The 230,686-nt window shown below is 49.3% G+C and carries 208 protein-coding genes, 4 tRNA genes and 3 pseudogenes (2 of these 215 cut by a window edge); 164 read left to right on the top strand and 51 right to left on the bottom strand.

What is annotated here, in order from left to right; genetic code table 11:
* From CWI83_RS05545 to CWI83_RS05505, 9 genes are all read left to right on the top strand, one after another.
* Positions 1-512: the end of a TonB-dependent receptor plug domain-containing protein gene (locus CWI83_RS05545; RefSeq protein ID WP_126826890.1), read on the top strand. It extends 2,104 nt beyond the left edge of the window; only the last 512 of its 2,616 coding nucleotides appear in the window; its start codon lies off the left edge, out of view; its stop codon occupies positions 510-512.
* A gap of 137 nt (positions 513-649) precedes the next feature.
* A complete protein-coding gene (ispB, locus tag CWI83_RS05540; RefSeq protein WP_126826887.1) occupies positions 650-1,621 on the top strand; it encodes an octaprenyl diphosphate synthase in 972 nt (323 codons plus the stop codon).
* A gap of 254 nt (positions 1,622-1,875) precedes the next feature.
* Positions 1,876-2,187, top strand: coding sequence for a 50S ribosomal protein L21 (rplU, locus tag CWI83_RS05535; RefSeq protein WP_126826884.1), 312 nt, complete (start codon positions 1,876-1,878; stop codon positions 2,185-2,187).
* Positions 2,188-2,204: 17 nt separating this feature from the next.
* Positions 2,205-2,462: a 50S ribosomal protein L27 gene (gene rpmA / locus CWI83_RS05530; RefSeq protein WP_126826881.1), complete on the top strand. Its 258-nt coding sequence runs from the start codon at positions 2,205-2,207 to the stop codon at positions 2,460-2,462.
* Positions 2,463-2,540: 78 nt separating this feature from the next.
* Positions 2,541-3,707, top strand: coding sequence for an Obg family GTPase CgtA (cgtA, locus tag CWI83_RS05525; protein ID WP_126826859.1), 1,167 nt, complete (start codon positions 2,541-2,543; stop codon positions 3,705-3,707).
* 24 nt (positions 3,708-3,731) lie between these two features.
* Entirely contained in the window at positions 3,732-4,241 is a 510-nt protein-coding gene (folA, locus tag CWI83_RS05520; protein ID WP_198677253.1) for a type 3 dihydrofolate reductase, read from the top strand.
* A gap of 99 nt (positions 4,242-4,340) precedes the next feature.
* Positions 4,341-5,810, top strand: a complete 1,470-nt coding sequence (locus CWI83_RS05515) for an alpha/beta hydrolase (protein WP_126826856.1) — start codon at positions 4,341-4,343, stop codon at positions 5,808-5,810.
* A gap of 9 nt (positions 5,811-5,819) precedes the next feature.
* Positions 5,820-6,554: an ABC transporter ATP-binding protein gene (locus CWI83_RS05510; protein ID WP_126826853.1), complete on the top strand. Its 735-nt coding sequence runs from the start codon at positions 5,820-5,822 to the stop codon at positions 6,552-6,554.
* Positions 6,551-7,699, top strand: a complete 1,149-nt coding sequence (locus CWI83_RS05505) for an ABC transporter permease (RefSeq protein WP_241969878.1) — start codon at positions 6,551-6,553, stop codon at positions 7,697-7,699. Before CWI83_RS05510 ends, CWI83_RS05505 begins: the two co-directional genes overlap by 4 nt.
* 2 nt (positions 7,700-7,701) lie before the next feature.
* Here CWI83_RS05505 and CWI83_RS05500 read toward each other — a convergent pair whose 3' ends face one another.
* The 5 genes from CWI83_RS05500 to folE2 form a co-directional block, all read right to left on the bottom strand.
* Positions 7,702-9,027, bottom strand: a complete 1,326-nt coding sequence (locus tag CWI83_RS05500) for an NAD(P)/FAD-dependent oxidoreductase (protein WP_126826850.1) — start codon at positions 9,025-9,027, stop codon at positions 7,702-7,704.
* 15 nt (positions 9,028-9,042) lie between these two features.
* Entirely contained in the window at positions 9,043-9,612 is a 570-nt protein-coding gene (locus CWI83_RS05495; RefSeq protein WP_126826847.1) for a GNAT family N-acetyltransferase, read from the bottom strand.
* A gap of 16 nt (positions 9,613-9,628) precedes the next feature.
* Positions 9,629-10,993, bottom strand: coding sequence for an adenosylhomocysteinase (gene ahcY / locus CWI83_RS05490; RefSeq protein ID WP_198677252.1), 1,365 nt, complete (start codon positions 10,991-10,993; stop codon positions 9,629-9,631).
* An 11-nt stretch (positions 10,994-11,004) separates the two neighbouring features.
* Positions 11,005-12,021, bottom strand: a complete 1,017-nt coding sequence (locus tag CWI83_RS05485) for an adenosine kinase (protein WP_126826841.1) — start codon at positions 12,019-12,021, stop codon at positions 11,005-11,007.
* A 64-nt stretch (positions 12,022-12,085) separates the two neighbouring features.
* Positions 12,086-13,024 carry a GTP cyclohydrolase FolE2 gene (folE2, locus tag CWI83_RS05480; RefSeq protein ID WP_241969877.1) on the bottom strand — a complete coding sequence of 313 codons (939 nt, stop codon included), beginning with the start codon at positions 13,022-13,024 and terminating at the stop codon, positions 12,086-12,088.
* A gap of 188 nt (positions 13,025-13,212) precedes the next feature.
* Here folE2 and CWI83_RS05475 point away from each other — a divergent pair, with 188 nt between their 5' ends.
* Positions 13,213-13,554, top strand: a complete 342-nt coding sequence (locus tag CWI83_RS05475; protein WP_126826839.1) for an Hpt domain-containing protein — start codon at positions 13,213-13,215, stop codon at positions 13,552-13,554.
* Here the strand turns inward: CWI83_RS05475 and arcA are convergent.
* The 7 genes from arcA to mutH all read right to left on the bottom strand — a co-directional run bounded on the left by arcA (position 13,531) and on the right by mutH (position 20,198).
* Positions 13,531-14,286: a two-component system response regulator ArcA gene (arcA, locus tag CWI83_RS05470; protein WP_126826836.1), complete on the bottom strand. Its 756-nt coding sequence runs from the start codon at positions 14,284-14,286 to the stop codon at positions 13,531-13,533. The genes CWI83_RS05475 and arcA overlap by 24 nt on opposite strands.
* Before the next feature lie 153 nt (positions 14,287-14,439).
* Positions 14,440-16,068, bottom strand: a complete 1,629-nt coding sequence (locus CWI83_RS05465; protein WP_126826833.1) for a sensor histidine kinase — start codon at positions 16,066-16,068, stop codon at positions 14,440-14,442.
* Positions 16,065-17,099 carry a methyltransferase gene (locus tag CWI83_RS05460; protein ID WP_126826830.1) on the bottom strand — a complete coding sequence of 345 codons (1,035 nt, stop codon included), beginning with the start codon at positions 17,097-17,099 and terminating at the stop codon, positions 16,065-16,067. The genes CWI83_RS05465 and CWI83_RS05460 overlap by 4 nt, the downstream gene beginning before the upstream one ends.
* Positions 17,096-18,130 carry a succinylglutamate desuccinylase/aspartoacylase family protein gene (locus CWI83_RS05455; protein WP_126826827.1) on the bottom strand — a complete coding sequence of 345 codons (1,035 nt, stop codon included), beginning with the start codon at positions 18,128-18,130 and terminating at the stop codon, positions 17,096-17,098. Before CWI83_RS05455 ends, CWI83_RS05460 begins: the two co-directional genes overlap by 4 nt.
* Entirely contained in the window at positions 18,131-19,036 is a 906-nt protein-coding gene (rimK, locus tag CWI83_RS05450; protein WP_126826824.1) for a 30S ribosomal protein S6--L-glutamate ligase, read from the bottom strand. It abuts the gene before it with no gap.
* Positions 19,033-19,464, bottom strand: coding sequence for an ATP-dependent zinc protease family protein (locus CWI83_RS05445; protein ID WP_126826821.1), 432 nt, complete (start codon positions 19,462-19,464; stop codon positions 19,033-19,035). The genes rimK and CWI83_RS05445 overlap by 4 nt, the downstream gene beginning before the upstream one ends.
* Before the next feature lie 74 nt (positions 19,465-19,538).
* A complete protein-coding gene (gene mutH, locus CWI83_RS05440) occupies positions 19,539-20,198 on the bottom strand; it encodes a DNA mismatch repair endonuclease MutH (protein WP_126826818.1) in 660 nt (219 codons plus the stop codon).
* Between the two features lie 85 nt (positions 20,199-20,283).
* Here mutH and rppH point away from each other — a divergent pair, with 85 nt between their 5' ends.
* Genes rppH through tcdA form a run of 6 tightly spaced genes read left to right on the top strand, consistent with a single transcriptional unit; the run spans position 20,284 to position 26,375 of the window.
* Positions 20,284-20,835, top strand: a complete 552-nt coding sequence (rppH, locus tag CWI83_RS05435; RefSeq protein ID WP_126826815.1) for an RNA pyrophosphohydrolase — start codon at positions 20,284-20,286, stop codon at positions 20,833-20,835.
* An 11-nt stretch (positions 20,836-20,846) separates the two neighbouring features.
* Complete coding sequence (gene ptsP / locus CWI83_RS05430; RefSeq protein ID WP_126826813.1) at positions 20,847-23,123, top strand: phosphoenolpyruvate--protein phosphotransferase; 2,277 nt, start codon at positions 20,847-20,849, stop codon at positions 23,121-23,123.
* A gap of 7 nt (positions 23,124-23,130) precedes the next feature.
* The gene (locus tag CWI83_RS05425; RefSeq protein ID WP_126826810.1) at positions 23,131-23,922 is read left to right on the top strand and encodes a sulfite exporter TauE/SafE family protein; all 792 of its coding nucleotides are present in this window, start codon (positions 23,131-23,133) and stop codon (positions 23,920-23,922) included.
* A 2-nt stretch (positions 23,923-23,924) separates the two neighbouring features.
* Positions 23,925-24,716 carry a prolipoprotein diacylglyceryl transferase gene (gene lgt, locus CWI83_RS05420; protein ID WP_126826807.1) on the top strand — a complete coding sequence of 264 codons (792 nt, stop codon included), beginning with the start codon at positions 23,925-23,927 and terminating at the stop codon, positions 24,714-24,716.
* Between the two features lie 11 nt (positions 24,717-24,727).
* Complete coding sequence (locus CWI83_RS05415; RefSeq protein ID WP_126826804.1) at positions 24,728-25,579, top strand: thymidylate synthase; 852 nt, start codon at positions 24,728-24,730, stop codon at positions 25,577-25,579.
* Between the two features lie 22 nt (positions 25,580-25,601).
* Positions 25,602-26,375 (top strand): tRNA cyclic N6-threonylcarbamoyladenosine(37) synthase TcdA, encoded by a 774-nt coding sequence (tcdA, locus tag CWI83_RS05410; RefSeq protein WP_126826802.1) that lies wholly within the window; start codon positions 25,602-25,604, stop codon positions 26,373-26,375.
* On the opposite strand, the gene CWI83_RS05405 is transcribed toward tcdA, so the two are convergent.
* Entirely contained in the window at positions 26,339-26,785 is a 447-nt protein-coding gene (locus CWI83_RS05405) for a SufE family protein (RefSeq protein ID WP_157980370.1), read from the bottom strand. The two genes, tcdA and CWI83_RS05405, sit on opposite strands and share 37 nt — an antisense overlap.
* Before the next feature lie 152 nt (positions 26,786-26,937).
* Between CWI83_RS05405 and CWI83_RS05400 the strand changes: the two genes are divergently transcribed.
* The 4 genes from CWI83_RS05400 to CWI83_RS05385 all read left to right on the top strand — a co-directional run bounded on the left by CWI83_RS05400 (position 26,938) and on the right by CWI83_RS05385 (position 32,776).
* Positions 26,938-27,687, top strand: a complete 750-nt coding sequence (locus CWI83_RS05400; protein ID WP_126826797.1) for an electron transfer flavoprotein subunit beta/FixA family protein — start codon at positions 26,938-26,940, stop codon at positions 27,685-27,687.
* Positions 27,684-28,613, top strand: coding sequence for an electron transfer flavoprotein subunit alpha/FixB family protein (locus CWI83_RS05395; protein WP_126826794.1), 930 nt, complete (start codon positions 27,684-27,686; stop codon positions 28,611-28,613). The genes CWI83_RS05400 and CWI83_RS05395 overlap by 4 nt, the downstream gene beginning before the upstream one ends.
* A 141-nt stretch (positions 28,614-28,754) precedes the next feature.
* A complete protein-coding gene (locus CWI83_RS05390) occupies positions 28,755-30,599 on the top strand; it encodes a DUF1302 domain-containing protein (protein ID WP_241969876.1) in 1,845 nt (614 codons plus the stop codon).
* A gap of 119 nt (positions 30,600-30,718) precedes the next feature.
* On the top strand, positions 30,719-32,776 hold the full coding sequence (locus CWI83_RS05385; RefSeq protein WP_126826791.1) for a S9 family peptidase: 2,058 nt from the start codon (positions 30,719-30,721) through the stop codon (positions 32,774-32,776).
* A gap of 57 nt (positions 32,777-32,833) precedes the next feature.
* Here CWI83_RS05385 and CWI83_RS05380 read toward each other — a convergent pair whose 3' ends face one another.
* Positions 32,834-33,967: a glycosyltransferase gene (locus tag CWI83_RS05380; RefSeq protein ID WP_126826788.1), complete on the bottom strand. Its 1,134-nt coding sequence runs from the start codon at positions 33,965-33,967 to the stop codon at positions 32,834-32,836.
* A gap of 102 nt (positions 33,968-34,069) precedes the next feature.
* Here CWI83_RS05380 and ung point away from each other — a divergent pair, with 102 nt between their 5' ends.
* Entirely contained in the window at positions 34,070-34,723 is a 654-nt protein-coding gene (gene ung, locus CWI83_RS05375; RefSeq protein ID WP_198677251.1) for a uracil-DNA glycosylase, read from the top strand.
* A 13-nt stretch (positions 34,724-34,736) separates the two neighbouring features.
* Here ung and CWI83_RS05370 read toward each other — a convergent pair whose 3' ends face one another.
* Entirely contained in the window at positions 34,737-34,898 is a 162-nt protein-coding gene (locus CWI83_RS05370) for a DUF3545 family protein (protein WP_126826785.1), read from the bottom strand.
* 175 nt (positions 34,899-35,073) lie between these two features.
* Here CWI83_RS05370 and suhB point away from each other — a divergent pair, with 175 nt between their 5' ends.
* The 9 genes from suhB (at position 35,074) to fdx (ending at position 41,938) form a co-directional block, all read left to right on the top strand.
* Positions 35,074-35,886, top strand: a complete 813-nt coding sequence (gene suhB / locus CWI83_RS05365; protein ID WP_126826782.1) for an inositol-1-monophosphatase — start codon at positions 35,074-35,076, stop codon at positions 35,884-35,886.
* A 10-nt stretch (positions 35,887-35,896) separates the two neighbouring features.
* On the top strand, positions 35,897-36,619 hold the full coding sequence (trmJ, locus tag CWI83_RS05360) for a tRNA (cytosine(32)/uridine(32)-2'-O)-methyltransferase TrmJ (protein ID WP_126826780.1): 723 nt from the start codon (positions 35,897-35,899) through the stop codon (positions 36,617-36,619).
* A gap of 96 nt (positions 36,620-36,715) precedes the next feature.
* The gene (iscR, locus tag CWI83_RS05355; RefSeq protein WP_126826777.1) at positions 36,716-37,207 is read left to right on the top strand and encodes a Fe-S cluster assembly transcriptional regulator IscR; all 492 of its coding nucleotides are present in this window, start codon (positions 36,716-36,718) and stop codon (positions 37,205-37,207) included.
* Between the two features lie 6 nt (positions 37,208-37,213).
* Entirely contained in the window at positions 37,214-38,428 is a 1,215-nt protein-coding gene (locus CWI83_RS05350) for an IscS subfamily cysteine desulfurase (protein ID WP_126826774.1), read from the top strand.
* Positions 38,429-38,446: 18 nt separating this feature from the next.
* Positions 38,447-38,830, top strand: a complete 384-nt coding sequence (iscU, locus tag CWI83_RS05345) for a Fe-S cluster assembly scaffold IscU (RefSeq protein ID WP_126826771.1) — start codon at positions 38,447-38,449, stop codon at positions 38,828-38,830.
* A gap of 3 nt (positions 38,831-38,833) precedes the next feature.
* Entirely contained in the window at positions 38,834-39,157 is a 324-nt protein-coding gene (gene iscA / locus CWI83_RS05340; RefSeq protein WP_126826768.1) for an iron-sulfur cluster assembly protein IscA, read from the top strand.
* A 2-nt stretch (positions 39,158-39,159) separates the two neighbouring features.
* Complete coding sequence (gene hscB / locus CWI83_RS05335) at positions 39,160-39,663, top strand: co-chaperone HscB (protein WP_126826766.1); 504 nt, start codon at positions 39,160-39,162, stop codon at positions 39,661-39,663.
* Positions 39,664-39,707: 44 nt separating this feature from the next.
* On the top strand, positions 39,708-41,579 hold the full coding sequence (gene hscA / locus CWI83_RS05330; RefSeq protein ID WP_126826763.1) for a Fe-S protein assembly chaperone HscA: 1,872 nt from the start codon (positions 39,708-39,710) through the stop codon (positions 41,577-41,579).
* A 20-nt stretch (positions 41,580-41,599) separates the two neighbouring features.
* Positions 41,600-41,938, top strand: coding sequence for an ISC system 2Fe-2S type ferredoxin (gene fdx, locus CWI83_RS05325; RefSeq protein ID WP_126826760.1), 339 nt, complete (start codon positions 41,600-41,602; stop codon positions 41,936-41,938).
* 46 nt (positions 41,939-41,984) lie between these two features.
* Here the strand turns inward: fdx and msrA are convergent, their stop codons facing one another.
* Positions 41,985-42,512: a peptide-methionine (S)-S-oxide reductase MsrA gene (msrA, locus tag CWI83_RS05320; RefSeq protein WP_126826757.1), complete on the bottom strand. Its 528-nt coding sequence runs from the start codon at positions 42,510-42,512 to the stop codon at positions 41,985-41,987.
* Between the two features lie 307 nt (positions 42,513-42,819).
* On the opposite strand from msrA, the gene ndk reads away from it, so the two are divergent.
* The 9 genes from ndk (at position 42,820) to der (ending at position 52,193) form a co-directional block, all read left to right on the top strand.
* Complete coding sequence (gene ndk, locus CWI83_RS05315; protein ID WP_126826755.1) at positions 42,820-43,251, top strand: nucleoside-diphosphate kinase; 432 nt, start codon at positions 42,820-42,822, stop codon at positions 43,249-43,251.
* Positions 43,252-43,344: 93 nt separating this feature from the next.
* A complete protein-coding gene (rlmN, locus tag CWI83_RS05310) occupies positions 43,345-44,478 on the top strand; it encodes a dual-specificity RNA methyltransferase RlmN (RefSeq protein ID WP_126826752.1) in 1,134 nt (377 codons plus the stop codon).
* A gap of 74 nt (positions 44,479-44,552) precedes the next feature.
* Positions 44,553-45,332 carry a type IV pilus biogenesis/stability protein PilW gene (pilW, locus tag CWI83_RS05305; protein ID WP_126826750.1) on the top strand — a complete coding sequence of 260 codons (780 nt, stop codon included), beginning with the start codon at positions 44,553-44,555 and terminating at the stop codon, positions 45,330-45,332.
* Positions 45,325-46,344 (top strand): RodZ domain-containing protein, encoded by a 1,020-nt coding sequence (locus CWI83_RS05300; RefSeq protein ID WP_198677250.1) that lies wholly within the window; start codon positions 45,325-45,327, stop codon positions 46,342-46,344. Before pilW ends, CWI83_RS05300 begins: the two co-directional genes overlap by 8 nt.
* Positions 46,345-46,397: 53 nt before the next feature.
* A complete protein-coding gene (gene ispG, locus CWI83_RS05295; RefSeq protein WP_126826744.1) occupies positions 46,398-47,507 on the top strand; it encodes a flavodoxin-dependent (E)-4-hydroxy-3-methylbut-2-enyl-diphosphate synthase in 1,110 nt (369 codons plus the stop codon).
* 54 nt (positions 47,508-47,561) lie between these two features.
* The gene (gene hisS / locus CWI83_RS05290; protein WP_126826741.1) at positions 47,562-48,824 is read left to right on the top strand and encodes a histidine--tRNA ligase; all 1,263 of its coding nucleotides are present in this window, start codon (positions 47,562-47,564) and stop codon (positions 48,822-48,824) included.
* Between the two features lie 36 nt (positions 48,825-48,860).
* Positions 48,861-49,475: a YfgM family protein gene (locus CWI83_RS05285; protein ID WP_126826738.1), complete on the top strand. Its 615-nt coding sequence runs from the start codon at positions 48,861-48,863 to the stop codon at positions 49,473-49,475.
* Positions 49,472-50,677 carry an outer membrane protein assembly factor BamB gene (gene bamB / locus CWI83_RS05280; protein WP_126826735.1) on the top strand — a complete coding sequence of 402 codons (1,206 nt, stop codon included), beginning with the start codon at positions 49,472-49,474 and terminating at the stop codon, positions 50,675-50,677. The genes CWI83_RS05285 and bamB overlap by 4 nt, the downstream gene beginning before the upstream one ends.
* Positions 50,678-50,681: 4 nt before the next feature.
* Positions 50,682-52,193: a ribosome biogenesis GTPase Der gene (der, locus tag CWI83_RS05275; protein ID WP_126826732.1), complete on the top strand. Its 1,512-nt coding sequence runs from the start codon at positions 50,682-50,684 to the stop codon at positions 52,191-52,193.
* A gap of 3 nt (positions 52,194-52,196) precedes the next feature.
* On the opposite strand, the gene CWI83_RS05270 is transcribed toward der, so the two are convergent.
* Both CWI83_RS05270 and hslO read right to left on the bottom strand, forming a co-directional pair.
* Positions 52,197-52,580: an RNA-binding S4 domain-containing protein gene (locus tag CWI83_RS05270; RefSeq protein WP_126826730.1), complete on the bottom strand. Its 384-nt coding sequence runs from the start codon at positions 52,578-52,580 to the stop codon at positions 52,197-52,199.
* Between the two features lie 5 nt (positions 52,581-52,585).
* Positions 52,586-53,440 carry an Hsp33 family molecular chaperone HslO gene (hslO, locus tag CWI83_RS05265; RefSeq protein ID WP_126826727.1) on the bottom strand — a complete coding sequence of 285 codons (855 nt, stop codon included), beginning with the start codon at positions 53,438-53,440 and terminating at the stop codon, positions 52,586-52,588.
* Positions 53,441-53,583: 143 nt separating this feature from the next.
* Here hslO and gspC point away from each other — a divergent pair, with 143 nt between their 5' ends.
* The 13 genes from gspC to CWI83_RS05200 are packed head-to-tail and all read left to right on the top strand — an operon-like array spanning position 53,584 to position 66,248.
* The gene (gspC, locus tag CWI83_RS05260) at positions 53,584-54,483 is read left to right on the top strand and encodes a type II secretion system protein GspC (protein WP_157980369.1); all 900 of its coding nucleotides are present in this window, start codon (positions 53,584-53,586) and stop codon (positions 54,481-54,483) included.
* Positions 54,484-54,520: 37 nt separating this feature from the next.
* Entirely contained in the window at positions 54,521-56,641 is a 2,121-nt protein-coding gene (gene gspD / locus CWI83_RS05255; RefSeq protein WP_126826721.1) for a type II secretion system secretin GspD, read from the top strand.
* Entirely contained in the window at positions 56,634-58,196 is a 1,563-nt protein-coding gene (gene gspE / locus CWI83_RS05250; protein WP_126826718.1) for a type II secretion system ATPase GspE, read from the top strand. The genes gspD and gspE overlap by 8 nt, the downstream gene beginning before the upstream one ends.
* Before the next feature lie 2 nt (positions 58,197-58,198).
* A complete protein-coding gene (gspF, locus tag CWI83_RS05245; RefSeq protein ID WP_126826716.1) occupies positions 58,199-59,452 on the top strand; it encodes a type II secretion system inner membrane protein GspF in 1,254 nt (417 codons plus the stop codon).
* 14 nt (positions 59,453-59,466) lie between these two features.
* Complete coding sequence (gene gspG / locus CWI83_RS05240; protein ID WP_126826713.1) at positions 59,467-59,913, top strand: type II secretion system major pseudopilin GspG; 447 nt, start codon at positions 59,467-59,469, stop codon at positions 59,911-59,913.
* A complete protein-coding gene (locus CWI83_RS05235; RefSeq protein ID WP_126826710.1) occupies positions 59,913-60,611 on the top strand; it encodes a prepilin-type N-terminal cleavage/methylation domain-containing protein in 699 nt (232 codons plus the stop codon). Before gspG ends, CWI83_RS05235 begins: the two co-directional genes overlap by 1 nt.
* On the top strand, positions 60,608-60,988 hold the full coding sequence (gene gspI, locus CWI83_RS05230; RefSeq protein WP_126826708.1) for a type II secretion system minor pseudopilin GspI: 381 nt from the start codon (positions 60,608-60,610) through the stop codon (positions 60,986-60,988). Before CWI83_RS05235 ends, gspI begins: the two co-directional genes overlap by 4 nt.
* Positions 60,985-61,692, top strand: coding sequence for a type II secretion system minor pseudopilin GspJ (gene gspJ, locus CWI83_RS05225; RefSeq protein WP_126826705.1), 708 nt, complete (start codon positions 60,985-60,987; stop codon positions 61,690-61,692). Before gspI ends, gspJ begins: the two co-directional genes overlap by 4 nt.
* The gene (gspK, locus tag CWI83_RS05220) at positions 61,692-62,768 is read left to right on the top strand and encodes a type II secretion system minor pseudopilin GspK (RefSeq protein WP_126826702.1); all 1,077 of its coding nucleotides are present in this window, start codon (positions 61,692-61,694) and stop codon (positions 62,766-62,768) included. Before gspJ ends, gspK begins: the two co-directional genes overlap by 1 nt.
* A 1-nt stretch (position 62,769) precedes the next feature.
* Positions 62,770-64,086 carry a type II secretion system protein GspL gene (gene gspL, locus CWI83_RS05215; protein ID WP_126826700.1) on the top strand — a complete coding sequence of 439 codons (1,317 nt, stop codon included), beginning with the start codon at positions 62,770-62,772 and terminating at the stop codon, positions 64,084-64,086.
* 1 nt (position 64,087) lies between these two features.
* Positions 64,088-64,603 (top strand): type II secretion system protein GspM, encoded by a 516-nt coding sequence (gene gspM / locus CWI83_RS05210; protein WP_157980368.1) that lies wholly within the window; start codon positions 64,088-64,090, stop codon positions 64,601-64,603.
* Positions 64,603-65,391: a type II secretion system protein N gene (gene gspN, locus CWI83_RS05205; protein WP_126826695.1), complete on the top strand. Its 789-nt coding sequence runs from the start codon at positions 64,603-64,605 to the stop codon at positions 65,389-65,391. The genes gspM and gspN overlap by 1 nt, the downstream gene beginning before the upstream one ends.
* A gap of 41 nt (positions 65,392-65,432) precedes the next feature.
* Positions 65,433-66,248, top strand: a complete 816-nt coding sequence (locus CWI83_RS05200) for a mechanosensitive ion channel domain-containing protein (RefSeq protein ID WP_126826693.1) — start codon at positions 65,433-65,435, stop codon at positions 66,246-66,248.
* 60 nt (positions 66,249-66,308) lie between these two features.
* On the opposite strand, the gene CWI83_RS05195 is transcribed toward CWI83_RS05200, so the two are convergent.
* Positions 66,309-67,019 (bottom strand): transposase, encoded by a 711-nt coding sequence (locus tag CWI83_RS05195; RefSeq protein WP_126826690.1) that lies wholly within the window; start codon positions 67,017-67,019, stop codon positions 66,309-66,311.
* A gap of 247 nt (positions 67,020-67,266) precedes the next feature.
* Here CWI83_RS05195 and CWI83_RS05190 point away from each other — a divergent pair, with 247 nt between their 5' ends.
* The 41 genes and pseudogenes from CWI83_RS05190 (at position 67,267) to CWI83_RS04985 (ending at position 115,169) form a co-directional block, all read left to right on the top strand.
* On the top strand, positions 67,267-67,869 hold the full coding sequence (locus CWI83_RS05190; RefSeq protein ID WP_126826687.1) for a porin family protein: 603 nt from the start codon (positions 67,267-67,269) through the stop codon (positions 67,867-67,869).
* Positions 67,870-68,044: 175 nt separating this feature from the next.
* On the top strand, positions 68,045-69,589 hold the full coding sequence (gene pgi, locus CWI83_RS05185; RefSeq protein ID WP_126826684.1) for a glucose-6-phosphate isomerase: 1,545 nt from the start codon (positions 68,045-68,047) through the stop codon (positions 69,587-69,589).
* 11 nt (positions 69,590-69,600) lie between these two features.
* Positions 69,601-70,116 carry a transcription/translation regulatory transformer protein RfaH gene (gene rfaH / locus CWI83_RS05180; RefSeq protein WP_126826682.1) on the top strand — a complete coding sequence of 172 codons (516 nt, stop codon included), beginning with the start codon at positions 69,601-69,603 and terminating at the stop codon, positions 70,114-70,116.
* A 95-nt stretch (positions 70,117-70,211) separates the two neighbouring features.
* On the top strand, positions 70,212-71,150 hold the full coding sequence (locus CWI83_RS10595; RefSeq protein WP_198677249.1) for a hypothetical protein: 939 nt from the start codon (positions 70,212-70,214) through the stop codon (positions 71,148-71,150).
* 114 nt (positions 71,151-71,264) lie between these two features.
* On the top strand, positions 71,265-72,008 hold the full coding sequence (locus tag CWI83_RS05170) for a YjbF family lipoprotein (protein WP_126826680.1): 744 nt from the start codon (positions 71,265-71,267) through the stop codon (positions 72,006-72,008).
* Positions 72,005-75,100 (top strand): YjbH domain-containing protein, encoded by a 3,096-nt coding sequence (locus CWI83_RS05165; RefSeq protein ID WP_126826678.1) that lies wholly within the window; start codon positions 72,005-72,007, stop codon positions 75,098-75,100. The genes CWI83_RS05170 and CWI83_RS05165 overlap by 4 nt, the downstream gene beginning before the upstream one ends.
* Before the next feature lie 110 nt (positions 75,101-75,210).
* Positions 75,211-77,802, top strand: coding sequence for an SLBB domain-containing protein (locus CWI83_RS05160; RefSeq protein ID WP_126826675.1), 2,592 nt, complete (start codon positions 75,211-75,213; stop codon positions 77,800-77,802).
* A gap of 9 nt (positions 77,803-77,811) precedes the next feature.
* Positions 77,812-78,813, top strand: a complete 1,002-nt coding sequence (locus tag CWI83_RS05155; RefSeq protein WP_126826672.1) for a Wzz/FepE/Etk N-terminal domain-containing protein — start codon at positions 77,812-77,814, stop codon at positions 78,811-78,813.
* Entirely contained in the window at positions 78,773-79,918 is a 1,146-nt protein-coding gene (locus CWI83_RS05150; protein ID WP_198677248.1) for a polysaccharide biosynthesis tyrosine autokinase, read from the top strand. The genes CWI83_RS05155 and CWI83_RS05150 overlap by 41 nt, the downstream gene beginning before the upstream one ends.
* Before the next feature lie 3 nt (positions 79,919-79,921).
* A complete protein-coding gene (gene tviB, locus CWI83_RS05145) occupies positions 79,922-81,196 on the top strand; it encodes a Vi polysaccharide biosynthesis UDP-N-acetylglucosamine C-6 dehydrogenase TviB (protein ID WP_126826666.1) in 1,275 nt (424 codons plus the stop codon).
* Between the two features lie 61 nt (positions 81,197-81,257).
* Positions 81,258-82,295, top strand: coding sequence for an NAD-dependent epimerase/dehydratase family protein (locus CWI83_RS05140; RefSeq protein ID WP_126826663.1), 1,038 nt, complete (start codon positions 81,258-81,260; stop codon positions 82,293-82,295).
* Between the two features lie 24 nt (positions 82,296-82,319).
* Positions 82,320-83,384, top strand: coding sequence for a dTDP-glucose 4,6-dehydratase (gene rfbB / locus CWI83_RS05135; protein ID WP_126826660.1), 1,065 nt, complete (start codon positions 82,320-82,322; stop codon positions 83,382-83,384).
* A gap of 53 nt (positions 83,385-83,437) precedes the next feature.
* Positions 83,438-83,521, top strand: a pseudogene (locus CWI83_RS10710) (hypothetical protein); the annotation flags it as partial.
* A 594-nt stretch (positions 83,522-84,115) separates the two neighbouring features.
* Positions 84,116-85,252 (top strand): DegT/DnrJ/EryC1/StrS family aminotransferase, encoded by a 1,137-nt coding sequence (locus CWI83_RS05120; protein ID WP_126826654.1) that lies wholly within the window; start codon positions 84,116-84,118, stop codon positions 85,250-85,252.
* Positions 85,253-85,275: 23 nt separating this feature from the next.
* The gene (locus CWI83_RS05115) at positions 85,276-86,244 is read left to right on the top strand and encodes a glycosyltransferase family 2 protein (protein ID WP_126826652.1); all 969 of its coding nucleotides are present in this window, start codon (positions 85,276-85,278) and stop codon (positions 86,242-86,244) included.
* Positions 86,245-86,321: 77 nt separating this feature from the next.
* Positions 86,322-86,882: an acyltransferase gene (locus tag CWI83_RS05110; protein WP_198677247.1), complete on the top strand. Its 561-nt coding sequence runs from the start codon at positions 86,322-86,324 to the stop codon at positions 86,880-86,882.
* 226 nt (positions 86,883-87,108) lie between these two features.
* The gene (rfbA, locus tag CWI83_RS05105) at positions 87,109-87,981 is read left to right on the top strand and encodes a glucose-1-phosphate thymidylyltransferase RfbA (RefSeq protein WP_126826648.1); all 873 of its coding nucleotides are present in this window, start codon (positions 87,109-87,111) and stop codon (positions 87,979-87,981) included.
* Positions 87,982-87,989: 8 nt separating this feature from the next.
* A complete protein-coding gene (gene rfbC / locus CWI83_RS05100) occupies positions 87,990-88,556 on the top strand; it encodes a dTDP-4-dehydrorhamnose 3,5-epimerase (RefSeq protein WP_126826645.1) in 567 nt (188 codons plus the stop codon).
* Complete coding sequence (locus CWI83_RS05095) at positions 88,553-88,960, top strand: sugar 3,4-ketoisomerase (RefSeq protein ID WP_126826643.1); 408 nt, start codon at positions 88,553-88,555, stop codon at positions 88,958-88,960. Before rfbC ends, CWI83_RS05095 begins: the two co-directional genes overlap by 4 nt.
* Entirely contained in the window at positions 88,957-89,415 is a 459-nt protein-coding gene (locus CWI83_RS05090) for an acyltransferase (protein ID WP_126826640.1), read from the top strand. Before CWI83_RS05095 ends, CWI83_RS05090 begins: the two co-directional genes overlap by 4 nt.
* A 2-nt stretch (positions 89,416-89,417) precedes the next feature.
* Entirely contained in the window at positions 89,418-90,539 is a 1,122-nt protein-coding gene (locus CWI83_RS05085; protein WP_126826638.1) for a DegT/DnrJ/EryC1/StrS family aminotransferase, read from the top strand.
* 124 nt (positions 90,540-90,663) lie between these two features.
* Positions 90,664-91,866, top strand: a complete 1,203-nt coding sequence (locus tag CWI83_RS05080; protein WP_157980366.1) for a CDP-glycerol glycerophosphotransferase family protein — start codon at positions 90,664-90,666, stop codon at positions 91,864-91,866.
* Positions 91,859-92,239 (top strand): hypothetical protein, encoded by a 381-nt coding sequence (locus tag CWI83_RS05075; protein ID WP_126826633.1) that lies wholly within the window; start codon positions 91,859-91,861, stop codon positions 92,237-92,239. The genes CWI83_RS05080 and CWI83_RS05075 overlap by 8 nt, the downstream gene beginning before the upstream one ends.
* 13 nt (positions 92,240-92,252) lie before the next feature.
* Positions 92,253-93,125, top strand: coding sequence for a formyltransferase family protein (locus CWI83_RS05070; RefSeq protein ID WP_126826630.1), 873 nt, complete (start codon positions 92,253-92,255; stop codon positions 93,123-93,125).
* 118 nt (positions 93,126-93,243) lie between these two features.
* Entirely contained in the window at positions 93,244-96,312 is a 3,069-nt protein-coding gene (locus CWI83_RS05065; RefSeq protein ID WP_126826627.1) for a PEP/pyruvate-binding domain-containing protein, read from the top strand.
* Entirely contained in the window at positions 96,312-96,968 is a 657-nt protein-coding gene (locus CWI83_RS05060) for a gamma-glutamyl-gamma-aminobutyrate hydrolase family protein (RefSeq protein ID WP_126826624.1), read from the top strand. The genes CWI83_RS05065 and CWI83_RS05060 overlap by 1 nt, the downstream gene beginning before the upstream one ends.
* Complete coding sequence (locus CWI83_RS05055; protein WP_241969874.1) at positions 96,961-97,749, top strand: phosphocholine cytidylyltransferase family protein; 789 nt, start codon at positions 96,961-96,963, stop codon at positions 97,747-97,749. Before CWI83_RS05060 ends, CWI83_RS05055 begins: the two co-directional genes overlap by 8 nt.
* A gap of 20 nt (positions 97,750-97,769) precedes the next feature.
* Complete coding sequence (locus CWI83_RS05050) at positions 97,770-99,197, top strand: lipopolysaccharide biosynthesis protein (RefSeq protein WP_126826621.1); 1,428 nt, start codon at positions 97,770-97,772, stop codon at positions 99,195-99,197.
* 754 nt (positions 99,198-99,951) lie between these two features.
* Positions 99,952-100,917 (top strand): glycosyltransferase, encoded by a 966-nt coding sequence (locus tag CWI83_RS05045; RefSeq protein ID WP_157980365.1) that lies wholly within the window; start codon positions 99,952-99,954, stop codon positions 100,915-100,917.
* 949 nt (positions 100,918-101,866) lie between these two features.
* Complete coding sequence (locus tag CWI83_RS10685) at positions 101,867-102,424, top strand: acyltransferase (RefSeq protein ID WP_126826615.1); 558 nt, start codon at positions 101,867-101,869, stop codon at positions 102,422-102,424.
* 58 nt (positions 102,425-102,482) lie between these two features.
* The gene (locus CWI83_RS05035) at positions 102,483-103,517 is read left to right on the top strand and encodes a polysaccharide biosynthesis protein (RefSeq protein WP_126826612.1); all 1,035 of its coding nucleotides are present in this window, start codon (positions 102,483-102,485) and stop codon (positions 103,515-103,517) included.
* Positions 103,518-103,528: 11 nt separating this feature from the next.
* On the top strand, positions 103,529-104,683 hold the full coding sequence (wbjC, locus tag CWI83_RS05030) for a UDP-2-acetamido-2,6-beta-L-arabino-hexul-4-ose reductase (RefSeq protein ID WP_126826609.1): 1,155 nt from the start codon (positions 103,529-103,531) through the stop codon (positions 104,681-104,683).
* A gap of 24 nt (positions 104,684-104,707) precedes the next feature.
* The gene (gene wecB / locus CWI83_RS05025) at positions 104,708-105,862 is read left to right on the top strand and encodes a non-hydrolyzing UDP-N-acetylglucosamine 2-epimerase (protein WP_126826606.1); all 1,155 of its coding nucleotides are present in this window, start codon (positions 104,708-104,710) and stop codon (positions 105,860-105,862) included.
* Positions 105,852-106,970 carry a glycosyltransferase gene (locus CWI83_RS05020; RefSeq protein ID WP_126826604.1) on the top strand — a complete coding sequence of 373 codons (1,119 nt, stop codon included), beginning with the start codon at positions 105,852-105,854 and terminating at the stop codon, positions 106,968-106,970. The genes wecB and CWI83_RS05020 overlap by 11 nt, the downstream gene beginning before the upstream one ends.
* A gap of 17 nt (positions 106,971-106,987) precedes the next feature.
* On the top strand, positions 106,988-108,088 hold the full coding sequence (locus tag CWI83_RS05015; protein ID WP_126826601.1) for a glycosyltransferase family 4 protein: 1,101 nt from the start codon (positions 106,988-106,990) through the stop codon (positions 108,086-108,088).
* A 15-nt stretch (positions 108,089-108,103) separates the two neighbouring features.
* Complete coding sequence (locus CWI83_RS05010; protein ID WP_126826599.1) at positions 108,104-109,360, top strand: hypothetical protein; 1,257 nt, start codon at positions 108,104-108,106, stop codon at positions 109,358-109,360.
* Positions 109,353-110,492: a glycosyltransferase family 4 protein gene (locus tag CWI83_RS05005; protein WP_126826596.1), complete on the top strand. Its 1,140-nt coding sequence runs from the start codon at positions 109,353-109,355 to the stop codon at positions 110,490-110,492. Before CWI83_RS05010 ends, CWI83_RS05005 begins: the two co-directional genes overlap by 8 nt.
* Positions 110,493-110,573: 81 nt before the next feature.
* Positions 110,574-111,521, top strand: coding sequence for an NAD-dependent epimerase/dehydratase family protein (locus CWI83_RS05000; protein WP_241969894.1), 948 nt, complete (start codon positions 110,574-110,576; stop codon positions 111,519-111,521).
* Positions 111,505-112,056 carry a sugar transferase gene (locus tag CWI83_RS04995; RefSeq protein ID WP_126826591.1) on the top strand — a complete coding sequence of 184 codons (552 nt, stop codon included), beginning with the start codon at positions 111,505-111,507 and terminating at the stop codon, positions 112,054-112,056. Before CWI83_RS05000 ends, CWI83_RS04995 begins: the two co-directional genes overlap by 17 nt.
* Positions 112,057-112,196: 140 nt before the next feature.
* Positions 112,197-114,101 carry a polysaccharide biosynthesis protein gene (locus CWI83_RS04990; protein ID WP_420849389.1) on the top strand — a complete coding sequence of 635 codons (1,905 nt, stop codon included), beginning with the start codon at positions 112,197-112,199 and terminating at the stop codon, positions 114,099-114,101.
* A gap of 198 nt (positions 114,102-114,299) precedes the next feature.
* A complete protein-coding gene (locus CWI83_RS04985; RefSeq protein ID WP_126826588.1) occupies positions 114,300-115,169 on the top strand; it encodes a LicD family protein in 870 nt (289 codons plus the stop codon).
* Here the strand turns inward: CWI83_RS04985 and CWI83_RS04980 are convergent.
* Entirely contained in the window at positions 115,127-117,712 is a 2,586-nt protein-coding gene (locus CWI83_RS04980) for a glycosyltransferase family protein (RefSeq protein WP_126826585.1), read from the bottom strand. The genes CWI83_RS04985 and CWI83_RS04980 overlap by 43 nt on opposite strands.
* Positions 117,713-117,877: 165 nt before the next feature.
* Between CWI83_RS04980 and CWI83_RS04975 the strand changes: the two genes are divergently transcribed.
* The 3 genes from CWI83_RS04975 (at position 117,878) to CWI83_RS04965 (ending at position 121,223) form a co-directional block, all read left to right on the top strand.
* Positions 117,878-119,122: a lipopolysaccharide biosynthesis protein gene (locus CWI83_RS04975; RefSeq protein WP_126826583.1), complete on the top strand. Its 1,245-nt coding sequence runs from the start codon at positions 117,878-117,880 to the stop codon at positions 119,120-119,122.
* 67 nt (positions 119,123-119,189) lie between these two features.
* Positions 119,190-120,581: an MBL fold metallo-hydrolase RNA specificity domain-containing protein gene (locus tag CWI83_RS04970; protein ID WP_126826580.1), complete on the top strand. Its 1,392-nt coding sequence runs from the start codon at positions 119,190-119,192 to the stop codon at positions 120,579-120,581.
* 21 nt (positions 120,582-120,602) lie between these two features.
* Positions 120,603-121,223, top strand: coding sequence for a prolyl hydroxylase family protein (locus CWI83_RS04965; RefSeq protein ID WP_126826577.1), 621 nt, complete (start codon positions 120,603-120,605; stop codon positions 121,221-121,223).
* Here CWI83_RS04965 and cysN read toward each other — a convergent pair.
* The 7 genes and pseudogenes from cysN to CWI83_RS04930 all read right to left on the bottom strand — a co-directional run.
* Positions 121,220-122,536: pseudogene (cysN, locus tag CWI83_RS04960) on the bottom strand (sulfate adenylyltransferase subunit CysN); the annotation flags it as partial. The gene CWI83_RS04965 and the pseudogene cysN sit on opposite strands and share 4 nt — an antisense overlap.
* A gap of 2 nt (positions 122,537-122,538) precedes the next feature.
* Positions 122,539-123,471, bottom strand: a complete 933-nt coding sequence (gene cysD, locus CWI83_RS04955) for a sulfate adenylyltransferase subunit CysD (RefSeq protein ID WP_275540762.1) — start codon at positions 123,469-123,471, stop codon at positions 122,539-122,541.
* Positions 123,468-124,241, bottom strand: coding sequence for a 3'(2'),5'-bisphosphate nucleotidase CysQ (gene cysQ, locus CWI83_RS04950; protein WP_126826568.1), 774 nt, complete (start codon positions 124,239-124,241; stop codon positions 123,468-123,470). The genes cysD and cysQ overlap by 4 nt, the downstream gene beginning before the upstream one ends.
* On the bottom strand, positions 124,232-124,777 hold the full coding sequence (cysC, locus tag CWI83_RS04945; protein ID WP_126826565.1) for an adenylyl-sulfate kinase: 546 nt from the start codon (positions 124,775-124,777) through the stop codon (positions 124,232-124,234). The genes cysQ and cysC overlap by 10 nt, the downstream gene beginning before the upstream one ends.
* Positions 124,767-125,279: a cytochrome b/b6 domain-containing protein gene (locus CWI83_RS04940; protein WP_126826563.1), complete on the bottom strand. Its 513-nt coding sequence runs from the start codon at positions 125,277-125,279 to the stop codon at positions 124,767-124,769. Before CWI83_RS04940 ends, cysC begins: the two co-directional genes overlap by 11 nt.
* 3 nt (positions 125,280-125,282) lie before the next feature.
* Positions 125,283-125,561: a PepSY domain-containing protein gene (locus tag CWI83_RS04935; RefSeq protein ID WP_126826560.1), complete on the bottom strand. Its 279-nt coding sequence runs from the start codon at positions 125,559-125,561 to the stop codon at positions 125,283-125,285.
* 107 nt (positions 125,562-125,668) lie between these two features.
* Positions 125,669-126,136, bottom strand: a complete 468-nt coding sequence (locus CWI83_RS04930; protein ID WP_126826557.1) for a hypothetical protein — start codon at positions 126,134-126,136, stop codon at positions 125,669-125,671.
* Positions 126,137-126,420: 284 nt separating this feature from the next.
* Between CWI83_RS04930 and CWI83_RS10630 the strand changes: the two are divergent.
* Positions 126,421-126,906: pseudogene (locus CWI83_RS10630) on the top strand (PAS domain-containing protein).
* Positions 126,903-127,157, top strand: coding sequence for a GGDEF domain-containing protein (locus CWI83_RS04915; protein WP_126826548.1), 255 nt, complete (start codon positions 126,903-126,905; stop codon positions 127,155-127,157). Before CWI83_RS10630 ends, CWI83_RS04915 begins: the two are co-directional and overlap by 4 nt.
* On the opposite strand, the gene CWI83_RS04910 is transcribed toward CWI83_RS04915, so the two are convergent.
* The 4 genes from CWI83_RS04910 to CWI83_RS04895 form a co-directional block, all read right to left on the bottom strand.
* Positions 127,149-128,390: a cytochrome-c peroxidase gene (locus CWI83_RS04910; RefSeq protein WP_126826545.1), complete on the bottom strand. Its 1,242-nt coding sequence runs from the start codon at positions 128,388-128,390 to the stop codon at positions 127,149-127,151. The two genes, CWI83_RS04915 and CWI83_RS04910, sit on opposite strands and share 9 nt — an antisense overlap.
* Positions 128,377-131,151, bottom strand: coding sequence for a TonB-dependent receptor plug domain-containing protein (locus CWI83_RS04905; RefSeq protein ID WP_126826542.1), 2,775 nt, complete (start codon positions 131,149-131,151; stop codon positions 128,377-128,379). The genes CWI83_RS04910 and CWI83_RS04905 overlap by 14 nt, the downstream gene beginning before the upstream one ends.
* On the bottom strand, positions 131,123-133,852 hold the full coding sequence (locus CWI83_RS04900; RefSeq protein WP_126826540.1) for an Ig-like domain-containing protein: 2,730 nt from the start codon (positions 133,850-133,852) through the stop codon (positions 131,123-131,125). The genes CWI83_RS04905 and CWI83_RS04900 overlap by 29 nt, the downstream gene beginning before the upstream one ends.
* Before the next feature lie 143 nt (positions 133,853-133,995).
* Positions 133,996-135,156, bottom strand: coding sequence for a DcaP family trimeric outer membrane transporter (locus CWI83_RS04895; RefSeq protein ID WP_241969873.1), 1,161 nt, complete (start codon positions 135,154-135,156; stop codon positions 133,996-133,998).
* Between the two features lie 157 nt (positions 135,157-135,313).
* Between CWI83_RS04895 and acs the strand changes: the two genes are divergently transcribed.
* From acs to CWI83_RS04875, 4 genes are all read left to right on the top strand, one after another.
* A complete protein-coding gene (gene acs, locus CWI83_RS04890) occupies positions 135,314-137,257 on the top strand; it encodes an acetate--CoA ligase (RefSeq protein ID WP_126826535.1) in 1,944 nt (647 codons plus the stop codon).
* Between the two features lie 4 nt (positions 137,258-137,261).
* Entirely contained in the window at positions 137,262-137,912 is a 651-nt protein-coding gene (locus CWI83_RS04885) for a response regulator transcription factor (protein ID WP_126826533.1), read from the top strand.
* 163 nt (positions 137,913-138,075) lie between these two features.
* Positions 138,076-141,960 (top strand): S8 family serine peptidase, encoded by a 3,885-nt coding sequence (locus CWI83_RS04880; protein WP_126826531.1) that lies wholly within the window; start codon positions 138,076-138,078, stop codon positions 141,958-141,960.
* Between the two features lie 91 nt (positions 141,961-142,051).
* Positions 142,052-142,516, top strand: coding sequence for a hypothetical protein (locus CWI83_RS04875; RefSeq protein WP_126826529.1), 465 nt, complete (start codon positions 142,052-142,054; stop codon positions 142,514-142,516).
* A 4-nt stretch (positions 142,517-142,520) separates the two neighbouring features.
* Here CWI83_RS04875 and CWI83_RS04870 read toward each other — a convergent pair whose 3' ends face one another.
* Positions 142,521-146,018: a hybrid sensor histidine kinase/response regulator gene (locus CWI83_RS04870; RefSeq protein WP_126826526.1), complete on the bottom strand. Its 3,498-nt coding sequence runs from the start codon at positions 146,016-146,018 to the stop codon at positions 142,521-142,523.
* A gap of 162 nt (positions 146,019-146,180) precedes the next feature.
* Here CWI83_RS04870 and CWI83_RS04865 point away from each other — a divergent pair, with 162 nt between their 5' ends.
* From CWI83_RS04865 to CWI83_RS04840, 6 genes are all read left to right on the top strand, one after another.
* A complete protein-coding gene (locus CWI83_RS04865) occupies positions 146,181-146,447 on the top strand; it encodes a DUF4212 domain-containing protein (RefSeq protein ID WP_126826523.1) in 267 nt (88 codons plus the stop codon).
* A gap of 11 nt (positions 146,448-146,458) precedes the next feature.
* The gene (locus tag CWI83_RS04860) at positions 146,459-148,174 is read left to right on the top strand and encodes a sodium:solute symporter family protein (protein WP_126826520.1); all 1,716 of its coding nucleotides are present in this window, start codon (positions 146,459-146,461) and stop codon (positions 148,172-148,174) included.
* Positions 148,175-148,341: 167 nt separating this feature from the next.
* Positions 148,342-150,228, top strand: coding sequence for a DUF294 nucleotidyltransferase-like domain-containing protein (locus CWI83_RS04855; protein ID WP_126826517.1), 1,887 nt, complete (start codon positions 148,342-148,344; stop codon positions 150,226-150,228).
* Entirely contained in the window at positions 150,228-150,866 is a 639-nt protein-coding gene (locus tag CWI83_RS04850) for a 3'-5' exonuclease (protein WP_126826514.1), read from the top strand. Before CWI83_RS04855 ends, CWI83_RS04850 begins: the two co-directional genes overlap by 1 nt.
* A 78-nt stretch (positions 150,867-150,944) precedes the next feature.
* On the top strand, positions 150,945-152,912 hold the full coding sequence (locus CWI83_RS04845) for a S9 family peptidase (protein WP_126826511.1): 1,968 nt from the start codon (positions 150,945-150,947) through the stop codon (positions 152,910-152,912).
* 237 nt (positions 152,913-153,149) lie between these two features.
* Positions 153,150-155,828: a TonB-dependent receptor plug domain-containing protein gene (locus CWI83_RS04840; RefSeq protein ID WP_126826508.1), complete on the top strand. Its 2,679-nt coding sequence runs from the start codon at positions 153,150-153,152 to the stop codon at positions 155,826-155,828.
* 140 nt (positions 155,829-155,968) lie between these two features.
* On the opposite strand, the gene CWI83_RS04835 is transcribed toward CWI83_RS04840, so the two are convergent.
* The 4 genes from CWI83_RS04835 to rpsT all read right to left on the bottom strand — a co-directional run bounded on the left by CWI83_RS04835 (position 155,969) and on the right by rpsT (position 159,489).
* On the bottom strand, positions 155,969-156,955 hold the full coding sequence (locus CWI83_RS04835) for a class I SAM-dependent methyltransferase (protein WP_157980364.1): 987 nt from the start codon (positions 156,953-156,955) through the stop codon (positions 155,969-155,971).
* A gap of 97 nt (positions 156,956-157,052) precedes the next feature.
* Positions 157,053-157,129: transfer RNA gene (locus CWI83_RS04830), tRNA-Arg, on the bottom strand.
* Between the two features lie 21 nt (positions 157,130-157,150).
* Positions 157,151-159,097: an alpha/beta hydrolase family protein gene (locus CWI83_RS04825; protein WP_126826503.1), complete on the bottom strand. Its 1,947-nt coding sequence runs from the start codon at positions 159,095-159,097 to the stop codon at positions 157,151-157,153.
* 131 nt (positions 159,098-159,228) lie between these two features.
* Complete coding sequence (rpsT, locus tag CWI83_RS04820; protein WP_126826500.1) at positions 159,229-159,489, bottom strand: 30S ribosomal protein S20; 261 nt, start codon at positions 159,487-159,489, stop codon at positions 159,229-159,231.
* A 329-nt stretch (positions 159,490-159,818) separates the two neighbouring features.
* Between rpsT and CWI83_RS04815 the strand changes: the two genes are divergently transcribed.
* From CWI83_RS04815 to ispH, 7 genes are all read left to right on the top strand, one after another.
* Entirely contained in the window at positions 159,819-160,151 is a 333-nt protein-coding gene (locus tag CWI83_RS04815; protein ID WP_126826497.1) for a four helix bundle protein, read from the top strand.
* A 247-nt stretch (positions 160,152-160,398) separates the two neighbouring features.
* On the top strand, positions 160,399-161,940 hold the full coding sequence (murJ, locus tag CWI83_RS04810; RefSeq protein ID WP_126826494.1) for a murein biosynthesis integral membrane protein MurJ: 1,542 nt from the start codon (positions 160,399-160,401) through the stop codon (positions 161,938-161,940).
* A 350-nt stretch (positions 161,941-162,290) separates the two neighbouring features.
* Positions 162,291-163,217: a bifunctional riboflavin kinase/FAD synthetase gene (gene ribF / locus CWI83_RS04805; RefSeq protein ID WP_126826491.1), complete on the top strand. Its 927-nt coding sequence runs from the start codon at positions 162,291-162,293 to the stop codon at positions 163,215-163,217.
* Between the two features lie 47 nt (positions 163,218-163,264).
* Entirely contained in the window at positions 163,265-166,114 is a 2,850-nt protein-coding gene (gene ileS, locus CWI83_RS04800) for an isoleucine--tRNA ligase (protein ID WP_126826488.1), read from the top strand.
* Entirely contained in the window at positions 166,107-166,625 is a 519-nt protein-coding gene (gene lspA, locus CWI83_RS04795; protein ID WP_241969872.1) for a signal peptidase II, read from the top strand. The genes ileS and lspA overlap by 8 nt, the downstream gene beginning before the upstream one ends.
* A complete protein-coding gene (fkpB, locus tag CWI83_RS04790) occupies positions 166,622-167,065 on the top strand; it encodes an FKBP-type peptidyl-prolyl cis-trans isomerase (protein ID WP_126826483.1) in 444 nt (147 codons plus the stop codon). Before lspA ends, fkpB begins: the two co-directional genes overlap by 4 nt.
* Before the next feature lie 17 nt (positions 167,066-167,082).
* Complete coding sequence (gene ispH, locus CWI83_RS04785; RefSeq protein ID WP_126826480.1) at positions 167,083-168,027, top strand: 4-hydroxy-3-methylbut-2-enyl diphosphate reductase; 945 nt, start codon at positions 167,083-167,085, stop codon at positions 168,025-168,027.
* Positions 168,028-168,041: 14 nt separating this feature from the next.
* Here the strand turns inward: ispH and CWI83_RS04780 are convergent, their stop codons facing one another.
* Complete coding sequence (locus tag CWI83_RS04780; RefSeq protein WP_126826477.1) at positions 168,042-168,422, bottom strand: type IV pilin protein; 381 nt, start codon at positions 168,420-168,422, stop codon at positions 168,042-168,044.
* A gap of 72 nt (positions 168,423-168,494) precedes the next feature.
* Between CWI83_RS04780 and CWI83_RS04775 the strand changes: the two genes are divergently transcribed.
* The 16 genes from CWI83_RS04775 to galU are packed head-to-tail and all read left to right on the top strand — an operon-like array spanning position 168,495 to position 181,522.
* The gene (locus tag CWI83_RS04775) at positions 168,495-169,055 is read left to right on the top strand and encodes a GspH/FimT family pseudopilin (protein WP_126826474.1); all 561 of its coding nucleotides are present in this window, start codon (positions 168,495-168,497) and stop codon (positions 169,053-169,055) included.
* Complete coding sequence (locus CWI83_RS04770) at positions 169,049-169,675, top strand: prepilin-type N-terminal cleavage/methylation domain-containing protein (RefSeq protein WP_126826471.1); 627 nt, start codon at positions 169,049-169,051, stop codon at positions 169,673-169,675. Before CWI83_RS04775 ends, CWI83_RS04770 begins: the two co-directional genes overlap by 7 nt.
* Positions 169,665-170,762: a PilX N-terminal domain-containing pilus assembly protein gene (locus CWI83_RS04765; RefSeq protein WP_126826468.1), complete on the top strand. Its 1,098-nt coding sequence runs from the start codon at positions 169,665-169,667 to the stop codon at positions 170,760-170,762. Before CWI83_RS04770 ends, CWI83_RS04765 begins: the two co-directional genes overlap by 11 nt.
* Complete coding sequence (locus CWI83_RS04760; protein WP_126826465.1) at positions 170,752-171,330, top strand: prepilin-type N-terminal cleavage/methylation domain-containing protein; 579 nt, start codon at positions 170,752-170,754, stop codon at positions 171,328-171,330. The genes CWI83_RS04765 and CWI83_RS04760 overlap by 11 nt, the downstream gene beginning before the upstream one ends.
* Entirely contained in the window at positions 171,327-172,694 is a 1,368-nt protein-coding gene (locus CWI83_RS04755) for a hypothetical protein (RefSeq protein ID WP_126826462.1), read from the top strand. Before CWI83_RS04760 ends, CWI83_RS04755 begins: the two co-directional genes overlap by 4 nt.
* Before the next feature lie 55 nt (positions 172,695-172,749).
* Complete coding sequence (ccmA, locus tag CWI83_RS04750; protein WP_126826460.1) at positions 172,750-173,382, top strand: cytochrome c biogenesis heme-transporting ATPase CcmA; 633 nt, start codon at positions 172,750-172,752, stop codon at positions 173,380-173,382.
* Positions 173,375-174,058 carry a heme exporter protein CcmB gene (gene ccmB, locus CWI83_RS04745; RefSeq protein ID WP_126826457.1) on the top strand — a complete coding sequence of 228 codons (684 nt, stop codon included), beginning with the start codon at positions 173,375-173,377 and terminating at the stop codon, positions 174,056-174,058. Before ccmA ends, ccmB begins: the two co-directional genes overlap by 8 nt.
* A gap of 1 nt (position 174,059) precedes the next feature.
* Entirely contained in the window at positions 174,060-174,821 is a 762-nt protein-coding gene (locus CWI83_RS04740) for a heme ABC transporter permease (RefSeq protein WP_126826454.1), read from the top strand.
* 1 nt (position 174,822) lies between these two features.
* A complete protein-coding gene (gene ccmD / locus CWI83_RS04735; RefSeq protein ID WP_126826451.1) occupies positions 174,823-175,032 on the top strand; it encodes a heme exporter protein CcmD in 210 nt (69 codons plus the stop codon).
* The gene (gene ccmE / locus CWI83_RS04730) at positions 175,029-175,523 is read left to right on the top strand and encodes a cytochrome c maturation protein CcmE (protein WP_126826448.1); all 495 of its coding nucleotides are present in this window, start codon (positions 175,029-175,031) and stop codon (positions 175,521-175,523) included. The genes ccmD and ccmE overlap by 4 nt, the downstream gene beginning before the upstream one ends.
* Complete coding sequence (locus CWI83_RS04725; protein ID WP_126826445.1) at positions 175,520-177,514, top strand: heme lyase CcmF/NrfE family subunit; 1,995 nt, start codon at positions 175,520-175,522, stop codon at positions 177,512-177,514. The genes ccmE and CWI83_RS04725 overlap by 4 nt, the downstream gene beginning before the upstream one ends.
* A complete protein-coding gene (locus CWI83_RS04720; RefSeq protein WP_126826442.1) occupies positions 177,507-178,100 on the top strand; it encodes a DsbE family thiol:disulfide interchange protein in 594 nt (197 codons plus the stop codon). Before CWI83_RS04725 ends, CWI83_RS04720 begins: the two co-directional genes overlap by 8 nt.
* Positions 178,097-178,624, top strand: coding sequence for a cytochrome c-type biogenesis protein (locus tag CWI83_RS04715; RefSeq protein WP_126826439.1), 528 nt, complete (start codon positions 178,097-178,099; stop codon positions 178,622-178,624). The genes CWI83_RS04720 and CWI83_RS04715 overlap by 4 nt, the downstream gene beginning before the upstream one ends.
* Positions 178,621-179,829, top strand: coding sequence for a c-type cytochrome biogenesis protein CcmI (gene ccmI, locus CWI83_RS04710; protein WP_126826437.1), 1,209 nt, complete (start codon positions 178,621-178,623; stop codon positions 179,827-179,829). Before CWI83_RS04715 ends, ccmI begins: the two co-directional genes overlap by 4 nt.
* A gap of 14 nt (positions 179,830-179,843) precedes the next feature.
* Entirely contained in the window at positions 179,844-180,581 is a 738-nt protein-coding gene (locus tag CWI83_RS04705; RefSeq protein ID WP_241969871.1) for an MlaA family lipoprotein, read from the top strand.
* 56 nt (positions 180,582-180,637) lie between these two features.
* Positions 180,638-181,522: a UTP--glucose-1-phosphate uridylyltransferase GalU gene (gene galU / locus CWI83_RS04700; RefSeq protein ID WP_126826434.1), complete on the top strand. Its 885-nt coding sequence runs from the start codon at positions 180,638-180,640 to the stop codon at positions 181,520-181,522.
* On the opposite strand, the gene cmoB is transcribed toward galU, so the two are convergent.
* Together cmoB and cmoA are read right to left on the bottom strand one after the other, a co-directional pair.
* Positions 181,515-182,507, bottom strand: a complete 993-nt coding sequence (gene cmoB, locus CWI83_RS04695) for a tRNA 5-methoxyuridine(34)/uridine 5-oxyacetic acid(34) synthase CmoB (protein ID WP_126826431.1) — start codon at positions 182,505-182,507, stop codon at positions 181,515-181,517. The two genes, galU and cmoB, sit on opposite strands and share 8 nt — an antisense overlap.
* Positions 182,504-183,250 (bottom strand): carboxy-S-adenosyl-L-methionine synthase CmoA, encoded by a 747-nt coding sequence (gene cmoA / locus CWI83_RS04690; protein WP_126826428.1) that lies wholly within the window; start codon positions 183,248-183,250, stop codon positions 182,504-182,506. Before cmoA ends, cmoB begins: the two co-directional genes overlap by 4 nt.
* A 165-nt stretch (positions 183,251-183,415) precedes the next feature.
* Between cmoA and aspS the strand changes: the two genes are divergently transcribed.
* From aspS to nadA, 14 genes are all read left to right on the top strand, one after another.
* The gene (aspS, locus tag CWI83_RS04685; RefSeq protein ID WP_126826425.1) at positions 183,416-185,194 is read left to right on the top strand and encodes an aspartate--tRNA ligase; all 1,779 of its coding nucleotides are present in this window, start codon (positions 183,416-183,418) and stop codon (positions 185,192-185,194) included.
* A gap of 22 nt (positions 185,195-185,216) precedes the next feature.
* Positions 185,217-185,729, top strand: coding sequence for a crossover junction endodeoxyribonuclease RuvC (gene ruvC, locus CWI83_RS04680; protein WP_126826422.1), 513 nt, complete (start codon positions 185,217-185,219; stop codon positions 185,727-185,729).
* Positions 185,726-186,349 carry a Holliday junction branch migration protein RuvA gene (gene ruvA / locus CWI83_RS04675; protein ID WP_126826420.1) on the top strand — a complete coding sequence of 208 codons (624 nt, stop codon included), beginning with the start codon at positions 185,726-185,728 and terminating at the stop codon, positions 186,347-186,349. The genes ruvC and ruvA overlap by 4 nt, the downstream gene beginning before the upstream one ends.
* Positions 186,350-186,384: 35 nt before the next feature.
* Positions 186,385-187,395, top strand: a complete 1,011-nt coding sequence (gene ruvB, locus CWI83_RS04670) for a Holliday junction branch migration DNA helicase RuvB (RefSeq protein ID WP_126826417.1) — start codon at positions 186,385-186,387, stop codon at positions 187,393-187,395.
* A gap of 320 nt (positions 187,396-187,715) precedes the next feature.
* The gene (gene ybgC / locus CWI83_RS04665) at positions 187,716-188,147 is read left to right on the top strand and encodes a tol-pal system-associated acyl-CoA thioesterase (RefSeq protein ID WP_126826414.1); all 432 of its coding nucleotides are present in this window, start codon (positions 187,716-187,718) and stop codon (positions 188,145-188,147) included.
* Position 188,148: 1 nt separating this feature from the next.
* Entirely contained in the window at positions 188,149-188,841 is a 693-nt protein-coding gene (tolQ, locus tag CWI83_RS04660) for a protein TolQ (RefSeq protein ID WP_126827403.1), read from the top strand.
* The gene (gene tolR / locus CWI83_RS04655) at positions 188,841-189,281 is read left to right on the top strand and encodes a protein TolR (RefSeq protein WP_126827401.1); all 441 of its coding nucleotides are present in this window, start codon (positions 188,841-188,843) and stop codon (positions 189,279-189,281) included. Before tolQ ends, tolR begins: the two co-directional genes overlap by 1 nt.
* Before the next feature lie 2 nt (positions 189,282-189,283).
* Positions 189,284-190,228, top strand: a complete 945-nt coding sequence (tolA, locus tag CWI83_RS04650) for a cell envelope integrity protein TolA (RefSeq protein ID WP_126826412.1) — start codon at positions 189,284-189,286, stop codon at positions 190,226-190,228.
* Between the two features lie 20 nt (positions 190,229-190,248).
* On the top strand, positions 190,249-191,607 hold the full coding sequence (tolB, locus tag CWI83_RS04645; RefSeq protein WP_126826409.1) for a Tol-Pal system beta propeller repeat protein TolB: 1,359 nt from the start codon (positions 190,249-190,251) through the stop codon (positions 191,605-191,607).
* A gap of 50 nt (positions 191,608-191,657) precedes the next feature.
* Complete coding sequence (gene pal / locus CWI83_RS04640; RefSeq protein ID WP_126826406.1) at positions 191,658-192,197, top strand: peptidoglycan-associated lipoprotein Pal; 540 nt, start codon at positions 191,658-191,660, stop codon at positions 192,195-192,197.
* A 42-nt stretch (positions 192,198-192,239) separates the two neighbouring features.
* Positions 192,240-192,974 carry a tol-pal system protein YbgF gene (gene ybgF / locus CWI83_RS04635; RefSeq protein ID WP_241969869.1) on the top strand — a complete coding sequence of 245 codons (735 nt, stop codon included), beginning with the start codon at positions 192,240-192,242 and terminating at the stop codon, positions 192,972-192,974.
* Between the two features lie 112 nt (positions 192,975-193,086).
* A tRNA-Lys gene (locus tag CWI83_RS04630) sits at positions 193,087-193,162 on the top strand.
* A 27-nt stretch (positions 193,163-193,189) separates the two neighbouring features.
* Positions 193,190-193,265: transfer RNA gene (locus CWI83_RS04625), tRNA-Lys, on the top strand.
* A gap of 78 nt (positions 193,266-193,343) precedes the next feature.
* On the top strand, positions 193,344-194,390 hold the full coding sequence (gene nadA, locus CWI83_RS04620; protein WP_126826401.1) for a quinolinate synthase NadA: 1,047 nt from the start codon (positions 193,344-193,346) through the stop codon (positions 194,388-194,390).
* Here the strand turns inward: nadA and CWI83_RS04615 are convergent.
* Both CWI83_RS04615 and ggt read right to left on the bottom strand, forming a co-directional pair.
* Positions 194,387-195,256 carry an NAD-dependent epimerase/dehydratase family protein gene (locus tag CWI83_RS04615; RefSeq protein WP_126826398.1) on the bottom strand — a complete coding sequence of 290 codons (870 nt, stop codon included), beginning with the start codon at positions 195,254-195,256 and terminating at the stop codon, positions 194,387-194,389. The two genes, nadA and CWI83_RS04615, sit on opposite strands and share 4 nt — an antisense overlap.
* A gap of 3 nt (positions 195,257-195,259) precedes the next feature.
* Positions 195,260-196,972 carry a gamma-glutamyltransferase gene (gene ggt / locus CWI83_RS04610; protein WP_126826395.1) on the bottom strand — a complete coding sequence of 571 codons (1,713 nt, stop codon included), beginning with the start codon at positions 196,970-196,972 and terminating at the stop codon, positions 195,260-195,262.
* 191 nt (positions 196,973-197,163) lie between these two features.
* On the opposite strand from ggt, the gene CWI83_RS04605 reads away from it, so the two are divergent.
* Positions 197,164-199,200, top strand: coding sequence for an alkyl/aryl-sulfatase (locus CWI83_RS04605; RefSeq protein ID WP_126826392.1), 2,037 nt, complete (start codon positions 197,164-197,166; stop codon positions 199,198-199,200).
* Positions 199,201-199,439: 239 nt separating this feature from the next.
* Here CWI83_RS04605 and CWI83_RS04600 read toward each other — a convergent pair.
* A tRNA-Ser gene (locus tag CWI83_RS04600) sits at positions 199,440-199,530 on the bottom strand.
* A gap of 358 nt (positions 199,531-199,888) precedes the next feature.
* Here CWI83_RS04600 and CWI83_RS04595 point away from each other — a divergent pair.
* Positions 199,889-201,766 carry an acetate--CoA ligase gene (locus CWI83_RS04595; protein WP_126826389.1) on the top strand — a complete coding sequence of 626 codons (1,878 nt, stop codon included), beginning with the start codon at positions 199,889-199,891 and terminating at the stop codon, positions 201,764-201,766.
* Here the strand turns inward: CWI83_RS04595 and CWI83_RS04590 are convergent.
* Genes CWI83_RS04590 through CWI83_RS04580 form a run of 3 tightly spaced genes read right to left on the bottom strand, consistent with a single transcriptional unit; the run spans position 201,763 to position 204,162 of the window.
* Positions 201,763-202,734 (bottom strand): mechanosensitive ion channel family protein, encoded by a 972-nt coding sequence (locus CWI83_RS04590; RefSeq protein ID WP_126826386.1) that lies wholly within the window; start codon positions 202,732-202,734, stop codon positions 201,763-201,765. The genes CWI83_RS04595 and CWI83_RS04590 overlap by 4 nt on opposite strands.
* A 22-nt stretch (positions 202,735-202,756) precedes the next feature.
* On the bottom strand, positions 202,757-203,194 hold the full coding sequence (locus CWI83_RS04585) for a DUF3429 domain-containing protein (protein ID WP_126826383.1): 438 nt from the start codon (positions 203,192-203,194) through the stop codon (positions 202,757-202,759).
* Positions 203,191-204,162, bottom strand: coding sequence for a calcium/sodium antiporter (locus CWI83_RS04580; protein ID WP_126826380.1), 972 nt, complete (start codon positions 204,160-204,162; stop codon positions 203,191-203,193). The genes CWI83_RS04585 and CWI83_RS04580 overlap by 4 nt, the downstream gene beginning before the upstream one ends.
* A gap of 118 nt (positions 204,163-204,280) precedes the next feature.
* On the opposite strand from CWI83_RS04580, the gene CWI83_RS04575 reads away from it, so the two are divergent.
* Complete coding sequence (locus tag CWI83_RS04575) at positions 204,281-205,237, top strand: zinc transporter ZntB (protein WP_126826377.1); 957 nt, start codon at positions 204,281-204,283, stop codon at positions 205,235-205,237.
* Here the strand turns inward: CWI83_RS04575 and CWI83_RS04570 are convergent.
* The 3 genes from CWI83_RS04570 to CWI83_RS04560 are packed head-to-tail and all read right to left on the bottom strand — an operon-like array spanning position 205,208 to position 209,005.
* Entirely contained in the window at positions 205,208-206,332 is a 1,125-nt protein-coding gene (locus tag CWI83_RS04570) for an ABC transporter ATP-binding protein (protein ID WP_126826374.1), read from the bottom strand. The genes CWI83_RS04575 and CWI83_RS04570 overlap by 30 nt on opposite strands.
* Entirely contained in the window at positions 206,313-207,977 is a 1,665-nt protein-coding gene (locus CWI83_RS04565) for an ABC transporter permease (RefSeq protein WP_126826371.1), read from the bottom strand. Before CWI83_RS04565 ends, CWI83_RS04570 begins: the two co-directional genes overlap by 20 nt.
* On the bottom strand, positions 207,977-209,005 hold the full coding sequence (locus CWI83_RS04560) for a Fe(3+) ABC transporter substrate-binding protein (RefSeq protein WP_126826368.1): 1,029 nt from the start codon (positions 209,003-209,005) through the stop codon (positions 207,977-207,979). Before CWI83_RS04560 ends, CWI83_RS04565 begins: the two co-directional genes overlap by 1 nt.
* Before the next feature lie 189 nt (positions 209,006-209,194).
* On the opposite strand from CWI83_RS04560, the gene CWI83_RS04555 reads away from it, so the two are divergent.
* The 13 genes from CWI83_RS04555 to CWI83_RS04495 all read left to right on the top strand — a co-directional run bounded on the left by CWI83_RS04555 (position 209,195) and on the right by CWI83_RS04495 (position 222,807).
* On the top strand, positions 209,195-211,030 hold the full coding sequence (locus tag CWI83_RS04555; protein WP_126826366.1) for a cation:proton antiporter: 1,836 nt from the start codon (positions 209,195-209,197) through the stop codon (positions 211,028-211,030).
* Positions 211,031-211,244: 214 nt separating this feature from the next.
* Entirely contained in the window at positions 211,245-211,769 is a 525-nt protein-coding gene (locus CWI83_RS04550; protein ID WP_126826363.1) for a hypothetical protein, read from the top strand.
* Positions 211,770-211,782: 13 nt separating this feature from the next.
* Entirely contained in the window at positions 211,783-212,115 is a 333-nt protein-coding gene (locus CWI83_RS04545; RefSeq protein ID WP_126826360.1) for a BolA family protein, read from the top strand.
* A 76-nt stretch (positions 212,116-212,191) separates the two neighbouring features.
* Complete coding sequence (fabV, locus tag CWI83_RS04540; protein ID WP_126826357.1) at positions 212,192-213,373, top strand: enoyl-ACP reductase FabV; 1,182 nt, start codon at positions 212,192-212,194, stop codon at positions 213,371-213,373.
* Between the two features lie 263 nt (positions 213,374-213,636).
* Positions 213,637-214,977, top strand: a complete 1,341-nt coding sequence (locus CWI83_RS04535; RefSeq protein WP_126826354.1) for a Na(+)-translocating NADH-quinone reductase subunit A — start codon at positions 213,637-213,639, stop codon at positions 214,975-214,977.
* Between the two features lie 3 nt (positions 214,978-214,980).
* Entirely contained in the window at positions 214,981-216,180 is a 1,200-nt protein-coding gene (locus CWI83_RS04530) for an NADH:ubiquinone reductase (Na(+)-transporting) subunit B (protein ID WP_126826352.1), read from the top strand.
* Entirely contained in the window at positions 216,173-216,964 is a 792-nt protein-coding gene (locus tag CWI83_RS04525) for a Na(+)-translocating NADH-quinone reductase subunit C (protein WP_126826349.1), read from the top strand. The genes CWI83_RS04530 and CWI83_RS04525 overlap by 8 nt, the downstream gene beginning before the upstream one ends.
* On the top strand, positions 216,957-217,589 hold the full coding sequence (locus CWI83_RS04520; protein ID WP_126826346.1) for an NADH:ubiquinone reductase (Na(+)-transporting) subunit D: 633 nt from the start codon (positions 216,957-216,959) through the stop codon (positions 217,587-217,589). The genes CWI83_RS04525 and CWI83_RS04520 overlap by 8 nt, the downstream gene beginning before the upstream one ends.
* Before the next feature lie 3 nt (positions 217,590-217,592).
* On the top strand, positions 217,593-218,201 hold the full coding sequence (nqrE, locus tag CWI83_RS04515; RefSeq protein WP_126826343.1) for an NADH:ubiquinone reductase (Na(+)-transporting) subunit E: 609 nt from the start codon (positions 217,593-217,595) through the stop codon (positions 218,199-218,201).
* Between the two features lie 42 nt (positions 218,202-218,243).
* Positions 218,244-219,485, top strand: a complete 1,242-nt coding sequence (gene nqrF / locus CWI83_RS04510; RefSeq protein ID WP_126826341.1) for an NADH:ubiquinone reductase (Na(+)-transporting) subunit F — start codon at positions 218,244-218,246, stop codon at positions 219,483-219,485.
* 6 nt (positions 219,486-219,491) lie between these two features.
* A complete protein-coding gene (locus CWI83_RS04505) occupies positions 219,492-220,541 on the top strand; it encodes an FAD:protein FMN transferase (RefSeq protein WP_157980363.1) in 1,050 nt (349 codons plus the stop codon).
* Positions 220,542-220,551: 10 nt separating this feature from the next.
* Complete coding sequence (gene nqrM / locus CWI83_RS04500; RefSeq protein WP_126826338.1) at positions 220,552-220,767, top strand: (Na+)-NQR maturation NqrM; 216 nt, start codon at positions 220,552-220,554, stop codon at positions 220,765-220,767.
* A 9-nt stretch (positions 220,768-220,776) separates the two neighbouring features.
* A complete protein-coding gene (locus CWI83_RS04495) occupies positions 220,777-222,807 on the top strand; it encodes an aminotransferase class V-fold PLP-dependent enzyme (RefSeq protein WP_126826335.1) in 2,031 nt (676 codons plus the stop codon).
* Here the strand turns inward: CWI83_RS04495 and CWI83_RS04490 are convergent.
* Genes CWI83_RS04490 through CWI83_RS04480 form a run of 3 tightly spaced genes read right to left on the bottom strand, consistent with a single transcriptional unit; the run spans position 222,804 to position 226,822 of the window.
* Positions 222,804-223,817 carry a WD40/YVTN/BNR-like repeat-containing protein gene (locus CWI83_RS04490; protein WP_126826332.1) on the bottom strand — a complete coding sequence of 338 codons (1,014 nt, stop codon included), beginning with the start codon at positions 223,815-223,817 and terminating at the stop codon, positions 222,804-222,806. The two genes, CWI83_RS04495 and CWI83_RS04490, sit on opposite strands and share 4 nt — an antisense overlap.
* A gap of 35 nt (positions 223,818-223,852) precedes the next feature.
* Entirely contained in the window at positions 223,853-226,063 is a 2,211-nt protein-coding gene (locus tag CWI83_RS04485) for a heavy metal translocating P-type ATPase (protein ID WP_126826329.1), read from the bottom strand.
* Between the two features lie 21 nt (positions 226,064-226,084).
* Complete coding sequence (locus CWI83_RS04480) at positions 226,085-226,822, bottom strand: YciK family oxidoreductase (RefSeq protein ID WP_126827397.1); 738 nt, start codon at positions 226,820-226,822, stop codon at positions 226,085-226,087.
* A 266-nt stretch (positions 226,823-227,088) separates the two neighbouring features.
* Between CWI83_RS04480 and CWI83_RS04475 the strand changes: the two genes are divergently transcribed.
* The 3 genes from CWI83_RS04475 to smrA form a co-directional block, all read left to right on the top strand.
* A complete protein-coding gene (locus CWI83_RS04475) occupies positions 227,089-229,503 on the top strand; it encodes a VolA/Pla-1 family phospholipase (RefSeq protein ID WP_126826326.1) in 2,415 nt (804 codons plus the stop codon).
* Between the two features lie 130 nt (positions 229,504-229,633).
* A complete protein-coding gene (gene sohB, locus CWI83_RS04470; protein WP_126826323.1) occupies positions 229,634-230,635 on the top strand; it encodes a protease SohB in 1,002 nt (333 codons plus the stop codon).
* A 33-nt stretch (positions 230,636-230,668) separates the two neighbouring features.
* A protein-coding gene (smrA, locus tag CWI83_RS04465; protein WP_126826320.1) for a DNA endonuclease SmrA crosses the window boundary here: on the top strand, positions 230,669-230,686 show its 5' portion. It continues 558 nt past the right edge of the window; 18 of the gene's 576 nt are visible here — the first part of the coding sequence; it begins with the start codon at positions 230,669-230,671; its stop codon lies beyond the right edge, outside the window.

The following is a 230,686-nucleotide window of genomic DNA, read 5'->3' as shown; positions in this document are numbered from 1 at the left end:
TCACCAATGACTTCGATACCACAACCCAAGGTATCGATGTCGTCGCCAACTATGCACAAGACCTGTTTGGCGGTGAGATGAAGTATGCCTTAGCGTATAACTGGACGGATACCACGGTTGATTCGTACAACCCTGCTAACATCAATGCTGCGAAAGTGCAGATGCTTGAAGATAACCTTCCAGCACACCGCGCAACCGCAACCTTTGATTACGAGCGTGGCGACTATCGCTTACTCACCCGCTTGAACTATTATGGCAAATACTACGAAGACCACGTGGATGCCGGCGGTGGTTTAGATATCTTCCCAGGTGCTGAACTCACTGTAGATGTTGAAGCAGGGTATAGCTTCAGCGAAGGTTGGGATGTTGCTATCGGGGCGAAGAATTTGTTCGATAACCGCCCAGATGACAACCCATTTGCTAGTTCAGTGGTCGGTTCTGAGTACCCACCGACTTCGCCGATGGGCGTAAACGGCGGTTTCTACTACGTGCGCACTGCGTATCGTTTCTAAGAGCCGGGTAAAACTCAAAAGCCACGCCATTGAGCGTGGCTTTTTTATTGGCGAACGCGAAAGGGTGTGCGAGCGGATATTTTCAGGTACAATCTGAGACTTCATATTCTGACCACGTCGCGTTGCGGCAATAGCACATGAAGTTAAACGAAATCAATGCCTTAATGGCAGAAGATATGAAGGGGGTGAATACCCTCATCGGACAACAATTACAATCCGATGTGGCGCTGATTAATCAGCTCGGTATGTATATCATCCACAGTGGTGGTAAACGTCTGCGCCCCTTGCTCGCAGTGACCGCTGCGCGCGCGTTAGGTTATCAAGGTGAAGGTCACCTGACCCTCGCGACCATTATCGAGTTTATTCATACCGCTACTTTGCTACACGACGATGTCGTGGATGCGTCTGAACTTCGTCGTGGTGAAAAAACCGCAAACGCCGTATTTGGTAACGAAGCCAGCGTCTTGGTCGGCGACTTTTTGTACACTCGCGCGTTTCAGCTGATGGTCACCTTAGAATCGATGAAGGTGATGAAAATTCTTGCTGATGCGACCAACGTGATCTCCGAAGGTGAAGTATTGCAGTTGATGAACTGTAATGATCCAGATACCACCGAAGCCAGTTACTTTGATGTGATTTACGGTAAAACCGCACAGTTATTCGAAGCGGCCACGCAACTGGGTGCCGTCTTAGCCGAGCAACCTAGCGAAGTTGAGACTGCACTGGCCAACTACGGTCGCTATCTTGGTACCGCGTTCCAACTGGTTGACGATATTCTCGACTATACCGCGGCCAGCGAGGTCATGGGCAAACAAGCGGGCGATGACCTTGCTGAAGGTAAACCAACGTTGCCTTTGTTGTATGCGATGTGGCACGGCGATGAAGTCGAAAGTGCAATGATCCGCCAAGCCATCGAACAAGGCGATGGCCGCGATAAATTGCAGCAAATTTTGGCGGCAATGGAGCGCACCGGCGCCCTAGAATATACCCGCAATAAAGCACTCGAAGCGGCCCAGCAAGCCCAGCAGCAGCTGGCGCTATTGCCTGATTCGCTCTATAAACAAGCACTGGATGCGCTAGCGGACATCGCCGTCAATCGAATTGCCTAAGAGGGCGCAGAGCGTTATTGGTTATTAGTTACTAGTTATTAGTTAAACCAATAACCAATAACCAATAACCAATAACCAATAACTAATAACCAATAACCAATAACCAATAACCAATAACCAATAACCAATAACCAATAACCAATAACTAATAACCAATAACCAATAAGCCCCTTTACTCCCCCCAAAACTTTATGTACAATTCGCGCCCTAATTGAATAATCTAGGCGCCCAACTGGGCATATCGGAGAAAATCTATGTACGCAGTATTCCAAAGTGGCGGTAAGCAACACCGTGTAACTGAAGGCCAAATCGTCCGCCTGGAAAAACTGGAAGCAGCTACCGGTGAAGTAGTTGAGTTCGACCAAGTGCTTATGCTGTCGAACGGTGACGACGTTAAAATCGGCGCGCCATTTGTTTCTGGTGGATCCATCAAAGCGGAAGTGGTTAACCACGGTCGTGCCGACAAAGTGAACATCATCAAGTTCCGTCGTCGTAAGCACCACATGAAACGTCAAGGTCATCGTCAGTGGTACACTGAAGTTAAGATCACTGGTATCAACGGTTAATTAAGGAGTAACGACAGATGGCACACAAGAAAGCCGCAGGCTCAACTCGTAACGGTCGTGACTCAGAAAGTAAACGTCTGGGTGTAAAACGCTACGGTGGTGAATCAGTTCTCGCTGGTAGCATTATCGTGCGTCAACGTGGTACTAAGTTCCACGCTGGTGACAACGTTGGTATTGGTCGTGACCACACTTTGTTCGCATTAGCGGACGGGAAAGTTTCTTTTGCGGAGAAAGGTCCTAAGAACCGCAAATACGTTAGCATCGTAACTGAATAAGTTACTCTCAAGCTAGCGAAGAGATTAGAAACCCCGTCCGGTGTGGCGGGGTTTTTTCATATTGGCAGGCAGGAAATCATGAAGTTTGTAGATGAAGTCGAAATTCGCGTAGAAGCAGGCGACGGCGGTAATGGCGTGGTCAGTTTTCGGCGTGAGAAATACATTCCTAAAGGTGGCCCCGACGGTGGTGACGGCGGGGATGGCGGCGACGTTTATCTAGAAGCCGACGAAAACCTCAATACCCTTATCGATTATCGCTTTGAGCGCATTCACAGAGCACAACGCGGGCAAAACGGTATGGGTAAAAACTGTACCGGCAAGCGCGGCGAAGATGTGGTGCTTAAGGTTCCTGTGGGAACTCGGGCAACGGATCTCGAAACCGGTGAAGTGCTTGGCGATTTGACCCGGCATGGGATTCGACGGATGGTTGCCAAGGGTGGTTTCCATGGCCTCGGCAATGCCCGCTTTAAGAGCTCAACGAACCGTGCTCCACGCCAGAAAACTAACGGTACTCCAGGTGAAATTCGGCAGCTTAAGTTAGAGCTGATGCTGCTTGCCGATGTCGGTTTGTTAGGGATGCCAAATGCCGGTAAGTCGACCTTTATTCGCTCGGTTTCAGCGGCCAAGCCTAAAGTTGCGGATTATCCATTTACTACTTTGATTCCAAACCTTGGTGTGGTGAATCCAGCGCCACACGCCAGCTTTGTCATTGCCGATATTCCTGGTTTGATTGAAGGCGCCGCTGAAGGTGCTGGCCTCGGGATTCGGTTCTTGAAACACCTTGAGCGCTGCCGCTTATTGCTGCATCTGGTCGATTTAGCCCCATACGATGATACCGACCCTGCCGAACAGGCGGTGAAAATTGTCCATGAGCTGGAAAAATATAGCCCAGAGCTGGCCGCCAAACCACGTTGGTTGGTGGTGAATAAGACGGATTTGCTTGATGACGACACCATCGCTGAGCGCTTACAGCAAGTAAAAGAAGCACTGGCATGGGACGGTCCGGTATTTCAAATCAGCGCGCTGGCGAAGCAGGGTACTGACGTGCTTTGTAAAGCTGTGCTTGAGCATCTTGAGAGCTTACCGAAAGAAGAGCCAGAAGCTGAACAAGAGCAGCCCGCAGAGGTTGAATTCAAGTGGGATAACTATCATCATGAACAACTCGAAGCCTTTGATGATGACTTCGGTGATGACGATTTTGACGATGATGATGACCACGATGTTGAAATCATCTACAAGCCTTAAGCAAGCATAAAAGGATAAGCGGGCATGCGAATTGCACTGGTTGCCGCGATGGCAAAGCATCGAGTGATTGGTAAAGATGGGCAAATGCCATGGCATCTGCCCGCCGAACTCCAGCATTTTAAGCGTGTCACCCTCGGTAAACCTGTAGTGATGGGGCGTGCAACCTATGAATCGATCGGTCGCCCGTTACCCGGACGCCTCAATATCGTAGTGTCACGCCAGTACCCAGCTGCTGTAACCGATGCCCAAGGAGTGGTTTGGGTTGGCAGCCCAGAGCAAGCCGTGCAGGTGGCGCAGCAACAAACTCACAGCGATGAGCTGATGATCATCGGTGGGGGGACGATTTACGAGATCTTTTTACCTCATGCTGAGCGTCTGTATCTGACCGATATCGATCTTGAAACCGCAGGCGATACCTATTTCCCTGATTATCAGGCGATCGCTGAATGGCAGTTACTCGAGCGAGTCGAGCATCCAGCCGACAGCAACAATCCCCATCCATTTACCACTAACGTCTGGCAGCGGGCGCGGTAGCGACACCTTTCTTTACAACTTTACCTTTCTGTTTTACTGGGCATCTGATAATGGAGTCGGTAGACTCATAGCATTGTCTGATTATATGGGAAGGAACTCATGAACAAGCTCGCATTGATGCTAACCTTAGTTGGCACCGTAATGGTATTTACTATGCCAATATCCGCACAGGCTGAGACAGAGGTTGCTAGCACCCCGAAACTTACCCCTTGCTATCTCGAGAATATCTCGGAGCAAGTACTTTGTGGTGCGCTGGTTGTGCCTGAGAATTACACTGAGCCTGATAATGGTCGAACGATTTCGATTAACTATGCGGTATTACCCGCCGTTAGCGAAGGTAAGCGGAATGATCCACTACTCATTTTAGCCGGTGGCCCCGGTCAGGCTGCGACCGAACTTGCTGCGGGAATAAATCGCATCTTCAAAGAGGTCCGTCGGAATCGCGATATATTACTTATCGATCAGCGTGGCACGGGCCAATCAGACCCGCTTAGTTGCGCTGAAGATTCTGTTGCGATGCTTAGCCTGCGCGACGAAGAGATGGATCCATCATTAATGGCACTGGAGTGTCTGGCGCAGTATGTCGATCGCGATCTCACCCAATATCATAGTGTCCATGCCATTCAGGATTTCGAAGCCGTACGTGAGCATCTTGGCTATCCACAAGTGAACCTTTATGGTGGCTCGTATGGCAGTCGTGCTGGGCTTGTTTACTTACGTGAGTTTCCAGAGAGTGTCCGCAGTGCCGTGTTAGACGCTTTAGCCCCGGTGCAAGTGGTGGTGGGGCCGTTTGGTCGGCATGGTGCCGATGCGTTTGCCAAAATGCTCGAGCGTTGCGCAGCCGATAGCGCTTGTGCGCAGGCGTTTCCTAATCTTGAGCAAAGTTTTCAACAAGCACTGAGCCAGTTACAGCAAAATCCTGAACTGTTGACGGTTAACGACCCTTTAAGCAACGAGCCCGTTGAATTGCGCTTTACCGCAGGTCGCTTTACCGATGTGCTGCGAGCTGCATTGTACTCACCTATGAGCCAATCGATGTTGCCTTTCATTATTACCGAGACCGCAGCGCGAAACTATCAGCCGCTGCTTGGCTTGATGGGCAGTTTGATGAGCCAACAACCACTTTATCTGGGGCTGACGCTGTCCGTTTTATGTAGTGAAGATATGCCGCGGGCGACGCCAGAGTTACTGGCAGCGGATGCCGATAATGATTTTATTGGAGGCCGTACCGGTGAGAGCTTTGCCGCAATGTGCTCAGTGTGGCCTCAGCAACAGCGCCCGGACAGTTGGTTTGAGCCTGTGGTAAGTGATGTACCAACGCTACTGTTGTCGGGTGAGCTTGATCCAGTCACCCCAGTTGCATGGGGCGATTTGGCAGCTGAAACGTTAAGTAATAGTCGTCACTTAGTCGCACCGCAGGGTTCACACACGATTGTCTCGCACACCTGTGCCAATGATTTAGCCGCACAGTTTATCGATACCTTGCAACTCGCTGAGCTTGATGACAGCTGCTTACAAGAGGCGAAACCTTTGCCCTTTATCCTCAACGAAAACGGCGCAGGTCGCTAAGGAGAGCTCATGATTGAAGTGAAAGAACTGCGCAAAAGTTTTGGTGACGTCCACGCCCTTGATGGTCTTACTTTTAGTTGTCCAGCGGGACAGATTACCGGCTTGCTCGGCCCGAACGGCGCCGGCAAAACCACCTGTTTACGGACCATTTATGGCCTATTGCAGGCGGATACCGGGGCGGCCTTGATTGATGGCATCGATGCCCAGCAAGATCCCCTTGCTGCACGCAAAAAGATTGGTATTTTCCCTGATAAATTCGGCTTATATGAGCGCCTAACCGCGCGCGAGCAAGTCATGTACTTTGCCCGTTTACACGGTATGGATAGCACGCGAGCAGCTGCCGCTACGCAGCAGGTGTTGGAGCGCCTCGACATGGTCGCGATTGCCGATCGCCGCGCCACCGGTTTCTCGCAGGGCCAGCGGATGAAAGTTGCACTGGCACAAGCGATTGTGCATCAGCCCAAACACCTTATCTTGGATGAACCGAGTCGCGGACTAGACGTAATGAGTACGCGCATTTTACGTGACTTATTGCGTGAACTGCGCAGCCAGGGCACCAGTATTTTGTTTTCATCCCACGTAATGCAAGAAGTGGCTGCCCTCTGTGACCAAGTGGTGGTGATTGCCAAAGGCAAAGTCGCCGCACAGGGCACGCCGCAAGAACTTTGTGAACTCACCGGCGAAAGCGCCTTAGAAGAGGCCTTTGTGAAGATCATCGGCACCGATGAGGGGATCGCAGCATGATGCAACAAATTAAAATTGTCTGGTTAAAAGAGCTTAAAGATGCCGTACGTGATAAGCGTTCAGTGATGGCGGCTATGTCTTACGCTTTTTTCGGTCCGCTGCTGATGGCGGCGGCTTTTTATATGTTGATAAGCCAGCTCACCAGCGAAAGCGATGTCGAGATTGATCTCAAAGGGACCGAAGCGGCGCCGGCCTTTACTCAGTTTTTGGCGGAGCGGGGCATCGTTCAACGCGATAAACCCTGGCCTGCCGGGCGTGAACCAATTGTGCTTGAAATCGACCCTGAATGGGCTGACAAAATCGCCCGTGCCGAGCCGGTGGCAGTGACCTTAACCGCTGATTTCTCAGCGCAGAAGCAGCGCGCCGATATCCGTCGGGTCGAAGCGGCGGTTAATGCTTATAGTAGCCAACTTGGCTCCATGCGCTTGCTCATGCGCGGGCTTGATCCACGCTTAATGCAACCGCTTGATTTAGTCAAACAGGATACCGCCACCAAAGGCTCACGAGCGGTATTGTTGATGGGGTCTGTGCTGGTCTTTATGTTGCTCTCAGTGTTCTTCTCTGGGATGAACGTCGCGATTGACATCAGTGCCGGTGAACGCGAACGCAACTCCCTCGAGCTGCTGTTGTCGCAACCCCTTACCGCGCAGCAATTGGTTTGGGGCAAAGCCCTTGCCGCAAGTTGTTTTGCCATGTTTGGTGGCGTCTTAAGTGTGATTTTGATCCCGCTTATCTTTAAATTTTTACCGCTGCAAAATATCGGTATCAGTGTCGATATTGCGACCGCTCATGTGTTTTTAATCATGTTGCTATTGTTACCGTTAGCGCTGCTGGCGACCGCATTGCAGTTGTTTGTCTCGTTCCGGGCGAAAAGCTTTAAAGAGGCACAGACCTACATCTCGTTCTTGCTGATGGTGCCTATGTTGGCGGTATTCGGAGTTGAGTTCGCGCGGATTAAAACACCGATCCTCTATTACTTGCCACTGACCGGTCAGCATCAGGCCCTACTTGATATTATCAAAGGCGAGAATCTGCAATATGCCGCAATGGGGATAAGTGCTGTAGCGACGCTAGCGTTATCAGGGCTGTTGTTGGCTTTGATTGGTCGCATGCTGCGTAGCGAAAAAGTGGTCTTTGGGCTCTAATTTTATTGCGTCAGCCGCGCCCATTGGTAAAAGCCCCACTGGCCAAGACGGCGCAAGCTGGCCAGTGGAAAGCGCGGCAATTCAGATTGGTAGAACGGCAGGGCGGGCAGTTGCTCGCCCATCGCTAACTGCGCCAAGCGTTGGCCAGCGACTTGGGTAAAGGTCACCCCTGAACCGCAGTAGCCCATCGCCGTAAATAGCCCCGGTTCTGGGGAATAAATCCGCGGATAATCATCTAAAGCAACACTCACCCAGCCACTCCAAAAATAATCAGGAGGCTGTTGGCTCAAACGCTGTAATTGTGGAAAAGTCGCCGCAAGGGCAGCCAATAAATGCCGCGCATACTTTGCTTTATTGGCATCTTTACCACGAACCGCGCCGCGCCCACCGAACAATAACCGATTATCTGGCAACAGCCTGAAGTAATATTTCAGGACCCGAGTATCCATCACTAAATGCTGACTTGTTAACCCGGTAGCCGCTAATTCTGTGGCTGTGAGTGGCCGCGTGACCAGCACGCTCGAGAGTACCGGTAAGCTGCGACCATGCAGGGCTGGATGGAGTTTGTTGGGGGTATAGCCATTACTGCAAATCAGTACTTTATGAGCTTGAATCTGTTGCGTTTGGGTACGGACCGTAAAGCCATTGGCGTTACGCTCAATGTTCTCGACCACCTGGTGTGGACACAGTTGTGCGCCTGCCGCGGCAGCTTGACGGGCAATGCTGCTAGCTAGCAGCAGCGGGTTCACACCAAAACTATGGGTAAAGTGCAAAGCGGCGTGTGCTTGGGGGCTTTTCAGTCGCTCTTGGGTCGCCTCATAATCAAGCCAGCGGGTGCTTGGCTCGTACGCACTAAGGGCCTCGTATTGGCGTTTTAACGCCGCGACCGTACTGGCTTTATGGGCAATTTTTAAATAACCGCCGCGCTGAATTTGCAACTGCTCAGGGCAGGCGGCAAGATGCCGCTCGAGCTGTGCAAACCCAGCCCGATATTCCTGTTGAATCGCTTGTGCAGTTTGTTCACCAAGTCGCTCGGCCCATTGCTGATAACCCAGCCGTCCGGTACCTGGCATCGCAAAGCCGGCATTTCGAGTCGAGCAGCCCCAGCCAAGTTGATTGGCCTCAAGCAGGACGACTTGTTGTTGATAGCGTTCGGCTAACTCGAGGGCCGCGTTAAGACCGGTATAGCCGCCACCGATGACAACCATATCCGCCTGTGTTGGAGGTTGCTGGGGTTCGGGCCAAACCGTATGGGTATGCGCCTGCCAATAACTGGACGCGGGCGCAGCCTGTGGGTCCGGGCGCGCATCGACAAGGGGATCATACATGGCGCCCGCTCTCATTTAGTCTTGGTCGAAATAGAGGATCATTTCTGCCGCAGAGCAATGGCAGATGCCATCACAGACCGGGCAGTGGTAGCCCTCATGCACCGAGATGTAGTGCCAACGGTTGGCATGCTCTGCAACTAATTCGCCACCGCATTTACTAAAGTAACCGTAAGCACTGTTGTTTGGGCTGTTCAGCCATATGTGCGCAAGCCCGGCTTTGCAGCCAACAGACTTAGCGGCAGCGATGGATTGCTTTAATAAGCCTCGGCCGAGCCCCGCACCACGAATACTTGAATCTACTGCGGAACACTTGAAGTAAACCATTTGCTCAGCGGGCACGCGCCAAGCACTCGGTGTGGTGTCCGTTTCAGTATCCCACTGGCTTGGCGCAAAAGTCAGTCGAATCCCCGCAAGTTTGCCATCGACAAAAGCCAACCAGCTTAAGTTGACGCCTTTGTAGAGCCCTCGCGCGGCGTAATCCTGCAGGTTCGCCTCGGTCAGATAATTGTCACCGTGAACCCGATTGCCTAATTCAATAACGGCCGCGTGATCGGCGGCCGTTAGTTCTTTGTAGGTTATTTCCATGGAACCTATTACTCGCTTAGTAGCGGTAGTCGTCGCTCTTGAATGGTCCTTCAACCGCCACGTGAATGTAATCCGCTTGGGTCTCAGTCAATTTGGTGACAACCCCACCAAACCCTTCAACCATGTAACGCGCAACTTCTTCATCGAGTTGCTTCGGTAATACCTCAACCCGAAGCTTGGCAGGTTTTTCAGACGCTGGCAAGTCAGCGAACTTCTCATCGAACAAGTGCATTTGTGCCAACACTTGGTTGGCAAATGAGCCATCCATGATCCGGCTTGGATGGCCGGTAGCGTTACCTAAGTTGACCAAACGGCCTTCTGAGAGCAACAGCAAATAGTCGTTTTCAGCGTCGCTGCGATAGATTTTGTGAACCTGTGGCTTCACTTCTTCCCAACGCCAGTTTTCACGCATATAAAGGGTATCGATTTCGTTATCGAAGTGACCAATGTTACACACGAGTGCAGTTGGCTTAAGTGCCGCCAACATGTGTTTATCACACACATTGACGTTACCTGTGGTAGTCACCAACAAATCGGTATTGGCCAGTAGCTCTTTATTAATCGAGCTGGCAGCACCGCTGTTGATACCATCAATATAAGGTGAGACCACCTCAAAACCGTCCATACAGGCTTGCATTGCACAGATTGGATCAATCTCAGTGACTTTTACGATCATGCCTTCTTGGCGCAAGCTCGCAGCTGAGCCTTTACCCACGTCACCATAACCAATCACCAAGGCTTTTTTACCCATCAATAGGTGGTCAGTTGCGCGCTTGATGGCATCGCTCAAAGAGTGGCGACAACCGTATTTGTTATCGTTCTTTGATTTGGTCACTGAGTCATTCACGTTAATGGCAGGAACTTTCAGCGTGCCTTTTTTCAGCATCTCTAATAAACGATGAACACCCGTGGTCGTTTCTTCAGTGATGCCGTGAATCTTATCGAGCATCTGCGGGTACTTGTCATGAATCAATAGGGTCAAGTCGCCGCCATCGTCAAGGATCATGTTGGCATCCCAAAGCTCACCATCTTTATGACACGTTTGCTCTAAGCACCACTCATATTCTTCTTCGGTTTCGCCTTTCCAAGCAAATACTGGCACGCCAGCAGCGGCCATTGCAGCAGCAGCATGATCTTGCGTCGAGAAAATATTACACGATGACCAACGCACTTCGGCCCCCAGTTCAATCAGAGTTTCGATCAGGACTGCGGTTTGGATGGTCATGTGGATACAGCCGATAATACGCGCGCCAGCGAGTGGCTTGCTGTCGGCATATTTGCGTCGAATTGCCATCAAAGCCGGCATTTCGGTTTCAGCGATTTTGATTTCTTGGCGACCCCAATCGGCTAAGCCAATATCAGCTACTTTGTAATCTTGCATGACAACCTCGTTCATGAATTAAATTCGGGATTATGTTGTAAGCGAATCAATAATTGTTGCTGCCGATCGGCGCTTAAGCGCGGGCCGAACTCGGTCACCACTTCAGCCGCAGCATGGCTCGCAAGCGCACCGCAGGCGGCCAGTGAATAGCCGCGGGTGAGTCCAAACATCATGGCCCCGGCAAACATATCACCCGCACCATTGGTATCACGCGCCTCAACTTTAACGCCAGGCACCGCGACTTGTTGGTCGCGATCGCCTAACAGTGCGCCGCGTTTGCCGAGTGTGATAGCGACAATGTCCGCATGCTGGCGCAGCTGTTGCAGCGCGGCTTGTTCATCATCAGTACCGGTCAGGATGCGAGCTTCTTCTTGATTACAGAACATTACGTCGACGCCGCCGGCTAAGATCTCATCAATCCCGTCTCGGAAGTATTTCACCATTGCCGGATCAGAACAGGTCATTGCAATCTTGGTGCCGTGCGCGCGCGCAACTTCTTTGGCGCGGGCAATTGCTTGGCGAGCAATCGGTGACGTCACTAAGTAACCTTCAATATATAAATAGTCGGCCTTGGCAATCGCATCTTCGTCGAGCTCTGCGGTGGAGAGATCAGCGGTAATGCCAAGATAGGTGCGCATGGTCCGCTCAGCATCAGGGGTGACCATCACCAAGCAGCGACCGGTTTTACCTTCATGCTTCGTGTGACCGGTATTGGTGGTGATGCCGATCTGCTCAAGGTCGTCGCAGTAAAATTGGCCGGCTTGGTCATCGGCAACTTTGCAGCAGTAAAAAGCTTTGCCACCAAATTGGGCAAAGGCGACCAGTGAATTTGCAGCTGATCCGCCACCTGATTGTTTCTTTAATTCGCCGCGTTTTGCGAGTTCTGCAATAAGGCGCTCTTGATCGGCATCTTCGATCAAGGTCATCATGCCTTTCTCGATTTGATGCTGGGTTAGAAATTCGTCCGTGACCTCGAATTCTTGGTCAACGAGGGCATTGCCGATGCCAACGATGTCGATTGTTTTCATAGTGACTCAAACAAAAAAATTCCGGCTGCGTAGTATAACCCAGCCGGAACTTCGGGTACACAAATCAGGCGCTAAAACCGCCAGTGATCCCCTTGGTGGTGATACTCACTGCATCATGAGCATGCAATGATTCGTAATGGTTCACCCGAATCCAGAAATCTGCGTATTGCGATTCTTGGTTTAGGGCATGCTGAAGTTTCCGCGCTGCATCTTCACAGAACATGAGATTTTGCCCATTCAAACGGGCAAATTCTTGCTCATCTTCACGTTTCACAGCAGCCTGCACAGGCGTCTGTAAAGCATCTTCAATCGCATCGATCAGTTCGACCACTGGGAACTCAGTGGTTTGCTCACTTAATTTAACTTTGACTTCAGCAATTGAGCGTTGACTATGCGGCGTAGCGACAATCCCTTGAGTTGTGCCGAGCCAACGATGGACCAATTCTGCATCGACTTCTTCATCGGTGCCGAATTGCTCTGCAAACGCATCTTGGATGAGTTGCCGCGCCAGCGCTGCTGAGCATGGGCAAGTCGATGAATAAGGCACTTCAACCGCGAGTTGCAGATCAAGGTTACCTTGGTTGTATCGACCGGTAATCACCACTGGATACGCTTTCCACCCCTGCTTTTTACTAATCAGCGATTTACGGCGTAAGTGATAATCAAAGGCAAATTGCACAAACGCTTGGTTTGCAAGCCCATCATGACTGCTAATAAAATCGTTTAACAGAGTTTTAAGCGTGCTATAGTTAAGCGCATTATTGTTCGATAAATCTTCGAGCAATAAATAGAGTCGTGACATGTGAATGCCTTTCGCTTTGGGGTCGGTCAAATTGACAAACGCTTCGACGCGGGCACTGACTGGACGCTCCGGTTCGTTGGCGGCTCCGACCACCACGGGCATCTCAATATTACTCATCCCGACCCAATCCAAAGTCCCTTCAGTTTGCGCTTTGGTCTGGTTCGCGATGTCTGGCATCATCGTTGGGGTTGCGGTTGGCATGCTAATACGGCTCCAAACGTTACGTGAATTTCAGCATTCCCAAAATACGGGGGCGTAAGTATACTCGATCTAACGTGTTTACGATAGTTTGCCAGATAGGGTTCAATAGTCGCAGTAAAGAAATTCGATAGCAGTAATCGAAGTAATAGGGATAAATCGGCTCGCTTGGCGAGGAAAGGAGACCAATCATGATCGATGAAAAACTACTTCAGCAATATTACGATTTGCTCGGTACTGAGGGCGTCGGCGAAATGTATGAGACGTTCGCAGATAACATCGGAGGTTATCTTGAACTGATGCAGCATTTAGTTGCTCAGCGCGATGAAACAGAAACCCGCCGCCAAGCACATAAGTTAAAAGGAGCCTGTCGTTCGGTCGGCTTGCATGAATTGGCCAGTGAAATGGAATTGATCGAGCGCCAACCTTGGCAGTGGGAAGAGCTAGAAAAACGGCTTGATGCGTGGGCCAAACAGCAGCCACAACATCAAGCCGAATTAAAACGTTGGTTAGTTGCTCGGGGCGTTCAATGACGGCGCTTCGAGATAACGCACGTTAACTTGCCCGATAAAGCGATACCCTTCGCCGTGAATCGTGGTGATCAGATTCGGTGCATCGCCTTGATTCTCAAAATGTCGGCGGATCCGACGAATCGCGACGTCAACCGTGCGGTCGTTAGGTCGCAATTCACGGTTTAGCATTTTCTTCACCAAGGTCTCGCGGTCAAGAATCTTACCCGGATTGGTGACAAATAATTCCATCGCGCGATATTCACTTTTCGGCAGACGATAAACCGTGCCATCAGGTGCAAACAAGCAGCGACTGTCACTCTCGAGGCGCCAGTTGTTGAACTCGTAGACCACGCTTTCATGGCCAATTTCACGCTCTTGCTGCTTCAGAGCTTCGATACGGCGGTATAAGTTACGGACCCGAATGATCAATTCTTTCGGATTGTACGGCTTAATAAGATAATCATCAGCCCCAAGTTCGAGCGCCAACAAACGATCTTCCTCAGCATCACGACCCGTTAAAAAGATCAGGCCAATGTTCTCTTGCTCGCGTAATTTTTCAGCGAGCTGGATACCACTTTTACCCGGCAGGTTAACGTCCATAATGACTAAATCAACCTGCTGGCGCGCCATAATGCGTTGCATTTGCATGCCATCTGCCGCATCAAACACATCATAGCCTTCTTGCTGAAATAATCGGGTCAGGGTGTTTCGAGTAACGACTTCATCCTCGACAATTAAAAGTCTTGCGCTCATGTTGCGTCCTGCTGTCCATTAACAAATGTTGAAAAGGAGTAAAATTGTTACATTTTAGCAGAACTCTTTAAGAAACACCTAATCTCTTTATCAAAAAACTTTAGAATAACACGAACAATAAATAAGGTATTGATTTTAATGGGTTTGTAATCACTACGCAGAGATAGGAAGAGTGATATGGAAACGTGTTCCAGAATCTGAATCACTGCTGACTTTAATTTGCCCGTGCAGAACTTGATGGACAAGGTTATAAACAAGGTATAAACCAAGCCCACTGGCACCGACGTCTTTGCGACCACTGACAAACGGGTCAAAAATACGATCGATCAAGGAGTTATCAATCCCACGGCCATTATCATGATAACGGATCTGTAATTGCCTCTCAGCGCTGTCAGCTGTCGCGTCACTCACCTGTAGCTGAATATCGATGATTCCAGCTTGGCCATCTTCGAAACCATGCTGTATAGAATTTTGTACAAGTTGAGTCAAAATTTGATTAATCGGACCCGGTTTGAGCAGGTAGGCCCCCGTGTCAGAACACTGCAACTTAAGGCTAAGCGTCGGCCACGGCTCGAGCCGAGTTTGTAGGCTTGCTGTCAGGTCAGCGCAAAAGGTACTCAGTTCAATTAACTGCGGTTCCTCGGCGAATTGGTCAAGCGCTAGCTGGCTGAAACGCGCAATCAGACCCGCGGTCCGATCTATGTTTCGTTTAACTAAAGCCAAATTTTCCTGATGTTGTTGGATAAACTGTTCGAGCTGCGCACGGGTTAATTGCTTTGAGCTCACTTTTTCTACCAAACCATCGAGCTGGTCGTTCATTATGGAGAGCGAGGTGATAACCAGCCCGACCGGGGTATTGACCTCGTGGGCAATACTCGCAACCATCTCCCGTAGCGAGGAAATCTTTTTCGCCTCAACCAACTGCTGTTGGTATTGATGCAAACTTTCAAGCGTTTCAGCGAATTCTGCGTTGGCCTCGCTGAGTGCTTTAGCGCGCTGCGCCAATTGCTCCGTTAAGTCATTGGCGCGTCGCTCAGCATGATTTTTGCGTTGCTCGAGGCGGCGTTGGCGCTGCTCATAGCGGCCAAGTAGACGGTTAATGGCTAAGCCAATCTCATCGAGCTCGCGTAAGTCAAAATCATGCAGTCGTTTGCCATTTGCCGGATGCTCGCTGAGTTCGCGTAATTGCTGCGTGAGTTGCGCCAGGGTATCAATGGTCTGGCGGCGATGACGCCGTGCCAGCAGCAAACTGAGAAGAATCGCCAGCAAAGAAATCACACTGGTAATGATCACCCCTCGTAATAACACTAAGTCGAGCGGCGCACGACTTGAGCGCAGATACACATAGCCGATCACTCGCTCGTTATTGGTAATCTGCTTGGCCACATCAATATAGTCCTCGCGTAATTGCGGACCAATTTGCTCCAGTTGGGACTCGCGGCGCACCGGAATCGCGGCAAGTCCTTGTTTGTTGTAACTGCCTAAAAAGCGTAATTGTGCTGAACTCTGCGTGCGCTGATACAAATGCACATGTTCAACCCAAGAGGTGGTGTAAAGAGTCGAAAGCCATGTGTGCGGATCACGAGACGCGGTAAGAACGATATTTCGTTGTCCACTTAAGGTAATCAATTCCGCCATTTCGTCACTGCGTTGCAATAGGTAGTCGCGGACTTGTTGGTAGTAGTAGGCGGTATAAATCGTTCCCGCCAATACCGCCACCAGCCATGCAACCAGCACACTATGGAGCAGGCTGGCGCGGCGGATACTTTTGACCCAACTCACCGGCGGACCTCATGGATAGCACGATACACGGCAAACTTATTATCCTGTGCAACCCGTTCAAAGCGCCCGAATACTTGCTCGAGCAACTCCGGCCATGGCAAAAAGCGATTCGCAACCAACCAAAGTTCGCCCCCGCGCTCGAGATGTTGCCGTGATTGCTTGAGAAACTCAGCCCCGATTTTATAGTCGGTGGCAAGTCCGGTATGAAAGGGCGGGTGGCTGACAATATACTTGTACTGGCCTTGCTCGGCAGCTAAACCGTCTTGCGCTATGAGCGTACCGGTCAGCTGTTGCGCGGCTAACGTCCGCGTCGTCGCAGCCAGGGCCAATGCACTCACATCCAGGTAGTCGACGGTCAGTGCGCTACTGTTGCGCTGTAGCCATGCGCCTAACACCCCATGCCCGCAGGCAAAATCTAACACCCGGCCTTGCTGCCATTGCGGCAGATGCTCGAGTAACATGGCACTGCCCGCATCGATACTCGGGTAGGCAAACACGCCGGGGAAACTTGCTAGGCGCAAAGGCTCAACATGCCCGGGCTGGTCGAGTTCGCACCAACGAATAAAATCATCCAACTGAAAGTGCTGCGCGGCATCAATGGCGCTGGCGAGCAAAACGCAATGATGGCCGACTGCAATTTTCTGTGCAGTCTGTAAAAACTCAGGCATGCGCTTATGGATACTTTTAATGCCACCGCGATTCTCACCAACGATAAATAACGGCGTCCCTGACTTAAGCGTTGCCGCAAGCGCCACAAACACCATGTCTGCAAGGGCTTTTTCTTTGGGTAGATAAAGAATCGCAGCATTGATCTGATCCGCAGCTAGCAGCGGTGGCTCAGCACCAAAATGGTGTTGCCCCGCTTGTCGCAGCCAGGCCTGATGATACCCTGCATGCCAGTTCCAGCTTGCGCCAATCGAGAGGCTTTGGCTCAACTCAGGATCGGGGCCATTGATCACCAGTAACGGCCCTTCAGGCAAAAGCTGTTGCTGGCGCAGGAGTAATTGCGAAGGCGCGTGCAGGGCACTCACAATGGCCGCCCCTCGTATGCCTCAGTAAAGGTATCGACGTTCTCACCGGCTTCCACCACTTCACTGCGGTCAAACTGAGCAATATTAAATAGCGCTTCCCCTTCGTTCGAAACCGGAATATTACTAATACCAATGACAATCCCATGGCAGGGACTGCGCAGTGCTTCGGCTTGATCGCGATGGGGGTTCACAATCTCGGCGATGATTTGGCCTTTGGCAATGGTTTGGCCAAGTTCGACCTTTCGAATCACCAGCCCATCGAATTCATTACGCACCCACACACTGCGCGGGGCAAGCACCGGCGTGACTTTGGCGCGGCGCTTGCGTCCTTTCATCATCTTTAAGAATTTCATGACATTGGTGACGCCGTTCACACCTGCGTGAATGGCCGCATCGTCAAACCGCAAGGCTTCGCCCGCCTCGTAGACAATAAGCGGAATATTGAGATCTCCAGCGAGCGCTCGCAGTGAGCCATCACGGCGCTTTGACTGCAAAATAACTGGGGCCGAGAAGGCATCCGCCATCGCCAGCGCTTCGGCTTGGCTGGTATCGACGCGAATCTGCGGCAGGTTACTGCGGTGCATCGCCCCGGTGTGGAGGTCAATGATGTGGCTCGCTTTACTGACGATTTCATCATTGAATAAATACGCCAAGCGACTACCCAGCGCCCCGCGCTCAGAGCCAGGGAAGCAGCGATTAAGGTCGCGCCGGTCAGGTAAATAGCGCGATTGTTGAATAAAACCAAAAATATTCACCACCGGCACCACTATCACAGTACCGACTAATTCGGTTGGGTCGATTAAGCCGAGCAAGCGCCGACAGATTTCAACGCCATTTAGCTCATCGCCATGAATCGCCGCGCAAACTAACAGCACGGGCCCTTTTTTAACCCCATGAAAAACTTCCGCATGGAGTTCAATCGGAGTATCTGTGTAAAGGCGTGCCGCGGGGAATTTAATACTGACCCGCGATCCAGGTGGGACCTGCGTTTCAGCAATTTGAAACGCAGCAGGTGACGAGCGCTTGGCCACTTAACCTTTTCCTTTTGTCCGAGTTTTATGCGCTTTCGCGTTCTTTTCGATAAAGCTGATGATTTGCCCTGCGACATCTTTCTCGGTCGCAGCTTCGATACCTTCAAGACCTGGCGAAGAGTTGACTTCCATCACCAACGGGCCGTGGTTCGAGCGCAAAATATCTACCCCAGCAACATTGAGGCCCATGATTTTCGCGGCTTTTACTGCAGTTGCGCGCTCTGCCGCAGTGAGCTTCACCAAGCTTGCCGAACCGCCGCGGTGTAAGTTTGAGCGGAACTCTCCGCTTTTCGCTTGGCGCTTCATGGCGGCGATGACTTTGTCGCCAATCACCAAGCAGCGAATATCTGCACCACCGGCTTCTTTAATATATTCTTGCACCATAATTGGCGACTTCAGCCCCATAAAGGCTTCGATAACACTCTCAGCGGCCTGGCGCGTTTCCGCAAGCACCACACCAATGCCTTGGGTTCCTTCGAGTAATTTGATCACCAAGGGCGCGCCACCGACCATCTCCAGTAAGTCTGGAACGTCTTGTGGCTGACTGGCAAAACCCGTCACTGGCAAGCCAACCCCACGCCGGCTCAACAGTTGCAGTGAACGCAACTTGTCACGACTACGTGAAATCGCCACCGATTCATTTAAGGGATAGGTCCCAATCATCTCGAATTGGCGCAAAACCGCTGTGCCGAAGAAGGTAATCGAGGCGCCAATACGCGGAATCACCGCATCAAACTTCGGTAGCGTCTCACCTTTGCGGTGAATTGATGATTCGCGGGCATTGATGTTCATATAACAGCGCAACGGGTCGAGCACATGCATCTCGTGGCCTTTTTCTTCGCCCGCTTCGACCAGACGTTTAGTCGAGTAGAGACGAGGATTACGGGATAAAATTGCAATTCTCATGATGCCGATTCCTTGTTGCCCATTAAATAAGATGCTTCCGGGTTCACGATAAAGTGGCCGTTCATGGCTTGGCGACCTAGCAGCATTCTGAACTTCATACTATCGCGATTGGTTAAGGTGAGCTCGATAGGCTGATCAAATCCGCCAATTTGCAAGCGACTACGAATCACATAGCGCAATTCACGATGTCCACCTGAATCACTGACCTCACGCTGGTCAAGCACTTCAGCTTCACAAATATGTTCGCGCAAGCTGTCTTGCTCAGGGTGGACCCAAATCTTCACCCAAGCGCGCCCATCGCGCTCAAAAGGTTCAATCTGAAAGGCGTGCAGGCACGAGGTTTTCGCCCCTGTGTCGACTTTCATTTTAATTGCCTCAATACCTAAATCGGGGAGCGCGCCCCATTCTCGCCAACCGAGCGTATCCATCTTGTTTGCGAACCTATTTTAAAAAACATTAGCTTAGCATAACGAGCGCAAATGCCCGCGTAAATAATGATCATTTACGGCAAATTAAATACATCTCTGAGGATACTGTGGGTAAAACTGGTTTTCAGATAGAAACCGCGTGGTAAGGTCTCAATCAATTGGCCATTGGGTCCAATCGCTTGCGTCTTAACTCGACCGTTGGCGGCTTTCGGTCGCAGTTGCAGCACTTCGCCTTGATGGGCACTGATTTGTTCCACTTGGCCAAGCGCAATGCGGTCCATATGCTCTTGCCAATCTTGTCGCAGTTGCTGTTCTTGCGCGGCACTTGGTTGCCATAAAAATGCGGTGCCAACGGTCCGTTCGGCCAAGGCAATTTCGCGGCGCCCATCAATCGGGATCCACAAGACGCACTGGAGTTTATTGCGGACATTACTCTGCTCCCAGCTGAGCTGCTCAATATCGACCAGTGGCGTGGTGCAGACAAAGGTGGTCTCCAGTGGCTTGCCGGTTGCGTCAATCGGAATCGTTTTCAGTTCCACACCTAATTCCGGGAAGTCTTGTAATTGTTGTGAGCCGGCACTGGCACCGAGTTGTTGTTCCAGTAATTGACCCACCCAGCCTTTATTGCGGCGCAGGTCTTTAGGCACTTTCAAGCCCACCTCAGCGGCAAGTTCGGCGAAGCTGCGACCAGCGAGTTGACTGGCCTTGGCAAATAAGCTGGGTAAGTCCTGCATTGTTGATTTCGCTATTATTTCCTTTTCATGCAGCCGCGATTATGGAACAATCAAAGCCAGAAATCGAATTTATGAGGATGCTCGCGTGATAGACGCAGAAGGGTTCCGCGCCAACGTTGGAATCATCATCTGTAACGAGCAGGGGCAAGTCTTTTGGGCACGCCGATTTGGTCAGCACAGCTGGCAGTTTCCACAAGGGGGAATCGACGATGGCGAGACTCCCGAACAAGCGATGTATCGCGAATTGTGGGAAGAAGTCGGGCTAAAACCCGAACAAGTCGAGTTAATCTATGCCAGCCGGCAATGGTATCGTTATCGGTTACCGAAGCGGCTGGTACGGCGTGAACAACGACCAACCTGTATTGGTCAGAAACAAAAATGGTTTTTGCTGCGACTTAAGTGCGCGGAAACGGACGTGGATGTGATGCAAAGCTCACATCCAGAATTTGATGATTGGCGCTGGGTCAGTTATTGGTACCCGGTCCGCCATGTCGTCTCATTTAAACGCGATGTCTACCGTCGCGCCATGCGTGAGTTTGCGCCCATCGTTATGCCGACTCAGGGCGGTCCGCGTGGGCCTCAGGCAAATCGTTCAGGACAGCACCGAAAGCAGCGTCACTCGCGTAAAAAGCGCTGAGGAGCCAAGTCGTGCTGCGACAATTACAGCGGATAGTGCAAGCGGTGAATCAAGCGCCAGACTTTGAGCTGGCGCTGCAAACCCTTGTGACCGAAGTAAAGCAGGCGCTGAACACCGATTCGTGTACCATTTACCTGACTGATTTCGCCCAGCAACGCTTTCGCCTGGCCGCCACTGATGGCCTGCGCATTACCCAAGAACAGCCGATCTACATGAATTTCGGCGAGGGCATGATCAGTCTCGCAGCCCAGCGCGAAGAGCCCCTTAACCTTGCTCAAGCAGACCAGCATCCGCGCTTTTTACAACTGCCCGGGGTCGACGAAACCGGCTATCAAGCCATGCTCACCACGCCCGTTATTCATCGGCGCAAAGTGCTTGGTGTGTTGGTGATCCAGCAACGCGAAGCGCGCGCCTACAGTGCCGATGAAGAAGCCTTTGCGGTGACGCTCGCAGCCCAGTTAGCGGTCGTGATTGCCCATGCCCAGGCCAAAGGCGTTGCGCTGCACCCGCATCAACAGTCTGCGTTTGGGCAAACCTATAAAGGTCTCGCCGCAGCGGCTGGGGTCGCCATTGCGCCCGCTTATGTGATGCAGCCTTTAGCGCAATTGAGCGCAGTCAAAGCCAAACCCTGTGACAACCCAGAGCGCGAAATCCGCGCGTTTCGTTCGGCGGTGGCGCGGACCCGACAGGATTTGATTCGCTTGAGTGAGCGCATGCGCGATGAAGTCGCAGCGGAGAGCCTAGCGATTTTTGAGGTGTATCACGCCATGCTCGATTCGGAATCACTCGGGCAACAAGTCGAACAAACCATTCAAGCCGGCTGGCGCGCCCAAACTGCATTGAAAATTGTCGTCGAGCAATTGGTGCAGCAATTTGAGGCGCTCGAAGATGACTACATTCGAGAGCGGGCCAGTGATGTGCGCGACCTCGGTCAGCGTATTCTCGCCCATTTGCAGCAGCGCGAACGGCGCGCGACCAAGCCGCCAAAGCAGTGTGTGCTGGTCGCCGAAGAGGTCACTGTTACCATGCTGGCGGAACTTCCCGATACTGAGATTGTTGCCATGGTTTCGCTGCGTGGCTCGCGCAATTCGCACGCCGCAATTATGGCCCGCAGTATGGGGATTGCCGCCATTGTCGGGGTGGCCGAGCTTGATTTAAATGATATCGACAACCAACTCTGTGTGGTGGATGGCTACAGCGGTGAGTTGTATTTGAATCCACCAACTCAAGTAGTGGCAGAGTATCGGCAACTTGCTAATGAAGAATTGGAGCTGCGGGAACTGGTCGAGCAGGCGCGCGGACAACCGGCTCAGAGTAAAGAGGGCGAACCCTTTAGCTTACAGCTTAACCTTGGCGTGCAAGTCGATAAAAGCTGGTTGCAAGCCTTACAAAGCGATGGGGTCGGGCTCTTTCGTACTGAAATCCCATTTATGCTGCGCGAGCGCTTTCCCACTGAGAGTGAGCAAGTCGAGTTATACCGCGAGGTGTTACAACAATTCGCCGAGCAAACAGTGGTGATGCGCACCCTTGATGTCGGCGGCGATAAGCCGCTGCCGTATTTACCGCTTAGCGAAGAAAACCCATTTTTGGGTTGGCGCGGAATCCGTTTAACCTTGGATCAGCCCGAAATTTTCTTGATGCAAATTCGGGCCATGCTCAAAGCCTCGATCAACACCTGCAGTTTGCGCATTCTGCTGCCGATGGTGAGTACCGTCGAAGAAGTCGATGAAGCCTTGCGCATGATCAAGCAGGCGCATCATGAAGTCAGCGAAGAAGTGGCAGAAGATCCGCAACAGCACTTGCATTACCCGCAGGTGGGCGTCATGATCGAAGTTCCAGCAGTGCTCTATCAACTCGATGTGATCGCCGAAAAAATCGACTTTTTCTCGGTGGGCAGTAATGATCTAACTCAGTACTTATTGGCGGTCGATCGCAATAATGAGCGAGTTAGCGCCTTATACGACGCCTACCATCCTGCGGTGATCCGCGCACTTGCCGAGATTGCGCAAACCTGTCAGCGGCTGCAAAAGCCCATATCCGTCTGTGGTGAGCTTGCAGGAGAACCAGGCGGTGCTTTGTTACTGGCAGCTATGGGCTATCGCAATTTGAGTATGAATGGCTATAGCTTAGATCATGTCCGCTGGATGTTAAGTCAACTGACGTTGGCACAAATGCAGAGCGTTTTAGAGCAGGTATTAGCGGCACGCAGTGCCCCGCAAGTACACGAAATACTCGCGTTAGAAATGGAAAAACTTGGGTTAGGCGGTTTAGTCCGCGCAGGAGCATAGAAGCAAGGTGTTACTTTCCAGTTGGTTGTGGTGCATCGCCGGAGGGATGTTAGCGGGAACACTCGCTGGCATGCTTGGCATCGGCGGGGGCTTGGTCATTGTGCCCCTGCTGATATACCTGCTACCAATTTTAGGGGTGAGCGCGGAACTGGTGGTGCCAATGGCTGTTGCCACCTCACTTGCAACCATCGTCATGACCACGTTAAGCGCCGCTCGCTCGCACTATAGCCATGGCCAGATCAGTTGGTTCTGGGTGCGCCGCCTGATTCCAGGCTTAATGCTTGGGGCCATTGTCGGCGCTTGGCTTGCCACCGAATTACACCCAAGTTGGTTACAACGAATTTTCGCAGTGGTACTGTTTCTGCTGGCCGGACGCATGTTGATGCCTGCCCGTGATGGCGAACCTTTAACTGGGGTCTCGAAACGCTTACTTGGCGTGATCGGGGTCGCCATGGGCACCATATCAGCCTTAGTAGGGATCGGCGGTGGCTCACTGACCGTGCCCTTGTTACAACGCTTAAGGGTTCCAATTCGCCAAGCGATTGCCGTATCCTCAGTGGGGAGTTTAAGTATCGGTATAAGTGCAGCCCTCGCTTTCGTTGTACTTGGGCAGCAATTAGGCGACCATTCCGGTTTGTTAGGTTACGTGCATTTTCAAGCGTGGCTGGCGATTTCGATTGCTTCAGTGATTTTTGCACCGATTGGCACCAGCTTGGCACAGCGCATTCCAGTGGCGAAATTACAACGCGGCTTCGCGCTATTTTTGGTGATTGTCGCGATTAACTTGGTAATAGGATAAGCATGATACAACACCCTAAAATTGACCCGATTATCTTTAGCCTCGGGCCGTTTGATATCCGCTGGTATGGTTTGATGTACCTGGTTGGCTTAGCGTTTGCGTACTGGTGGGGTAAGCGCCAGTGTCAGATGCCACATTATAAAGCCCAAGGTTGGAGCCAAGAAAAATTCAGCGATTTACTGTTTTATGGCTTTCTTGGGGTCGTCATTGGTGGCCGCGTTGGTTATGTATTGTTTTACCAGTGGCAGCGCTTCCTTGCCGATCCGCTCTACTTATTTGATTTCACCAGCGGCGGCATGTCGTTCCACGGTGGCTTGCTTGGGGTTATTTTGGTGCTCTGGCTACATGCCAAACGCAATCAAATGAGCTTATTGCAAGTGGGCGATTTTATTGCGCCCTTAGCCCCTGTCGGGCTAGCCGCGGGGCGCATTGGTAACTTTATTAATGGCGAGCTTTGGGGCCGTCCGACGGATGTTCCGTGGGGCATGGTGTTCGAGTATGGCGGACCGCTGGCGCGGCATCCATCGCAACTCTATCAAGCCGCGCTGGAAGGCATTTTGCTGTTTATCGTGCTCGCTATTTATAGTCGCAAACCGCGTCCGGTTGGGACCATCGGTGGGGTATTTATGATCGGCTATGGGCTGGCGCGCTTTGTGGTGGAATATTTCCGTGAGCCGGATGCCCATCTTGGCCCGCTCGCGCTTGGTTTATCCATGGGGCAGTGGCTATCATTGCCAATGATTGCTCTGGGTCTGTGGTTATTGCTGCGGCCGCGCTTGGTCGCCGCGAAGTAAGGAAGAATAGCATGCAAAGTTATCTGCAATTGTGCCAGCGAATTGTCGACGAAGGCGTTTGGGTGACCAATGAGCGCACCGGTAAACGCTGTCTTACCGTGATTAATGCGGATTTAGAATATGATGTGGCGGGCAATCAGTTTCCGCTGATCACTACCCGTAAAAGCTACTGGAAGGCCGCCATTGCCGAGTTGCTGGGCTACTTACGTGGCTATGATAATGCTGCCGATTTTCGTGCGCTTGGCTGCAAAACCTGGGATGCCAATGCCAATCAAAACGAAGCCTGGTTGGCGAACCCGCACCGCCGCGGTGAAGACGATATGGGGCGCGTGTACGGGGTACAGGGGCGTAGTTGGGCCAAGCCCGATGGCAGCCATTTAGATCAGCTTCGCAAAGTAGTCGATAACCTCTCCAAAGGGCTCGATGATCGCGGCGAAATTGTCACCTTCTATAACCCCGGTGAATTTGATCGCGGCTGTTTGCGCCCGTGCATGCATACCCACAATTTCTCGTTGTTGGGCGACACCTTGTATCTCACCAGCTACCAGCGCTCGTGTGATGTGCCGTTGGGGCTTAATTTTAACCAAGTACAAGTGTTTACCTTGTTGGCGTTAATGGCGCAAATTACTGGGCATAAACCCGGACGCGCCTATCACAAGATCGTCAACGCCCATATTTATGAAGACCAACTCGAATTGATGCGTGATGTGCAACTCAAGCGCGAGCCATTCCCAGCCCCGCAGTTAGAGATCAATCCTGAGATTAAAACGCTTGAAGATCTCGAAACCTGGGTGAGCTTAGATGACTTCGCTGTACATAATTATCAGTATCATCCAGCGATTGCTTATCCGTTTAGCGTGTAACTAGTGTGGAAGTGGTCACTCGATGAGTAAAGAACGGTTTGGCGGGATTTCTCGCGTCTACGGTGAGCAGGTCAAGAATGCTTTTGCGCAGCATCATGTCGCCGTCGTCGGCTTAGGCGGGGTGGGCTCGTGGGCGGTTGAAGCCTTGGCTCGCAGCGGCATTGGTGGGCTGACTTTAATCGACTTAGATGATATCTGCGTGACCAATATCAACCGTCAGTTACCGGCACTCTCAAGTACAGTCGGGCAACTTAAAACAGAAGTCTTAGCGGCCCGCGTGAAGGAGATTAATCCTGACTGCCAAGTGCGGGTGATTGATGACTTTCTTGCCCTTGATAACTTGGACCAATACCTCGGTGCACCGGTGACGGCCGTGCTTGATGCGATTGATAGCGTGACGGTGAAAGCCGGTTTAATCGCTTGGTGCAAACGCCGTAAAGTGCCGCTGGTGACCTGTGGAGGTGCCGGCGGCCAAGTTGATCCGCTGCAAATCGATAAAGCCGATTTGGCCAAAGTAAAGCAGGACCCGCTGCTCGCAAAAGTCCGCTCTATGTTGCGGCGCAACTATAACTTTAGCAAAAATCCAGCGCGTAATTTCGGGGTGACGGCAGTTTATTCGACCGAACAGTTACGCTACCCAGATGGCCAAGGTCATTGGAGCCACGCTAAGCCCGGGGCGGGTAGTATGCGGATGGACTGTGCGACAGGGTTTGGCGCAGCTATGCCCGTTACCGCGACCTTTGCCATGGTCGCAGTGGCTCAGTTATTGGCCAAGTTAGAACGCACGGCGGCCTGAATCGCCTGCACCACCGCTTGCAGACCATTACGTCGGCTTTCACTAATAAAATCAGCAAGCCCCAGCGCGGTAAAATAGTTCTGTACCTGAAACGCCAGCACCTGTTCTGTGCTGGCGCCATTTAAGGCATCTTGCAGCACGGCAAGTAAGCCGTTGACCACCCGCGACTCGCTATAACACTCCAATTGCACCCGATCTTGGTCAAGGGTGACGCGAACCCAAACCTGCGCCTCGCAGCCAAATACTTCATGCGCTGCAACCTGTAAGCTCGGGTTAGCCTTTAGCTCGCGACTGCGCTGCACCAGGTAGCGCAGGGCCGGAGCCTGGGCACGGACTTGTTCGCGCAAGGCGCTGAGATCAAAATCAGTTAATTGGCCGTAGCCCTGTATAGCAGAATGCGAGTCTGTCACCTGAAGCCTCAACTGTAAGGTTTAATAACCGACAAATAGTAGGAAATTCGCTTCAAATGATACCATTTTCGCCCCAAAAAATGTTAATCTTGGGCAGTTTTAAATGACAGCAAGTATTCATTATTTAGGCTAAGCAACACAGGAACGAGCACATGAAAGTATTAGTGGCGGTCAAACGCGTCATTGATTACAACGTCAAGGTTCGCGTTAAAGCAGACCAGTCAGACGTTGATCTCGCCAATGTCAAAATGGCACTGAACCCGTTTTGCGAAATCGCCGTGGAAGAAGCGGTGCGTCTGAAAGAGAAAGGCGTTGCGGACGAAGTCGTGTTGGTCTCAATTGGCCCGAAAGCGGTACAAGAACAATTGCGTACGGGTCTTGCCTTAGGCGGTGACCGGGCGATTCAAATCGAAACCGACGATATGCCAGATTCACTGGCGGTGGCAAAACTGCTCAAAGCAGTGGTTGAAAAAGAGCAACCGGACCTGGTGATTTTAGGTAAGCAAGCCATCGATTCAGATAATAACCAAACCGGGCAAATGCTGGGTGCATTGACCGGTATGCCGCAGGGCACCTTCGCCTCTGAAGTGGTTCCAGCAGAGGGCAGCGTGAGCGTGACCCGTGAAGTCGACGGTGGTCTGCAGACGGTAAAATTACAATTGCCAGCTATTGTCACGACAGATTTGCGCTTAAACGAGCCGCGTTATGCGTCGTTACCAAACATCATGAAAGCCAAGCGCAAGCCGCTTGAGGTCACCACGCCGGCTGATTTAGGTGTTGAAGTTCAGCGCACAGTGCAACTGTTGAAAGTTGAAACTCCAGCAGAACGCAGTGCCGGTGTGAAAGTCGCCGACGTCGCTGAGTTAGTTGAAAAATTAAAAAATGAGGCAAAAGTGATATGAGCATTCTCGTTATTGCCGAACACAACAATCAAAGTTTAAATGCTGCCACTTTAAAAACCTTGCAAGCCGCAACTGAAATGGGCGGTGACATCGAGGTTTTGGTGGCTGGTGAAAACTGCCAAGCCGTTGCTGACGAAGCCGCAAAAGTTGCTGGAGTGAGTAAAGTACTACTTGCTGACCACGCAGCGTACGCGCACTTCTTAGCGGAAAACCTTGGTGATTTAGTGGCGCAACTCGGCGCTAACTACAGCCATATCGTTGCTCCTGCAACGACCACGGGTAAGAACTTCATGCCACGTGTGGCGGCCTTGCTCGATGTTGCGCAGATTTCTGACATCATTGCGGTCGAGAGCGCAGATACCTTTAAGCGCCCAATTTATGCGGGTAACGCCATCGCCACCGTGCAATCGAGCGACCGCATCAAAGTCATCACTGTCCGTGCGACTGCGTTCGACGCCGTTGCGGCCGAAGGCGGCAGTGCTGCCGTTGAAGCAGTGGATATTGTGGCGCAAAGTGATAAAGCCGAATTTGTTGGCGAAGAGCTCGCCCAATCAGAGCGTCCAGAGCTGACTGCTGCCAGTGTGATCATCTCAGGTGGTCGCGGGATGCAAAACGGTGAGAACTTCCACCTGCTTGAAAAAGTGGCAGATAAACTCGGTGCTGCTGTAGGTGCTTCACGTGCCGCGGTTGACGCTGGCTTTGTCCCGAACGATTATCAAGTCGGTCAAACCGGTAAAATTGTTGCGCCAGATCTCTACATTGCAGTGGGGATTAGTGGTGCGATTCAGCATTTGGCAGGGATGAAAGACTCAAAAGTTATCGTCGCTATCAATAAAGATGAAGAAGCGCCAATTTTCCAAGTTGCCGATTATGGTTTGGTCGCCGATTTATTCGACGTGCTACCGGAGCTAGAGCAAGCGCTCTAAGCGGTCGCTTGAAAATTAAGAAAAAAGCAAAAATGGGCAGTGCGGACAACCACATGCCCATTTTTTGTTTACAACTCTTGCATATTTTTAACTCATCGGACATGATTGAGTGCATAACATCCTATTCAATAGGTGGCTAACATGAAAAGAAGAACAACTATGCTTAAAAAATTACCACTAGCATCTGCAATTGCATTGACTTTGGCGGGAACAACAGGGGCCAGTGCAGCTGAATTCGAAGTCGGCGATTTCCAAGTTAGATTCGACTCAATCATTTCTTACGGTGCCGCATGGCGGATGGAAGATCGCGATCTTGCGCTTATCCACCCAGGTAACATGCCAGGCGGTGGCGGTCAGTCAGGTGTTGCCGACGACGGTAACTTAAACTTTGACAAAAACGACCTGGTCACCTCGGTTATCAAAGGTGTTCACGATTTGAGCATCGATGCCGGTGATTACGGTGCCTTTGTGCGTTTCAAATATTGGTATGACGATGTTCTCGAAAACCAAGAAATGCCACATGGTCACACCTCGACCAACTATTTCCCGAACGTCACGCTTGATAACGACGGCTTAGATGACTTCTCAGCTGGTTCAGGTTTCGAGCTACTCGATGCGTTCGTATACGCTTACTTTGACCTTGGTGAAATGCCGGTTAACGTGCGCTTGGGTCGTCAAGTACTGAGCTGGGGTGAGAGTACCTTCATCTTCAACGGTATCAACGCGGTCAACCCAATCGACGTCAACGCGATTCGTCGTCCTGGTGTTGAAATCAAAGAAGCCTTGTTGCCAGTGGGCATGTTGAACGTCAACTTAGGTCTGACTGAAGACACCTCACTTGATATGTTCTATCAGTATGAGTGGGATAACACCAAGCTTGATGCCTGTGGTAGCTTCTTCTCAACCATTGATGTCTTAGGTGGTATGGGCTGTAACAAAATTACCTTGAACCCACAATTGGTGCCGGGTGTACCTAGTTCAAACCTAAGCGACCGCGACTCAGTTCAATTCGGTGCTTATCTTGACCGTGCACCAAACGTTGAGCCAGACGACGGTGGCCAATACGGTTTTGCACTACGCCACTATGCAGTCGATTTAGACGTTGAATTTGGTGCGTACTTCATGAACGTACATAACCAAACGCCAATTCTCTCTGCGCAAAACTGGCAGGTACAACCAACGCCTAGCTTTACTCATCCAGATGGATATCCGATTGCTGGCCCGAATTTCTACCTTGAGTACCCAGAAGATCAGCAAATCATGGGCTTAAGCTTCTCGACCAACCTTGGCCTTTGGTCAGTAGGTGGTGAATATAGCTTCCGTCCAGATCTCGCGGTGCAAATTAACACCGTTGAAATCTTGACCGCTGGTGTGCGTGCTGGTGTGCCAAGTACTGTATCTAAGTATATCTTGCGTGACAGCAACGGCCTTATCACCAACTTAGGTGAGCTAATCTCTGGTTACGACGAGCTCGACGTGAGCCAGTACCAGTTAACCGGTATTCGCTTCTTGGATAACGTCTTAGGCGCTGAGCGTATCACCTTTATCGGTGAAGTGGCGATGAACAAAGTTCACTCGCTACCAGGTTTAGACGAGCAGCGTTACGGTCGTAACCCAGTGTTCGGTAAGTGTTTAAGCATTGCTGACCAAGCCGCGCTTGGTAACCCAGCCGCGACTGCCGACATCAACTGTGACGGTTTCGTAACTGCCTCATCTTGGGGTTATCGTGCTCGCTTAGTTGGCCAGTACAACAACGTCTTTAATGGTTGGAACATGGAACCACAAATTGCTTTCGGGCATGACGTGAAAGGTTACTCACCAAACAGTAACTTCCTTGAAGGCCGTAAGACCATTGGTCTGAGCTTGACCGGTACTTACTTGAATGCTTACAAAGTAGGCGTGAGCTACAACATCACGAGCGACAGCGACTTTGACGCTGCCCGTGACCGCGATTTCGCAGCAATTAGCTTCAGCTATAGCTTCTAAGCGCGTCATTGATATCAAAAAACCCGCCGTTTGGCGGGTTTTTTTATGCCGCCGCTTAACTTCAATGAAATTTGCGGTATGTTTATGGGGTCAACGATTTATCTATAAGTGAGGATGTTATGAAGCCATTAGCCCATCTTATTGCAGCGAGCTTGGTGTTTAGTGCACCAAGTTTTGCTGATGACCACAGCAGCTCGAGCCTTGCCGACCACGCGGCCATCGAAAAAAGTCAGACCTTGCAGTTAGAAGATATCTTCCAACTTGAGTTTGCCAGTAGCCCCGCAGTGCATCCAAGTGGCGATTACACCGTATTTGTCCGCAACTATATGGATATCATGGACGACCGTCGTTACGGCAACCTTTGGCAAGTGGATAATAATGGCAAGTTACGCCCACTGACCGGCGGTACTTATCAGGATTTTTCCCCGGTTTGGTCGCCAGATGGAAAAACCTTAGCATTTGTGTCAAATCGCAGTGGCAGCAACCAAATTCACTTGTATTGGACTGATAGCAAAGAGCATGCACCGGTTACGCGCTTAACCGGCAGTCCAAGTGGATTAAGCTGGTCACCGAACGGGCGCTGGTTAGCTTTTAGCATGTTTGTCCCAGAATCGAGCCCAGCACCGGTTTCATTGCCGGGTAAACCGCGTGGTGCGAACTGGGCCGAGCCAGCTAAATATATCGACAAAGACCAATATCGGGCCGATGGCGCTGGCTTTTTACCCGATGGTTATCGCCAGATCTTTGTAGTCCCAGCCACTGGCGGCACGCCACGGCAAATCACGTTTGGCGACTATAACCATGGCGGCCAATTAAGCTGGAGCGGTGATTCCAAGCAAATCCTTTTCTCAGCGAACTTACGCGAAGATGCATTCGAGCAACCGACCAACAGCGAACTTTATGCAGTAACCGTAGCCACCGGTGAAATCGAGCAGTTGACCGACCGCAAAGGTCCAGACGGCTCACCGCTCGTCAGTCCAGATGGTAAGCGTATCGCTTGGCTTGGCTACGATGATGAAGGCATGAGCTATCAACTGACCGATTTATATGTGATGGATGCCGACGGGAGCGATCGCGAACTGCTGACCGCGGAGCTTGATTACAGCATCAGTGGCGTCGAGTGGGCTGATGATAGCCGTTCATTGTTTGTCTCTTATGACAAGCATGGTAAAGGCCATATCGCTGAAATCGACTTGCGCGGTAAACTTACCGTACTCACCGATGAAATGGGTGGCTTAAGCTACTCACGCCCATACAGCGGCGGCGCATTTGATGTCGCAAGTGATGATAGCATTGTCTTTACCCTAGCCGATGCCTATCGCCCCGCAGATTTAATGCGCTTGAAAGGCAAAAATACCAAGCAGCTCACCTCCTTGAACGAAGATGCGTTAGGGCACAAGAACTTGGCACGGATTGAAGAGATCTGGTACGAGAGCTCGCACGATGGCAAAAAGATTCAAGGCTGGATTGCCTATCCACCTAATTTTGATGCCAGCAAAAAGTACCCGCTGATTCTCGAAATTCACGGTGGTCCACATACTGCCTATGCCGGCTCCTTTGCTGCTGAAATTCAGCTGATGGCGGCGCGCGGCAATGTGGTGCTCTACACCAACCCGCGTGGTAGCACCAGCTATGGCGAGGCGTTTGCGCAAGAGATCCATCACAACTATCCAAGCGAAGACTATACCGACCTTATGGATGGTGTCGATGCGGTCATCGCCAAGGGCTTTATTGATGAAGACAAGCTTTATGTGACCGGTGGCTCAGGCGGTGGCGTGCTGACCGCTTGGACTGTTGGCCATACCGATCGCTTTGCCGCAGCAGTGGTCGCTAAACCTGTGATCAACTGGTACAGCTTTGTGCTGACCGCGGACGCGTATAGCTATTTTAGCAAGTATTGGTTCCCAGGCTTACCATGGGATCATCTTGAGCATTACATGAAATATAGCCCGATTAGCTATGTTGGGAATGTCAAAACTCCGACCATGCTGCTCACTGGTGAAGCCGATTATCGTACCCCGATGTCAGAGTCAGAGCAGTATTATCAGGCGCTGAAACTAGTGGGTGTGGATACCGCCATGGTGCGCGTACCGGATGCACCACACGGCATTTATAATCGGCCAAGTAACTTGATGGCGAAAGTGGCCTACATTTTACATTGGTTTGAAAAGTACTAACGGTTTAACGAACAGTCGTTACCCCAACAAAGGTTCAAAACGGATAGTGGCACGCCATTATCCGTTTTTTTCTGCGCTGTGCTCAGCCATCAGCGTTTTAAATAGCTCAGCATAGGCGTCATTCATGGCCTCTTTGCTGTGCGCCTTAAACGCCTGCTCACGGGCAGCGTGAGCCATTTCTGTCGCACGATCAGGGTGGTCAAGATAGTACTGCAATGCATCAGCAAGTGTGGTCACAGATTTTGGTGCCACCAATAAGCCGGTTTCACCATGTTCAATATTTTCGCGCATGCCGATAATATCAGTTGCCACCACGGCACAGCCTGCCGCCATCCCTTCAAGCACCGACAACCCACACGCTTCCCAGTTTGAGCTTTGCACGAGAATTTGATGTTCAGCAAGGAGTGCTGGCACATTTTTGTGATACCCCAGAAAATGCACCAAGTGCTCAATCTTAAGTTCGCGGACCAGCTTTTTAATCGGGTTAATCGCTTTAGCTTTGCCGCTGCCGGCAAAGTAAACCGGCAGTTCAATGCCCCGATCACGCAAATTGGCAATCGCTCGAACTAACGTCTCATGATCTTTTTGCTTGGCAAAGCGAGACACCATCACCACCCCAGGCTTACGCTCAGCCCAAGGCTTGAGTTCAAGTTGCTCAAATGGGCCGAGATGAATACCATTTGGAATCGCAATACACTTTTCACTTGGAAAGCCGCGCTCGACCATCACTTGGCGCACGCCATCGGAGACCCCAACGATGCGCGCAGTGTATTTAGTCAGCCACTTACTTTGCAACGTGCGCCACCAAGTGTAGCGCTCGCGGGTGTTGTGCTCGATATGGAGCATAATCGGTACTTTGGCCAACAGCCCCGCATAGCGCCCCCAAATGTGCTCACTAAAGCCGTGAGCAAGCAAAATATCTGGCTTAAACTCTTTCAGTTCGCGGCTAAGTTCCCAAATAGTGGTGAGATGAGTCCAGTTATTCACTTGCAGAACAGGCAGACCTTCGTCAATTAATTGTTGCACTCGAGCTTGATCGGCATGACCTTTTTTACGCAGGATGAGCAGTGGCTCTAGCTCCGGATTCGCCATTTGCGCCCGTACCAAGCCAATCGCAACTTGCGTCGCCCCACCGCTAAAACCGCCGGTGACGAAGTGTACGACTTTGATCGGTTTTGTCTGCTCAGTCATGGCTCATCACTCTTTTGCTGCTGAAAGTGGTAGTATTAGACGTGAATTAACAGAGGGTTGCAATCGCAGCCCGTGCTAATAAGTGACTCAAAAGGTAAGTTTGTGACCGTGACCAGTTGGCAAGATATTCTCGGCCCAGAGAAAGAAAAGGATTACTTTCAACAACTTCTGCAGCGCGTGCAAACGCGTCGGGAGCAGGGTTGTACGATATATCCTCCGCGCGAGTTAGTCTTTAACGCACTTAAATTGACGCCATTGGCTAAAGTGCGAGCCGTGATTATTGGCCAAGACCCCTATCATGGGGCGGGTCAAGCCCACGGTTTAAGCTTTTCTGTGCCAGCGGGGGTGAAGCATCCACCGTCACTGCGGAATATATTTAAAGCGCTTCAACATGACTTCCCCGGCTATCAAATTCCGCAAAGCGGTGATTTAACCGCTTGGGCAGAGCAAGGCGTACTCCTCCTCAATACTGTGCTCACGGTCGAGCAAGGCCAAGCGCACTCGCATGCCGGCTGGGGTTGGGAGCAGTTTACCGATACCGTGATTAGCGCCGTGAATAAAGAGTGTAGTGGGGTGGTGTTTATGCTTTGGGGGGCGCATGCGCAAAAGAAAGCTGCGCTTATCGATGCCAAGCGCCATCATATTTTGACCAGCGTCCACCCGTCGCCGTTATCAGCGCATCGTGGCTTTTTAACCTGCGGTCATTTCGCCGAGTGTAACCGACTGCTGGCGCAGCCGATTAACTGGCAATTGTAGTGTTTCGATTCGTTTAAAAGTCGAAATCGTCGAGGTCGTCGCTGTAACCGTACTCTTCGAGTTCGGCTTGCAGGCGGCGCTTCTCTTTAATCATTTCGATTTCACGCCAGCAACGTTTGCCTGCATTTTTTCGTCCCTTGTTTTCTGCGTTATTGAGCTCTTCTGAATGATCCATGGGATCCTCCTTGGCTTTCTTATTGTTTATTTTTAGCGCAACAACTTGATAACATGAAGCTGCGAGCGGTACAAGTGAAATTTTTGTGTGCCGCGATAACTTTTTACTTTGTCGTCGTTTGCCCTTATAATCCGCCCCCGTAAAAACACGTTCTTTCACAGCACAGGTAATTGAAATGCATCCCATGTTAACCATCGCGGTGCGCGCTGCGCGTGCGGCCGGAAAAATTTTGGTCAAAAACTTTGGCGTCGAAGCCGATTTAAATATTCAGGCGAAAAGTCAAAACGACTTTGTCAGCGAAATCGACAAGGCAGCCGAAGCCGCCATTATTGGTGCGATCCGCAAGAACTACCCAGACCACAGCATCATTGCTGAGGAAAGCGGCACCACTGCAGGCGCCGAAAGTGAACATGAATGGATCATCGACCCACTCGATGGCACCACCAATTACCTGCGCGGTATTCCTCACTTCGCAATCTCAATCGCTTACCGCGTGAAAGGCGTGGTACAAGTCGCGGTGGTCTATGACCCACTGCGCGAAGACCTCTTCACCGCAGTCAAAGGCGGCGGCGCGCAGCTCAATGGCAAGCGCTTACGCGTAAAAGCCAAGCGTGACCTTGATGGCGCGCTCCTTGCCACCGGTTTCCCATTCAAACGCAAGGCTTTAAGCGACGTTTATTTAGCGGTTTTCGCTGATTTATTTGAAGATGTTGCCGACATGCGCCGTGCCGGTGCTGCAGCGTTAGATTTAGCCTATGTGGCCGCTGGTCGCGTCGATGGTTTCTTCGAGTTTGCGCTGCAACCGTGGGATATGGCAGCTGGTGCGTTATTGGTGCGCGAAGCAGGCGGCTTAGTGGCGGACTTTAACGGCGGTCACGATTTCTTAAGCCAAGGCCACATCGTTGCGGGTAACCCGAAAGTCGTGCAAGCCCTGCTAACCCGTGCCCGTCCGCACGTTAAAGGCACTATCCCGTTCAGCCAGAGCTAACGAGGGCATTATGTTAGAGCAAATTCGGATTGTATTGGTCAATACCTCGCATACCGGCAACATCGGCTCGGTTGCCCGAGCCATGAAAACCATGGGCTTATCCGAGTTAGTGCTCGTCGACCCAGTACAAGCGCCCGATAGCCATGCTTCGGCGCTTGCCGCCGGGGCAACGGATGTCTTGCATCAAGCAAAAATCGTCGACACCTTGGCCGAGGCGATTGACGATTGTACTTTAGTGATTGGCACCAGCGCCCGTTCGCGCACCATCGACTGGCCGATGTTGGGGCCGCGTGAAGCGGCAACCCAGGCGCTCGCCGAAGTGCAAAGCGGTAAAGTCGCGTTGGTCTTCGGTCGAGAGCGCAGTGGCCTCACCAATGATGAACTGAGCCAATGCACGCACCATATGAACGTGCCAACCAACCCCGAATACAGCTCCTTGAATCTCGCCATGGCGGTGCAAACCCTTACCTATGAGCTGCGTATGCAATATCTTGAGGCGAATCAACAGCCCGAGGCTGAGGACACTGAATATCCGCGGATGGAAGAACTTGAGCTGTTTTACGAGCATCTTGAAAAGACCTTGCTGGGCACCGGCTTTATCATCAAGCAGCATCCGGGGCAGGTGTTACTTAAGTTGAAACGGCTGTTCGCGCGGGCCCGTCCTGACGCGACCGAACTGAATATTTTGCGCGGTATTTTGACCTCAATCGATAAACAGACCGGGCTGAAATAAGCGCATAAAAAATACCTGACTAATTTAGTCAACTAAATACTTGACTGTTTTAGTCGGGAATGGGAAAATAGCGACCTCATTGAGGAGAACGCAACTATGCGCTTAACGTCAAAAGGTCGCTATGCCGTCACAGCTATGCTGGACGTCGCATTACATAATGAACAAGGGCCAGTGCCCCTTGCTGATATTTCTGAACGGCAAGGCATTTCACTGAGCTATCTTGAACAATTATTTGCGCGCTTGCGTAAGCAAGGGCTAGTGAGCAGTGTGCGTGGTCCAGGCGGTGGTTACCGCCTAGGTTTAGATGCTGCTGCAATTAGCATCAGTGCCGTGATTCAAGCGGTCGACGAGAGTATTGATGCGACCCGCTGCCAAGGTCGCGGGGATTGCCAAGGCGGAAGCCGTTGCTTAACCCACTCATTGTGGAGTGATTTAAGCGAACGCATCGAAGATTTTTTGGCGGGCATCAGCCTTGCCGAACTGGTCACTAAGGGTGACATCGCGCAGGTCGCTATGCGCCAGCGCAACGAATTAGATGAGCACAAGCAACGCGGTCAGCGCATTGCATTGAATAGCCAAATGGGGTAACGCCGAATGAAATTACCAATTTACTTTGACTACGCGGCCACCACACCGGTCGATCCGCGAGTAGCTGAAAAGATGATGCAGTTCTTAACGCCAGAGGGTCAATTTGGTAACCCTGCGTCGCGCTCACACCGGTTTGGCTGGCAAGCCGAAGAGGCTGTTGATGTGGCGCGTAACCATATCGCAGATTTGATTAACGCCGACCCACGCGAAATCGTCTTCACCTCTGGTGCAACTGAGTCAGACAACCTTGCGATTAAAGGGGCTGCGGAGTTTTACCAGAAAAAAGGTAAGCACATTATTACCGTTAAAACCGAGCACAAAGCCGTGCTTGATACGGCACGCCAAATGGAGCGTGAAGGTTTTGAAGTAACCTATCTTGATGTCGAAAACGATGGCTTGCTCGATTTGGAAAAATTCAAAGCGGCGCTGCGTGAAGATACGGTGTTAGTGAGCGTGATGCACGTCAACAATGAGACCGGTGTGATCCAAGATATCGCCGCGATCGGTGAATTATGCCGTGCCAACAAAACGATTTTCCACGTCGATGCCGCGCAAAGTGCCGGTAAAGTCGAAATCGATCTAAGCACCTTACCGGTCGACTTGATGAGCTTCTCGGCCCACAAGATGTATGGTCCAAAAGGGATCGGTGCACTTTATGTCCGCCGTCGTCCACGGGTCCGTTTGAATGCGCAAATGCACGGTGGCGGCCATGAGCGCGGGATGCGTTCGGGTACCTTGCCGACCCACCAAATCGTCGGTTTTGGTGAAGCTGCACGCATCGCTAAAGAAGAAATGAAAGCCGAGAGCGAGCGGTTCCGCATGTTGCGTGACCGTCTTTGGAACGGCATCAAAGATATCGAAGAAGTTTACATCAACGGTAGCCTCGAGCATGGCGTACCGCACATCTTCAACGTCAGCTTTAACTTCGTTGAAGGCGAAAGTTTGATTATGGCGCTGAAAGACTTGGCTGTTTCATCCGGATCGGCCTGTACCTCAGCAAGCCTTGAGCCAAGCTATGTATTGCGCGCACTCGGCCGCAATGACGAGTTGGCACATAGCTCGATTCGCTTCAGCTTTGGTCGTTTCACCACTGAAGAAGAAATCGACTACGCCATTGAACAAATTCAAAATTCCATCGGTCGCTTACGCGAAATGTCACCTTTGTGGGAAATGTACAAAGACGGCATCGACCTAGAAAGCGTCGAGTGGGTAGCACATTAAGTAAAGAGGTAGGCAGTTATGGCATACAGCGACAAAGTAATTGATCATTACGAAAACCCGCGTAACGTTGGCTCATTTGACAAGAATGACCCAAGCATCGCAACGGGAATGGTTGGTGCACCTGCTTGTGGTGACGTCATGAAGCTTCAATTAAAAATTAGCGACGACGGCATCATCGAAGACGCCAAGTTTAAAACCTATGGCTGTGGTTCAGCGATTGCGTCAAGCTCGCTGGTCACCGAGTGGGTCAAAGGCAAATCAATTGATGAAGCGTCGCAATTGAAAAATACTCAAATTGCTGAAGAGCTTGCCTTACCGCCAGTGAAAATTCACTGCTCGATCTTGGCTGAAGACGCGATCAAAGCCGCAATTTCAGACTACAAGAAAAAGCGCGAAGGCTAAGCTATGGCAATTACCATGACCGATGCGGCTGCGCAACGTGCGCAGTCGTTTTTGGCCCAGCGTGGCAAGGGCGTCGGGATCCGCTTGGGGGTGAAAACCACCGGCTGTTCCGGGCTTGCCTACGTGATGGAGTTCGTCGACCAAATCGAGGACACCGATACGGTATTTGAAGACAAAGGCGTCAAAGTCATCGTCGACGGTAAAAGTTTAGTCTACCTCGACGGCACCGAGCTCGACTTTGTCAAAGAAGGCTTGAACGAAGGCTTTAGTTTCAATAATCCCAATGCCAACGGTGAATGTGGCTGCGGCGAAAGCTTTAACGTCTAGCGATGAATCATTTCGAATTGTTTGATTTGCCCGTAAGCTTTGCGATTGATGCGGCGCAGCTCCAAGCGCGCTATCGCACCTTGCAGCAAACCTTGCATCCGGATCGTTTTGCCAATGCCAGTGAGCGCGACAAGCGGATGGCGTTGCAACGCACATCGCAGTTAAACGATGCCTATCAGACGCTGCGGCAACCCTTGAGTCGCGCCGAGTACCTGCTTGAGCTACGGGGGCTGACTTTGCAACACGAACAACAGACGTTGCAAGATCCTGAGTTTTTGATGGCGCAGATGGAATGGCGCGAGCGTTTAGAAGAGCTCGATGTTGTCGCTGAACTTGATGCTGCCTTTGCTGATTTACAGCAGCAGACCCATGCGTATCAACAGGAACTTGAGCAACAGCTCGAAGCGGAGCAAAATGAAGCAGCGGCGGATACCATTCGCAAGCTCAAGTTTATGCATAAATTAGCCGCTGAACTGGAATTGATAGAAGACAAACTGAACGGCTAACAAGCCCGTTTATTCACTCGCCGAAACAGGAACTCTGAACAGATATGGCATTACTGCAGATTGCTGAACCCGGACAAAGCACCACCGCCCATGAACATCGCCTCGCCGCAGGCATCGACCTTGGTACCACCAACTCCTTAGTTGCCAGTGTCCGCAGTGGCACGCCCGGTGTATTAAATGACGCCGAAGGTCGTGCGATTTTACCGTCCGTGGTGAATTACAGTGGCGAACAGGTTGTCACCGGTTATGAGGCCTTGGCGCTTGCCGGCGAAACTAAACACGCCACCGAAGATACCATTATCTCGGTGAAGCGTTTTATCGGTCGCAGCATTGCCGACGTGCAGCGCAATTTCTCCAATTTACCCTATCGGATGAGCGAAACCGAAAATGGCGTGCCGGTTTTTCACACCGCTGCCGGAGATAAAAACGCCGTGGAAGTCTCAGCTGATATTTTGCGAAGCCTAGGCGAGCGCGCCGAAGCCACCCTTGGTGGACCTTTGAGCGGTGTCGTTATTACTGTGCCGGCCTATTTCGACGATGCCCAGCGCCAGAGCACCAAAGATGCCGCCCGCTTAGCTGGGCTGAATGTGCTGCGCTTGCTCAATGAGCCAACCGCAGCGGCCGTTGCCTATGGCCTTGATTCAGGCCGTGAAGGCTTGATTGCCGTTTACGATTTAGGTGGTGGCACCTTTGATATCTCGATTTTGCGCCTGCAAGGCGGCGTGTTTGAAGTACTGGCCACCGGTGGCGACAGTGCCCTTGGCGGCGACGACTTCGACCAAGCCTTAGTCAACCACTTTAAACAATTGTGGGACTTACCGGATGCGGTGGATGCGCGCACTGAGCGCCAGTTAATTAATGCTGCGAAAAAGCTTAAAGAAGAACTCACGGATCATCCGCAGGGCTCGGTGCATTTGACCTTGCAAGGTGCTGAGTGCCAAGCACAGCTCAGTCGTGAGCAGTTCGAACAACTGATTGAGCCATTACTGCGCAAAACCATTAGTGCGTGCCGACGCGCGCTGAAAGATGCCAGTGTCGATGCCTCTGAGGTGTTGGATGTGGTCATGGTCGGCGGGTCAACTCGCGTACCGCGGGTGCGCAGTGCCGTTGGCGAATTCTTCGGCCGCGAGCCGTTGACCTCGATTGACCCAGACCAAGTTGTCGCTATTGGCGCCGCGATTCAAGCCGATATCTTGGTGGGCAACAAGCCCGACTCTGATATGTTGTTGCTCGATGTGATTCCACTCAGCCTTGGCCTTGAGACCATGGGTGGCTTGGTTGAAAAAGTTATCCCGCGTAATACCACCATTCCAGTGGCCAAAGCGCAGGAGTTTACCACCTTTAAAGATGGGCAAACGGCGATGATGATTCATGTCCTGCAAGGCGAGCGCGAGCTAGTCGAGGACTGTCGTTCATTAGCGCGCTTTGTGCTGACCGACATTCCACCGATGGCTGCTGGCGCTGCGCACATTCGGGTCACTTTCCAAGTTGATGCGGATGGTTTGCTAAGCGTCACCGCAATGGAAAAATCGAGCGGCGTAAGCGCCTCAATCGAAGTGAAACCATCTTATGGCTTGGCCGATGAAGACGTCGCTGAGATGATTAAGAGCTCAATGACCAACGCCAAAGACGACATGGCCGCGCGCATGTTACGCGAGCAGCAAGTCGAAGCCGACCGCGTACTCGAAGCCTTACATAGTGCGTTAGCCGCAGATGGTGAGTTATTGAGTGAGAGCGAGCGCTCGGAGCTTGACGCTGCCATGCAGAAACTCGAAGATATGCGCCAAGGCTCGGATCCAAAAGCCATTGAAGCGGCCATCGAAGCCGTCGATAAAGCCAGCGACGCGTTTGCCGCGCGCCGTATGGATGCCTCAATTCGCAAAGCCTTATCCGGCCACAAGGTCGATGAGCTGTAACCGATAAGCGGAGAAATTGTATGCCACAAATCGTATTTTTGCCTCACGAAGAACTCTGCCCAGAAGGTGCAGCAGTTGAGGCCCAAGATGGCGAGACCGTGCTCGACGTTGCCTTGCGCAACGGCATTGGTATCGAACACGCCTGTGAAAAAGTCTGCGCTTGCACCACCTGCCACGTGCATATCCGTGAAGGTTACGATTCACTGCCAGAAATGAGCGAAAACGAAGACGACATGCTCGATAAAGCCTGGGGCTTAGATCCCGATTCACGCTTGAGCTGTCAGTCGATTGTTAGCGGTGAAGACTTGGTTGTGGAAATTCCGAAATACACGATTAACCACGCCAAAGAAAACCACTGATGTGAGTTTGAGAAAAAGGCGCCGGTTGGCGCCTTTTTTGATGGGGTTAATTCAGCTTATCGGCAAAGGTTTTCTTAAACTTCGCCAGTTTCGGGTGAATCACCGCCTGGCAATACGGATTCTGTGGATTGCGGGCGACATAATTCTCGTGCGCATCCTCCGCCGGCCAAAACGTTTGCGCCGGCTCAATCGCCGTCACAATCGGCTGATCCCAAGTCTGCTCGTGGGTCATCTCAGCAATAATTTGCTCCGCCAGCTCACGCTGCTCATCGTTATGATAAAAAATCACGCCACGATACTGCGGGCCAATGTCATTGCCTTGCCGGTTCAACTGAGTCGGATCGTGCAGGGTAAAAAAGATTTCATAAATTTCGCGCACACTGATCACCTCAGGGTCAAAATTTAACTGCACCACCTCAACATGCCCCGTTTGCCCCGAGCATACCTGCTCATAGCTCGGCTGCGGCACCGTGCCACCACTATAACCCGATTGCGCACTGACAATCCCACGCACCTGCCGAAACGCCGCCTCAATACACCAAAAGCAACCGCCCCCGAGGGTAATTTGCTGCATACATTCAACTCCTACACGCCACAGCCTTAATCACTGAAACCTTTATACGTCATAAATAGACGTCTAAACATCTATATAGCACAAATACGACCGATCACAAACCAAAAGATCACCTACAAAAAAATGAGGGGCAGCCCCTCCTTCAGTTTTTCCTACATTTGTGTAAAAACGGACCTGCAGCCCGCATTCCTGTGCTCGAAAATGGAGGGGCTGCCCCTCTTGTTTTTGGGGGGTGCTTTTGTTTTGGGTGGGGGTAGCGTATAATCCGCGCGACTTAATTTTGACTAAGCTAAAAGCGGAGATTCTCATGGCTTTAGAACGTACACTTTCAATCATCAAACCTGATGCGGTTGGCAAAAATGTGATCGGTGGTATCTACAACCGTTTCGAAACTGCGGGCTTCCGTATTGTTGCAGCAAAAATGATGCACTTGAGCACCGAGCAAGCAGAAGGCTTCTACGCTGAGCACAGCGAGCGCCCATTCTTCCGCGCTTTAGTCGACTTCATGACTTCTGGCCCAATCATGGTGCAAGTACTTGAAGCTGAAGACGCAGTGAAGCGTCACCGTGACATCATGGGTGCCACTAACCCAGCTGATGCACTGGCAGGAACTTTACGCGCAGACTATGCTGAAACCATCGACGAAAATGCTGTCCATGGCTCTGACTCAGCAACTTCAGCAGCACGTGAAATTGCTTATTTCTTCAGCGACGAAGAAATCTGCCCACGTACTCGCTAAGCTGACACCAGCATAGCACTAGCGTTAACAAACCCGCGGTGCGTGAGGCCATGCTTCCGCCGCGGGTTTTTGATCAAAAAAACGAGTTTGGTTATGAATGCAGTCGACAAAAAAATTAATCTTCTTGATTTGAACCGCAAGCAATTGCGCGAATTCTTTCAAGAGCTTGGTGAAAAGCCATTTCGCGCCGACCAGGTGATGAAGTGGATTTATCACTATTGTGTCGACGATTTCGAGCAGATGACCAACCTCAACAAAGCGCTGCGCGAAAAGCTCCAGCAAATCGCTGAAATCAAAGCGCCAGAAGTCCGCGTTCAGCAACAGTCGAGCGACGGCACCATCAAATTCGCGATGACCCTATTCGACGGGCAAGACGTGGAAACCGTGTGGATCCCAGAAGAAGGCCGCGCCACCTTATGTGTCAGCTCGCAAGTCGGCTGTGCGCTTGAGTGCACCTTCTGCTCAACTGCCCAACAGGGCTTTAACCGCAACTTGCGGGTCGCTGAAATCATTGGCCAAGTGTGGCGGGTGAGTAAGCTCCTTGGAGCTTTTGGTGAAACCGGCATCAAGCCTGTGACCAACGTCGTCATGATGGGGATGGGCGAGCCACTGCTCAACCTCAACAACGTGGTGCCCGCAATGGAGCTGATGCTTGATGACTGGGGCTTTGGCCTGTCAAAGCGGCGCGTCACCCTCTCAACCTCGGGCGTGGTGCCAGCGCTTTATAAGCTCAAAGAAGAAATCGATGTCGCTTTAGCGATTAGCTTGCACGCACCGAATAACGCATTGCGCGACGAGATTGTGCCGATTAATAAGAAATACAATATCGCCGAATTCCTGGAAGCAAGTCGCCACTACATCGACGGTTCGAAAGCCAACAAAGCCGTCACCATCGAATACGTCATGCTTGATCATGTCAACGACTCGATGGAGCAAGCCGAAGAGCTGGCGCGCGTGCTCAAAGGCACGCCAAGCAAGATCAACCTGATTCCATTTAACCCGTTCCCGGGCAATCAATACGGGCGCAGTAGTAATTCGCGCATTGATCGCTTCGCCAAAGTCTTACAAGGTCACGGCTACACAGTGATGGTCCGGAAGACCCGTGGTGACGATATTGACGCAGCCTGTGGTCAGCTCGTCGGTGATGTCATCGACCGCACCAAGCGCATCCTCAAGCGCCAACAAGCCCAGCGTGGCGGTGATGGCATCAGCGTTAAGGCCGTGTAAAGCAAAAACCAGCGCTTTCAGAACCTTAAACACTGGGGTAGTATAAGAGCCTAACCAGCAACAAGGGCCTCATCATGCGAACGTTTGCGACACTGATGCTGTGCGCGCTCCTCAGCCTTGGGCTCAGCGGCTGCGTCAGCCAGCGCACAGTGGATGGTAAAGACCAACCCGCACAACAATTCGATGCCAACGAAGCCGCGCGCACCCGCTTAGCGCTCGGTTTGCAATATTTACGTGCCGGCAACTTTACCCAAGCCCGCGCCAACCTTGAGCGAGCTCGAGATTTCGCGCCGCGGATGCCAGAAATCTACACCGGTTTAGCCTTTTATTTCCAGCAAGTGCAAGAATACGGCCAAGCCGAGCAAAACTATCGTTATGCGCTAAGACTCAAACCCGACGATGGCGACACCCTCAACAATCTCGGCGTCTTACTCTGCTCGCAAAGTCGTCCTGATGAGGCGGATGAACTCTTTAACAAAGCCATTGCCCAAACCAATTATGTGCGGGTCGCGGACACCTATGAGAATGCCGCGCTCTGTGCCGCGGATCATAACCGCTACAAGAGTGCTGAAAATTATTACAAGCTGGCGCTTAATCACAGCCCGAATAACGTCGAAATTTTAGAAAGCTACGCGCGGATGCTCCTAAAACTCAGACGTTTCAGTGATACCGAAGTCGTGCTCGCGCGCCGCGCCGCGCAGCCGCGCTTAACCGCAGAGTATTTATGGCTCGAAGTCCAACTGGCGGAAGTTCAACGCAAGCCCGCTAAGCGCGCTCAGTTTGCCGAATTATTACAGGCCCGGTTCCCAACTTCAGGCCAGGCCCAACAATTGAAAGATGAGAGTTATGAGTAATCGTAAAAAATCAGCTGATGCGAATGAACAGCAACTAACCAACAGTCCAGGCAGCATGATTCGTTCGGCGCGCCAAGAGGCGGGGATGACCGAGCAAGAGTTAGCTGATCATCTGCGCTTGCGCTTAGCCGTTGTCAAAGGGATCGAACAAGATCAGTATGAAGGCTTGGCCAGCTCGACCTTCCTGCGAGGATATTTGCGAGCGATTGCTAGGGTACTGGAACTCGATGCCGAACAATTGTTGCGAGCTTATGAGAATATTCGCGGTGACACCGATGTCGAATCGAATGTGAAAATGCAAAGCTTCTCACAGCAGCACATTCGTGAGCGTAACGATAATCGACTGAAATGGGCCAGTTATATCATTATTGCAATCGTCCTTGGTGCCGCGATTATTTGGTGGATTCAAGAGAGTGATTTTCGCATAAATACAATCACTGGCTCGGATGATGCTCCGACTCAAGCTGAGTTTATTGCTAATCAAGATGAGTCAAAAATAGCAGTAAGTGTGCGGCCACGTTCTCAGTCACAGCCAGCTTTTGAACCAGGAAAAAGCTCTCCAACGGAAGCTGAAGTTCGCTCTCAAGTTATGGCAGATAGTGGAATCGATACAGCCGCAGAACCGGTTCAAGAACCGATAGCTGCGGAGCAACAACAATCCGATCTACAAGCCGAAGCAATAGCTGAAACCGAGTCAGAGCCGCAACCCGAGCCAGAGCCCGAGCCAGAGCCCGAGCCAGCGCCAACGCCAACCGAGCCCGCCAGTAGCCTCGATAGCCTGGTCATGACCTTCAGCGATGCGTGTTGGGTAAAAGTCGTCGATGCCACCGGTGAAGAGATTGCCATCGGCGTGAAAGCAAATGGCTATCGAATGCCATTACAAGGGCAGGCACCTTTTGCTATTATTCTATGTAAACCTGACGCGGTTGAAATGACGTATAATGGCGAGCCAGTCGATTTAAGTGGATATCGTCGCGGCCGCTCAGTCACCATGACTTTAGGTGGCGAGTAATAACGCGCTAGCGGCGAACAAATAGAATATAAGCCAAGAATATAGGTGAAGCGGTGTTAGACAATCCGATTAAGCGACGCCCATGTCGTAGAATTTATGTAGGTAATGTCCCCATCGGTGACGGCGCGCCCATTGCTGTGCAGTCCATGACCAATACCGAAACCACAGATGTCGCCGCCACAGTTGCACAAGTCAAAGCTATTGCCGCAGCCGGCGCCGATATTGTCCGGGTCAGTGTGCCGACCATGGATGCCGCAGAGGCCTTTAAACACATTAAAGCCCAAAGTCCAGTGCCGCTGGTTGCAGATATTCATTTCGATTATCGTATCGCGCTGAAAGTGGCCGAATATGGCGTCGATTGCCTGCGCATTAATCCAGGTAATATCGGTAACGAACAACGCATTCGAGCCGTGGTCGACGCTGCTCGCGATAAAAACATCCCCATTCGCATCGGCGTAAACGGCGGCTCACTCGAACGCGACTTACAAGAAAAATACGGCGAGCCAACTCCCGCGGCATTGGTTGAATCAGCGATGCGTCATGTGGATATCCTCGATCGGCTTGATTTCCAAAACTTCAAAGTCAGCGTGAAGGCCTCTGATGTCTTCCTTGCGGTCGAGAGCTATCGCTTACTCGCCAAACAAATCGAACAACCGCTGCACCTTGGCATCACTGAGGCCGGTGGCTTGCGTGGCGGCTCGGTCAAATCAGCCATTGGCCTTGGCATGCTATTAGCCGAAGGCATCGGCGATACCATCAGGGTTAGCCTGGCTGCCGACCCAGTCGAAGAAATCAAAGTTGGTTTTGATATTCTCAAATCACTGCGCATTCGCAGCCGCGGTATCAATTTTATCGCCTGCCCAAGCTGCTCCCGCCAAGAATTTGATGTGATTGGGACCGTTAACGCCCTTGAGCAGCGCCTCGAAGACATTACCACACCGATGGACGTGTCGATTATTGGTTGTGTCGTCAACGGCCCGGGCGAAGCACTGGTGTCGCAAGTTGGCCTTGCTGGGGCGAAAAATAAGAGTGGTTTTTACCTCGACGGCGAGCGTCAAAAAGAGCGCATCGATAACACCGATATCGTGGATCAGCTCGAAGCGAAAATCCGCGCCAAAGTAAAACAGCTAAATGCCGAGAAGATTCCTGTGAAGCAGGCGTAAGCTGCGGTATACTAGCGCGCTCAAAATTAAACCTAGCAATAGAATTGAACTGACGTGGCCAAAAATATTCAAGCAATTCGCGGAATGAACGACCTGTTGCCCAGCCAATCACCGGCTTGGCAATATGTTGAGGGCGTGCTGCGCCAAGTGGCAAGCGCCTATTCATACGAAGAAATTCGCATGCCGGTGCTCGAAAGCACCGACCTTTTCAAACGCTCAATCGGTGAAGTCACCGATATCGTCGAAAAAGAAATGTACACCTTCGACGATCGCAACGGTGATAGCCTGACGCTGCGCCCAGAAGGCACCGCAAGTTGTGTCCGTGCCGGCAACGAGCATGGCTTGCTCTACAACCAAACCCCACGGCTTTGGTATATGGGCCCGATGTTTCGTCACGAGCGTCCACAAAAAGGCCGGTATCGTCAGTTTCATCAGTTCGGTATTGAAGCCTTTGGCATGCCAGGGCCAGATATCGACGCCGAAATTATTCTATTGTCAGCTCGGCTTTGGAAAGCCTTTGGCATCGAAGACCAAGTAGAGCTGCAATTAAACTCGCTGGCCTCGAACGAAGCGCGTGCCAACTATCGTGATGCCTTGCGTGAGTTTTTGCGTGCCCACGAAGCCGAGCTCGATGAAGATTCGCAGCGCCGCCTTGATAGCAACGTGCTGCGCGTGCTCGATAGCAAGTCGCCGCAAACCCAAGCAATTCTTGCGAACGCGCCGCGCTTATCAGACTATTGGGATGACGAATCACGCGACCATTTCGAAGGTTTGTGCACCCGTCTTGATGCCGCTGGCATTCGTTATACCTTAAACGAGCGCTTGGTGCGCGGCTTAGATTATTACAACCGCACCGTGTTCGAGTGGGTCACCACTGAACTTGGCGCGCAAGGCACCGTGTGTGCCGGGGGCCGTTATGATGGCTTGGTTGAACAACTCGGCGGTAAACCAACGCCGGGGGTGGGCTTTGCCATGGGCATTGAGCGCTTAGTGTTATTGCTCGAAGCACAAGGTAAAATCCCATCCAGCCGCAGTACCGACCTCTATGTCATGGCCGGCAATGCGGAGGCGGAACTTATCGTTTTACGCGTTGCCGAACAGCTACGCGATGGCCAAATTGGGCTTAAAGTACAAGTGCACAGCGGCAGCCAAGCGCTGAAGAAAAAGCTCAACAAAGCTGATAAATCAGGGGCCGAATACGGATTAGTGGTGTTTATGGATGGGGGCATCGAGACTTACCAGCTGAAACACTTGCGCGATCGTGACCAAGCCGATCAAGAATTCACTCAAATTGATGCAGTTATCCGCGCGCTGTAAGCGTTGTAGGAACGGGCAAGTACGGAAGGAAAGACCATGGAAACAGAAGAACAACAAGTCGAACAGATTAAAGCCTGGTGGGCAGAGCATGGCCGCGGCATTATCGCTGGTTTAGTGATTGGTTTTGCCCTGTTTTACGGCTGGCAATATTACGACAACAGCGTCCGCGCTGGGCAAGAAGCACAAGCCGAGCAGTACGCTGCGATTATCGCTGAGCTCGAGCAAGATGCCGAGGCTGCAAGCGGCAGCGCGCAAACCTTTATTGCTGAAAATGGCGACGCCATTATGGGCCAACTTGCAGCATTTGAGCTGGCGCGTGCGGCCATTCAAAACGATGATTTAGCGCAAGCAGCTAGTCTTTATCAAGGCGTGCGTGAGCAGGCCGAAGGCTCAGTAAAAGGTGTTGCAGCAGTGCGTGAAGCGCGCGTGCGCCTAGCCCAACAAGACTTCAGCGGTGCCTTAGATGCGTTAACGGTCGCCAGCACAGTTGCAGGGTTTGAAGGCATGAGCCACGAGTTGCGCGGCGATGTGTTGCAAGCACAAGGCGACTTAGCCGGCGCACGCAGTGCCTATCAAGCCGCAATTGATACAGTCGAGTACCAGTCACAACTGGCCGAAATCAAACTGAAAAGCATCCCGGCGGATTCATGAAATTAACCAGTTTTGTACGCTACAGCCTAATCGCCGCCAGCTTGAGCCTCGTCTCAGGCTGCTCACTGCTTGGCTATAGCGACGATGAGAAAACCTATAAAGAGCTACAGCCGCTCACTACCAGCGTGCCAGCCAATATCTTGTGGCAAGGCGAAGTAGGGGATGGCGTCGGTAGTTTCTTTTCGCGCCTGCACCCAGTTAAAGTGAAGGACTATGTTATTGCCGCAGACCGTGCCGGCGAAGTCCGTGCAATGAACGCCGCAACCGGCGCATTGGTGTGGCAAATCGACGTGCGTGAACTGCTCGGTAGCGAAGGCGATGGCTGGATTTTCCCAAGCGAACCGTTTCGCATTGCCGGTGGTTTAAGCACTAACCCATCGCAAACTCAAGTGTACTTGGGCAGTGAGAATGGCACCTTATTGGCATTGAACGCCGAAGACGGTTCATTGTTCTGGCAAGCCAGCGTGGATGGCGAAGTCTTAACCGACCCTGTGGTCAGCGACGGTATCGTGGTATTGAACACTGGCTCTGGCACTATTGTTGCACTAAGCGAACAAACCGGCGAAGAAATTTGGACCCTTGGTACCGACGTACCTGCGCTGAGCCTACGTGGCACCGGCGCACCAGCTGTGACCAACGGCGGGGTATTATTTGGTACGGCCAACGGCAAGCTCAAAGTCGCCGTACTTGATAACGGTCAAGAAGCCTGGGAAGCCCGATTAGCCGTGCCGCAAGGGGCAACTGAATTGCAGCGTTTGGTCGATTCAGACGTGCAACCGATTATCTCAGGCACAGCCGCCTACTCAATTGCCTACAACGGCCAATTATCAGCGGTTGAATTACGCAGCGGTCGGATCTTATGGCAACGCGAGTACAGCTCTTATCGCGATATGAGCTACACCCTAGGGCGTCTGTATCTGACCGATAGCCAAGACAGCGTCTATGCCGTTGACGTTAACGGTGGGATCGAGCTCTGGTCAAATGACGATTTCCAAGGCCGCAGTGTGACTGAACCCGTGCGCTTTGGCGATTACATCGTGGTCGGCGATCGCTTTGGCTTTTTACACTTTTTAGCGGCAGGCTCGGGTGAAAACGTTGGCCGCTTAGAATTAGACAGCGAAATTTATACCGCTCCAATTGTCGCAGGCGATACCATGTATCTGCAATTGCGCGATGGCAGCGTGCTCGCGTTAGGGCTCTAAAAATATGTTACCAGTGGTCGCCCTTGTGGGCCGCCCCAATGTGGGCAAATCAACCTTATTCAATCGGTTAACCCGCACCCGCGACGCACTGGTTGCAGACTTTCCGGGGCTTACCCGCGACCGTAAATACGGTCAAGCCAACTATGATGGCTACCAATTTATCGTCATCGACACAGCCGGTGTGCATGGCGATGAAGAGGGCATCGATGCTGAAATGGCGGCGCAGTCATTGCGCGCGATTGATGAAGCGGATGTCGTCCTCTTTATGGTGGATGCCCGCGATGGCATCACCCCAGCCGACCAAGGCATCGCTCAGCACTTGCGGCGCATCAACAAAAAAGCTTACGTGGTCGCCAACAAAATCGATGGCATTGACGCCAATTCTGCCCAAGCAGATTTCTTTGAACTCGGTCTGGGGAATGTCTATGGCATTGCTGCAGCGCATGGTCGTGGCGTTGAACAGCTTCTGCAAAAGTGCTTTAACCCATTGCTTGAAGCGTATCCTGAGCTAAAAATCACCGAGCAAGAGCCTGAGCCACTGCGCGATGAAGATGGCGAGATAGTCTACGATGCCGAGGGTGAAATTGTTTATGCTGAGCCTGGTTCACCTGAGCTTGAGCATGACCAAATTGATTATGAGGCACTGCCCCTTAAATTGGCGATTATCGGGCGTCCGAACGTCGGTAAATCGACCTTAACCAACCGCATTCTCGGCGAGGAGCGGGTGGTGGTTTACGATATGCCCGGGACGACTCGGGATTCGGTGTATATTCCCATGCAGCGCGATGATCGTGAGTATATCCTCATTGACACGGCTGGGGTGCGGCGCCGTGGTCGGATTGACGAAACCGTCGAGAAGTTCTCGGTGATTAAGACTTTACAAGCAATTGAAGATGCCAACGTCGTGTTGTGTGTTCTCGATGCCCGCGAAACTATCTCGGATCAAGACCTTAACTTAATTGGCTTTGCCTTAAATGCCGGCCGTTCGATTGTGATTGCGGTAAATAAATGGGATGGCTTGAGCCAAGATCAGCGCGATGAAATCAAGCGCGAACTTGACCGCCGCTTGGGCTTTGTCGACTTCGCCCGGGTGCATTTTATCTCTGCGCTACATGGCTCAGGGGTCGGCAATCTGTTCGAATCGGTGCAAGAGGCCTATGCTTCAGCAACCCAGCGGGTTGGCACCTCTAAGCTCACCCGGATTATGGAAATGGCCACCGAAGAGCATCAACCACCTTTGGTTTCTGGGCGTCGCGTGAAATTAAAATATGCGCATGCCGGCGGCTACAACCCACCGCGGGTGATCATTCACGGCAACCAAGTGACCAAGTTGCCGAATTCCTATCAGCGCTATTTGATCAATTACTTCCGCAAAGCCCTTGGCGTTATGGGTACGCCCATTAAAGTCGAGTTCCGTGAGTCGGTGAACCCGTATGCCGGCAAGAAGAATCAGCTGACCCTATCGCAACAGCGCAAGCGCAAGCGTTTGATGAAGTTTATTAAGCGGAAGAAATAACAGCTAGTTCTGCTGCTTCACCTTAAGTAACTGACGGCGTTGCTTTTTATCCGGCTTTGCATCAGGGTGCGGGTTATAAGTGGCATTAAGCTTACGCAGTTGCGCCTCTTTCTCGCGTTTGGCGATGCTCGCTTGGGTTTCTCGATAGAGCTGTTGCGCCAGTGGCGCGCTCAAGCGGTTCTCGCTTAGGCCTAGTACCTCGACTTCCCAGATATCGTAACCGCGCGGGACTTTGATGACTTGTCCGACGCTGATGGTTTTTGCCGGCTTTACCTTTTGTCCATCGACACTGACCTTACCAGACTGCACTAGCTGCCTGGCAAGCGAACGAGTTTTGCAAAAGCGTGCGGCCCACAGCCATTTATCGATTCTTACCGTATCCGTCATAAGCGTTAGTCGTGGTCTAGCTCGAAGTCAGCGGCGGTAAAGACATAATCCGCATTGCAGTAATCACAGTGCATGCTGATTTGCCCATCCGTTGCCAGGATGTCTTTGATTTCAGTTGGCGTTACCGTCGCTAAAGCTTCGAGCGAGCGCTGCCGCGAACAGCCGCAGAAAAACTCCACCGGCTGCGCAGGGTAAAGCTCGAGTTGCTCTTCATGGTATAATCGCTGTAATACGGTAAGAGCGTCTACGCTAAATAACTCGTGCGCGGTCATGGTTGCGGTTAAATGTTCCAGATGCTCAAAATAGCTGCGGTCATGACCCGCTGCAGGCATCACTTGTAATAACATCCCCGCTGCATATTCGCCATCAGCGTGCAGCCAAACCCGAGTGTGCAGCTGCTCCGATTGAGTAAAGTAGTTTTCGATAATTTCAGCAATACTGCTGTAATCGGCACTGACCACGCCCTGGTACCGCTCACCTTGCTTCGGCGTTAGGGTAATAATCAGCATCGCTTTACCGAGCAGCTGTTTGAGCGAGTAGTCGTTGTCATCAAGTTCCGATCTTAACCGCGCGATACCGCGGAGCTTATGGTCATGCGAGCCATTCACCGAGATAAAATTAACCGGGCCATCGCCTTGTAACTGCAAATTAATATGGCCTTCAAATTTTAGGGTGGCGCTCAATAAGGTGGTGGCAGCCATCAACTCGCCGAGTAATTGTTGCACAGCCGCCGGATATTGATGCCCCTGCAACAACTGCTGATAACTGCTTTTCAACTGCACCAATTCACCGCGCACATCCTGCTCAGAAAAGGTGTAACGGTACAAACAATCGGTGGCTGGCGAGACAGAAGCTTGCATGCTGAGTTTCCTACATTCATGATGGAGTCATATTGGGGCAATATGATACCAAATTTACGGAATTATATCTGTTCAGTTGTGGTCGAAGTCGCTAGAATGAAATCAACAATGCGCGCTATTACAAAATTATAACGAAGATGCCTATGTCCAAATTAAATTTGGCAGTACTAGGGTCCCGTGCTTTGTGGGCTGTTACTGCCATCTTCGCAGCACTTGCGGTGTGGTTGCTGGCGCAACTGACCTGGCAGGTGCTCACCCCAACTCCAGAGCCTGTGGCTGGGCCGCTTGCCGCTGCGAGTGTTAATCGGTCCACCCCGCTTAACCTAGCCGGGGTCACTCGCTTAAATCTATTTGGCGCCGCCCAGCAACGCAGTGGCAGTGTCACCTCTGCGCCGAAAACTACCTTGAATGTGCGTTTGCTTGGGGTATCCGCGAGTTCTGACCCGGCCCGCTCCGCCGCTATCATTGAACAGCGCGGCTCACAGCAAGTGTATATTATTGGTGAACAGTTACCTGGTTCGCGAGTCGAGTTAGTCGAAATCTTCGCCGATCGGGTCATTCTCGACAACAACGGCCGCCTCGAAACCCTCGAACTCGAAGGAATTGGTGAGCTGAGTGATGGTTTGCGCCTAAGCACTTCGCCCACCGCCGCGTCCGCCCAAACCAATGAGGGGCAGCCCCCCCGTGCGACATCGGCTGACCGCCCCCAAATCCAGCGGCAGCGTTTATCTGCCTCACAAGTACAGCGAGTTCGTTCGCTCGATGCCGAAGGGGTCTTACGGTACATTAAGATTCAGCCGGTAGCGGAATCAGGCGGATTGCGTGGCTATCGGTTAAGCCCGGGCTCTGACCCGGCGTTATTTGAAGCGGCAGGCTTTGAAAGCGGGGATATCGCGGTAGCGGTAAATGGTGCCAACTTGAGCGATATTTCGACCGCCATGCAGATGCAAGAAGATTTGAAGACCATGAATGAGGTCACCATTACCGTCGTGCGCGGTGATGACTACATCGATTTAAAACTCCAAGTGCCGGCGAGTGAATAAGATGACCGCCGTGAAGCGAATGGGAAAAGGAACCAGTATGCGTAAATCCACCCTATCCATAGCCGTATTAATGGGGCTTAGTCTGAGCAGTTTGAGCTTGCAGAGCTGGGCCCAAATGCGTGGCACGGATCAAGCCGAGCCAGTTGAATATGCCGCCAGTTTTAAGAACACCGATATCACTGAATTTATCCAACTGGTGGGTCGCAACCTCGGTAAAACCATGATTATCGACCCCGATGTGCGCGGCAAAATCGACGTCCGCAGCTACGATGTCATGAACGAACAGCAGTACTGGCAATTTTTCTTGAACGTGTTGGATGTGTACGGATTTGCCACTATCGAGATGGAGTCGGGCATCATCAAAGTTATGCGCGATAAAGATGCGCGCAACGGCGCGATCCCGGTGGTGGATAATAACGATTTAGGCGGTGACACCCTGGTCACGCGGGTCGTGCCAGTGCAAAACGTTAACGTCCGCGAGCTGGCGCCTTTGCTACGCTTGCTGAACGACCAAAGTGGTGGCGGCAACGTGGTCTCTTACGACCCATCCAACGTGATCATGCTCACCGGTCGCAGCGAGACCGTGCAGCGCCTCGTTGAAGTCATCGAGCGCGTCGACAAAGCCGGTAATCAAGACGCCGAAGTGGTGAAACTACAATATGCCTCAGCAGCAGAAGTGGTTCGCATCGCTAGTGCTTTGTACGAAAAAACCAACGATGGCACACCGCCGCTATTGATCCCAAAAATCGTCGCCGATGAGCGCACCAATAGTGTGGTGATTAGCGGTGAGCCGAAAGCGCGCGAGCGGGTGATGAAGTTAGTTCGCCAGCTGGACCAAGATTTACGCGCCGAGGGCAACACCCGCGTTTATTATTTGAAGTACGCCAAAGCTGATGAACTCGTTGACGTATTACAGGGCGTTTCCGAGTCACTTGCCGCCGAAATGGCAGGCGCCACAGCCGGTGGTGCGGTGCGTGCAGGTTCGCGTGGCAAAGAAATTTCGATTTCAGCACATACCGCCTCAAACTCAGTGGTGATTACCGCTCAGCCGGATATGTTGTCATCGCTTGAGAGTGTGATTCGTCAGCTGGATATCCGCCGTGCACAAGTGCACGTTGAAGCGATTATTGTCGAAGTGTTCGACTCTGATGGTATTGATTTTGGCTTACAGTGGATTTCTGAAGACGGCGGCTTAGTGCAGTGGAATAACGGCAACCAAGCTCCGATTGGGGCCGTCGCTGCTGGCGCCTATCAAGCGCGCGAGCAGCCAGGCACCACGACCACCACCATAGTTGATGGTAATGTGGTCACCACCACCACCCCTGATGTGCCTGGCAATACTGATTTATTGGCGCAGGTACTGGGCAACGTCAACGGCATGATGGTCGGTGTGGTGAAAAACGACTGGGGCGCAATTTTACAAGCCGTGTCGAGCACCACCAATTCGAACGTCTTGGCCACACCAAGCATTACCACAGTCGACAACGAAGAAGCCTCATTCCTGGTCGGTCAAGAAGTGCCGACTTTGACGGGCTCGACCGCGGGTGATAACAATAGTAACCCATTCCAGACCGTGAATCGCCAAGAGATCGGGATCAAACTGAGGGTGACCCCACAAATCAACGAGGGTAATTCGGTCCAACTGTTTATCGAGCAAGAAGTTTCTAGTATCGGCGGCGCAACAGCGGTGGATATCACCATCAACAAGCGTGAATTGAAAACCACAGTCATGGCCGAAGATGGCGAGACCATCGTGCTTGGCGGTTTGATTGATGAAGACGTGCAAGAGAGCGTCTCGAAGGTGCCGTTATTGGGCGATATTCCGTTGTTAGGACAGCTCTTTACCTCGACTTCAACAACTAAACAAAAGCGTAATTTGATGGTCTTTATCCGGCCGACCATTTTGCGTGATTCGGCTGGCGCAATGGAAGTTAGCTCGCGCAAATACAACTTTATCCGCGCCGAGCAAATTCGTGCCAACGAAGATGGCATCGAACTCATGCCATTCACCGAGCAACCGGTGGTGCCGGAGTGGGATGGTGAGTTGACTTTGCCGCCGGGGTTTGAGGATTACCTGCGGGATAACAAAGGAGGGGCAGCCCCTTCAAAAAGAGGGGCAGCCCCTACCCAAAAATCGGAGGATGGCGGCAATGACTAACGTTGCTGAAGTCGCAGCGGAAATCAGTCCACGCCGCTTGCCCTTTGGCTTTGCGAAGCGTTTTGGGGTGGTTGTCGCGACCCCGCAGGAGGGAGGGGCAGCCCCTACCTCAGAGGGGGGGCAGCCCCTAGCAAAAGAGGGGCAGCCCCTCTTTATCGTGCACACTCGGGGTGTCCCATCACCGCAAGCTTTATTAGAAGTTCGGCGCATCCTCGATGCTCCATTTCGCGTACAGCAACATGAGCCAGAAGCGTTCGAAGCGATCTTGACCGCGGCCTATCAGCGCGACTCGTCTGAGGCGAAACAGCTGATGGAAGATATTGGCTCAGCAGACTTAACGACATTGGCCGATGAATTGCCGCAAACGGAAGACTTGCTCGAAAGTGAAGACGACGCGCCGATTATTAAATTGATTAATGCCATGCTGTCCGAGGCTATCAAAGAGGGCGCTTCGGACATCCATATCGAAACCTTTGAGAAAGAATTGCGGGTACGTTTCCGTATTGATGGCGTGTTGCGTGAGGTGATTCGGCCGAATCGCAAGCTTAGCTCGCTACTGGTATCGCGGATCAAGGTTATGGCGCAGCTCGATATCGCCGAAAAACGCGTCCCACAAGACGGACGCATCAGCCTCTTAATCGCCGGTCGTGCGGTTGATGTGCGGGTCTCGACCATGCCCTCAAGCCACGGCGAGCGGGTGGTTTTGCGTTTGTTGGACAAAAATAACGCGCGTTTGAACCTCGAGCAGCTCGGTATGACCGAGGCGAACCGCAAAGTTTTCGCACAACTGATTAAAAAACCGCACGGTATCATTTTGGTGACCGGGCCGACCGGATCGGGTAAATCGACCACTCTTTATGCGGGCTTGATGGAGATTAATTCGCGTGACCGTAATATTCTGACCGTCGAAGATCCGATCGAATATAACATCGAAGGCATCGGCCAAACCCAGGTAAATCCGAAGGTGGATATGACCTTTGCGCGAGGGTTGCGAGCTATTTTACGACAAGATCCGGACGTGGTCATGGTCGGTGAAATCCGCGATGTTGAAACCGCGCAAATCGGTGTGCAGGCCTCATTAACCGGCCATTTGGTCTTATCGACCTTGCACACCAACACCGCCTCGGGTGCGATCACGCGCTTGGAAGATATGGGTGTCGAACCGTTTTTACTGTCGTCATCTTTGTTGGCAGTTCTAGCTCAGCGGCTGGTTCGAACGCTCTGTGAAGACTGTCGCGAGCCCTATGAAGCAAGCGCCGACGAGCTTAAATATTTCGCCCACTTACCACGCCGAGTTCGTGAAAATGTCCAGCTTTATCAAGCACGTGGATGCGAACACTGTAATGGTTCAGGCTATCGAGGCCGAACTGGGATCCATGAGTTGCTGGTGGTTGATGAGACCGTCCGCGACTTTATCCATAATGGCCACGGCGAACAGGCGATTGAGAAGTATATCCGCAAGTATTCCCCGAGTATCCGCGATGACGGTCTTGCCAAAGTCGCCGTCGGCGTGACCACGCTCGAAGAAGTGCTTCGTGTGACCCGCGAGGAATAAGAATGGCGGCGTACGCATATCAAGCACTTGACGCAAAGGGTCGCAAGAAATCCGGTATTTTAGAGGCAGACACTGAACGTCAAGTGCGTCAGCAACTGCGCGAAAAATCATTGATCCCGATTTCGGTTGAAGAGGCTGAAACGGGTAATCGCATACAAAAAAAAGAGGGGCTGCCCCTCTTGAAAAAGGGGCAGCCCCTCTTGCGCAGAAGGGCTGCCCGTATTAGCTCAGGTGACCTTGCGCTGATCAGTCGGCAAATGGCGAGCTTAGTTGGTGGGGGGCTGCCCCTCGAACAGGTGTTGCAGGCGGTGGCTGAACAAACCGAGAAGCCGCGCTTACAAGGCTTGGTGATGGCCGTGCGCTCAAAAGTCGTCGAGGGCTACTCCTTGGCTGAATCGATGGCCGAGTATCCTTATGTTTTTGATAAACTTTTCACCTCGATGGTGGCGGCAGGTGAACGTTCCGGGCATTTAGATGAAGTGCTTGAGCGTTTGGCGGACTATACCGAGCAGCGCAATAAGTTGCGTGGACAGCTGATGCAGGCATTGGCGTATCCAGCGATCTTAACCATGGTCGCCGTCGCCGTTATCGTGTTTTTGCTGGTGTCAGTGGTGCCGGGTATCGTCGAGCAGTTTGTTCAGCTTGATGCCAGCTTGCCAACCACAACCACTGTCTTACTTTCGATTTCTGGATTTTTACAAGCAGCGTGGTTGTATATCTTGCTGGCGCTAGTGAGTGCTTACGTTGGATTGAAATTCGCGTTGCGACGTCCGACGTTTCGCGACCGTTATGACGGCTGGCTATTGCGTTTGCCATTGGTCGGAAAAGTGATTCGAGGCGTCAATACCTCTCGCTTCAGCCGCACCTTAAGCATTCTCACCGCATCGGCCGTGCCGCTACTCGAGGGCCTAACCATTACCGGACGCATTATCAGTAATCGCGCTATGCAGATTGCCTTGAAAGAAGCCGCTGATCGCGTTCGCGAAGGTGCATCATTACGAGCGGCTCTGGCTCAAAGTAAATTGTTCCCGCCAATGATGCTGCATATGATCGCCGCCGGCGAGCGTAGCGGGGAACTCGAGGACATGCTCGGGCGCGCGGCAGATAATCAGGACCGCGATTTCGAACAAACCATGAATATTGCACTCAAAGTGTTTGAGCCGCTGTTGATCGTGACCATGGCGGGTGCAGTTTTATTTATTATTTTAGCGATTATTCAGCCGATTATGGCGCTTAACCAAGCCATCGGCTTGTAGTATTGGAGGAGTTTATGCAGATAAAAGCAGAGCAACAGCGTGGATTTTCATTGCTCGAAATCATGGTCGTTTTGGCTATTTTGGGCATCCTCGCGGCGCTTATCGTACCGAACGTGATTGGCGCAAATGAGCAGGCCGAACGGCAGAAAGCGAAGACAGATATTGTCCAACTTGAGAGTGCGTTAGCGCAGTATCGCCTTGATAATGGGATGTTTCCGACCACCGAGCAGGGCTTGCAAGCCTTGGTGGCTGAGCCAACCATTGACCCAGCGCCGCGCAACTATCGTCGCAATGGCTATATCCGCCGCTTACCACAAGATCCGTACGGTAGTGACTATCTCATGCTGAATCCAGGCGAGTATAGCGACATCGATATTTTCTCAGCTGGCCCAGATCGTCAGCCGGGCACCGACGATGATATCGGCAACTGGAATTTAGACGATTCACCTAGCGCTGACTGATGCAACGCACGCGCGGCTTTACACTTATCGAAGTGTTGGTGGTGATCGCCATTATCGGTGCGATCATCTCCACAGTCGCGTTCGTCATACCTGATCGCAGCGACGAAGATCGGGCCGAGTTTGCAGTCACGCTACAACAGCAAATCTTGTACGCCTCCGAGCTAGCTCTGGTGCATCAGCAGATTATTGGGCTGTATGTCAGCGACCCTGCTGCGCAAAATCGCACAGGGGGCAGCCCCTCCGATCCAAGCAGGGGCAGCCCCTATTTGTTTTTGGTTTGGTCGGCCGAAAATGGTTACTGGTCTAAGAGTACAGATCGCGGTTTGCAGCCACGCCGTTTACCCGCTGGAACGAATATTTTACTTGAAAGTGATGATTTTGAATTGCTCCAGCAAGAAGACCTAATTCTTGAAGATTTATTAGTCTACGAACCAGTTGATAAATCAGAGGATGATGATGAAAAGTTGACGAGTGGTGAAAATTCGAACAGCGAAGAGGGAGGGGCTGCCCCTCCTTTTGAGGGGCTGCCCCAGCTCATCATTTACGGCAATGGCGAATTACCAAACTTTCATGTAACGCTGAAATCGCGCGACGATTTCGACGCGACGCAATGGGTGATATACGCTAATGATGGATTCAACGCTGAGTTAGCGACCGCCGCCGCATATGCAGAGATTGATCCGGATTATCAGCCATGAATAAGCGCGCAAGTGGCTTCACTCTAATCGAAGTTTTAGCGGCCATGGCGATTTTTGCCTTGATCGCAGTCGCCGCCATTGCCGCCGCAACCCAGCATGTCGACAGCCTCAGGTACATGGAGCAAAAGACCTTTGCGCGAATGGCCGCAAGTAACGCTATCAGTCGGATTTCTTTGAGCTATCCTCCGCAAGATGGTGCGTCGGGCCTCGAAACAATCGGTGACATCGAATGGCGTTGGCGTTCAGAAGTGGTTGAAACTGCGACAGAAAATGTCTTTTTTGTCACAGTGCGGGTAAGCGAAGAATCAGACCGAACAGAAGCCGAAGTCCTCTTTGAACTGAGCCGCTATATGGGCCCTGAGGGAGGCGCTCAGTGAGTTTTCGTTCGCGCCAATCATCAGGTTTTACCCTGGTTGAAATTCTCGTAGCGGTGGCCGTTTTTGCGCTGCTGGGGGTGGCAAGCTCAGTCACGGTTCAACAGATGATCAGAACTAAAGAGCAATCATCTGAAAAACTTCAACAATTACAAGAGCTTCAGCGAGCAATGCTGATCATGGAGCAGGATATTCGAGGGATGGTGAAGCGAACCAATCCGACTGGTCGGCTGCTGTTTGTAGATGTTGAGCAAATTGCGTTTATTCGCAATGGTTGGCTGAACCCTGGCGCTGCGTTGCCCCGCAGTCAATTACAGCCTGTGATCTACACACTACGAGACAACCAATTGATTCGGCAGCACTTTTACTTTCCTGATGTGAGCCTTAGTGCCGAGCCACAAGAACGCATTTTATTAGATAAAGTAAGTGAAATGCGCATGCGTTTTTATCTTAAACCTGAGCCAAATGCGGACGCGCAAGTGCGCCAACGCGGAGGTGCATGGGTTGAGTCGTGGAACTTCCCAAATGCGCTTCCGCATGCAATTGAATTGACGCTCGAGACCGAAACTTGGGGACGAATTGAGCGCGTGTTTTTAATAAATGGCGGAGAATTAAAAGAAAAATCGATCTTGGTTGGGCCTGATCCGAATAATCCGGGCACCAATCAAGGAGGGGCAGCCCCTCCTCAAACGGAGGGTGGAAGCTAATGAATATACCACTTCGTTTGTTTAATCAGCGCGGTGTCGCGCTCATTATGGTGTTGTTCGTCGTTGCCCTAGTCGCCGTTGTCGCGCTTAGCTTAACCAAGGCGTTGCAGCCGAGTGTGGTGCGCACGGCCAATATGCAACTTGGCGAGCAGGCTTATTGGTATGCGGTGAGTGCGGAAGAGGTCGTGCGCGAGCTGTTACAGTCCGAGCTAAATGACAATGATATGGTCGCCAATCGCAGCCAATTATGGGCGGCTAGCTCTGAAAACTCTCAACCACTGCCCGTTCCTGGCGGTTTAATTGAAGGGACGATTCATGACCTACGTGCTTGTTTTAACTTGAATAGTTTGCGCGTACCAGAGACCGATGCGGGGAATAATCCGACCGAAGGGTTGTTAGTTCGACGCAAAGCACAGCTGCGAATGTTGTTGCTGGCGGCTGATGATCGCATCGACCCCTATGCCGCGGACACAGTGGTGGATTCGCTCGCCGACTGGCTGGATCCGGACGAGCGTATAAGCGGGACCTACGGTGCCGAGGATGCGGACTACGAATCGCAGCAGTTTCCGCATCAAGCCGCTAACACATATTTGAGTGAAGTCAGTGAGTTACGTCTAGTTCGAGGAGTGACGCCACTGATTTACCGCGCCCTTGAACCCTATGTTTGTGCGTGGCCACATGATGCGAATATGGCGATTAATGTGAATACCTTAGCAGAAGGGGCTGCCCCTCTTTTGCACGCTGTTTCGCTCGGTTCGCTGTCACTAGATGACGCGAAGCGATTTCTTGAAAATCGTGATATGAATGGCTTCGAAAGCGAGGAGCAAATGCGCACAGATCGCATATTAACTCAGGCTGCAGCAAAGCCAATTCAAGCTAATTTTGGCGGGGGAGCTCGCCCTACCAGCGCTGCATTAGCAGGTTTAGGCGGCGCACTTGATGATTTAACCGTAAAAAGCGAGTATTTTGAGTTAAGAGCTGAAATAACTGTCGGAGATTTGCGCATTAGAGGCCGTTCGGTTGTCGAAATTACGCCCGAACAAACTCGTGTGCTGTACCGAAGTTTAGGAGATTAATATGGAACAGCTGTTTATTAGACTGCCTTCAAGCCCAGATGGAAAGGTCCATTGGCTTGTTTGGAGTCCTGCGCAGCGCGAACTGATTGCGTCAGGAGAGCTGCCAAATGCAGCAGCACTCTCGCAGTTAACTGATAAATCAGCACAGCGCGAGACGACAGTATTTGTCGCAGGGGAGTCCGTGCGGATGCTTGCCGCAGTGCTGCCACCAAGTTCACAACGGATGTGGGCGCAGCTGATCCCGAATGCGTTAGAGGATGAATTAGCAGCAGAAATTGAATCGCAGCATTTTGCTTGGCCGGCGAACTTCAAAGCAAAAGGTGCGGAGCAGCCGTTGCCTGTTGCGACAATATCGCACGAAGCGATGCGCCGATATCAGGCATGGCTCGCGGATGCAGGAATTAGCACCGATTGCTGGTATCCGGATTTTTATATGCTGCCAGCCCCGGCCGCAACCAATGAAGTCAGCTTGATGGAGCTGGGGTCCAGTATCATTGTGCGAACCGGTCAGCACAGCGGATTCTGCCTAGATTTGTCGATCGTCAATAGCTTGGGTTTGGCTGCGTTTTTACCGAATTTCGTAGACGATAAAGCTGACGGTGAGCAAAAGGCTGACAAGGGGCTGCCCCTCCCGTCACTCCCCTCAGTGCGCGTCATCACCTACGGCCTACACAACATAAATACAGAAGAGCAAGAGGGGCAGCCCCTCTCGTTGCAGTGGCATGCCGCAGATATCGAAGTGCCACTGAGTGTGGTCGCGAACAGCACGCATCGAAATGGCGCTATCAACTTGTTGCAACAAGGGTATCGGGTCGCGAAAAAGCGTAAAAATGGAACCAGCCTGTTACCTTGGAAACCGACTGCGATTGCGGCTGGTCTGGCACTTTTGTTTGCATACGCAGGGCAAGTACTCACTTACATTGAACTCGGCCAGCAGAGAGAAAAAATCAGTCAGGCAATCGAACAAACCTACCGCACTGCGGTGCCGGGTAATAGTCCGATTGTGAATGTGCGGGTGCAGTTGCAGCGCAAAATCGATGAACTTGGTGGGGACGCAGTTGGAGGTGAGAGTCAGGCTTTGAAAATGCTCGCCGATTTACAAACCGCTTTCGCCCAAGCACCTGATTTACAACTCGAACTTTTACGATTCGAAAACGGGCAGTTACGTCTTCAGGCGCGCGCTTCAAGTTTCTCTAGTATTGAAAATTTTCGAAATAAAGCCGAGCAAACAACGGCTTATTCAGTTGAGCAAGGACCTGTAACGAACCAAGATAATGGCGTCAGTGGCACACTCATCGTGCGCGCGGGAGGGCAGTAACATGGCGATCGAAATGCTTAAAACCCGCATCAATAGTGCGATTGAACCACATTGGAGCAAACTGGAGCAGCGCGAGCGCGTGCTGGTTTCGAGTTTAGCGGGCGTGGTTGTGATCGCGCTTTTATACCTCATTTTTTGGCGACCCATTGCGGTAGGCATTGAGGAGCGCGCGGAGCAAATTACAGCGCAAGAGCAGCTGTTACAATTGGTGCGAGAGCAAGCCGGTCAATTGCAGGCACTGCAACAGCAGGGTGGGCGGCAACCAGCGGCGGCTAGCTCGGGCAGTTTAAGCCAGCGGGTGACGCAGGCTGCAAGTAGCGCAGCAATTGAGATCACGCGCATTCAACCGCAGGGTGATGATTTGCTAGTGGCAATGAATGAGGTAGATTTTAACCAGTTAATCAACATGTTAGCTGACCTCCAAGCGCGCCACGGGGTAACCGTTGTAGCACTCGATATTGCAACTGCGGGCATCCCGGGGCAAGTGCGTGTGCGTAAATTGCAGGTGCGTGGCTGATGCGTTGGTTGTTGTGGTTAATTCCGCTTTATCTTATCGGATTAGTCGCGTTTGCCCCCGCTCAATTGTTAGTGTGGGGACAGCATTGGTTTGCACCAAATCAGGGGGGGCAGCCCCTTGTAAGCAATGTCTCCGGCACAATTTGGTCGGGGCAGGCTGGGACCGTCGCTATCCCTTTGCCGACGGGGGCTACACTCGAATTACGCAATGTAAACTGGAGGGGCAGCCCCTCTGATCTTGTGCGAGGCCGAATTTCGCTAGAAATCGATATTCCTCAAGCACTTAATGTGTTTTATGGTGACCTTCAGCTAGTTCTCGAAGGGGAGGGGCTGCCCCTCCTCAAAGGGCAGCTGCAGGGCGACATTGACTCCACCTTAAAGTCGGTAAATGCTCCCATGCTGGTACAGGTCGACGGGCAGTGGCAGCTGGCAATTAAAGATTATGCCCTGAGCGATCTTAATAACCCGCGATGGTGTGACAGGCTCCAGGCGGATTTGCTGACAAGCAATATGGTGATTAATCTAAATCAGAATTGGCGTGAGTTAGGTGATTATCAAGCGCAGGCGTCGTGCAATGCGCAACAGGGAATCGATTTAAAGATTCCTAACAATAATATTCTTGGACTACAATTAGATGCGCAACTAACTGGAGCTAGGCAGCTACCGCGAGGTCAGGTAAGCGGGAGTTTCTTACCGACACTTGAGGCGCCAAGAGAAGTCACAGATTTATTGCCGTTGGTGGGCCAACCCGACGTTAATGGCCGCTATCGCTTCGCGTTTTCCTGGTGATTATCGAAGCTATTTTATTATAAAAACAAGGAGTTCATCCAATGGAGCAAGTCTTAAATTGGATTGTTGAAAACCAAGAAATGTTACTTTCATACACGGTCAAGTTTATCGTCGCGATCTTAATTTTGATCGTCGGTAAAATTGTCGCAAACAGTGTCGCTAAGCTCATGGGCAAAGGGATGCAGAAGCGCGAGATGGATGGGGCGGTTGTCAGCTTTTTGACCGCTATCATTCGCACCGTTATCTTCATTGCCGCTATTCTCATGGCGTTGTCGCAAGTCGGCGTTCAAACCACGTCATTCGTTGCCATCTTAGGTGCAGCAGGCTTGGCAATTGGTCTGTCGTTGCAAGGCTCATTATCGAATATCGCCAGTGGCGTATTGATCATCATGTTCCGGCCGTTCCGCGCTGGCGAGTATGTTGACGCTGGTGGAGTATCGGGAACCGTGCAAGAAGTGAACATCTTCCAAACCATCTTAAAAACGCCTGATAACAAAGTGGTTTTTGTTCCAAATGCGCAAATCACCGGCTCGCCTATCACTAACTATAGCCGCGAAGATACGCGCCGTGTTGATCTTCTGATTGGTGTGTCGTACGACGCCGATTTGCATAAAACCAAAGAGGTCTTAACCGGTGTCTTAGAGGCCGAAAGTCGCCTTCTGAAAGACCCAGCGTGGAACATTCAGGTTCATGCTTTGAACAATAGTTCAGTCGATTTCATCGTTCGCCCTTGGGTGAAAAGTGAAGACTATTGGGGCGTTTACTGGGACTTGATGCGCGAGATCAAACTTGCGCTCGACAAGAACGGTATCGGTATCCCTTACCCACAAATGGACGTGCATTTGCACAAAGATTAAGAGGGGCAGCCCCTCATCTCGACAAGGGGCTGCCCCTCCTCAACAGAGGGGCTGCCCCTTTTATTTTGTCGTCACTTTCTCATCACCTTCAGAGTCAGAAGCTCTCAGCTTAGCCCCAGTTTTCACCTGCATCACCTCGCGGAATTTATCCGAACCGTATACCGACTGAAGCCGCTGTGCAGTGCGGATCATTGTTCGTCCCGCATCCCATTCAGCGCTGCGAAAGTCCGACTCAGCAACGAGTTTGCGGTAGATACGACGGCGCTCATCTTCGTCTTCACCGAGCAGTAAAAAGCACGAGTGTGGGGTAAGAATCGTCGATGGACGCCCCCTGGCATTGTGTTGATATGAGCTCCAGAACCATTGGTCGGGTCGTTTTACGAGGCCCGCAGTTACGGGGTTTAGCTCGATATAGCGATAGAGCATGATGACGTATTCGCGCTCGTCCACCAGTGAGGAGAAGTAGCGCTTTTCATATAGGCTGCCGGTGCGTTGATATTTTTGGTTGAAATAGCGGCTGTACGTCGCCGTCGCACATTGCATGAATAAACCAATTGTCTTCGGTTCAAGCGGTGTCACGAATAGGTGGATGTGATTGGGCATGAAGCACCATGCATGGATAAGTATCTGATACTTTTCCGCAAATCGTTTTATAAGCCCTGCAAGCATGACGCCATCGGCATGTTCAAAAAAAATCTTTTGGCGATTGTTACCACGTTGCGTGATATGCATTCCAATCCCTGGATATTCGGCTCGCTTCAAATTTGGCATGTGCACCTCCTTGTGCAGATATTGCGCTTCTTTGAAGTGTAGCAGACTGGTTAAAAGAGGAGGGGCAGCCCCTTCTGATCAGAGGGGCTGCCCCTCCTAGGTTAAACGACACAAACCTGTTACAACCGTTTACAAATCACTATGAAAATCATAAGTAAAGACTCTATTGCGGAATCTGGAGTAAGAGTAGAGTAGCGCCTAGTCCAGCAAGGGTTGCTGAACTGACTTATTTTTAAGGGAAAACCGGATGAAATTGATGAAATTATCAGTGCTTGCTATCGCTGTGATGGCCGTAACTATCGCCCCTAGCCAAGCAAATGAAACTGCTCCAGACTTCGACTACATCAGCGCATCGTACGAAAGTACTGATTTTGCTGGCGAGAAGGTGAATGGATTCGGTCTTGAATTATCGCGTTCGATCAACGCTGATTGGTTCATGATGGCTGGCTTGAACTACGGCTCAGAGAGCAACGTAGCGGGAACAAGCATTGATTTTGACTTCACCAACATCAGCGTTGGTGCAGCGTACAAATTCCATCAAACTGAAACAACTGCATTTTATGCAGGCTTAGGCCTTGTTTATCTTGACGCAAGCGCCTCAGGTTTTGGTGAGACAATCAGTGATAGCGATACGGGCTATGGCTTAACTTTAGGTGTCCGCCATCGCTTTACGCCGGCATTTGAATTTGACGGACAAGTCCAGCACGTAGACGTCGCCGGTGATAGTGACCAGCAATTCAGCCTTACCGGTAAATATTTCTTCCAAACTGACTGGAGTGCACGCTTAAACTACACGTTTGTAGACAGCGATAACTCAAGTTTCGGTATCGGTGTTTCTTACCATTTTTAAAACTATGTAAGTAAATCTCGGAAGAGGGGCTGCCCCTCTTTTGGGGAGGGGCTGCCCCTTATCAATCGCGAAAGGGGCTGCCCCTCTTCTCTAAACCCCGGCAGAATGCTACTATCCCCCTACAACCCTTATAAAACAAGAACACGAGACGAAGCAAAAGGACGGGCTGCCCCTCATGAACTCACAGCAACAAACAAAGCAGCGCCACATCGAGGCGCCGTATCTGAACCTTGATTACAGCTATCAGCGCCTCAGTGACGAGGAGCTGCAAGCGTATGCGAAAAAGAAGCTGCCGAAAAACTATGAAGAACTCAAACAGCAGCTCATCAAGGGTGAGTACCAGAATAAAACCGAAAGCCGAACCGTCAGCCACGTCCTCTGCAGAAGCAGACACAACGTCGTTAGAGCCGCTAACGGCAAGAACCGCTTTAACGAAATCGTCAGAACCCTAAGAAGCGGAAACTGGAAAGGCGCAACCGGCAAGGCCATAAAAGACGTCGTCAATATCGGAGTCGGTGGCAGTGACCTTGGCCCTATGATGGGCAGTTTCGCACTTAAAGAATTTGCCGACGATAGCAGTTTGCATACGCTTAACACCCATTTCGTCAGCTCAATGGACGGCGGCCAGCTCTACGCCGTACTACCCATCGTCGACCCCGAGACCACGCTGTTCATCATTGCCAGTAAAAGCTTCACCACCAGCGACACCCTGGCCAACGTCGACACCGTCAAAGCCTGGGTCCAAGATAGCACCAACATTACCGAGCAAGACTGGATCAAACACCACGTGATTGGCGTTAGTTCGAACCTCGAAAAAATGAACGAGTTCGGCATCCCAGCGAAAAATCAGCTTAGCTTTGCTGATTCAGTCGGCGGGCGCTTTAGCCTCTGGAGCGCGATTGGCTTGCCCATCGCACTCACCGTTGGCACCCATCAGTTCGCCAAGATGCTCGAAGGCGCCAAAGCCATGGATGACCATTTCGCTCAAAGCAACGATCCAACGACTAACATCCCGCTCAACTTGGCGCTCACCGGTATCCATGCCCGGGAAGAAGAGGGCATCAATAACGTCGCCGTGCTGCCATACGATGGCCGCTTACGATACCTACCCAGTTATCTACAGCAGCTCGATATGGAGAGCAACGGCAAGCAAGCCGACCACGCCAATCAGGCCATCAACACTCCAACCGGCCCGATTATCTGGGGCGGTTTTGGCCCGAACGGTCAGCATGCGTTCTTCCAGCATTTGCACCAAGGCCATGACAAATTTACTGCCGACTTTATCGCCGTATTGCACCGCGAAGCGCCCGGCTTCCAAAAGCAAACCCAGCGCCAACTTAGAGAGCAGCAGCGCTTAGCCGTGGCCAACTGCCTCGCCCATCGCCAATTGATGTGGCAGGGCAGTCAGCCAGAATCCGACAGTCCGCGCGATGTCTACCCCGGCAATCACACCAGCAACTTGCTCTACGTCGACGAGCTCACCCCACAGAGCTTCGGCGCGCTCATCGCAGCGTACGAGCACAAAGTGTTCATCCAAGGCATCATTTGGGGCATCAACAGCTTTGATCAGCCAGGTGTAGAAAAAGGCAAAAAAGTCGCTGTCGATATTCTCAAAACCATCGACGCACAAGCCGATGCCAAAGCAAACCGTACATACGACAAAGCCCAGGCCGAGAAACAGTTCGACGCCAGTACCGATGCCATCATTAAGCGCATGTAGGCCGCCGAAAAATGAGCACAAATGAGAAAAAATCAATTTGGTACGTGGTCCGCAGCAAGCCCAGACAAGAGCAACGGGCCAAGCTCAACCTCGAGAACCAAGGTATCAAGACATGCCTACCCATGCTCGATATCGAAAAAATCAAGCGAGGCAAAAAGACCCTAGCGACTGAGCCGTTATTCCCAGGCTATTTATTTATCGAAGTCGACGATTTCACCGCCAGCTTCCATAAAGTAAGAAACACCTTTGGGGTCAGCAAAATACTCATGTTTGGCGAGCGCCCAGCCACGCTAAGCCATGCCCAAATCGAGGCCATGAGCGAGCTAAACGAAGCAAAAGAGAAGGCGCAAAAGTACGCCTTGCCGCAAAGCGGCGAAGAAGTCGAAATCACCGAAGGACCATTTAAAGGCTTCCTTGCCAAGGTGGTTAAACTCGATGGCGAAGAGCGCTGTATTGTCTTAATTAACTGGTTGAGTCAGGATGTAAAAGCTCAATTAAATTTCAATGAGATTCGAATTAATAGATAACGAATAATTAGTAATACCAAGATTAAATCTATTTGACTCATTAGAATCGTTAGGTATACTGCTAAGTCATTGATGGAAAATCCGAGGGATCGAGGATGAATAAACAAAAAACTTTTGTGGCTGCAGCGATTACGGCAGCACTTTCGGCTGCCCCTATGCAAGTTTTGGCCGAGAGTAATGTTATAGAACCACAAAACTCTTCTTCAGAGAGTGAAGCTAAGGGTGGATTGTTGCAGGGTAGCACCCCTGCCGCTTTAGGCATTGTTGCAGCAGCAACTATTATGGTTCTTGACGCCTCGGACGACGATACTCCAATTATTACGGAACCTGAGCCAGAACCTGAGCCAGAACCTGAGCCAGAACCTGAGCCAGAACCTGAGCCAGAACCAGAACCTGAGCCAGAACCAGAACCTGAGCCAGAACCTGAGCCAGAACCTGAGCCAGAACCTGAGCCAGAACCAGAACCTGAGCCAGAACCAGAACCTGAGCCAGAACCTGAGCCAGAACCTGAGCCAGAACCAGAACCTGAGCCAGAACCAGAACCTGAGCCAGAACCTGAGCCAGAACCTGAGCCAGAACCTGAGCCAGAACCAGAACCTGAGCCAGAACCAGAACCTGAGCCAGAACCTGAGCCAGAACCTGAGCCAGAACCAGAACCTGAGCCAGAACCAGAACCTGAGCCAGAACCTGAGCCAGAACCTGAGCCAGAACCTGAGCCAGAACCAGAACCTGAGCCAGAACCTGAGCCACCGGGTCCGGGTACAGATACCACGACTACGACAGGAACGACTCCAGGTACGAGTACTACAACGAGTACGGCTCCTGATCCTGAGCCGGGTACAGATACCACGACTACGACAGGAACGACTCCAGGTACGAGTACTACAACGAGTACGGCTCCTGATCCTGAGCCGGGTACAGATACCACGACTACGACAGGAACGACTACAAGTACTAATACGACGACTGCGACGAGTACAACTACCAGTACCAGTACCAGTACAAGTACGACAACATCTACCTCTATATTCTAAGTTGTTTCTGTATGAAAAAAGCCCGGCGATAGCCGGGTTTTTTTGTTGGTTTTTTAAAAGTGACTTTGTTATAATAAAGTCATAATTATAAATACACGGATTAGTAGTTATTCAATGATAGCCCGCCTATACAAAATTGCTATTTTAGTATTGCTAGTTAACGTGCTAGCAGGATGTAGCCAGCGCGTTAATGCCATTGCGGAAATGGGTCGAGCGTTCTTTACCGAACCTGAGCCAATCCTATTATCCCTTGATGAGATAAGAGCACTTGATTATGCAGCTCTCTACGTGCAACTTGACAATAGTCCGCGTATTTTAGCCGTACTTAACCAAGCTAGCGAAAACCAGCTAACGTGGCGTATTGGCTCGCGAGATTTTTTATACAGCCAAAATGGCCGTATCGTTGGAACGGAAAGCTTAACGGATTTTCCACAACAAACTTCGGCTAGAGGACAAGACCCCCTCTCATGTTTCCGCAAATATTTGCAGCCGAATAGCGCAATAATTTGTCCAGACCAATGGCGACGCAAGGTTACACTGCAACAGGCCGATGGGAGCAATGCGGTGTTGCAACGAGTGTGGATAAAATCAACCATTATGCGCACAGAGAAAGTCGAATCAATTACACTTTTGAGTGGCATTACCGTTCCTGCGTTTCGTATAATCGAAACCGGCGAATGGAATGTCGATAGCACCACAAAAAAGCCAATATTGTTTGAGAATATTTTTTGGCAACACGCAACAAATGGGCGAATTGTTAAGACCCAGCAATTTATTTCCCCTGCGCATGGTTATCTTTTGACCGAAGAGGTTGTGCCATTCATAGGCGACTTTAGTGTAGAGAGTGATGAATCATGATGATGCTTTCTCGCCTTATCTGCACAATTTTACTGCTCCTGGCTGCGCTATCGATAGGTATCTCTGCGCACGCTCAAACGTCTACAAAAACTTCGCAAGTATTGGTTGTAGAAGTTGCCTCAGATGACTCTAAGCTAAACAGAGTCCAACTTCAGTTCAGTCAATCGGTCTCACTCGCACAAGTCTACGCCAAGCTGCGCGAGCAAGGATATTCGCTTGATCAAATCGATTGGTCGCGGATGCGATTAGTGAATGCCGAGCAACAAGCTTCAGTGGAACAGCAACGCAAGCAACTGTTGAACCAACTTTATGCGTATTACGGGTTATTACGGCAGCAAGGCTCAAAACAAGCCGATTTAGTGCGCCGTGTTGCCGAGCAAGTGGCGCAGTGGCCGCTTATTGGCGCCTTACCCATTGGCGCCGAGCAACTTGGGTTGATCGAAGCAAACACCTATAACAACCCGCAGCGCCTATCCGAGCGCTTCGCAGTTAGCGAGCAACAAAGCCTCTATCAAGCCTACAGCAACCCGATTTTACAAGCAGGTTCAGCTAACACCAGCGGTCGCTATCAACTTATTCTTCCGACACTTGCTAGCACTCGCAGCCGACATCCGGTGCTCGGTGCTCTATGGGTGCCGTTTCAATTGCGCTACCAACCTGACCTAAGTGTGTATGCACAAATGCGTCAGCAAAACTTGGCGAGTCGCATCGACCCATTAGCCGACAGCGAGCAAATTGCCGAAATTAAACTAAACGGCGAACAACAATTGCACCCACTGTTAAGCATCTCTCAACAGGGCAAGCCCTTAAGCTATGGCTCGTTACTCGTAGTGTTGTTTAAGAAAACTGAATTACCTACAGAATATAAGCACATTAACCAAGCGTTAACTGATCTAGCCATGTATTTCTCGCCGCTAGCCGATTGGCAAGGCATTGGGCCGACCGATACCATTGCCACCGATCAGCAACCACTTTTAGACGATGAGACTAAACCAGTAAGCTGGTTCGAAGGCGTCACCGAGCGTAAGCAAGGCTGGCGGCCAAGTACTAGCGATTTTGGCAATGTTGGCTTGATGCAAACACCAACCGCGCGCATGTCGGCACCAGGGGAGTTTAATTTCACCTATTACGATAGCGATGAATATCGGCGCATGGCTCTGAATTTGCAGTTATTCCCCTGGCTTGAAACAACCATCCGCTACAATGACATTCGAACCCGTCGTTATAGCCAATTCGAGGGTTTTAGTGGAGATCAAACACTAAAAGACAGGGGTATCGACGTAAAACTTCGACTTTGGCAAGAATCAAAATGGTTACCCGAAATTAGCGCGGGGATTCGAGATGCTGCCGGCACCGGGTTGTTCTCGGGAGAATACATCGTTGCCTCGAAAAACTTTGGTCAGCTTGATATCAGCGCTGGAATGGGGTGGGGATACCTAGGCAAAAACGCTAATGCAACGAACCCTCTCTGTGAAATAAAAGACTCGTTTTGTGTTCGTCCTGGCGGAACATCAGGACGAGGCGGTTTATTCGAAACCGGCAAATGGTTTCATGGCCAAAGTGCTTGGTTTGGCGGTGTAGAGTACCAATTTGAACAATGGCCTGTACGCTTTAAGTTAGAGTACGACCCTAATAACTACCAAAATGAGATTGCTCGCGTGCCGATTAAACAAGATTCACGCTTTAACATCGGCCTAGAATACGAATTTGATCAAGTCGTGAGTGCCAAAGTAAGCTTTGAACGCGGCAATACGCTGATGTTTGGTGCAAGTTTCCGCAGTAATTTTGATGTTATTGATTTCCCTAAAATCGATCAGGATATTAACCGTCCTGCGATTAACCCAAGTCAAATTACCAGCGAGCAGATACGCTATGGCAAGCTGCAGCAACAGCTGATGTTTAAATTAGAAGATGCCCTTGCTAATGAAGCGGGTTTCCGACTTGATGAAGTCTGGCTTAGTGAGGATGGCAAACTCGTTACCTTTATCGGTAATAGTTTTCGCTATCGCAACCACAAAATCATGCTGCAACGCGTGGCGCAAATAGCCGTCAGCGAGTTACCCAACGAAGTGCAGCAGTTGCACCTAGTTGAGCAAACTAACACCATGCTCACCGCCGAGACTGAATTTGATCTGAATATTGTTCGCCGCGCATTATCGCGGTTTGAACCACAGCTGAGTTTAAGCGATAGCTATGTGCGCACCGAGATATCACCACGTGCCGATGGCGACCAGCAACTGTTCCGTACCGAACACCAACTGGCGTGGCCAAAACTGAGTATCAAGCCATTTTTAGAGCAAAGCTTTGGCGGCCCTGAAGATTTTTATATGTACAATATTGGCTTAGATGCAAATGCCACTTTTGCACTGAGTCCAAATAGCTTTATCTCGGGAACTTTAGCCACCAGCTTGGTCAATAATTACGACGAGTTTAACTTTTTACGAAGCCCCAGTAATTTGCCACCGGTGAGGACGCGGGTGCGTGAGTACGTTGCCTCATCCGATATTTGGCTGCGTGACCTAGTGGGTGTGTATCAGCAACAGTTAAGTAAAAATATTTATGCGCAAGTTCATGCAGGCTATTTTGAGCTGATGTTTGCCGGGGTTGGCACCGAGTTTTTATATCGGCCACTTGATCAAGACTGGAGTATTGGTTTTGACATTAATTACGCTAAACAACGCGACCCATATGACCGCTTGGGTTTAATTGATTATGACGTTTGGACCGGTCATGCCAGCCTATATTACCAACCACGTAAATGGCTGCCAAATAGTTTGGTCCAGCTGCATGTAGGCCAATTCTTAGCAGGCGATCGTGGCGCGCAACTAACTTTCGAGCATAAATTTAAAAGTGGTATTATTGCAGGGGCATTTGCGGCAAAAACCAACGTGTCAGCGCAAGAGTTTGGTGAAGGAAGTTTTAACAAAGGCTTCTTTATCAGTATCCCGTTCGATCTGCTGCAACTGCGCCATTCGCGCGGGCGCGGAACCATTGGCTGGATACCCATTACCCGCGATGGCGGGCAAATGCTGATTCGTGAGCATCGATTAATTGGTTTTACCGATGACCGCAGCCGGTTCTATACCGACTAGCTATAATCGTCGTAGCAATAGTTAAAAGTAAAATTTTCATCGGCTTTCGGGTGCCGCAACCCGAGGGCGGTAGCGTGTCTAATTTAAGTGTATAACGATAGGATCAGAAAATGAAAAAAATGGCGCTTCGTACCTTATTTTTTCTGAGCACAGCATTGCTGCTGCAAAGTGTAGCTTTGGCGCAAGTCTCGCCGGCGCAAATCGAACAGTTCAAAAAACTACCGAGAGCACAGCAAGAGCTATTGGCTCGCCAATATGGTTTTGATTTGTCGTTGTTACAAGGGTCAAGCCAAAGTGATGCACTTGCACCTCAAGAGGGGCAGCCCCTTGTAAGTGAACGCCCTAGCATGAATGAAATGAGCCCATATAGCCAAGGGCAAGCTACATCCAAAGAAGACGACCGAATTAAACCCTTCGGTTATGAACTTTTTGCCGGGCAACCGCAAAGTTTCGATACCACAAGTTTTGGTCCAGTACCGAATGATTACCAGTTAGCGCCGGGTGATTCATTGGTTATTAACTACTTTGGCAAAGAGTCGAAACAAGTTGAAGCAATTATAAACCGTGAAGGGCAAATTGTGGTCGACGATTTACCGCCATTAAATGTGGTAGGGTTGACTTTTGCTGAAGCACAACAACTGATCCGTAACGAAGTAAGCGAGCGAAACATTGGCCTTGAAGCCAGCGTGAGTATGGGCGAGCTGCGTAGTATGTTTATCTACGTAACGGGCGAATCGTATAAGCCTGGTGCTTATCGAGTAAATGCACTTACTACTGCTATGCAAGTCTTATTTTTAAGTGGTGGCGTGACTGATATCGCATCACTTCGCAATGTGCAAATTAAGCGGGCGGGTAAGACCATTTCTGAACTTGACCTGTATGACTTTTTAATTGCGGGCAAAGCCGATGGTGACCAAGTACTGCGTGATGGTGACGTGGTATTTATCCCAGCACGCAAAAGTTTAGTGCAAGTTAAAGGAGAAGTACTTCGTCCGGGATATTATGAGTTAAAAGGCAACGAGACCATCGCCGATGCCATCGCACTCGCTGGGGGGAAGTTACCCTCAGCATTTAATGCACAAATTTTAGTTGAGCGTATTCGTGATGATCGCCGCCGGGCAAAAACCATCACCTCGGCGCAAGTAAACACGGTACAAGCGCTGAATGGCGACAAGATTAGTGTGCAGGCGGTAACAGAGGATATTAGTGATGGCGTGCTCTTGATTGGTGCGGCAAGCCGGACAGGCTACTACCAGTATCAAAACGACTTAAAGGTAACGGATATTATCACCAGTGCCGATGCCGATTTACTGCCTAATACTGACTTAAATTATGCCTTGATTGTGCGCGGTGGACGTAATAACACCATCGAGTCGATTTACCAAATTAACCTGCAAAAAGCTCTTTCAGGTGATAGCGAGAACAACCTCACACTCGAGCAAGGCGATACTCTAGTGCTGTTCTCTCGGTTTGAAAAGAAAACTGAAGAGCGACTTAACTATCGAGCCGAAATCTCATCTGAGAGAGACGCCTCAGAAGCGTCTCCTAAAAGCAGAAGTGTGACAAATTCAAGCTTGGTAGTAGGCATATATCGACAATTAGGTTTGACAATTTCAGAAGACGAATTAGCTCAGTATGCTGAATATTCACGGCTACGGTTACTTGCCCCTATTTTTAACCAGTTATTGGCGCAGCAAAATAGTGATAGCCAATCAGGCTGGGTGACAGTGCGTGGTGATGTGCACAAGCCGGGCGTGTATCCGCTAGCTAAGAATATAGATGCTAATGACATCATTCAAGCAGCGGGTGGTTTAAAAGATTCGGCTTTTACCTCGCGCAGTGAGATCACCCGAGAAGTCGTTTCATCCGATAGTATTACTATCCAAACCTTCGATTTTAAACCCAATGGCACAAGTGCACCGCAGTTACAAAGTCGCGATGTAATTAACGTACTGCGCACGCCAGAGTGGGATGCAAATGTGCGGGTAACCCTTGAAGGCGAAGTGCGCTTCCCGGGAACTTACACCGTTCGGCGAGGTGAGACCTTGTCGAGCGTGATTGAACGAGCCGGTGGCTTGACCCAATATGCCTTTGCTCGTGGGGCGGTATTTACTCGCGAAGAATTGAAAGAGCTCGAGCAACAGCGGATGCAGCAACTAGCGCAAGACCTGCGCCGTGAAGTGTCGAGTAATATGATAACGGATGCGGTAAATACAGTTAGTTACACTGAATTCAACCAGCTGGTAAACGACTTAATCGAAGTTGAACCAGTTGGGCGACTGGTGATTGATCTGCCATACATATTAACCGGTAGCTTAGATGCTGACATTCAATTAAAAGATGGTGATCGGCTAGTGGTGCCTAGCCGTCGTGAGACCGTTAATGTCATTGGCGAGGTGCAACTGGCAAGTGCCCATGTGTTTGACGGGGCACTTACAGTAACCGATTATATTCGTAGAGCCGGAGGTTTGCGCCAAAAAGCCGATGAAGAGCGCATATTTGTGGTGAAAGCAAATGGTGCGGTCGCGGTCGACGGCAACCGCTCGTGGTTTGGCTTCGCTAATCAACAGCGGCTTGAGCCAGGTGATACCATAGTGGTGCCACTTGATACTAGCTTTAAAGACAACTGGACCCTGTGGCGCGATGCAACCCAGATTCTGTATCAAACAGGTGTAGCGATTGCTGCGGTAGCGACATTGTAAGGTGGCGAGATGAATAACAAAGGGTTAGCACATATGAATCAAGACTTAACGCCATTTCAGCCTCAAGATGATGAAATAGACTTGCGTGAGCTATTCGCCACACTTTGGCGCGGTAAGTGGACGATTATTGCCATAACGTTCGTATTTGCAGTGGGCTCAGTGATTTATTCATTAAGTTTACCCAATATCTATAAGGCCGAAGCGCTACTTGCGCCTACAGAAGAAAGTAGTGGTGGTGGTTTATCCGCTATTGCAGGGCAATTTGGTGGTCTTGCAGGGCTTGCAGGAATAAACCTTGGAGGCGGTGAGGCGAATAAAACCACCATCGCACTCGAGCTTCTGCAATCGCGAGTGTTTTTAACTGAGTTTGTCGAAAAGCATCAATTATTACCGCAAATTATGGCGGTGAAATCTTGGAGCCCAGAGACAGGGATTGTGTTTGATGAAGAGATTTATGATGTTAAAACCGATACTTGGGTGCGTGAGGTGAGTCCACCGCAGCAGCAGAAGCAGAAGCCTTCGAGTTGGGTGTACGTTGGTAGAATTAAAGAAATGCTGACAGCTTCTCAAGAAAAAGATACAGGGTTAGTGACCTTAAGTGTTGAACACCAGTCGCCAGATTTCGCTCAGCAACTAGTCGAATTATTGGTTGAAGAAATAAATATAACGATGCGTGAACGGGATGTGGTCGATGCGCAAAATAGCTTGAGCTATTTGAACAACGAGTTAAAAAATACTAACCTAAGTAATATGCAGCAGGTGTTTTACCAGTTGATCGAGAAGCAAACACAAACGTTGATGCTGACGAATGTTCGACCTGAATATATTTTTGAGACAATCGATCCCGCGGTTGTACCAGAGGAGAAATCTAGTCCTAAACGTTCACTGATTTGTATTTTAGGAACCATGCTTGGTGGCATGCTTGGGATTGGACTTGTGTTGGTTCGACAGGCGTTTAAGTCTGAGGCTAGTGATAAAGCAAATCAACGCCCAGGTCAGTACCCTACTTGAAACCCAACAAGAAGTATTGCGCTTAGCCCGAGATGTTGAAGTCAGCCAAGAAATTTACGTACAGCTGTTGAACCGCATGCAAGAGCTGAATGTTCTAAAAGCCGGTACAGTGGGGAATGTACGCATTTTGGACGAAGCCGTCACCAACCCCATCCCAGTCGCACCGAAAAAAGCATTGATTGTGGTGTTAGCCACCATGCTCGGTGGCATGGCGAGCGTAGGTTATGTATTTGTGATGGCCGCCTTTAACCGTGGGGTAGAGCCGGCCGAGCAAATCGAAGAACTCGGTATTAACGTGTATGCGTCAGTACCCGAGTCGCCATTGCAGCAATCGATGAACGAAAAATCGACTAAGTCGCTATTGCGTATGGCACGCAACCCCAATATTGAAGTGAAACTACCATTTTTGGCCATCGAAGACCCAGCTGATCTTGCGATTGAAGCCCTGCGTGGCTTACGAACCAGTTTGCACTTCGCCATGCTCGAAGCACAAAACAAAACCATTATGGTTTCAGGCCCTGCACCAGCTGTAGGTAAGAGCTTCGTAACTGCAAACTTTGCCGCTGTGCTTGCCCAAGCAGGACAGAAAGTAGTGGTGGTTGATGGCGATATTCGCCGTGGTTATATGCATATTCAGTTAGGCGGAAATAACAAATACGGCTTGTCTGATTTCTTAGCCGATAAAAATGCTGAGAACAATGAAGACGGTGTAAACAAACTTATTCAGCAGACCAAAGTTACGAACCTCGACTTTATTCCGCGAGGCACCGCAGCGCCGAACCCATCGGAGCTATTAATGCAATCGAAGATGTCAGCGCTTTTAGATGAGTTAAACAAGCATTACGATTATGTACTCATCGATACCCCGCCTATTCTTGCGGTAACTGACGCAGCGATTGTAGGTCGTTATGCCGGTACGTCACTATTAGTCGCACGCTTTGGGCAGACCCCAGCAAAAGAAGTTGAAGCCACGGTGAAGTGCTTTGCGCAGAATGGAGTGGATGTTCGCGGAGTGATTTTGAATGGTGTTCAGCGCCGGGCGAGTGGGTATTACGGGTATGGCTATGGGTATCATTATGGCTATTCTTACAAATCGGAGCAGTAAAAAATGGATTTAAATAATATCAAGATTGCAGTTATTGGGCTAGGCTACGTTGGATTACCCTTAGCTGTCGAGTTCGGTAAAAAATACCCAACCATCGGCTTCGACATCAATCAAAAACGCGTCAAAGAACTCAAAGGTGGTCACGACCACACTCTCGAAGTCGAATCAGAAGAACTGGCAAAGGCCGATAAGCTTAGCTACAGTGCAGACGTACAAGATCTGCAAGCGGTCAACATTTATATCGTTACCGTGCCAACGCCCATCAACAAATTCAAGCAACCCGACCTAACACCCCTCATAAAGGCATCGGAAACCATCGGCAAAACCCTGACAAAGAGCGACATTGTCATTTACGAATCCACCGTCTACCCAGGTGCAACCGAAGAAGACTGTGTGCCAGTACTTGAGAAGGTATCAGGCTTAAAATTTAATGAGGACTTCTATTGTGGTTATAGCCCAGAGCGGATAAATCCAGGTGACAAAGAACATCGTGTGACCACCATTTTAAAAGTCACCTCAGGTTCAACACCAGAAGTTGCCGATTTTGTTGACAGTCTCTATGGGTCTATCATTACTGCGGGTACCCATAAAGCTGAAAGCATTAAAGTCGCCGAAGCCGCCAAAGTTATTGAAAACACCCAGCGTGATGTGAACATAGCCTTAATTAACGAACTAGCGATGATCTTCAATCGCATGGGCATCGATACTGAAGCCGTTTTGAGAGCCGCTGGCACCAAATGGAACTTCTTACCGTTCCGCCCAGGCCTTGTTGGCGGCCATTGCATTGGCGTCGACCCGTACTACCTGACCCACAAAGCTGAGTCGATAGGCTACCACCCAGAAATGATTCTTGCAGGCCGTCGCATCAACGACAATATGAGTCGCTACGTAGCGTCAGAGTTCGTCAAAGCCTTGTTGCAAAAGGGCATCACGGTAAAAGGTGCCCGCGTACTTATTATGGGTTTAACGTTCAAAGAGAACTGTCCTGACATCCGCAATACCAAAGTGGTAGATATCATTACCGAACTGAAAGACTACGGTATCGAAGTGGATGTATACGATCCTTGGGTCGACACCGAAGAGGCGCAACACGAATACAGTGTAACGCCTGTTGCGGAACTAACAGAAGGTTCTTACGACGGCGTTGTTGTGGCCGTAGCGCACAACAAGTTCAAACAAATGGGCATTAATGGCATAAAAGCACTCGCGAAGAGTGAGCATGTGATTTATGACCTAAAATACATAGTTGATGCTGGCATTGTCGATATCCGACTCTAGAGGGCGTCAAATGACACCTTTTATTCCATAAAGCATTCAAGTGAAACCATATAAGATTTATATGACTAAATACGATGAAATAAAGACTCAAATAAAGTCATCGCCAAAAGTATGGCTTGTCACCGGCGTAGCAGGCTTTATTGGCTCTAATTTGCTCGAAACCTTATTGAAACTCGACCAGCACGTGATCGGCCTTGATAACTTCTCTACCGGCTTTCAGCACAACCTAGATGAAGTGCAAGGCAGCGTTACCGAAGCCCAATGGCAGCGCTTCCAGTTCGTTGAAGGTGACATTTGTGACCTAGATACCTGCAAAGCCGTGATGAAACATGCGAAAGCCGGTGATGTTAACTATGTCTTGCACCAAGCTGCGTTGGGTTCTGTTCCCCGCTCAATTGATGACCCTATCAACACCAATAAAAGCAATATCGATGGTTTTTTGAATATGCTTGTTGCTGCTAAAGAGGCTGATGTAGATAGTTTTACCTACGCAGCGAGCAGTTCGACTTATGGTGACCACCCAGCGCTGCCTAAAGTTGAAAACAATATTGGTAACCCATTATCGCCCTATGCAGTCACCAAGTATGTGAATGAGCTTTATGCGAGTGTTTTTGCGCGGGTTTATGGCTTTATAACTATTGGTCTGCGTTACTTTAATGTTTTTGGTCCTCGTCAGAATCCAGATGGTGCTTATGCAGCGGTTATTCCGAAGTGGACAGCAGCTATGATCAAAGGTGAGCCGGTATTTATTAACGGTGATGGCGAAACTAGCCGAGACTTTTCATTTGTTGCAAATGCAGTGCAGCTCAATATTCTAGCTGCGACCGCTGGTGACGAAGCTAAAGACGAAATTTACAACATGGCTTTGGGTGACCGCACTACACTGAATGAACTATTTGTAGGTATTAAAGAAGCACTTAAAGAAAATGATGTTCATTATAACCAAGAACCTGTTTATAGAGATTTTCGACCTGGTGATGTACGCCATTCGCAGGCTGATATTTCTAAAGCAAAAAATATGCTTGGTTTTGCACCGACACATCGTATTGTTCAAGGTATTTATGAAGCCATGCCGTGGTACGTCAAAAATATAACCTAATCAAGTCATTAGTAACGGATAACTATGAAGATTTTAATTACAGGTGGTGCAGGGTTTATTGGCTCTGCGGTTATACGCCATATTATTTACAATACAACTGACTCGGTAGTAAACGTCGATAAATTGACCTACGCCGGAAATCTTGAAAGCCTGAAGGCTGTTGCAAACTCTGAGCGTTACGTGTTTGAACGAGTGGATATCTGCGATTCTGCAGCACTCGAACGGATATTCACCGAACACCAACCTGATGCAGTTATGCACCTCGCAGCAGAGAGTCATGTAGATCGCTCGATTGATGGCCCCGCAGCATTTATAGAAACGAACATTATCGGTACCTACACGTTGCTTGAAGTCGCGCGTAAATACTGGGTGCAACTCGGTGAAAATAGGAAAGCTAACTTCCGTTTTCATCATATTTCTACAGATGAAGTCTACGGCGACCTTGATGACACTGATGCTCTTTTTACTGAAACCACAGCATACGCACCGAGCTCTCCTTATTCTGCGAGCAAAGCGAGTTCTGACCATTTGGTAAGAGCATGGCAGCGTACCTACGGCTTACCGACTTTGGTGACTAACTGTTCAAATAACTATGGTCCATATCACTTCCCAGAGAAACTAATTCCGTTAATGATACTTAACGCGCTTGATGGCAAATCGTTGCCGGTTTATGGCAAGGGCGACCAAGTACGCGATTGGTTATTTGTTGAAGACCACGCGCGAGCGCTTTACAAGGTGATTACCGAAGGTAAAGTTGGGGAAACCTATAATATTGGTGGTCATAACGAGAAGCAGAATATTGAAGTAGTAAGCACTATCTGTCGCTTATTAGAAGAACTAGTGCCTAATAAACCAAGCGGCGTGAGCAACTATGAAGATCTCATTACCTACGTCATAGACCGCCCTGGGCATGATCAGCGCTATGCCATTGATGCCACAAAGATCAAAGATGAATTAAATTGGACGCCAGAAGAGACGTTTGAAACGGGAATTCGTAAGACCGTTGAATGGTACATAGCAAATCAAGAGTGGTGCCAGCATGTACAAGACGGTAGTTATCAACGAGAACGTCTAGGGGAAATTATATGAAAGGCATATTATTGGCTAGCGGAACTGGCTCAAGATTGTAGCCATTAACCTTTGGTGCATCTAAACAAATGTCATCATTTTATGATAAACCAATGATTTATTATCCGATTTCGGTACTTATGTTAGCAGGAATCTGAGACATACCAATTACATCGTTGCCGACCACTTGCTCCATTTTCTTAGCGTTTATTGGGCACTGGGGGGGAGTTTGGGGTTCATTTTTCATGCTTATCTATCAACAGGGTTGCTCCAGAAATCCGCGGATAAATCTGATGGATCGATTATATTGTGATATCACGTATCAACTCCGAATGAATTTGAGGAAGTTCAATTCGATGACAATGAAAGGGCTTTCTGCATCGAAGAAGAACCATGCAAGTCTAAATCTAATTTTGCGCTTATAGATTTGTATTCGATGTCTGATGTCGCAGTAGATTTAAGCATGCATTCAATCATTTATCGTAATTGTTTTGGGGTCGAATTGCCCGAAATAAGTAGATGACAACTATGGATACTAAAAGCTCTGAGCAAGACCTCATGACTCTGACCAATACAGCCGAAGTTAACTATCAAACCACAGAATACTACTATCCTTCTGACGAACATACAATCAAGCGGAACGATGAAACCATTAGAGTAAAGTGACCGACATTAGACTATCAAATCAAGCTTTCTGTTAAGGATAAGCTCGGAGTTACTTTTGAAGAAGCACCATATTTCGGAGAAAATTAATGACTATTCAATTATTTACCCCTAACTTTAGAGTCGACGAGTGCCTGCTCGAAATAAAAGAATGTTTAGAGAAGGGTTGGACAGGTTTAGGTTTTAAAACTAATGAGATAGAGGAGCGATGGAAAGACTACTCGGGTTTTGAGCATGCGCACTTTTTGTCCTCTGCCACGGCAGGTTTGCATCTAGCGTTAGATATATACAAAAGAGAGTATCATTGGAATGATGGTGACGAAGTTATTTCTTCTCCGTTTACATTTGTATCTACCAATCACGCAATTAAGTACTGTAATTTGACTCCGGTGTTTGCCGATATTGATGAATATCTCTGTTTAGACCCAGAGAGTGTCCGTAGTCGAATCACCGAGAAGACACGAGCGGTCATTTTTGTTGGAATTGGCGGAAACGTCGGACGTTACGAAGATATCAGAAAATTGTGCCACGAGCATAATCTTATACTAATTCTAGATGCAGCTCATATGGCCGGTACTAGGCTCAACACAAAGCATATTGGGCTCGATGCTGACGTTTCGGTATTTAGCTTCCAAGCGGTGAAAAACTTACCTACAGCTGATTCCGGTATGATTTGTTTTAAAGAGCAAAAATTTGACTCGCAAGCTCGTATTCTATCTTGGTTGGGAATTGATAAAGACACGTTTGCTCGTTCGTCTAATCAAGGAGCTTATAAATGGCGTTACGACGTCAAGGAAGTTGGTTACAAATACCACGGTAACTCAATAATGGCAAGTCTAGCGCTTGTTGGATTGAAATACCTTGATCAAGATAATGGCTATCGCAGGACGATTGCAAATTGGTATACAGAACTTCTCGAAAATGTCGACGGAATTTCTATAGTTAAAATGGCTCCAAACAGCGAATGTTCTCAACATTTATTTCAAGTTAGAGTGAATAATAGGGATATGGTTCTCGAGAAGATGAATGCAAGCGATATATTCCCCGGCGTTCATTACGCAGACAATACTCTCTATGATCCATATCGTCAATCTTCAAAGCTGTGCCCGCAGGCGCGAATTGCTAGCGATGAGGTTGTGTCGTTACCAATGCATATGGGGTTGGTGAGGGACGACGTTGAATATGTTGCTCAGGTACTAATTCAAGCCGTGTCGTCAGAATTATAGGAACATTGGAAATAAGAGAAGCGATGAAATCAAAAAAAAGTAATTCTAATGTGTTAGTTATTGTAATTAACTACAACCAACTCGATTATACTTTAAATTGTATTCAATCAATATTGAAATCCAATTTTGAGTCAATAAACATTTGTTTAGTTGACAACGGATCCGATGTAAAGGTTAAAGATGGACTTAGGGCAAGACTACCAGAAGACTCTCGATTAGATGTGCATTTTTTAGAACGCAATCTTGGTTATGTTGGAGGTATCAATTATGCCCTCAGTTGCAGTGATGAAGAATTAATAGATTACTATTTAATAATTAATAATGACACTCTACTGGATAAAGAGGCTATTTCCAACTTGGTGGAGTGTGCTAAAAGGCATAATGATAAAGCAATCGTTTCAGGAAAAGTTTATAACTTTGGCAGTGATAACACTCTTCAGTATATTGGACAGGAAAAAGATCCTAAAGATGGATTAAACCAAGTTTCTATTATTTCGAATCGGAATGAGCCCGATTTAGGTCAATACGATGAAGAGCGTGAAATGGGAATGTTAGATGACATATTTTGGCTTTTTCCATCATCTTTATATCGGTCGATCGGAGGGTATTCAGATTATTTTTTTCTGTATGGAGAACAAAATGATTATGCTTTCCGTGCCTTGAAAGAAGGTTATAAGCTTATCTATACTCCAACCGCAAAAGTTCATCACAAAGGTGGTGCTTCTACGTGCGGCGGAGACAAGTCTTCCCCGAAAATCGAGTACTGGGGAACTATGGCGACGTTAAAGTTAGCAGTAATTCACTTGCCACCAAATAAAGCTAAAAAATTCTGCAGAAATTGGATATATAGAAAATTTATTAAGACTTTATTCCTTGCATTCTTAGGGCGAATTAAATGGATGAATTTAGTTGCTGTCTATAAAGCCCAAAATGACTTTAAACATTGGAATAAAGTCAGATATGTAGATAACGGATATAATCCTTTCTCGTAGTCTTTAACTTGCCTTGTAGAGTATCTAGGAAAACATTTAAAACAATGGGAATGATAAGAAGCCATATTAAGAAGGTAATGCCGAAAGTGCATGAGGGATTATATTTTCCTTTCATGTTATTCACTTCTATAATATTTAGCTTACGGAGATTTTTTTTCGGAACAGAAAATGCCCTCAACTATTTAAAAACGATAGACTCCCGTAGTATAAGGCTAATATTAATACTACATGGGGCTAGCATTGGAAAACGAACTGAAATAAAGGCGGGAGTTGTATTTCATAACTGTAAAAACTTTAAAAACCTCACTATTGGTGATGATTGCCATATAGGGAGAGAATGCTTTTTTGATTTAAGAGATAGAGTAATCATCGGAAACAAAGTCGTAATTTCTATGTATACTAGGTTTGTGACTCATATAGACATGAGTCAGTCCAGCTTGAGTATTCTTTATCCAGCTGATCAGGAGTCAATCTTGATTGAAGATAATGTCTACATTGGTATAGGCAGTACGGTTTTGAAAGGTGTTAGAGTTGGGCACAGTTCGTTAATCGCTGCTGATAGCTTGTTGAATAGATCTATCCCCCCAAGAGTAATGGCTGCTGGCAACCCAGCATTGATAATAAAAGAAATTCGATAAGTGAAGAGTATACTACATAATTCGTAGTGCTTTAAATACCAAGTAATACAGATTTCAAAAGCTGTAAAAAGTGAGCCGAGAATACGGTCATCCTCTCAGTTGCAAGATTTGTGGAAGGTTTTGTCGGCCTATTTAAGTGTAAGGTTGCAGCTTTTGTATTGGTCATTGTTCTTCCCACTCGGGACAGCTAACTTGAATTAACATGACGCAAATATTTGGAGCTAAAATGAAAGGAATAGTATTAGCAGGTGGTTCAGGCACGCGTCTTTACCCTATTACTCGTGGAGTTTCTAAACAATTACTACCTGTTTATGATAAACCGATGATTTATTATCCATTATCGGTGCTGATGTTGGCTGGTATACAAGAGATTTTAATCATCACTTCCCCCGAAGACCAAGAGGGTTTTGTGCGCTTGTTAGGGGATGGCTCCCAATGGGGACTAAGTCTTAACTATGCGACTCAGCAGAGTCCAGATGGTTTGGCTCAAGCTTTTATAATTGGCGAGAGGTTCATTGGAAATGATTCCGTTTGCCTAGTTTTAGGTGACAATATTTACTACGGACAAGGTTTAAGCAAGATGTTACAGACAGCAGTTCAGAGAAGTTCTGGTGCTACTGTCTTCGGTTATCAGGTAAACGATCCCGAGCGCTTTGGGGTTGTGGAATTTGATGACAAGCGTAAAGTTATTTCAATCGAAGAGAAGCCAAAGCAGCCAAAATCAAACTATGCCGTAACAGGGCTTTATTTTTACGACAACGATGTGATAGAAATTGCAAAAAGTGTAAAACCCTCAGCGCGAGGAGAATTAGAAATCACTTCAGTAAACCAAGCCTATTTAGAGCGTGGAGACCTTAATGTTGAATTGCTCGGGAGAGGTTTTGCGTGGTTGGATACTGGGACGTTTGATTCTTTACACGAGGCAGCAAGCTTCATTGAAACGCTAGAAAAAAGGCAAGGATTGAAAATTGCTTGTTTGGAGGAAATATCTTTTCGTATGGGTTTTATCGACGTTGAAAAGTTAGCGCACTTAGCTGAAAGTCTGAAAAAAAATAGTTATGGGGTGTATCTTCAAAAACTTGTACATTCGGTCAAATAAATATCGATATGAAAATTATAGAAACAAGAATTGAAGACGTGAAAATCATCGAGCCAAAGATATTTTGTGATGAACGCGGATTTTTCATGGAGACATGGAACGAGAGAGTTTTTCGTGAGGCGGGCATTAGTAGTGTTTTCGTGCAGGATAACCATAGCCGTTCTGTAAGAAATACATTGCGAGGTCTACATTATCAAATAAAACAACCGCAAGGGAAATTGGTACGCGTCTCAAAGGGGGAAGTTTTTGATGTAGCTGTGGACCTTCGTGAATACTCACCAACTTTTGGCCAATGGGTCGGGGAATATCTCTCAAGTGAAAACCATCGAATGTTATGGGTGCCACCAGGGTTCGCTCATGGTTTCTTGGTCGTAAGTGATACCGCTGACTTTCAGTATAAATGTACCAATATTTATGCGCCTGAATATGAGCGTTCGATTAACTGGAATGACCAAGAACTCGCTATCGAATGGCCGCTGGGTGATGCAACGAAACCTTTAGTGTCTCTAAAAGACCAACAGGCAGATTCTTTTAGTAATGCTGATAAATATACCAAGGGAGATATCTCTTTATGAGCTTGGTGCAGTGGGTTGATTTCCAGACTCTTGGAGATGAGCGAGGAGGCTTGGTTGCAGTTGAAATAGGTCTAGATAAAGCTGTTCCTTTCGATATAAAACGCGTTTATTACATCTACCGTACGGAATCAGGTGTCAGTAGAGGTTATCATGCACACAAAAAATTAAAGCAGATAGCTATCTGTTTAGCGGGAAAATGTCGCATGGTTTTGGATAACGGTAAACATCGAGAAGAAGTATGGTTAGATTCACCTACAAAAGGTCTCATGATCCAGGACATGGTTTGGCGGGAAATGCATGATTTCAGTGAAAATTGCGTTTTGCTTGTTCTAGCCAGCGAACATTATGACGAATTGGACTACGTCCGCAACTATGATGAATTCATGAGTCTGGTGAGCCAATGATTTACATACATCCTCTAGCAGACGTAGCCGAATGTTCTATTGGTGATTGTACCAATGTTTGGCAGTTTGTCGTAATTTTAAAGGGCGCTGTTATAGGTAGAAATTGTAATATTTGCGCTCAGACGTTGATCGAGGGCGATGTACAAATTGGTGATCGAGTTACTGTGAAGTCTGGTGTTCAATTGTGGGATGGGACCCTGATTGAAGATGATGTTTTTATAGGGCCTAATGTATCATTTACCAATGATAGATATCCTCGATCAAAACAATATCCCGAAATGTTTTCGGGTGTAAGAGTCTGCAAGAAAGCAAGTATCGGTGCAAATGCGACTATTCTTCCCGGTATAACGATTGGAAGTGAAGCAATGGTAGGAGCCGGAGCAGTGGTTACACGGGACGTTCCGCCTAAAGCAGTGGTTATTGGCAACCCAGCCCGCATTGTAAGGTATATATAAGCATGATTCCATTTTTAGATCTGAAGAAAGTTAATGCTCAATATCGCGACGAACTAGTTTCCGCTGCAACACGAGTCATCGACTCAGGCTGGTACATACAAGGTAATGAAGTTAAGGCTTTCGAGAAAGAATTCGCTGCGTACTGTGGTACTAAGCATTGTATTGGTGTTGCGAACGGATTAGACGCTTTAACGATTACTTTGAGAGCTTGGAAAGAGCTCGGCAAATTAAAAGACGGCGATGAGGTAATTGTTCCAGCGAATACTTATATCGCAAGTATATTGGCGATCACAGAGAATCGTTTGAAGCCAGTCCTAGTCGAGCCGGATGAAAACACGTTTAATTTGTGTCCGGGAAAAACTGCTGCCGCAATAACGCCGCATACAAAAGCGATTTTGGCAGTTCACTTATACGGTCAGATATGCCCGATGCCAGAAATTATGAATCTCGCGCAACAATATGAATTGCTCGTTTTAGAAGATGCGGCGCAAGCTCACGGAGCAAGTATCGGTGGTCGAAAAGCTGGAAGCTGGGGCCATGCCGCCGGCTTTAGTTTCTATCCTGGAAAGAATCTTGGTGCATTAGGTGATGCAGGAGTTGTAACTACTAACGATTCTGAACTGTCTGAAACGATTCGAGCACTCGGTAACTATGGCAGTCACAAGAAATATGAAAACTTATACCAAGGTGTCAATAGTCGGTTAGACGAAATTCAGGCAGCTATGCTTCGAGTTAAGCTAAAGAGATTAGATGTTGAAATTAGCCATCGGCGTAATTTGGCGAATTATTATCTGTCAAATATCCCAAGTGATTTAGTGGGTGTACCTTTTTTGATAAACCAAGAAAGTCATGTATGGCATCTTTTCACTATTCGATATGAACATCGGCCTGAGTTGCAAGAGTATTTGAGATCTAAAGGAATTGAAACAATAATTCACTATCCAAAGCCACCGCACTTGCAGCAAGCATATAATAATTTTAATAAGCTTAGTTTTCCGATTACTGAGTCGATACATAAAACAATTTTAAGTCTGCCGTTAAGTCCGGTTCTATCGGAAGAAGAATGCTCAAAAGTTATAAGGGTTTTATGCGATGGAGTAGCGCATGTGAACGATAAAAATTGACATTATGAAGAGGCATATACCCAAAAGTATAAAACGCTTACTGAAACCACTTCAGGCATATTGCTTATACAAGTTAGATAAGTACAGCCAAGATAGAAGCTTACTGCGTGTTCAGAAGGATTTAATGCTTGGAAAAAAAATTAAAGTTGTTTTCTTAGTAATTCATAGAAGCGTTTGGAAAGTTGACACTGTGTTTCGTAGAATGCAGAACGATGACTTGTTTGATCCCGAAATATTAGTATGCCCAAATATTAAAGCTAGCTCTACTGAACTAGAGGCTGAATTGGAGAGCACCTATAATTTCTTTGAATCTAAGAATTATAAGGTTTCAAAATCGAGAAAGGCAAATGGCGAGTGGCTTAGACTTGATGAGTTAGCTCCACACATAATTTTTTTTACTAATCCATATAAATTAACTTTGACAGAGTATTACGAAAGCGCTTTTAAAAACTATTTAAGTTGTTATGTCCCGTATTATTTTATGGCTACAGAGCACGCAGGGAAATTAAGCGATCTACTAAACACTCGTATGCTCAACGCTATGTGGAGAATATATTGGCCACATAAGTATGTTTATGATGAATACGCTAAGTGGTCCACTTGCAAAGGAAAGAACGGGCGTTTGTCAGGATACCCAGCTGTAGAGCGGCTCTATGACCATCCCCGAACGCACCGAGAACTAGAAAGATCAGTTTGGAGGAAAGTCGGTGATACGAAAAAACGTATTATATACGCTCCTCATCATAGCATCGAGAACTCGGCAAAGAGCCTATCTTCGTTCCTGATTTTCGGGAAATTACTTAGAGATATTTCAGCGCGATATAAGAACGAGATTCAGTGGGCATTTAAACCACACCCACTGCTAAAAGAGAAGCTTTATAACCATCCAGATTGGGGTCAAAGAAAAACAGAAGAATACTATTCGTATTGGGAAAATAATGATAACTCGCAAGTGGAACTTGGAGAGTATGAAAAACTTTTCATTGAGTCAGACGCGCTCATTCATGATTGTAGCTCTTTTATTGTAGAGTATGCCTTTCTAGAAAAGCCTGCTTTGTTTCTAAAGAAAACGGAATTATCGGAGGATAACTTCCTCAACGAGTTCGGTAAGATTGCATTTAAGAGCCACCAGATAGCTGAAAGCGAAGAAGAAGTTATTTCCTTCATTTTAGAACTATTAGAACCAACCCAAATAAGCCGAAAATTTTGTCAAAAAGATTTTGATAGTTACACATCTGAATTCTACTCCAATAACAGTCCCTCGCGAGAAATTATAAATGACATCAAGTCTGCACTAGCTAATAGGAAGGCAATAAATTATGAATGAGCTAGACCTTGGTGATCCATTTGATGTTGAAGGTTATTTAACATCAATTTCGGGAAGCTATGATGCTATGGCTAATATTGATAAAAGCATACTTGAAGCTCTATGTAAAAAAGTTGATGTAGTTAAAAAGGTGTACGCCTTTTACAGCAAAGACTTAAAGAGGAAACAATCAGACCTAGAAATTTCTTTGAAGTACTATCTAATATTGCTTAACGTTTTAAAAACTAAAGCTTGGGAAGAATCAGACTTTAAGTACTTAAACTCCTATCTAAAGTTATTAGATTTAATTAAGTTGAAAGGTGCGATTGGTGAAGAAGAACATGAGCTACTCCTAGCTCAGGCTAGAGAAGCAATCAATGACTGGATTGATTAATAGGTGAAATATAATGAATGTGCTTCCTCTAACCCTAATTTTTGTTGATACAGTACCGGCTCGAATATATTTATCATTGCTTTTAAAAAATGGCTTTAAGCCGAATAAGATTATTCGTCTTGTTCAAGCTCCTCGAGGAAGGAAAGGACAGATTCTTTCCCGTTTGTTGGGTAGGCGCTTCGCTCGATATAGCATTTCAATAATTAAAAAAACCAAAGACGTTTTGAGCAGTGAATCTGAGCTCAACGATATGAGGCGTACTCTTCTTTCTGATTTCGGGTTAACAAATGCAGATTTGAGAGATTGCTTTCGCAGTTATGAAAAAAATGAATTAGAAGATATCTATTGTAAAGATATAAATGACGGATTTTTAAAGCAAAAATTGCAGAATGAAGATAATAGAACTTTTTTGTTTTCCGGTGGTGGTATCTTATCAGCACAGATATTAGCAATTCCCGGTGCTAAATTCATCCATATTCATCCAGGGATAGTCCCAGATATTCGGGGTGCAGATTGTTTCTTTTGGTCTTACCTGGTCAGACGTCGTTTAGGTTACAGTATATTTTATATGAATGAGGGTATTGATACCGGAGATATTCTCTTTACTAAAGAGTTTAGTGTACCTTCCCTCAAACTAAAGCGTAATACCTTGAACTCAAGTCAGATAAAGAATCTTATCCTAACTTATTATGATCCCTGTTTAAGGATTATGACTCTCATTGAAATGCTTAGTACCATATCGATGCAGGGATCGATTAACAGTAATAAACTCTCGTCTTTGCCATCAATAAAGCAAGATAATAACCAAGGCCGGATGTACTTTTTTATGCATGAGCTATTGATAGATAAAGTTATTGAGAAATTAATTGGCGTTCAATCAGAGTGATTTTACGATTTTTTGGTTTTAAGATTTTCACCTTATAGCAAATGATTCAACAAATATCATACATATGTGATTATTGCGCCCGGCAGCTTTTTACGTCGTGCACTTGGAAGGATTCTAGATGAAAATTATTGCAATTGCGTTGTCAGCTGGAGCCCCCCATAAAGGAACAGAGCCATCATCATCAAAGAGAGTTGTATTTAATGATACAGTATTTAACTGGCAAAAGAGAGCTGTTAATGCAACCTCGTTAACATTAGTTAGCGGATATGGTCATAGGTCTGGGGATTTTAAAAGTATTTGTGAAAACTTGGTGGTAAACGATTTGTGGGAGACATCAGGAAGCGCTTACTCAGCGGCTCTCGGTTTATTGAGTCAAAAGGTTCAGACACCGGAAGATTGTACTGTATTTATATATTATGGCGACACTTTATTCAGAAGCTCAATAGTGGAGGCGCTAAAGGATTCACACTCGGATATTTCAATAGCTTGGGATAGTTCACAGATTAAGGCCGCAAGTTCAAAAACGACTAAAAAACCGGAGCTGGTGTTTGTTCAAGGCAATAAACTACAACGGGCTGGAGAGTTGCCTCGCTACTTAGCAAATGGAACTTTTGTAGGTCTTGTTTGCCTTAAAGGCAAAGCTTTGAATCAGCTAATCGAGTTGTTGAAAGATGGTCACCAAACCTATAAAGAAGCAACGGTTGCAGACTTAGTAGAATTTATGCGCTCTATCGGTTTTGGTGTTGATGCGATAGATATTAAAGGTGATTGGGCAGAAGTAGGAGAGGATCTCGATTTAGTCCGCTTCGTGTTAGGGACCAAAGCTGAAACATTATCTCGTTTGCGGCAGATTGTTACGAAAAGTCAAATCGAGGATCAAGTTTCTTTTGATGTGTCTCAATGGGAGTGTGAAAAGTCGTCATTAATTTCGGGTATTCGAGATAAGTTTAAAAATCATTCGTTAATTGTCCGCTCAAGTGCTCGTAGCGAGGACTCATTCACTCATTCAAATGCAGGTGCGTATACCAGTATTTTGAGTGTTGATCCTAATAATGGCCTCGAAACAGCTATAGAAGCAGTTATCGCTTCGTATCAGAATCAGCAACCAGACGACCAAGTATTGGTGCAACCGATGTTGAGTGGAGTAATTCGAAGTGGTGTTGCATTTACTCGCACGCTTGAGCAGGGTGCGCCTTACTATGTAGTAAACTATGACGAGACAGGTTCAACTGACGGTATTACCGCAGGAAACAATAACGAGCACAAGACACTTATCGTACGCCGTGGAGCCAGCCCTGCTCAAATTGCAAATCCTGAGTTATTGCCTTTGCTTGAAGCGATTAAAGAGATTGAAGACTTGCTTAGTTTTGATTCTCTAGACATTGAGTTTGCTATGACTAAAGGTAATCTTGTTCATATTTTGCAGGTACGCCCCATAACTGTCAGAAAGTCAGATATTGAAGCAAGTAGTCGTGCATGCTTAGGTGTTTTAAAACACGCTGAAGATTTATGGTATAAGTTGTCAAAACCTGCCCACCATATTGCTGGTCAAATACCTTTGTATGGTGTCATGCCGGATTGGAACCCAGCTGAGATCATCGGCACGAATCCGGGTAAGCTTGCCGAAAGCCTCTATAAATATTTGATTATGGATGAAACTTGGGCGACGCAACGTGCCGAGTACGGATACAGGGATGTCCGTCCGCAACCTCTATTGGTCTCATTTGCGGGGAAGCCTTTCGTGGACGTTAGAGCAAGCTTCAACTCATTTTTGCCCGTTAATTTAAATGACCACGAGGCAGAAACTTTAGTCTCCTTTTATCTCAATTATCTGAAACTAAATCCAAAACTCCATGACAAAGTAGAGTTTGATGTATTGCCTACATGTGTGGGCCCGAGTTTTCATCGTTGGGAGCACCGCTTAGTAAACGAAGGTGGCTTGACCGAACAATTGGTAGATAGATTAAGACATGGTTTGCTCAATGTATCGCGCCACGCGATTGAGCATACTCATGAATACTTATTAAAAGTTCAAAAATTGCAAGAGCGCATTGAAAGCCGCCGCTCTATTGAAATTCAAAGACAGCAGAAAATGCAGGTAACTATTCGCAATATACGTATACTGCTAGATGAATGTCGCCTGTTTGGTACCTTACCTTTTGCTCATCTTGCTCGCAGTGGTTTTGTTGCCGCCACTTTGTTGAAAGAAGGGGTTAAAGAGGGTTGGTTGACTCAAGCTGCCATGGATTCATTTATGGCTAGTGTCAGAACGGTATCACACGAATTAACCGATGACGCTAAGGCCACAGCAACTGGGGTTATGAGCTGGACTGACTTTGTGGCAAGATACGGGCATTTGCGTCCAGGGACATACGATATTACGTCTCCGGCGTATTTTGATGACCCCGAAAAGTTCCTTCGCCCAATTGTTAATGCAGCATTAAAAGCGGATAGTGATCACCAAACCGATGATTACGGTTGTTGGACAAAAGAGCGAACCGTATTCTTTGAAAATCTTCGCTCTCTCGGACTCGAATACTCCGACAAAAGGTTTGAACAGTTTTTCCGCGATGCTATCGAAGGGCGAGAGAAGGCCAAATTCATTTTCAGCCGAAATCTTTCTGAAGCATTAGATATGTTACGTGATATTTCCTCTGAATTTGATTTAACAGTTGAAGACTGCGCTAATCTGTCCATTCATGACCTGCTCGGGCTATCTGAGTCAACGCTAAGCAAGCGTGAACAAGTTGAGCATTTAAAGGCAGAGGCGGGAAAAAATGCTGTTCAACGTAAACTCGCGTCATTATGTGAGTTGCCCCCATTACTCACCGGTATAGATGACTTTTATTCTTTTGAGCTTAGTGCAGGAGTACCAAATTTTATTGGTTCAACACGAGTTATAGCAGAATGTATGCATTTACACGGGACAGAACAGCATGATGTGAACGTTCAAGATAAGGTCGTGCTTATTCCTCAAGCAGACCCGGGCTATGATTGGTTGTTCGGACAAGGAATTGCTGGGTTGATTACGATGTATGGAGGCGCTAATTCCCACATGGCTATTCGTTCTGCTGAATTTGGTTTACCAGCGGCTATTGGCATCGGTGAACAATTGTTCAAACAGCTCTCTCAAGCTCAAGAGATAGAACTCGATCCCGCAAACAGTGTAATGCGAGCTTTGCGTTAATGACTAAAGCTACCAAAAAGCTTATCGCAATAAGTCAACGGTACGATAAAGTCGCCGGAAGAGAAGAGTGGCGCGATGCGCTCGATACGAAGTGGACTGAGCTGCTAGAACAAATCGGTTTCTTACCAATTGTTCTACCTAGCCATTTAACTGATGTTTCAGGTTTTCTGGCTGAAATTGGTATAGACGGCTTAATTTTAAGTGGCGGTAATGATATTGGTTCGGCGCCTTTCCGCGACGCCATTGAAAAGGAGGCGCTTTTATACGCAGACCGTCATGATCTTCCTGTGTTAGGTGTTTGTCGAGGGATGCAATTCTTATTTCATGTTTCAGGTGGCCTTCTTCGAGATTGTTCGGGACATGTTGCGACAATACATATACTGAATGGGCAATGGGCGCGCGAGCACAATTTTGATGAAGTTAATTCTTATCATAATCAAGCGATATTGCGGGTTGATTGTCCAAACACTTTTGAAGTGTTGGCGACCACCGAAGATAATATCGTAGAGGCGTTTCGTCATAAGGAAAAAAGGTGGCTCGGTATTATGTGGCACCCCGAGCGTGAAAACCCTTTTAAGGCAAGCGACCTAGCACTTATTAAAGCTCACTTTCAGAATGAAAATTTTCAAGACAAGGATTTGAAATCAAATGGGTAGTAACTCAATTAGAGTCATTATACTCGCAGCTGGTCAGGGCACGCGCTTACGACCGTACACGAATGATAAGCCGAAATGTATGGTTGAGCTATGTGGTAAATCGCTAGTGGACTATCAGTTGGATGCTTTTAAAGTTGCAGGAGTTACCGATATCACTCTTGTCGCGGGCTATCAAGAAGATAAGCTTGTACGTAAAGGAGTTAAAAAAATTTTGAATCCAGATTATGCGATAACCAATATGGTAAGCACGCTGATGTGTGCTAAAAAGCTTTTTGACGGGAGTTCTGATGTGTTAATTACCTATGGTGATATCGTTTATGAACAACGGATTCTCGATGCTATCCTTGCAGCCAAAGCTGATATTTGTTTAACCATCGACAAGGAGTGGAAGCGCTTGTGGTCATTACGCATGGAGAATCCACTTGATGACGCAGAAACCCTGAAGTTAGAAGGTGATCTCATCAAAGAACTTGGTAAAAAGGCAAATTCCTATGATGAGATTCAAGGACAATATATGGGCTTAATTAAAGTTTCTGCTGATAAAGCAAGAGAGCTCGTTAAAACATGGGAAGGCATGGATCGTAACGCAGATTACGATGGTAAAGATTTCAACAATATGTACCTCACTAGCTTTTTACAACACCTTATCAATCTGGGTTGGCCGGTCAAAGCGGTTTCAGTTGAGAGTGGTTGGCTAGAGATAGACACTGTAGAGGACCTTAACTTTTTTAATGAAACGTTAAAAGAGGGTATGTTCGATTTATTCAACTGCGGTGCCTGAGCGCCAAGGTACCAATAACAATGTCTTTAAGAAAAAAAGCCGTCCATGGCATGTCTTGGACGCTGTTAGATACACTTGTCAATCAGGCAGGAATGTTTTTTGTTCTCGCTTATATGGCAAGAATATTGGGCCCTGAAAGTTTCGGCTTAGTCGGTATGCTCGCTATCTTCGTAGCAGTAGCTCAAAGTCTTATCAACAGCGGTTTTTCACAAGCTTTGATTCAGAGAAGCAAATACGCTACTAGCCAAGACTTCTCGACAGTATTCTTTATAAACCTCTCGATAAGTACCGTACTTTATGGTTCTTTATTTCTTTTTGCACCGGTAATTGCTGAGTTTTACAGCGAATCAAGACTCATTGAGATATCGAGAATCTTATTTCTCGTCCTGATTATAAATGCTTTTAGCGTTGTTGCCATTGCTAAGCTATCGATAAAAATAGACTTTAAAAGTATTACGATAGCGAATTCGATTTCGACTATTTTGGGAGCTACAATAGGAATAGCTCTTGCAATAAATGGATTTGAGCATTGGTCGTTGGTTTGGATGAACATTGTAAAGTCTTCAGTTAACGTTGCTGCCCTTTGGTGGCGGTGTAAATGGATACCTAAGTTTGAATTCTCTATCGAGTCCTCGCGTCAACTCTTTGGTTTTGGTTCTAAACTACTCGTTGCAGGGTTGGTAGCTCAAATAGTAAACAATCTATATGTGTTGTTAACTGGGCGCTACTTTAACGCAACTCAAGTAGGCTATTTAACGCAATCAACACAGCTTGCTCAGCGAGCTTCTGGGGTTATAAGTAGCGTCTTACAGCGTGTGACTTATCCGATAATGACTTCGGTAAGTGATGATAGAGAGAGAATGGTAAGAATCTACAAGCAGTTACTAGAAGTAACAATGTTGATTACACTTCCTGCAATGTTTGGTCTCGCTGCTATAGCTGAACCTTTCGTTTTGATTGTATTAGGAGAGGAATGGCGCGCGATAGTGCCAGTTGTAATGATTCTGTGTTTCGCTCGTGTGATGACGCCGATAAGTAGCATAAACTTGAATATATTAAATGCGATTGGTAGGTCGGATTTGTTCTTGAAAGTTGATCTATTTAAATTGCCGATAACTTTCGCAGCAGTTTTAATATCCGCGCCTTTCGGTATTAATGCTATAGCATGGGCCGTATTGATTACTTATGCGATTAGTTTTTTTATTAATGCTTATTACCCAGGTAAATTGTTCGGATTCGGAGCGCTATCTCAGTTGAAGGTTGCTTGGAAGATTTTTTTATCAGCATTGGTAATGTTCTTTTTCGTATGTCTTATTGATTACCAAAGTCTTATTATTGAGTTGGCTTTAAAAATAACAATCGGTATACTTATCTATATTGCTATGCTTTTAATTTTGAAAGTAGAAACGTTTATATCTTACACTAAGCGCTTAATGGCAAGATTTTGAGCCATAGGCTGATATTTTTGGACTGATGTTTCCGATAAGAGTACAGCCATTATCGAGAAAGTGATGGAAATCGAAGTCGCTAATAAGGTTGATAGTGTACAAAAAATAAAGTCTAGCTCATAAGAAGTGCATTTACACTCAGGTGTTCTGCTGCACTCAGATAATGGCGCCCCGATTAAATCACAAACCATGCGTATCAACTTGGTGTTACAATATCACACATTCGGCTGTGTGTAAGCAACGACAATCCGTTTTCAGGATCCCTGTTCAAAACGTGTAAATATCGTCCTGAATGGCCTTCTCAGGGCTTTAAAAGTCAAGAAGAGGCTCGTTTGAACGGGTACTTAAAAGTTCACGCGCTGGTGTAACTACTAGCATAAGCACAGTAAATTACGCTTCGTAATCCCACATCACCAGTCATACTGGACAAGATGAAGTCATATTAGCTAAACACAAACAGCGCTTGGAAAAAGCAAAGACAACTAACCCAAGTTGCTGGGGAAAACGAGACGTTCGCAACTGAGAACCTGTCGGCCCGACAACATTAAACCCGGAAAAACCGTCGGTTAAGCCGGACCAAAAACAGGCCGCTTGGATAATAAAATAGTTTCAACTATCTTGAAAAACAACTTAATTAAGGCTTCATTACATTTTGGACGCTTATCAGTACACTTAGTGAACTCACGGGTTGTATTTGTGAAAATTCAAAAGGAACTCCTCTGCGCTCAAGACTATAAATCAGGAAATCGATAAATTGCCGTTCTATAAATCAAAAATTAGTATACTCATTCTCACCTTCAATCAGGCTCAGTTCATCGAAAGAGCGCTGGAAAGCGTTGTCGAGCAGCAGTCAGATAATTACAACCTTGAAATTATACTAACTGACGATGGGTCGTCAGATGGTACCGTTGATGTTATTGAAAACTTTATCAAAACCTCGCCAGTTTCGATAAAGTTTTTGGCCAAGAGGCATGAGGGAGTAACAGCGATAGCAAAAAATTTTTTGATGATGCTCAATCTTGCCGATGGGGACTTTATTGCATTCCTATCCGGTGATGACTATTTCTCGCAGAACCGATTTTCTCGACAGTTGGAAAAATTTGCGACTAACCCAAAGCTCAAAATCAGTTACTCGGACGGCGTTAATTGTGTATCCGGTGATCTTGGCACGCGTTGCCATTCAGCAGAAACGATCGATCTTATGAGGTGCGGTGATGCAAAGAAAGTCCTCAGGTATTTGACATCCCCAGCCCCTGTTCTATTCATCCAGGGGGTACTAGCTAGGGCGGATTTTCTGAAGAAAATCCAACCGTTTGATGTAGATTTAATTGCTGATGACTGGGTGTTTAGTATAAAGGTTTTTAATGAGTTGGTCACGCACGGAGGTGAGTTCGACTTTGATCCAAATGTATCCTTCATTCGAAATATTCACGACGATAATACATCTAGAAATCTGATCGTCCACTATGAACGTGTTCGTCAAGTTGCGGAGCGCTACTGTTTAGCGCCAAGAAAAATAAAATCTAAGTTTATCGGTAACGCAATTATCCAAGCTTTAAAAAAAAGAAATAGCGAAACACTTTTAGTTTTTTTTAAAAAATCATTATTATATCCTGAATCTTATATATATGTTTTACTTATTTTTCTTTATTCAATAGGAACCAAGATTAGAATTCTGATATCTAATAAGTATAACATTGATAGTAATGGCCACCCATAAGGGCACAATATATTTAAAAGGGGAGCTACAGGTCTTTTCCGACAAGAGTCATTTGTCAGATAAATGAATAATTAAAGACGACTGCTATTTTGAGCAAATTGATATTATCGTTGGCGATTAAAAAATTATGCACTTTTTGATTTAAACTTAATAAAAAATAAAATATATTTGGCTACTCTGACCTAACCTTCATATTGCTTTAAAAAGACCATATCTAATTTAGTGTTTTTGAGTGAACAAGATCGAGTTTGAGCCGCTAAATAGATTGAACATATGGTTCCAAATTATAATTATAGTCTCGGCGCTTTACTCGTAACGAATAACTTGTAGTTAACTTACATACAAGTCGTTTATTCTAGACTTACCAAATTCGAGCAGTTACAGAAGATTAATTAGAGTGAGGGCACAGCAGTAGTAATGGAATGCCGTGCAGGGGTGACTATGGAACTATTGGACTTTGCTCTTGCGATATTTGAGGGCGATTGGGCTGGTAGTAATTCTAATCATAACTTTATTGTAGGTACAATAAGGGTAAGTATCAAACAAGGGGCTTTGCTATTTTATCGAAGACATAAAAGTCTCATACTATTGTGAATGATATGCCAGAAATATTATTAATTCTGAAAATCTTTGAGTCTTTTAAAAGAATCAATGAAAGAAATATTGACCGTATCTATGAAGGCGTCATATTTCAAAATAATATTTTCATAGAACATTTAACATTAACAATAGATGTAATTCGAATAAAACTCTTTGGCACAACAGTTCTAAAGCTGTAATTCATGGGTATAAAATATTATTCTCTCAGCTACACATACGTTTATTGCATTGCTTCTGTTGTATTTCTGTTTTTTGTGGGTTTTGGTATCGCGCTAGGTACGTCTCCCAAGGGTATGTGCTTTAAGCAATAAGAGATTTGTTAGTCTGATAATGTATGTGAGGTTTTTCAATGATTACTATTTATAGTGTGGTAGGTAGAATTCTAAATGCCTTTCACCGCCTTTGGTCTTTTTTTATCAAGCAATACAAGCTTTCAAAATTTCAAAAAGTTGGAGCAAATGTTTGGATTGGGCAAGGGTGTCACTTTACGGAAGACACCATTTTTATTGGAGATAATGTAAGCATCGGACGCAATTGCTGTTTTCAAAGTAAACATGGGCGCATTTTGATTGGTAATGATGTTATGTTCGGTCCGCGAGTTCATATTCACGGTGGAAATCATCAGTACAAGGTGATTGGAATTAAATTAAGGGACTATCGTAAAGACAAGAATCATGATGATGGTGTTGTTAATATCGATTCAGATACTTGGATAGGTGCAGGCTCAATTATTTTGGCAAATGTATCAATAGGCAAGGGGGCGATTGTTGGCGCAGGTTCAGTTGTTACCAAATCGGTACCGCCTTATGCGATAGTCGCTGGAAATCCAGCCAAAGTTATAAAATTTAGGTTTAATCAAGAAGAAATTAGAGAACATGAAAGGATAATTGGCTATACAAGGCTATAGTGTCAAACTTTTTACTATTGATTTTGAATTCAATAATCAATCGATTTGAGGATTTGTAATGTTTTCAAATAAAAGTATTTTTATTTCCGGTGGCACAGGGTCCTTTGGTAATGCCGTCCTACGAAGATTCATAGAGCTAGATTTTAGAGAGATCCGTATTTTTAGTCGTGATGAAAAAAAGCAAGATGATATGCGTAAAATGTATAATCATCGCAAGCTTAAGTTCTATATCGGTGACGTCCGCGACTATCAAAGTGTATTGAATGCAACACGCGGGGTCGATTTTATCTATCATGCCGCTGCCTTAAAACAGGTTCCCTCATGTGAATTCCATCCAATGGAAGCAGTCAAAACAAATGTTCTTGGTACCGAGAACGTATTAGAGGCAGCTATTCAGAACGGCGTTAAACGTGTTGTCTGTCTAAGTACTGATAAAGCAGTTTATCCTATCAACGCAATGGGAATATCGAAAGCCATGATGGAAAAAGTGATGGTAGCCAAGTCGCGCAATGTTGACGATACGAAGACCATTATTTGTGGCACGCGTTATGGGAATGTTATGGCTTCTCGCGGCTCGGTTATTCCTTTGTTTGTGGATCAGATTCGTGCTGGAAAGCCTTTAACGATCACCGACCCAAATATGACGCGTTTCATGATGACACTTGATGATGCTGTTGATTTGGTTCTCTACGCATTTGAGCATGGCACTAACGGCGATATTTTCGTGCAAAAAGCGCCTGCCGCGACAATCGAAACACTTGCCAAGGCTGTTTTATCGGTTGCTGGCAAAGAAGAACATCCAATTGAAGTGCTAGGTACTCGCCATGGCGAAAAATTATTTGAAGCACTGCTTTCACGTGAAGAAATGGTCTGTGCAGAAGACATGGGAAATTATTATCGAGTTCCACCTGATCTACGTGATCTAAATTATTCAAAGTACGTTGAGCAAGGCGATACGCGTATTGATCTTGTCGAAGACTACAATTCGCACAATACAGAGCGATTGGATGTTGAAGGTATGGAGAAGTTATTAATGAAGCTTGATTTTATGCGTGCATTCGCAAAAGGCGAATACATCAACCCTGAAGGCTAAACGGAGTTTTCATGAAGCTTTTAATTACAGGTGCGAATGGCTTTGTCGGCAAGAACCTAACCGTCCATTTGGATGAGATGAGTGATGTCGACTATGTAACCTTCACCCGCCAAAACACTTTGGATGATCTTCCTGCGCTTTTAGAAGGTGTTGATTGTGTTGTGCATTTGGCAGGGGTTAATCGACCCGAAACTGAAGATGAGTTTGCGAAAGGAAATGCCGATTTAACTCAGGCTTTAATTTCGAAGGTTGAATCAGTAAAGGAGAGCACAGGCCGTGCGATTCCGATTATCTATTTATCTTCTATTCAAGCAGAACGTGATAATCCATACGGTAATAGTAAGTTAAATGCAGAGAAAGCGGTGACCGAATACGGTGCTCGTAATGATGTCGTCGTGCGTGTTTATAGACTGACTAACGTGTTCGGTAAGTGGTGCAGACCCAATTATAACTCAATGGTAGCGACCTTCTGCCACAACATCTGTCGTGATCTCCCCATACAAATCAATGACGAGAGTGCGGAAGTCAAACTGGTGTATGTAGACGATGTTTGTGCCGAGTTAGTTCGCATAGCGCGCCAAATGAGCGCAAATCAGGCTTCTAAAGAAGTTAAGTATGGTGAAGTAGAGCCTCTCTATACCGCCACTGTTGGTGAAATTGCTCAAGCACTTTCCGATTTCAAGGCAAGCCGTACTAGCCTTGTGACAGAACGAGTAGGGGACGGCTTTACCCGAAAACTCTATTCAACCTACGTTAGCTATTTGCCCACTGAGAGCTTCTCGTACAAAGTGCCTCAATATGGTGACGAGCGGGGCGTATTTGTCGAAATGCTGAAAACTAAAGACTCTGGACAGTTTTCGTTTTTCACAGCACATCCTGGCATCACGCGTGGCGGTCATTATCACCATACCAAAAATGAAAAGTTCCTAGTAATAAAAGGTAAGGCACGCTTCTGTTTTCGCCACATGGCCACAGATGAGTTTTATGAATTGTTCACTGATGGTGACACACTAGAAATTGTCGAAACCGCACCAGGCTGGAGTCATGATATTACCAACGTGGGTGACGATGAAATGATCGTGATGCTCTGGGCCAATGAGATATTTGATCGCGAAAACCCTGATACTTATGCAGCGCCTGTGCAGCCTCCAGAACTTAAACAGTAAGAATCTAGTCAAGAGTAATTCGGCATGAAAAAGCTAAAGGTAATGACGATTTTAGGGACACGCCCTGAAATTATCCGTTTATCGCGCGTAATGGCCGCGTTAGACCAAGTTGTTGAGCATAAAATAGTGCATACGGGCCAAAATTATGATTATGAGTTAAACGAAGTATTTTTCGAAGAGCTTGGCGTACGTCAGCCTGACCATTTTTTGAATGTTGACACTTCAAGCTTAGGTAAAAGTCTTGGTGATATCTTAATTAAGACCGAGCAGGTGATCCTTGAAGAAAAACCAGATGCAGTATTGGTATTAGGCGATACCAATAGCGCAGTAGCCACAATGATGGCCAAGCGAATGAAGGTGCCTACCTATCATATGGAAGCCGGTAACCGTAGCTTCGACGCAAACGTACCTGAAGAGATCAACCGTAAGTTGGTTGACCACCTCGCTGACTTTAATTTGGTTTACACCGAGCACGCGCGTCGTCATTTGCTTAGCGAAGGTTTGTCACATCGCTTTATTTATTTAACTGGCTCGCCAATGCGTGAGGTCTTAGAGCATGTGCTGCCTTCGATTGAAGCCTCAAATGTGCTTGAACAGTTAAATCTAGAAGCCAAAAAGTTCTTTATTGTCAGTGTTCATCGCGAAGAGAATGTCGACAGCAAAGAGAACCTGCATAAAGTTGTGGCCGCCTTAAATGCCCTACATGATGAATATGGTTATCCAGTTGTTGTTTCGACGCATCCACGGACGCGCAACCGACTCGAGAAAATCGGACTTGCAGACTCAAGTGAAGGTATTCGCTTTTTGAAACCGTTCGGCTTCTTCGATTACAACAAGCTTCAAATGGAAGCATTTTGTGCCATTTCTGACAGTGGAACTATCAGCGAAGAATCATCAATCCTGAACTTCCCAGCAGTTACCATGCGTCGTTCAATTGAACGCCCCGAGGCTCTAGATACAGGCGCTATTGCGCTTACAGGACTTGATGTTGACACCCTTATCGAAGGGGTTCGACTTGCAGTCGCGCAACGTGACGTATTTTCTGGCACAGAACGTGAAGTTCCAGAAGAGTATAAGGTTCGGAATACATCTGAGCGAGTAGTGCGTCTGATCACTGGTACGGCTAAGTTAACGCCACATTGGAAGAATATGGATAGTTTTTCTAGGTATGATTGGTAGTAAAATGGAAAAAAGTCGATTTATCTACATTGGAGCTTTTCGGTTACCAGACCGGAATGCTGCTGCACACAGAGTATTAAACATCGGAAAAGCTATTCGAGAACTTGGTGGGGAAGTTAGCTACATACATGAGGGGCGTCTAGTTAAAATTGCTGATGTAGAGAGGGTTGAAAATAGCGAGCCAGAGGCAAAGAGTTCTTTTCAGAAGGCCTCGATATTATTCCGCGATTTTATATGCGGTTTAAAACATGTCTTACATCGAAATTGCACGCATATTATCGTTTATAATTTACCGGTAGTATTCTATGTTCCTATCTTTTTAGTAGCAAAATTTAGCAGGGTAAAAGTCATAGCAGATTGCACAGAATGGTATGACAGCTTGGGAGATAGTGTTGTTAAAAAACTGATGAAACAGATAGATGTCAGTTGTAGAATGCGGGTCTTAAATAAGTTTGCATATCGTGTGATAAGTATAAGCTCTTTACTAAATAAGTATTATCAGCGAAATTCGATATTAATTCCGCCATTAATTGATATACAAGACTCTAAGTGGCTCCTAGCCATGGAAAGTAGCCCTCCGAACGGAGTTGCTAAAAAAAAGATTAATCTTTTTTACGGTGGAGATATGGGTGAAGGAAAAGATTCGCTATTTGATATCTTGTACTTCTTGGCAAATGAACCTTCTTCTATAAAGAGTTCGGTGAATATTATTATAGCAGGAGATATAACTCCTAAAGTAAAGAGTGAAATTCAACAATATGCTTACTCTTTATCGATAGTATTTGTTGGGCGCATCCAACATACAGCGGTTTTAGAATATCTTTCTCATTGCGATTATCTAGTATTCTTCCGCAAATCTACAAGAGCAAATAATGCTGGGTTCCCAACTAAGTTTACAGAAGCTTTTACGATGGGTGTAAATATCATAACTAATTCAACTAGTGATATTGGAAACTTTGCAGGATTTGAGAACGTAACGCTTGTAGATAAACCAAGTCAAATGTCTAATCTTGATTTATCTATTAAAGACAAAAAGAATAGAATTTCCGAGCTTAATGATTACTTTGATTATAGGAATTATTTAGCCGAGATAGAGCGACTCATATAGAGTAAAAAGTTGAGAATATGACTTTAAATAATCGATGCAACTCTAAAAAAATTCTCCTTACGTTTCGTGAAGGAGCTGATGGGAGCGGCCCTTTCAATAGTCATAAGAGAATTTTGATTTCTCAATTAGCAAGTGAATTCCAATTTGAATCGCTAGTGATTCCAAAGGGGAAGCTTGGAGTTTTCAACTTCAGGTTGATAAAAACTCTATACACTAGAATAAAAGAAGAACGACCCGACCTTGTGCATTTTAGTGGTCTTCAATTAGAGGGATTCTACGTTTCATTAGCCTGTTATATATGCGGAGTTAAAAGCGTTTGCGCAGTTAGAGGAAGTAGTTTAGAAGCTAATGACATAGGGATTACAAAAAAAATTGTATTAGCTATTTATGAATTTGCATCATTATTGTTTAGCAACATGATTTATGCCAATAGCCGTTATGTATCTAATTGGGGCAGATTTAATTGGTTTAAACATAAGTTTAAAGGAGTTATCTATAATCTTCCGCCAAGCGATCGTTTGCGAGATAACTTTTTAGACAAACAGAAATTTAGATCTTTAATAAGAAAGCAACTTAAAATATCTGATGAAGCATTAGTATTTATCTACACCGGCAGGGTGACTAAAGATAAAGGTGCCGATATTCTTTTTAAACTAATAGAATCAAAAGTCTTTAGTGAAAATGTTCACCTCCTGATTTTAGGCTCGGGACCGGAGTATTCACGGATCTTGGAATTGAGTATTAAAAGTGATGTGACATGTAATGTACACATGTTCGAATATATAGAAGATGTAATACCTTACCTCTTATCTGCAGATGTCTTCATAAGCTGCAGTAAACATGAAACACTCGGTAACTCGATAATTGAGGCCGGATTTTGTGAATTACCCGTGATAGCGAAAAGAACAGGTGGTATTCCAGAAATTGTTATTGATGAAGAAAGTGGTTTACTTGTCGGTACTGATAGTTATAAAGACTATCGGGGTGCAATAACTCGGTTGGCTGAATCTAAAAATCTTCGATTAGTTTTTGGGAACAATGCTCGTAAACACGTTATGAAAGTGTTCGATCATGCTCGAATCATAGAAGAGTTAAGACAAATTTACAGTAAATGCTAGGATGTTAAATTAAAAATGAGACTTAAAATTGCTCGGCTCACTGTGTTTGATATCCTGTTGATAGTTATTGTTTTTTTTGCTGTTTTGCCACTTATTTACCCTAAGCTTATTTCCATGATCGGAAACTACGTTATTTGGTATGTCCTCTTTGCGTCAGCCTGGGTACTGATCACCTTCTCGACACGACCTGCCTACTTCTTATTTCCGACCAAGTTTCGACTGGTGGTTTTTATAGTTATAGCACTAATCATATTAGTACCCTTCCTTGCACAAAACATTGTTTTAATGCGACGTTTTATATCGCTTTCCTCAATCTTAATGTTCTTTCTCTTTTACGATTTCAATAAAAGCACTTCTAGACAACACATTACAAAGTATATTCTTTTACTCATTATTCCTTTTGTTTTATTAACATCAATAGAAACGTTGATAGCGTTGGAAAGGAATGCATTTATCAGTCGCGCAATCAAGTCTTCCGGCGAAAGGACTTTGGACATATTGAGTCAGGGGATTGGCGGGTATGATTTCATATATTCCCTAGTCATTGTTGTGCCTCTCTTAATCAGTCGAACTCTAGAAGTGGGATTTATCAGAAAGCCGTTTAAGGGTCTTCTCTGCATAACGCTTCTTACCTTAATGACTGCTGTTATTTTAAAGTCTAACTACTTCACCGCTCTTGTAATGATGATTGTTGGTGTAATCATTATTGCCTTTAAGCACGTACAAACATCTAAGTTAAAATCAATTTATATACCGTTGTTATTTTTTAGTTCAGTGGTTGGTATAACTACTTTTTCTGGAATAACACTTTGGGCACCGGAGATACTGGGTGTTATTGAAACGATTTTTGGAAGTAGTTTAACAGGCGAGCGACTGACGATTCTCATTGAATACCTTGCTTATGGGAATGATCTTAGTGCCATCACAACGAGAGAGGGGGTCCTTCTTCAGGGCGTTGTTAATTCCTTTAGCTACTTCCCATTCGGTTTGATTTTTAGTCAGGAGAGCGACAGGTTCTATCAAATAATTACTCACCACTCTTTTATCTTTGATACATTGAGTATTCTGGGGTGGCTCGGTGGTTTGTTTATCTACTGCATATTTTTACCGCTGATCTCTCGGTTAAGAAGAGGGCAGAAGTTTGAGGCCTTATCGGTTTTGGTACCTTTTATAATAGTATCAATTAACAATAATTTGAGCTATCTCATTGGGTTTACTACCTTTTTCGTTGTTTTATACATACTGGATACCAAAACTTTAAATAATGAATAGTTATGACATATTAATTTTAGCAAACTCACCCTTTACGGTAATAAACTTTCGTACGGAACTCATAGAGGAGTTAATTTCTTTGGGCCACAGAGTCACGGTGCTTTGTCCATCAGAATGTAGCCTTATTTCTGAAACAAATTCTTTGGCGAGCTTCAAAAAAATGGGTGTCATGCATATACCGTTGAAGATAGAGCGTACGTCGGATTCATTGTTTGGAGAGCTTCGTTGTATCATGTCCATTTCAAATACGGTTAGGAAGCTTAAGCCCTATGCTATTTTGAACTTTACCATCAAAGCAAATCTTTATGGCTCAATAGCTGCGCTATTTTCGCGAAAGACAAAGGTATTCTCGAATATTACAGGTTTAGGTCATGCACTCGCTGGCGTAACTGAAATTTGGAGTCTTAAGGGGAATTTTTTTAAGTCTTTATACAGGCTTGCATTAATTAGGAATGAGAAGGTTTTTTTTCAAAATCGAGACGATTTACAGTTTTTTAGCGAGAATAAGTTGTTATCACAATCTAAGGCTGTATTGATCAATGGCTCTGGCGTTTGCACACAAAAGTTTAAAACTGGCCGTAAAAAAAATTGTGTGCCGCCTATTCGGTTTTTGTTTGTAGGACGTTTATTGAGGACTAAAGGCATTCTTGAGTATCTAGAAGCAGCGGTTCAAATTAGTAAGAGTAGAGAGCTGATTGAGTTTTGGGTCGTGGGAGGAGCAGATGATAATCCCGCTAACGTAGAGAAAAGTCGATTGGAATGCTACGAGAAAGTTAATACGATTAAGTTTTTAGGCCACCGCAATGATATGAAACAGGTCTATGAGCAATGCAATGTTTTTGTTTTACCTTCCTACAGGGAAGGTACACCAAAATCAGCTTTGGAAGCAATGTCAATGAGTATGCCTATTATTACTACCGATGCGCCAGGATGCCGAGAGACGGTGGAGGTGGGAGCTAATGGATATCTTATTCCGACCAAAGATGTAGCGGAACTGGTTAATGCGATGATGAACTTTGTAGAAGAACCAACACTAATAGATAAAATGGGTGCCGAGAGCAGACAAATGGCGATACGTAAATTCGACGTGAAGCTGATTAATGAAAAAATCATTTCGACGATAATGCAATAGCGCATTGTAGCGTAAAAACTAATAGTCTAATTTTCGTCAATTAGTGATTAAAGTTTAATTTCGTTGGTTAATAGATTGGAAGTGTTTGATTTGAAAGTTGGAGTTTCGGGGGTAACAGGGTTTATTGGCAATGAAATTTATAAGCGCCTCCAAAAAAAGGGGTTAAAACTTACGCCATTTACGCGATATTCGAGTCCTAGTCCGAACTCATCGCATCACTTTTTAGACCTAGAGAGAGTTACTTGTTTAAGTTTTTCGGTTCCAGAGCTTGATGTGTTTGTGCATTGCGCAGGAATGGCACATAAGACGCCATCAGAGAAACGCTTCCCTCTATCAATGTTCATAAGGGTTAATACCAATGGGACGCTAACTTTGGCAGAGCGTTTAGCTGCGCATGGGGCAAAGAGATTTGTGTATATTAGCAGCGCCAATATCAACCATCGTGAAAACAAGTTAATCATCAAGTACCGTGATGGCTGCAAAATTAATCCAATAGATTATGATTTAACCTCAAAAGCATTAACCGAAGAAGGGCTACGCGAAATTGCTGCTCGCACCGGCATGGAGGTCACTATCATTCGACCGCCGTTGGTGTATGGTCCGGGAGTCAAAGCAAACTTTGCTGCAATGATGCGTCTTGCGCAACGCAATTTACCCTTGCCACTGGCATCGGTTCGGAATAAGCGCAGTATGGTTGCTTTGGATAATCTGGTCGATTTAATCGTCACCTGTGTTAGCCACCCAAATGCAGGTAATCAGACATTTATGGTCAGTGATGACGCCGATGTATCCACTCCTGAATTGTTGTCGGCAATGACCCGTGCATACGGCAAGAAGCCTCGATTACTTCCATGCCCACCAGGGTTACTTTCCTTCGCTGCGCGAGTATTGGGCAAAAGAGCAATCGCTGAGCGTCTTTTAGGTTCGCTACAGGTGGATATAAAACATACCCAACAGGTTTTAGGCTGGACGCCACGCGTCAAGCTGGAAGATGTACTCAAGGAGATGGTTCGTGATTCGCTTGTTTGATTTCTTTTTTTCGCTACTAGGATTAATTGTAGGCTTTCCCATACTAGTTATTTTGTTTGTCATCGGTTTATTTGACACCGGGTCACCCTTATTTCGTCAAGAGAGGGTGGGGCGTCATGGGCGTCCGTTTACTTTGGTGAAATTTCGGACCATGCGCGTCGATACCGCATCGGTCGCTTCGCACTTAGCTAGTTCGGCATCCATTACTAAGTTTGGCCATTTTTTACGACGTACTAAACTTGATGAATTACCTCAGCTGTGGAACGTTTTGAAAGGTGAAATGAGTTTAGTAGGCCCGCGTCCATGTCTGTTCAATCAAGAAGAGCTTATTGAAGAGCGCCGCTCGCGTGGTGTGCTAGAGGCTCGTCCGGGTATTACCGGGCTGGCGCAAGTGAGTGAAATTGATATGTCTATTCCTGTTTTACTGGCTGAAACTGATGCGAAAATGGTGAGGAATTTAACGGTTAAAGCCTATTTTAAATATATTTTTATGACTGTATTTGGAGCGGGGCAAGGTGATCGTGTTAGCAAATAAACGTCTCGACTTTTGTGATCGGTTAAAAAGGGCGCCATTCGGCGCCCTTTTCACACTTGTTACACTGTTTTAACAAGGCTACAATGCTTGCAGAGAATCAATACAACAGACCCACGGACTAACTCACACGGAAGCAATCAGTGAACGCATTACTTAAAATCTTACAGTTGCCGCGCACGGCGAAGCGTTTTGTGAGTCTTTTTGCCGATGCAGGCGCCATGCTCGTTGCTTTGGTCAGTGCATACTTACTAAGTAATGGCGCGGTGATGCCGATACACCCGGGAATCTTCCTGCTTATTTTCGGGCTATTAGTGATCGGCTCGACTGCTGTTTTCGTGAAACTCGGCCTTTATCGCGCAGTGGTGCGATATGTAAGTGTGCGTGCTTTGGCTTTGGTGGTGTTGGGTGTATTTGTCTCGACGCTTTGGCTATGGGCATTAACGCGTCTGTTCTCAGTCGATATGCCACTTAGTGGCATCGTCAACTACGGCTTATTCGCCTTGCTTATCATTGGCGGTAGCCGCTTAGCCATGCGGGAAATGTATCAACGTATGGTTAGCCGTCAGAAAGTCCGGGTGATGATTTATGGCGCCGGCTCTGCAGGGCGACAACTCGCACAAGCGTTAATCAATGGCGAGCAATATCAGCCGGTGGTCTTTGTGGACGATGATGCAACCCTGCAAAGCTCAACCATTCTAGGTATTCCTGTTATTTCACCAGAGCAAGTTGCGGATGCGATCGAAAACAAACACGTCGAACGTATTCTGTTAGCGCTGCCATCGGCATCACGCGCTGTGCGTAAACAAATTCTAGAAAGCCTTGAACCGCTGAATGTCAAAGTGCAAACCGTGCCTGGCATGGCCGATATGGTTGAAGGCGATGTCGCCATCGATGCATTGCAAGATGTGCAAATCGAGGATTTACTCGGGCGCGACCCGGTTGCCCCCAATCCAAAACTGATGGCCCAGCATATTCAAGGTAAAGTGGTGTTGGTGACCGGGGCTGGTGGTTCGATTGGCTCCGAGTTGTGTCGCCAGATTATCCAGCAAAAACCAAAAACCTTGGTGTTGTACGAACTCAGTGAGTTTGGTTTATATAGCATCGATAACGAGTTGCGCCGTTTAGCCAAACGTCATGGCATCGAGTGCGACATCCATCCGATTATTGGCACTGTGCAGCGCCGCAACCGTATCGAAGCGGTGATGCAAACCTTTAAAGTACAAACTGTCTATCACGCGGCGGCCTACAAACATGTGCCGCTGGTTGAATTTAATATGGTCGAAGGGGTACGCAACAACGTCTTTGGCACCTGGCATACCGCAGAAGCGGCAGTCAAAGCAGGAGTTGAGCAGTTTGTACTCATTTCAACCGATAAAGCCGTGCGCCCCACCAATGTGATGGGTACGACCAAGCGCTTATCTGAACTGGTGTTGCAATCACTGGCTGAGCGTTCGCCGTCTACACGTTTTTGTATGGTTCGTTTTGGTAACGTGCTTGGCTCGTCAGGCTCAGTGGTACCGTTATTCAAGCAGCAAATTGAAGCGGGCGGTCCGGTCACTGTCACCCACCCAGAGATTACCCGTTATTTTATGACTATTCCTGAGGCCGCGCAGTTGGTGATTCAAGCCGGCACCATGGGTTCATCCGGTGACGTGTTTGTGCTTGATATGGGCGAGCCGGTGAAAATTATCGACCTTGCTAAGAAAATGATTCATTTATCGGGCCTAGAAGTACGTGACGAGAATAACCCCCACGGCGATATCGAAATATCATACAGCGGTCTGCGCCCAGGTGAAAAACTCTACGAAGAGCTATTGATTGGCGACAACGTAGTCGATTGCGACCACGAACGCATCTGCCGCGCCATCGAAGACTTCCTGCCCTGGGACGAGACCGCCAAGCTTCTCGAAGAACTCGACGATGCTTGCCAAAACTTCCGCATCGAAAGGTTGCGTGAGCTGTTATTAAGCGCACCTTGCGGCTATGCCCCAACCGAGAGCGAGGTGAATGATTTGTTGTGGAAGAATGGGGCGCGGAGTAGCTAGGTGGTGACGCTACTCAGCCTCGCCCGCTTTATCGGGCTGATCCCGAATCCTGATACCATGGATGTCACTGAGCGGCGGTAGATCGCTCCTTATACCTCCTCTCTACATCATGCCCCAATCCGCAGTAGCCATAGCAACGCTCCTGCCGCATAATATAAAAAACATCGGAAGAACGATATAAGTCAGGGGAAAGTCACAATGCCTAAATCCACGTCTCAAAACCCTGCTTTACACGCTGCTTTACTAGAGATGTTGGTCGATCTTGATACCTTATGCCGAAGTCATAAGCTGAATTATCAGTTGGCAGCTGGCACCTTGCTTGGTGCGATTCGTGAGCAGCAATTAATTGGATGGGATAAAGATGCTGATATTTGTTTACCGCGGGCAGACTTTGATCGTTTTATGCGAGTGGCTGAGCAGAGCTTACCCAAGCGATACTTTCTACAACACTGGCTAAGTGAAGAGAGTTATTTTTCATTGGTGACCAAGCTGCGTCTGCGCGGCACTCGGCGGATTTCAGAGAATGTGCCAGAGCAACTGCCAAACCCGACGACTCATGAGGGGATTGCAGTGGATGTTTTCCCATTTGATGCGGTGCAACCGAATAGTTTGCTTGGCAGGTTCCATATGTGGCTTTGCGCCAACTTCAAACTACTTGTACTGTTGCGTCTTGTTGGAGCGCAAAAGCGTTTATTTAAAAATAGACGTCCACTCTGGCAACAATCAATTGCTTGGCTTGCTTATCATATTCTCCGAGTGGTTCCTAAAAGTACCTTCATGAAGCTTTATTATCGGCTAGTCACTTTCTATTCACGCAAGAAAAAACCAACCGGTTATGTTGCTTGTTTGGTATCCATGCCTCGAGCCGCTAAACAACGTTTACCTCGGATTCGACCGCTGAACTCGATTACTGACACTGTTACAGCCGATCTTTATGATTTCGATTTCCCTGTACCACACAATTACCATCAGGTGTTGAGTAACCTTTATGGTGACTACATGCAACCGCCACCACCAGCCGAGCGTCACTTAGGTATGCACGTAGAATTTGGTATACCAGAGAGCTGACTCTCCCGCCATTGTCGCACCGATAAAATACGGCGGCGCCCCTTTTCATCATAAACCCCTACCCCAACCCAAGGCTGTACCACCGAAGTCTGGCACGAGCCCAAATGCAGGCATAGCGCGTCTTTTTTATTGCTTATCTGTATATGCTCTGAGTATTTATTAAAGTTACGGCGCGCCGGCAAGCTCTCCATCGCTTCACACAATAGCGCAGCGTGCTCTGCAGGTCGTGACGACTGTAGATTTCTCTGTGCACTTTTAAGCGCCTCATCATTTGCCACCCGTCCAGTCTGTATAAACGTTTCATAGGTTTTGAACATCTGCTTGCGTGCCTGTTCAGTGCCGCCAATTAATTGCGCGATATCAAACAAACCAATGCGGATCTTGTCGCAACTTAATTGGTCACAGAGCGCCTCAAGTTCTTCAAGATAAGCTTGTTGGTCCGCTTGCGAAATGCCATTAATGTTTTCGATTACACCACTGGTATAGGTTAGCGTAAATTCAACTCCTGCGGTGTGGAGCTCTGCCAATGGTGCGGCATATTCACGTAGGTATTCAAGCCAAAATGTCTCTGCTAAATTAGGTTTTGGACTAGCAGGCGCGTCGGGATGTTTATAGCCGCCAAACGGTACGCTAAATTTAATCGGCTCTTGAGTGGCGATAGCCGCAGCCAGTTTACGATAAATATCATCGCTTAGGTCTTTTGCCACAGCACTGCGCCGATAGGGGCGTCTGACGATTAATTTGTATAACGTGTCTAGCTGGGTAAACTCGAGCGGACTCTCTTGCCAATAGCGGGGTTGTGCCTGGCTGTATTCGAACGCATTTAGATTTGGCATAACTCCTTGCCAAAGCGCTGCTTTATTGCGAATTTCCACCAAACAACGAAAGGTGCTTGGGAAGTCTTGAGCGAAGTCATTGGCAAGGAAACGGACCAAAGCCTCGAAGTAAAACTGTGGGTCGTCGTAACGAAAGCGTTGTCGATAGCCGCTAGGGTTTAACAACTTGTACATAAACTTGCGCCCACCAAAGCGTAAATATCGCACCAATAATGTTAAGGGCTCGGGAATTTGATGGGCTTCGCCCAAGTTCGGTTGACCTGGCGCAAACTTAAATTGTACCGCATGGCTATGAAGGCTAAGCAGGTCATCATCGCGACTGCTTAGATGTTTCGTGCTGGTGAAGTCGATATCCATAATTGGTAGTTGCTGCCAATAGGTGATGGAACCGTCGAGTCGTTGCTGCAGATTATTTTGGCGCTCTTGATGGTTTAGCGTCGAGCACAACTCGGGGTCGGCAAGAATTATGTTTTTGGGCGTTGCATCCCGAAATGGAATACAGCAAAGCTGGTTCCACTGCTGCTCAAGTTTTGCGAGCTCTTGGGTAGCGGGTGCTTTGATATCTAATAACTGACAGATACTTCCCAGCAGTTGCCCTACTTGTTGTTGAAATGGGTAAGGCTCTTGGGTGAGAGTATTCTTGTGCTGTTCAAGAACAGCTTGGATTGCCTGCAGGCGTTCGTTGCAACGCTGCATAAGACAGGCTTTAATCTCGCTATATTTGGGTTGCTGCAATTGCCGTAGCAAGTCATAAAGACGGATGCCACGCACGGCCTCAACCACTAATTCTCGCCCTTTACAACGAACTAGAGCGGGGGTGTAGTTTGGCAAGTGCTTTTGGAGCAACCTAAGTACAGCGGCTTCGTGACGGGCGGCTTGTTCTGACTCACATTGTTTAAAGTAGTAAGAGCCGTCCATTTGGTCGGCGTTGGCATCGCTGCGTTTATCTTTATTGAGATTATGCTCAAAATAATCGAGTACTTGCTCATTCACTTGTGGGCGCAAAGCGAGCAAGTCGGCATAGGTATCGATATCAGTTGCTGCAAACTCAGGAACCTCAATCACTTCCACAGGCTCTTGCTGCCGCGCTAAAACTTGCCATTGCTTCTGTTGACTCGGGGCCGACATTAGCTCGTGGATCGTTTGTGGTGCTGGCCAGAATACGGCGTGAGCCATGGTGTGGGTTGGCACCTCGGTTGAATCGAACGCGTGAACTTTGTTCGCTGCTACTGTTACTGTAACCTCGGTTGGCGTTTGCTCGTCGTCGCGCAGTTTAGTGCAAGCAATTGTGCTGCGAGTTAATGGTTGGGCAACGGTTTTGTCTAAAAACTCTCTGCTATAGAGGGTATCCGCAAAGAGTACCCATGTTGGTCGCTGAGGCAATTGCCGGAAACTGTGCTGTAAGGTTTGCATCATGCTTCGCTTGGTAAAATCTGTGTGTGGCGCAAGACACTTGAGCTGTGGATGACGATGAGTTACGGTCGCACTAAGCAGAGGAGCAGCACAGCCTGTCGCGATGTAAATGTGGTTAGGTTCAACTCCAAGCTCTACTAAGTGGTCCAGCAGCAGCATCAAGCTACCGCGACTATCCCAGATAGGAACTAATGCTTTGTGTTGAAATTGTTGTACGATTGCTGTTGGAGCGGTTGCACGAAATCGCTGCGAATTACCTGCAGCTAGTATCAAAATCTGACTAACGACTGCCATGATTTGCTATATTGGTTTTGTTTAACAATATTAACGCAGATATTTCCATTATGTTCAATAAATTAGTGCTTAAATTTTTATGGAATAACTAAAGTGATAACATTGGTATCGTTTGGTTTAAGCACTTCTGTTAGTTTGGCTTTGCGGGCTGTGACTTTGCCTTTAATGAGCTGGCTCGTGGCGCCTGAATTATTGGCTCAATTTGCTTTGTGGCAACTCGCATTGGGGTTTGGGGTGCTGCTAGCAGGGCAGGGCTTGGGGCATGCTTTGGTGCGAGATTTTCATGAATTATCTGTGCCGGAGCAGCAACAACTACTTGCCCAATTATTTATTGTTGCACTCGTTTTAGGTGGGCTTATTGCAGTTGTAATGTTTGCGCTCACCGCGCCGATGGTTAGCATCTTTAGTGGGTTTAGCCCGCCCTCAGCGATCTGGTTCATGCTGCCTATATTAATGATAATGCAGTGGGGCACGAGCTTTTTACGGTTAAGCCAGTTAGCGCGAGCTTTTGCTTTGATGCAAATTGGTGGTCGGGTGGTTTGGTTGCTGTTGCTGCTTGCGATGTGGTGGTTTAGCAACGGTCAAGGATTGCGCTCTGCTCAGCAATTGCTGACATTATGGTTTGTTGCGGAGCTGCTTAATACTGCTGTGTTATTGTGGTTAATTCGAACTCAGTTGAGCCAGGCGTTTGCGCTGCGCCGCGATTGGTTTGCTGCGGTATGGCGGCAGCGATTTGGTGCGATGTTGACCTATGCACGACCCTTGCTACTGTCTGAGGGGTTGTATTGGGCAATGGGCGCTTTGGGTGCGGTGCTGTTAACTGCTTGGCACGGTCTCAGTTCGATGGCGATATATGCTATGGCAGTGGCTGTTGGCAGTGTTGGTAGTATGGCTGGTCAGGTATTTAATACGGTGTGGTTACCTGAGGTTTACAAATCTTATCAGAGTTCTGGTGAGTTACCTTGGTTACCTCGTCGGGCATTGCAACTAACACTGCTGGCGCTGTGCTTTGTTGTGGTTGCGGCACTCGCAAGTGTAGTGTTGTGGTGGGTGTTACCGGCAAGTTATGAACAAGTGCCATATCTTGTTGCAGCGACTGCTTTGAAGCCGATTCTCATGGCGCTACAGCGTGTTTCCGCAATTGGGATTGAGTTGCGCCGCGTGACTTGGGTGAGCCCTTTGGCTATGGTTTCTGGGTTGGCGCTGCAATTGTTTTTCGCATGGTGGCTGATCCCTGTTTATGCCGCAGCTGGTGCGATTGTTAGTCTGCTGCTTGGGGCACTGGTATTTTGGACAGTTAAGACGGTTATGGCGTCGATCTTATGGCAACCGATTGGCGCTAGCAAGATCATTTCATTGGTATGGTTCGCTGCTGGGTTGGCGTGCTTTGTTGCTTTGAGTTCGGTGTGAACCCTGGAAAAGCAATCTAGGAGGGGCAGCCCCTCCTTAAATTTCTCGTACAAACATGGAGGTTACTTTGCAAATTCTTCACCACGGCGCCGGGGATGGCGTGACGGGCTCTTGCCATGAGTTCTTTGTTACCGATCGTGATTCGCTGCTGATCGATTGCGGACTGTTTCAGGGGGCGGAGGTTGCTTTTGCGGGGTCTGGTTCGGGTTCGAGGGATTCGGCGGGGCAGGAGATTGAGTTCGCGCTGGATGCGGTGCGTGGGTTAGTGCTTACTCACTGTCATATCGACCACTGTGGGCGCTTACCTTGGTTGTTTATGGCCGGATTTCGGGCGCCGATTTACTGTACTGAGGCGACTGCGGCATTGCTACCTTTGGTAATTGAAGATGCTATGAAGGTCGGTATGGGGGCGGGCGCTGAGGCGGTAGCGGCGATGTTGCGCTTGCTGCATGAGTGGCTGCGACCGGTCGGCTATGATGAGTGGGTTGAGGTTTCGCTGGAGGCTGAGCCGTTGCAGATGCGCTTGCGTGAGGCCGGGCATATTCTTGGCTCGGCTTACGTCGAGTTTGATGTTGCCGATGGTCGACGGGTGGTGTTTAGCGGCGATATTGGCTGCAGGGGTACGCCGCTTTTAAACGACCCGGCGCCGCTTGAGCGGGCCGATGTGCTGGTGCTTGAGAGTACCTATGGCGACCGCCTGCATGAATCCCGTGCTGACCGCGCCGAGCGCTTGCGCTTGGTGGTGGAGCGGGCGTTTGCCAATGGTGGCACTGTACTTGTTCCGGCCTTTAGCATTGGTCGCACCCAAGAGCTACTGTATGAATTGGAGGATTTGATTCATCGCTATGCCGCGCAAGACGAGCGCTGGCGCAAGATGACGGTGATTCTGGATTCGCCTTTGGCATCGCGCTATACCGCCATGTATCGGCGCTTGAAGCCACTTTGGGATGCGCAGTCGCGGGCGCGCCTTGGCGATGACCGCCATCCGCTGAATTTTGAGCGTCTGCTGGTGGTCGAGAGCCATGCTGAGCATGAGCGTATTTTGGATTACCTAGCGGCTTCGGGTGACCCTTGTATTGTGCTTGCTGCTTCGGGCATGTGTACTGGCGGGCGGATCGTGAATTACTTGCGCGCGATGCTCCCGGACGAGCGCACGGATGTGGTTTTTGTCGGCTACCAAGCTGCCGGCACCCCTGGCCGCGATATTCAGCGTTATGGGCCCGATGGTGGCTACGTTATCTTGGACGGCGAGCGCGTGGATATCCGTGCTGGAGTGTATACCTTAGGCGGCTACTCTGCTCATGCTGACCAAGCTGAGCTATTGGATTTTATCGGCAGCGCCGCTGGCGCCGTTGGCGAAGTGCGCTTGGTACATGGGACGGAACAAGCACAAGCCGCTTTAGCTGCGAAAATTCGCTCGCGCTTTGATATTCGTGTTAAATTTGCTAGTAATAGATAAACATTTGTGACGGAGCTCAAGATGTCGGCAGCGAATTCACCCGTATATCAAATTCACCAGTTACATGATAACCCTTACGTTTTTGTTATTGATGACTTTTTCACTGCAGCCGAAGCGGAAAATTTGGTTCAAATCGCTCGTGATAAAATGCAGCGGGCGCGAGTAAGTGACGATAATGCCGGTTCGATCAGTGACGGTCGCACCAATAGCGTGCACTGGGTGAGTCACGATTGTAACCAGCTTAGCCTGCAATTAGCGGAACGTGTTGCGCAGGCTATCGATAAGCCGCTCTCACATGCTGAGTCGTTTCAAGTGATTCATTATGGCCCTGAGCAACAGTATCGTGCCCATTTTGATTCGTATGATATGTCCACCGAGCGCGGTCAACGTTGTACCGCTCGCGGAGGGCAACGCTTATGGACCGCTCTGGGTTATTTAAATGATGTGAGCGCCGGTGGCGAGACTGAATTCCCCAAGCTAGGTATTAAAGTTGCACCAAAATTTGGGCGTTTGCTTATTTTTAGTAATGTAGTCTTTGGAAGCACCGACGTGCACCCGCAAAGTTTACATGCCGGATGCCCGGTAGCAGCCGGTGAAAAATGGGCGTTTAACCTTTGGTTTCACGAGCGCGAATTTAGCTAAACGGGGCGGGCGCCCCAGTGTGGGTAGAGGCGGCGGACGAGGCGGTTGAGTGCGCGTTCGATAAATCCGGCGCGGTGCGGCTCGCTGTCCTTTTCGGCCAACGGCGCGGCGACCATACCGGCCCCGACTGTGGCGTTGCTTACGGGGTCGATTAGGATAAACGCGCCCATCGCCTTATTTTTCTTGTAACGGTCAAATACGACCGGCTCAAGCATATGCATATCAACCGTGCCGATTTCATTCAGGCCAAGCTCGCCCGCCGGCTGCTCAATTTGGCTATTCACGTCGACCCGATTCTTCACCGTCTCGCAATAGCCCCGCGTGACTTTACAGCCCATCTTCACTAGGTATTCTCGCCCGGGAGTTAGGGCTTGTTGATGCAGCCAGACCATTTTCGCGCGCAATCGCGAGCTGGTATTCGGCAATGCATCTTTCTCCGCAATCACATCACCACGGCTGATATCAATTTCGTCGTTCAAGGTAAGCGTCACCGCCTGCGGAGCCGCCGCGTACTCAAGTTCACCGTCATAGGTGACGATGCTTTTCACGGTACTGATTTGCCCGCTCGGTAAGGTGCGAATGGTATCGCCAACGCGCACGCTGCCCGATACGATCGTCCCCGCGTAGCCGCGGAAATTCGCATCCGGACGGTTCACATATTGCACCGGAAAGCGGAAGTTGCCGTCGCGTTGACGCTGAATGGGTAGCGTCTCGAGGTACGACAGCAAGGTGCGCCCGCGGAACCAAGGTGTATTCGTACTTTTGTGGACGACATTGTCGCCTTTTAGCGCTGATATCGGCACAAAATGGATGTCCGGAATATCGAGATGACCGGCAAGTTTAAGATAGTCGCTCTGGATAGCTTTATAAGCGGCTTGTGAGAAATCGACCAAATCCATTTTGTTCACCGCCACGATGACATGCTTAATGCCAAGTAAGCTAACGATGTAACTATGCCGACGCGTTTGTTGCAGCACGCCCTTGTCCGCATCGATGAGGATAATCGCGAGATCGCTAGTGCTGGCGCCGGTCGCCATATTGCGGGTGTACTGCTCATGGCCTGGGGTGTCAGCGATGATAAATTTGCGCTTCTCGGTGCTGAAATAGCGGTACGCCACATCGATGGTGATGCCTTGTTCACGCTCGCTTTGCAGGCCGTCGACTAGGTGTGCGAGATCGACCTCACCGGCGGCATTTTTGTGTAGCGCATTGAGTTGGTCGGTGTAGACTTTTTGGCTGTCATGCAGCAACCGTCCAATCAGGGTGCTCTTGCCGTCATCGACGCTACCGCAGGTAATAAATCGGAGCAATTCCATCAGAAATATCCCTCCCGCTTCTTCGCTTCCATCGAGGCGGCGCTGTCGTGGTCGATCATGCGACCCTCGCGCTCGGAGGTTGTAGCGCTGAGCATTTCTTCAATTATGGCCGCGACTGTGGTTGCCTCTGATTCAATCGCAGCGGTCAGTGGGTAGCATCCTAGTGTGCGAAATCGCACCATTTTCACCTGCGCTTGTTCGTTTTTTTCGAGGGGTAATCGCTCATCATCGACCATAATGAGTTGGCCGTTACGCTTTACAACCGGGCGCGGTTTGGCGAAATAGAGCTCGGGGATGGCGATGTTTTCTTGTTCGATGTACTGCCAAATATCAAGTTCGGTCCAGTTGCTAAGCGGAAACACGCGGATGCTCTCGCCCTTGTGGATGCGACCATTGTAGAGGTTCCATAGCTCTGGGCGCTGATTTTTCGGGTCCCATCTATGGTGTTGGTCGCGAAAACTATAAACCCGCTCTTTTGCTCGTGACTTTTCCTCATCGCGCCGTGCACCGCCAAATGCGGCGTCAAACTGATAATGATCAAGCGCCTGCTTGAGCGCTTGAGTCTTCATGATATCCGTGTGCACTGCGCTGCCACTGCTGATCGGATTGATGCCTTGCTCGAGGCCTTGCTGATTGGTGTGGGTGAGCAGCTCAAGTTGCAACTGCTCAGCGAGATTATCGCGAAAGGCAATCATCTCTTTGAATTTCCAGGTGGTATCGATATGCAGCAAAGGGAAGGGAATGCGTCCCGGTGCGAATGCCTTGCGTGCCAGATGCAACAATACCGAGCTGTCCTTGCCGATCGAGTAAAGCATCACCGGCTTCGCAAATTCAGCGGCGACTTCACGGAAAATGTGAATGGCTTCGGCTTCAAGTTGTTGTAGGTGATTGCTGCTCATGGTTGTTCTATGTTTTCTCTTGGGCTCTGCTATCGGGCGACAAAATGGGGGTTGAGTAATGACTCGCTCTGATTATACCGCAGCGGTTGGCCATTGAGCTGCTCAACGCTGCCGCCAGCTGCGCTTACGATAGCATGGGCGGCGGCGGTATCCCACTCGGATGTGGGGCCAAGCCTTGGGTAGAGGTCGGCGGCGCTCTCGGCAATTAAGCATAATTTGAGTGAGCTACCCATTTCGACGAGTTCATAGGGGCGTTTTAGGTTGGTTAGGTAGTCGCTCAATTCTGGCGAAGGATGCGAACGCGAACCCACCACCCGCAACTTTTCAGGGTTCGTTTGGCGCGCCTGAATGGCCTCTTGATTTTTGTAGCTACCCACCCCGAAAGCCCCGCTGTATATGGTTTTCAGCGCCGGTGCGTAGACACACCCCAGGAGGGGCAGCCCCTTGTGGATAAGTGCGATATTCACGGTAAATTCGCCGTTGCGCTTGATGAACTCTTTGGTGCCGTCGAGCGGGTCGATAAGCCAGTAGCTTTCCCAGTTTTGGCGTTGTTGCCATGAGATGTGCTCAGATTCTTCTGATAATTGTGGCAGCTCGGCGTGCTCATGCCTAAGGCTTTGTAGTGCCTCGGTGATGTGCCGATGCGCGGCAAGGTCGGCTTGGGTGAGGGGACTGTCGTCGGCTTTGCTTTGCGTCGCGATGCGCGCTTGGAAGTCTGGCGCATTGTATATTTGCATGATCTTTTCGCCGGCTTGGGTGGCGATATGGCTGACGTCTGCGAGCAGATTTTCGTTCACTGACATGGGCTTAGCTGGCCTTTTTCAACTAGGTACTGGATGATTTTTGCGACAGCTTGCGCTGGCGTTAGTTTTGCTGTGTCGATGTGAATTTCTGGCTCTTGCGGCGCTTCATAGGGAGCGTCTAAGCCGGTGAAGTTTTTGATTTCGCCTTGTTGTGCCTTTTTGTATAGGCCTTTGGGGTCGCGTTCGATACAGGTTTGAAGGGGCGTATCGACGAAGACTTCGACGTAGTTTGGTGTAAGCTTTTGCCGAATCGCGGCGCGATCTTTTGCGTACGGGCTAATCAGAGCGGCGATAACGATTAATCCGGCGTCTGTGAGAATTTTGCAGAGCTCTCCGGTGCGGCGTAGGTTCTCGTGGCGATCGTGCTCGGTAAAACCAAGATCGCTGTTAAGGCCCTGGCGCAGGATATCGCCATCTAGCAGGTAGCAGTTTTGCTGGCGCTGCTGCAATTCTGCTTGTAGCGCCTTGGCGATGGTGGTTTTGCCCGAGCCGGATAGCCCGGTGAGCCAAATGGTTGGGGCGCTGTTATTTTCCATATTTGCCTGTGACCATGCTGCGAATAAGGTTTCGGCGCCAGATGATACTGAATATGACGGCGGCTGCAATATGGATGAGCACAGCGACGAACAGTGTGTCAGCCATCCAACTGTGGATAACTTCGAGGGTCTGGTTGCCCCAGAAATAATCGACCTCTTGCATTAAGAAGCCGGTGACGCCGAGGCTTGCAACAAGTATGAGTAGCAATAGAATCATCCAGCCTGCTGCCGGGTTGTGGCCAGATTCTGGTGGCTGTTTGAACTCGCGCAGATGGGCAATGACTGCGCCTGGACCGCGGACAAAGCTGCTGAAGCGGGCGTTGGTGCTACCGATAACGCCCCAGACGACGCGGGTTAAAACGAGTGCGACGGCGCAGTAGCCGATAATTTGGTGGCTATCGTTGCCGGGTTCGAGGATGAAGTAATTAAGCGTGAAGGCGAGCACCAGTGCCCAATGAATAATGCGAACCAGTGGGTCCCAGACGCTGCTGCTCGCGTTCATAGCTTATTCTTTTTCTTCTTTAACAACCGAACCGTCGACTGGATTAAAGTAGATTTCTACTTTTTCGCCGGCTGGATTAAAGCCATAGATTTCATAGCATTGACCGTCGGTTACTTTAAACTCGCTAATTTGATAGCCATCGCTCAGTAACTGTTGTTGAAATGCGGTTTGATCGAGCCACTCGCTCATCGGTGCGTCGGTGCACACAGTTGTCGATTGCGCCCCACACCCAACTAAGAGCATGACGCCCGCTACACTTGCTGAAAGCTTCAATACATTCATGGTGATCTCCCTCACTGTTGTTAGATATGTTCACTTTACTTGCGCCACCGCGCATGTTCAAGAAAAAGGGGCAGCCCCTCAAAAAAGGAGGGGCTGCCCCTGCCTTTTTAGAGCTTTTTCAACGCAAAAGTGTTGTGGCAGGCATTGCAAGTATTGAGGAGTTGCAGGCTCTGTTGGCGCACACTAGTGGCGTCCTGGGTAGTAGCCATTTCGCGCCATTGCTGCATCACCCCGCGATTCATCGCGCGAAATGCTTCTGGGAGTTCGCTGTCCATATTGGCAGGGCGTCCGTTTTTATTGGCTTGTAGAAAGCTGCGAATGAGTGTTCGAACTTGCTCCGTGTCGTTATGTTCGGTGGCTGCAGATACCTTGGTGTAGGTTTCTAGCATCGCCCGCATGCGGTATTTGATGTAATCATGCGTGTCGGCGCTTACCTCGATTAGCATGCTTGGCTGAGGACTCGCCGCCCACGCTTTGTCACCCAAAACAAGAGGGGCAGCCCCTCCACTCAGAGCCACCAAAAGCCCAGCTAAAAGTAAGGGGCTGCCCCTCCTGTTTTTAACGATAGTCACCATGTTAAACCTCTAAAATATAAAGCTATTTACTTTCAAAGAAGCAGGGGCTGCCCCCTTTTTTGGCAGGGGCTGCCCCCTCTACGCTGACCTCGAATGTCCTTAACTTTAAGCATCTTAACTTGGCTTACTTTAGAAAGTCTTAAATTAAATTAGGACATTATGACGCAGTTTGCATTGTTACCTTTGTTCTAGATCAACAAACAAACCTGAAGATTTTTTAAATCATTACCTATAGTTACTGAGATAAGTGACGCAATTTTTGCGGGCAGAGGGGCTCGATATAGATGAATTGGCATTTGGATAGTGAGGCGTTGCGTGCTGCTGTGGAGCAATCGTTTAACTCGGTAGTGGTAACGGATGCCGGGCATAACGGTCGTGATCACAAAATAGTGTTTGCCAACCCCGCCTTTTGTCGCATGACGGGCTACTCGCAGGCGGAATTACTTGGGCAAAACCCGCGTCTGATGCGGTCATGATCACTGATAAAAACGGGCGAGCATAGCTCTGATTTCTACCAGCGCCTCTGGCAGACTATTATGGCGGGCAATAGTTACCAAGCTGTGTTTATCAATCGGCGTAAAGACGGGCGACTTATCCATTGTGATCAGACCATTACCCCGCTACTGGATGAGCATGGCGAGATTGAGCATTTTGTCTGTATTTTTCGTGATATCACCAGCCGCGAAGTTGAAACGCAGCGCTATAAAGATATGGTTAAATTGGATATTTTGACTAGTACCTTGCGCCGAGGCGCAGCAGTGATTCGGTGATCCGTTGGGGTGGTGAGGAGTTCTTGGTGTTGTTTCATGATTGCTCTTTGGCGGACGCTGCTCATATTAGCGAGAAGCTCCGCGAAGCTATTGCCGCTCTTCGGTTTGAGAAAATACCGCAGGTAACGGTTTCACTTGGGGTGGCCCAACTACGGCCTAGTGAGACCCTCAACGAGGTGATCGAGCGGGCCGACCAGGCGCTTTATGAGGCCAAGCATAATGGCCGCAACCAAGTGAAAGTGTCAGAGTAGTTCTAGAAAGGCGACCAAGGCTTGGCGCTCATCAGGGTTTATTTCAAAGCGATTTAAAAGCTCGCTAGTCTGCGGGTAGGGCAGCATCAGCGGTAGGTTTTGCGGCCGTTTCGGACGGGGCCCACCCATGCTATACATGCGCACAATTCCATCGAGTTGAGTGAATAAGCCATTGTGCATCCAAGGCTTTGTTTTGTGCAGATGTCTTAAGCTAGGGGTGCGAAATTTGCCCATGTCCTCAACTTTTTGAGTTATTTCAAATAAACCCAGATCTTCAAAACGGCGCCCGTAATAATGTAGCCCCATATTGTGATGGCGCTGATCTGAGAGCAATGCCCCACCATGACATTGAATGCACCCGGCTTTGGTGCGATACAAATGTAAGCCATGCAGTTCTTGGTCGGTAAGTGTTTGTCGCGCGGTGGTGTAATCTTTTGCCGCAACGGCATGTAAGAATGCATCTAAACGATTGTTCGGATCATTGTACGCGCTGAGCGACATTTGGAAGCTGGCGAGGGCGATGGCAATCTCATCCCAGCTTAAGTCTTGTTGATACTTTGCGCTGGCGCGCCGCGCTGCTTCGTGTGGGTCAAGGTCCATTTCAAGCGGATCGTGGAGCGGGTGCGCGGCCTGATCGATAAGGGTTGGGCTGCGGCTATCCCAGAAAAAGCTCTGCCAGAGGTGGGCGTCGAGCAGGGTGGGTGAGTTGCGTTTGCCGATACGGCCATCGACTCCGGGGCTATTACGCCGCGTGTCAGCAAAAGCATGCTCAGCGATATGGCAACTGGCGCAACTGACGGTATTATCGCGCGATAAAATCGGGTCGTGGAACAATTGTGCGCCTAAGGCCACAAGTTTGGGCGGCTGCGCAGGTGGTGCGGGTAAAGGTGCGAGATCTTCGCTCGCCCCCGGATGCATTGTCGGCCACTGCGGTTGCGGTTTCAAATACGCCTGCCAGAGCTCTTCTCCCACTAGCTCCTCGAACCACAAAAGAGGGGGCAGCCCCTTGTTTTGAGAAGGGGCTGCCCCTCCCCCTTGTGCTAGCCCCGGCACCTCTGCAAGCCTTGTATATAGCGACTCGAGAAAAGGGGCAGCCCCCTCTGGTTTTTTCGCGGCGTGAGCCATTGGCGCGACTAAAACCGCGACTAAGACTAAGCCCAACAGGGCGATTAACGGACTGCTCAAAATCAAGGTTTGTCCGAAAAGTTGTAACAAGCGATTATTGCCACGCATAGCTTACTCCAAACCAAAAGGCGCGACCGGTTTCGATGCCGGCCTGATTTGCGCCGATAGCGTAGGTGCGAGCATCAAGTAAATTGCTGATTTCCATAGTAAAGCGCAGTGCGTGTGCGGCGTTAATTTGCCAGTTGTACTGCGCTGAAAGGTCGAATAAGGTGCGAGCCCGACGGGTGACTTGTTCGTACACGGGGTAATTCAATGCGCTGATATCGCAGTCGCTACAAATTACATCACCGCGCGAGATTTCGCGTAATAAGCCGGTGTTTTCGGCGCTTTCATACTCGCCAACATAACGGGCATTAAGGCTAGTTGACCAGCTATCACTCCAAAAGCTTCTCAGCGCGATTGTAGCTGTGAGCGGGCGTGAGAAGTCGCTTTGCAGACGCGTGAGGTCGTCTAGGCTGACCAGTTGGTAGTTGAGCATACCGTTAGCGCCGGGGCGGGCGAAAAAGACAATTTCGTCTTCTGGTGTGTTGTCGACGCTGGCATCGTACGATTCTGCGTCTGTTTCGTTGCGGGTGTAGCTGGTGTGGGCCCAGATACCATGGTCGCCAAACTGCTTTTGATACGACAAGGTCAGGCGTTGATGCTGACCACTGCCGCCATTGGTTTGGAAAATTTCGGTCAAGCCATCGCGTTCGATACTATCACCGCGACTCAGTTGATCGCGCTGCCAGCGCTGCACGGCTTTGATGCTAAATACGCCGCCCCCTAGATATTGCTTCCAGGCGATGCTGGCTTCGTCGCTGTAGGGTGTGCGCACATCGTCAAAGCGATAGCGAAACCGCTGGGCCGTGGCTGAGGTGGTCCAATCTTGCACCACACCGGCACTTAAAGGCCGATATTGAGTGATGTAGCTGCGTTGCTGTTCGCGAATTTTATAGGTTAAAAGATTCGCCGCGTAGTAGCGGTTGGCGCCGATAATTAAGCGCTTATTGCTGCCAAAATCGCGACCTATTTGTAGCCGCGGAGCGATGTTAAATTGCTCGAGAAAATTATCGTAATCGGCGCGTAAACCTAGGTTAAACTGCCAATCTTGATAGCGAATGTCGTGCTCTAAATAGGCGCTCGCTTCGGTTAAATCGACTAGGATGTTTTCCAGTGGATAAACACGGCGGTATTGGAAGGCTTGGCCGCGCGTGAGCAAGTTTTGTTGGTAGGCGGCAACGTGCTCGGGGTTACTAAAGTCAATGGCGCCGCCGAGTTGTGCGGCAAGCTCTGCCAGGCTAATGGCGAAGCTTTGTTCAATACAATCAAGGGTTTGGCCGCGGCAGTCGATGTTGGCATCGCGGTATGGGCTGTTGTACACCAAGCCGGTTTCGCGGCGGAAGCGACGGAGTTCGGTGTAATCACTTTGTACGCCAAATTCGAGTTGGTGCTCTGCTCGCCCCCATTGCCATGGGTTGGGCTGCAGGCGCAGCTCGAAGCTCACGGCTTCTTGTTCTTTATCGATGTCACCGTAGCCGCCTTCCACGCTGAAGGGGATTTCGCCAATATTTAAGCCCCAATCTTTACCTGGCGCGCGATACCAGGGCAGGTAACTGTTGGGTGCGCGGCGGCTGTTTTCTGAGAAGCTATAGTTTACTTGTGTCTCAAGCTTAAACTTATCGAACTGTTTACTGGCTCGGGCGCTGGCTGTGGAGCCGCCGCCATCGATATCGAAATTTGAGCGGGCTACGTCGGTTAATAAGTATTGGCCCTGATAGGGCGAGTGGCTGGCGCTTATGGTCACTTCATCGAACCACCAATTAAAACTGGTGAAATGTACAGCGCTGCTGACTGACTCGCGTTTGGTTAATTCTGGCTGGCGCAGCGAGAGTTCGGTGATGGTTGATGTAGTGCGGCTCAAGCTGAAATTAAGGGCGTAATCTTCGCCGATTGGGGTTGCACCACTTAAATTCACCGTGCGTTTGGAAAACTCGGGTTGTTGTAGGGTCTCGTCTAACTCATTTTGTGCTTCATCGGTGCCGTTGTAGCGGCGTTCGTCGATGATTTCATAACGATTCCACGCCGAGTCACTCGCGCGGACGGTTAGGCTGAAACGCGGTTCACTGACGCGATTGCTACGCGCTTTTACATCAACCACGCCTCCTGAAAAGCCGCCAAAGCGAGCTGGGATATTGCTATCGTACACGCTCACGCTTTCAACCAATTCGGCGTTGATAAAGGTCGCTTGTGGATGCCCTTGCACATCGTTTATTTGTGCGGGGGAGCGCTCGGATGCTGCCGGGTCAAGGCGTGAATTGTTCTTCACGCCGTTAAAGTAAAAGCCGGTTTGCCAGGGCTGTGCTCCTGAGATCGAAAATAGCTGAGCACGGATCTCCGCCTGCAGTGATGCCGTAACCGAACTCTCACTGCCTTGGATGCCCGGCAAGATTGTGAGCATATCACTAATGTTGCCATTACCCAGGGGCTGCCCCTCGATAAACTCCCGGCTCAAGTCGTACTCCCCATGCACACTCATACTCTCCGGCGCATATTTGCGCCCCAACACAATAATCCGCTCCATCACCTCAAAAGAGGGGGCAGCCCCCTCCACTCCAGAAGGGGCAGCCCCTTCTTTTTCAGCCGATGTAAGCCTTTTTTCAGGAGGGGCTGCCCCCCCCTTTGGGTTCAGTTCTACCGCGGGCTGCAGAGGCGTTGCCCCCGCAAAAAGGGTAGGGGCTGCCCCCCCTATTTTAAGAGGGGCTGCCCCCTCTGTTTCAGGAGGGGCTGCCCCTGCTAGGCTAGCCAAGAGGAGTGAGGTCGTCAGCATCGGCTACTCCATCGTTGTCGGCGTCGTTGTCGGTTGGGATGTCGTTGTCAGCAAGTTGTGATTCGCTGGCATTAACGGCTAAGAAGTTGGCGAGGCCATCGGCATCGGTGTCGACGGTCGCTATCGGGCTGCGCGGAAAGTCATCTTGTAAGGCTTGGCGTTCGCTTAGCAAGGCCGTTAAGGCAATTTGCTCAGCCACTCCAAGTGGCGCGCTCGCAAGCACGTTGGTCGCACCTTCATAGGCGCGGGCATCCGCCAATAGCTCAACATAGCGCTCGGCTTGGTCTACTTGATCAAGGGCCGCAAGCTGTACATAAGTTGCGGACAACTGCTCAACTAAACCACTGACTAACGCATCAGCGCTGGCCATCCAAGCAGGGTACTGCGCTGCTAAATAGAAACCGCTACGTAGTTGCTGCAGTATGCTGGCACGGTCGAAAATTGAATCATCAGTATAATCCAAGCTAGCGACAATTTCTAAGCTATCAAGCAGCCACTCAAAGCGCTCTAATGCTGTTAATTCAACTGCCGAATCGATCCGCTCGATGCTCCGTTGTAGCACTGCCAACGCCGCATCGACAGCCGCGGCATCCACCGTCCTTTGCGCCACCATCGCCAACGCGACGGCGCGTTCGTACTCCGCCACATCCACCGCGGCGACCTGTCCCGCAACCGCATCAAGCCAGTCCGCTCGTTGTTGCAACAGTGCCTGTGCCTCGACATTAAAACCAAGCATTTGCCACGCCGCTGCCGCATCTAAACCCGCTAACATCACATCGGCAAGGCTCACAGCTCCATTAATCTCGGCAAAATGGTCCACCGCCATGCGCTCGCACACTGCCGCGGCTTCTGTTGCATCCAAGCTTGCCACTGCGTCGAAGAGTTCGACATATTTCAAGCAGCCACGGGTGCCGGTCATGTATAAGGTGCTCGAGCCATTCTCATTCCAATAGGCACTGCTGGCGAGCACCTCCAGCCCTGCTTGTAAGGCCAGGGCGGCTTCGTCTTCATAGCCAAGTAACAAGAGCTGAGCGCCTAAATACGGGCTGGCTGCGGTATTGCGACTCAAGCGTGTTTGCAAGTCGCGTAAATCTCCCGCATAGCGTTCACGCAGCAGATCAATCGCGGTATTCACTGAGCCCCCGCGCAACACTATACCCAGGGCTTCGGCATCAGCGATGGCATTCTCTGCTCGCGCATAGTCGCTGTCCGCTACCGGAATTAAAGCCAGCGCCACATTCTCGGTCGCAGTTGGGTAGAGCAGAGCAAAATATGCTGCGGCATCGACCAATGGGAATTGATAATCTAAGCGCGAGGTCTCGGCATAGGGTTTGGCTGGTCGCGCATAATCGTAGGTCACCTCGCTGTAATAACTCAAGGTTTCGGCTAACTGCTCGCGGGCGCGCTCGAGTTCGCCGATTAAGAAATAATATTCAACGGCTTGCACCGCATATAAAGGTGCGAGTCGAAATGCGCGTTGGCCGGCAAAGTCACCGCGGCTAAGAACTTGGTAGCCTGTCGCAGCGACAACTGCAGCAAATCGCTCAATCGCCGCCAGTGCAGTTAAGCGATCATTTTCAAGCCCACTGCTCTGATACACCTCAAGCGCATCACGCACTTGGTTGCGATATGCGGTAATCAAGCGCCCATAGGCGGTGCTATATTCTTGCTCAATTCCGCCTAAAACATCCGTGTACAACTGCAGCTGTTGAATGGTTTGTTCAGCGCCCGAGCTGTCACCGGCTGCGACTTGGTCATTTAGCAGGCCGAGCAAAAAGCTTGCATCACTCGAGCTTAAGTTCTCAATGCCGTTATCGGCAATAAAGGTTGCATACAGTTGCAGCGCCTCCGCACGAGTCGTGGCGGCGCGCGCCAAAGAGTCGGTACTTTCATACACATCAGCAATATCGCGCAATGCGTTGGCTCGCGCTTGTTGGCCATTTAGATGTGTAACAAAAATATCCTCAACCTGGCTGTCTAACGCCGCTTTGGCAAAGCCGACTGCCAGTGCTGTGTATGCCGTGGAGGTTTGCACGTCGTCATTAATGGGTTCTAGCCGCTCGAGTGCTCGGCGCAAATGCGATTTATCCGAGCGGTAGTAATAAGCCGCTTTATCCGCGTTGGTGACATAAGCTGGGCGTAATTCAACTGAGAAATCATTACTATCCTGGCCATCATCAAGGCGCACCATAAACGAGCTAAAGGGTAGGCTTAAATCATCAAGGCGATATTCAAATTCGCCGTTACTGGCTAACTCTAATACCCCATTAGCCGGTGCTTCGATAACACTAAATACTACCGGGTCGCCTTCCACATCTTCGGCAATCAGTTGCCCCTGCATCACCTCAGCCGCGGATACTTGTACTTCATTTGAACGCAAACGTGGCGCGTCATTTACCGGCGTCACTTCAATTTGAATCGAGTAGCGAGTGGTGCCTGCTTCAATTAGAGCACTATCTAGCCCGTTAAAGTCAGTTGCCGGGGTGTAATCAAATTGTCCCGCGCCGACACTCATCTGGCCGTTGCTTGGAGCACTGATAATAATCGGCGTGCCACTAAAGGGCAGCGCCTGCTGTAGCCGCGTGTCCTCGGCAACTGAGGCTTGAACGACCAATGTTTCAATGTCTTCACTGCCGCTGCCACCGCAGCCAACTAAACTAAGCGATAGGGCGATAAATGCCGCACTTCGAATTGCTCTCATTGGGTTTCCTCCAAGCTGAATTGGAGTTAATCTTAATGATAATGATTCGCATTTGCAACCATACGCTTTTTAAGGTTACTTTTCATTGAGGCACAGATAAAAAAAAGCCCCGCTAGGCGGGGCTTTCACTCGTTAAACACACTTTAAAATTTATACATCGCCATAAAGTGCAGACGTGTCATATCGCCATCTACGCCATTATCGAGCTCGCGTGTGGCTTGCGATAACTCAACTCCAAACGTTAACGCTTTATCTGGTGAGTACATGTAGTTCACGCCAATACGCTGAGTGCTCTCGGTGGTGCCGGTGCCAATTAAGGCCGTGTCGTTATCAGCCCAGCCGCGGCTGTAGGTAAAGCTTGAGCGTGAGGTTTCGCTCCAAACATGCCGGTAGGCAAGGGTTACGCCCATCACATCGATTGCTTCAAGCTCACCATTGGCGTCGATCACGGCATCATTAAAGGTATTCAAGCCAAGATAACGACCAAGACCTGAGCCCATGGTAAATGAGGCGCGAATGTCGTCATCACCAAGCATGTATTTGGCTGATAGCGAGACCCCGTAAGCGCCCGTGGTTTCATCGCTGCTATCGCCATCCACGTCATACGCCAACTGGCGCAAAATACCGGCAACGCTGTAGCTTAAATCACCTGATTTGCCAGTATATTTGGCGGTAAAGTCAGGCATCACGCCATCGCTTGAGGTGATCCGTGCGCCGCCGCCATTCGGGCTGACGGTGGTTTCTGGGTTTTCGATCGAGAAGCTCCAGCCGCCATCACTGTATTTAATCAATGGTTGGCGGTTGAACGCGACGCCATCGGTGGTGCCGATAAAGTCCACTGCCTCAGGCAAGGTGCTTAGGTTCATAAAGTTTGACCAAGCCTGACCGACGGTCCAGTTGCCGTATTTAATATAAGCCTGGCGGATTCGTGGGGCATATGAGCTACTAACCCGCTCGTTGCCATCAGGCATGGTGAGAAAGTCAATTTCAACGTGTGCAGCGACGCTCTCGCCGTTACTTAATTCTTGAGTGACATCCATAAATAACCGCGATTGCCGCGCATGGAAATCAGAGATCGCATCATCCCCCGTACCGCCCACTGGGGTAAGGCTGGGGATGTAAAATTGGCGACCAAGGTTACCACTTGCTGGGGCTGAACCATCGCTGTAGTCGCTCATGAAGGCGTCAAGTTTCACATAGCCGCCGAAGCTAAATTCAGGTTCGGCTGCTTGTGCTGCCGAGGTGAAGGCAAGACTGCCGACAACTGCGCTGGCAATCAGTGATTTCTGATAGCGTTTTAACATCTTGCTGTTCTCCATTATTTTGGATCGTTATTATGATTTTGCTCTAAAAGCATCGGACGCTTGCACAGAATTATCAATCTAGACTATGGTCTAATGGCGTTGCAGCCCGCATTATCACAAGGTAGTGGGCATAAAATTAAAGGCATCAGGAGGTTGTATGCAGCACGAAATTCACCCGGTTCCAGAGCAAGCCAAGGCGCGCGCGCATGTGAACAACGAGCAGTATTTGGCGATGTACGAGCACAGTGTTCGTGACCCAGAGAGTTTTTGGGCGGAACATGGACAACGGATCAGTTGGTTTAGTCCTTATACGCAAGTGAAACAAACCAGCTTCGCGCCGGGTAACGTGTCGATTCAATGGTTTGCAGATGGCACCCTAAATGCTTGCTATAACTGTGTTGACCGTCACCTCGCAGAACGCGCGGACAAAACTGCAATTATCTGGGAGGGGGATGACCCTTCGGTGAGTGAAGAGATTACCTATCGTCAGCTTCATCAAGAAGTCTCGCGCTTCGCCAATGGTTTAAAAAAGCTTGGGGTGGAGAAGGGTGATCGGGTGGCGATTTATATGCCGATGGTACCCGAAGCAGCCTACGCCATGCTTGCCTGCGCTCGTATTGGTGCCGTCCACACGGTCATTTTTGGTGGCTTCTCACCGAATGCGATTGCTGATCGAGTCAATGATTGCGGCGTAAAAGTCATTATTACCGCCGATGAAGGTCGCCGTGGCGGCAAGACCACAGCATTGAAAGCGAATGTCGATGAAGCCCTTGTCAATGACCGTTGCCCAACGGTTGAGCATGTGGTGGTGAAGAAAGTCACCGGTGGCGAGGTGGCGTTTACTGAGAGCCGCGATGTCTGGTGGGAGCAGTTGATCAAAGATGTCAGCAATGAGTGCCAGCCGACGGTGATGAATGCCGAAGACCCGCTGTTTATTCTTTACACTTCGGGTTCAACGGGTAAGCCGAAGGGCGTCTTACACACCACAGGTGGCTATATGGTGTGGGCGTCGATGACCCATGAATATGTCTTTGATTACCACGAAGATGACGTGTACTGGTGCGCCGCCGATGTGGGTTGGATTACCGGCCATAGTTATATTGTCTATGGGCCGCTTGCAAATGGGGCAACCACGCTTATTTTTGAAGGTTTGCCGACTTACCCAGGCGTAGGCCGGATTGGTGATGTCATTGATAAACACCAGGTCAATATTTTGTATACCGCCCCGACTGCGATTCGCGCCTTAATGGCCAAGGGCACAGCTGCGGCTGAGACCTCCAAGCGGACCTCGCTACGGACCATGGGTTCGGTGGGTGAGCCGATTAACCCTGAAGCCTGGGAGTGGTATTACAAAGTGATGGGCGATAGCCGTTGTCCGATCGTCGATACTTGGTGGCAAACTGAGACCGGCGGCATCATGATCACGCCTCTGCCGGGTGCGACGGCTCTTAAACCTGGTTCGGCGACGCGACCTTTCTTCGGTATCCAACCGGCGCTGGTCGATGCTGAGGGTAATGAGCTTGAGGGGGCTACTGAGGGCAATTTGATCATCAAAGATTCCTGGCCAGGCCAAGCCCGTACCCTGTGGGGCGACCATGACCGATTCGAGCAGACTTATTTCTCTGCGTACAAAAACAACTACTTTACCGGTGACGGCGCCCGTCGCGATGAGGATAGTTATTACTGGATTACCGGTCGGGTTGATGATGTTTTGAACGTTTCTGGACACCGTTTGGGCACGGCTGAAATCGAGAGTGTGTTGGTTGAGCATCCAGCTATTTCAGAAGCGGCGGTGGTGGGTTATCCGCATGATCTGAAAGGTCAGGGCATTTATGTTTATATTATTGCCATGGCCGGTACCGAGGTGAGTGACGAGCTTACCACTGAGGTGCGTAATTGGGTGCGCTCTGAGTTAAGTCCAATTGCAACACCTGATTTTATCCACTGGGCACCGGATCTACCGAAAACTCGCTCAGGTAAGATTATGCGGCGGATTTTGCGCAAAATTGCAGCCAATGAGTTTGAAAACTTGGGGGATACCTCTACGCTTGCCGATCCGACTGTGGTAGATTCATTAATCGAGCATCGATTAAACAAATGAATCTATGGCAAAGTTTTTAATCGCGGATGATCACCCGCTGTTTCGCGAGGCACTGCAAGGTGCCCTCGCGAACCACTATCCAGACTTGAGTTTACGTGAGACGGGCGACCTTGATTCGACCTTGGCCGCGCTTGCGTCGGATGACGATCTTGATTTGCTGCTGCTCGACCTGCACATGCCGGGCAGCGGCGACTTTTATGGTTTAATTCGCATTCGTGAAGACTTTCCGTTATTACCTATTGCAGTTATTTCTGGCTCAGACGACAGCCAAGTGATCGCCAAGTGCATCGGTTTTGGTGCCCTTGGATTTATTCCCAAATCGTTACCTTCGGCGCAAATTGCCGAAGCGATTGATGTGATTATGCAAGGCGATACCTGGGTGCCAGAAGCGGTGCGTGGGCGGCTCGATGAACTTAGCGCAGAGGACCAAGAGTTGGCAAGAAAAGTTGCCGATTTGACTCCGCAACAGTACCGCGTCTTGTACCTACTTCATGAAGGTTTGTTGAACAAACAAATCGCTTATCAGCTGAATATTACCGAGGCCACAGTGAAGGCCCACATTACCGCGATCTTCCGTAAGCTTGGGGTATACAGCCGCACTCAGGCGGTTCTTTTGGCCGAACGTTTACAACTAGAAGAACCTACTAATTCTTAACATCAGCTATTGCATTTTTGATGTCAGACCAGTTCCCTTAAACCTTTCGTAACATTTTTTCGTACTAAGGCCTACAAATCGGCTTGTTTCCTTGCTAAGTTAACACTGCACTGATTTGTGCATATGCAATCATAATAATTATACAACTTTAAAGGAAGAACCTATGAACAAGGTCTCAGTATTGGCCTTGGCCGTTGCCTCATCGTTAGCGGCGGGTGGTGCAGTTGCGCAGCAACTCACGCCTGTTACTGATGTGGGCCCGATTCTCGATCGGACGGTTCAAGCACAAGAAAAAGTTGCAAAAACTCATTTGCAACAAGAGTTTCCTACGTATTATATCGTGCAGCTTGAAGCTCCTGCTGCAGCAGTCTATCACGGTGGTATTAATGGTCTTAAAGCGACTTCTGCCGCTGCTCAAGGGAAAGATAAATTCGACGCGGATGCCGAGGCGACTAAAACCTACCAAGACTTCCTGCTCCAACAACAACGCGCTGTTGTAAGCGTGATGCAAAGCAAGTTTAAAGGGCTTGAGGTTGCGCAAAACCTAACTCTGACTATGAACGGTATGGTTATTAAAGTACCGGGCAAAGACGACATTAAAGAACAACTCGCAGGCATTCCGGGTGTAAAACGCGTTTATGAAAACGAAATGGTTTACGCCAACATGGATGCTTCAAATGACTTAATCAACAGTCCAGCCGTTTGGCAGGCACTTGGCGGTCAATCCAGCGCCGGTGCTGGCATCAAGGTGGCGGTTATCGATGGCGGGATTACCCCAGACCATCCGATGTTTGCCGCTAATGGCCATACGCCGTTAGCCGAGCGACCGGTCACCGATGACTATTGTGCTGAAGTGCCTGACTTCTGTAACGATAAACTTATTGTTGCGCGTTACGCTGAGCCAACCTTTACCGTGAACGAAAACGAGTACATGAGCCCGAAAGATTACGGCGGCCACGGCACGCACGTAGCGGGGACTGCAGTTGGTAACCCGGTAACGACAGATATCGGTGGCGTTGCAGTCAATTTCTCAGGGGTTGCACCAGGCGCTTATCTGATGGCGTATAAAGGTTTGTTCCGCACCCCGGCAGGACAAGGCAGTGGTTCAAACGCGATGCTCGTACCAATGCTTGAGTACGCTCTTGCTGACGGCGCAGACGTGATCAACAACTCATGGGGTGGTGGCGCTGGATCAGCCCCAGAAGATAGCGTTTACAAGCCCATTTTCGAAGCGATTAACGCTGCCGGCGTATTGACCGTTACCTCTGCCGGTAACAGTGGTCCGGGAGCACAAACGATTGGTTGCCCGAGCTGTATCGAAGATGGTTTGACCGTTGCCAATACGACTCATGGTCGTGAATTTGTTAACTACATTTCTGTGTCTGGGTTGACAGGTATTCGAGCTCTCGAAGCTGCGAATACCTTAGTAGAAGAGACGATCACTGGTGAAGTTAACGCTGCAATTGTAGTCGATGCCGAGAATGCTGAGGCATGTGAAGCTTTTCCGGAAGGCAGTTTCACGGGGCAGTGGGCGTTGATTTCGCGTGGTACCTGTACCTTTGAAGCAAAAGCGAACAATGCTGAAGCAGCTGGCGCTGAGGGTATTATCGTCTACAGTGATGATCGCCCAGCAACCTACATGGGGATGGGGGAATCAACATTACCAGGGTTGATGATCAGCAAAGCGGATGGTTTGTCTATTTTAGACGCTTGGGCACCTGGCGACACAGCCACGGTTACTCCAGCTCAGCCTTATACCGATCCAAACAATGCTGATATCGTAGCGAATAGTAGTTCGCGCGGACCTAACGGTAATCCGGATTTCTTGAAGCCGAATATCGCCGCACCCGGGACGAACATCCTCTCTGCTGCCACTGATGGCGGTGTTGCGCTGTTAAGTGGTACTTCAATGGCAGCACCTCATGTTACAGGTGCAGCAGCATTGATGAAGCAACATCACGGTGTTGATTCGCAAGCACTGAAGTCAATCTTAATGACGTCAACTGTTGGCGGTTTAGTTAAGACGGATGGTGTTACGCCGAGTGACCCATTCGATGTGGGTGCAGGTCGACTTGACCTTGCGCGAGCTGCAAACGTTGCAGTGGTAGTCGATGACCCGTCATTTGCTACTGCATCATGTGCGATAAGCTGTACCTTTGATCGTACCATTACCGATATTTCTGGTGCTGCGACGAATTGGACTGCTAGCGTGACTATGCGTGATCCGAATGTCACGGCAGAACTTTCTGCAACTGATATTACTGTCGCTGCAGACGGTTCGGTTGAGCTTAACTTGACGATCGATACAAGTTTTGCTGATGTTGGCTGGACTTTTGGTGAAGTTTTATTGGAAAGCAATGGCAGTGCGACGGATGTGCGTATGCCGATCGCTGTTTATGCGAGCAAAGCAGACAACCCAGCGATTGCATCAGTGGATCAAACTGCTGGAGTTGCTGAAATCGGTTCACCGTATACTATGACTGCGAAGGTTGCTTTGGGTGATAGTGAAGAACCGGTTAGCTTAACGGTTGCGATTCCTGATGGAGCAGTGCTTGATGAAGATTCAATTGTGGTAAGCACAACTCGCTCTTCGCCTGCCGATTACACTCTAACTGAAGATGGCAAAACCCTCTCATGGACCGGTACCCAAACTAATGCTGCAAATGAAACAGCATTTGAATCAGGTGCAACGGGTCCACTCCCAGCTGGATTTAGCTTATTTGCCGCAGGTGCTGGCACTTCGCTATGTGCCGCAGGTTGTGATGAGCAAGTGTATACCTTCCCAGTAGGTAACTGGGGTGGCGTCGTAGTGGATGGAGTCGTCTACGACACTGTTACCTTACCAATGAATGGTTTGGTGGGTGTCGGTTCACAAAGTGGTGCGATGGCGAACAGCTGGTTCAATGATTCTATTCCTAACGAGGCACCACCAAATGGCATTTGGGCGCCGTTCTGGACGGATCTTGAAATTGGTGGCGAAGCCAATAGTGAAATCCGTTATGGCGTCTATAACTTCGGTTCCGAAGCATTACCTGATTTCTGGTTCATCTGGGAGTTCAATAATGCTCGGGTATGGGGAGATGACTCAGGTGAACGTTATTCCTTTGCTTACTGGTTCCGCCTCGGCACTGACGAAGTTTACCTAAACTACATCGCCTTGGGTGCAGCACCGGAATTCCTGACTGTAGGGGTTGAGAGTAGTGATGGAACCTTTGGGGTACAGCAGTACTTCGATGGTGAAGGAACCTATCCGACAGCTGGCACTTTATATCGTGTTGAAGCGAACAAAGGTGAACGAGCAGAGACTCTAATAGAGTATGATGTAACGGTTCCATACCTTTCTGATGCTGAAGCACTGAGTGCAGGCACGCCGAAAAATGTTGCACTGGAAGTGGATATGAATCCGATTCTAGACGCAGCTGGCCGTGACTTGCTCACGCTCATGACGGCCGCAACTGGTGATCGCAGCTTCGCTGCAGGGTCGCTCCAGCGCATTATGCCAGATGGTGCGATGAGCCTAGAGTTCGTCACCGAGCCAGAAGCAGCGCAGGGTACTCTGAGTGAAGAAGCAGGTATGGTGACCTTTACTCCAGCTGCTGACTACACTGGTGAGGTCGTGTTCAGCTATCGTGGTGTGGACGAAGCAGGCAACGCTACTGCCACTGAAACAGTAACCATTAATGTTACTAACAGTGCGCCAGAGGTAAGCCTGAGTGCCTCAGCGACAACTGTGAACCCTGGTAACACTGTTAACTTGACTGCAACTGCGACTGACGAAAACGGTGATATCATCAACATTACCTGGTCTGGGACTGGATTGGCGGGTTCTGGTGGCACGAGTAATACCTTTACTGCTCCAGAAGTTGGTCAACAAACAACCTTTACTGTTGGTGTGACGGCAACAGACGGTGAACTTTCAGATACTGCTTCTGTTACGATCACTGTTCTACCTGTTAATAAGGGTGGCTCATTTGCAGCTTGGTTAGGCTTGTTGGCGTTACCACTGGTTTGGTTACGCCGTCGTAAAATGACGTTAAAACAAGTTTAAGTCGCTTAGCTACTTGACCAAAGTTAAAGCCCGCGCCAATCTAGTTGGGGCGGGTTTTTTATTGAAACATTAATTTTCAATGGAGATGAAAATGAAAGGATTAAATTTTTTAAAGGTGAGCATCGGTTTGCTTTTGCTCGCTGCTGTGGGGTGTAGCGAGGCTCCAACTGCCGCAGACGAACAAGTTAAGTCACAGGCTGACCCGACACTTACGGCAGAGAAGCAGGGGTTAACGGTTGCTGAGCAAGTAGAAAAGCTCTCGCAACTTGATAAAGAGATTCGCTCTATGGCGGGGACCGCTGTGGCGCAGTCGGCGCAACAGTGCCGAGTCGTTGCGGTGGGCAGTCGCCCTTGTGGCGGGCCGGAATATTATTTGGCTTATTCGGTCAGTAGTGTAGATGAGACGCAACTACTCGCTTTAGTTACTGAGTATAGCGAAATGCGCCAAGGTTTTGATGCACAGCAAGGTATTGTCGGCACGTGTGAGGTGATTCCCGAGCCGAAATTGGTGTTTATTGATGGTTATTGTCGGGCTTTACCCGCTGCAACTTACTAAATGTTTAACGACGCTGCTGGATATATTTCAGTAGCGCCTTTAATGCTGCTGGGCGCACCGGTTTTGGCATAAAGTGCAAGCCCTGCTGGCGCGCTTGTTGCCTTACGCTATCATCGCGCATCGCGGTGATCAGCGCAGCGGCGACATTATCCCCCCAGATGGTGCGCAATTCGCGCGCCAAACTTAAACCATCGAGTGGGTCGTCACTTAACTGATAATCTAGCAATAAGCCATCTGGCCGTTCGGTCGAGCGCGCATAGGCAATGGCATCGGCACTGGTTTTGAAGGTGGCGACGGTACAGCCCCATTTTTCTAATAACGCCCGCATTGCCGAGAGATTCTCGGGGTCATCATCGACACAAACTAAATGTAAACTATCGGCAGGGCCATGCTCGTCACTCTCGCGCACCACTTTCGGGATGACTTGGGCGGCGTTACCGAGCGGTACTTTCACTGAGAAGCAGCTACCCTGGCCATCGACACTGCGTAAGGTAAGTTCACAGCGCAGCTGCTCACTCATGCGTTTGGCGACGCTCAAGCCTAAGCCAACCCCTTCGACGCGGGTATTATTGCCGCGATAAAAGGCGTCAAATATGCGTCCTCGTTGCTGCGCGGTAATCCCCGGACCGGTATCCCAGACCTGGATGAGAATCGCTTCGCGGCGGGCACGCACCGCCAACAAAACTCGACCTTGGTCTTTATTGTATTTAATCGCATTGGATAAAAAGTTCTGCACAATCCGGCGTAAATAGGTCGGGTCGGTGTAGACCACAGCATCTTTATAACGCGCGCTAAATTTAATCTGCCGCTGCTGGGCTAGCATGCCGTATTCTTCGATCAGCGGCGCCAGAATACTTTGTAACTGTACGTGCTTGAAGGTCGGTTGCAATGCGCCTTGGTCCATTTTCGCAATCTGCAATAGGGTTGAAAGCAAATGCTCGGTTGAGGCGAGCGCCGTATCGAGTTTGCCCATTAATTGCAGGTTATGCTCGGTGAGTTGCTTTTCATCGACCGCAGATAAATAGAGCCGAGCGGCGTTGAGCGGCTGTAAGATATCGTGGCTAGCAAGGGCCAAGAACCGGGTTTTCGAGGCATTGGCATCTTCTGCTTCACGTTTTGCTTGCTTGAGCTCGACTTCGATAGCGCGGCGACGTTCAATTTCTTCCGTGAGCTCATTGTTGATCTCACGAATCTTGCGCTGGCGGGTGCTGATCCGCTGTTCGAGGTCAATATTTGCTTCCTCGAGGGCTTGTGCCGTTTCAACGTGTTCGGTGATATCGGTAAAACTCGTTACAAAACCGCCGTCAGGCAGAGGGTTCCCGACCATTTCGATCACCAGGCCATCGCCGCGGCGGCGAATAAAGCGGTGCGGCGAGCCCACTTGCATGTAATGCAAACGTTTACTGACTAACTCGTCAATTTCGCCTGGTCCACATTCACCGCGCTCGGCATTGTAACGAATCAAAGTAGCAATCGGCTGGCCCGGCTTGACCATGCCCTCGGGGTATTCGAATAAATCTAAATAGCGCTTATTCCAGGCGACTAAGCGCAACTCGGAATCAATCACGCTGATGCCTTGGGCAAGATTTTCGAGCGAGCTAAACAAAATCGATTGCTGGGTTTGCAGCGCTTGCGTGGTGTCATCAAAGAAATGCACGATTTCTTCTAAGTGCAAGCGCCGATCACGCAGGGCAGCCTCGATTAACGAGCGCGCAGTCGCCGCCCCAAGCACACCACTGAGGGCCCGTTCAACGTAATTAATCAGGTTGCGACTGGCAACATCATCCATATTGGTGTCGTGGATGGGTTGTTCGGGCTCAGCGCGATTGAAGTATTCGAGCAATTGTTGTGAGCGCTGCGGCCCCAAAAAAGTGCGCAATAGCAACACCATATCGGCATTGGTTGCTTGGTGATGCTTACCGATGCTGTATTCTTTGAGGCTGATCCGTGGCTGGACAAAGGCGGTGGCTTGGATCCGATCGATCAAGCGTGGCTGGGCCAAGAAACTAAAGATAATGTAGGCTAGGCTATTCACCACTAGGCTGATCAGGGTCCCGCGGGTAATGATGCTGGTGTCACTCAGTTCATGGGGTAAATACATAGGCACTGCAACGGCGAACAACCAAGCAACAAGACCTGCACCTAGGCCAATATAAACTCCACGGGCATGGCCCCGACGCCAGTATAAGCCACCGATAATTGCAGGGAGCAGTTGCAACACCACTGAAAACGCCAACAAACCGATACTGACCAGCCCGGTATTAGCGGCCCAGAAGTAATAGCAGAGGTAGCTTAACAGCAGGGTTAAGGCGATGGCGATACGGCGAATAAGCAGCAATTGTTGCTGGAAATTTTCGCTTTCAGCCGGTTGATTATTGGCAATAAATTGATGCGGTAGCGCAAGTCGGCGGCGACGCTGCAAAATAAACGGCATGATGACGTCGTTAGTTAGCATGGTACTTAAGGTCACCGAGGCAATGACTACCATTGCCGTGGCGGCCGAGAATCCGCCGATAAAAATTAGTAGTGCAAGTGCGGTTTGGTTTTCCAGCATCGGCAATTGCAGCGCATAAGTGGTGCTATCGACACTACTGCCAAGCAATGCATTGCCGGTAATGGCAATGGGAATAATCGCCAATGAGGTCAGGATTAAATATAAAGGGAAGCCCCAGCGCGCGGTTTTGAGGTGCTTCACGTCAACGTTATCAACCACTGCGACGTGGAATTGCCGTGGCAAACACAAAATAACTCCGGCAGCCATAAAGGTTTGCACAATAAAGTCGAACTTGCTCCAAGCCTGCCATGACCATTCTTCAGCGGGCAGGGTTTTGATGTGCTCAATCATGCTTACAGCAGAGTTTTGACTAAATAAGCCATAAGCGAACCAAGCGGCGACCAGCAGCGCAATCATTTTCACTGCGGATTCAAAGGCAATGGCTAATATCATGCCGCTACGGTATTCGGTGACTTCGACATGGCGAGTTCCAAACAGCATGGCGAACACGGCCATTAAGGCGGCGGCGACCAGTTCATTGATTGAAAAAGCACTCAAAGCCGAACCCTCGGTACTGAGCACAGTAAAGGTCATACCGACGGCTTTAAGTTGCAGGGCGATATAAGGGATGGTCGCAAGCGCTGCGATTAACGTCACAAAAAGGGCAAGGCGCTGGCGTTTGCCATAACGGCTGGCAATAAAATCGGCAATGGAGGTGATGTTCTGCTGCTTACTGACACTAACCAGTTTTTCCAGCACTTTAATGCCGAATACAAACAATAAAATAGGGCCCAGCAGGATAGGGAAAAACGCCCAGCCATAGTCGGCCGCATTTCCCACCGCACCATAATAAGTCCACGAGGTACAGTAAATCGCTAACGCCATACTATAAACAGTGGCATTACGGCTGAGTTTATTGGCAGCGGTACCGGTGCGATCGCCGTAGTGGGCGATCACAAATAAACAAAACACGTAGGCAAGCGCTGAACTAACCAATAATACTGTCATTCTATTCGTCCTAGACTTCGCTGTATCTGCTCACAGTATCCCCTAGCAGAATTCAGGGTCAAGCAGACCTTAGACCAATGTCTTATTTCGCAGTTGTAGATTGCCGACTAGATTGCTAAGTGAACCAATACAACCATAACAATAGAACAACTTGGAGGGCGTATGGCTTTCAAAAGCGAAGACCTCGCAAAAGCCTACTGGCGTGAAAACATATCACTGGTGCTAAAGCTTTTAGCCGTGTGGTTTGTGGTGTCGTACGGTTTTGGCATTTTACTGGTTGACGTACTCAACCAATTCCAATTCTTTGGCTTTAAACTGGGCTTTTGGTTTGCTCAGCAAGGGTCAATTATTACTTTCGTGGTGCTGATTTTTGTCTATGTGAAGCGCATGGCAGCCCTCGACAGTAAATACGAAGTTCACGAAGAGTAAGGGGCCGAAAGATGGATATTCAAACTCTCACGTTTATTATTGTTGGCCTGACCTTTGCGCTCTATATCGGTATCGCGATTTGGTCGCGGGCTGGCTCAACTAACGACTTTTATGTTGCCAGTGGTGGCGTGCATCCAGTTGTTAACGGAATGGCCACTGCAGCGGACTGGATGTCAGCCGCATCGTTTATTTCGATGGCGGGTATCATCGCTTTCGCCGGCTATTCAGGTAGTGTGTACTTGATGGGTTGGACCGGTGGTTACGTCCTCTTAGCCATGTGTTTGGCGCCGTACTTACGTAAGTTTGGTAAGTTTACTGTGCCGGACTTCATTGGTGACCGTTACTACTCACAGACCGCTCGTACCATTGCGGTTATTTGTGCGATCTTGATCAGCTTTACCTACATTGCCGGGCAAATGCGCGGCGTTGGGGTCGTTTTCTCGCGCTTCTTAGAAGTCGACATCGCAACCGGGGTATTTATCGGTGCTGTGATCGTGTTCTTCTACACCGTGCTCGGTGGTATGAAAGGAATCACCTACACCCAGGTTGCTCAATATGTGGTCCTGGCGTTCGCTTACTTAGTGCCAGCGATCTTCATCTCGATTTACATGACTGGTCACATCCTGCCACAAACCGGCTTTGGTGCGACCATCGCTGATGGGGTGGCGGGCTCAGGCGAGTATCTGCTGCAACGACTCGATGGCCTGTCAACTGAGCTTGGCCTGGCGGCCTATACGGACGGGACCAAATCAACCATCGATATGTTTGCGATTACCGCAGCCTTGATGGTGGGTACCGCTGGTTTGCCACACGTAATTGTGCGTTTCTTTACCGTGCCTAAGGTATCTGATGCGCGTCTGTCTGCCGGTTGGGCGTTAGTGTTCATCTCAGTGGTTTACTTAACTGCGCCTTCAATTGCATCGTTCGCGAAAGTGAACTTGATCAACACCGTCAATGGTGAAGACCTGCAAGGGGTTGAGTATGAGTCGGCACCAAGCTGGATTAAGAACTGGGAAAAAACCGGTTTGATCAGCTGGGAAGACAAAAACGAAGACGGCAAGATGTTCTACTCAGGTGATGAGCGTAACGAGATGACCGTTGACCGCGACATCATGGTGCTTGCGAACCCGGAAATTGCTGATTTACCAGCTTGGGTTGTGGCCTTAGTAGCAGCCGGTGGTGTAGCTGCGGCATTGTCAACTTCAGCGGGTTTGCTCTTGGTTATTTCGACCTCGGTCTCTCATGACTTGTTGAAACGAACCTTTGCCCCGAATATTTCGGACAAGCAGGAATTGATGTGGGCGCGGGTTGCAGCTGCTGTTGCAGTGGCGATTTCGACCTACTTTGGGATTAATCCGCCCGGCTTCGTGGCGCAGGTGGTGGCCTTTGCCTTCGGCTTAGCCGCGGCAAGCTTCTTCCCTGCGATTATCTTGGGTATCTTCCACAAGAAGATGAACAAGCAAGGTGCGATTGCGGGTATGGTCGTAGGTATCGTCTTCACTCTGGCGTACATCATCTACTTTAAGTTCGTCAACCCAGCAGCGAATACTGCGGACAACTGGTTGTTCGGTATTTCGCCGGAAGGGATTGGTACTTTGGGTATGGTGATCAACTTCATCGTCGCGTATGTTGTTCATAAGATGACGGGAAGTGCACCGGAGGAGATTCAAGAATTGGTTGAATCGATTCGTTATCCTCGCGGCTCCGGAGCAGCGACTCACGATTAAGTGATTGTGACAAAGCCCGGCCTGGCCGGGCTTTTTTTGGTTATTAGTTATTGGTTATTGGTTACTGGCTACTGGTTAATGGTTAATGGTTATTGTTTTAACTAATAACTAATAACTAATAACCAATAACCAATAACCAATAACTATTAACGCCTTTAGGATCTTCTATGCAGCCGGAATTTGATGATGTAAAACGCTTCTTACTCAACTGCCCCCCATTCGATGTGCTCAACGACGAGACCTTGAATGCTTGCGTGCAGCAGTTAAAAGCGATTTATCTGAACGAACAGACGGTAGAAACTCTGTTTAAACAGCATAGCCCTGCTTTATATATTGTCCGCTCTGGTGGTTATGATTTGTTACTGCCAAACGGTCATTTGATTGAGCATCTTGAGGCGTATGATTTGTTCGGCTACCCGTCGATGTTGAGTGGGCGGGAGGTGAAGAACAAGTTATCGGTGGTACATGATGGCATTGTTTATATTGTGCCCGAGCGGGTGTTCCACCAGTTGCGGCGCGAGTCGAATGCCTTTGAGCAGTATTTTATTCGGGCTCATGAACGGCGCTTGCTCGAAGAAACTGCGGGCAGTGGCGTGTTGCAAGCGGGGCAGGCGAGTCGGCGGCGTGAGCCGATTGCGAATAACCAACTGGATTTACGCATTGCTGAGGTGATTCAAAAAGCGCCGATTAGTTTACCTTCGACGGCCAGTATTCAAGAGGCGGCGCAGGCCATGCGTGAGCACAAGGTGAGCTCGGTGATGGTGGTGGATGATGAGCGGATGGTGGGGATTTTAACTGACCGCGACTTACGCAACCGCGTGGTTGCCGAGGGGCTGCCTTTTACGCTTAATATCAATGCAGTGATGACCCAGGCTCCGCGCTCTGTTTATGGCAAGCAAACCTTGATCGACGCGCTAGCGGTGATGACGCAATATAATGTGCACCATTTACCTGTGCTTGATGACGACGATAAACCACTGGGGATGCTGACTAATACCGACTTGATGCGGCAGCAACGCAGTGAACCGGTGATGCTTATCAGTGCCTTAAACAAAGCCGATAGCCTCGAAGCATTGGTCGCTGAGGCAGCTCAAATTCCTGTATATATGCGTACCTTTGCTGCAAGTGCTGGGCATGGCAGTGCGGTCGGACGCTTGTTGGCGTCGCTTACGGATACCATGACGCGGCGCCTGATTGAGCTTTATGAGCGCGAACATGGGGTGGCACCGGCTCGTTATGCGTGGCTCGCATTTGGTTCACAAGGGCGCGAAGACCAAACCTTAAGTTCAGACCAAGATAATGGACTGTTATTAGCCGATAATCTAACCGAAGAGCAATTACAGTGGTTCGCGGGCCTAGCAGAATTTGTCTGCCAGGGGCTATATCAGTGCGGCATCCCGCTTTGTCCTGGCAATATTATGGCGAGCAATCCAGATTGTCGGCATCCACTTGATGGTTGGCTGGCGCGGTTTAGAGAATGGACACGGAGCCCGACCCCGAAGGCCTTGATGTATTGCCAAATTTTCTTTGATAGCCGCATGGTGATGGGTAATAAGCAGCTTTATAACAACTATCGCGAGCAGGTCGCGAAACTTGGACAAAGTGAGTTCTTTTTAGGGAACTTGGCGCGCTTGCAAAATAACGTGAGTGTGCCGCTGGGCTTGTTTAATCGCTTCCGCGGCACCGAGTCTGGTAAAGATAGCGATTTGATTGATATCAAGCGCTACGGTATTGCCGTGATTAACGATATTGTGCGCACTTATTCCCTACATGCGGGTCTCACTGCGCCGCAAACCCTGCAGCGTTTGCAGTTATTGCAACAAAGTCGGTTGTTATCGCCGCGCGATAATCAAGCCCTAGGTGAAGCTTGGCAGTTTTTAACTCAGCTCCGGTTGCAACATCAACTCGAAGTATGGGGCACGGATGCGGCCAAAAACGCATTGGACCCAGATGATTTAAGCACTCTGACCCGGCGCCAATTAAAATCAGCGTTTCGGGTGATTCGTGATTCGCAGCAAGGGGTCGCACTTAAGTTTGGTCGCGGAGGCGCGTGATGTTCACCGCGGTCGAGCACTGGTGGCAGCGCCAACAGCAACTGCAAAAACCTTGGCAGCAACAGCGCTATATTGCTTTTGATGCTGAGATGAGTGGCTTAGAGGTGAAGCAAGACCAGCTGTTAAGTATGGGCTGGCTGACCATGCGGCCGCCAGTGATTGATTATGGCAGTGCCCATTATCATCTGTTCAGTCATGCTGAGCTGGATTTAAAGCAATCACCAGTGGTGCACGGACTGTTAAGCGCAGATTTTGAAAACAGCTCTGATTTACGCAGCTCGCTTGAGGCCCTCGCCAGCGAACTTGAAGGAGCGATATTGCTGTGCCACAACATCACCCTTGATTGGAACTTTTTACGGCGTGCAGCCAAGCCGTTTGGGATTCGCTTTAAGCCGCTAGCCTTGATCGATACCTTGCGTTTTGAGTATCGCCGCATGCAGCGTCAACAACACCATATTGAACGGGGCAGTTTAAGTTTGCAGGCCTGTCGTAAACGCTATGGCTTACCGGATTATAATTCGCATCACGCCTTAAGTGATGCCTTAGCATGTGCAGAACTCTTCTTGGCTCAGGCCTACCGATATGGCGCCACAGAGCACACCACAACACGCAGCTTGGCGCAGGTTTCACGACGCTGATTTTCGACTAGGCAGCAGCGCAGGCAAGTGTTAACCTGATGTTGATTTTATAAGTATAAAAACAACAGGGATTTGACCATGGTCCGTCTGCTCACAGCTGGCCTTGCTTTGGCTAGTCTATTCTTCGCTCATTCAAGTTTCGCCCAACGCCCAGAACTGCCGCTTGAAGCATTCGCCAAGCCGGGCCAATTTAGCAATATTAAAATCTCACCTGACGGTCGCTATTTGGCCGCGACGAGGCGTAATGACGAGGGTTATGTTGGCTTAACCATTTTGAATCGCGAGCAGATGGAAGTTTCAGCGATTATCGAGGGCGGCGATGGCCAGTCGATCTTGCAATTTTGGTGGGCCAATGATGAACGGCTGATTCTGACCATGGCGCGTGAGCAAGGTGCGCTAGAGCAACCGATTCCTACGGGTGAGATTTATGGGATTGATGCGGATGGCAGTCAGCGTTTTATTTTGACCGGTCCTCGTGCTCGTGATCGCCAGCTCTCGATTGCTTCACTGGTCGATATGATGCCGGAAGAGGAAGATTGGGTGCTGATTCAAACGCGGCCGTTCTTAGAAGAAGAGCCGTTTATTGACCTGTATCGCATGAATGTTGAAAGTGGGCGTAAAATTCGCCGTGGTCGGATTCCACTGCGCGCTTATCAGGGCGGTAGTGTTGGGGTGCTGACTGATGCTGATAGCGAACCGCGTTTAGCATTTGGGATGAACCCAGAAAAGCCCGACCAAGTACAATTTTTGGTACGCGACAAGGGCGATGACGACTGGCGCGAATTACTTACTCAAGTTGCCGATGAGCCAGGCTTTACGCCGCTCGCCTTCAGTGCAGATCCGAATATCTTGATCGGTCAGAGTGATGAGAACTCGAGTACCTCTGGTTTGGCGACGCTGGATATTCGTACTGGCAAGACCGAGACCTTAGCACTGCATCCGAAAGTCGACTTAGCGCCGATTATGAATACTGGAGGTGGAATGAGCCGCGAGGTGGTGGGCGCATTTTATGAATGGGACGGTGTCAATGCGGTGTTTTTTGATGACGTCAACGATGTTCAATTTAGCCGCACGCTGGAAGCCTTTATCAAAATATTCCCCAACCAGCAGGTGCAGTTAACTTCGAGTACCGAAGATAATCGCTTGCATGTATTGCGGGTGAGCGGAGCGAATACGCCAGCGACATTTTATATCTATGATAACGAAGCGCGGCGACTTGCGCCTTTGGCGGAAAGTCGGCCTTGGCTGAAAAAAGCAGCGCTAGCACAAACTCAAACCTATTTTTATGACACCAATGATGGCGTTACGATTGAAGCCATGCTGACCTTGCCACCAAACGGCAAGGCTGAGCAATTGCCGTTGATTTTGTTGCCACATGGCGGACCCCATGGTGTCCGCGATAGTATTTTAAACATGGATATGGACGCCAAAGTGCTAGCACAAGCAGGCTATGCGGTGTTGCAACCCAACTTCCGTGGCTCCGGCGGCTATGGCCGTGATTTCCAAAGTGCGGGTTACAAGCAGTGGGGCACCCGGATGATCGACGATATGCTCAATGGTATCGATGCCTTGGTGGCCGATGGTACAGTCAATCCTGAGCAAGTTTGTATCTACGGTGCGTCATATGGGGGTTATGCCGCAGCAATGGCAAGTATCCGTGCGCCTGAGCGTTTTAAGTGCGCGATTGGCTTTGTTGGGGTTTATGACCTTGATTTGCTATTTACTACCGGCGACATTCCGGAATCGGGTTTTGGTCAGAATTATTTACAGCGCGTCTTGCCTGATGAAGCGGTCGAGCGTGCGCAGCAATCGCCCGCGTTACGCGCTGAAGAAATGACAGTGCCGATTTTGTTGATTCATGGTGGACAAGATAATCGTGCCCCCATTATCCACGCAGAGCGCTTGCGGCAAGGCTTAGAGCAGCATAACAAAGTGTTTGAGTGGATGGTCAAAGAAAACGAAGGACATGGTTTTTATCGACCTGAGCACAATATTGAGCGCTGGCAGAAGATGCTGGCGTTTATCGAAAAGCATCTTAATTCATAAAATTTTCGCGAAAATTTCAAATTTGTTTAAGAAAACAGCAAAATTAATTGCAGAAATACCCAAGAAACCGCGTATTTACGCTTGCTGATGCGGTTTTTTTTTATTAGTATCGGTAGACGTCGATTGCTATTTAGGCACTTTGGGGTCTCTATAGCTTTCGTGTTATGCATGCGATAACGCCGTTGCATGCGTGTTTTTATCCTAGTCAATCACACTCTGTGATCCAGGGAGAGTACTATGCATACTAATAATAAATTAGCTAAGTCGATCCGCTTAGCATTAATGTTCGGCGGCGCTTCTCTAGCGATGTCGGGTGCTGCGTTCGCGCAGGATCAGGCAGATGACGAAGAAGCTGCTGAAGAAGCGCAAGAGCGCATCACGGTAACAGGTTCACGCATCAAGCGTACTGACCTTGAAGGCGCGGTTCCAGTAACGGTTATCGACCGTGAAGCAATCGACCTTTCAGGTGACATCTCTGTTGCTGACGTTATTCGTAACACCACTTTCAACACGACTGGTTCATTCCGTCCACAGTCTGGTAGCTCTGCACAGGGTGTATCTCAAGTAGACCTTCGTGGTTTGGGTGCATCACGTTCATTGGTACTTGTTGATGGTCGTCGTTTGACTATGTCTCCATCAACTGGTTCAAGCCAAGATTTGAACTCAATCCCACTCGGTGCGGTTGAGCGTATCGAAATCTTGTCTGACGGTGCATCAGCTGTTTACGGTTCAGATGCAATCGGTGGTGTAATCAACGTTATTACCCGTAAAGACTACAATGGTGCACAAATTCAATTAGGTATGGGTGAAGTTTCTGTACCTCGTGAAGGCGGTGACCGTGAGAACGGTAGCGTATTGTTCGGTTCATCAGACGGCACTACTTCATTGCTTGGTGGTGTATCTTGGAACAAGCGTGACATCGTATTCGAAAACGCGTACCCATGGGTTGGCCCTGGTGCGTCGATTTACGGTAACAACTGGTTCCCAATTTCAGCGACTTTCGCGTTTGATGGTATCCCGGGTTCTTGTAACGAAGAAAACTTCTACCTACAAGGCAGCATCTGTCGATACAACTTCAACGCAACTAACGCGAACGAAGCTTCTTCTGCGAACGAGTCATTGTTTATTAAAGGCCGTCACCAAATTAACGCTGACTGGACTTTCTACAGCAACGCTAGCATCAACGAAACTGAATCATTCGGTCGTTATGCTCCAGCCCCAGACTCAAACTACTGGTATGGTTCTAGCTTGATCACTCCTGCTGACAGCTACAACAACCCAACCAACCCAAATGCCTGGATTTACGATAGTGTAAATAACCCGAATGCAATCGCATACGATCCAGCAATTGGTCCAAACGAACCAGTAACAATCTGGCACCGTTTCGCAGCTATGGGTAACCGTGATACCACCGTAACCAACAAAAACAAAGATTTGTTGCTTGGTTTCGAAGGTATGATCGGCGACTTGGAAGTTGACTTCGGTTATCGTCGTGTTCGTAACAACACAACTGAAATTGGTAACGGTTATCTTGCAGCAAACACTGCATGGTCTAACGTGAACAACTTCAACCCAGGTTATTGTGGCGATGGTTCTTTCGACCCAGTAAACTGCCGTTTCGGTTATGACCTTCAGTTCCCAAGCCAGAACCCAGATGAAGTTCTTGCGGCGGGTGTTGTAACTACTTCACGTATCTCTGATTTCAACATCGACGAGTACTACGCAAACACTTCATTCGACGTTATGGAAACTGACGCCGGTATGATTCAAGGCTTCTTCGGATTCGAGCACCGCACCGAAGATTACAGTGACCAATATGACTCTCAGTCAGAAGCTGGTCTTGTAGGTGGTTCTGCTGGTAACTCAGTGGGTGGTGGTCGTCAAGTTAACGCCGCGTTCTTCGAATTCTTGGTTCCAGTAACTTATGATTTCGAATTGAACTTCGCAGGCCGTTACGACCGTTACTCAGACTTCGGTGGCAACTTCTCACCTAAAGTAAGTGCGAAATGGTCAATCACTGACGATATCATTTGGCGCGCATCTTATGGTGAAGGTTTCCGTGCTCCGACTCTGGACATCTTGACTCAGAAGACTTCGTTCTCTGCAGACTCTGTAAACGACGCTCAGTCGTGTGCAGTTCTTGCTGGTGACCCAACGTTGGCATGTCAGATTTCTGCGTTCTACGTAGCTAACCCTGACCTTGGCGCAGAGCAGTCAACTCAGTTCGCAACTGGTCTTGCGATGAACGTGACTGACGACATCAGCTTCGCTGTTGACTACTACAACATCGAAATTGAAGATCGTATCCGTGCATTCGACTCACAAACTCTGATCAACCGTACGTTGGCAGGCGACCCAATCCCAGCTGGTTTGAGCGTTACTCGTAACTCTCAAGGCGTTATTACTGAAATCATCGCTGGTTTCGGTAACGAAGGTACGCTTGAAACTTCAGGTCTTGATGTAAACGTTCGTGCGAATTGGGATTTCGGTGATATGGGTGCGTTGGTTAACAACTTGCAAGTATCTCATATCTTAGATTACTCAATCGACGGTGGTCGTAACATCGTTCGTGACTTAGGTGTTCCACGTCAACGTGCAACATTCTCTAACACGTACACTATCAGCGACTTCACCGTTGCTTATAACCTCAACATGATCGGTGACCAGTATACTAATACTGCAGCGGATCCAAATGGTGTTGACGGTGTAAGCCGTACTGGTCATATCGGTACCTGGATTACTCACGATATCCAAGTATCTTACGATACTCCGTGGGATAACAAATTCACTATCGGTGTGCAGAACGCGTTCGAGAAGCTTCCTCAGTTAGTAGGCTTCGGTGGTCGTGACTACAACTACGGCTTGTACAACGGTTGGGGTCGTTACACCTACATCCGTTTCCAACAGAACTTCTAAGTTGGAACAAGTCATAGTTTGACGAATATAAGCGGGGCTTCGGCCCCGCTTTTTTTTGTTTGATCCGTGTTAATCAGCAACCATAAAAAAAAGCCACCTAGACAGGCGGCTTTTCGGTAAAGACTAGATTAAGAGAGAAATTACGCGCTCATTTTGCGAGCTGTCACAGCCCAAGCAAACTTATCACCATCAACTTCCATCCGATCTGCTGTTGCGACAAAACCGGCTTGTTCTAGTTTTTTAATGAGTCGACTTTGAATCGTTTTTGCAGATAGGGCTGCCTGTTCTTGATCGATGAGACGTTGCTTATGTTCCGCCAGCAAGTGGTAATGCATATTTAGGAATTGCTGTGCTTGTTCTACTTGTCCTTGATTGAGTAAATCGAGCGTGCGAGCAACCCGTGCAACGATATCGCGGATCCAAACTTGTTGTTGTGTTTGGCTATAGCGCTCAAGTAACACATCCATAGTCCACTTAATGGCATTGACTAGGATTCGGTTGTGGCTGAACTCGTTCCACTTTTCTTGACCGAGTTGAGGAATCGCTTGTTTGGCAAGATTGATGAGTAAGTCAGCCTGCAAAAATAGGGGCGTATTATCTAACACGTCCTCAATAATCGCGATACCTTGCTTGCTATCTTTGAGCAAGCCACTGGTTGAATCGTGGACAAGAGCAGCGACTACTCCACCGGGTTTAACGACGTCAGAGAACTTTGCTATGGCTTTATCAAGGTCACTATATTCGATTGCAAATTGACTCACGATAGCGTCTATTGAGTCATTTGCGTGGGCAAGTTCCTCGACTGGCATTTCGCTGTGAAAACGCACTTGTTTGAGTGCGCTCGAGAGAGGGTGGTTTGCTGGGACATTTTTAGTTGGATCAATTGCTGCGGCATCAGCGCCCTCAACATTGAACTGCTTGTTGTTGGCTTGACTGTATTGCACCGCAAGAGCCGCAATGGCTCCGTTACCACAGCCCACGTCTAATACGGTTGCATCAGTTGGTAGTTCCGCGAGAATACTCTCCCAGAATTGTTTAACAGAGTTAGCATAGCCTTGATTCGCTTCGCCTTCAGCGAAACTATTAAGGGCACCTGAAGTGCCCCAATAATGTGTCCAATGTTTCATGAATAATGAGCCCATTTTATAAGGTGGTTATCAACATTGTGAGCGTAACCACCTCGGCTCTTAGCGTCAACTTATGTTCGAAATTTTTGACTCAATCTGGCGTTCCCGGCAGGAGTCGAACCTGCGACCTGCCCCTTAGGAGGGGGCTGCTCTATCCAGCTGAGCTACGGGAACGCCGCGGCGCTTAGTATAACCTTATTTAGCACCAATGTGCTGGCCGAAGAAGTCTTCTAAGGCGTTATATAAGTCGTATAAATTTTCTTCTAATTGAAAGCCGTGGCCTTCTTCGCGGACCATGCTTTTGTACTTAATTCCCGCGTCGTCGAGGGCTTCAGTAAGGGCGTAGTATTGGTCCATTGGCACGCGAACATCGTTTTCACCGTGGACAATAAACAAAGGCACTTTGATTTTATCGACGTTGTTCGCTGGCGAGTTTGCACGCAGCACCGCGACGTCTTCACCGAGTACGCGGTCAAGGTATTTACGACCACTGCGGCGGCTGACGATATCACCTTCTTCTTTCATCACTTCTAATGAGTAAACGCCAACGTAGCCGACCGAACATTGATATAGGTCGGGTTCACGGATTACAGCCATTAAGCTAGAGTAGCCGCCATAGCTGCCGCCATATACGCAGATGCGGTCAGGGTCTGAAAAACCTTGCTCAATGGCCCAAAGGGTTGCATCGGTGACGTCATCTTGCATTTCACGTCCCCACTTTTGATAGCCTGATTCTTCAAACTCCTGGCCGTAACCACCCGAGCCACGGAAGTTAATTTGCAATACCGCGTAACCACGATTGGCAAAGAACTGGTTTTCGCGGCTAAAGCTCCAAGTATCACGTGGACCGTGCGGACCACCATGAATATTGACAATAGTTGGCAGTGCCGTGCCGTCTTGATAGCCATTTGGTAACGTCAGGTAACCGTGTAGCATCAGGCCATCACGGGCCTCCACCTCGATCGGGCGGACTTCGCCCATTTGGCTTGGATCAAGCTTTGGCTTAGGCGAGGCGATATAGGCCGCAGCCAATGTTTCAGTATCAAATAAGTAATATTCGCCTGGATTGGTTGCGGACCAGACATGGACGACTGCCGTTTTGCGATCGGAAGTTAAGCTGGTTAAGTCGACCACTTGACCTGGGAATGCTTGCTCAAGGCTTTGCAGCAATTTGGCTGAAGCGCTATCGTCTGTGTAGATGCGACGAACCGTGTTCGGCATTGCCTGAAAGCCAACAGTATCGCCATCAAGACCAGACACTACACCCGTAACATCGGCAATCGGGTCGCTCGCAATTTTCTCCATCTCACCGGTTTCAGTATCGAACTGGAATACTTCGGTGCGCGGAGAATCGTGTGATGACATTAAGTAGGCATAGCGGTTGTCCGCTGAAAAACCACCGAAACCAGCGCGCCGAGCATCAAACCCCTCGAGTTGCAGTTCCTTCCACTCATCACTGCCTGGACTGCGATAATAAAGCCATGAGGTGCCTTTGCCGAACTCATCTGAACGCTCTTCTTCGTAGGCAACCGCAGCACGCAGACGTCCAGTATTATCAGAAATGAGGCCGTTCGCTTTTGGCGGCTGTTCGCCAACAAAGTAGGTACGACTATCATAAATATTAAGTAAATGAGCCTTCGCTTCGCCTTGATCTGCAAAGTGACGTTTTTCTATCAAGATATGCTCAGGGTCGTCCGGCAAGCGGTTTAAGACACGATAACCAGAGCGCTCAACGCGAAAAATCTCACGGCGATTGCTGCCGTCGGCATTGGCGGCGTACAAACTTGGCCGGCCACCTTGATTATCGAGGTAACCCACGAATTTAGCACCGGTAAAGACAATACGCTCATCGTTCGCCCAGAAGATGCCTTCAAAGCGAATGGAGTCCCCAAACGCGAAGTTACTGACGACTTTCTTTTCCTGGCGGTCGTAAATAATGATGCTATCGCGGGTCCCCTCACTGGCTTTGATTGCAAGGTATTGACCTGTCGGTGAAATCCACACGCCGTTATAGGTCGAACGCTCAAAGAAATGTTCGACTGGAATAAGATTTTCAGCAGCCTGTGCCGCGGGCAAGGTGATAAATGTAAAGCTAGAGACCGTGAGCGCAAAAGCAGTCAGCGTGCGGACAAATAAAGACATAGTGATTCCTACATTATGGTGTCATTTCCTGACGCAAACCATAACATAAATCACGCTTTTGATAACAGTGTATTAACGTTAAGAAACAAAAAAACCGGCCAGAGGCCGGTCTTTTTGAATTCAGCTATTTTTTATAGTGCTTTAATTTTTGCACTTAAACGGCTCTTATGACGTGCCGCTTTGTTTTTGCCAATCAAACCACGGGTTGCGTAGCGATCAAGAACTGGCTGTAAGCTTGCAAAAGCTTCTTGTGCATTTGTTTTGTCGCCAGCTTCAATAGCGGCATCAACTTTCTTCAAAAGGGTACGCATCATCGAGCGACGGCTCGCGTTGTGGCGACGGTTTTTCTCAGCTTGTACCGCACGCTTTTTCGCAGACTTAATATTAGCCAAGGTGAACTCCTAAAATTCGTTATCAGACGGCAATAGTAATAGGGCGGGGAATATGCCAGCTCTTGCAGTTAAAGTCAAGTGTGTAAAGCGTTGATCGTTGTTCCTTATTCGTGCGCTTTGCTGTTCGTTGTTCGTGCGCTCCGCTGTTCGTTATTCGTGCGCTGCGCTGTTCGTACGTGCTTCGCACTGTTCGTTCTAACGAATAACGACCAACGAACAACGACCAACGACCAACGAATAACGACCAACGAATAACGAATAACGAATAACGCTCTTGTTCCAGTATAAGCTATGCTGTCAGGGACTATTGAACAAAGGAGTGTTCGAGAATGGCAAGAGCGTTAATAGTGACTGAGGTTGCGATGGATTTGTGTAGCGAGATATATAACCTCACGCGAGATTTCCCAGACTGTGAAAAGTTTGGGTTAAGAAGTCAGATGCGTAGGTGTGCGGTCAGTATTCCGAGTAATATCGAGGAGGGTGCTCACCGCGGGAGTCGAAAAGATTTTCTGCGTTTTTTATATATCGCCCGAGGCTCGCTTGCTGAACTTAGAACTCAATTACGAATTGCTGTGCGACTTGGTTATATTAGATCGGGTGAAAATGAATTATTATCACGTACTTATCAATTGCTGAATGCGTTGATTCGTTCACTTAAGTGATTAGTTCGTTGTTCGTGCGCTTTGTTGTTCGAACGCTGCGCTGTTCGTACGCTGGGCTGTTCGTACGCTGCGCTGTTCGTGTGCTGCGCTGTTCGTACGTGCTTCGCACTGTTAGTGCGCTGCGCTGTTCGTGCGCTTCGCACTGTTCGTTAACGAACAACGAATAACGAACAACGAATAACGACCAACGAACAACGAATAACGAACAACGAACAACGAATAACGAATAACGAACAACGAGGTTCCCTTGTCAAAATCACTCGCTAAATCCGGCATCATCGTTAGCGCAATGACCTTCATCTCCCGCGTGCTTGGGTTGGTGCGCGATGTCGTGATTGCTAATTTGATGGGGGCTGGGGCGGCGGCGGATGTGTTCTTTTTTGCCAATAAGATTCCCAACTTTTTGCGTCGGCTGTTTGCTGAGGGGGCTTTTGCGCAGGCGTTTGTGCCGGTTTTGACGGAATATAAGCAGGGACAGCCCCTGGCTGAGCAGCGACTTTTTATCGCCCGGATTGCCGGAACGCTTGGTACCTTGGTAACGATTATTACTTTGCTTGGAGTGATTGGTTCGCCGGTGCTGGCGGCGTTGTTCGGTACGGGCTGGTTTATGGATTGGTATACTGGGGGGCCGCAGGCGGAGAAGTTTGTGCTGGCGGCTGATTTACTCAAGATTACCTTCCCTTATTTGTGGTTTATTACTTTCACAGCGCTGGCTGGGGCGATTTTGAATACGCTGGGCAAGTTTGCGGTGGCGGCGTTTACTCCGGTATTTTTGAATGTTGCGATTATTGTTGCGGCATTGTGGCTGGGTCCTCAACTCGAACGGCCCGAATATGCCCTAGCCTGGGGTGTGTTTTTCGGTGGACTGATTCAGTTTCTCTTTCAAATTCCGTTTTTACGGCGCGCTGGACTGTTGGTGCGGCCGCGTTGGGGCTGGCGCGATAAGGGCGTGACCAAGGTTCGTACTCTGATGATTCCAGCGCTGTTTGGGGTCTCGGTTAGTCAGATCAATTTGTTACTTGATACCTTTATTGCCAGTTTCTTGGTGAGCGGCTCGATTAGTTGGCTGTATTACTCTGACCGGCTGCTGGAATTCCCGCTAGGACTGTTTGGGATTGCAATTGCGACGGTCATTTTGCCTGCGCTATCGAGTCGTCATGTCGACAACAGTACGGAAGCTTTTAGTCAAACCCTCGATTGGGGCATCCGCACTGTGGTGTTGCTGGGGCTACCGGCAATGGCAGGTTTGATTATCCTGGCTGAGCCCATGTTGATGGTGCTGTTTATGCGCGGGGAGTTTACCGCGACCGATGCGCAACTGGCGTCGTATAGTTTATTCGCCTACGGCAGTGGTTTGCTCAGTTTTATGCTGGTTAAAGTGCTTGCGACCGGCTTCTATTCGCGTCAAGACACCAAGCGTCCGGTGCGCTATGGCATTATCGCTATGTTCAGTAATATGGTCTTTAACGTGATTTTCGCCATCCCATTCGGCTACGTCGGCCTCGCTATCGCCACCTCACTTTCTGCCGCCTTGAATGCCGGGCTGCTTGGCTACAATCTCTGGCGCGATGGGGTCTTAAAACGCTACCCAGGCACCTTAACTCACCTTTTTAAAGTCACTCTTGCGGTCCTCGCGATGGTTGCGCTAGTGCTTTATCTCAATCCAACCCGCGACTGGTGGCTGGCGGCGGATCTCAGCGCACGGATCTGGCAGTTAGCGTTGTTGATTGGCGCGGGTGGTTTTGTCTATTTGGCTGGGTTATTTATTCTGCGAGTCCGAGTTCGTTAGGTAGGAGTTATTGGTTATTAGTTATTGGTTATTAGTTATTAGTTATTAGTTAAACCAACAACCAACAACCATCAACCAATAATCATCAACCAATAACCATCAACCAATAACCATCAACCAATAACCAATAACCAATAACCAATAACCAATAACCATCAACCAATAACCATCAACCAATAACCAATAACCAATAACCAATAACCATCAACCAATAACCAATAACCAATAACCAATAACCAATAACCAATAACCAATAACCAATAACCAACGAAACCTAGTCCCTCCCACGCTTGCCTGCTATAATCGCCGCTTTATTCACCCCAGATCAACGACGGACTTACAAGTCACTGATGCAGTTAATTCGCGGAATCCACAATATTCGACCTGAGCACCATGGGTGCGTGCTGACCATTGGTAATTTCGATGGCGTACACTTGGGGCATCAGGCGGTGCTGGCGCAGGTGAAGGCGCAGGCGCGCGAGCGCGGGGTGCCGGCGACTGTGATGACCTTTGAGCCGCAACCGCAAGAGTTGTTTCAGCCTGATAAGGCGCCGGCGCGTTTAACTAATTTGCGTGAGAAGCACAGTGCGCTGCGGGCGCTTGGGATTGATCGGCATATTGTGTTGGAGTTTAATCCTAAGTTTGCGAGTTATCCCGCGGATGAATTTATCGAGCAAGTCTTGGTCGAGCGACTGGGTGTGCAATTCTTAGTGGTGGGCGATGATTTTCGCTTTGGTCGCGGTCGTGCAGGTGATTTTGCGATGCTGACCGAGGCTGGACAGCGACATGGTTTTGCGGTGGTGGATACTCATAGTTATCGACAACAGCAACAGCGGGTATCAAGTACGGCGATTCGCGCAGCCTTGGCAGCCGGAGATTTTGCTTTAGCAGAGACGATGTTGGGGCGGCCTTTTGCCTTTTCAGGGCGGGTGACGCATGGCGAGAAGAAAGGCCGGACGATTGGTTTCCCAACTGCGAATTTGGCGCTTAAACGCTTGCATTCGCCGTTGCAAGGGGTGTTCAGTGCGGCTGTGACTATCGCTGATGGGCGAGTTTTTGACGCGGTGGTGAACATTGGCCGGCGCCCGACACTTAATGGCCGACGGGTTCAACTCGAAGCGCACTTGTTTGATTTTGCCGGTGATTTATATGGGCAACAGCTACAGGTACAGCCGCGCCACTTTATTCGTGCGGAACAAAAATTTGCAAGTTTTACTGAATTACAACGCCAGATTGTGCTCGATGCTGAGCGTGCAAAAGCATTGCTGGCAGAGTAACCAAGGCTTACACTAAGCCAAACCGAAAGTGGATGGAAAAAAGACTAATGACCGATTACAAACACACGCTGAATCTCCCAGAGACGGAATTCCCGATGCGCGGCAACTTGGCGCAACGCGAGCCGACCATGCTTGAGCAATGGTATGCGGATGACGTGTATGGAAAAATTCGTGCGGCCAAGGCAGATAAACCAAGCTTTATTTTGCACGATGGTCCTCCGTATGCGAACGGTCAAATCCACATTGGTCATGCGGTGAATAAAATTCTTAAAGATATGATCGTCAAGGCAAAGACCTTGAGCGATTTCAATGCGCCTTATGTGCCGGGCTGGGACTGTCACGGTTTGCCGATCGAACTGCAAGTTGAAAAGAAATTTGGTAAGCCGGGTAAGAAATTGACTGTAGCTGAGTTTCGTCAGCACTGCCGCGATTATGCTATGCAGCAAGTTGAAGCCCAGCGTGAAGATTTTAAACGGTTAGGTGTGTTTGGTGATTGGGACCGTCCTTACCTGACCATGAATCCAAAGCAAGAAGCCGATAGTTTGCGGGCGCTTGGCAAAATCATTGCCAATGGTCATTTGCAACAGGGCTTTAAACCGGTGCATTGGTGTACCGATTGTGGCTCGGCTCTTGCCGAAGCTGAAGTGGAATATAAAGACAAGCACTCGCCTGCAATTGATGTCAGTTTCTTGGTCGCTGATCCTGAGCAGGTGGTGGATTTATTTGATCACCCAGAAGCGCATAATGGCTCGGGTGAGATGGCGGTGGTGATTTGGACCACGACGCCGTGGACTGTTCCTGCGAACCGCGCGATTGCGCTACATCCAGAATTGGAATACGCCTTGGTCCAGATTGAGGCCGATGGCGAGCGCCCAGCTCAGCGTTTTATCTTGGCTGATGAACTGGTGAGTTCAGCGATGTCACGTTGGGGCATTGAGCATTATCACAAACTTGGCTTTGCTAAAGGTGCCAAGCTTGAAAACGTATTGGTCAAGCATCCGCTTTATGATCATCAAGTGCCATTGATTTTGGGTCAGCACGTGACCACTGAGTCAGGTACGGGCTGCGTCCATACTGCCCCGGGCCATGGTGTTGATGACTTTTTAGTGGGCCAGCACTATGGCCTTGAAGTCTATAACCCGGTCGGTGATAACGGCGTCTACAAAGACGATACGCCGTTATTTGCTGGCCAACATGTGATGAAAGCCAATGCCAATATCGTTGATGCCTTAAATGAGGCCGGGCGTTTGGTGCATCACGAAGCCTACGAGCATAGCTATCCGCATTGCTGGCGTCATAAAACTCCGATTATTTTCCGTGCCACACCGCAATGGTTTATCAGTATGGATAAACAAGGTTTGCGGAGCGATACTTTGGCGCAAATTAAGCAAGTTCGGTGGGTACCTGAGTGGGGTCAAAGTCGGATTGAAAGCATGGTCGACGGCCGTCCAGACTGGTGTATCTCACGCCAGCGCACTTGGGGTAACCCGATTGCGGTATTTGTCCATCGCGATACCGATGAACTGCACCCGCGCACGCTCGAGCTGATTGAGCAAGTCGCGCAGCGTATTGAAGTCGGTGGCATCCAAGCTTGGTTCGATTTAGATGCAGAAGAATTACTCGGTGATGAAGCCAACCATTATCGCAAGATAACCGATACCCTTGATGTCTGGTTCGACTCTGGAGTCACCCATGAGGCGGTCTTGAATCATACCCCAGGTTTGTCGTGGCCGGCTGATTTATACCTTGAAGGCTCCGACCAACATCGCGGTTGGTTCCAATCTTCATTGCTGACTGGCGTTGCCATGTATCAACAGGCGCCATACCGGCAAGTACTGACCCACGGCTTTACCGTCGATGGGCAAGGTCGCAAGATGTCGAAGTCGATCGGCAACGTGGTGGCACCACAAGAAGTCATGAACAAACTTGGTGGCGACATTCTGCGTTTGTGGGTGGCGGCGACTGACTACTCAGCTGAAATGACGGTCTCTGATGAAATTTTGAAGCGTGCCGCGGATAGTTATCGCCGGCTGCGCAATACCGCGCGCTTCTTGTTAGCAAATATTAATGAATTTAACCCAGCAGAGCACGCTGTTGCTGGCGCTGATATGGTTGAAATCGACCGCTGGATTGTGGCGCGTGCGGTGAGCTTACAAGCGGAGCTGTTAGAGGCGTTTGATAACTACCAATTCCATGTGGTGGTGCAAAAGTTGATGCACTTCTGCTCTATCGAGTTGGGTAGTTTCTATCTTGATGTGATTAAAGATCGCCAATACACCGCCAAGCGTGACAGTAATGCCCGTCGCTCTTGTCAGACGGCTTTGTATCATATTGCCGAAATGCTGGTGCGTTGGTTAACCCCGATTTGTAGCTTTACCGCACAGGAAGTTTGGACTGCGTTACCGGCACAGCAAGCCGATGGTAGCCAGCGCAGCCAGTATGTGTTTACCGAAAGTTGGTACCAAGCGGCGAACGAGATTGCGGTCGATGCACAGACCAATGCCTTCTGGCAGCAGTTATTAGAAGTCCGTGATCAGGTGAATCGTGCGCTTGAACAAGCGCGTCGTGACGAGGTGATCGGTGGTTCGTTGCAGGCCGTGGCGCAGCTTTATGTTGATGCCGAATTACATGCAAGCTTAGCCCGCTTAGATGATGAGTTACGCTTTGCCTTATTGGTATCAAAAGTAGAACTTGCGCCGCTTACTGATGCGCCCACAGATGCGGTGCAAACCGAGCTGGCTGGTCTTAAGGTTGCGGTCGTGAAATCGAGTGCTGAAAAGTGCGAGCGCTGCTGGCATCACCGCGAAGAAGTCGGACAAATTGCTGAGCACCCAACTTTGTGTCAGCGTTGTGTGACCAATATTGATGGAGCAGGAGAGGAGCGCCGTTTTGCCTAAACCAGTGGCTTTTGCGAAACACAAAAGTGGCCTGCAGTATTTGTGGCTGGCTTTGGTCTTAGTAGTGTTAGACCAAGTGACTAAGCTTTATGTGATCGACAACTTCATGTTGTTTGAGAGCATCGAAGTGATGCCGTACCTGAACTTCACTTATGTTCACAATTACGGTGCGGCGTTTAGCTTTTTGAGCGATCAAGGGGGCTGGCAGCGTTGGTTGTTTACCTTCTTTGCGATTGCGGTCAGTATTGTGTTACTGGTGTGGTTGCGCCGCAATCCGGTCAGTTTGTGGCGACAAAACTTGTCATTTGCGTTGATTCTTTCTGGTGCGCTTGGCAATGTGATTGACCGCATTCAGTATGGCTACGTGATCGATTTCATTGACGTTTACGTTGACGATTGGCATTGGCCAGCTTTTAACGTCGCCGATATGGCGATTACCATTGGCGCCATTCTTATGTTGCTCGAAGCCTTTTTCGAGCCGGATCAAAGTAAACAAGAGGAACATGCATGATCAATCGCTTAGCGATCGAACATGGACGTGAGGTGATTTTACACTTCACCATTAAATTAACCGATAACTCGGTAGCGGACAGCACTAAGATGAGCCAAAAGCCCGCTAAGTTTCGAATGGGCGATGGTAATCTGACGGCAAATTTTGAGGCTTGTCTGGTGGGGATGAAAGCGGGCGAATCACGTTCGTTTGAGCTGCCTCCGGAAGATGCCTTTGGGCAGCCGAATCCGGATAATATTTATCAGGTTGACCGGACTAAATTTGGCTTTGATGAAAGTCTTGAGATTGGTCAGATCTTTACTTTTCCGCAACCGGATGGAACTGAATTGCCGGGAATTGTCCGCGCTAAAAATGAGCAGTTTGTGACCATTGACTTTAATCATCCTTTAGCTGGGCAAACAGTGATATTTGAAGTCGATATTTTGGAAGTGAACCCTTAGGAGCGAATGAGGTAGGTATGGAGATTTTATTAGCAAATCCGCGCGGTTTTTGTGCTGGAGTCGATCGTGCCATTACCATTGTACAGCGGGCTTTAGAAATCTTTGAGCCACCGATTTATGTTCGCCATGAAGTGGTTCACAACAAATACGTGGTTGATTCGCTGCGGCAAAAAGGTGCGGTGTTTGTTGATGAACTGAATGAAGTTCCAGACCACAGCATTGTGATTTTCAGTGCTCATGGCGTCTCGCAAGCGGTGCGGCAAGAAGCCAAAGGGCGCGGCTTGAAAGTTTTTGACGCCACCTGTCCACTGGTGACCAAAGTTCATATGGAAGTGACGCGGGCGAGCCGGAAAGGGCATGAATGTGTTTTGATTGGTCACGCTGGCCACCCTGAGGTTGAGGGTACCATGGGCCAATATTCTAATCCTGAGGGTGGTATTTATCTGGTTGAATCAACAGCAGATGTTGAGCGGCTTGAGGTAAAAGACCCTAGTAGCTTGCATTACATGAGCCAAACCACGCTCTCGGTTGATGATACTGCCGAGGTGATTGATGCCTTACGTGCGAAGTTCCCAACTATTGAGGGGCCGCGCAAAGATGATATCTGTTACGCCACGCAGAATCGTCAAGATGCGGTGCGTGAGCTGGCAGAGCAGGTTCAGTTATTGCTTGTAGTTGGGGCTCGCAATAGTTCAAATTCAAATCGCCTGCGTGAGCTGGCCGAAAAAATGGGGACGCCTGCCCACCTTATCGATGATGAGGAAAGTATCGAAGATAGCTGGCTTGAAGGCATTGAGCGTATCGGTGTTACCGCGGGTGCATCGGCGCCTGAGGTCCTGGTGCAAAACGTTATCGGGCGACTGCAGAACTTGCGCGCAGGGCAGGTTGTTGAAGTTGATGGCCGCGCTGAAAATATTACCTTCTCGATTCCACCCGAATTACGGGTTAAAGAAGTCTCCTAAGCTATCGAACGCGTTCACCAGCACCCTGCCGGTGAGCGCTGGTCATTCTGATTGAGCGTCATCGTAGCGCAAGCCGTATCGACTGTTTGTGAGCCTTTTGCGCTTGCCGTCAGGGTGTAAGTCTCTGCCGCCACATTGGTCACGCTAAAATCGTAAAATTCACTGGGCACTGTGCCCCCTAGTTGGTCGAGCATGGCGTAGCTGGTGTTGCGCAAGCGGTACTCTTCTTGGGCCATCTGCAAACTCAATAATTGACTGACGGCATCGGCCCGTCTTGCTTCACGCACATAATCCACATAAATTGGATAGGCGGTAGCACTGATGATGCCGATGATGGCGATGACAATCATCAATTCAATAAGAGTCACCCCTCTTAACGCTTTTTTAACTTGCATTTATATTCCTTGTTGTAAATCATTGGGTATATCGAATTACATAAGCAGTACGCTATTTTTAGGCCAAAGGCAATGCGTGGATTACGTCTTTTAAATCAAAAGGTTCGCAAACCGCTACATGGCGGTCTGACGCTACTTGAATTGCTCATTACGCTGGCGATCTTAAGCATAGTCCTCGGTGCAGGCGTGCCAACCATGCTTGACCTTGCTCGTGAGACGCGTTTGCGGGGCGCGGCGCAAGAGACCTACGGCTTGCTCCAATACGCTCGTTCGGATGCACTGCGGGCGGGAGAAGATCGTTTTGTGGTGTGGAGTGTTGCCGATGGTCAGTGGTGCGCCGTTGTTGCGACCACCAACAATTGTAATTGTTTTACCGATGACTGCAGCATCGATAGCGTATTGCGGCAACAACAGGGCAGTGACTTCGCGGACATTAATTTGCCCGAAGCGAATTTTGCGGCAGGAGCATACACCCGTTTTGATGGTTTACGTGGGCTTGCCAATGGCAATGCGGGTTCGGTGCGTTATCAATTAGCGATTAACGGTGGCCCAGAACTTCGGGTTGTGGTCAGTGCGTTGGGGCGTCTACGTTATTGCCGAGTGGGTGACATAAGCGGATATCCAGAATGTTAACGGTACAGTTGAGTAAACAGCGCGGTCTCTCCTTAGTCGAGCTAATGATTACAGTTGGGCTGGGGCTAGTGCTTATGGCGGCCTTAACATCGGTGTTCTCGAATACTCTTGGGGTGAACTCGCGCAGTTTAACCTTTAGTCAGTTGCAGGAGGAAACCACTGCGGTGATGGAGCTTATGGTGAGCGATATCCGGCGGACCGGGTATCATGCGGGCGCGGCCAACATCATTATCGCCCCAGATAATACCGTTACCGCCTTTAGTGATAGCGTGGTGATATCCGCATTTTCTGACGAAGCAGGCTCGAGTTGTATCTTGTTTAAATACGACATCAACGGCAATGGAGTCGATGATGGGAACAGTGAAGCATTTGGCTATCGCTTAGCGACGGGGCAAATTGAACGGCGTCAGAGCAGTGCCAGTTGTACCGAAGGCGGCTGGCAAGATCTAACCAGTACCGCGATGGTGAATGTCAGTGCGCTGACCTTTACCCTCACTGAGCAAATAAGCGCTGATATGACTGAACAACGGGTTAACATTGTCTTGGTCGCACAAGCGGCAACCGACCCAACTCTGCAACGAACTTTAACAACCGATGTGGTGCTTCGAAATGCGTTCTAGTAAAGGGTACGCCACCCTCACACTGACCGTTTTGCTGTTGGCGGTGATTATTTTGGTCACCCTTTATACCGCGCGTTTTAAAATGCAAGAGCAGCGGATCATGCGCAATCATCAAGCGGCCCAAGAGGCGAATTTGATCGCCGATGCTGCGCTTGAGCAAACCATTATGATTATCGATGATGACCGTACTGATTTAAATCGAACCTTTACCGCCACGATTGCCGGAGCAAGTTATACCGCGACTCTTGCGGCAACTCGCTACGAAGATACGCCTCACGGTGACGTCGATATCGTTGATATTACAATTCAAGCGCAATCAGCTGATGACCGCGGTCGCCGCCAAGTGCAGCAGCAAGTGGCGGTGTTACCTTTGCTGCGCAGTGCCCCGGATACTCCAGTAGCGATTCGCGGCAGTATGAATGTGTCCGGTAGTTTTGAAGTAGTGGCAAATCCCAACGGCGGTGGTGATGGCGTGCCGCTATCAATTTGGACCAGTGGCGATGTTGATATCAACGGCAACGGCACCACCTGCGGCCAACAAGAGTTCGCCGAGGGTAACTGTGCCAGTTTACCGTTTAGTGAGCGTGGTGATCATGGGGTTGATATTTTAGACAACGATCCGAACTTTCCGAGTGATTTACTTGAATACTTATTCGGTGTTCCGGAAGCCGAGTGGGAGAGCCTGCGATATATGGCCCCTGTGCAGTACGATAATTGCGACAGCTTGGACTTATATTCAATCGGGCTTATTTGGGTGAATGGCTCGTGTACCATCAATACGGCGCAAGTTGGCAGCGAAGCAAACCCGGTTGCCTTAATTGTGCAGGATGGAAATGTCACCATGAACGGCAGTATTACTGTTTATGGGATGGTGTTCGCCTTTACCACCCCCGGCGAGACCACAAGTTATGCTTTAAAAATGAATGGTGAGGCCCGGGTCGAGGGTGCGGTGATGGCCAATCGTGACCCTGACTTATCCAATGGTAATTTGACCGTGCGCTACAACGAGAGTGTGTTGACTCATATCGTTACCAATGATGCATTTCGAAGAATCTACCGAGTAGGAGGAAGCTGGCATGACTTTTAACCTCGCTCGGCAATCTCAGCAACGGGGATTTACCTTCGTTGAACTCCTGGTAGTGTTGACCATTATTGCGGTCGGCGTTGCCGGCATGGTGACCTTACAACGCACCTTCATTCAGAGCTCAATGCGGGCGGCAGAGCGCAATGTTGCGCTGGAAATTGCGCAAGCGCAACTCGAGACATTGAGGTTTACTCCCTACGATGCACTTGCCGGTGGTAGTGCTGAAGTCACCCGCGATGATAAAACCTATAATTTAACTTGGACCATCAGTGCGCGTTATTTTAATACAGTATGGCTGTCACCCGGTGACACGGGTTTGCCTGAGCCTTTGCCGACCCAACCCGATGCCAAGGCTGCGAGTATCAGCGTTAGTTGGCAGGAGCGTGGCGGTTCTGAGCAACGCTTAACTCTCGACGGCTGGCTCGGACGCGTGACCATGCGCGATAGTGGTTTGGTGGTCACTGAACCACCGCCACGCAATAAACCTCAAGTTACTTATACGCCGGGTGCTGCGCCCGCAGTTATTGGGGTCAAACTGACGGAAGATGGCGCGGCGACGACTTTTTGGTGAAAGAAACTACCCGACCGACACCGCAAGTCGACCGCTCGGGAGAACGCTTGTTGGTTCGTTTTGATACCGTTACTTATGATGAACGAACCAAAACCCAGCGCGCGGAAGACTTTATTACGGTGAATTGTAAGTGCCGTATGGCCGGCTCTGGACAAGGGTATACCCCCGCTGGACTGACGCTACATGATGGGCGCTTGATCCTTGACCCAGACGGAAATCAGTTGGTGGAGAAAGTTTATGGGGTGCCGGCGGATAGCAATCAACCCGGCCTTTGTACCCAATGTTGCCGCGACCACCATGATAATCAGGACATGGTCAACGAAGGTCGGGTGTACTTAAAAGATAACAATCGAACGTCGCGTGGTCATCACCGTCATTACGGCCCGAGCTTATTTGGATTAGTGACTGCTGAGGTGAGAGCAGGTGGCAGTGAATACTACGAATCGTGTCGGATGCGTCGCGTCGATGGCTACTATCAGATGTATCCTGATTGGCAACTTGAAGCTTTGACCGTGGCTTCAGCTGAATACTTGATTAACAGTGATGGTGCACAGGCTTATACCGATTATGTCCGGGCTGTGGTAAAAGCCTTGGTGACCGGTGGCACTATGCCGCAACCTCTGGAGGGTCGCGATTTAGATGTGGTGCCGGGTGCGTATCAGCTGATTGGTCGAGCCATTTATCTTGATGATATGAGTGCAGAACATTTGGCCGAAGTACGCGCTGCGATTAATAACAACGAAGCCGATTGGATCGCTAAAGTGCCGTTTTATGAGGTGAATGTGACCTTGCTCGCTGATTGGGAGGCGGATAACCCGAGTATTGCCAGTATTACCAATGAAACCATTGAAACCATTGTTGATCCTGAAAACGATTACTACGGAACATATTCGCGAGGGCGGGTGGATGCTGAGACCGATGGGAGTTCAGTGATGACGCTCAGGGCAATTGAGGGTAATGCCTCAGTTTTAGGGGGCTTTATCAAGCAACCCATGATTAGTTTGCAAGAATTCACTGACTCGGTCACCGTAAACGTACAAACCCAACCCGAGGGTTCGACCACGCTCTATTCAATTACCGGTGAGGTTAATTGTTTGTTGTTGCAAAATGGCGCGTATCGTTCTTGTACTCAGCGTTATTACAACAGTGTCTCGATTACCACCAGTGATTTGAATGTAAGCTGTACTTATTCGAAGCAGGGCAATGCCGATACGGGCTCGTATTCATGCCCGGGGATTGCCGCCGGCAGTACCCTCACCATTAACTTCAGTAGTGATGCGGGTGGGGTGTTCCAGCCGAGTTCTGTCACGGTGTCAAATATCCAGCAAAATGAACACCATAATGTGCTGATGACCGTCGACTAATGTGGTAGGATGAGCGCCATCTGAGCTGACAGAAGGCGCCCAATGAGCTGCCCCTATGAGTACGGTTGTTGATGCACGCGAGTTAACCTCAATCCGCGCAGGTCGAGTCTTGTTTGAAGCCTTGAGTTTCAAGCTTGAGGCCGGTGCGGTGCTCTACGTGGCTGGGCCAAATGGCGCCGGTAAATCAACTTTGTTGCGAATTCTTGCTGGGCTACTGCGACCTCTTGAAGGCGATGTGCAGTTGTTTGGCCAAGCACTCCGCCATGATCCTGAACACTGGCAGCGGCAAACCCTCTTTATCGGTCATAAGCCGGCTGTTAAACCCGCCCTAACTGCAATCGAAAATATTCAACTGCAAGCGCAACTTGATGGTATCCAACTCGACGATCCATGGGCGTTGCTTGAGCAAGTCGGCTTACTCGGTCTAGAAGACATTCCCGCACAGCAACTCTCAGCCGGGCAACAACGCCGCATTGCACTGGCGCGGCTGTGGTATAGCTCGGCAAAACTCTGGATCCTCGATGAGCCGTTTACCGCCTTGGACCAAGTGGGGATCGAGCTGCTGCAACAGCGTTTTGCAGCCCATCAAGCCAACCAAGGTAGTTTGATTTTGACCTCCCACCAAGCCCTGACTTGGCGACCTAAGACCTTGCAAGTGCTTGAACTTGGAGAAGTGGCTTATGAATAACGCCAGTACTTGGCAACTGCTGAAAACGGTGATGCTGCGCGATGCCAAAGTCGCCTTGCGCAAACGCAGTGATATTCTTAATCCACTGGTATTTTTGTTGATTGTGGTCAGCCTGTTTCCGCTGGCCGTTGGGCCGGGGCCTGACATCTTGGGACGGATTGCCGCAGGCGTTATTTGGGTTGCTGCGTTATTATCGGCGCTGCTTGGTTCAGAGCGGCTGTTCCGAGATGATTATTTGGATGGTAGCCTCGAACAATTACTACTGGTGCCGGCGCCATTAAGTGCCTTGGCGTTAGCAAAAGTTGCCGTGCACTGGCTGTTTGCCGGCTTACCACTGGTGATCTTAAGCCCGGTGTTAGCGTTATTACTAAAGCTACCGTTCGAGGGCTGGGGAACGCTGGCTTTGAGTTTATTGCTCGGAACGCCAATTTTAAGTGCGCTGACCGCTATTGGTGCGGCTTTGACCGTGAGCCTTGGCCGCGGTGGAGCCTTGGTCAGCCTACTGATTTTACCGTTATTTATTCCACTGCTGATTTTTGCGACGGCAGCAGTTGAAGCAGCGTTATTAGGTATGCCGGTCAGCGGACAATTAGCATGGTTAGCCGCGTTGATGGTGTTAACAGTTACGTTATCACCGCTCGCAATCGCGGCCTCAATACGAGTGAGTGTGAATTAACATGTGGCGATGGTTACACCCCTATGCAAAGGGCGAGGCAAGTTATCGATTATTGGGCAAGATGCTGCCATGGTTTTCGGTATTGGCGGTTATTGGTGTTGTAGTTGGGGTCGGTTGGGGCCTCGCCTTCGCACCACCGGATTACCAACAAGGTGATAGCTATCGCATCATTTTCATTCATGTTCCGGCTGCGCTTTATAGTATGGGCTCGTTTACCGGTATGGCGATTGTCGCCTTAATTGCGCTGGTGTGGCAGATCCGCACCGCAGAGTGGTCGATCAATGCCATCGCGCCAGTTGGAGCAGTGATGACCGCGATTTCATTATTTACCGGTGCGGTTTGGGGTAAACCCATGTGGGGGACCTGGTGGGAGTGGGATGCACGGCTTACTTCGCAACTTATTTTGTTGTTCCTCTATATCGGGGTGATTGCGCTTTACCATGCCTTCGAAGATAAGCGCACGGGCGCTAAAGCTGCGGCGATTTTATCTTTGGTTGGGGTGGTCAACGTACCGATTATTCATTACTCGGTTTACTGGTGGAACACGCTGCATCAGACCTCAACCATCACCAAGTTTGCTAAGCCCTCGATGCCAATGAGCATGGCGACGCCGCTTTACATTGCTTTATTCGGTTTTGCGATGTTAACCGCTGCACTGATTTGCTGGCGTTTGCGTAATGAAATATTGAAGCAAGAACTGCATCGCCCGTGGGTTCAACAAGAGCTGCTCGGCGATAACGCGGCGCAAACAGAAGGACAATAAGATGGCATTTGAATCCTGGCATGATTTTATCGCGATGGGTGGCTATGGCTTTTATGTCTGGCTATCTTTTGCGGGAACTTTTTTTGCCCTCGCGGGTTTAATGATACACACCATGCTGGTTCGCAAAAACTTGCGTAAATTGTGCGCACAAGAGGCGGCTCGGCAACAACGATTAGCACGACGCAAACAACAACGGAGTAGTAAGGCATGATCCCTCGTCGTAAAAAGCGTTTAGGATGGACGCTAGGCCTGGTATTTGGAGTTGCCGCAAGTCTTGGTTTAATTTTGTACGCTATGAGTGAGCAAGTTGATTTGTTCTATACCCCGAGCCAGGTTCACGATGGCTTAGGTGCGGATAAAGTCAAACCCGTGGTGGGCCAGCGCTTACGCATCGGTGGCATGGTGGTGGAAGGCAGCGTGCAGCGCAATCCACAGACTCTCGAAGTCAGCTTCCGGGTTACCGATACTGGCCCTGAAGTGACCATTCTGTATCAAGGGATCTTGCCTGACTTATTTCGTGAGGGGCAAGGTATTGTTGCCCAAGGCGTAATGATTGAGCCTTTAGTACTTGAGGCAACTGAAGTCCTCGCTAAGCACGATGAAGAATACATGCCGCCAGAGTTGGCTGAGCAAATGAAAGGTATTAAGCACGTTAATCCGAATAGTAACGAGGCTTATAACCAAGACGGAGGCTCGCCATGATTGCTGAAATAGGGCAAATGGCGCTGGCGTTAGCGCTGACCTTCTCGATTCTACTGGCCATTTACCCGCTTTGGGGCGCCTACAAAGGCCATAGCGGTGCCATGCTATTGGCGCGGCCACTCGCCTACGGACAATTTTTCTTTACCCTCGTTGCCTACATTATGCTGACCTGGGCGTTTATCGTTCACGATTTCAGCGTTTATTATGTGGCGGCTAACTCGAATACCAAATTGCCGCTCATCTATCGCATCACTGCGGTGTGGGGCTCCCATGAAGGGTCGTTCTTACTGTGGATGTTGATGCAGGCGGGTTGGATCGCTGCGGTGGCGATGTTCTCGAAGCGGATGCCAGTAACCATGATGGCACGAGTATTAGCGATTCTTGGGCTGATTAGTATCGGCTTTTACTCGTTTATGCTGTCGGTCTCCAATCCATTTGACCGTGCCTTACCACTGATTCCGGTTGATGGCCGTGATTTGAATCCGCTCTTGCAAGACCCCGGGATGATTATTCACCCGCCGTTATTGTATATGGGCTATGTCGGCTTCTCGGTGGCCTTTGCCTTTGCAATTGCAGCTTTGTTGGCCGGAAAGCTCGATGCCTCCTGGGCCCGTTGGTCACGTCCGTGGGCTACAGCGGCATGGATTTTCCTTACCCTTGGGATTGCGATTGGCAGTTGGTGGGCTTACTACGAGCTTGGCTGGGGCGGCTGGTGGTTCTGGGATCCAGTCGAAAATGCCAGCTTTATGCCATGGCTCGTGGGCACTGCGCTGATTCACTCGTTGGCGGTGACCGAAAAACGCGGAACCTTTAAAGCCTGGACGGTCCTGTTGGCAATTTCTGCCTTCAGCTTGAGCTTACTTGGGACTTTCTTGGTCCGCTCTGGGGTCATTGTTTCAGTGCATGCGTTTGCAACGGATCCTGCGCGTGGGCTGTTTATCCTTGCCTTACTCGTGATTGTGATTGGCAGCTCCTTATTGCTGTTCGCCTTGCGCGCCGGGGCAGTCAGTTCGCAAACCCGCTATGACTTTGCTTCGCGTGAAGTCTTGCTGCTGGGGAATAACATTCTATTGATGGCGGCCATGGTGGTGGTGCTGCTGGGCACCTTATTGCCGCTCGTCCATAAAGAGTTAGGGCTGGGCTCAATTTCCATTGGGGTGCCGTTTTTCAACCAGATGTACACCTATCTGATTGTGCCTTTTGTGCTGCTGATGGGGCTTGGCCCGCTGTTCCGCTGGCGCCGCCAGCAACTCGCGCCGCTGCGTGGCTCGCTCGCCTTGGCTTTGATTTTGGCCTTGGGTTTGGGCTATGCCATTCCTTTGGTTCTTGCAGACCAAGTTCATGCTATGACGGTACTTGGTCTGGTCTTAGCCTTGTGGATTGTGCTGACTCTGGTAACTGAGTTGAAGCAGCGTATTGAACAGCGCGGCGAAGGGCTTGCGAGCTTGACTAAGTTGGGCCGCAGTCACTGGGGCATGGTGCTCGGTCATCTTGGTTTCGCGATTACTTTAGTGGGCATTGCGGCAGTGAGCCAATATGAAGTTGAGCGTGATGTGCGCTTGGCCCCGGGTGATGAAGTCACGGTACAGGGCTATCGCTTTAAATTCGCTGAATTAAGCCAATATCAAGGGCCTAATTTTATCGCCGACCATGCCGAGTTCGAAGTGTATAAAGGTGAGCGGCAAATTTCGTACCTGATTACCGAGAAACGTTTTTATACCGTGCAGAAGACCAGTATGACTGAGGTCGGTCTTGATGCGGGCTTTACTCGCGACTTGTATGTTGCGCTTGGCGAGCCGCTTGAAGATGGTAATGCTTGGGCGGTGCGGATATATGTGAAGCCGTTTGTCCGCTGGATTTGGCTTGGCGCAATTATTATGTCCCTCGGTGGTGCATTGGCTATGACCGATAAGCGCTATCGTTCGCAATCGCGCTTGTTGCGCAAGCGGCGCAGCAGTGCTGGCGCGGAAGCGGAGGTGAGCCATGGTTGAGCAAACAACTGAACGTTCGCCATGGCGCTGGTTGGTGTTGGGCTTACCCCTAGCGGCTTTTGTGCTGATGGTAGGCTTTTTATTAAAAGCGCTGTTTTCAGACCCGACTGAACTGAGCTCTGCGTTAGTTGGAAAGCCCGTGCCTGAGTTTCAGTTGCCTGATATTTATCAGCCAGAGAAAATCTATTCAGAGCAGGTGCTCAAAGGGCAACCGCTGTTATTAAATGTGTGGGCAACATGGTGCCCAACTTGTCGTGCTGAGCATGAGTATTTAAACCAACTCGCGGCTGCTGGGGTGGCGATTGTCGGTTTAAATTATAAAGATGACTCACGCGCGAAAGCCGTCAACTGGCTCAATACCCTAGGTGACCCCTATGTGTTGAACTTGTTCGATGCCCAAGGTGATGTTGCTATTGAATTTGGTGTGTATGGCGCTCCTGAGACCTTCATGATTGATCATCATGGTCAGATTCGCTATCGCCACGTTGGCGATGTGAATGAGCGCGTTTGGGCCAATGTATTGGAGCCGATTTATCAGCAGTTGTTCGCCGATTATCAAGCTGAGCAACAAGGGGGCGGGGCATGATACGGAAGTTCTTCACAGCCACCTTTTTTAGTCTTGCGGTAGTGCTGTTGCACGCCCCTGTTGGGGTGGCGCATGCGGTCAATCTGCAGGCCTATCAATTTGATGATCCTGAGCGCGAAGCTTTGTTTCGCGACCTTATTGATGAGCTGCGTTGCCCAAAATGTCAGAACCAAGCGTTGTCGGACTCTGATGCACCTTTGGCAAAAGACTTGCGCGATAAAACCTATGAAATGGTCAAAGCCGGCGCAAGCAAGCAAGAGGTGATTGATTTTATGGTCGCTCGCTATGGCGATTTTGCCCACTATCAGCCGCCTATGAAAGCCAGTACCAGTATTCTCTGGTGGGGCCCTGCGTTATTTGTAGTCCTTGGCGTGACCGCCATCAGCTGGCGTGTCATGCAGTTGCGGCGACGCCGTGAACTTGAGGGCGATGAGCAATTATCGGCCGCTGAACAAGCGCAACTTGAACGTTTACAACAGGAGCTTGCGAAACAGCGTGGAACCGATACGGAGCGTGCAGAATGATTTGGTTATATGCGTTTTTAACCGGTTTAATTGGCGCGGCATTCTTATTGGTGCTGGGGCGTCGGCAACACGAGCAGCAACGGACGCGTTTGCAAGTTAACCAAGAGCTCTATGAGCAGCGCAAGCTGGAAATCGAGCAAGAACAGAAGGATGGCTTGCTGACCGAAAATGCTGCACGGCGTGCTTTGCTTGAACTTGATAAGCGATTCATCAGTGAAAACAGTGAAGTCGAGCAATTCGATGATCGTAAAGTGGGCAAGGTTATTTACTTGCCTGCAGCGCTGATATTAATCACCACCGTGGTGCTGTATGCCTTATTTGGTGGCTGGAAACTGCAGCAACAGGCGGATGAAGCGTTGGCTAAGTTGCCGGAACTTGGCCGTAAGGTGATGTCGGATGATGCTGCGGCAACGACCCCGGCAGAATTGAGTCAGTTTGCTTTAGGGTTGCGCCAAAAACTAATGCAGGCTCCCAATGACCCGGTGCCTTGGCTTATTTATGGCCGGGTGATGACGGTGATGCAGCAACCGGAGCAAGCCATTGAGGCGTATGAAAAGTCATTGGCACTGAATCCTGAGCGTAGCGCGACCATCGTCAGTTATGCCGAGCTATTGGTCAACCTAGGCACCGACGAGCACATTGCCCGAGCGGGACAACTGTTAGCGCAGTTGCTGCAACGCGAACCCAATAACTTAGAGGCGCTAAGTTTAATTGGTTTGGTGGCCTATCAACGCGGCGATTACGCCCAAGCCATTAGCGCTTGGCAGCTCCTTACTGAACAAGTGGCCGACGATAGTGCACGTACGCAAGCGCTGCAAGCGGCGATTGCTGATGCACAAGGGCGTCTCGCACAACAGCAGTTGCAACTGACGGTGGTGGTTGAACTGGCGCCAGAATTAGCAACGCAGGTGCCAGATAACGCGACTTTATTTGTTTATGTGCGCGCGGTGGATGGTGTGCCAATGCCAGCTGCGGTGGTGCGGCAAGCTGTGACTGAGTTCCCGGTCACGGTGACTTTATCGAGTGCCGATGCCATGTTGCCCGATTATAATCTAACCAATTTAAACCAATGGCAGGTGCAAGCACGTATCTCATTGGATGAACAAATTGATCGCGAGCCGGGTGATATTGATGCAAGCCCGGTTGTGGTGGCGGCGCAAAGCCAGACAGTCGAGTTAGTGATTGACTCCCTGGTGAGCGAGTAAAACGGAGTAACTGCGTGTTTAAAAAATTAACCCTGATGGTGTTAGCAATCGTTTTAAGTGGTTGTGCGAGTGTTCCTGAGGATGACGCGTGGGCTGACCCGCGCGACCCGTTTGAGGACTTTAACCGCGATATGTGGGCGTTTAACGAAAAGCTCGATGAGCACGTGTTATTGCCTGCTGCCGAAGCCTATGAAAATGTACCTGAACCGGTTCGTGAGGGGCTTCGCAATGTAAGTGACAACCTTGAAGAACCTGCCTCGCTGTTAAATAACGCTTTGCAGGGCAAAGTGACAGACGCTGGCGTCAGTTTCTGGCGTTTTGTGATCAATAGCACGGTTGGCGTGGTAGGGATTTTTGATGTGGCGACGCCGCTTGGATTAGAGCGTCGCAGAGAGACCTTCGGCGAAACCTTAGCGAGCTACGGCGTCCCAGAAGGACCGTATTTGATGTTACCTGGATACGGGCCAACGGTCGTAATTGATCGTGGCGCTGACTTGTATGACCGTACCTACTTCCCGCGTTCTGAACTTGATTTTTCAGCACGCGCTGCGCGAACTGGAGTGAAAGCGCTTGATACCCGTTTGCAGCTGCGTCAGCAAGAACAGCTGATGCAAAACTCGCTCGACCCATATAGTTTTGTTAAAGAGGCTTATTTCCAATATTGGCGCAACAAAGTGTATGATGGCAATCCACCGGTTGAGCCAGACCCGCTGGAAGAAGAATTGGACGATGATTTTTACGACCAATTCTAAGCGGGCTAGGTGAAATTAAGGAAAGCAGTTAAGGAAAACGGAAAAAGGTTTGAGAGATGGTTAAAAAAGTAGTGATCCCTGTTGCAGGTCTTGGCACACGTATGCTGCCAGCCACCAAAGCGATTCCCAAAGAGATGTTGCCTTTGGTTGATAAACCACTGATTCAATTAATTGTTGAAGAATGTGTGGCAGCAGGATTAACAGATATTATTTTGGTGACCCATTCCAGCAAAGGTGCGATTGAAAACCACTTTGACAGTAACTTCGAATTAGAAGCAACCTTAGCGGCGCGTGGCAAAGACCAATTGCTTGCGCAAGTGCAGAGCTTGTGCCCGCAAGGTGTCACCATCATGCCAGTGCGTCAAGCCCATGCGAAAGGGCTCGGTCATGCGGTGCTTTGTGCCCGTCCACTGGTGGGTGACGAGCCGTTTGCCGTGGTATTGCCAGATGTGCTGGTTGATGCTGCCAGCTGTGATTTGAGTCGCGATAACTTGGCTGAGATGATCGCAACGTTCAACGCGACCGGTGCTGCGCAAGTGATGGTGGAAAAGGTTCCGAAGGAACTCGTCAATCAATACGGTGTGGCCGATATCAATGGGGTTGAGCTTGCCCCCGGACAATCGGCAGCGATTACCCAGTTAGTTGAAAAACCACCTGTTGCCGAAGCGCCATCTGATCTTGCTGTGGTTGGACGTTACGTGTTCCCGGCGGAATTATGGCCGCTACTGGAGCAAACTCCGGTCGGAGCCGGGAATGAAATCCAATTGACGGACGCGATGGCGATGTTACTGCAGCAACAACAAGTGGATGCCTATTACATGAAAGGTAAGAGCCACGACTGCGGCAATAAACTGGGCTATGTCAAAGCCATCATTGAACACGCGCTCCGCGACCAAGCTTTGGCCGAACCATTGCAACAATGGCTCAGTAAGGCTATTTAGCAATAATGACTGCCCGTCGAGGAGCTGGATAGCCCTCGATGGTGCGGCTGTTGTCGTTTGGATCGAGAAAATCCGCCAACGATTGCCCTTCCATCCAAGCCGTCGCGCGTTGCTCGGCCAACTCGGTTACGCCTTCATCAACGCATTCAACTTGTTTAAAACCGACCCGTCGGAGCCAATGCATCAAGGCTTTGCTGCTTGGGATAAACCAGACATTTCGCATTTTGCCGTAGGTTTGTCCCGGCACTAATACATCCTGTTCGCCGCCTTCAATGACAATGGTTTCAAGCACCAGCTGCCCACCTGGACGGAGCAACTGTTTCAATTGACTGAGGAAATCAATCGGCGAGCGGCGGTGATATAACACCCCCATGCTAAATACAGTATCGAAACACTGGAGTGGGCCAAGATCATCGATGCCAAGTGGGAAAAAGTGCGCACGTTGCTGCAACTCTTTTGGCATGAAGTGTTTGACCGCGAGAAATTGCGCCATAAACAACTGACCGGGGTCGATGCCCCAGACGTGCTCCGCGCCTTGCTCCAACATCCGCCATAGATGGTAACCACTGCCACAACCTATATCCGCCACATGTTGGCCGCTCAGATCGCCGATATGCGGGGCCACCCGTTGCCATTTGAAATCAGAGCGCCACTCGGTATCGATATGCACCCCGTGGAGGTCAAACGGTCCTTTGCGCCATGGCATCAACTGCTTCAATAAGCCCTCGATGCGGGCTTGTTGACCTGGCTGAATTTGGTTATTCGTGACGGTTACGGTATCACCGAGTGAGATCTCTGTCGGCGTTATCAGAGGGAGTTGTTCGACGCTTTTAAGCCAGGCTTTAAGTTCGCCATGCTGTTGCGTTTTGAGCCAGTTTTCGAGTTGTGGCGCAAGGCTGACCAGCCACTCTGGAAATGGGCTTTGTGCGACCGCGCTGAGGTCATCTTGAAAAGCTGAAAATTGCACGAGCGATCCTTTTATCATTGCGGCTTTTGCGCCAACATAGCGGCGAAATTATAGCACTGAAACCAAATAGCGAATTCACTAAAGCCAATCGTTTGTAGTCGCTGTCGATGGGTTTCGAGGGTATCGATTTTCATGATGTTTTCGATAGCGGCGCGCTTTTGGCTAATTTCCAACTCGCTGTAACCATTGGCACGCTTAAATTCATGATGCAAATCGATCAGGGTTTCGTTCATTGCTGTTGATGGGTGTTTGAACTTTTCTGCAATGATCAGCACGCCACCGGGCTTTAGACCCGCATAAATGCGCTCAAGTAGGTGTTGACGTTGCTCTGGTGGAATAAACTGCAAGGTGAAATTCATCACGATGACCGATGCGGAATCAAATTCTGATGCCTGGATATCTTCGCATTTTAATTGCACCGGGATGCTACTCCGAAACCCTTCAATATGACGTTCGGCCCGTTCGATCATGGCTTGCGAGTTATCGATTGCGATAATCTTTACCGCTGCTGGCGCATCTGACTCGAGTCCTTGGCGCATGGCTAACGTCGCCGCACCGAGCGAGCAGCCAAGATCATATAGATTGCTATCGGGCTGGGCGTAATGGCGGGTGAGTTGCTTAATGCCGTGCAGAATACTCTGATAGCCCGGGACCGAGCGATTAATCATATCGGGAAACACTTCGACGACGCGTTCGTCAAAAACGAAGTCGCTCACTTGCGCTAAGGGCTCTGCGTAAATTGCATCGCGCGGTGTTGTCATAGTCTTATGTCCATCTCAGATCATAGCGGAATAGCGCTATTCTAGCTGAACCGGGCCGCGCATGCGATATTGATAATAAAAGCCGCTCGACTACTGACAAATTAGCCTATTTCGCTATAATGTTGCGCTTTACAAACTGTAACTTCAAAGCGGTAAGGAAAGGGCATGCGAAGCCATTATTGCGGACAACTTGATCAAGCGACAGTCGCCACACACGTCACTTTGAGTGGATGGGTGCATAAACGCCGAGACCTCGGTGGCTTAATTTTTATCGATATGCGCGACCGCACTGGGATTGTGCAAGTAGTGTTTGACCCAGACCAAGCCGAGTTGTTTGAAACTGCGAACAAGTTACGCCAAGAATTCTGTATTCAATTACGCGGCGAAGTGCGTGCCCGTCCGGAAAGCCAAGTGAATGCCAATATGGCCACTGGTGCGGTTGAAGTAATAGCGACTGAACTCACGATTCTAAACCGTTCTGCACCGCTGCCGATTGACTACAACCAGCAAGTGAGCGAAGAGCAACGCTTGCGTTATCGTTATATCGATTTGCGTCGCCCCAACATGAGTCATAATTTGCAGTTTCGTGCGAAAGTGACGTCTGCTGTGCGCCGCTTCCTTGATGATGCCGGTTTCTTAGATATCGAAACGCCCATGTTGACCCGTGCCACACCTGAGGGTGCGCGGGATTACTTGGTTCCGAGCCGTACGCATAAAGGCAAATTCTTCGCGCTCCCGCAATCGCCGCAATTATTTAAACAGTTACTGATGATGTCGGGTTTTGACCGCTATTATCAAATCGTGAAGTGTTTCCGAGATGAAGACTTACGTGCGGACCGCCAGCCAGAATTTACCCAAATCGATATCGAAACCTCGTTTATGAGCGCCGATCAGGTGATGGAAATCACCGAGACTATGGTGCGCGGGTTGTTCCAGCAGTTGCTTAATATCGATTTAGGCGACTTCCCACGGATGAGTTGGCACGAGGCGATGCGCCGCTTTGGTAGTGATAAGCCAGACTTGCGCAATCCGCTAGAGTTAGTCGATGTCGCTGACTTACTGACCGAGGTTGAGTTTAAAGTATTTGCTGGCCCTGCCAATGATCCAAAAGGGCGGGTCGCGGCGCTGAAAGTGCCGGGGCAGGCGGCAGCGATCACCCGTAAAATGATTGATGAATATACTCAGTTCGTGGGTATCTATGGCGCCAAAGGTTTGGCTTGGCTGAAAGTGAACGACCTCGAGGCCGGCCGTGACGGGATTCAATCACCGGTGCTGAAATTTATTCCTGATGACGCACTCAATGGAATTCTTGAACGCACTGCGGCGAAAACTGGCGATATCATTTTCTTTGGTGCGGATTCGGCAACTGTGGTTGCCGAAGCGCTTGGTGCGCTGCGCTTGAAGCTTGGTGAGGCGTTTGGTTTGGTCGCTGACGAGTGGCGGCCATTGTGGGTGGTCGACTTCCCAATGTTTGAAGAGCATGACGGCCAGTTGCACGCGATTCACCATCCGTTCACAGCTCCAGTTGGCGTGACCCCAGAGCAACTCAAAGCTGAGCCGAGCGCGGCACTCTCGAATGCGTATGATATGGTGCTTAACGGCGTAGAAGTCGGTGGCGGCTCGGTGCGGATCCATGATAATGCGATGCAGCAAGCGGTGTTTGAAATCTTGGGGATCGATGCTGCTGAAGCCCAAGAGAAGTTTGGGTTCTTACTCGATGCGCTGCAATATGGTGCGCCACCGCACGCGGGTCTCGCATTCGGGTTAGATCGGTTGGTGATGTTGATGGTAGGCGCCAGTTCGATTCGTGATGTGATCGCCTTCCCGAAAACCACCACAGCTGCTTGTGTGCTGACCGATGCGCCGGGTGTTGCCAATGCTGAAGCATTGCAGGAATTGAATGTAGCGGTTACCTTATCAGAACAGGACTCTAACGCTGATTAGCTAAGGTAACATTGCGGCATCGATGGCCATTATTCTCGGGATTGACCCAGGCTCGCGACTGACAGGGTATGGCGTCATAGAACAGCAAGGGCGGCAACTTCGCTATTTAGGCAGTGGGTGTATTAATGCTGTGGGCAGCCCCCGTGCGCCGTTGGATTTGGCCGCCAAGTTGCGGATTATTCACGATGGCATCCGCGAGTTGATCGAACAGTATCAACCCGATGAGTTTGCCATTGAACAGGTCTTTATGGCGCGCAACCCAGACTCGGCATTAAAGCTTGGGCAAGCGCGCGGGGCCGCAATTGTCGCCGCGGCGCGCGCGAACCTACCCGTGCACGAGTATGCGGCGCGCCTGATCAAGCAAGCGGTAGTCGGTACTGGCGCTGCCGATAAACGCCAAATACAGCATATGGTGACAACTTTATTAAAGCTAAATGTCACCCCGCAAGCGGACGCTGCGGATGCACTTGCCGTGGCAATGTGTCATGCTCATCTAAATTACACCAAACTTGTGACAGCGGGGAGACGCCGATGATCGGACGCTTACGTGGCACCCTTATCAGTAAACAACCACCTGAGATTGTGCTTGACGTGAATGGGGTGGGCTATGAAGTGCAAATGCCGATGTCGTGCCTGTTTAACTTACCTGATGTGGGTGCTGAGGTGACTTTGATCACCCATTTTGTAGTGCGCGAAGATGCACAGTTGTTGTATGGTTTTAATACTCATGCAGAGCGGCATTTATTCCGGCAATTGATCAAAGCGCAAGGGGTTGGACCGAAACTTGCGTTGACTATTATGTCGGGAATGACAGCGCATCAATTTGTGCAAGCTGTGAGTCGCGATGATGTTGCAGCACTGGTGAAGTTGCCAGGCGTTGGTAAAAAAACTGCCGAGCGACTGGTGGTTGAAATGCGGGATAAATTGCAGAACTGGACCTCAGATACCCCGGCAACGGATGCCATGCCGATTGATATGAATGATCTTGAGCCGACGGTGAGTGCTGCCCGACCTCGAGATGACGCGCTTGATGCGTTACTGGCACTCGGTTACAAGCCAGCGCAAGCAGAAAAAGCGATTGCCAATGCCAGTAAGCAAGCACCTGAGGCAAGCAGTGAGGAATTGATTCGTGCGGCCTTGCGGTCGATGCATTGATTGCGGAAACCGCGTGGAAAAAATGAGCGAAGCTGATGATAGAACCTGATCGAATAAACCAACCGAGTGCGCAAGCCGAAGATGAAGTCATCGATCGTGCGATTCGGCCCCGTAAACTGACCGACTACACGGGCCAAAAACATGTTGTGGAGCAAATGGAAATCTTTATCCAAGCGGCTCGACAACGTTCTGAGGCGCTTGACCATCTGCTTATCTTTGGTCCTCCTGGGCTTGGTAAAACCACCCTTGCCAGTATTGTTGCGAACGAACTTGAGGTAAATATTCGGCAAACCTCAGGTCCAGTACTGGAAAAAGCCGGTGATCTTGCGGCATTGTTAACCAACCTTGAAGCCCATGATGTGTTGTTCATTGATGAAATTCATCGCCTGAGCCCAGTGGTTGAGGAAATTCTTTATCCAGCTATGGAAGATTATCAACTGGATATTATGATCGGTGAAGGGCCTGCTGCGCGTTCAATTAAACTCGATTTACCCCCGTTTACACTGATTGGCGCAACGACCCGAGCGGGAGCCCTCACTTCGCCCTTGCGTGACCGCTTTGGGATTGTACAGCGACTTGAATTTTATAGCGTTGAAGAACTGCAGAGTATTATCCAGCGCTCGGCGAATTTCTTAAATTTACAACTTGACCAAGCCGGCGCACTGGAAATTGCGCGGCGTTCGCGTGGTACCCCGCGGATCGCCAACCGCTTACTCCGCCGTGTTCGTGATTTCGCCGAGGTGCGTAATGGTGGGGTGATTGACGCTACGACTGCTGCAGCTGCACTGGCCATGGTCGATGTCGATGAAGCCGGTTTTGATTACATGGATCGGAAGCTACTGCTGGCGATCATCGAAAAATTTATGGGCGGACCCGTCGGGCTGGATAATCTTGCTGCTGCAATCGGTGAAGAAAAAGACACGATTGAAGATGTGCTTGAGCCGTATTTAATTCAGCAAGGTTTTTTACAGCGCACACCGCGCGGGCGGATTGCGACCCCGCATGCCTATCGGCACTTTGGTTTACCCGGCGTAGACAGCGAATAGATAAAAAAAACCCGCTCAAAGAGCGGGTTAAAAACAGAACAACAAGGAAGTTAAATCCAGGGAACAATAACAAGAATAAGCGACAACCGGTCAGTTCATTCTTGAATTGAGGGTATTATAGATAGGTCAGACCAGCTTTCAACCTAAAAAAATTGTTTTTCACATTAGAAAAACTAATTGATAAAAATATGTAAAGGTTAAAAATTAACCTAAAAAAAATTGGTCAGACCAAAATAGACCAATAAAAACAAGGAATTATTAATTTTCTCGGCAACTTGTTGAATAAAAAATTCTCTGAACAAAAAATAATCAGGTCTAAAATGAAAATACCACAAAATGTCTTTTATTGGCCGTTGCGGGTCTACTATGAAGATACCGACGCCGGTGGCATTGTGTATTACGCTAATTATTTAAAGTTTCTCGAGCGAGCGCGAACTGAGTGGCTGCGGTCGCTCGGGGTTGAGCAGGATGGCTGGCTCGAGCAAGGGATTGGCTTTGTGGTGCGACATGTGGAGCTCGATTTGCGACAGCCTGCGCGATTTAATGCTGAACTGCGCGTTGCGGTTGCGGTCGAACAATTGAAACGGGCCTCGGTGGTGTTCAGTCAGTGGATTGAAAACGCAGAAGGTGAGATGATTTGTCGGGCAACGGTCAAGGCCGCCTGCGTCGATTTTAACCAACCGGCAGGTGGGGTGAAACCGATCCCCATGCCAGCAGCAATAGTAGAGGAACTCAAGCGTGCAACAAGCTGATATGTCGATCACTGCGTTAATACTCGAAGCGAGTTTTGTAGTTCAGTTAGTGATGTTAATGCTCTTGGCATTCTCAGTGATTGGCTGGATGATTATTTTTCAGCGCCGCAAAATTATCCAACAAGCAGGCCAACAAACACTCCAGTTCGAAGACCGCTTCTGGTCTGGAGTTGATCTTGCGCGGCTTTATCAAGAGGTCGCCGCTCGGGCTAATAATGCCAGTGGTATCGAAAAAATATTTCATGCCGGTTTTAAAGAATTCGCGCGCTTGCATGGTCGTCCCGGATTAGCTCAGCAGCAGGTATTGGAAGCTTCGTATCGCGCTATGCGAGTGGTGCACTCACGCCAACTCGACAAGCTTGAGCAAAATCTTTCTTGGCTGGCCACCATAGGTTCGATTAGCCCATACGTCGGCTTATTTGGCACCGTGTGGGGAATCATGAACGCATTTATAGGGCTTGGCGCGGTTCAGCAAGCCACCCTGGCTATGGTTGCACCGGGCATTGCCGAGGCATTGATCGCGACAGCCATGGGCCTGTTTGCCGCGATTCCTGCGGTTATTGCCTACAATCGGTTTGCCCATCAGGTGGAAAAAGTCGACAACCAGTATCAGAACTTTATGGATGAGTTACTTGCTATTTTGCAGCGTCAAAGTAGTAAAGAAGCGAAAGAGCAGAAGGCTGAAAGCGCATGATGATGGGAATCCAACGCCGGCGACGTAAGCCGGTTTCGGAAATTAATGTCGTACCTTACATCGATGTCATGCTGGTCTTGTTGATCATCTTTATGGTCACCGCACCACTGATTAGCCAAGGGGTTAAAGTGGACTTGCCGAAGGCTTCGGCTGAACCGCTATCGCCAGAGTCGAAGCCGCCTGTTGTTGCCAGTGTGGATCGCGATGGTCGCTATTATTTAAGTACTTATGAGCGCCCTAACCAACCACTGAGTGCACAAGATTTGGCGGTGCGGATCGCGGCAGAGCTACAACTTGACCCTGAGCGTCCGATTGTGGTGAAAGGGGATGGTGCGGTATCGTATAATCAGGTGGTACAACTGATGGTATTGTTACAGCGCGCGGGTGTGCCGCAGGTGGGGCTGATGACCGATAGTTCAGCGGTAACGGAGCAGGATTAAGCATGCCTAAGCTACACTTTAAATGGTCGCGCGAGATTACGGTTCCGCTAGGGTTATCGCTAGCGCTACACGTGGTGTTGGTGACCGTGTTGTTGGCAGGCTTAAACTTTTCTTCATTGACCAAGCCGAAACAAGTCTTACAGGTGAGTTTAAACAACCCTGAGGCACCACTCGACGAAATGCCACAAGACAGTGAAGTGGTCGAAGCGGTTACCTTTGACCAAGCGCAAGTTGATGCGCAGATCGCAGCAATCCAGCAGGCTGAAGCCGAGCGCAAGGCTGCTGAGGAACGCCGCATAAGAGAACTTGAACGGCGCGCCGAAGAAGCCAAGCGCCAGCGTGAAGCGGAGCAACGCAAGCAACGTGAACTGGCAGCGCAGCAAGAAGCTGAGCGCAAGCGTTTGGCGCAAGAGCAAGCAGCAGCAAAAGCAGAGCGAGAGCGTATCGAGCGTGAAAAACGCGAAGCAGAAGCGGCTGCTAAAGCTGCGGAAGAAAAGCGCAAGCGGGAAGAAGAAGCCGCCCGTAAAGCGGCAGAAGAGCGCGAGCGCTTAGAACGTGAGCGTCAACAGCGGGAACGTGAAGCGCGCGAGAAAGCTGAGCGTGAACGCCAGTTGCAAGAACGCCTGGCACAAGAAGCTGCAGCTCGTCGGACTGCGCGGATGCAACAGATTCAATCAGAGCTGGATCGCTATACCGTTCTGATTCAACAGACGATTCAGCGCAACTTCAATCGTGATGAATCGATGCGTGGTAAACAGTGTGAGCTGACCATTAGTTTATCACCGAGCGGCTTTGTGAAGTCAGTGACCACTGGCAGTGGTGATACTGCTGTATGTAATGCTGCGCAAACTGCAGTATTGCGAGCGGGCACTTTACCGGTCTCAGAAGATCGCGAAGTTTATGAGCAAATGAGCGTGATAAAGCTGACATTTGCTCCAGAATTTTAAATGTTTGAGAAGATGTAACTATGACAAAAAGACTCTGGATAATTGTACTAACCGCGAGTTTAACCCTGGCGCTGGCGCAGCAAACCGCGAAAGCTGCGCTTGAGATCGTCATTACCGGTGGTATGGACAGTGCACGTCCAATTGCGGTGGTGCCGTTCCGCTGGTTAGGCGACGGTGAGGCACCAGAAGGGCTCACGCAAGTCATTTCTGCCGACTTGATGCGTAGCGGGAAGTTTAATCCAATTCCCGTGCAGGCTATGCCGCAGCGTCCTTCAAACTCGAGCGAAATCGATTATGCACGCTGGGCAAGCCTCGGAGTTGAGGCGGTGTTGGTAGGGACGATAGAACCCTATTCACTCGACCGCTACACGGTTTCATTTGAGATTATTGATGTGTTGCGTGGGCAAATCACCGGTGGCACTCAGGTACTCCGGAATGGCCAGTTAGTGACTGCCCAAGATCATATTCTCGATGCCCGGACCAGTGTGATTGGGGGCGATCAGTTCCGTCAGTACGCGCATCGCATTTCAGATGTTTTTTACGAAACCTTAACGGGGCAGCGGGGTGCATTTATGACCCGAATTGCTTATGTTACGGTGAATTACGAGCAAGAAAAGCCATACGAGCTGGTGGTGGCCGATTATGACGGCTATAACGAGCAAGTTTTGTTGCGTTCTCCGGAGCCATTGATGTCACCTTCATGGTCGCCAGATGGGAATAAACTGGCCTATGTGAGTTTTGAAAACGGCCGGCCGGAAATTTTCAGTCAAGACATTTACACCAAACGGCGCGATAAGCTGACATCGTTTGAAGGCATTAACAGCAGCCCAGTATGGTCGCCGGATGGGAAAAAGCTGGCCATGGTGCTGTCAAAAGATGGTAATCCTGAGATTTATTTGATGGAGGTTGCGAACAAGCGTTTGCAACGGGTGACTAATCATCATGCGATTGATACCGAGCCAAGTTGGTCACCGGACGGTAAAGCGCTGATTTTTACGTCAGAAAGGGGTGGCAGACCGCAGCTATATAGCGTAAATTTAGATTCAGGTCAGGTTCGACGGTTAACCTTTCAGGGTGAACAAAACCTTGGTGGGACCTATACCCCAGATGGCCAACAAGTGGTGATGGTAAATCGAACCCAAGGGAACTACCATATTGCCAAGCAAGATTATCCGAACGGAGCCTTGCAGGTGTTAACTCAAACAGCGCTCGATGAGTCGCCTAGTTTGGCGCCAAATGGCAGTATGGTGATTTATAGTACCACCCATAACAACCAGCAGGTGCTAGCGCTGGTATCGGTCGATGGTCGCTTCAAGGCGCGCTTGCCAGCTCGGCAGGGCGAGGTGAAGTCACCAGCTTGGTCACCGTTTTTACGCTAGTAAGATGAATTCATAATTTGTTTTAATCGTTACAATTAAGGAACGCGGACATGAACGCACAAAAATTATTGAAAACGCTGTTGATCGCTTTTCCAATGTTGACCTTGGCAGCTTGTACGTCAAGTGATGACGCTTCGCAAGCAACTGGTCAGCAAACCAATCAACAGGTTGAAGACAGCACGCAAGGCAGCGGCGTTGAAATCGACGCAGTTGAGCGGACCAAAACTCCTGAAGAAATTCGTCAAGAGCAGTTTGCTGAACTTCGCCAAGAAAACATGGTGTTCTTCGCGTTTGACGATTCACGCATTACTTCTGAGTATGCACAAGTGCTCGCAGCACATGCTGAATTCTTGGTGCAAAACCCAACTGTGACCGTAACTATCGAAGGTCACTGTGACGAGCGTGGTACACCTGAGTACAACATCGCTTTGGGTGAGCGTCGCGCTAAAGCCGTTGCACAATACTTGCAAAACTTAGGCGTAAGCAGCTCACAAATCACCACTGTCTCATTTGGTGAAGAAAAACCAATGGTGCGTGGCTCAAACGCCGATGCATACGCGAAAAATCGTCGCGGCGTATTGGTTTACTAATCTAGCCTTATGCAAACTAGAACACTTCTCCTAAGTGCTCTTATGCTCACCGGTGCTGCCTATGCGCAGGCACCGGTTGAGCGTCTGGGCGGTAGCTCAAGCACTTCGCAACTCACTCTCGAACAACGGCTTAGTCAGCTAGAGCGGGTGATGGATGCCCGTAATAAAGCGCAAATGGCGTTGTTAGAGCAACTGACTGCGTTGCAGGACGAAGTTGCGCTGTTGCGTGGGAAAACCGAAGAGCATGCTTATCAGCTTGAGCAAGTGATGTTACGGCAGCGTGAGATCTATCAAGAGATCGATCGTCGCTTAGCGGCGACACCGACCCCAGCCGTCACTGTCCCGGTGGACAATGCGGGTATGGTCAGTGCCGGCACTACAAGCCCGACATATTCGGCTGATCTAAACGAGAATGACGCTTACGACCAAGCGATTAAGTTGGTTTTGGAAGATAAGCGTTATGATGCCGCAATCCCGGCTTTTCGCCAGTTTATTGAGCGTTTCCCGAACTCGACTTATGCACCGAATGCGCATTATTGGCTCGGTCAGTTGTTGTTTGCGGACGGTCAATTTGATGAGGCCAAGCAAGAGTTTGCCATGGTAATGGAGCAGTATCCTGACAGCAACAAGCGCGCAGATAGCATCTTGAAGCTTGGGATTATTGCGCAAGAGCAGAAGCAACCTCAATCAGCCCGTGCGTTTTATCAGCAAGTGTTGAGCGAATATGGCGATAGCACCGAAGCCAGTTTAGCGCAAAAGCGCCTTGCTGAACTCTAAGTGTTCGCAAATTGAGCAATCGGGTCAAATAAGCAAAAATACAGTTGCAACGCGGCGCTTTTTCAGTAAACTATGCCGCCGTTGCAACACATCCTTGTAACGCGAAGAGATTGGGTCGTTAGCTCAGTTGGTAGAGCAGTTGACTTTTAATCAATTGGTCGCAGGTTCGAATCCTGCACGACCCACCACTTTTCTTCGAGCACTTCCACGATCATGGGTCGTTAGCTCAGTTGGTAGAGCAGTTGACTTTTAATCAATTGGTCGCAGGTTCGAATCCTGCACGACCCACCACGATCTTCTTAGCCTGTTTCAGCGTATTCAAATGCTCTATAATAGATGCATTCACTAGCGAGTAACTGAGCCATAGCGATGAACACAACTGCAGAGATTCAAGCACGTTTGGTTGGGCAGTACGATTTTGAATTTCCAGCTAAACCTAAGCCGTTAAATGATGCCGAAAAGGTAGCGTATAAAGACCGGATCAAAGCACTGCTGAAAGCCAAAAATGCCGTGTTGGTGGCGCATTACTATACCGACCCTGAAATTCAGGCGTTGGCTGAAGAGACCGGCGGTTGTGTTGCCGACTCACTAGAAATGGCGCGTTTTGGGGCGCAGCATGAGGCCGAGACGCTAATTGTCGCCGGGGTGAAGTTCATGGGCGAAACCGCAAAAATATTAACCCCTAACAAGCGCGTGCTGATGCCGACTCTTGAAGCAACCTGTTCCTTGGACCTCGGTTGTCCTGCCGATGAATTTGCGGCATTTTGTGACCAACATCCTGATCGCACCGTCGTTGTGTATGCGAATACCTCTGCAGCGGTGAAAGCGCGCGCCGATTGGGTGGTGACGTCGAGTATTGCGCTTGAACTTGTTGACCACTTAGATGCGCAAGGTGAAAAGATTCTATGGGGACCGGATAAGCACCTCGGTGCCTATATTGCCAAACAGACTGGCGCCGATATGCTGATGTGGCAGGGCGCTTGTATCGTCCACGATGAGTTTAAAACCAAAGCTCTTGAAGACCTCAAAGCGGTCTATCCAGAAGCGGCTATTTTGGTCCACCCCGAGTCACCCGCGGCTATTGTGGACTTAGCAGATGCGGTGGGGTCAACCTCGCAACTGTTAAAAGCATCGCAGACTCTACCGAATAAAACCTTTATTGTCGCCACCGACCGCGGCATCTTCTATAAGATGCAACAAGCCTCGCCGGATAAGCACTTTATTGAAGCGCCAACGGCGGGTAATGGAGCAACCTGTCGCAGCTGTGCGCATTGCCCGTGGATGGCAATGAATGGCTTAGTCGCGATTGCAGATGCGCTTGAGCATGGTGGTAAAGCCCATGAGATTTTTGTCGACCCTGAGCTGGCTCAGCGAGCGCTGAAACCTCTTGATCGGATGCTGAACTTTAAAGCCTAGTCCGCTTCCGCCGAGCTGTTCGCCGAGTAGCCACCGCTTTGATAGGTCGCGTAACGAAGTTGATAGCCGCTGCTGCGCAGGCGGCTATTATCGAGCCGTTTGCTGCCGCGCGGTCCAATCACCTGAGTCTCTGCTAAACCCTCAACCGCAAGCCCATTGAGTTGTGCTAAGTAACGATAAAAATCAGCTTGTTGTACGGGCTGGTTATCGCTGACTATATACAGTGGATAGGCGGGTGGATGCTGAACCAAGTGCGTAATAAAGCCTGCTACATCATCGGCATGAATGCGATTGGTCCAAGCTGGAGTGAGGGTCACGCGACCCTGTTCAAGCAAGCGGCGCGCCATTTCACGCCCCGGTCCGTAAATACCCGAGCAGCGCAAAATCGTGCAGCTTTGCGGAATACTGGCGATCACTTGCTCGGCTTGCAAAAGCGCTTGTCCCGTTGCTGAATTTGGCACTGCGGGACTGCTCTCATCAAGCCAGCGGCCATCATCTACGCCATAAACTGAAGTGCTTGAAACATAAAAAACCTGTGGCTTGTGCTGATCTGTTGCGTGGCTTAACAGGTGTTGCAGATGACGACAAGGCACCACATAGCCCTGATGGTAGCGTTCGCCAGGGTCGTCTTCAGGTTGTCGCGCAGGGGTTAGGGTAATGACAATATAGTCGGGCTCTAGGGCAAGCGCTTGGCGCAGATCCACCTCATTGCAGGCATCCCCTGCAATAAGCTCAACGCCAGCGACTAGGGGCTTATTGTCGGGTTGGCGACATAGTCCCCAACAGGAAAAGCCCGCAGCACTTAAACGTGCAGCGGTGCGTTGGGCAATATCGCCGTAGCCAATAAATAAGACCCGTTTTTGCATGTTTTAGTAGCCTGCCGCATGTCCGTCTTTACGGCTTTCAGAGGCACCGTAGTAGACTTCTTCTTCATGGTTACGCCAGATGGCTTGATAGCCACCAAACGGTCCAACGGCTTCGCGCAGGGTGTGTCCCATCTTGATGAGTTCGCGTCGAGTTTCAGCCGAGAAGCCATTTTCGAGGCTGATGTAGCCGCCATCTGTCATCGCTTCACCCGTTGGCTGACTTGAACCCGTATGTAAGATCCGCGGGGCGTCCCCGGCTTCTTGTAAGTTCATACCAAAATCAATCATGTTGATCAGGATTTGGGCATGCATTTGCGGCTGTGTTGCACCGCCCATAACACCATAGCTCATCAACGGCTTGCCATCTTTGGTGACAAACGCCGGAATAATGGTATGGAAAGGTCGTTTACCCGGTTCAAAGACGTTGTTATGGTTAGGGTCGAGGGCAAAGAGTTCGCCGCGATTTTGCAACACAAAACCAAGTCCTGTTGGCGTCACACCTGAGCCCATACCACGGAAGTTACTTTGAATCAGTGACACCATAGTGCCATCTTTATCGGCGGTGGTGAGATAAATGGTATCGCCTTCAGTTGGCGGGTTGCCTGGCTCATAAGAACGTCCAGCGCGCTCCATATTGATGAGTTTTGCGCGCTCTTTGGCATACTCTTTATCGAGCAAGCCGGTTACCGGTACATCGTTAAAGTCAGGGTCTGAGTAATATTTCGCGCGGTCTTCGAAGGCTAGTTTTTTCGCTTCGACGAACAGGTGAATATACTCCGCGCTATCAAAACCCATGCTGGCGATATCGTAGTTTTCGAGAATATTTAGAATTTGCTGAGCGGCGATACCCTGAGTATTAGGTGGCAGTTCCCATAAATCGTAACCACGATAGTTGGTCGATACAGGGTCAACCCAGGTCGATGTATGGCTGGCTAAATCTTCGTAAGATAAGAAGCCGCCATGCTCTTGGACAAAGTCGGCCATGGTGCGCGCGATATCACCTTTATAGAAGGCATCACGGCCTTGCTCGGCAAGCGTGCGATAGGTATTGGCCAAATCAGGGTTACGGAAGCGTTCGCCTTTTTTCGGCATCTCGCCGTCTGGCATAAAGACTTCGCTAAAGCCGGGTTGTTTGTTTAAGAAACGGCCGCTACGCTCAAGATAGTAGGCAATCAGCTCGGTGACTGGAAAGCCTTGCTCAGCATATTCAATAGCTGGGGCAAGTACTTGTTCCATTGGTAACTGGCCAAATTTTTCATGTAATTCGAACCAGCCATCTACAGCGCCGGGTACTGAAATAGGCAATACGCCATAGGCTGGGATTTTGTCGTGACCGTTTTCAAGGAAATAGTCTAGCGTAAGATTCTTCGGTGACCGTCCCGAGGCATTGAGGCCATACAGTCGCTCAGTTTTCGCATCCCAAACAATGGCAAATAAATCGCCGCCGATACCATTTCCGGTGGGTTCTACCAGACCGAGCACGGCGTTGGCGGCAATCGCGGCATCGACTGCGTTGCCGCCTGCTTGCATGATATCGAGTGCAACTTGTGTGGCGAGAGGTTGGCTGGTGGCCGCCATGGCATTCGGCGCCATCGCTTCAGAACGGGTGGCGAAGTGGTGGCCAGTGATGCGGTCGGCGCTATGAGCAACGCTGCTAACGGTGGCGCTAAAGCAAGTCGCGAGAGTAAGTGTCGCGGCAATGATGGTTGTTTTCATGGGGACATCCTTTGCTGAATCTGAATCAGGTCTATAGTTTTTAGCATAAATAGCGGCAAAAAGATCGCTCGGGTAACGCAAAGAATTGTGCTTTGGTCGAACTTAAAGTGGCATGCGTAATTCGATGGCGCCGATATCAGTGCTTGTGCTAGCTTAAGTTATCTGTCGTTTAAGCTGGGTAACATCTCAAAATGAAGATAATAAACCGTATTTTTTATCTGCTTTACTGTTGCGCTCTTGCTGGCTTACTTAGCGGCTGTAGTGATTCGCTTGACTATGAAGCTGATGCAAATGCAGCGGGCCACACCGCCGCCACTCCTGCCACGATTAAAGCCAATCAAGCGCTGCTAGCACAGCGGCCATTTGCCGACCGCAGCGACTTTACCTTAGCTCGCAAAGGCTTACTCGCGCAAGAATCTGATTTACGCATTTTCGATAAGCAGGGCAGCGTAATTTGGGATATGAATGCCTATGATTTCATTGATGCCGAGGGCGAAAATGCGCCTGCTAGTGTTAATCCAAGCCTCTGGCGACAAGCTGCTTTGAACAACATTCATGGCTTGTTTGAGGTGACCTCGGGCGTTTATCAACTGCGAGGCTATGATTTAGCCAATATGACGATTATTGAGGGCGAAACAGGCTGGATTATTGTTGACCCTTTGACCGTAACAGAAACTGCCAGTCGGGCATTTTTATTTGCTCAGGCGCAGTTAGGAAAACAACCCGTCAAAGCGATTATTTTCACCCATAGCCACATTGACCACTTCGGCGGTGTGGAGGGCATTTTACAACATTTATCTGCGCAAGAGTTGGCGGAACTTAGGGTGATTGCACCCGCTGGATTTGATCATGAGGCGACCAGTGAAAATATTATTGCTGGCGCTGCAATGGGGCGCAGAGCGGGGTATATGTACGGTAAAGAACTTATGGTTGACCCAAGAGCTCATATTGGCAACGGCTTGGGCAAGCAACCCGCATTTGGGTCTTTTAGCTATCAACGTCCGACTGAGTTAATTGATGAGCACAATACTGAGCAAACCATTGCTGGTGTGCCTTTTATCTTTCAATTGGTTTCAGGCTCGGAAGCACCAAGCGAGTTCACCTTTTACCTACCCGAGCATAAAGCATTTTGTGGCGCTGAATTAGTGAGTCGTAATCTGCATAATCTCTATACCTTGCGCGGTGCCAAAGTACGAGATGCGCTGCTTTGGTCGCGCTATATCGATGAGGCACGCCAACGCTTTAGCGCTGCTGAAGTTTACTTTGCAAGCCATCACTGGCCGCTGTGGGGGCAAGCGCAGATCAATGAGTTTTTGGAGCAACAGCGCGATACCTACAAGTTTATTCATGATCAAACGGTGCGAATGATCAATCATGGCTACACTGCGAACGAAATAGCCAATACCATAGAACTGCCGGAAACGCTGATGCAGGCATTCCACAATCAGGGTTACTACGGCACCATTCAACATAATGCTAAAGCGGTCTATCAGTTTTATTTGGGCTGGTACAACGCCAACCCCGCCCAGTTACACCCACTGCCAGAGACTGATGTGGCCAAGCGCTATATCGAAATGATGGGGGGAATCGATGCTGTAGTAATTGCTGCAACCGCTCAATTTGAACAGGCCAACCAAACTGATGTGAATGCCGCAAATGCAACCTACAGATGGTTAGCTGAATTGCTCAACCATGCGGTTTATGCTGATCCGAGCCACGCCCCAGCGAAGGCCTTGTTAGCCAAGGTTTATGATCAGCTTGGTTACCAGGCGGAAGCAGCGCCTTGGCGTGGGGTCTATTTGAGTGCCGCCAACGAACTACGTAATGGCAAGCCGAGTGTTGGTATCGAACCGAGGGCGATGAAAGATATTTTGCTAGATACTGACGTCGAAAACTTCTTCACGTCGATGGCGGTGCGCTTGAATGCTGAGAAAGCAGCTGATGAAGAGTTACGTATCAAGGTGAGTTTGACTGATTTGAACGAGCATTATTTGCTGACAGTAAAAAACTCCGTGCTCCATCATCGACAAGTTGATGCTGATACGCTGGCTGATGCCGAGATAGCCGTCACCTTGCCGCTTTTGGTCGATATTTTAGTTGGTGATGCGGGAGTCAGTGACACTTTATTCAGTGAAGAGTTGGAAATCACCGGCAGTGAACTCGATGTATTGACATTTTTGGGGCTGCTCGATAAGCCTGATGGCTTATTTAATATTGTGACGCCGTAGGGTTTTTATTAAATTTGCTTGCGCCAGGAGATACAAAAAAACCGCCCAATGGGCGGTTTTCGGTGTGTACTAGCGGGTCGGGATTCACTCAGGCCATCCATGGCCTTCGCCCTCTGGGCAGCGCGTTGCGCTGTGCCAAACGGCTATCCTGCCGTTTGGTCGAACCGAAGGGTTCTTATCAAATCCGCTCGCACCAACAGATACAAAAAAAGCCGCCCTAGGGCGGCTTTTTTTGTATCTGGCGGAGAGAGAGGGATTCGAACCCTCGATACGCTATTAACGTATACACACTTTCCAGGCGTGCTCCTTCAGCCACTCGGACACCTCTCCGTAAGAGGGGCGTATACTAGTGCAAAGGCAAAATTCAGTCAATGCGGGGGCTTTGAAATAGCGGAATTTGTTGCGGTGGCGGGGATTCACTCGGGCCATCCATGGCCCTCGCCCTGCGGGCAGCGCGTTGCGCTGTGCAAAACGGCTATCCTGCCGTTTTGTCGAATCCTCGATACGCTATTAACGTATACACACTTTCCAGGCGTGCTCCTGCAGCCACTCGGACACCTCTCCTGAAATCGCTCGGCATCTCATGGAAATTGGTGCGGGAAGTCAACTTGCGACCATGGTCGAATGGGTAAAGTTTGTGGCGCGAGCTAGAGTAGCGATATTGAATGAAAAGCAAGGAAGGTGGAGCATGCGGTATCCTCATGAATATGAATCGTCGTTACAGAATCGCGAGCGGTTTTGGTTGCAGCAGGCGCAGCAATTACATTGGTTTAAAGCCCCAACCTCGGCCTGTCAGCTGCAAGCAAATGGTACTGCAAACTGGTTTGCTGATGGTGAGTTGAACCTCGCTTATTTGGCACTTGATTATCATGTGGATAATGGCCGTGGTGAGCAGACCGCACTTATTTATGACTCGCCAGTTAGCGGTCAAAAGCAAACCTATACCTACCGTCAGTTGAAAGAAGAGGTTGCACGCTTTGCCGGGCTGCTGAAGAAACAGCATGTGAAGAAGGGCGATCGGGTGGTGATTTATATGCCGATGATCCCGCAAGCCGCGATTGCGATGCTTGCCTGTGCTCGGCTCGGTGCCATTCACTCGGTCGTATTTGGTGGTTTCGCCCCGCATGAACTTGCGGTGCGCATTGACGATGCTAAGCCAAAGCTCATTATTACGGCTTCGTGTGGTATTGAAGTGAGCAAAGTGATCCCGTACAAACCGCTTGTTGATGAAGCGCTGAAACAAGCACGGCATGAGACCGACAATGTGATTGTTTGGCAACGCCCTGAAGTAATTGCTGAGTTACAGGCGCCGCGGGATCTCGATTGGGCAGCGGCGCTAGGTGATGTGACTCCTGCCGAATGCACTACCATGACTGCCACTGATCCACTTTATATCCTGTATACCTCGGGAACTACCGGCACCCCGAAAGGGGTGGTGCGTGATACCGGTGGCTACGCCGTTGCATTGAACTATTCGATGGGCTTGGTCTACGGAATTCAACCCGGTGAAGTGATGTTTACCGCGAGTGATGTGGGTTGGGTGGTGGGCCACTCTTATATTGTTTATGGCCCTTTGATTCGTGGTGCAACAACCATTTTATTCGAAGGTAAACCGGTCAGAACACCCGATGCCAGTGCATTTTGGCGAATTTGTGCGGATTACCAAGTGAGCGTGCTGTTTAGCGCACCGACCGCATTTCGGGCCATTAAAAAAGAAGATCCAACTGCTAAATTGATGGCAGGGCATGATCTATCTCAGCTCAAGCGTATCTATATGGCCGGTGAGCGTCTTGATCCACCCACCTTAGAGTGGACGCAGGCGGTAACGGGTAAGCCAGTTTATGACCATTGGTGGCAGACCGAAACGGGTTGGGCGATTGCTGCGAACCCAGTTGGACTGACTGAGTATCCGATTAAACCCGGTAGTGCGACCCTGCCCGTACCTGGCTATGACGTCCAAATTTTGAATCCAGAGGGCGAACCGGTTGAGCCCAATCAACAAGGTGCGGTGGCGATTAAATTGCCCCTACCGCCGGGTTGCTTGACGACTATCTGGGGTAATCAAGAGCGCTTTGAAAAGGGCTATTTGACTGAATACCCGGGATATTACAGCAGCGGTGATGGCGGCTATAAAGACGATGATGGCTATGTGTTTATTATGGGCCGTACCGATGATGTAATTAATGTCGCTGGACATCGTTTATCGACCGGGGAAATGGAAGAAATTCTAGCGATGGATGAGGCTGTTGCTGAGTGTGCCGTGATTGGCATTCAAGATGAGCTGCGTGGTCAGGTTCCGCTTGGTTTGGTGATCACCAAAGATGGTACCACGGTCAGTGATGAGGATTTAGCAGCACGACTGGTACAGCGCGTGCGCAATGACATTGGTGCAGTTGCCTGTTTGCGTGAAGTGTTAGTGGTCCCACGGTTACCGAAAACACGTTCGGGCAAGATTTTACGGCGGGTATTACGGCAATTGGCCGATGGCGAGCAAGTGGTGGTGCCATCGACTATTGATGACCCAAGCTGTATTGATGAATTGGCGAGCCGCCTAAGCGAGCGCTAGAGCTCGTCGGCGGCGTCGTTATCAGGGCGCTTTTGTGCCACTTTTTTGTTGGCTGGCTTACTGACTTTGCGAGCCACAGGTGGCGCAGCTTCACTGTCCCAACTGCGAATATGCAAATCACGCTGCGGGAAAGGAATTTCGATATCATACTCTTGCAGTGAGGTGTGAATTTCCCACAAAAACGCGGCTTGCACGGCGCCGGGACGATTGACTGCTTCGGGCCTTAGCCACACGACTAATTCGAATATCAAGGCACTGTCACCAAATTCAACCAGCCACACTTGTGGTGGTCGATGGCTAGCATCGGTTAAGGTATGTGGAACGCGTTGCGCAGCTTCTAGTACGGCTTTGCGGACCAGTTCTTTGTCGGTGCCATAGGCAACCCCAAACGGCACTTTAATGCGTCGATAGGTATCGCGCATGGTCCAGTTGGTGACGCGCCCGCTGACAAACTCAGAGTTTGGCACCACAATATCGATATTATCGTTGGTGGTAATGATGGTGCTACGGATGCTGATTTCTTTAACTTCACCCGTAACCCCTGATTCCAACTCAACGAAGTCGCCCACTTTCAGGGTTTTGTCGAACAGCAGGATAATCCCTGAGGTGAAATTACTGATCAGGTTTTGTAGACCAAAACCGATACCGATACCGAGTGCACTGGCAAAAATGGCAAACTTAGTCAGGTCAATGCCGATACTGGCAACTGCCATTAAAAAGCCCACCAACATAATGATGTAATGACTGATGCGTTTTAATGCGTAGGCGGAGGACGTCGAAATATTGTTCTTGTATTGTGAGAAGCGTTGAATCGCTTTTTGAACGAGTCGTGAGACAATATAACTGACCACTAGAATGACGAGAAAGCGCAGCACATCGGCATAGGTAAGTGCGGTTTCTCCTAAGGTGAACCATTCACTACCGAGCCAACTAAAACTATCTTTGATTGCTTGCCAAATTGATTCCATATGGGCTACGCCTTGTGCTCAGTTAAATTTTTGTCACAGCAATAATGACGTGTAATGCCACCACGGTAAAGGTCAGTTTGCTACGCAACTCGAGATACCAAGGGTGCGCTTGATAATGGCGACGTTCATAGTTGAGCCAAAAAAGATGCAGTAATGCCAGGCCTGCGGTGACGGCGACATAGCTCCACCATTCTCCCGCTGCCACTAAGGCCCAGGCGATGACCGGCGGAACCATACACCAACCCAGTCTACGGTTGTTATCTGCAGCATCGCTTTGCATCACTAAGCCCCACTGAATGCCGGCGATAAAACTAATAATAATAGCGCTGTAATAGATAAACCAAGTGACTGCTATCCGGCCATAAATATCGAGCAAGGCTGCACAGGCAAGCAGCAGAAATGGCAGCAATCCGGCGAAGCCGAGCCGAGTCGCAAAACTTTGTTGGGCAGTGGTCATCATGCTAAGAATCCTGTTGCAATGAGATACCAAGTATAGCCGATATAGCCGAGCAGCAAGAGCGCACCATGCACCCGGTTAATTCGGTTCGCACGGCCGATGCGGAAGCCAAAAACCGCAAGCAGGAAGGTGAAGCCAACCATGGCGACCCAGTCACGCGAGATAACCAGCGGCTCCAACTCAATCGCATGAATGCTTCCGGCTAAACCTACTACGGCTAGGGTATTAAATAAGTTCGAACCGATCACATTACCTAGCGCCATGTCGTGTTCTTGTTTTTTCACAGCCGCAAGTGCTGAGGCGAGTTCAGGCAGCGATGTCCCGATTGCCACTACGGTGAGGCCAATGACTAAATCACTGACGCCTAAGCTACTGGCAATGTGAATCGCGCCCCAGACTAAAATACGTGAGCTTATGATCAGCAGGATAATCCCAACGACCAGCCAAATCAGTGCGGTTTTAAGGGGCATCTGATGCGCTTTGAGTTCTTCTTCAAACTCACCAGAGAGCTCATCAGCTTCGCCGCGCATGCCTTCAAAAATACTCCAGCCCATGTAAGCAAAAAATACCAACAGCATGACGACGGCTTCAAGACGCGTGATGATGCCATCGTAAAGAGGCCACAGCATCGCTAAGGTGATGGCCAATAGAATAGGCATTTCGCGCTTGAGTACTTGGCTGGCGACAGCAATTGGTGCAAGCAGGGCGGTTAAGCCGATAATCAGTGCGATGTTGGTAATGTTTGAGCCAAATGCATTTCCCAGAGCAAGACCGGGATTACCTTGTGCTGAGGCAAAAGCGGAGACGACCAGCTCGGGTGCACTGGTACCGAAGCCGATTACCACCATACCGATCAGCAAACTGGGGATCCCCAAATGCTGAGCGGTGGCAGCAGCCCCGTCGACGAAGCGGTCGGCACTCCAGACCAAAATCAGCAATCCGACAACAACCGCAGTAATCGCTAACAACATAATGACTCACTTAAACCGATTTAATGAGCGGATATTGTAACGATAAATTGCTTTACTTGGGAAACAATTCAGGGTTTTACTACACTGTATTAGGATTCGTGGATAAGCAGGATAAGCTATGACGGCACAAGCACCCGACTTTATGATCGCGGCATGGGATTTTAATCAGACCCCAGCAGTTGCATTAACTGAACCGCAACCTCCCCAGGCTGGCCATTGGTATCACTTACATCGTGCCGAGCGCGGATTAGCGGAGTGGCTGCTTAATGCGGGCGTGCCAGAACCACTGAGTGAGGCAATGCTTGCCGAAGACACTCGGCCTCGGTTTGAGCGGACCCATAGCGGCTTTATGCTGATTTTGCGCGGGGTGAATTTGACTGAAGGTAGTCGCCCTGAAGATATGGTGAGCTTGCGCATTTTATTCCATGACGGGGTGTTATATTCGTTTCGAAAACGAGCGATTAAGTCAATTTCATTGATTCGTGAGCGCTTGGCGCAACACGATGGACCGATTTCCAACCAGGATTTATTGGTCACCATTATCGCCGAAATGAACAATCGCCTAGAAGAGTTATTAGACCAAATCGAAGCGCAAATGGAGCAGTTAGAGGATGACAATACGGGCTCGACCTCTGCGCGGCAAAGTCAATTGACCAAATTACATCGCCGCATGCTGCGGCTGACGCGATTTGTGCGTCCGCAAGTTACTGCACTCGAGCGTCTCATCAGTGACGCCGACAAATGGTTTGGCGAAGATGAGAAACAGTGGCTACAAAATGAGCGTGATACTGCGCATCGGATTCTTGAACAGCTTGATATGTTGTTAGAGCAGGTGTGGATGTTGCGCGAACATCTACAACAGGAAGTTGCGGAAAAAATGAATCGCAATACCTATTGGCTCTCGATGATCGCCGGAATTTTCTTACCAGTCAGTTTTTTAACCGGTTTGTTTGGGATTAATATTGGCGGCATGCCGGGTGTCGATCATGCCGATGCCTTTTGGATCTTCTGCGGTATTTTAGCAGTGATTACTGTGATCGAATTCTTACTGCTGCGGCGGCTGCGGTTCTGGTAGCTGGTCCAAACTGAATTCTGGGTGTCCGGTTGCAAAACCGGGCAGCTCACAATGGTCGGCAGCGAATACTACCAGGTGATCAAACTCTGGGCGCAGGCCAATTTCAGTACCAACCTCAAGCTGCTCATGGGATGGACTCAAGGTGAGAATTTCAACTTCAGAACTTAAGGCAATGGTATAGAGGTTGTGGGCACCACGAAAACCACGCGACTTGATCACGCCACGCAGGCGACTGCTCGGGTCGACCACCAAATCATCCGGCCGTACGAGGAAACTCACAATCGTGCCTGCCGGAATCGGTTCCAGGGCTGGATGTTCGAGCATGCCAAGTGGCGAGGCTAATTGATTGGCTGCAGTGACCGTTCCTTGCAGCAATACGCCATGCCCTATGAAGTCAGCGACCAACTGGTGGCGCGGCTGATGGTAGAGCTGGTATGGCGTATCCCATTGTAATAATTCACCCTGATACATCACCCCAGCACGGTCGGCGAGCGCAAACGCTTCCTGTTGGTCATGCGTGACCAAGAGTGCGGTGATGCCCTCTTGCTTGAGTAATTGTCTCACTTCGAGAGCAAGGGTCTCGCGCAGTTCCGCATCAAGGCTGGAGAAAGGTTCGTCGAGCAACAGCAGTTGCGGACGCGGAGCTAACGCGCGGGCCAATGCGATGCGTTGCTGTTGGCCACCTGAAAGCTCGTGAGGATAACGTTGCTGATAGCCGGGTAGGCCAATACGTTGTAGCAGTTCGGCAACACGTTGTTCGCGTTCGGCAGTGCTGGCGCGGCGCATGCCAAAACTGATGTTGTCCGCCACATTCAGGTGCGGGAACAGCGCAAAATCTTGGAATACCATCCCCACCCCACGTTGCTCTGGAGGGGTGCTGCGGCTGACGCTTGAGGCCCAGTCGTCACCGATCTTAATACGCCCTTGCTGCAAGGCTTGGAAGCCCGCAATTGCGCGTAACAGAGTGGTTTTGCCGCAGCCACTTGGACCGAGCAAACAGCCGATCTCACCATTCTCAAGGGTGAGCGAAACGCCCCGAACAATTGGGTTTTGGGCGATTGTGACGGCAACCTGATCAAGCTCTAGGCGTGACAAATTCCTGCTCCTTATGGGGTTGATGCTGCGATTTTACCATGGCCCGCGATAATAAAATAACCGGAATAAGGCCGACTAGGACCATCATCAAGGCGGGTGGCCCGGCATCAGCGAGACGCTCGTCGCCCGCCATTTCATAGGCACGCACTGCCAGAGTATTAAAGTCAAATGGGCGTAACACCAGAGTCGCGGGGAGTTCTTTCAGAACGTCGACCCCAACTAATATAAGTGCCGTGAGTACGCTTGGGCGCAACAGCGGAATATGAATACGACGCAAAATTTGCAGCGGCCGATAGCCCTGAATTTGCGCGGCTTCATCCATACTTGGACGAATCTCACTCAAGCCCGCTTGAATGGTTTGCAGCGACACACTTAAAAAACGGACCGTGTAAGCAAACAATAAACTAAATAGCGTCCCGGTCAGCAGTAATCCTGGGTTGTAATTGAACCAACGTTCACTGGCTGCAATCAGCAGATGGTCTACTTGCGTGAGGGGTAGCAACAATCCTACCGCGATGACAAGGCCGGGAATGGCATAGCCTAGCCCCGCAAATTGCACACTGATGCGAACTGCCGCAGTCGGGAGTTGGCGCCGCCCGTAGGCTAACCAGAGGGCAATACTCACTACGATCAATGCCGCGATAAATGCTAGCGCGAAGCTATTCCAGGTAATTTCCCAAAAGCTTGCTTGGGTCCAAATTTCGGCACGTTCTATGGACCACGCGGCCAGTTGCAGGGCCGGCAAAATAAAGCCAAGAGCCAGCGGCAACCAACAGACGATTGCGGCTAACCAAGCTTTACCGCCGCGCAGTTGGAACGCCTCAGCGGGGCGTTGACGAGCCTGATCATAGCGGGCTTGGCGCCGTGACCAGCGCTCGATCAGAATCAAAGCAATCACCGCCAATAACAACATCCCGGCTAATTGAATCGCGCCATTTAAGTCGCCAAGACCATACCAGGTGCGGAAAATTCCAGTAGTAAAGGTGGTCACACCGAAATACTGCACCGTACCGTAATCGGCAAGGGTTTCCATTAGCGCTAAAGTGGCTCCGGTAACAATCGCAGGGCGGGCAAGTGGTAACGCCAAGCGGAAGAAGCACTGCCATGGGGTAAGCCCAAGACTGCGACCAGCTTCTAGGGTGGTGGCGGATTGTTGTAAAAAGGCCGCGCGACTAATCAAATAGACATAGGGGTAGAGCACCAAGCTCAACATTAATATGGCGCCACCGAGGCTACGAATTTGCGGGAACCAATAATCACCGTAACCCCATCCGCTCAGGTCACGAATTAGGCTTTGTACTGGGCCTGCGAAGTCGAGCATGCCGGTATAGGTGTAAGCTGTGATATATGCGGGCATTGCTAACGGTAGCAGCAAGGCCCAACTTAACAGTTGCTGCCCCGGAAAGCGGCAACTGGTAGTGAGCCAGGCAGTGGTTACCCCGATGCTTATTACCCCCGTGGCGACACCGAACATAAGCAGCAGGCTATGACTGATGTATTCAGGAATAACGGTTTGCCAAAGATGGCTAAGGGTGGCGTGGTCGCCGCTGAGGCTATCGCCTAGGGTCACACCCAAGACAACGAAAAGCGGCACGCCGATAAGCAGTGCCGCGATGATTAAACTGGCTTGACGCCCTCTTTGCATTAACGCCAGCCTGCGCGGTTCATTAATTTAACCGCTTCAGCGTTGTTCTCACCGAGCACGACCATTGGCAATTCATCCATTTTAAAGGTGCCCCAGTTTTGCAGGCGTTCGCTCCAAGTGACTGAACTCACTGCAGGATATTCATTGTTGGTTGCGGCATACCACTGCTGAGCATCACTCGATAACAAGAAGCGAATAAGTTGCTCTGCGGCGGCTTTATTTTTGGCGTGCTTGGTCAGGCCGATACCCGATACATTAATATGGGTGCCTTGCTCATCTTGATTGGGCCAGAAAATTTTCACTTTACTTGCAGCCTCACGCTCAGCTGGGTCATCTGAGCCCTCCATAATACCGAGGTAATAGGTGTTCGCAACGGCAAGGTCGCAAACACCGGCTGCAACAGCTTTGATCTGGTCGCGGTCGCCACCGACTGGAGGTTTTGCGAGGTTAGCCACTAATCCTTGCGCCCAAGTTTCGGTTTTTTCTTGACCCCAATGGGCAATTAATGCGGCAGTAAGCGACTGGTTGTAAATATTATCTGACGAACGAATACAAACATTTTTATGCCAGTGGCTGTCCGTTAAGCTTTCATAGCCAGTTAAGGTGCTTGGATCGACCCGATCTGCTGCATAAAAAATAGGCCGCGCGCGTAAACTTAAACCGACCCAGCTATTATCTACACCAACCAAGTTACTCGGCACTTGCTCAGTAACGGTTGCCGAAAGCGGTTGAAATACACCCGCAGTTGCGGCGCGATGAAGGTTGCCGGCATCAACTGTCAGGAATAAGTCGGCAGGAGTGTTACGGCCTTCGTTTTGTAAACGCATCAATAACGCATCGCCATTACCTGTCAACAAATTGACTTCAATACCGGTTTGCTCGGTAAAGCGCTCGAGTAGGGGTTTAATTAGATTTTCTTTGCGCGCTGAGTAGACATTTACTTCGCTCGCTTGAGCCTGATAGGCACTCAATCCGAGTGTGGCAACGGCGCTGATAGCGATGATGGTTGAACGCAAAATAGTGTGCATAACGACTACCTCTAACCTGTTTGCAGGGATTATATTAAAAAAATAATTAGAATGATATTGATTCTCATTTGGGAGTGGGTATACTTTAGTGCAAATGCGAATCATTATCAATTGTAATTTATACTGCTTTACAGGTCGGCTCCGGTTACGTTAGGGTAAAAATCTTGCCCGTGTAACCGGAGCTTTTTTATGTCAAACCTCTCTGCGCTCGCACTTATCGGGGTTCTCTCGATTATTTGTCAATTACTTGCTTGGCGCCTCAAAATACCTGCCATTTTACCTTTGTTAGTAACTGGGATTGTGATTGGCCCATGGTTTGGCTGGCTTAATCCTGATGCGGTATTTGGTGATATTTTATTCCCCATTGTATCGTTAGCGGTGGCTATCATCCTGTTTGAGGGAAGCTTGACGCTTAAACGCGAAGAAATTAAAGGCCATGGTCGCATGGTCAGTCGTTTGGTCAGTGTCGGGATGCTCATTACATGGTTGAGTATTGCCGTTGCCGCGCATTATTTAATGGGGTTTGGTTGGGAACTCGCCGCTTTATTTGGGGCCTTAGTTGTGGTGACCGGGCCAACCGTGATCATGCCGATGATTCGCTCGGTGCGACCGAGTGCCAAACTTGCCAACATTTTGCGCTGGGAAGGGATTATCATTGACCCGATTGGGGCGTTGCTGGCCGTGCTGGTTTATGAATTTATCGTTGCGAGTCAGGGCGCTGGTATTAGCCATGCAGTACAAGCCTTTTTAACCACTGTGTTGGTAGGTTTTGCGTTAGGTTTTGCCGCTGCAAAATTTACTGCACTGGCGCTGAGTCGAGGCTGGTTTCCGCACTATTTGCGGAATGTTGCGACACTCGCAGTCGTACTCGGGGTGTTTGCGCTTTCAAATAGTCTGCAACATGAATCAGGTCTACTTACTGTGACCGTGATGGGCATGGTCATGGCTAACATTCGTGGGCTCGATCTAGACGATATTCTGGAGTTTAAAGAAACCCTGAGTGTTCTTCTTATCTCGGGTTTATTCATTATTTTAGCTGCACGCCTTCAAACTGATGCCTTTAGTTCTCTCGGCATGTCCGCCATTTGGTTGTTGCTGCTGATCATTTTTGTGGTGCGTCCCTTGGCGGTGTGGATATCGGCGCGTGGGACAGAGCTTAACTTCAAAGAAAAGGTCTTACTTTCTTGGATTGCACCGCGCGGTATTGTCGCAGCGGCAGTTTCGGCCTTGTTTGCGCTCAAAATGCAGCAAGCGGGGTGGGATGGCATTGATGCGCTGGTGCCGTTGGTATTCTTGGTGATTGTCAGTACTGTGGTGCTGCAGAGTTTAACGGCGAAACCGTTGGCGCAGTTACTTGGGTTACGCGAGCCCCCAGCCCACGGGTTTTTGATCTTTGGCGCGAACAAGACCGCACAATTGATCGCCAAGGCTCTGCGTGAACGCGAGGTTCCGGTGTTATTGGCGGATACCAACTGGGAACATATCAAACAAGCGCGGATGGAGAATATTCCCGTTTATTTCGGTAACCCGAGCTCTGAACATGCTGAAAACCACATGGATCTAACTGGCATTGGCAATCTGTTGCTGTTATCCCCATACCGTCAGTTAAACCCCGTTGTGGCGCTGCATTTTATGGACTGGTTTGAGACCAAGCGGATTTTCGGCTTGGCGACAGGAGATCTCGATGCACCGGCTCGCAAGCAATTGTCTGAAAGTTATCTCGAGCGCCTCAACCTGTTCGGCAAAGGAGTCACGTTCGCGAAGTTGTCGAGCTTGGTGGCGCAAGGTGGCATGCCGAAAGTGACGCAGCTAACCGAATCATTCACATATGAGGATTATAAAAGTCGTTATGGTAGTCGGGCGTTACCCATGTTCGCTTTTGATGAGCGGGGTAAGTGTTCGGTCTTTACGGATACTGGCAAGATAGAACCGGCGCCAGGCTGGGAGATTCTTGCCCTGATTCAACCTGAGCCAGAGCAGAGCGCTGATCAGGCCCCGCAAGAATCGGGAAAAGATAAAAAATAGTTAGAAAATAAACAATTACCGAATTGTTTTAAATTTGTATTGATGCGTGGAAGGTTTGTGTTAAGATGATGTTCAGGATTTAGTTAATCGCTTCATAGGGGACGTGAGCGGTTAGCTGGAACATGGATGTTCAAACCCTCTCTAGGTTACTTCTCAAAGCGCACGCTTCCACGTATCATATGCCGCTGAATGAATAAAAGCTGAGGATTCGATTGTGCCAATGTCGCACTTCCGTGGTTTTGCAAAACTATTCTCAAAACATGCATCAAAATATAAAACCTCACTTGCGCTAACTGCAGTTATGTTCGTTGCAGTCTTAGCAGGTTGTGAGCCAACGGTGTCAGAAGTTGAAAATCGTCGAGCCTTGCAGCAAGTACAAAAGCTAGACCTGCTGCAGTTACCAAATACCCAGTGGTCACTCAGTAGTGAATCCATTCAATTAAGTTTTTGTCGCAACCGCTATAATGAATCGTTACAAGCCGAACGCGGTGACCTTAATCGCTGGCGCTTAGTCGGTGATGTCAGTGCGTTTCCAGACTATCGGCAAGAAGGACTCGAGTTGTTAGGTGAACTTGCCAACGATTATGATGTGCTGCTGTGGCAGCAGTGGGGAACTTTTAGTTCGGGCCTTTATCGCGTGGCTTATCGACGTGGCGGTAGCGCCCCAAATATTTTCAACATTATGGCTCGAATCGGCCGTGATGAGCGCGTTTGTTACAGCCAGTTAGATCAAAATTAGGAGTGACGACGGGATGACGACGGCATTCACTATTGGCTTGCAAGACAAATTAATCGAGGCCTTCGCGCCAAGCTTTATTGAGCTCGTGAATGAGAGTGATCAGCATGGTACCGCTAGTGCTGATTCGCATTTTAAGGTGACGCTGGTCAGTACAGTATTTGAGGGCGAGCGGGCGCTTCAGCGCCACCGTCGGGTGCATAAGTTACTCGCGAATGAGCTTGATGCCGGGCCAATTCACGCACTTGCTTTGCATTTATATACCCCGACAGAGTGGCAACAAGCTGGGCAAGTTCCGAGCTCACCGCAATGCTTAGGTGGCAGTAAGCTTGATTCACCACAAAACTAATCAGATCTGTTGTACCGTAAGACTAAGCTAAACTAGCGATCATTCCGCACCATTTTACGATTGAAAAGGCAGAAACATGGTCATCCATCCCAAGATTCGTGGTTTTATTTGTACTAATGCTCATCCGCTCGGATGTGCTGCACATGTGCAACAACAAATCGATTTTATCCAACAACAACCGCGCTTAGAGCAAGTTCCACAGCGCGTTTTAGTGATTGGTTGCTCAACCGGTTATGGCTTGGCTTCACGGATCACTGCGGCGTTTGGAGCTGGCGCCAAAACCCTGGGTGTTTGCTTTGAAAAAGAGCCAACTGAAAAGCGCACAGGCACCGCGGGTTGGTACAACACCGCAGCTTTTCATGATGCGGCTAAAGCGCAGGGTTTATATGCTAAAACCATTAATGGCGATGCCTTTTCGGACGAAATCAAAGCCCAAGTCGTCGAGGCCATCAAAGCTGATCTCGGGCAAGTCGATTTGGTCGTCTATTCATTGGCGTCACCGAAGCGGAAGGATCCTAAAAGCGGTGAGGTGTATAGTTCAACACTGAAACCGGTCGGGCAGGCCTATACCACCAAAACCTATGATACCGATCGCGACGAGGTGAAAGAGATTAGCCTTGAACCAGCAACTGAAGATGAAATCGCCAATACGGTTAAAGTAATGGGCGGCGAAGATTGGGAGCTTTGGTTAGCGGCGTTGGCAGAAGCGGGTGTGTTGGCAGCGGGCTGCAAAACTACTGCGTATACCTATATTGGGAAAGAATTGACTTGGCCGATTTATGGGCACGCTACGATTGGCAAGGCAAAAGAAGATCTCGACCGAGCTGCTGCGGCATTGCGTAGTAACTACGCTGAGTTGCAACTGGAGGCTTATGTTTCGTCGTTAAAAGCCTTGGTCACGCAAGCGAGTTCGGCTATTCCTGTGATGCCATTGTACATTTCGCTGATCTACGGGGTGATGAAGCAAGAAGGCACCCATGAAGGGTGTATCGAGCAAATTTATCGCTTGTTCACTGAGGGGTTGTACGCAGCTTCACCAACTCTCGACGAAGCTCATCGCCTACGTATGGATGGTTTTGAAACCAATGATGCGACCCAGGCTAAAGTGAAAGCACTGTGGGATAAGGTCACCCAAGAGAACTTCCATCAACTGGCCGATTATGAAGGTTACCATGCTGACTTTCTCAAGCTATTTGGGTTTGGCATCGACGGCGTCGATTATGATGCAGATGTTGATCCAGTTGTGAGTTGGTCTTAGTAACTAAACTTAGTTCGATAAGAAATCGTAAAAACCTCGCTACGGCGAGGTTTTTTATACTGCTATTTTTTCGTCACAGAAGGTAGTAACCACAAGGACAAAAGTGTTAAAATCGTCGCCCGAGTAAAGTACGAGTACGAAATTTTGCTGCAGTGCTGGTCGCAAAATGTTTGTCGAAAAGCATTGTAAGCTTTTGATTTTTCAGGATTTCAGTGAGTTCACTGATTAAGATTAATCTTCCCTAACGAGTAGTGCAAACGCGTATGATTACGATCAAGAAAGGGCTGGATATTCCGATTTCCGGAGCACCCCAGCAAGCTATCGAAGATGGTCAAGCCATCAACACCGTTGCCGTACTGGGTGAAGAGTATGTTGGTATGCGTCCGACTATGCATGTGAAAGCAGGCGATCGGGTGAAAAAAGGCCAAGTACTTTTCGAAGATAAGAAAAACCCAGGGGTTAAATTCACCGCACCTGCCAGTGGCGTTGTTAAAGACGTATTACGTGGCGCCAAACGGGTTTTGCAAGCGGTCGTCATTGAAAAAGACGGCAACGAGCAAGAAACGTTTGCTAGTTACGACAGCGCTGAGCTAGGCAAACTCGAGCGTGCCAAAATTGTTGAGCAATTAAACGATGCTGGTCAGTGGGTTGCGCTGCGGACTCGGCCCTTCAGTCGTTCGCCTCAATTAGATGCGACACCGGCGGCTATTTTTGTCAACGCAATGGACACTAACCCTCTTGCAGCCGACCCAAGCGTGATTATCGCTGAGCAACAACAAGCATTTGTTGATGGCTTAAAAGTCTTGGGTCAACTGACCGAAGGGACTGTCTTTGTGGTCAAAGATGCGGCTGCGGAGGTGAATACGGGTGATGCTAAGGTTCAGTTAGAAAGCTTTAGCGGCCCACATCCAGCCGGCTTGGTCGGTACTCACATCCACTTCTTGTCGCCAGTAAGCGCGAGCAAGCAAGTATGGCATATCGGCTACCAGGACGTGATTGCATTCGGCAAGCTCTTCACTACGGGTGAAATTTATAGCCCGCGGGTGGTGGCGTTAGCAGGTCCAGGGGTGGAAAAACCACGTTTACTGCGTACCGAAATGGGCGCTAACTTGGTTGAATTAACTGCTGGCGAACTCAAACAAGGCAAACAGCGGATCGTAAGTGGTTCAGTCTTGAATGGACACCGTGTTGACGATGCGCATCAGTGGCTTGGCCGCTTCCACACGCAAGTAAGCGTGCTCCTTGAAGGGGATTTCAAGGAGTTTTTTGGTTGGATCAAACCGGGTGTGAACCAGCACTCAGTTACGCGTGCGTTTGCAGGCCACTTGAGCCCGAAGAAGACGTACGATATGACCACCTCAACCAATGGATCTGACCGTGCCATGGTGCCAATTGGCAACTATGAGCGCGTCATGCCGTTGGATATTCTGCCAACTATTTTGTTACGCGACATCTTGTCGGGCGATTCAGAGCAAGCTCAGAAGCTTGGTCTATTGGAGCTTGACGAGGAAGATCTTGCGCTTTGTACCTATGTTTGCCCGGGCAAGTATGAGTACGGCCCTGTGCTGCGCGAGATGTTGACGATGATCGAGAAAGAGGGCTAAGCCATGAGTTTGAAGAATTATCTCGAGCGTATCGAGCCCGACTTTGAAAAAGGCGGTAAATATGAAAAGTGGTATGCGCTTTACGAAGCGGTCGCCACTATTTTGTATACCCCAGGTAAAGTCACGCAAAAAATGACCCATGTTCGCGACAATGTTGATTTGAAGCGGATCATGATTTTGGTATGGATGATGACCTTCCCAGCCATGTTCTGGGGCATGTACAACATTGGTAACCAAGCTTCTATTGCCTTAGCTGGTGGTTTCCAGTTGGCTGATATTTGGCAAGTCGGCTTGTTCCAAGCTCTCGGCGGTGACCTTGCCAACGCAGGTTGGGCCGGGAAAATGTTCTACGGTGCATGTTTCTTCCTACCGGTTTACGCGACCACCTTTATCGTCGGTGGTTTCTGGGAAGTGCTGTTCGCTTCAATTCGTAAACACGAAGTCAACGAAGGTTTCTTTGTCACTTCAGTGTTGTTCTCGTTAACTCTACCTGCAACCATTCCATTGTGGCAGGTTGCCTTGGGGATCACCTTCGGGGTTGTTATCGGGAAAGAAATTTTTGGCGGAACCGGCCGTAACTTCTTAAACCCAGCGCTAACAGGTCGTGCCTTCTTATACTTCGCTTTCCCAGCTCAGATTTCTGGGGACCGAGTGTGGACTGCAGTAGATGGCTATTCAGGTGCAACCTTGCTTGGTCAAGCCGCTACGGGTACCGATTACTTCGCGAATACTGAACTGTGGTGGAACGCTTTCCTTGGCAACATCCAAGGTTCAATGGGAGAAGTCTCGACCTTGATGATCCTCATCGGCGGTCTGGCACTTATTTATTTCCGCATCGCCTCATGGCGCATCGTCAGTGGTGTGTTCATTGGCATGGTCGCAATCTCTGCGCTGTTTAACTTCATCGGTAGTGATACCAACACTATGTTCCAGATGCCTTGGTACTGGCACTTGGTCGTAGGTGGTTTTGCATTCGGGATGATGTTTATGGCAACCGACCCGGTATCGGCGTCGTTTACGAATAAAGGCAAGTTCTATTACGGCTTCTTGATTGGTGCCATGACTGTCTTGATTCGGGTTGTGAACCCAGCTTATCCAGAGGGCATTATGTTAGCAATTCTATTTGCCAACGTATTTGCACCGCTGTTTGACCACTTTGTCGTGCAAGCGAATATTAAGCGGAGGTTGGCACGCAATGGCTAAGAATAACGAAACTCTTGGCAAAACTCTGACGGTCGTTATCGGCGTATGTTTGGTCTGTGCCATCATCGTTGCCGGTGCCGCAGTTGGGTTAAAGCCAATTCAAAAGAAAAATGCTGCACTAGATATGCAGCGTAACGTGCTCGACGCAGCGGGCTTGTTGGAACCGACCACGGATGTTGTTGCAGTCTTCAACGACCGCGTTGAAACCCGTTTGGTTAGCCTCGAAACACTCGAGTTTGTGGCAGATGTTGATGGTGCAAACCCAACCGAGTACGACCCAATTTCAACGGCGAAGAAACCGGCTTTTTCAACCAAGTTGGAAAAGAAAAATGACGTTGCCGGAATTGGTTCGCGCGAAGATGTCACCAAAGTTTATTTCATCAATGATGACCAAGGTCAGCTTGAAACTGTGGTGATGTTCATCCGTGGCTACGGACTGTGGGGCACCATGTACGGCTTGTTGGCGCTTGAGTCAGACATGAATACCATTCGTGGTATCAACTTTTACGAGCACTCAGAAACGCCTGGTCTCGGTGGCGAAATCCAGAACCCGCAGTGGGTTGAAAGCTGGCAAGGCAAGCAAATCTATGGTGAGCAATTGGTTGACGTAAAAATTAGCGTCACCAAAAACGCGGTCGACGCGGCTCATGACATCGATGCTTTGTCAGGTGCGACATTAACCAGTAACGGGGTAGAGAATACCTTCCAATATTGGTTCAGCGCTGCAGCATACGGTCCGTTACTGGATAAAATTCGGCAAGGGGAGCTAACTTCTAATGGCTAGTGCAAAAGAGATGAAAGAGGTTCTGTTTGGACCGATTTTTGCGAATAACCCGATTGCACTTCAGATCCTAGGGATTTGTTCTGCACTTGCGGTGACCTCGAAAATGGAAAACACCGTGGTCATGTGTTTGGCCTTGACCTTCGTAACGGCGTTTTCAAACTTATTTATTTCGATCATTCGTAACCATATTCCGTCAAGCGTACGGATTATTGTGCAAATGACCATTATCGCTAGCTTGGTAATCGTCGTAGACCAAATTTTGCGCGCTTATGCTTATAGCATTGCAAAAGAGCTCTCGGTATTCGTTGGTTTGATTATTACTAACTGTATCGTAATGGGTCGTGCTGAGGCGTTTGCGATGAAGAGCTCGCCGGGCTTGTCATTCCTTGATGGTATCGGTAATGGTTTAGGCTACTCAGTGGTACTTTTGGTCGTTGGCTTTATTCGTGAGTTATTTGGCTCAGGTAGCTTATTTGGTTATCAGATCCTATCGCTTGCTTCAGAAGGTGGTTGGTATCAACCAATCGGTCTCTTGGTATTACCACCAAGTGCCTTCTTTATTATCGGCGGCTTTATTTGGGTACTTCGTACTTTCCGCCCAGAGCAAGTTGAGCCGAAGGAGTAAGTCATGGAAGCCTATATCAGCTTATTAATTAAATCGATTTTCGTTGAGAACTTAGCACTCTCGTTCTTCTTGGGGATGTGTACTTTCTTGGCGGTATCGAAGAAAGTCACGACAGCATTTGGTTTGGGTGTTGCAGTTATCGTAGTACTGGGTATCTCGGTACCAGTGAATAACATTGTCTATCACAATATCCTTGCTCCGGGCGCATTGGCTTGGGCTGGATTCCCTGATGCTGACTTGAGTTTCTTGCGTTTCTTAACCTTTATCGGTGTGATTGCAGCACTGGTACAGATTCTTGAGATGACGCTCGATAAATATGTTCCAGCCTTGTACAACGCTTTGGGTATTTTCCTACCGTTAATTACCGTGAACTGTGCCATCTTCGGTGGTGTTGCATTCATGGTTGAGCGTGATTACACCTTCACTGAGAGTGTGGTCTACGGTATCGGTAGCGGCATCGGTTGGGCACTCGCAATTGTGGCGCTCGCGGCAGTGCGTGAAAAGCTCAAATATGCAGATGTTCCCGACGGTTTACGTGGTCTTGGTGTCACGTTTATGTCAGTTGGTTTGATTGGCTTGGGCTTTATGTCGTTTTCGGGCGTATCCCTGTAAGTGACGCAAAGTACACAACGGAATAACGAGAGGTAAAAGTCGATGCAAGGACAAGAGTTAGTACTCATTGGTCTCGGCGTAGGCATGTTTATCTTGATCGTATTGATTTTGGTTGCGGTCATCATGTTCGCAAAATCGAAATTAGTACCTCAGGGTGATGTGACAATTTTAATTAATGATGACGAAGACAAGAAAATCACCGCGCAACCGGGCACTAAGTTGCTTGGAGCGTTAGCAAATGCCGGTATCTTTGTATCGTCAGCTTGTGGTGGCGGTGGCTCATGCGGTCAGTGCCGAGTGGTGATCAAAGAGGGTGGCGGTGAAATTCTGCCGACTGAGCGTGACCACATTAACCGTAAAGAAGCGCGTGAAGGTTGCCGTTTATCATGTCAGGTAAACGTTAAACAAGACATGAAAATCGAGCTGCCAGAAGAGGTATTTGGGATCCGCAAATGGGATTGTACGGTGAAATCGAACAATAACGTTGCGACCTTTATCAAAGAGTTTGTGGTTCAGCTTCCAGAAGGTGAAGAAGTACCATTCCGTGCCGGTGGTTACATTCAGATTGAGGCGCCACCTCATCACGTGAAATACAAAGACTTTGAAATGGAAGATAAATTCCGCAGCGATTGGGAGCGATTTGGCTTCCTTGACGTGGAATCAAAAGTTGATGAAGAAGTCATTCGTGCATACTCAATGGCGAACTACCCTGATGAAAAAGGCATCATCATGTTGAACGTGCGTTGTGCGACACCTCCGCCGAACAATTTGAGCCTGCCAGCGGGTAAAATGTCGTCTTATATCTTCAGCTTGAAGCCAGGCGATAAAGTGACGATTTCTGGACCGTTTGGTGAGTTCTTCGCCAAAGATACGGATGCTGAAATGGTATTCGTTGGTGGTGGTGCAGGAATGGCGCCGATGCGCTCGCATATCTTCGATCAGCTCCGTCGTCTTAAGACAGATCGGAAGATCACCTTCTGGTACGGTGCGCGTTCGAAGAAAGAAATGTTCTACGTTGAAGATTTCGACATGTTGCAACGTGAGAATGATAACTTCGAATGGCATGTGGCACTCTCTGATCCGCAGCCAGAAGATAATTGGGAAGGTTACACTGGGTTTATTCACAACGTGCTTTATGAGAACTACCTGAAAGACCATGAAGCGCCGGAAGATTGTGAATTCTACATGTGTGGACCACCCATGATGAACGCCGCGGTGATCAATATGTTGAAAGACCTTGGTGTTGAAGACGAAAATATCATGTTGGATGACTTTGGTGGATAAAACCCAATGAAACAACACTTCACGTTGTTTGGTAAAATTTGGCTAGCCCTAATGGGGCTAGCCTTTTTCGTATCCTGTACGCATAGTCCGAGCCAGCAAGTTGTGAGTGGTGAGACGATGGGGACGACCTACACCATTCGCTATGTCACTGCGAATCCGCAGCATGCGCCAGAGCATGTGAAAGAGCGCGTGGACGGATTGTTGGCACAAATCAACAGTCAGATGTCGACTTATGACCCAGACTCTGAATTGTCACGTTTTAATCGGTTGCGCTCAACTGAACCTGTGGTCATTTCACGTTCACTTGAGTTCGTTGTGCGCCGTGCGCTCGGGGTCGCGGTGGAAACCGAAGGTTTGTTGGATGTAACAGTTGGACCGTTAGTCAATTTATGGGGGTTCGGCCCCAATGGCCGGCCAGAACGTGTCCCTACCGAAGCGGAGATTGCAACCGCACGGGCACACTCTGGCTATCAATTGCTTACGGTTGAAAACCATCAACTCAGTAAGGCTCACCCTGAGGTTTATGTCGATTTATCTACCATAGCCAAGGGCTATGCAGTTGACCGGGTTGCTGGTTTACTCGAGCAAATGGAAATCTATAACTATTTGGTCGAGATAGGTGGCGAGATGCGCACCAAAGGGATGAAGCCAGGCAGCGAGCCATGGAAAATCGCGATTGAAAAGCCAACGGTTGAACAACGCGCAATTCAAATGGTCGTATTACCAGGTGACGCGGGGATTGCGACTTCCGGTGATTATCGGAATTATTTTGAAAGTGCAGGTCAGCGCTACTCGCATATTATTGACCCTCGCACCGCAAAGCCGATTCAGCATAACCTTGCTTCGGTGACGGTCATCGCTGATACTTGTATCGATGCCGATGCGTACGCAACCGCACTGACGGTCATGGGGACTGAAAAGGCGTTAGCTTTTGCTGAAGAAAAGCAGCTTGCGGTGTTGTTAATCGCGTATGAAGATGGCGCTTTTGTCGAATATGTAAGTTCAGCGTTTTTGCCTTATACCCAGTATGTAGCAGGCTCGGATAGCACGCAGTAGGAGGTATCCGATGGAACTATTCTTAGCAGTTTTTGCAGTCTTTTTAGTCGTTGTACTCGCCATGTCTGTTGGCTTCATTATGCAGGGCAAACGAATAAAAGGCAGTTGCGGCGGCATCTCGGCATTAGGCCTTGATAAAGCCTGTGATTGTGATGATCCGTGCGATGAGAAGAAGGCGCGTATGGCAAAAGAACAGGAATGGCAACGTAATCGTATTGATGGTTAGGAAAGCTTGATGGTTACTCCGCTGCACATTCGTCCGAAACAAGAAGAAATCTATCTCGATTGTAATGCCACTACTCCGGTGCTCGAGGATATTGCGGCAACCGTCACCCATGTCATGGAGGCGGTATTTGGTAACCCGAGTAGTACTCACACCACTGGTTTGCAAGCGCGTTATATTCTCGAAAGCACGCGGCAACTCGGGCGCCAATTAGTTGGCGCTCAGCAAGGCCATTTACTGTTCACGAGCGGTGCTACAGAGGGCATCCAGACCGCGGTGTTGTCGGCTTTAAGCCATGCTAAATCGCAGCCAAACAGTGGTCGTTGGTTGTTGTATGGAGCGACCGAACATAAAGCCGTCCCACAGGCGCTTGCGCACTGGCAACAGGTGCTTGGTTGTGAGACCGAGCTGAAAGCAATTCCAGTCGATGCAAATGGTTTGTTGGACCAGCAATTTATTGCTGACCACGTTGCTGATGCAGCGATGATCTGCACCATGGCGGTGAACAATGAGACCGGCGTAAAACAAGACCTTAGTGCCCTTGAGTGCGTTATCCGTGAGCATAACCCAACCGTGCCATGGCTGGTCGATTGTGTGCAGGTGTTAGGCAAACAAGCACTTGATCTAAATGCTACCAGCATTGACTATGCGCCTTTTTCAGGCCACAAGCTCTATGCCCCCAAAGGAATCGGTTTCTTGTATGTGCGCGAGGGAGCACCTTATACGCCGCTGTTAATCGGCGGTGGGCAGGAGAGCGGATTGCGCTCGGGAACCGAAAATTTACCCGGTATTGCCGCGTTACATCGGTTGTTTGAGCTGTTGTTAGCACCGCAGGAAGGCGGGTTTCACGATCCGAGCACGCTTGAGCAGTTTCGGCAGCAATTATTGCAGGCATTACAACGTGCTTTTCCAAGCCTTGAATTAAACCACTCACTTGAGCACTCGGTACCAACCACCTTGAACTTTTCGGTGCGCGGACTTTCATCCCGCGACATCATGGATGTATTTGACGCAGCGAATATTCGGGTGAGCTCTGGTTCGGCGTGTAGCTCCGGGGTAAGCCGTAGTTTTGTCCTCGATGCCATGGGTGCACCTGATTGGCGCTCGCAGTCAGCCATTCGCTTATCGTTTGGGCCAGCGACTCAGGCTGAGACCATTGCTCAAGCCTGTCAGCGTATTGAAGAAGCGGCACGGGCATTGCGGCAATCATGCTTGCTGCTGGTGGATACCCAAGAGGATATCGATTCTGAACTCGATGGTGTGGTGCAGTTACGCTTTGATCAGCAGTGCTGCTATTTGATTATTGATAAGGCTGCCCGAGAATTAGTGGTTATCGATCCTGTGCCGGAGTTGGCTGAACGAATTCAACGCTTGGTGCAATGTCAGCATTATCATGTACAAGCCATTCTTAGCACTCAGCCCAGTACGGAGGGGAGTGCGCGAGCCATGCTCGCAGCAGTGCTTGATACCGAGCTTGGCGATGCTGTCGGTTGGCCGCTTGCCCTGAATCAATCGTTGCAGATAGGTTCAGCAAGTATTCGGCGAATGGGAACACGCTTACCCGTATACGAATTAAGCCAAGCCTCACGCAAATTCGTCTTTGTCGGTGAGGAGCCTGAATTACACACTTTGGAGAGTTGGGTCAGCGAGGACAGTTTAATTCTTGCGGCGCGCGATCCGCAGTTTGAGGTGGCATGGCAATTACTTGAGTTGCGTGGCGAGTCATTGCCGTGTGAGTTGATTGATGTCAGCTTAGAGCAACAGCAAGAATGGTTGCGCCGACCCGATACCCTCGTAATAGATGTGCGCGAACAGCAAGAACATCAATTGAATCCACTGCCACTGGCGAACGAAGTGAAAAATGTCCCGCTACCGCGTTTGGCACAGTTTATCGCTGATCATCGCAGCACCTATCAAGAGCGGCCGATTGTTTGTATTTGTCGTTCTGGACAACGCAGTGCAGTGGCGGCACGTGCATTAAATCGCAATGGCTTTTGCCAAGTCAGCCACTTACTCGGTGGCACCGCCTTGTTACAAGGTTAATCAGCACTCCAGGTTAACTTAGCGACATAGCCAGCTTTACCCACGAGAAAACAGCTGGTGCCATTGCAACTCGCGTTCCAAATATTACTGTCACTGAGTACTTGCCAAGTTTCATAGCCGCTGTCCAAGATGGCGGCGCCATTTGGATTCGTTACTAAAACCTCATTATTGGGGAGTACAGTGAGACTGTAGAGCGCACCAGCAATAGGTGCTTGTGGCAGCTCACGGAATTCACCGTTTTGATATTCAAGCAGGCGTGGTTCGCGCTGTGGGTTTTCCAGATCGCCCCCAGCAAGTAACCAATGGCGCTCCGAGAATGGCCAGATACTCGCAATACCAGCCCCAGGGCCTGCCACCATGGGGGTATCGACCGCTTTGAAACGGATACCACGCTCCCGTTTAATGAGAACTCGTGCGGTGGTTGCATTTGCTGTTGCCATTGCCCACACCCCGTCGTTATAGCGGGTGCAGGCGCCGCTAGCAGCGAGACCGCCTTCACCGCCAAGGGGCTGGCTATCAACCGCATTACGGCTAGGCAGCCAGTTACGGCCATCGGCACTGCGCACCATATCCCAGCGGCCATCGATACTGTCGCCATAAATCCATGCTTCGCCCTTGGCTGAAACAGCTAAACAATTGAGAAATTGTTCGCCGCGACCACGGTAGCTTAGCACCCAGTTTTGACCGCCATCGTTGGTGTAATAAATGCGGGAGTCGCCGTCTTTACCGATACTCAAAGCGTACGCATGATCACTATCAAGCGCCTCGATATCGCGTAATTGTAATGGGCTTGGCCCGGTTTTCCCGACTTCCCAGGTGACACCGCCATCGATACTGCGCGCCACCATACTATCGGCACCGCTTAACCAAATGACATCACGACTTGGGGTGCTTACCCCAAACCATTGCACCTGGTTGGGAAGGTTTAACGGGGTTAATTCATAGGCCAGCGCCTCAGCGCTCGCGCTTACGGCCAGTAATGCAGTTGCGGTAAACCAAGCTGTCGCCATACCTTATTCCTTTCCTAAAACATGCAATCTAAAGCTTACACTTTCATTCGCTGTAAACGCAGTGCATTGATGACTACCGAGATTGAACTCAATGCCATAGCCGCTCCGGCAAGCCAAGGAGCAAGCAGGCCACTGGCTGCGATTGGGATCCCTAAGCTATTGTATGCAAAAGCCCAAAACAAGTTTTGTTTTATATTACGGTTGGTTTTTCGACTTAGATTAAAAACGCGCGGTAAGGCGTTTAGATCATCACGCAAAAGGGCTACGTCTGCTGTTTCAAGTGCGACGCCACTGCCTTTCCCCATGGCGATGCCAAGATCTGCCGTGGCCAGTGCTGGAGCATCGTTAATGCCATCGCCGACCATAGCAACTTGATGCCCCTGCTGCTGTAATTCTGCAATCACACTGGCTTTTTGTTTAGGCATGACTTCGGCAAAAAAGTCTGTCATACCGAGTTCCGCGGCGACGGCTGCAACAGTGGCGTGGTTATCGCCACTGAGCAAGACTAATCGATAATGTTGACCGAGTTGAGTCAAAATCGAGGTGGCTTCATCACGTAGCGTATCGCTAAGCGCGAAAAGCCCCAAAAGCTCTTGTTCTCTGGCTAGCAACACCACAGTTTTACCGACCTGCTCGAGTTGCTGGATTTGCTCTTGCCAAGCGCTTGAGAGTGTCGCGAATTGACGAATAAATTTCGCACTACCAAGCCGCACGTGTTGCTCGCCATACATGGCACTCACACCTTGACCACTGTGATTCTGATAGTCAGATAAACTGAGTTGCACACGGGGCTTATCGGCGAGGCCGTTGACCAAGGCTTGAGCGAGCGGATGGTCCGAATGTGACTCAAGCGCATAGGCGAGAGCATGCACTTCACTTGCTTCCATTTTGGCAGCAATTTCGAGGTCGGTGAGAGTCGGCTCACCGCGAGTTACGGTGCCGGTTTTATCAAATACAATGGTGTCAACTTGGTAGGCTTGTTCGAGCGCTCGACTGTGCTTGAACAACACGCCTAATTGCGCGGCGCGACCGGACCCGGCCATGATTGAGGTGGGTGTGGCTAGCCCTAAAGCACACGGGCAAGCGATGACTAAAACGGCAATGCTTGCTTTAAGCGCCGCTTCTAGCACGCTGGGCGCGAGATAGAACCACCATAACAGAAAAGTTGCGCTAGCGATGGCGATAACACAAGGGACAAAAACGCCTGCGACACGGTCTGCGAGACGCTGAATCGGTGCTTTTGAGCTTTGTGCTTGGCGCACCGTATGAATAATCTGAGCGAGTAACGTGTCTTGGCCACGGGCGGTCACTTCAGCATACAGCGCGCCGGACTGATTTAGGGTACCGGCAAACAGCTGGCTGCCTGCGGTTTTATCAACAGGCATGCTTTCACCAGTAAGCATGGCTTCATTCACACTACTGTTGCCCTGCGTGACTCTGGCATCCGTAGGTATTTGCGCTCCCGGTTTAATCAAAATCGTATCGCCGTGTTCAAGCGATTCAATCGCGACAGCTTCGAATTCACCCGCATCATTTTGTTTGAGGGCGCGATTGGGTTGCAGTTTCAAAAGCTCACGAATTGCCGCTGAGGAACGTCCTTTGGCCCTTGCCTCAAACCATTTACCGAGCACAATAAGGGTAATGAGCATGGCGCTGGTTTCGAAATAGAGGCCATGATCGGCGACATCAGCGAAAAAACCTAAATAAACGCTGTAGCCATACGCAGCACTGGTCCCGAGTGCAACCAATACATCCATATTACTGGTGCCGCTGCGCAGCGCTAAATAGGCCCCCCGGTAGAACTGCCAGCCAACGCCAAATTGTACGGGGGTGGCGAGCAACAACTGGAACCAAGGGCTGAGCAGGAGTTCGGGTACAGGCACAGCTTGCGTCAAACTAAAGTGCGAGAACATAGTGTAGAGTAATGGCAGTGACAGCACTGCTGCTACAATGAACTTGCGAAACTGTTGGGTTTGGTAGACTTCATGAGCCTGGTCGTACTCGCTTAAATCACTGTTTGGCTCGATCTCGCTCGCCCCAAAGCCAACTTTGGTCACGGCATGTATCAGCGGTTTAGCAGCGAGGTCATGCCCCGTTACAGTCGCCATTTCAGTGGCGAAATTCACCTCGACCTCAGTCACATTGGGGAGCTCACGCAGGGCTTTATCAATGCGCTTGGCACAGCCGGCGCAGCTCATGCCAACAAGCTGAAGTTGCAGTTGTTCGGATGCTGTCGTAGTCGCCATGCTTTACCTCCTTACTTGGAGTTATTGGGCATCAAGTGACTCTCCATTTACCTCGATACTCGCGTCACTCATTAGATAAAGATAGAGCGGCATAAGTTCACTTGCCGTTTTCAGGCGCATCGGGTCTTCGCCCGGATAGGCACGAGCACGCATACTAGTGCGTGTTGCGCCGGGATTAATCACATTTACGCGAATCGAACTGTCTTCATACTCATCGGCCATGACTTGGGCGAGCCCTTCGGTCGCAAACTTGCTCACCGCATAAGGCCCCCAAAAGGCACGACCACGGCGGCCGACTCCTGATGAGGTGAAAATAATACTGGCATGCGGTGCTTTTTTCAGCGCTGGCATCAGTGCTTGAGTCAGGAGGAACTGTGCGGTGACATTGACCTGCATTAAATCATTCCAACTATCACTGTCGATGGTTTCAAATGGTGATAGCACACCAAGTAGGCTGGCGTTATTGAGCAAACCATCGAGTTTGCCAAACTGTTCGATAATAGTGGCGTTCAAGCCCTGATAATGGGTTTTGGTGGCCCCTTTCATATCCAACGGGACGATCGCAGGCTCTGGACCTCCGGCCGCCATGATTTCGTCATATACGGCTTCGAGCTTACGCGTGGTGCGACCCAGTAAAATTACGGTCGCTCCTGCTTGGGCATAATGTAGGGCTGCAACCCGGCCAATGCCGTCGCCGGCCCCGGTCACCAAAATAGTTTTGCCACTAAGATCGATATTTTTTGAGTCGTAATTATGCATGCTTGTCATTTTATGAGTACACTTGTGCTGAGTGAAACTTACATCAAACAAAAATTTAGCCACAGTGTAATGGTTTTCGCACGGATTCTCAGTAGGAATAAAGAATTTTTAGAAAACACTTCCAACTTGCTGGTGAGGCGTGTATAAATTTTTGTTAAGGTGAGTCTTGTCGTACCAGTTAAAAATAGCGATGATAGGCAAGATAAGACTAAGGCATCTGTAGGTGCCCAGAATATAACAACACGAACAAGGATTGGGGAAACCTCATGAAAAAACTCGCGATTGTATCAGCGGTCAGCGGTGCGCTCTTGTTAGCGGGCTGTGGCGGTGGCGGTGATGAAGCGCCAACCACTGTGATCGAAACTCAAGTGAACGCGGCACGCGTTCAGTTCGACCCAAGTAACGGGGTCGTTCCGGTCCCTTCAAATATTCTTTTGAGTGGTAGCACTGACGGTACCCTCAATATTCCAGTTGCCGATCCAACCGACGAAAGTAACCCACAAGTTGCGTTGAACGGTCTTGACGGCTGGGGCACGCACTCAACCATGGTGTTCAACTTCTCATTACCACTTGATGCCAGCGGCAATCCAGTGGGTATCGATGCCGCAACGCTAGAAGCACCGGGTTCAATCCGGATGTTTGAAGCGGTTATGGGTGGTACAGCTGTGAGCCCAGAGTGTGCCGCAGCAAGCCCCGCGGCGACTTGTGCAGTAGTCGGCGAGTTAACCCACGGGGTTGATTTCACTGTTGCAGCGGTTAGTTCAAGCAGTGTTGCGGTGATTCCACTGCGCCCATTGAAAGCGAAAACAGGTTATAAAGTCGTCCTGACGTCGAATATCGAAGATGATCTCGGTCGTGCCGTTAAAGCTTCACAAACTTATGGTTTGATGCAGCGTGATGCCGATGTATACCCAGTTTCGGGTGACGCATCAGCACTTGGTTTGCAGCGTCTGATCAATAGCCACGAAGATGCGTTAGCCGCGTTTGGCGTGAGCAAAGACAGCATCATTTATGTGTCAAGCTACACGACGCAGTCAATCAGTGACGTATTCACCCCAATTAAGGGTTTGATGGCGCAGCAGTTTATGGCTAGCGGTCAGCCATCATTGGCGTTGCAAGACACTACACTATCAGTCGCGGATGCCTTGGTAAACGCCGGTGCGCTTGAAGTAGATCCAACCAATCCTGCCTATTTAGCGGCAAGCACTGCCAGCTTGTATCAAGGTTTAGTCAGTCTGCCTTACTTCTCGCCACTGCCGAGCGAGAGTAATCCAACCGCGCCATTAACAGGCAATTGGAAAGCAGCGTGTGATAGCCCAGCGTCTATTCTAGGTGGTGTCCAAGCGGGCTTGATCGACCCGGTTGCAGCGGGAATCCCAGCCGAAGCGCTCACTAATCCTGCGCTATTGCTGCCACCAAATAACTGTTTTGACTTCCCAGGTGTTGACGAAGAGCGTCACCTGACTAAATACAACCCAGTGCCTGCGGTACAGGGTATGGTCGACGTTCCAGTAGTGGTTGCGGTTCCTGATGAAGCAGCGGTGAACCAAATTCGTGCGCTGCAAGGTCTTGACCCAATTAATATGCCTGCTAGTGGCTGGCCTGTGGTGATTTTCCAGCACGGTATTACCGGCAAAAAAACCAACGCATTTGGTATTGCTGGCACCTTGTCGCTAGCTGGTTTTGCAACCGTTGCAATTGACCATCCGCTCCACGGCGACCGTGGCTTTGGCGCAATCAACGCCAGCACAGGTAGCCCAACGGCTTACATGAACTTGGCAAGCCTATTGACTGCCCGTGATAACTTACGTCAGTCAGTGTCTGATTTGCTTGGTCTGCGGTTGAGCTTGAATAACAACCAAGGTGCACCGCTTGACGGGTCGAACGTCTTTTATGTCGGTCACTCACTGGGCGCGATTGCAGGAACAGTGTTCACCGCGGTTGCTAATGATGCGCAAGACATGGTGAGTGAGAATGTAGGTTTCGCGCCAAACTTCTCAGTTCGTGCGACGTCGTTAATGGCACCGGGTGGCAGTATTGCGAACTTCTTGTTAGCATCTCCATCATTCGGTCCAGTGGTGAAATCACAACTGCTATTCTCAGCTGAGCCTGAGTTTGCCAGTGCTGCACTTGCTGCTGCCGAAGCTCAGGGTATCGCACCGACTTCACCGCAATTCCAGAGCGTTTTGATTGCTGTTTACGACCAATTCTGGGCCGGTCTATCTGCGGCTGAGCAAGCTGAAGTGAATGGCTTGTTTGAGCAATTTGCATTCGCTGCACAAAGTGTTGTTGACTCGGGTGACCCGCTCAACTACGTCGCTGAAGTCGCGGCTGACGAGAGTCCAATCCATCTGATCGAAGTAGTTGGTAGCGATACTGTGTTGCCTGACCAAGTCATTCCAAATGCAGTCGCAGGCAAACCGCTGGCAGGCACTGAGCCAATGATAGCGTTACTTGGTCTAGATGCGATTACTCAAACTGTGATCAGCCAAGATGGTATGCCGGTATCGGGTGTAGCGCGCTTCACTGAAGGTGACCACGGCTCAATCGTTGACCCATCAGCTTCAGTTGCGGCAACCATGGAAATGCAAATGCAAGCGGCTGGCTGGTTCAGCACAGGTGCAACTGTGATTCCAGTGAGTAACCCAAGCGTTCTATTGGGCGGCGTTACTCCAGGCTAATCTATATCGAGCACTTGCTCTATATGAAAAGGTCGCCTCAAGGCGACCTTTTTTATTGTGTTCTGCCATCGAATTAAGAAAATGATATGCTAACGCATTATGGTCCAGCGAGAGCGATTGGAGTAATTAAATGGATTGGTTATTGGATGTGGCAGCCTTTGCGTTAAAAGGAATGATCGTGGTGTTTGCGTTTGTCATTGTGATTGGCAGTATCGCTAATCTTGCTCAACGTAAACGCCATAGTCGCGGTGAGCTTGAGATTGAGCGCTTGTCAGATGATCTGCGCGAAGGAGCAGAGCAACTGCAATTGGAAATGCTGGACAAAAAACAACGCAAGAAATTTGTTAAAGCGCAGAAAAAAGCGCAAAAACAACAACAAGCAGAAGAACGCAAACGGCTGTTCGTGATTGATTTTAATGGCTCCATGGATGCCCATGAAGTTGATCAATTGAAGCGTGAAGTGAATGCCATTATTGCGGTCGCAGAGGCAGGCGAAGAAGTGCTGGTCCGTCTGGAAAGTGGCGGAGGTGTGGTGCATGGTTATGGGCTTGGCGCAGCGCAGTTACAACGCTTAAAAGATGCCAAGCTTAAGCTCACTGTGAGCGTAGATAAAGTGGCTGCGAGTGGTGGCTATTTGATGGCGTGTGTGGCGGACAAGCTCTATGCTGCGCCGTTTGCGATTATTGGTTCTATCGGAGTACTCGCGCAACTGCCAAACTTCCATCGTTGGCTGCAAAAGCATGAGGTTGATTTTGAGCAGGTTACTGCCGGTGAGTATAAACGTACCTTAACCATGTTTGGCGAGAACACCGATGCCGGACGAGACAAATTTAAGCAAGATTTAGAAAAAATTCATCAGCAGTTTAAAGCGCATGTGCAGCAGTATCGGCCAGATATCGATATTGATAAAGTTGCTACAGGGGAGTATTGGACTGCTCAGGAGGCGATCGAATACGGTCTCGTCGACAGTTTGGTGACGAGTGATGCCTGGCTACTTGAGCAGAGCAAAACCCATGATGTGTTCTTGATTCGCTATGCACCGAAGAAGAATTTAGGCGAGCGGCTAGGGCGCAACACAGGCAAATTGTTCCAAACCGTGAAAAATACCGTAGTAAAGCAAGAGCCTTTTTAAACCAAGCATTCAGATGCGAGAGGAAGAGCGGACATGAGCGATGAATTCGAG

The organism is Pseudidiomarina taiwanensis (assembly GCF_003987435.1).
GTDB lineage: Bacteria > Pseudomonadota > Gammaproteobacteria > Enterobacterales > Alteromonadaceae > Pseudidiomarina > Pseudidiomarina taiwanensis.
Note: the sequence above shows the minus strand (reverse complement) of the source record. Positions and strands in the feature narration are given on the sequence as shown.

Coding starts and splice junctions, on each gene's coding strand:
- ispB (WP_126826887.1), top strand. CDS start 650: ATGAAGTTAAACGAAATCAATGCCTTAATGGCAGAAGATATGAAGGGG.
- rplU (WP_126826884.1), top strand. CDS start 1,876: ATGTACGCAGTATTCCAAAGTGGCGGTAAGCAACACCGTGTAACTGAA.
- rpmA (WP_126826881.1), top strand. CDS start 2,205: ATGGCACACAAGAAAGCCGCAGGCTCAACTCGTAACGGTCGTGACTCA.
- cgtA (WP_126826859.1), top strand. CDS start 2,541: ATGAAGTTTGTAGATGAAGTCGAAATTCGCGTAGAAGCAGGCGACGGC.
- folA (WP_198677253.1), top strand. CDS start 3,732: ATGCGAATTGCACTGGTTGCCGCGATGGCAAAGCATCGAGTGATTGGT.
- CWI83_RS05515 (WP_126826856.1), top strand. CDS start 4,341: ATGAACAAGCTCGCATTGATGCTAACCTTAGTTGGCACCGTAATGGTA.
- CWI83_RS05510 (WP_126826853.1), top strand. CDS start 5,820: ATGATTGAAGTGAAAGAACTGCGCAAAAGTTTTGGTGACGTCCACGCC.
- CWI83_RS05505 (WP_241969878.1), top strand. CDS start 6,551: ATGATGCAACAAATTAAAATTGTCTGGTTAAAAGAGCTTAAAGATGCC.
- CWI83_RS05500 (WP_126826850.1), bottom strand. CDS start 9,027: ATGTATGATCCCCTTGTCGATGCGCGCCCGGACCCACAGGCTGCGCCC.
- CWI83_RS05495 (WP_126826847.1), bottom strand. CDS start 9,612: ATGGAAATAACCTACAAAGAACTAACGGCCGCCGATCACGCGGCCGTT.
- ahcY (WP_198677252.1), bottom strand. CDS start 10,993: ATGCAAGATTACAAAGTAGCTGATATTGGCTTAGCCGATTGGGGTCGC.
- CWI83_RS05485 (WP_126826841.1), bottom strand. CDS start 12,021: ATGAAAACAATCGACATCGTTGGCATCGGCAATGCCCTCGTTGACCAA.
- folE2 (WP_241969877.1), bottom strand. CDS start 13,024: ATGCCAACCGCAACCCCAACGATGATGCCAGACATCGCGAACCAGACC.
- CWI83_RS05475 (WP_126826839.1), top strand. CDS start 13,213: ATGATCGATGAAAAACTACTTCAGCAATATTACGATTTGCTCGGTACT.
- arcA (WP_126826836.1), bottom strand. CDS start 14,286: ATGAGCGCAAGACTTTTAATTGTCGAGGATGAAGTCGTTACTCGAAAC.
- rimK (WP_126826824.1), bottom strand. CDS start 19,036: ATGAGAATTGCAATTTTATCCCGTAATCCTCGTCTCTACTCGACTAAA.
- CWI83_RS05445 (WP_126826821.1), bottom strand. CDS start 19,464: ATGGATACGCTCGGTTGGCGAGAATGGGGCGCGCTCCCCGATTTAGGT.
- mutH (WP_126826818.1), bottom strand. CDS start 20,198: ATGCAGGACTTACCCAGCTTATTTGCCAAGGCCAGTCAACTCGCTGGT.
- lgt (WP_126826807.1), top strand. CDS start 23,925: ATGATACAACACCCTAAAATTGACCCGATTATCTTTAGCCTCGGGCCG.
- CWI83_RS05415 (WP_126826804.1), top strand. CDS start 24,728: ATGCAAAGTTATCTGCAATTGTGCCAGCGAATTGTCGACGAAGGCGTT.
- tcdA (WP_126826802.1), top strand. CDS start 25,602: ATGAGTAAAGAACGGTTTGGCGGGATTTCTCGCGTCTACGGTGAGCAG.
- CWI83_RS05400 (WP_126826797.1), top strand. CDS start 26,938: ATGAAAGTATTAGTGGCGGTCAAACGCGTCATTGATTACAACGTCAAG.
- CWI83_RS05395 (WP_126826794.1), top strand. CDS start 27,684: ATGAGCATTCTCGTTATTGCCGAACACAACAATCAAAGTTTAAATGCT.
- CWI83_RS05390 (WP_241969876.1), top strand. CDS start 28,755: ATGAAAAGAAGAACAACTATGCTTAAAAAATTACCACTAGCATCTGCA.
- CWI83_RS05385 (WP_126826791.1), top strand. CDS start 30,719: ATGAAGCCATTAGCCCATCTTATTGCAGCGAGCTTGGTGTTTAGTGCA.
- CWI83_RS05380 (WP_126826788.1), bottom strand. CDS start 33,967: ATGACTGAGCAGACAAAACCGATCAAAGTCGTACACTTCGTCACCGGC.
- CWI83_RS05370 (WP_126826785.1), bottom strand. CDS start 34,898: ATGGATCATTCAGAAGAGCTCAATAACGCAGAAAACAAGGGACGAAAA.
- suhB (WP_126826782.1), top strand. CDS start 35,074: ATGCATCCCATGTTAACCATCGCGGTGCGCGCTGCGCGTGCGGCCGGA.
- trmJ (WP_126826780.1), top strand. CDS start 35,897: ATGTTAGAGCAAATTCGGATTGTATTGGTCAATACCTCGCATACCGGC.
- iscR (WP_126826777.1), top strand. CDS start 36,716: ATGCGCTTAACGTCAAAAGGTCGCTATGCCGTCACAGCTATGCTGGAC.
- CWI83_RS05350 (WP_126826774.1), top strand. CDS start 37,214: ATGAAATTACCAATTTACTTTGACTACGCGGCCACCACACCGGTCGAT.
- iscU (WP_126826771.1), top strand. CDS start 38,447: ATGGCATACAGCGACAAAGTAATTGATCATTACGAAAACCCGCGTAAC.
- iscA (WP_126826768.1), top strand. CDS start 38,834: ATGGCAATTACCATGACCGATGCGGCTGCGCAACGTGCGCAGTCGTTT.
- hscB (WP_126826766.1), top strand. CDS start 39,160: ATGAATCATTTCGAATTGTTTGATTTGCCCGTAAGCTTTGCGATTGAT.
- hscA (WP_126826763.1), top strand. CDS start 39,708: ATGGCATTACTGCAGATTGCTGAACCCGGACAAAGCACCACCGCCCAT.
- fdx (WP_126826760.1), top strand. CDS start 41,600: ATGCCACAAATCGTATTTTTGCCTCACGAAGAACTCTGCCCAGAAGGT.
- msrA (WP_126826757.1), bottom strand. CDS start 42,512: ATGCAGCAAATTACCCTCGGGGGCGGTTGCTTTTGGTGTATTGAGGCG.
- ndk (WP_126826755.1), top strand. CDS start 42,820: ATGGCTTTAGAACGTACACTTTCAATCATCAAACCTGATGCGGTTGGC.
- rlmN (WP_126826752.1), top strand. CDS start 43,345: ATGAATGCAGTCGACAAAAAAATTAATCTTCTTGATTTGAACCGCAAG.
- pilW (WP_126826750.1), top strand. CDS start 44,553: ATGCGAACGTTTGCGACACTGATGCTGTGCGCGCTCCTCAGCCTTGGG.
- CWI83_RS05300 (WP_198677250.1), top strand. CDS start 45,325: ATGAGTAATCGTAAAAAATCAGCTGATGCGAATGAACAGCAACTAACC.
- CWI83_RS05285 (WP_126826738.1), top strand. CDS start 48,861: ATGGAAACAGAAGAACAACAAGTCGAACAGATTAAAGCCTGGTGGGCA.
- bamB (WP_126826735.1), top strand. CDS start 49,472: ATGAAATTAACCAGTTTTGTACGCTACAGCCTAATCGCCGCCAGCTTG.
- der (WP_126826732.1), top strand. CDS start 50,682: ATGTTACCAGTGGTCGCCCTTGTGGGCCGCCCCAATGTGGGCAAATCA.
- CWI83_RS05270 (WP_126826730.1), bottom strand. CDS start 52,580: ATGACGGATACGGTAAGAATCGATAAATGGCTGTGGGCCGCACGCTTT.
- hslO (WP_126826727.1), bottom strand. CDS start 53,440: ATGCAAGCTTCTGTCTCGCCAGCCACCGATTGTTTGTACCGTTACACC.
- gspC (WP_157980369.1), top strand. CDS start 53,584: ATGTCCAAATTAAATTTGGCAGTACTAGGGTCCCGTGCTTTGTGGGCT.
- gspD (WP_126826721.1), top strand. CDS start 54,521: ATGCGTAAATCCACCCTATCCATAGCCGTATTAATGGGGCTTAGTCTG.
- gspE (WP_126826718.1), top strand. CDS start 56,634: ATGACTAACGTTGCTGAAGTCGCAGCGGAAATCAGTCCACGCCGCTTG.
- gspF (WP_126826716.1), top strand. CDS start 58,199: ATGGCGGCGTACGCATATCAAGCACTTGACGCAAAGGGTCGCAAGAAA.
- gspG (WP_126826713.1), top strand. CDS start 59,467: ATGCAGATAAAAGCAGAGCAACAGCGTGGATTTTCATTGCTCGAAATC.
- CWI83_RS05235 (WP_126826710.1), top strand. CDS start 59,913: ATGCAACGCACGCGCGGCTTTACACTTATCGAAGTGTTGGTGGTGATC.
- gspI (WP_126826708.1), top strand. CDS start 60,608: ATGAATAAGCGCGCAAGTGGCTTCACTCTAATCGAAGTTTTAGCGGCC.
- gspK (WP_126826702.1), top strand. CDS start 61,692: ATGAATATACCACTTCGTTTGTTTAATCAGCGCGGTGTCGCGCTCATT.
- gspL (WP_126826700.1), top strand. CDS start 62,770: ATGGAACAGCTGTTTATTAGACTGCCTTCAAGCCCAGATGGAAAGGTC.
- gspM (WP_157980368.1), top strand. CDS start 64,088: ATGGCGATCGAAATGCTTAAAACCCGCATCAATAGTGCGATTGAACCA.
- gspN (WP_126826695.1), top strand. CDS start 64,603: ATGCGTTGGTTGTTGTGGTTAATTCCGCTTTATCTTATCGGATTAGTC.
- CWI83_RS05200 (WP_126826693.1), top strand. CDS start 65,433: ATGGAGCAAGTCTTAAATTGGATTGTTGAAAACCAAGAAATGTTACTT.
- CWI83_RS05195 (WP_126826690.1), bottom strand. CDS start 67,019: ATGCCAAATTTGAAGCGAGCCGAATATCCAGGGATTGGAATGCATATC.
- CWI83_RS05190 (WP_126826687.1), top strand. CDS start 67,267: ATGAAATTGATGAAATTATCAGTGCTTGCTATCGCTGTGATGGCCGTA.
- pgi (WP_126826684.1), top strand. CDS start 68,045: ATGAACTCACAGCAACAAACAAAGCAGCGCCACATCGAGGCGCCGTAT.
- rfaH (WP_126826682.1), top strand. CDS start 69,601: ATGAGCACAAATGAGAAAAAATCAATTTGGTACGTGGTCCGCAGCAAG.
- CWI83_RS10595 (WP_198677249.1), top strand. CDS start 70,212: ATGAATAAACAAAAAACTTTTGTGGCTGCAGCGATTACGGCAGCACTT.
- CWI83_RS05170 (WP_126826680.1), top strand. CDS start 71,265: ATGATAGCCCGCCTATACAAAATTGCTATTTTAGTATTGCTAGTTAAC.
- CWI83_RS05165 (WP_126826678.1), top strand. CDS start 72,005: ATGATGATGCTTTCTCGCCTTATCTGCACAATTTTACTGCTCCTGGCT.
- CWI83_RS05160 (WP_126826675.1), top strand. CDS start 75,211: ATGAAAAAAATGGCGCTTCGTACCTTATTTTTTCTGAGCACAGCATTG.
- CWI83_RS05155 (WP_126826672.1), top strand. CDS start 77,812: ATGAATAACAAAGGGTTAGCACATATGAATCAAGACTTAACGCCATTT.
- tviB (WP_126826666.1), top strand. CDS start 79,922: ATGGATTTAAATAATATCAAGATTGCAGTTATTGGGCTAGGCTACGTT.
- CWI83_RS05140 (WP_126826663.1), top strand. CDS start 81,258: ATGACTAAATACGATGAAATAAAGACTCAAATAAAGTCATCGCCAAAA.
- rfbB (WP_126826660.1), top strand. CDS start 82,320: ATGAAGATTTTAATTACAGGTGGTGCAGGGTTTATTGGCTCTGCGGTT.
- CWI83_RS05120 (WP_126826654.1), top strand. CDS start 84,116: ATGACTATTCAATTATTTACCCCTAACTTTAGAGTCGACGAGTGCCTG.
- CWI83_RS05115 (WP_126826652.1), top strand. CDS start 85,276: ATGAAATCAAAAAAAAGTAATTCTAATGTGTTAGTTATTGTAATTAAC.
- CWI83_RS05110 (WP_198677247.1), top strand. CDS start 86,322: ATGCCGAAAGTGCATGAGGGATTATATTTTCCTTTCATGTTATTCACT.
- rfbA (WP_126826648.1), top strand. CDS start 87,109: ATGAAAGGAATAGTATTAGCAGGTGGTTCAGGCACGCGTCTTTACCCT.
- rfbC (WP_126826645.1), top strand. CDS start 87,990: ATGAAAATTATAGAAACAAGAATTGAAGACGTGAAAATCATCGAGCCA.
- CWI83_RS05095 (WP_126826643.1), top strand. CDS start 88,553: ATGAGCTTGGTGCAGTGGGTTGATTTCCAGACTCTTGGAGATGAGCGA.
- CWI83_RS05090 (WP_126826640.1), top strand. CDS start 88,957: ATGATTTACATACATCCTCTAGCAGACGTAGCCGAATGTTCTATTGGT.
- CWI83_RS05085 (WP_126826638.1), top strand. CDS start 89,418: ATGATTCCATTTTTAGATCTGAAGAAAGTTAATGCTCAATATCGCGAC.
- CWI83_RS05080 (WP_157980366.1), top strand. CDS start 90,664: ATGCTTGGAAAAAAAATTAAAGTTGTTTTCTTAGTAATTCATAGAAGC.
- CWI83_RS05075 (WP_126826633.1), top strand. CDS start 91,859: ATGAATGAGCTAGACCTTGGTGATCCATTTGATGTTGAAGGTTATTTA.
- CWI83_RS05070 (WP_126826630.1), top strand. CDS start 92,253: ATGAATGTGCTTCCTCTAACCCTAATTTTTGTTGATACAGTACCGGCT.
- CWI83_RS05065 (WP_126826627.1), top strand. CDS start 93,244: ATGAAAATTATTGCAATTGCGTTGTCAGCTGGAGCCCCCCATAAAGGA.
- CWI83_RS05060 (WP_126826624.1), top strand. CDS start 96,312: ATGACTAAAGCTACCAAAAAGCTTATCGCAATAAGTCAACGGTACGAT.
- CWI83_RS05055 (WP_241969874.1), top strand. CDS start 96,961: ATGGGTAGTAACTCAATTAGAGTCATTATACTCGCAGCTGGTCAGGGC.
- CWI83_RS05050 (WP_126826621.1), top strand. CDS start 97,770: ATGTCTTTAAGAAAAAAAGCCGTCCATGGCATGTCTTGGACGCTGTTA.
- CWI83_RS10685 (WP_126826615.1), top strand. CDS start 101,867: ATGATTACTATTTATAGTGTGGTAGGTAGAATTCTAAATGCCTTTCAC.
- CWI83_RS05035 (WP_126826612.1), top strand. CDS start 102,483: ATGTTTTCAAATAAAAGTATTTTTATTTCCGGTGGCACAGGGTCCTTT.
- wbjC (WP_126826609.1), top strand. CDS start 103,529: ATGAAGCTTTTAATTACAGGTGCGAATGGCTTTGTCGGCAAGAACCTA.
- wecB (WP_126826606.1), top strand. CDS start 104,708: ATGAAAAAGCTAAAGGTAATGACGATTTTAGGGACACGCCCTGAAATT.
- CWI83_RS05020 (WP_126826604.1), top strand. CDS start 105,852: ATGATTGGTAGTAAAATGGAAAAAAGTCGATTTATCTACATTGGAGCT.
- CWI83_RS05015 (WP_126826601.1), top strand. CDS start 106,988: ATGACTTTAAATAATCGATGCAACTCTAAAAAAATTCTCCTTACGTTT.
- CWI83_RS05010 (WP_126826599.1), top strand. CDS start 108,104: ATGAGACTTAAAATTGCTCGGCTCACTGTGTTTGATATCCTGTTGATA.
- CWI83_RS05005 (WP_126826596.1), top strand. CDS start 109,353: ATGAATAGTTATGACATATTAATTTTAGCAAACTCACCCTTTACGGTA.
- CWI83_RS04985 (WP_126826588.1), top strand. CDS start 114,300: ATGCCTAAATCCACGTCTCAAAACCCTGCTTTACACGCTGCTTTACTA.
- CWI83_RS04980 (WP_126826585.1), bottom strand. CDS start 117,712: ATGGCAGTCGTTAGTCAGATTTTGATACTAGCTGCAGGTAATTCGCAG.
- CWI83_RS04975 (WP_126826583.1), top strand. CDS start 117,878: ATGAGCTGGCTCGTGGCGCCTGAATTATTGGCTCAATTTGCTTTGTGG.
- CWI83_RS04965 (WP_126826577.1), top strand. CDS start 120,603: ATGTCGGCAGCGAATTCACCCGTATATCAAATTCACCAGTTACATGAT.
- cysQ (WP_126826568.1), bottom strand. CDS start 124,241: ATGTCAGTGAACGAAAATCTGCTCGCAGACGTCAGCCATATCGCCACC.
- cysC (WP_126826565.1), bottom strand. CDS start 124,777: ATGGAAAATAACAGCGCCCCAACCATTTGGCTCACCGGGCTATCCGGC.
- CWI83_RS04940 (WP_126826563.1), bottom strand. CDS start 125,279: ATGAACGCGAGCAGCAGCGTCTGGGACCCACTGGTTCGCATTATTCAT.
- CWI83_RS04935 (WP_126826560.1), bottom strand. CDS start 125,561: ATGAATGTATTGAAGCTTTCAGCAAGTGTAGCGGGCGTCATGCTCTTA.
- CWI83_RS04930 (WP_126826557.1), bottom strand. CDS start 126,136: ATGGTGACTATCGTTAAAAACAGGAGGGGCAGCCCCTTACTTTTAGCT.
- CWI83_RS04910 (WP_126826545.1), bottom strand. CDS start 128,390: ATGCGTGGCAATAATCGCTTGTTACAACTTTTCGGACAAACCTTGATT.
- CWI83_RS04905 (WP_126826542.1), bottom strand. CDS start 131,151: ATGCTGACGACCTCACTCCTCTTGGCTAGCCTAGCAGGGGCAGCCCCT.
- CWI83_RS04900 (WP_126826540.1), bottom strand. CDS start 133,852: ATGAGAGCAATTCGAAGTGCGGCATTTATCGCCCTATCGCTTAGTTTA.
- CWI83_RS04895 (WP_241969873.1), bottom strand. CDS start 135,156: ATGTTAAAACGCTATCAGAAATCACTGATTGCCAGCGCAGTTGTCGGC.
- acs (WP_126826535.1), top strand. CDS start 135,314: ATGCAGCACGAAATTCACCCGGTTCCAGAGCAAGCCAAGGCGCGCGCG.
- CWI83_RS04885 (WP_126826533.1), top strand. CDS start 137,262: ATGGCAAAGTTTTTAATCGCGGATGATCACCCGCTGTTTCGCGAGGCA.
- CWI83_RS04880 (WP_126826531.1), top strand. CDS start 138,076: ATGAACAAGGTCTCAGTATTGGCCTTGGCCGTTGCCTCATCGTTAGCG.
- CWI83_RS04875 (WP_126826529.1), top strand. CDS start 142,052: ATGAAAGGATTAAATTTTTTAAAGGTGAGCATCGGTTTGCTTTTGCTC.
- CWI83_RS04870 (WP_126826526.1), bottom strand. CDS start 146,018: ATGACAGTATTATTGGTTAGTTCAGCGCTTGCCTACGTGTTTTGTTTA.
- CWI83_RS04865 (WP_126826523.1), top strand. CDS start 146,181: ATGGCTTTCAAAAGCGAAGACCTCGCAAAAGCCTACTGGCGTGAAAAC.
- CWI83_RS04860 (WP_126826520.1), top strand. CDS start 146,459: ATGGATATTCAAACTCTCACGTTTATTATTGTTGGCCTGACCTTTGCG.
- CWI83_RS04855 (WP_126826517.1), top strand. CDS start 148,342: ATGCAGCCGGAATTTGATGATGTAAAACGCTTCTTACTCAACTGCCCC.
- CWI83_RS04850 (WP_126826514.1), top strand. CDS start 150,228: ATGTTCACCGCGGTCGAGCACTGGTGGCAGCGCCAACAGCAACTGCAA.
- CWI83_RS04845 (WP_126826511.1), top strand. CDS start 150,945: ATGGTCCGTCTGCTCACAGCTGGCCTTGCTTTGGCTAGTCTATTCTTC.
- CWI83_RS04840 (WP_126826508.1), top strand. CDS start 153,150: ATGCATACTAATAATAAATTAGCTAAGTCGATCCGCTTAGCATTAATG.
- CWI83_RS04835 (WP_157980364.1), bottom strand. CDS start 156,955: ATGAAACATTGGACACATTATTGGGGCACTTCAGGTGCCCTTAATAGT.
- CWI83_RS04825 (WP_126826503.1), bottom strand. CDS start 159,097: ATGTCTTTATTTGTCCGCACGCTGACTGCTTTTGCGCTCACGGTCTCT.
- CWI83_RS04815 (WP_126826497.1), top strand. CDS start 159,819: ATGGCAAGAGCGTTAATAGTGACTGAGGTTGCGATGGATTTGTGTAGC.
- ribF (WP_126826491.1), top strand. CDS start 162,291: ATGCAGTTAATTCGCGGAATCCACAATATTCGACCTGAGCACCATGGG.
- ileS (WP_126826488.1), top strand. CDS start 163,265: ATGACCGATTACAAACACACGCTGAATCTCCCAGAGACGGAATTCCCG.
- fkpB (WP_126826483.1), top strand. CDS start 166,622: ATGATCAATCGCTTAGCGATCGAACATGGACGTGAGGTGATTTTACAC.
- ispH (WP_126826480.1), top strand. CDS start 167,083: ATGGAGATTTTATTAGCAAATCCGCGCGGTTTTTGTGCTGGAGTCGAT.
- CWI83_RS04780 (WP_126826477.1), bottom strand. CDS start 168,422: ATGCAAGTTAAAAAAGCGTTAAGAGGGGTGACTCTTATTGAATTGATG.
- CWI83_RS04775 (WP_126826474.1), top strand. CDS start 168,495: ATGCGTGGATTACGTCTTTTAAATCAAAAGGTTCGCAAACCGCTACAT.
- CWI83_RS04770 (WP_126826471.1), top strand. CDS start 169,049: ATGTTAACGGTACAGTTGAGTAAACAGCGCGGTCTCTCCTTAGTCGAG.
- CWI83_RS04765 (WP_126826468.1), top strand. CDS start 169,665: ATGCGTTCTAGTAAAGGGTACGCCACCCTCACACTGACCGTTTTGCTG.
- CWI83_RS04760 (WP_126826465.1), top strand. CDS start 170,752: ATGACTTTTAACCTCGCTCGGCAATCTCAGCAACGGGGATTTACCTTC.
- ccmA (WP_126826460.1), top strand. CDS start 172,750: ATGAGTACGGTTGTTGATGCACGCGAGTTAACCTCAATCCGCGCAGGT.
- ccmB (WP_126826457.1), top strand. CDS start 173,375: ATGAATAACGCCAGTACTTGGCAACTGCTGAAAACGGTGATGCTGCGC.
- CWI83_RS04740 (WP_126826454.1), top strand. CDS start 174,060: ATGTGGCGATGGTTACACCCCTATGCAAAGGGCGAGGCAAGTTATCGA.
- ccmD (WP_126826451.1), top strand. CDS start 174,823: ATGGCATTTGAATCCTGGCATGATTTTATCGCGATGGGTGGCTATGGC.
- ccmE (WP_126826448.1), top strand. CDS start 175,029: ATGATCCCTCGTCGTAAAAAGCGTTTAGGATGGACGCTAGGCCTGGTA.
- CWI83_RS04725 (WP_126826445.1), top strand. CDS start 175,520: ATGATTGCTGAAATAGGGCAAATGGCGCTGGCGTTAGCGCTGACCTTC.
- CWI83_RS04720 (WP_126826442.1), top strand. CDS start 177,507: ATGGTTGAGCAAACAACTGAACGTTCGCCATGGCGCTGGTTGGTGTTG.
- CWI83_RS04715 (WP_126826439.1), top strand. CDS start 178,097: ATGATACGGAAGTTCTTCACAGCCACCTTTTTTAGTCTTGCGGTAGTG.
- ccmI (WP_126826437.1), top strand. CDS start 178,621: ATGATTTGGTTATATGCGTTTTTAACCGGTTTAATTGGCGCGGCATTC.
- galU (WP_126826434.1), top strand. CDS start 180,638: ATGGTTAAAAAAGTAGTGATCCCTGTTGCAGGTCTTGGCACACGTATG.
- cmoB (WP_126826431.1), bottom strand. CDS start 182,507: ATGATAAAAGGATCGCTCGTGCAATTTTCAGCTTTTCAAGATGACCTC.
- cmoA (WP_126826428.1), bottom strand. CDS start 183,250: ATGACAACACCGCGCGATGCAATTTACGCAGAGCCCTTAGCGCAAGTG.
- aspS (WP_126826425.1), top strand. CDS start 183,416: ATGCGAAGCCATTATTGCGGACAACTTGATCAAGCGACAGTCGCCACA.
- ruvC (WP_126826422.1), top strand. CDS start 185,217: ATGGCCATTATTCTCGGGATTGACCCAGGCTCGCGACTGACAGGGTAT.
- ruvA (WP_126826420.1), top strand. CDS start 185,726: ATGATCGGACGCTTACGTGGCACCCTTATCAGTAAACAACCACCTGAG.
- ruvB (WP_126826417.1), top strand. CDS start 186,385: ATGATAGAACCTGATCGAATAAACCAACCGAGTGCGCAAGCCGAAGAT.
- ybgC (WP_126826414.1), top strand. CDS start 187,716: ATGAAAATACCACAAAATGTCTTTTATTGGCCGTTGCGGGTCTACTAT.
- tolQ (WP_126827403.1), top strand. CDS start 188,149: ATGTCGATCACTGCGTTAATACTCGAAGCGAGTTTTGTAGTTCAGTTA.
- tolR (WP_126827401.1), top strand. CDS start 188,841: ATGATGGGAATCCAACGCCGGCGACGTAAGCCGGTTTCGGAAATTAAT.
- tolA (WP_126826412.1), top strand. CDS start 189,284: ATGCCTAAGCTACACTTTAAATGGTCGCGCGAGATTACGGTTCCGCTA.
- tolB (WP_126826409.1), top strand. CDS start 190,249: ATGACAAAAAGACTCTGGATAATTGTACTAACCGCGAGTTTAACCCTG.
- pal (WP_126826406.1), top strand. CDS start 191,658: ATGAACGCACAAAAATTATTGAAAACGCTGTTGATCGCTTTTCCAATG.
- ybgF (WP_241969869.1), top strand. CDS start 192,240: ATGCTCACCGGTGCTGCCTATGCGCAGGCACCGGTTGAGCGTCTGGGC.
- nadA (WP_126826401.1), top strand. CDS start 193,344: ATGAACACAACTGCAGAGATTCAAGCACGTTTGGTTGGGCAGTACGAT.
- CWI83_RS04615 (WP_126826398.1), bottom strand. CDS start 195,256: ATGCAAAAACGGGTCTTATTTATTGGCTACGGCGATATTGCCCAACGC.
- ggt (WP_126826395.1), bottom strand. CDS start 196,972: ATGAAAACAACCATCATTGCCGCGACACTTACTCTCGCGACTTGCTTT.
- CWI83_RS04605 (WP_126826392.1), top strand. CDS start 197,164: ATGAAGATAATAAACCGTATTTTTTATCTGCTTTACTGTTGCGCTCTT.
- CWI83_RS04595 (WP_126826389.1), top strand. CDS start 199,889: ATGCGGTATCCTCATGAATATGAATCGTCGTTACAGAATCGCGAGCGG.
- CWI83_RS04590 (WP_126826386.1), bottom strand. CDS start 202,734: ATGGAATCAATTTGGCAAGCAATCAAAGATAGTTTTAGTTGGCTCGGT.
- CWI83_RS04585 (WP_126826383.1), bottom strand. CDS start 203,194: ATGATGACCACTGCCCAACAAAGTTTTGCGACTCGGCTCGGCTTCGCC.
- CWI83_RS04580 (WP_126826380.1), bottom strand. CDS start 204,162: ATGTTGTTAGCGATTACTGCGGTTGTTGTCGGATTGCTGATTTTGGTC.
- CWI83_RS04575 (WP_126826377.1), top strand. CDS start 204,281: ATGACGGCACAAGCACCCGACTTTATGATCGCGGCATGGGATTTTAAT.
- CWI83_RS04565 (WP_126826371.1), bottom strand. CDS start 207,977: ATGCAAAGAGGGCGTCAAGCCAGTTTAATCATCGCGGCACTGCTTATC.
- CWI83_RS04560 (WP_126826368.1), bottom strand. CDS start 209,005: ATGCACACTATTTTGCGTTCAACCATCATCGCTATCAGCGCCGTTGCC.
- CWI83_RS04555 (WP_126826366.1), top strand. CDS start 209,195: ATGTCAAACCTCTCTGCGCTCGCACTTATCGGGGTTCTCTCGATTATT.
- CWI83_RS04545 (WP_126826360.1), top strand. CDS start 211,783: ATGACGACGGCATTCACTATTGGCTTGCAAGACAAATTAATCGAGGCC.
- fabV (WP_126826357.1), top strand. CDS start 212,192: ATGGTCATCCATCCCAAGATTCGTGGTTTTATTTGTACTAATGCTCAT.
- CWI83_RS04535 (WP_126826354.1), top strand. CDS start 213,637: ATGATTACGATCAAGAAAGGGCTGGATATTCCGATTTCCGGAGCACCC.
- CWI83_RS04530 (WP_126826352.1), top strand. CDS start 214,981: ATGAGTTTGAAGAATTATCTCGAGCGTATCGAGCCCGACTTTGAAAAA.
- CWI83_RS04525 (WP_126826349.1), top strand. CDS start 216,173: ATGGCTAAGAATAACGAAACTCTTGGCAAAACTCTGACGGTCGTTATC.
- CWI83_RS04520 (WP_126826346.1), top strand. CDS start 216,957: ATGGCTAGTGCAAAAGAGATGAAAGAGGTTCTGTTTGGACCGATTTTT.
- nqrE (WP_126826343.1), top strand. CDS start 217,593: ATGGAAGCCTATATCAGCTTATTAATTAAATCGATTTTCGTTGAGAAC.
- nqrF (WP_126826341.1), top strand. CDS start 218,244: ATGCAAGGACAAGAGTTAGTACTCATTGGTCTCGGCGTAGGCATGTTT.
- CWI83_RS04505 (WP_157980363.1), top strand. CDS start 219,492: ATGAAACAACACTTCACGTTGTTTGGTAAAATTTGGCTAGCCCTAATG.
- nqrM (WP_126826338.1), top strand. CDS start 220,552: ATGGAACTATTCTTAGCAGTTTTTGCAGTCTTTTTAGTCGTTGTACTC.
- CWI83_RS04495 (WP_126826335.1), top strand. CDS start 220,777: ATGGTTACTCCGCTGCACATTCGTCCGAAACAAGAAGAAATCTATCTC.
- CWI83_RS04490 (WP_126826332.1), bottom strand. CDS start 223,817: ATGGCGACAGCTTGGTTTACCGCAACTGCATTACTGGCCGTAAGCGCG.
- CWI83_RS04485 (WP_126826329.1), bottom strand. CDS start 226,063: ATGGCGACTACGACAGCATCCGAACAACTGCAACTTCAGCTTGTTGGC.
- CWI83_RS04480 (WP_126827397.1), bottom strand. CDS start 226,822: ATGCATAATTACGACTCAAAAAATATCGATCTTAGTGGCAAAACTATT.
- CWI83_RS04475 (WP_126826326.1), top strand. CDS start 227,089: ATGAAAAAACTCGCGATTGTATCAGCGGTCAGCGGTGCGCTCTTGTTA.
- sohB (WP_126826323.1), top strand. CDS start 229,634: ATGGATTGGTTATTGGATGTGGCAGCCTTTGCGTTAAAAGGAATGATC.